Consider the following 226470-nt stretch of genomic DNA (forward strand, 5'->3'; position numbering starts at 1 on the left):
CTGAACCCCGCGCCGTCGGCGTCCGTGGGTACGGGTGACTACGGACCAGGCAGCCACGAAGGAGACACAGCAGGCAGACGGCGACCAGAACAGGTCTAAACCATTTGCCCGTCGACCCTTGTCATCGGCCCCCCGGGTCTGATGAGCTGTGGCCTGGGACACAACGGACAACCCTGAGAAAGGGAGATGTCGTGAGCAACGAATCCTTGGCCAACCTGCTCAAGGAAGAACGCAGGTTCGCACCCCCCGCCGACCTGGCCGCGAACGCCAACGTCACGGCGGAGGCGTACGAACAGGCCAAGGCTGACAGGCTCGGCTTCTGGGCCGAGCAGGCCCGCCGACTGACCTGGGTGAAGGAACCGACCGAGACCCTCGACTGGTCGAACCCGCCGTTCGCCAAGTGGTTCGCGGACGGCACGCTGAACGTCGCCTACAACTGCGTGGACCGCCACGTGGAGGCCGGCAACGGCGACCGCGTCGCCATCCACTTCGAGGGTGAGCCCGGCGACAGCCGCGCCCTCACCTACGCCCAGCTGAAGGACGAGGTCTCCAAGGCCGCCAACGCCCTGCTGGAGCTGGGCGTGCAGAAGGGCGACCGGGTCGCCATCTACATGCCGATGATCCCCGAGACCGCGATCGCGATGCTGGCCTGCGCCCGCATCGGCGCCGCGCACTCGGTGGTCTTCGGCGGCTTCTCCTCGGACGCGCTGGCCACCCGCATCCAGGACGCCGACGCCCGCGTCGTCATCACCTCCGACGGCGGGTACCGGCGCGGCAAGCCCTCCGCGCTCAAGCCGGCCGTCGACGAGGCCGTGGAGCGGGCCGGGATCGTCGAGCACGTGCTCGTCGTCCGCCGCACCGGCCAGGAGGTCGCCTGGGACGACTCCCGCGACAAGTGGTGGCACGAGATCGTCGACGGCCAGTCCGCCGAGCACACGCCCGAGGCGTTCGACGCCGAGCACCCGCTGTTCATCCTGTACACGTCCGGCACGACGGGTAAGCCCAAGGGCATCCTGCACACCTCCGGCGGCTACCTCACGCAGACGGCGTACACGCACTGGGCCGTCTTCGACCTCAAGCCGGAGACCGACGTCTTCTGGTGCACCGCCGACGTCGGCTGGGTCACCGGGCACTCGTACATCGTCTACGGCCCGCTCGCCAACGGCGCCACCCAGGTCATGTACGAGGGCACCCCGGACACCCCGCACCAGGGCCGGTTCTGGGAGATCGTGCAGAAGTACGGCGTGACGATCCTCTACACGGCGCCCACCGCGATCCGGACGTTCATGAAGTGGGGCGACGACATCCCCGCGAAGTTCGACCTGTCGTCCCTGCGCGTCCTCGGCTCGGTCGGCGAGCCGATCAACCCCGAGGCGTGGGTCTGGTACCGCAAGAACATCGGCGCGGACGCGACCCCGGTCGTCGACACCTGGTGGCAGACCGAGACCGGCTCGATGATGATCACCCCGCTGCCGGGCGTCACCCACGCCAAGCCGGGCTCCGCCCAGCGCCCGCTGCCCGGCATCTCGGCCACCGTCGTCGACGACGAGGCCAACGAGGTGCCGAACGGCGGCGGCGGGTACCTGGTCCTCACCGAGCCGTGGCCGTCGATGCTGCGCACCATCTGGGGCGACGACCAGCGGTTCATCGACACCTACTGGTCGCGTTTCGAGGGCAAGTACTTCGCGGGCGACGGCGCCAAGAAGGACGACGACGGGGACATCTGGCTCCTCGGCCGCGTCGACGACGTGATGCTGGTCTCCGGGCACAACATCTCCACCACCGAGGTCGAGTCGGCCCTCGTCTCCCACCCGTCGGTCGCCGAGGCGGCCGTGGTCGGCGCGGCGGACGAGACCACCGGGCAGGCCATCGTCGCCTTCGTGATCCTGCGCGGCGCGGCGGCGGAGAGCGAGGACCTGGTCGCCGAGCTGCGCGACCACGTCGGCGCCACGCTCGGCCCGATCGCCAAGCCCAAGCGGATCCTGCCGGTCGCGGAGCTGCCGAAGACCCGCTCCGGCAAGATCATGCGCCGCCTGCTGCGCGACGTCGCGGAGAACCGGCAGCTCGGGGACGTCACGACCCTGACGGACTCGACGGTCATGGACCTCATCCAGTCCAAGCTCCCGGCGGCGCCCAGCGAGGACTGAACCGAGGGCGGAACCGAGAAGCGAGCCACGCACTCCGAGGGCACCCGGCGTCACGCACGCGCCGGGTGCCCTCGCCCTGTGTGAGGTCCGGGGCCCGGGTAAGCTGGGGAGAACGCAAGAGATTCATCAAGATCCCCTTTTCAAGATCCTCTTCAGGATCCTCATGGTGCGCCGGGAAGTCTGGTCGGCACGTGTTCCGTGCTGCCCACCGACCGGAGGTCCTCCCCCGTGACCGCGCCCCGCACCCCCCGCAAGGCCTTCGGACGGCTGTCCCTTCCGGAGCGCACCTATCTCGCGGACGCGCTGCGCACCGAGACCGTCGGCGGCGTCCTCCTGCTGCTCGCCGCGATCGCCGCCCTGGTGTGGGCGAACATACCGGCGCTGCACGACAGCTACGAGAGCGTCAGCCACTTCCACTTCGGTCCCGGGGCCCTCGGTCTCAACCTGTCGGTGGCGCACTGGGCGGCCGACGGACTTCTCGCGATCTTCTTCTTCGTCGCCGGCATCGAACTCAAACGCGAACTCGTCGCCGGTGACCTCAAGGACCCCAAGGCCGCCGCGCTCCCGGTGGTGGCGGCGCTGTGCGGCATGGCCGTACCGGCGGTCGTCTACACCGTCACCGCCACCGCCGGCGGCGGCTCACTGTCCGGCTGGGCCGTGCCGACCGCCACCGACATCGCCTTCGCGCTCGCCGTGCTCGCGGTCATCGGGACGTCGCTGCCGAGCGCCCTGCGCGCCTTCCTGCTGACGCTCGCCGTCGTGGACGACCTGTTCGCCATCCTGATCATCGCGGTCTTCTTCACCGACACCCTGAACTTCGCCGCGCTGGGCGGCGCGGTCGTCGGCCTCGTCGTGTTCTGGTTCCTGCTGCGCAAGGGCGTACGCGGCTGGTACGTGTACGTCCCGCTCGGCCTGGTGATCTGGGGCCTGATGTACAACAGCGGCATCCACGCCACGATCGCCGGTGTCGCGATGGGCCTGATGCTGCGCTGCCACACGCGCGAGGGCGAGGAGCACTCCCCCGGCGAGCACATCGAGCACCTCGTGCGCCCCCTGTCGGCCGGCCTGGCGGTGCCGCTGTTCGCACTGTTCAGCGCGGGGGTGGCCGTGTCCGGCGGGGCGCTGGCCGACGTGTTCACCAAGCCGGAGACCCTCGGCGTGGTGCTCGGGCTCGTCGTCGGAAAGACGCTGGGCATCTTCGGCGGCACCTGGCTGACCTCGCGCTTCACCAGGGCCTCGCTCAGCGACGACCTGGAATGGGCCGACGTGTTCGCGGTGGCGACCCTGGCCGGCATCGGGTTCACCGTCTCGCTGCTCATCGGCGAGCTGGCCTTCGAGGGCGACGCGGCGATGACCGACGAGGTCAAGGCCGCCGTCCTGTCCGGCTCGCTGATCGCGGCGGCCCTGGCCACGGTGCTGCTGAAGATCCGCAACGCCAAGTACCGGGGGATGGTCGCGGAGGAGGAGCGCGACGACGACCTCAGCGGTGTCCCGGACATCTACGAGGAGGACGACCCGGCGTACCACCTGCGCATGGCCGCCCTCCACGAGAAGAAGGCCGCCGAGCACCGCCGGATCGCCGAGGAGATGGAGGCGGCACGGCTTACCGAAGTGACGGGCGGGGCAGGCGAGGAGGACGACCGTCCGGCATGATCTGACGAGACGGTACAAAAGACGGAACCGTACTCAGAAGAGCCAGCAGAAGAGGGAGACCGCGATGAGCGCACCCGACGGCAGCCCGGTCGGCACCGAACGCAGCATCGGCCAGCTGTTCGCCTCGGCGACCACCGAAATGTCGGCGCTCGTGCACGACGAGATCGCACTGGCGAAGGCGCAGCTGAAGCAGGACGTCAAGCGCGGGGCGACGGCGGGCGGCGCGTTCTCCGCCGCGGGCCTGCTCCTGGTCTTCTCGCTCCCGATGCTGAGCTTCGCGCTGGCCTACGGCATCCGGACCTGGAGCCACTGGAACCTCGCGGTCTGCTTCCTGCTGTCCTTCGCCGCCAACGTCCTGATCGCCGGCCTCCTCGCGCTGATCGGCATCGTCTTCGCGAAGAAGGCCAAGAAGGGCCGCGGCCCGCAGAAGGTCGCCGCCTCGGTGAAGCAGTCGGCGGGCGTGCTCCAGAACGCCAAGCCGCACCCGCGCCCGGAACTGCCCGCGGACCGGTCCCCCGAAGCGATCGAGGCTGTGGCACGCTCGTCCTCATGACGGGCTCCACCACCCCTTCGGGGCAATCCCCCTCGCCTCAGTACGCCAATCCCACCTCGGTCGTACGCCTCGGCATCCCGGGCGGACCCGAGGTGACCCACCGGGACGTCGCCGCCAACGGCGCCCGCTTCCACATCGCCGAGCTGGGCGACGGGCCGCTGGTGCTGCTGCTGCACGGCTTCCCGCAGTTCTGGTGGACCTGGCGGCACCAGTTGGTGGCGCTCGCCGACGCCGGTTTCCGCGCCGTCGCCATGGACCTGCGCGGCGTCGGCGGCAGCGACCGCACCCCGCGCGGCTACGACCCGGCGGGACTCGCCCTCGACGTCACCGGCGTGATCCGCTCCCTCGGCGAGCCGGACGCCGCGCTGGTCGGTCACGACCTCGGCGGCTACCTGGCCTGGACGGCCGCCGCGATGCGCCCCAAGCTCGTACGGCGGCTCGCGGTGTCCTCGATGCCGCACCCCCGGCGCTGGCGCTCGGCCATGCTCGGGGACGTCCGCCAGAGCCGGGCGGGCTCGTACATCTGGGGCTTCCAGCGCCCTTGGGTGCCGGAGCGTCAACTGACCGCGGACGACGGGGCGCTGGTGGGCCGGCTGCTGCACGACTGGTCCGGGCCGCGGCTGCTGGAGGACGAGGCGGTGGCGGCGTACCGGCGCGCCATGTGCATCCCCTCCACGGCGCACTGCTCGGTCGAGCCGTACCGCTGGCTGGTGCGTTCCCTGGCCCGCCCGGACGGCCTCCAGTTCTACCGCCGCATGAAGCGGCCGGTTCGGGTGCCGACCCTGCATCTGCACGGCTCACTCGACCCCGTGATGCGGACGCGGAGCGCCGCCGGGTCGGGGCAGTACGTCGAGGCGCCGTACCGCTGGCGGCTGTTCGACGGGCTCGGGCACTTCCCGCACGAAGAGGATCCGGTCGCGTTCTCCACCGAACTGATCAACTGGCTGAAGGATCCCGAACCCGATCGGTGACCGTTTCATGAGCGATCGGTCACCGAACGGACGCTCCCGGTATCCGAACCGGAACGCTTGTCCTATGAACGGCCACTTGCCCGGCGCATAGGCCAATTGGGGGCCCCGGAAGCGGTTATCGACCTTGGGGCGGGGGCACACGTCCGGGTATGGGCTGGACGCACGACTACAGTGACGTAGCACGCGACGGCCGCTCCACGAGCGGCGTGAGCAGCACCCACCGACGCGGCGGCACCCCGCAACTCGCGGGTGCGGAGCTGCGGGTGGGCATTCCGCGCATCCTGCGCCGCCGGGCCCGCTGGGTATCCGTACGCCTGCGCCACCCACGGACCTGAGGGCCCCGGGACACCGCACCGGCACCCCGGCGCGCCCGGAGTCCCGGAACGCCCAGGTCTAGAGCGCGCAGCTGTCGCTGTCCACCTGCTGACTGGCGGTGCGGCCCTTGCTGATGTCGTCGCGGATCTCGTCCGCGGTGAGCGCGTACCCGGTGTCGGGGTCGTCCAGGGACTTGGCGAAGACCACGCCGTACACCTCGCCCTCCGGGGTCAGCAGCGGGCCGCCCGAGTTGCCCTGACGGACGGTCGCGAACAGCGAGTAGACGTCGCGGCGGACGGTGTCGCGGTGGTAGATGTCCGGGCCGTTGGCCGTGATGCGCCCGCGCACCCGGGCGGCGCGGACGTCGTACGCCCCGTTCTCCGGGAAGCCCGCGACGATCGCGCCGTCGTTGCGTTCGGCGTCCTCGTCCTCATCCGTGAACCGCAGCGCGGGCGCGTCCAGTTCCGGCACGTCCAGTACGGCGATGTCGCGCCGCCAGTCGTAGAGGACGACCGTCGCGTCGTACTTGCGGCCCTCGCCGCCGATCTGCACCGTCGGCTCGTCGACGCCGCCCACGACGTGGGCGTTGGTCATGACGCGGCGGTCGGCGAAGACGAAGCCGGTGCCTTCCAGGACCTTGCCGCAGTCCGGGGCGGTGCCCATGACCTTGACGATGGAGCGCTTGGCGGTGACGGCGACCGGGCTGTTGGCCAGCACCGGGTCCGGGGGCGGCGTGTCGGGGATCGTCTCGTTGGAGAACGGGCTGAAGACCTGCGGGAAGCCGTTCTCGTCGAGGACCGAGGTGAAGTTGTCGAACCAGTTGTCCGCGCCCGCGGGCAGCACCTCCTGTATGCCCGCCAGCACCGTGGACTGCCGCACCTCCTTGCCGACCGTCGGCATCGTGGTCCGCGCGAGGGCGGAGCCGAGCAGCCAGGCGACCAGCAGCATGGCGACGACGTTGACCAGTGCGCCGCCGGTGGCGTCCAGGGCGCGGGCCGGGGACCACGTGATGTAGCGGCGCAGCTTGTTGCCCAGATGGGTCGTCAGGGCCTGGCCGACCGAGGCGCACACGATGACGACGACGATCGCGACGACGGCGGCGGTGGTGCTCACCTCCGCGTCGTCCGTCAACGCGTCCCAGATCACCGGCAGCAGGTAGACGGCGACGAGACCGCCGCCGAGGAAGCCGATCACCGACAGGATGCCGACGACGAAGCCCTGCCGGAAGCCGACGATCGCGAACCAGACGGCGGCCAGCAGCAACAGGATGTCCAGCACGTTCACCGATTCAGGCCTCGTCTTGTCGTCTGCGGTACGCAGGCCACCCTGTCATGCGCGCCAGTCCAGCGGGACCTGCTTCTCTCGGTCCCAGGGCCGCTCCCAGCCCGCGAAGTGCAGCAACCGGTCGATGATGCCGGCGGTGAAGCCCCATACGAGCGCCGATTCGACCAGGAATGCCGGTCCTCGGTGGCCGCTGGGGTGGACGGTGGTCACGCGGTTGGCGGGGTCCGTGAGATCCGCCACGGGGACCTTGAAGACGCGCGCGGTCTCGGCCGGATCGACGACACCGACCGGGCTCGGCTCGCGCCACCAGGCCAGCACCGGCGTGACGACGAAGCCGCTCACCGGGATGTAGAGCTTGGGCAGGACCCCGAAGAGCTGGACGCCGGCCGGGTCCAGCCCGGTCTCCTCCTCGGCCTCGCGCAGGGCGGCCCGCAGCGGCCCGTCACCACGCGGATCCCCGTCCTCGGGGTCGAGGGCGCCGCCCGGGAAGGCGGGCTGGCCCGGGTGGGAGCGCAGCGAGCCGGCCCGCTCCATGAGCAGCAGCTCGGGGCCGCGGCCGGCCTCCTCGCCGTCTTGGCCCTCGGGCGTGCCGTCGCCGAAGAGGATCAGGACGGCGGACTGGCGGCCGGCGCCGTCCGCCGGCGGCAGGAAGCGGCTGAGCTGGGCGGGCCGGACCGTCTCGGCCGCCCGCGCCACCGGGTCCAGCCAGCCGGGCAGGCCCTCCTTGCTGAGCATGGCGCCCCGAGCGCCGAGCATGGCGTCCCGAACGTGGTCCCGCGTCGGCCCCTGCGTGTCGCTCACCCGTGTCATCTCCACCCCCGTCCTGCAGACTCCAACGCCAGACGCCCCCGAGATCGTTCCGTCACCCGGCCCCCAGGGGCGGCGCCGGCTTCCCGCCCGCGTCCAGGTACGCCTGCGGGGGCTTCAGCCGCTGCCCCGGCAAGCCGCCCTTCTCGTACTTGAGCAGCTTCTTCGCCTTCTCCGGGTCCGTCTCGCCCTCGCCGAACGCCGGGCACAGCGGAGCGATGGGGCAGGCGCCGCAGGCGGGCTTGCGGGCGTGGCAGATGCGGCGGCCGTGCCAGATCACGTGGTGGGAGAGGTCGGTCCAGTCACTCTTCGGGAAGAGCGCGCCGACGGCGGCCTCGATCTTGTCCGGGTCGGTCTCCCCGGTCCACCGCCAGCGGCGCACCAGGCGCTGGAAGTGCGTGTCCACGGTGATGCCGGGACGGCCGAACGCGTTGCCGAGCACGACGAAGGCGGTCTTGCGGCCCACACCGGGCAGCTTGACGAGGTCTTCGAGGCGTCCGGGGACCTCGCCGCCGAAGTCCTCCGCCAGGGCCTTGGACAGCCCTATGACCGACTTGGTCTTGGCCCGGAAGAAGCCGGTCGGGCGCAGGATCTCCTCGACCTCCTCGGGGACGGCGGCGGCCAGGTCCTCGGGGGTGGGGTACTTGGCGAAGAGGGCGGGCGTCGTCTGGTTGACCCTGAGGTCGGTGGTCTGGGCGGACAGCACCGTGGCCACGACGAGCTGGAACGGGTTCTCGAAGTCCAGCTCCGGGTGGGCGTACGGGTAGACCTCGGCCAGCTCGCGGTTGATACGGCGGGCGCGGCGGACCAGCGCGGTGCGCGACTCGCCGCGCGGCGGCTTCGCGGCGACGGTCTTCGCCGGGGCGACGCCCTCGACCGCCGCGGCGGCCTTCTTCGGGGCGACGGCGGGCTTCTTCGCGGGCGCCTGCCGCTTCAGGGGCGCGGTCTTCTTCGCGGTGGCCTTCTTGGCGGCGGTCTTCTTGGCGGTGGCCTTCTTGGCGGCGGTCTTCTTGACGGTGGCCTTCTCGGCAGCGGCCTCGGCGGCTGCGGAATCGTCGGCGACGGCCTTCTTGGCGGTGACCTTCTTCGCGGTGGCCTTCTCGGCAGGGGCCCCCTTGGCCGGGACGGTCTTCTTGCTCGCGGAGGACTTCTTCACGGCACCCTTCTCCGCAGTCACCCTCTTGGCAGGCACTGCCTTCTTCGTCGCTTTTGCCGTTTCCCTACCGCCATCGGAGCCCTGTTCGCCCACAGCGGAATCGGGTCGTGCACTCACCCTCGCATCCCCCTGAGCCTGTGCTCTCACCGGCGATTTGGACACCCGGCCAGCCTACGGCCCGGCACCGACATCCGCCCCGGACCTCGAAGATCGGCGCCCAATTGGACCCCTGCCGCGTACCCCGGGACATCGGTGCGGCATCCTTGTGACAGATCACACTGTTTGGACTGTCCGGCAAAATGGGCACCACGGACCCCTGGTACACCGGGGGAACAAGATCCTCTGAGCCGGTCGACAAGGAGAGAACTCGTGGACGACGTTCTGCGGCGCAACCCGCTCTTCGCGGCGCTCGACGACGAGCAATCCGCGGAGCTCCGCGCCTCCATGAGTGAGGTGACCCTCGCCCGCGGCGACACCCTGTTCCACGAGGGGGACCCCGGAGACCGCCTCTACGTGGTCACGGAAGGCAAGGTCAAGCTCCACCGCACGTCCCCCGACGGGCGCGAGAACATGCTGGCCGTGGTCGGTCCCAGCGAGCTGATCGGCGAGCTGTCGCTCTTCGACCCGGGCCCGCGCACGGCGACCGGCACGGCGCTGACCGAGGTCAAGCTGCTCGCCCTCGGCCACGGCGACCTCCAGCCCTGGCTGAACGTCCGCCCCGAGGTCGCCACCGCCCTGCTGCGCGCCGTCGCGCGCCGTCTGCGCAAGACCAACGACGCTATGTCCGACCTGGTCTTCTCGGACGTCCCCGGCCGTGTGGCCCGCGCCCTGCTGGACCTCTCGCGCCGCTTCGGCGTGCAGTCCGAGGAGGGCATCCACGTGGTGCACGACCTGACGCAGGAGGAGCTGGCCCAGCTGGTCGGCGCGTCCCGCGAGACGGTCAACAAGGCGCTGGCGGACTTCGCCCAGCGCGGCTGGCTCCGCCTGGAGGCCCGCGCGGTGATCCTGCTGGACGTGGAGCGACTGGCCAAGCGCTCCCGCTGACCGGTCCTCGGCGAAGGGTCAGTCGGGCCGCCGGATGAGCCCGTGCTCGCCCAGGTACTCCAGCTGCGCCCGCACCGACAGCTCCGCCGCCGGCCACAGCGAGCGGTCGACGTCCGCGTACACGTGGGCGACGACCTCGCCCGGCGTGCGGTGGCCGTCCTCCACCGCCGTCTCGACCTGAGCGAGCCGGTGGGCCCGGTGGGCCAGGTAGTACTCCACGACGCCCTGCGCGTCCTCCAGGACGGGCCCGTGCCCCGGAAGCACCGTGTGCACCCCGTCGTCCGCCGTGAGCGACCTGAGCCTGCGCAGCGAGTCCAGGTAGTCGCCGAGACGGCCGTCGGGATGGGCCACCACCGTCGTACCGCGGCCGAGGATCGTGTCGCCCGTCAGGACGGCCCGGTCGGCCGGGAGATGGAAGCACAGCGAGTCGGCCGTGTGCCCCGGTGTCGGTACGACCCTCAGTTCCAGGCCGCCCACCTCGATCACGTCCCCCGCGGCCAGCCCCTCGTCGCCCAGCCGCAGCGCCGGGTCCAGCGCCCGCACGTGCGTGCGCGTCAACTCGGCGAAACGCGCGGCGCCCTCCGCGTGGTCCGGGTGACCGTGTGTCAGCAGCGTCAGCGCGACCCGCTTGCCGGCCCGCTCGGCCGTGTCCGCGACGCGCCGCAGGTGGGTGTCGTCCAGCGGGCCCGGATCGACGACGACAGCCAGGTCCGAGTCGGGTTCGGCGAGGATCCAGGTGTTGGTGCCGTCCAGGGTCATCGCCGAGGCGTTGGGCGCGAGGACGTTCACCGCGCGCGCGGTGGCCGGTCCCGACAGGACGCCGCCGCGCGGCTGTCCGGGCAGTGCTGCTGCGTCGGTCATGCGGAGGCTCCCCCGGTCGGGTCGGAAGGGGTCGGCGCCGGACCCGTGTTCGTGCTCGGGACGTGCTTGGTGAACTCGTCGTGCCCCGGCCAGGACAGGACGACCTCGTCGCCGGACAGCCGGGCGCGGGCCAGTACCGGCGTCATGTCGCGCCCGGCGGCCGACTCCAGCGCCTCGGCCGCCGTACCGCACGCCGCGAGGCCGCGCAGGGTCGCGACCGTGGGCGGCATCATCAGCAGCTCGCCGCGGTCGTACCCGGCGGTGGCGTCCGCCGGCGTGATCCACACCGCGCGGTCGGCCTCCGTGGAGGCGTTGCGGGTGCGCTGACCCTCGGGGAGCGCGGCCACGAAGAACCAGGTGTCGTAGCGCCGGGACTCGAACTCCGGGGTGATCCAGCGCGCCCAGGCGCCCAGCAGGTCGGAGCGCAGCACGAGGCCCCTGCGGTCCAGGAACTCCGCGAAGGACAGCTCGCGCTCGACGAGGGCGGCCCGGTCGGCCTCCCAGTCGGCGCCGGTCGTGTCGCCGACCACCGAGTCGCCGGTCGGGCCCGCGAGCAGGACGCCGGCCTCCTCGTACGTCTCCCGTACGGCCGCGCAGACGATCGCCTGGGCGCCCGCCTCGTCGACACCGAGCCGGTCCGCCCACCACGCGCGCGTGGGGCCCGCCCAGCCGATGGCACGGTCGTCGTCCCGCGGGTCGACCCCGCCGCCCGGATAGGCGTACGCCCCGCCCGCGAACGCCATGGAGGTACGGCGGCGCAGCATGTGCACGGCGGGACCGGACCCGGACCCGGGGGTGCCGGTGTCCCTGAGGAGCATGACGGTGGCCGCGCGCTTCGGGGTGACCGGGGTGAGCGTGCCGGCCGCCAGCGCGCGGATGCGGTCCGGCCACTCCGGTGGGTACCACTGACCATTCGCCATGGCCGGAGGCTATCCGGTGACGGGCGGATGTTCGAGTGCCCCCCGGGGCCCGACGGGCGTCAGGTGGGCAGGCCGGTCAGCCACTCGGTGAGCAGCCGGTTCGTCTCCTCGGGACGCTCCTGCTGGAGCCAGTGGCCGCAGCCGTCGAGGATGTGGGAGCCGCGCAGGCCGGGCAGGGTGACCGGGTACGCCTCGATCGCCTCGGACAGCCAGGTGGTGGAGGCGTCCAGGCCGCCGCCGAGGAAGAGCGACGGCTGGGTGACCGGGGCACCCTGGTACCCGGCCAGGTCGGCCCAGTCGCGGTCCATGTTGCGGTAGCGGTTGAGGGCGCCGGTCAGGCCGGTGCGCTCGAACTCCCCGGCGTAGACGTCCAGGTCCGCCTCGGACAGCCAGGAGGGCAGCGTCCCGCCGGCCGGGAACCGGTCGCGCATCCTGGCGCCGGGGGCGACGAAGTGCGGGTCGGGTGCCTCCGGGCCGGGCATGGTGCCGGCGGACAGGGCGGCGTAGAGGCCGGCGAGCCAGCCGCGTACGTCGGGCTCGATCTCCGCCTCGGCGCGGCCCGGCTCCTGGAAGTAGGAGACGTAGAACTCCTGCCCGGCGAAGGGCCCGTCCGGGTCGCTCATGCCGGCGAAGACCTCGCTGGGCCTCGGCCCGCCCGGCGGCGTGTACGGCACGCTGAGCAGGCCCACCGCGCGGAACACGTCCGGCCGCAGCAGCGCGGAGTGCGAGGCGATGTTCGCGCCCCAGTCGTGGCCGACGATCACGGCGGAGCTCTCCCCCAGGGCCTCCACGACGGCGACGCTGTCCGCCACCAGGTCGAGCATCCGGTACGCCTCGACGGCGTCGGGCCGCGAGGAGCGCCCGTAGCCGCGCACGTCGACGGCGACGGCGCGGAACCCTGCGGCGGCCAGGGCGGGCAGCTGGTGGCGCCAGGAGTACCAGGACTCCGGGAAGCCGTGCACGAGCAGGACCAGCGGCCCGCTGCCCTGCTCGACCAGATGGATCCGGCCGGCGGGCGAGGGCACCAGCCGGTGCACGGGCCGGCCGGCGGGCGTGCGGACGGCCTCACGGCCGGGTCGGTGGGCGTGCGGGTCGGTCACGGGCGGCTGCGGCACGGATCCTCCTGGCGCTTGCGGTGGGTACGGCCCCGCGGCGGGCCGGGACCACCGGCCGGAGCCGGCTCGCCCGCCGTGCGGGGCACCGGCCACGATCCTGCGGTGCCGCGGCCGCCCGGGGCGAGGTTTCTTGCCGGCCCGGCAATCGCCCCCGGTCTGCTACGGCTGGACGAGCTCCACCTGGATCTCGACCTCCACCGGCGCGTCCAGCGGGAGGACCGCCACGCCGACGGCGCTGCGGGCGTGCACGCCCTTGTCGCCGAGGACCTCGCCCAGGAGTTCGCTGGCGCCGTTGACCACACCGGGCTGGCCGGTGAAGTCCGCCGCCGACGCGACGAAGCCGACGACCTTGACGACACGCGCGACCCGGTCCAGGTCGCCGGCGACGGACTTCACGGCGGCCAGGGCGTTCAGCGCACAGGTGCGGGCCAGCTCCTTGGCCTCCTCGGCGGTGACCTCGCCGCCCACCTTTCCGGTGACCGGAAGCTTGCCCTCCACCATGGGCAGCTGGCCGGAGGTGTAGACGTACGGGCCGGACCGCACGGCCGGCTGGTAGGCGGCCAGCGGCGGGACGACCTCCGGCAGCGTCAGGCCCAGCTCGGCGAGCTTCGCCTCGACGGCGCTCATGCCTGCTTCTCCCGCTTCAGGTAGGCCACGAGCTGCTCGGGGTTGTTCGGCCCGGGCACGACCTGGACGAGCTCCCAGCCGTCCTCGCCCCAGGTGTCCAGAATCTGCTTCGTGGCATGGACGAGCAGCGGCACGGTTGCGTATTCCCACTTGGTCATGCGGCCGACTCTAGCCGTTGGCCGGGGCACCTCCTCGACCGCTGTCCGGGGGCCGCCCGCGGCCCCGGCCCGGGGGTCGTCCGCGGTCTCGGTCCGGGGGTCGTCGGCGGTCTCGGTCCGGGGGTCGTCGGCGGTCTCGGTCCGGGGGTCGTCCGCGGTCTCGGTCCGGGGGTCGTCCGCGGTCTCGGTCCGGGCCCCTCGGCGGGCCGCCGGAGCGACGTTGTCCACAGCCTCCGGCGTACTCCGCGCGCGGACTGGTTACGCTCGAATACGTGAGCAGGCTCCAGGTCGTCAGCGGCAAGGGCGGTACCGGCAAGACCACGGTGGCCGCGGCCCTCGCGCTGGCCCTGGCCACCGAGGGGAAGCGCGCGCTTCTCGTCGAGGTCGAGGGCCGCCAGGGCATCGCGCAGCTCTTCGAAACGGAGGCGCTGCCTTATGAGGAGCGGAAGATCGCCGTCGCTCCCGGGGGCGGGGAGGTGTACGCCCTCGCCATCGACGCCGAACTGGCCCTTCTGGACTACCTCCAGATGTTCTACAAGCTGGGCAGCGCCGGACGGGCCCTGAAGAAGCTCGGCGCCATCGACTTCGCGACGACCATCGCGCCGGGGGTCAGGGACGTGCTGCTGACCGGCAAGGCGTGCGAGGCGGTCCGGCGCAAGGACAAGCGGGGGCGGTTCGTGTACGACTACGTCGTCATGGACGCCCCGCCCACCGGCCGCATCACGCGCTTCCTCAACGTCAACGACGAGGTGGCCGGGCTCGCGAAGGTCGGCCCGATACACAATCAGGCGCAGGCGGTGATGCGGGTGCTGAAGTCGCGGGAGACCGCGGTGCACCTGGTGACGCTGCTGGAGGAGATGCCGGTCCAGGAGACCGTGGACGGCATCGCCGAGCTGCGCACGGCGCGGCTCCCGGTGGGCCGGGTCGTCGTCAACATGGTCCGGCCCCAGGTCCTGGACGCCACCGGTCTGGAGCTCGTACGGGACACCCCGCGCGCGGCGCTGGCCCGGTCGCTGTCCGGGGCCGGGCTCGGCGGGGCGCGGCGGGGCGGGCACGCCGAGCGTCTGGTGGACCCGCTGCTCGCACAGGCCGAGGAGTACGGGGAGCGGTACACGCTGGAGCAGGAGCAGCGGGCGGTCCTCGGCGAGCTGGGCCTGCCGACGCACGAACTGCCACTGCTCGCGGAGGGCATGGACCTGGCGGGCCTGTACGAACTGGCCACCGAGCTGCGGAAGCAGGGGATCGCATGAGTCCCGAGGACCCGGCCCGTCACCGGGAGGGCGCGCGGCCCCTGACGGCCGCGCGCGTGCTCGACGTCGACCACCTGCTGGAGGATCCGCAGACCCGCATCGTCGTGTGCTGCGGTTCGGGCGGGGTGGGCAAGACGACCACGGCGGCCGCCCTGGGGCTGCGCGCCGCCGAGCGCGGCCGCAAGGTGGTCGTGCTCACCATCGACCCGGCCCGGCGGCTCGCCCAGTCCATGGGCATCGACTCGCTCGACAACACCCCGCGCCGGGTGAAGGGCGTCGACGACGCGGCGGGCGGTGAGCTGCACGCCATGATGCTCGACATGAAGCGGACCTTCGACGAGATCGTCGAGTCCCACGCGGACCCCGAGCGGGCCGCGGCGATCCTGGGCAACCCCTTCTACCAGTCGCTCTCGGCGGGCTTCGCGGGCACGCAGGAGTACATGGCGATGGAGAAGCTGGGGCAGCTTCGGGCGAAGGACGAGTGGGACCTCATCGTCGTCGACACGCCGCCGTCCCGCTCGGCGCTGGACTTCCTCGACGCGCCCAAGCGCCTCGGTTCCTTCCTGGACGGCAAGCTGATCCGCGTCCTGCTGGCCCCGGCGAAGGTCGGCGGCCGGGCGGGCATGAAGTTCCTGAACGTCGGCATGTCGATGATGACCGGCGTCCTGGGGAAGGTGCTGGGCGGGCAGTTCCTCAAGGACGTGCAGACCTTCGTGGCCGCGATGGACTCGATGTTCGGGGGGTTCCGTACGCGCGCGGACGCGACGTACAAGCTGCTCCAGGCGCCCGGGACGGCGTTCCTGGTGGTCGCGGCCCCGGAGCGGGACGCGCTGCGCGAGGCCGCGTACTTCGTGCAGCGGCTGGCGGCCGAGGACATGCCGCTGGCCGGTCTGGTGCTCAACCGGGTCCACGGCAGCGGCGCCGACCGGCTGTCGGCCGAGCGGGCAATCGCCGCCGCGGAAAATCTTGAGGATCCCCGCATTGTGGATCAGGACCACGGGAAAGCTGGAGTTCGTACCTCTCCCGGCAACTCTCCCGACCCTGACGGCAGTTCAGGGTCGGCCGACTCAGGACCCGGCACCCCGTCCCCCGACACCACAGGTGATGCACCGGCCGAAGGACCGACCGACGCACCGGAGCGCTCCGTCGACGCTCTCGCCGCCGGTCTGCTGCGGCTGCACGCGGAGCGCATGCACCTGCTCGCCCGAGAGCAGCGCACACGTGACCGCTTCACCGCGCGTCACCCCGAGGTGGCGGTCACCGAGGTGGCCGCACTCCCCGGCGACGTGCACGACCTCGCGGGGCTGCGGGACATCGGGGCACGCCTGGCGACCGGCCGGCCCGAACTGCCCGAGCCGGGCGCCTGATCCGTCCCTGGGAAAGCCCTGGCCGGGCTCAGCCCACGGCCGCGTAGTTCTCGTACACCTCGTCGTCCTCGAGGGGCACGATGCCGGCCCCTCGTTCGTACTCCGTCCGCGCCGTCTCCAGGAGCCGGCGCCAGGAGGTCACGGTGGGCCGCCTGCGCAGCAGCGCGCGGCGTTCCCGCTCCGTCATGCCTCCCCACACGCCGAACTCGACGCGGTTGTCGAGCGCGTCGGCCAGGCACTCGGTCCGCACCGGACATCCGGTGCACACCGCCTTGGCCCTGTTCTGCGCTGCTCCCTGAACGAACAGTTCGTCCGGATCAGTAGTGCGGCAGGCGGCCTGCGCACTCCAGTCGGTTACCCAGCCCATACCGGCGCCGTCCTCTCCCGAATCGAGGCTCCCCCACGGCGGCAGCGGCATATTCACCGCCGCCAGTTGAGGACGTTACGGAAGGTGGGCACAGCGCAACACCCCCTTCGGGCCCAATCTTGAATGGCCCGAACGGACTATGGGTAAGCGGCAGATCACCCGGGGGAGTGAGCTGGCGACATGCGCGACGATCCCGACATACGGGTCATCTCTGTTTCGCCACAACGGACACCGATTGACACACACGGCGGATTCGGACACGCATCCCACACGCCGTGGCACGCGCCGGTACACACCAACGCGCCCCCAGCGGGGGCCCCTCGAAAAACATCGAGCAGATCCGGAACGATTCGGGGTCGCCGGACGTATTGATACGTGGCCTCACTGCTGTGACAGTTGAGTGCAGCTTAGGCCAAGGCCTGTACGCCTGTCCGGCGAATGACAACGCAGACACCTCGCGCTGCCATGCCGTCAGTCGCTCGTCCGCGCGGCCGGGGGCCTTCGAGCAGCTCTGACCGGCTCGGAGAGAATCCCGGCATGGTGATGGCACGGCACTGGTACTCCTCGTCGCCCGTCGTGGACGGGCACCCGCTCCTGGATGAGCGGGGCTTCTGGCCCGCGTACCTGGCGGACCTGGCGGACGGGTTCGCGCCGGAGGCCTTCGGATCGGACGCGGGCGACGCGGACGCCATGCTGGACACGCTCCACGACCGGTCGGCGTGGCCGATGTTCACGGTTCCGCTGGCCGGCGGCTTCGCGATCGTCGTGCACTTCAACAGCGGCGAGGAGTTCACCACGACGGACTACTTCCTCACGCATCCCGACTGGAGCCAGGATCTCGTCCTGGCCAGTGACGATCAGGACCGCATCGGCCCTGGGCTGTGCTGGCCCGAGCTCGCCGCCCTGCTGGAGGCGCCACCGGATGCGGCAGGCGTCACCGACTCCCACGCCCGCCTCCTCCTTCTGCTGCCCGTTCTCGGCGACGCCGCGATTCCGGAGGAGGCCGTGACGGCGGTGGTCGAGGCGCTGGTCGCTCAGGGGGCGCCCGAGGCGAGCGAGGCCTTGGCCAGACGCCTGCTTCGGGGGCACCCCGTGTGGGGCGTTGAGGACTGGTGGTTCGACGAGGACGAGCAGAGCTGGCTCTGCGAGGGCGATCACAGCCCTCGCAAGGTCCCGCTCGGCGACCACCTGCCGCCGCAACAGCGAGCCGCCCTCGAAGCCTGCCTCACTCCCCGCTGACCGTCTCAAGCCGCGGTGACGACGGCCTCGGCGGGAGGAGCGCCGAGACCGCGCACCCGGTCTGAGTAAAGGTCTTGTCGGCCCGGCCGCCTCCGGATGTCACAGTCTGGTACTCGAACGCTCCGAGGAACACCCGCTCCGACGGATCGCTCATAATTACGGATTAGGCTGCCTTCATGCCAAAGAAGCGCTCGGGCGGTGGTCTGTCGCCAACGCAGCAGGCCGCCAAATTCCTCGGTGTCAGTGTGCTCGCGGGAGCAGTGCTGGCCGGCATCGCGTTGCCCGCCGTGGGCGCGCTGGGGCTGGCCGCCAAGGGGTCGGTGGAGAGCTTCGACGCGCTCCCGGCCAACCTGAAGACTCCCCCGCTGAGCCAGCGCACCACCATCCTCGACGCCGAGGGCGGGACCATCGCCACGGTCTACTCCCGCGACCGGACGGTGGTCGACCTCAAGGACATCTCGCCGTACATGCAGAAGGCGATCGTCGCCATCGAGGACTCGCGCTTCTACGAGCACGGCGCCATCGACCTCAAGGGCGTGCTGCGCGCCCTCAACAAGAACGCGCGCAGCGGCGAGGTCTCCGAGGGCGCCTCCACGCTCACCCAGCAGTACGTCAAGAACGTGTTCGTGGAGGAGGCCGGCGACGACCCGACGAAGGTCGCGCAGGCCACCCAGCAGACCATCGGCCGCAAGATCCAGGAGCTGAAGCTCGCGATCCAGGTCGAGGAGGAGCTGGGCAAGAAGAAGATCCTCGAGAACTACCTGAACATCACGTTCTTCGGCCAGCAGGCCTACGGCGTCGAGGCGGCCTCCCAGCGGTACTTCTCCAAGCACGCCAAGGACCTCAACGTCCAGGAGGCCGCCCTCCTGGCCGGCATCGTCCAGTCGCCCAGCCGCTACGACCCGGTCAACGACGAGGCCGAGGCCACCAAGCGGCGCAACGTCGTGCTGAACCGCATGGCCCAGGTCGGCGACATCTCCACGGCCGAGGCCGAGAAGGCGAAGAAGGCACCGCTCGGGCTGAAGGTCAGCAAGCCCAAGAACGGCTGCATCACGGCCGTGAAGAACGCCAGCTTCTTCTGCGACTACGTGCGCGAGGTGTTCCTGAGCGACAAGGTCTTCGGCAAGACCCGCAAGGACCGGGCCAAGGTCTGGAACCAGGGCGGCCTGACCATCCGCACGACGCTCGACCCGCAGGCCCAGGCGTCGGTGCAGCAGTCGCTCAAGGACCACGTGAACCAGTCGGACTCGGTCGCGGCCGCGAGCACGCTGGTCGAGCCCGGCACCGGCAAGGTCCTCGCGATGGGCCAGACGAAGCCGTACGGCTACGGCAAGAACGAGACCGAGATCAACTACTCGGTCGACCACGGCATGGGCGGCTCGAACTACGGCTTCCCGACCGGCTCCACGTTCAAGCCGTTCGTCGCGGCGGCCGCGCTCGAGGAGGGCCGCCCGGCCACGCAGGAGTACTCGTCGCCGTACGAGATGCCCTACCCCGAGCCCGTGCAGACGTGCAGCGGGAAGCCGTGGATGAACACGGCCGGCGAGAAGGTCCCCAACGAGAGCGAGTCGGAGGTCGGCCCGTACCGGCTGAAGGAGGCGATGGCCCTCTCGGTCAACACCTACTTCGTCCAGATGGTGGCGGACATCGGCCTGTGCCCGGTGATGAAGATGACGGACGCCCTGCACGTCGTGCAGGGCAGCGGCGAGAAGCTCCCGGAAGTCCCCGCCGTCTCCCTCGGTTCCAAGGGCGTGGCCCCGCTGACGATGGCGAGCGCGTACGCCGCCTTCGCCTCCCGGGGCATGTACTGCACGCCGATCGTGATCGAGTCGATCACCCAGAAGATCGGCAACAAGCAGAAGTCGCTCGACGTGCCGAAGTCGACGTGCTCGCGCGCGATGAGCGAGAAGACCGCGGACACGGTGAACACCCTGCTGCAGGGCGTGGTCGACTCCGGCACCGGTAAGGAGGCCGGTCTCACCGACCGTGCCAACGCGGGCAAGACGGGTACGACCGACGAGCGCAAGAACGCCTGGTTCGTCGGCTACACGCCGAACCTGTCGGGTGCCGTCTGGGTGGGCAGCGCCTCGCAGCAGGTGCAGATGAAGAACATCACCATCGGCGGGCAGTACCACGAGCTGGTCTTCGGTGGCGCGGTCCCGGGCCCCATCTGGAAGGACGCCATGACCGGCGCTCTGGCGGGCAAGAACTCCCCCTCGTTCAACCTCGTCCACATCCCTGACGAGGACAAGGACAAGGACAAGGGCAAAAACAAGGACAAGGACGAGGACAGCGACAAGGAGAAGCCCGACGACGGGAACAACGGCGACGACGGCTTCATCGGCGGCCTGACCGACGGCGGTACCGGCAACGGCGGACCCGGCGGCTTCCCCGGCGGCAACCTGATCCAGGGCCCGGGCAACGGGCCGGGCGGACGGCGCTGACCCACCCCGGCGGCAGACACACGGCCCGGACGAAACGGTCCTTTCCCCAAATCCGGGGAGGGACCGTTTCCTTTTGTTTTCAAACCCATTCGACGTGATTACGCCAGCCGACGAGAGAGCCATTCCGTTCCCGTGCCGCCGTGACATAGTCGCGTCTGGCCCCGCCACCGGGTGCCTTTATTGCCGACGCCCATGGAGGGGAAATGAAACTCGGCTCACGGATCGGGGCCGTGCTCGGCGCACTGCTCAGCGCGCTCACGCTGGTACTCATGCTCCCGGGCTCGGCGCAGGCGAGAGCCCAGGCGTGCTACGGATTCGGCTGCGACGGCCACGATCCGAACATCCAGACGTGGCAGACGGGACCGGTCAGCCCCTACGGGCCCTACAACCTCGGCAGCTCCTTCCTGTACGAGCTGCGGTGGGGCAAGACCGACGGCGACCAGTACAGCTGGGCCCGGCTGCACTACATCAGCGGCTCCAACGAGCAGGACTGGAGCGTGTACGTCCAGCGCTGCACCAAGGACCAGTCCGAGTGCTACTGGCGGCTCGGGCTGAAGAGGGGCGGCGCCTCGGGCTGGACGGCCAAGATCCCGAGCGGGACGAACTACTACTGGACGCGCACCCCGATGTACTACAACCCCTCGACCCACATGATGCGGGCCTGCGTGGAGGACCCGTCGGGCGACCAGAGCTGCACCCCCTGGTACTGAGCCGGCCCGGGCGCCGCGACGACGGCGGCCCGCCACGGGCGGAATGATGGAATTCCATCGTTCCGCCCTTTTGTCACCCATCTTTCATTTGTTCATCTTCCCCGCGCGGCGGCGTTCATTTAAAATGGATCATGCCCACCAGGCATATAACAGCCGTACATCGCATCGGGGTTCTTTTGACCGCCAGACCGGAGACTTGCGTCGACCTTTCCACCGTCACCGACGACGACCAAAAGATTCTGCACCTCTTGTACGCGGGCTTCAGCGATGCCTCGATCGCCCGGCGGCTCGGCATGGGGCACCGCACGGTACAGCGCAGGATCCAACGGCTCATGGAACGACTGCGGGCCAACGGACGAGTGGCGCTGGGCGCACGGGCACAGGAGCTGGGCCTCCTCCGCACCCCGCGCCCGCCGTACGAACCGGGAGGGCGTCCGCCGTACGAACCGGGAGGGCGTCCGCCGTACGAACCGGGAGGGCGTCCGCTGCGGCGGACACCCTCCCGCAACCCGTGAGGAGCCGGCCGGGACGGCCGGGCGGCCGTGCCCGGACGGCCGGGCTCCTGTTCATTCCCGGCCGTCGGACGTCGGGCGCGCTCAGCCGGCCAGGAGCTTCTTGACCGCCGCGGCGACCCGGCCGCCCTCGGCCTGCCCGGCCACCTTCGGGTTCACGATCTTCATCACGGCACCCATGGCCCGCGGCCCCTCGGCGCCGGCCGCCTTCGCCTCCTCGACGGCCTGCGCGACGATCGCGTTCAGCTCGTCGTCGGAGAGCTGCTTCGGCAGGTAGGCGGCGAGCACCTCGCCCTCCGCCTTCTCCCGCTCGGCCTGCTCGTGGCGGCCGCCCTGGGCGAAGGCCTCGGCGGCCTCACGGCGCTTCTTCGCCTCGCGGGTGATCACCTTCTGCACCTCGTCGTCGGAGAGCTCCCGCTTCTCCTTCCCCGCGACCTCCTCCTTGGTGATCGCGGCGAGCGTCAGCCGGAGCGTCGACGAGCGGAGCTCGTCGCGCTCCTTGATCGCGGAGTTGAGGTCGTCGTGCAGCTTCGACTTGAGCGTGGTCATGGACCTGATTGTCGCAGGTGCGCGCGGAGCGGCGCCCGCCGATTTACGCGCCCCGGTGAACGCGGGCCCCGACGGACCGCCCGCCACCGCTTCCCTCCCGCTTCTGACACGATGGACACATGCGCGCGCGATACGGAGTACCCCTGGGAATCACGGCGGTTGGCGCCGCCGGCCTGATCTACGCGACGGGGATCGAGCCCCGTTCCTTCCGCCTCCGACGGGTGACGGTCCCCGTCCTCCCGTCCGGCATGCGCCCCCTGCGCGTACTCCAGGTCTCCGACATCCACATGGTCGGCGGTCAGCGCAAGAAGCAGCACTGGCTGCGCTCGCTGGCCGGGCTGCGCCCCGACTTCGTGCTCAACACCGGCGACAACCTGTCCGACCCGGAGGGCGTCCCCGAGGTCCTGGACGCCCTGGGCCCCCTGATGGAGTTCCCGGGCGCCTACGTCTTCGGCTCCAACGACTACTACGGCCCCCGGCCCCGCAACCCCGCCCGGTACCTGCTCGAGAAGGTCCAGGGCCGCCACGGCTTGAACGGCAACCCGCCCGTCGTGGGCGCCGTCCACAACCCGTGGGAGGACCTGCGCGACGGTTTCGACGCCGCGGGCTGGCAGAACCTCACGAACACCCGCGGCACGCTCAAGATCGAGGGCGTGTCGGTGGAACTGACGGGACTGGACGACCCGCACATCAAGCGGGACCGGTACACGGAGGTGGCCGGCGGCCCCTCCGACACGGCCGACTTCTCGATGGGCGTCGTCCACGCCCCGTACCTGCGCGTCCTGGACGCCTACGCCGCGGACGGCTACCCCCTGATCGTCGCCGGGCACACCCACGGCGGGCAGCTGTGCATCCCCTTCTACGGCGCCCTGGTCACCAACTGCGACCTGGACACGGACCGCGTGAAGGGCCTGTCCACGCACACGTCCGGCGGCCGCACCTCCTACCTCCACGTCTCGGCCGGCTGCGGCGCGAACCGCTACACCCCGTTCCGCTTCGCCTGCCCACCGGAGGCGACACTGCTGACGCTGGTGGGCCGGGAGGACTGACCGACCCTTCGGGGAGAGCGGGGGAGCCGGGGCCCCGGGGCCTGGGGCCCGCAGCGCGAAGAGCCACACCGCAACGTGCCGGCCGCTGGCCCGGGGTAACCCACACGGCCCACCCGCATAGCCCGCCATGTCCGGTCTGTCTACGTTGAGGCCATGACAGCCCCGATACCCAGGGACATCCCGGACCTCCCCCCGATCCCGGGTCACGTCGTCCTGCCGCCCACCGCCGTGCCGGCCCGCGCCGTACTGATCCCGGCCCGCCGCCGCCTGGTGGCCGCCTACCGCGGCGCCGTCGCCCTGCTGGCCCTGACCGGCGTAACGATCACACTCCTCACCGCCGACGGCCCGCCCACGACGCCCCTGAGCCACTTCACCGTCCAGAGCGGCATCCTGCTGGCCCTGGTCATGCTCGCCTCCGCAAGGTGCGCCTGGTCCGCCCACCACCCCCTGCCGGGCGCCCTCACGGGAGCGGCCCTCTTCTACGTCGTCGCCGCGGGCCTGGTCCACCACCTGCTCCCGGAAGGCGCGTCGCCCCTGTTCACGGCGCCGGACGCGACCGGCCCGGCCTGGCAGGCCGCCGCCACCCACGTCCTCCACACGGCGGTGCCGCTGGCCGCGGCCCTGGACTGGCTCCTCTTCACCGCCCCCGGCCACCTGCACCTGCGCCAGGCCCCCGCATGGCTCCTGTACCCCCTGGCCTACCTGGCCTTCGCCCTGACCCGCGGCGCGCTGCTCCCGTCCGGCTCTCAGGACCGCTACCTCTACCCCTTCCTCGACGTCGACCAGCACGGCTACAAGGGCGTCCTCGGCAACGCCCTCCTCGTGGGCCTCGCGCTGTACGCCCTGGCCGTCCTCCTGGTGGCCCTGGACCACGCCCGCCCGAGCCCGTTCCGCCGCCCCCGGTAAACCGGATTTCGCCTCCGGCCACCGGTGGGCTAAAGTAAACGACGTCGCCGCGACGAGCAGCGACGATCGGGGTGTGGCGCAGCTTGGTAGCGCGCTTCGTTCGGGACGAAGAGGTCGTGGGTTCAAATCCCGCCACCCCGACAGTGAAGTACCAGGTCAGGGGCCTGATCCAGTGAGTGGATCAGGCCCCTGAGTGGTTCCGGGGCCATTCTTGGGAGCCGTTTGGGAGCCGACTTCATATCCCGGCTCCCAAACGACCCCTATCGGTGAGGTCGCTCGATCACTCACCAAGCGCGGCGGCGGGCGGGAAGCTACGCCCTTCCTGCCTCACAACCGTCTGAGCGTGTGCGAGCATCGGCGCGCCGCACCCCGATGCCAGTTGGGCCTGCTAGTCCGATGAACGTTCCTGGCGGGATTTCCCATACCGCTCCCACGCTGCCTGCTTGGAGATACCCAGCGCGTCGCCGATCTGCGACCAGGAATGATCCAGGAAGCTGGCGCGCAGGGCCGCATCGCGGGCCTGGCGGGCGAAGTAGCCGCCCGATAGGCGGATCGCCGCCAGGGCGGCCATCGGTTCGTCCGCCTCGATCAGGGCATCGAGCTGTTCACCAACGGAGCGGATCTGATTGGCGAGGGCCGCTGAGACTACGGCTCCATCGAACTCTGCGATGTGCTCGTCCAACCACTCCTGCTCCGCGGCGCGCTCGGCCTCGCCCTCCTCAGACGTGATCGGGTGGGCGGTGGGGCCGCGATAGCCACCCTTTCCCTCCATACCGGGAGAGACGTCGGACCCGCGCCAGCCGCAACTGCACGAAGCCGCCACGGCCGCGAGCTCGTGGTACTCACCGTCGAACTCGTGCACGGGCGAGGGGGCGAATACATGCCCGTCGAACTGATTGGTCGTCATAACCGTAAGGATTTCATTACGCTCGATCGACCGTCAAGCTGGGTCGTCAGGATTTCATTACGGGCAGCCCCGCAGGCACCGGACAGTCAGGGGCGTCTGCGGCGGCGCTACGCCCTGGGATCACCCGTCCTGCACACTCCAATTCAGCCCACGCCCCTGGCTGCTTCTTACGGCTTGGCCGCGACGGACGGCGTCGCCGCGGACGCCAGACCAGGCCCTTTCAGAGCGCCCGCGCGGACAGACCGACCTCGGCTGGGACATGGCCGGGATGCCCGCAGCGATCTGCGCCACCGGCGTGACCCTCTCCCTGACCAGTCACGAGGCGGCTCGCGGTGCCCCTCATCACTGCCAGCTCCGGGGCCCGGGAGACATCAGCACCCGGAAGTACGTCACGGCAGCGGGTCTCCACTGCCGGACCCATCCGGCCCGGCAGCAGAGGCGACCGCCACCGGGAGGCGGGTGCATCCTGGCCGAGGTAGGGCTAGAAGCTGGGCTTGTGAGTCACCGATCCGGAGCACGGTGTCGCCTTCGGGTATGCGATGAACAACATCGTCGGGGGCATCGACGATGTGCGTGCGTCCTCCCTGGTCGAGACGGTGCGCGAGGCTCTCGCGTAGCCGGTCGGCGTCCCTGGCGGTGAGACCGCGGGAGATTCTTCGGTCATCCGCTTGGCCACCCGGGGCGATGGACGCCAGGCACCGCCCTTCGACCCGACCTGCGTCAGCCGGGCATCGCCGTTGCGCGCCCGTCTGCCGCCGGCGGGACCCTCCGAGATCCTCGGCCCCGGAGCAAGCACACCGCTCTGTCAGTATCCGCCGCTACTGTCGTGATGACGCATAGGGGAGCGAGTCCAGGGAGAGGGCCGGCTGTGGGTGGGAAGCTGCGGGTGGGACAGGTCTACCGTTACGCGAGCGGCAAGGACCCGAAGCCGGAGTCGCTCGACGGCTTCCCGAACTTCCACCACGTGACGCACTCGTCGGGCCACAAACGGGCTCTTCTGGAAGCCGGCATCAACGGGATGGCCAAGGTCTCCACCCCCGACGGCATACGCCGCCCGGCGATCCTCATCCGCTCCAGTCCCTGGAAGGCCGGCACCGAGCAGACGCCTTGGCACGACGTCTTCGACATGGACAACGGCCACGTCCGCTATTTCGGCGATCACAAGGCCGGTTCGAGCGTTCCGCCCGGCACGACCACCGGCAACGCCGCCCTACTCGACGCCTTCACCGACCACCAGGGGCGTACCGCCGATGAACGAGCCGCCGCCACCCCTCTGCTGCTGTTCCGCGCAGTGCCCCGGAACGGCAAGCCAAAGGGCCATGTGGCGTTCTGTGGGCTCGGCGTCATCGAGCGGACCGAACGGTTGGTGCAATGGGGAGGCCGCGAGCACACCCCGTTCGTGAACTACGTCTACGACATCGCCCTCATCGACCTGACCTCCGAGGACGACACGGTCGACTGGGAATGGATCGGGGCCCGCAGGGACAAGGGCGTGTCCCACGCTCAAGCACTCGACCTCGCGCCACGGGCATGGCGGGAGTGGGTCAAGCACGGTTCCTCGGCCCTCCCGGGACTGCGTCGCCGGGTCGCCCGGGCTCAGGTGGCCAAGGTGCGTGATCAGCGCCCGAAGCCAGGCAGTGGTGAAGCGGCGGACCTGGAAACGATCTACAAGTACTTCGACGGCCGCAAGCACGACTTCGAGGCTCTGGCCGCCGCGGTGGCGGCTCGTGTACTGCGTGGGGCGGGTCACGGGTACGTGGAAGGCTGGCTCACACGTCGGTCGGGTGACGGCGGAGCCGATTTCGTCGGACGTCTCGACCTCGGCGGCGGAAGCGGCCTGGCGGGCACGAGCCTCGTCGTGCTCGGGCAGGCGAAGTGCGTCAAACCCGACACACTCATCACGGCGGAGCAGATCGCCCGGGTGGTAGCCCGGCTCCGACGCGGGTGGATCGGGGTCTACGTCACCACCGGCGCCTACTCCGAGTCGGCACAGACCGAGATGGTGGAGGATCAGTATCCGATCCTCCTCCTCAACGGCACGAGCCTGGTCGCGGAACTGCGGAGCATGGCCAGGGACGACCACGGCGGCGACCTGGCGGCGTGCATCGAGCACGTCCTCGCCGGACGGGAGGTCGCGATCACAAACCGACGCCCCGAGGAAATCCTGCTGCAGTAGCCGGCCACCGGCCGTCCTTACGCACGGTGAAACCCGGCAGCTCTTCTTCCAGGGTGAACGCGCCTGACGGCACTCGGGGATTCACCCTCCGGCCACCACGGACAGCGACTCCCGGAACACGCCTTCCAGCTCCTCGTCGAGTACTTCCGCCGGCAGCGAGTCGAAGGAGATGAAGGCGTTGAGCCTGAGCACACGCATGAGGAAATCGCGGAGTACCCGCCTCTCCACGTTGGGCGGAACGTCGAGCGTTTGCCACACCCTGACGATCGCCCGCACCAGATGCGGGCTCCCGCCGATCGAGGTGCGTCGGGCGTAGATCTGGTCGAAGTCCGACTCGTTGAGCACGGACAACGAGGCGTAGAGGTCCTCCCTCCCTCCGTCCTCGTCGTACAGAAGGTGTGCTCGCCACCACAGCCGGCCGAAGACGTGGCGTGTGACGTCGGTCCCCAGCACCCGGTCGCGATGCAGGTCCGCGAATCTCCACGCGGACACGTCCGGCAGGACGACGAGGGAGAGGAAGGCCCAGAGGTCACCCGCGACCGCCTCCGCCGGAACGATGCCCGAGTCTCGATGGAGGACCGTCGCCACGTCGATGTCGAAACCCGCCGCCTGCCTCCTGCCGGGTTTGGCGGGATAGCCGCGTTCGGTGGCGCACGCGAGCACCGCCTCGCGTAGGGAGCCGAGGTTTCGCTCGGGAAGACGGGACCCGCCGGTGGCCGCGTAGAACATGGCCGGGTGGGAGAGAGCCGAACGATCACGCAGATACTCGACGGAACGGTGTAGGCACTCCTCCCGGAGGTTGGCCGCGGCCGCGGGCAGAAGCCGCGGATACAGGTGGACCATCACGTTTCCTTGGAGAAGAGGCCGACGGCGTGCTGGATCTTCGCCGAGAAGAGCGCCGGATCCGTGCGACGTGTCATGCGCAGGGAGGTGAGGGATGTACCGGGGAGGAAGGTACGCAGAAGGCCGAGCAGTGTGTGACCGAGCGTGTCCGGCTCGAACCGGGACGAGTCCGTCAGCTCTTCGTCGGACACGGCCCGCTCGATCATCAGGCGGACGACGTCCTGTCGGACGGCGGACTGGATGAGCCGTTCCGCGTATGACGCCTTCTCCGCGCGGCGAAGCGCGTTGAGCACGACCGGCGTGCCGCTGTTCACGAGCAGCACGACGGCGCCCATCGTCGCCGCCTCCAGGTTCGGACCGACGTCGAGGTACCAGGGAGCGTTCTCCGGGTAGCCGGCACTCTTGAAGTCGACCACGGCCATGGGGAACTGCGACGCGTCGCCCTGCAGCCGCACCCCGGCCCGGTGCTGCCAGAGCACGGACCCCGCGCGTCGGGGGCCGGTCGGATCCGGATTGTCCAGGGCCTTCGCGAGAACCAGTTGGGTGTCGAGGGACAATCGGCCGCCGCTGTCGCGTCCGATCACGGTGAACGAGAGCTGTGCCGATCGGATGCCCCCACCGTGCAGTGTGATTCGGTGGGCCAGTCGCCGGAGGCCGCTGCCGGTGGAACTCCAGATCGCGGAGAGGGCGAGCTCGGCCTCGTATGGGAGTCCGGCCGAAGCCCTGACTGCGTCGAGGTCGACCTCGACCACCGTTTCGAGGGACAGGTCTCTCTGGAAGTCCCAGTCGGGTATGAAGGAGGGCAGCGGAACGGCTTCCCCGTCCTCGGACTTGAGGGACCACTCGGACATCGTCACCGACCCGGCGGCCGCGCTGCGATAGGGGTAGGCGCGACGATTCACCGATCGTCACCCCCTGCCTCGGCCACGACCGTCACCTCGGTCATGGTGTCGGGGGCCGGCCGGACGACCAGCGACCAGACCGTGCCGTCACCGCCGACCGTGTGCAACGAAGACCCGTCAGTCACGGGTCCGCTCCCCGCACGCCATCCCAGCACCGTGGGGATCGACGCTCCGATGGGCGGCTCCGTCTCGACACCGCGTCCGTCGCCCAACGCGACGGCGGGGCGACCGTGGACGACGTAGGAGCCCGCGTCGGGCAGGGTGAATCGCTGGACGATGACGGCTTCACCGTCCACGACATCGTGTTCGGGGGCTCCGTCGTACAGAACGCGCCTGCGACCGGGAGGGACGCCGGATCCTCCTCTGGGGCCGGGGCTCCCGCCGGCTCCGGCCGGCCCTCCGGAGCCCCGTCCGGTGCCCGAGGAACCTCCCGGGGGCGTCGTATCCGCGGCGAATACCGCCTCCGCCCCCTCCCCCGCCGTACCCGCCATGAGTCCAGCCATGAGTCGGCTCATCCCCGCGAGGGAGACACCTTCGCCCGCCTCGTTCGCCACCCGGGCCGGCCCGGAAGCCTCCTTCATCGCGTCGTTGATCTTCCGGAGGGCGTGCTTGGCCAGGCGCTGGTCGTCGCCACTGAGCTTGTCCACCAACCAGGCGTCGTGCGATGCGGGCTCAGCCGCCGCGAAGACCCGGTCCACTGCGGCGTCGGCACGGAAGACCGCGGCGTAACCTCCGCTCTCCTCGAAGAACGGGGGACCTTCGAGGTACTTCACCACCAGGTCGACCGGCCGCATGAGACACGTGTGGTGAAGCCGGTCCCCGATACCCGCCTCCTGCGCCACCCGAGGGGGCCTTCCCTGCGGGGAGATGAACTTCCGCATACCGAGTCGGCCGAGGACGCGCCCCATGGACTTGTGCTCGACGAGACGGGTCATGTCGTCGTAGGCCCAGACGAACGGTCGCAGGTGGGGCACCTCCGACGGCCTGGGAACGGGGACGGCCAGGCCCTCGTGGTGGGCGGAGAAGCGCATGGGGGCGTCTCCTCCCTCCGGGAGCATCTTCGGCCAAAGGTTCCAGACCATCGCGTCGACGATCCACCTCATGGCCTCGGCGTCGTCGCGTTCGCCGAAGACCGGGTCGAGAATCGCGACGGAAGTCCCGGTGTCGCCGTCGGGGAGGGAATTCAGGCCGAGACTTCCGGCGACCTCGTCCGCTTCATCCCCGACCAGCGGCTCGACGTAACCGCGGCGGACCCTTCCCCAGAAGTGGCGGCCGGTGAACGTCTTCGCACCGTCGTCACCTTCCACGGTGTAGCTCTCGTGGACCGCCCACCCGATGAGTCGGGTCTCCAATCGGTCGTCCACCCGACAGCGCGTGTGCACGATCACCGTGTGCGATGCGGAGAGGAGGTGGAAAACCGCCTTCCCGAAACCGTAGGTGCCGCCACGGCCGGTGACCTTGCTGGAGCTGCCGGTCTTGCGGACGAACGACGCGAAGTCCGACTGCCCGGGAACCGCGACGTCGGCGCGGGTGGGTCCGCCCAGCCCCCTCGTCCCCGTGTCGGTCACGGTCAGGATGCGCGGGGCGGGACGTGCCAGCGAGGCCCGGAGCTTGAGGTGTCGAAGCTGAGGCGCGCCCGCGGCCAGGAGTTCGCGCCACACCGGAGCCTCACTGGGCCCGAGGGTGCGCAGTTCCACTCGGTAGTTCACCGGACCATTCCCGGTTCGTGCGTCCCAGCTGTTCTGAGCCGACTCCCTCACCAGAAGTGTCAGCGGGTCGAGCTCGGTGCCGTCGAGGTTCTTCAAGGCACCTTCGGCCGTCCCTCCGCCGCCGGGGGCGTAGGGCTCGGACGACCAACGCGGGGATTCCGCGCTCATGGCGTCCACCCCAGCTCGTCCAGGAAGGCATCCACGGACGCGTCGTCCAGCACCGGCGAGTGGACACCGGCCAGGTCGACGGTGTAGCGAACGTCCAGGAGTGCGTCGGGTACCGGCTCCGTCAGCGAAGCGGCCGTGAGGCGGGGGAAAGCCCCGTCGACCTCGTACCAACGTTCTTCAAGCGGTGACACGCGCAGTGCGCCTTCGTCGTCCGTCTGTCCGTGCCGATAGCCGACACGTGCCAGTCGAAGCCACAGCTCCGACTCGTCGTCGCACATCCGGGCCGCCTCCGCGGCGAGCTCACCGACGGTCCGCCCCCGCGGGCTCTTTTCGAACCGCTGCCAGGCCAGCATCAGACGACCGTCCTGCGGTGCCTCCAGCTGGTCGAGTCCGTGGACGTCGAAAGTCCTACGCTCCGAGGTCGTGTGCGTGCTCTTCGCCTCCACGGCGCGGAGGCCGTCGGAGAAGTCGTGCCGTCCTCCCTCGGGGCCGGTCCACCACCTCACGGCGCCCGGGTCCTTGACGAGCAGGCGGAGGAGGACCGACAACTCGCCGATGAGGCCGATCTCCTGCGTCTCGGTGAGCGTGCGGGGTATGCCGCTGAAGAGCTGACGCCAGCGGTTCACCACCGCCAGCGTAGTGCGGTAGGGCTGCCGCCCGTCCGCCTCCAGTGCCACGAGGACGTCGGCGCACAGCCCCGTGAAGACGTCGTCGAGATCCCTACGGGTGCAGACGATGTCCGCGAAACGTCCGTAGGTCTCGTCGTCCTGCAACGCCCGCTCCATGACGCGGAGTGTTCCGCCGATCCGCCCGGTGGGGACACGTCGACGTCCCCGGAGGGGGATCAGCAAGTGACGCAACGAGTCACCGTCGGTAGCCGCAGCGACCGCCCCGTGCTCGGTGACGACGGGGAGCGGAGAGGTCCTGAGAGCAGCTCCTGGGCCGAGTGGGGCGAGATCCAACTCGGCCCAGTGCCGGTCGAGCACACGCCGCAGATCGGCGCCCCCGCTCAACTGTCGTCCTCCTCGAAGAGCAACGACAGGTCTTCCTCCTCGTCGTCCTGTACGCGGGACAGGTCGGCGCTGTAGTACTCCACCTCACTGTCCTCACCCCGAGGCATCGGAAAGACCAGACCGACGCCGATCACGTGGTCGACGGCATCGAGCGGGGCACGCCTCTCGCGGTTCGTCGGTGACGGCGATAGAGCGTCGATCGGGTACAGGGTCAGCAACGCGGTGTCGGGCGCCTGCTCGCGCCTGGCGTTCTTCAGCGCCGCCTCGTTGATCTCCGTCAGCGCACCGAGGTCGAGATCGACGCCGGCATCGCGACGGCTCATCAGGGTCTTGATGTCGGCGGCGTCGCCTCCGCTTTCGCCGAGCTTCGCTCGGATGACGCGGTCCACGGCGAGCCCGGGACCGAACTCGTACCGCTTTTCCGGATCACCGCTGAGCGGATTGCCGATGATCGCCACGTTCCAGCGCTTCAGCGAACCGCCGCCCCCGGACCGCACCCGACGCTCTACGTAACTGCGCAACAGACCCGCGTCGCACTCCAACGACTTGCCGTGGAAGCGGTATTCGTCGAGGAAGTCCAGGATGATGTCGTAGGGCACACCTCGGAGGATGTGCCTGCCCTGCATTCCGTCGTCCTGGTGTCGGGCTCCCGCCAATCGCAGGGAGCGGTCGACGAGGTCGTGGGCGGCCTGCCGGTTGGCCCGCAACCACTCGGCGTCCCGCGTACGGAAGTAGCGGGTCTGCACACGCTGCCCTCCGTACGCCGCACTCGCCTTCACCGCGTCCCGCATCTTGCCCGCCGCCGTGATACGGAGTGACGGGTGGGTCCGCATGCGGACGGCGAAGGTCCTGGGCGTCTTGTCCTCGACCATGTACACATCGATGTCCCGACGCATCTCCGACTCGACGGTGGCGATGTGCCTGAACCAGTCGCGCATCCCGTCCGTCATCCAGATGCGCGGCAGGTCTGCGTACCCTTCGCGGAAGCCGAACCAGCGGCCCATCTGCAGCAAAGAGTCGTACGTCGTGGCGTTTCGCACGAAGTAACTGACGGCGAGCCCTTCCAGGGTCAAGCCACGCGACAGAGTGTTGCCGCCCACGGCGATGGCGACGACCGGGCCGGCCTCGTAGTCCAATCGCTTCACGCTCTTCGAGTTGTCCAAGACGATGCGACAGTCGTCCACCACACCGGCCAGCAACGGAAGGAGAGCGTCGAAGGGAACGGGCGTCTCCCCGAGGTCCGGCTCGTTACCGGGGACACGGGCTATCTCGGCCTCCCAGAGCCGCCTCAGCTCCTCGATCAGTTCCCCGTCCGCGGCATCGAGCCACCCCGCCGTCCGCTTGCGAAACGCCTCCAAGGGCCCTTCGAAGCTCTCGTGGACGACGGTGCTGACACTCGTGTGGATGAGCATCGTGGAGTGGGGAACCCCCGTACCACGCACCCGTCGGGCGGCCGTGACGAGCCAGAAGTACAGGACTGCCGTCCTCAAGGCACCGCTGATCTCGGGTACGAACCCCTCGATCTCGTCTCGTCCCGGTCGAACGAGGGGCACCTCCTCGTCGGGGACCGTGCGGATCATGTCGTATCCGTCCGGTACCTCCAGGGGGTCCTCGCCGTCCAAAGCGTCCCGGCCGAACAGAACCTCGGTGCCGAAGTGTCCGCGTGGCTTCGGCAGATTGACGACGAAGTCCTCCGGATAGAGGTCCTTGGCGGCGGGGTCGATCAGCAGGTTGGCGAAGGGCGTGGCGGTGTAACCGACGTATCCCCCGCGGGGGAACAGATCGATGATCTCCCGGATCAGCGGATTGGTGCTACGTGACGCGACACTCGCCTGGTCGGCCTCATCGTCGATGATCAGTGTCGGGCAGTTGCGCAGGTAGTCGGGCGCCTTTTCCAACCACGCCTTGAGCTTCCGCAGCCTGGGCACGTTCTTCTTGATCACGCAAAGGACGTGCTGCTGACTCCTGTCGCCGAAGAAGGCCGCCGGGTTGCCTGCGGGAGGCTCGAAGTCCCCGACGCGACCGGTGAGCGGGTGCCACTGGTCTATCACCGGCTCCACGAGCTGCCGCTCGAGTCGGAGCTGGGTCTGCAGTCGCAGCCCGTTGTGGACGCCGGCGAGGACGATGAAGAACTTGTATCCGGCGTCGGCCGCCTTCGCGATGAGCGCGGTGAAGTTGCTGGTCTTACCCGACTGCACGTAGCCGACGACCAGCCCTCTGGTAGAGAAGGCGCTCTCTAGGGGGTGGTCGAGCATAGAAACGACCTTGGTCGAAGCGGAGTCGAGGCCGCGTAGGCTGTCCTCGTCCCACGACTGTTTCGCCAGCAGGTTCCTGAGAGCGGGCCAGCACCTGTCGTCGTCCTGGGGGCCGACGTACCAAGTCTCGCGGTTGTTCCGGACGACGGAACCGGGCTCCCGCTTCTCGCGGACGGCGATGGTCTCCTGCTGATGACGCTCCGCAATGCGCTTGGCGAGCTCGTCGGACATACCGAAGAGCTTGATCGTCGCCAACGCCTGTTCGGGCGTGTGCGTTTTGATCAGGCGCTTGAACGCCTCGTACTGATCCTCGAACTCCTGCAAGCCCCACCCCTCGGATACACGGCGTACCGCGATCGTAGGGGTGGCCTACGGGTCGACCGCCATACGAGCGGCGTCCGACCCGCGCGCCCGTCGGCCGCGGACGTCAGGTCGGCCACGGCCACCACCGCTCACCCTCCCCTAGGTGGACCAACGGCTGAGGCCCCGGCGTCGGTGTCCAATGAAACAACTCTATATCCGCGCGCACCGACAACCGGGCCCGGATGCGGGAAGTTCCCCGTACGGAATTACCGAACGTTCTGCGCAGGACCGATCAGGCAGCCGCCGCCAGCTTTCGTCGCCGCTTGGGCGGACGGGGAGCCTTCACCGTGGTCGTTGCCTGAAGGTCCCGCTGAGCGAGTAGTAGCGGGGCGAGGTGCTCGGCGATGGCCCGTCCCAGCCCGACGGGCACGGCGTTACCGATCTGCCGTGCGATGTCGCTCCTGCTTCCACACCATTGGAAAGACTCCGGGAAGCCCTGCAGTCTGGCCGCTTCCAGGTGTGTGATGGGCCGATGCAGCCAAGGGTGCAAGTAACGGCCCTTCTCCGGTTTGAAGAACTCCGTACGGATGGTGACCGACGGCTTGTCGCGGTGCAGTCGCCCCATGACGTCGGCGGAACCGCTCTTGTGCTTCTTCCAACAAGGCGCAAGCAACTCGAAGGGGATGTCGAACCGGTTTCCCCCCTCGGGAATGGAACGATAGCGCGCCATCGAGATCGGCTTTATGCCGTTTCGGCGCAGATGAAGCTCGTCCATACGGAACGGGCCGGCGATCTTACGCCCGTTAGCGGACACCTCGCGTGTGGGTAGATCGGAGGAGAGCTTGCGCAGCACGAGGTCGGAAATCGTCTGCCATACGGTGCGTTCGGGCCCGGCAGCCGGAGTCGGGATGAGCGCGGCCTGTAGTTCCATGTCCGTCAGGTCATCGATTAGACGAGCCGAGTCCACGGCGGATCGTAGATCCTTTCGGATTCCGACGACAATCGCACGGAAACGTCGTTGCGGCACACCATAATCAGCAGCGTTGAGAAGATCATCGTAGATGAAGTATTCGGAGAGAGCTCCCCCATCCCGAACTTCTCTGCGCAAGAGTTCGAATTCGGGAGAATTCCTGAAGGCGTCGACATTCTCCATAACGAAAGCCATCGGCCGGACGGTTGAAACCACATCCAGATAATGGCGCCAAAGCTGGTTGCGCGAATCGTTCGGATCTTGGTTTCCAAGCCTCGAAAACCCCTGGCAGGGCGGACCGCCCAACACGATGTCGGCTTCCGGGAGTCCTCCGGGCCTGTCGACCCAGTCCGCGATGTCCCCTTGGTGGATATGCGCCCCGAACTTCTCGGTGAAGTTCACCGCGTACGTAGCCGCCGCTGCCCGATCGAGCTCGACGGCTGCGACGGGCCGGTACACCGGACGGCCGCCGCACTTCGCGTCGACGAAGCCCTGCGTCAGCCCACCGCAGCCGGCGAAGAGGTCGATCGTCCTCAGCGGAGGGAGACCGGGCTCCCCCGTCTCCACTTCGGAGGCGTCGACTTCATTGTGTGGTTGGCGCATTGGCGCACTGTAGCCGGCCACCAGGCCGGAAGGCAATCTCCTGACTCTACAGCTCAACAGCGTTTCGCGCCGGCCCCCAATCAGGTCCATTTCGGACTGCTCGATCAGGTCATGCAGCCATTTAAGCTCAAGGAGTGGACCTTGGGCACCCTTCACGCGGATCATCCGACGGCCTCGCGAGCCGACGGCGTACCTCTGCCTACCGCCCGGCCTCCCGCGCTTGGCGCCCCAGGGCCGGCATGACGAGGACTGATCGCAAACGTGAACAGGATCGGGCTGCCGGAGGTCACGCCAAGCGGTTCGTGAGCGACGAGTCCGGCGTCAAAGTACCCGCCACCGTCGTCCTGACCGAGTCTCGAAGGACGGGGCACGTCGTCGCCAGACTCGAATGGGCGGTCGCAGGACGCAGACGCCGATACTCCCTCGGCGCGGTGGACCACCCCACCCGGAGTGCCAACCTTCGTGCCGCTTGGCTCCTGGCCGAAGAAGCCGGGCTCCTGGTGGAGGAGGAGATAGGGAACTCCTGGGCCTCGTCGAGCGGTACCCGGGCGTCGATGCGTTCCAATAGGGCACGCGACACCAAGCCCGAGCTCAGGCTCCGCTCCTCTCTGCACCGGGAAGGGCTGCGCTTCAGGGTGAACGCCAGGCCGGTGGCCACGTTGCGCCGAACCGCGGATGTACTTTTCACCAAGCACAAGGTGGCGGTGTTCGTGGACGGCTGTTACTGGCACGGGTGCTCCACTCACCGGTCGATCCCATCGACGAACAGGGACTTCTGGGTGTCGAAGATCGAAGGCAACAAGAGCCGTGACAGAGAGACGGACCGCCTCCTGGTGGAACACGGCTGGTTCGTGGTCCGAGTCTGGGAGCACACGCCGATCGACGATGCGGCCGCCCTCGTACGACTCGGACTGGAGGAGTCCAAAGAAGAGCGCACCGCCCGTGTGCTCAGAGCGGACGGCCGTTGAGTAGATCGTCCAGGGCGTCCACCTCCCTTCGCAGTACGATCCGCCCGTCTCCGTCGCTGTAGGCGAGGAGCCGGGCGCCGGGGGCCAGGCCGGCCTCGACGAGAATGCCCATGGGAAGTTCTACGGAGCCGTCCTCACGCACCAGGGCCTCAGCCGGTTCTCGGATCATGCCGCCAGGATCGCACACCGCTCCCACCCCCGTTGTTCCTCCTGGAGCGGCAGGCGCAACCAGAGTGACCAGATTCCGTAGTCGCTCTGCACGGGTTCGCAAACCGCAACGAGCCACTACGGCCCGTCCTACGTTGCGCGTCACAGGACGGCCGCCACATCAACTTGGCTGTCGGACCTCCGCCAGAACATCGTCCAAGAGTCCCCTCACATCGCTTCCGCCTAGCACCAGCTGTCGATCAAGCAGCCGGTTTCCGGTTTCGCAGGAGGTCTCGCTCACCAGGGAGCAACCGTGGCAGGCCGAGAGGTTCAGCTGTGAGGCTCCCTGCCGATCGCTCTCGATGCAGACCGGGTCGTTGGAACAGATATCCGCGTCGTCCAGAGCGGCCACCAGGAGCGGGATCAACTTCTCGGGGGCCCCGAGTCTGACGAGGCCGCCGAGGGTCCCCTGAGCGTCCCCCGCCGCGGTGTAGATCAAGATCCCGGCGGTCTTGTCCGTACGGTCGGAGTTAGCGTAGATCCGCTCCTGCAGCGCGGCGGATGCATAACCGCTTGCGAACGCCAGTCGCCGGATAAGCAGGTGCGCCAGCGTGTGCAGGGCGATGTACCTGGGTTCCGGCATGTCGAGGCGGCCGGCCCAGGGAGAGTCGGCCCTGCGCTCCTTGAGGATGCCGGCGCGTGCCTCCACCTCCGGTTGCGCCTCCCACTCGGCGAGCTTCCGCTCGTCGAACCGCAGGAAGATCCCCTCCCCGAACAGCTCGATCGCCGGGTAGGTGGGCCAACGCCGCTGGTCCGCCCCCAGATCAACGCTGATCATTGCCGCTTCTGCGTCATGACGCCGGAATCCTCGTAGAGCACGGACCTCACGGACCCTGCGCACCTGCCCGACGCCGCTGATCTTGCCGAGCAGACTCTGCGGCCCTGTGACGCCTCCGAGGCTTCGTCCGTCGACGACGAAGTCGCTTCCCGAACCGTCACGTCCACCGTCCAGCTTCTTCAGGAACGCCGCCCACTCACCATCCTTGAGATCGAGCAGCATCTCGTCCGGTGCGGTCTCCTCCCCCGCCGCCACGGCGAGGACGGTTTCCGACGTAACTCCGAGATCGTCGGCGATCCACTCCGCCACCTGCTCCGACAGGGGCCCGCCGTTGTCCGTCACCACCTTCTCGAAGAACACGTGCCCGCGGATCTTGTCGGCCGCCTCCGCGGACTGCGGACGTTCCTCGGGTATGTCGAGAGCCGAGATCCTCTCGGCGATGTAATTGCCCGTGGCACCGCGCTGAACGGCGACCAGCTCGTACGGGCAGGGCTTCTTGACGGAGTCCTCCGGCTCCCAGGGTTGCCGCCCCGCGCAACGGATCCCGTCCCGGTGCAGAGCCCCCTTCGTCACGAGTTCCGCGAGCCTGCGCTCGTTTCCGCATCCATAGCACTTCACCACCAACGCCGCGAGACCTTCGCCACGGGTGGCCAGCTTGTGGAACCTGAGCGCCTTGTAATCGCGGCAGAAACGGACCGCTTCGCTCAGGCTCGCCCCGCGCCCACGATGCGCCCACTTGAACCAGTTGACGTCCTGGGCGTGGCTGCCCTTCTCACAGACGGCGATGTAGCGCATCGGTACGAGGGCGCCGCCACACTCACAGGCGTTACTCCACTTACCTTTCTTTTTCCCGGTCAGCATCGAGAGCTTGTCGCAGCGTTCGCAGAACCGCCAAGCGGGAAAGCGCCAGTAGGGCAACGCGGGAGTGTCCTTGCCGGCGCGACCCGCATGTTCCGGCGGTTGCCTGAGGACGCCGGCACCGAGGCGCGCCATCAGTCGCTCACAGCTGATCTCATGGGCGAATCTCTTGTCCCACCAGGACGTGTCCGGCGCCATGAGCGACTCACCCCGGACGTCGACGATCGCTCCCACACCGAACGGCGAGATCGTCTCGGAGAGGCGCAGGTCATGCCTGATCTTCTCCACGGTGCACCTCCTCCTGCGGCTCCTGGACCTCGACCGCCACGTTTGGCTCCACAGACCTCATCGAGTCTCCGACGAGCCACCCTTCTCCGGGCTGACCGAACCTCTTCAACAGAGCTGCTTGATCCTTCTTCGTGCGCTGGTAGTACAGCGGCTCGTCCGCCTCGCGTGCCTGTGCCGCCCGCCGGTCCCAATCCCTCAGAAGGCTGCCCACCGCAGAGCGCGTCTCCTCCGCTTCGAGACCGTCGGCGCGCGTCACGTAACCGAGAAACCCGTCGACGAGTCGGTCGACCGCTTCGCGGATCTTGTCGTCCCCGAGGTCCAGCCGACCCGCGGCGTCGTTCGGGGCGAGCGCGCTGAACGACTGCCTCAACAGCGCCACGAGTGCGCCGGCGAGCGAGCGGTTGCGCGAGGCCAACGACCACGGCGTGACACTCGTGGGCTCTACGCTCCGGTAAAGAGCCTCGTGATAACCGCGGAAGGTCTCGAAGTGCGATCGGTCGCGGGCCCTGCTCGACCGGAACAGCGTGACGACGACGCCTTGCGTGTCTCCACGCCCGACACGGCTGGTGGCCTGGATGTACTCGGCCGTGGTCTTCGGCTGCCCCACCATGAGCATCAGCGCGAGCCTCGGAATGTCGATGCCCACGGAGAGCATGTTCGACGAGAGGACCACGTCCACGGCGTCCGACGACTCGTCGACCCCGATCCGGAGCGCACGGAGGTCGTTCGGCAGCTCCTCCGCTCCGCGGCGACTCGTCAGTTCGAGGACCTTTCCGGCCCTGACGGGACGCAGCGGGAAACCGAGCCTTTCGGCACGAGGCTCCAGACGGCCGTTGACGTCGTCGACGACCAGCGTTCCGGTACGCCCGAGCTCGCGGAGGCTGTTGTGATACATGACCAGTGTCCAGTACGCGTCCCGTGGCGCGGCGGACGGAGCGCGGGCGGCGAGTGCCTCGGGCATCTCCACCATGGGGGTGACGGCGGCGATGACGGCCGACGGCTGCGAGACCGACTGCGGCATCAAACCGACGTAGAGACGCCCTTCTCCGCTCTCAACGGGGCGGGAAAAGAACGTCCGGTCGTCGTCGAGCCCCGACGGCGGGTACAGGGCGACTTTTCGTCCGTAGAGCCCTCCCACCTGTTCCTCGGACGCGCGGATGGTGGCCGTCGAAGCCACGATCTTGGGGCTGACCCCCGACCGGCTCAGCAGGAGCTGGATCACCGCGTCGAAAACGGCGACGGTGGTCCCGAGCGGCCCCGAGAGCAGGTGCAACTCATCCTGAATGATCATGGACGGTTGCTTGAAAATGGTCCCGAGACCGAGCAGCCTCCCGGCTTCCGGCTTGAACTGCAGACGTGCGAACTTGTCGACGGTGGCCAGCAGGATTGTGGGCGGTTCCTCGTACAACACCTCGTCGACGACCGCGAGCGGAAGCCCGTCGGTGAACTCGCACGACTCGTCGACGCAATGGAGTACGACGTCCGGTCCCACCAGACGCATGCCGTAGGCATGCGGCTTGTCGCTCCTGAGCTTCGGCACCATCGGCGTCAAACACCACGGGCAGCTCTCGACCTGGAACTCGTTCGCCTCTTCCGGACGCGCGGCCTTCTGAAGACGCTTGAGCGCGTCACGCGCCTCTCCACGCGTACCGGGGGTGACTTCGTTGCCGACCCACAGACCGATCGAAAAAGGCGCCATCCCCTTCGCCCGGCCGTCCGTGGCCCGCAACCTCTCCATCGCACAGACCAATGCCGCGGCCCGCTGGAATTGCTGAGCGGTCAGGAGCCGCAGGGTATAGCGGGTGATGACGGCGGTTCCCCCACCGGCCGTACCGTGGCCGAGCCGTCGGCGGAAGACCTCGATCGCGGCGAGACCCAGGTATGCCTCGGTCTTACCACCACCGGTCGGAAACCAGATGAGGTCGACGAGTCCCCGGTCCTCGTGCCTCTCGTCAACGGTGGAAGCCAGCGAGACTAGCAGGAAGCCGAGTTGGAACGGCCGCCACTCCGGTTCCCGCACCTGGTCCTCCGGCTCCCCACGGTTGATCGCCCCCTGCCGCATCTGAAGGCGCATGGCGGCCATGCCGAGTGAGAATGCCGTTCGGAGATGTTGCTGTTCGGGTGACCGGAGGAGGTCGACGCCCTTCTTCATCCTGCCGACCGTGTTCTCCGAACGTTCGGCGATACGGACGGCCACGGCTTTGTCGTCGCCGAACGCTTCCGCCCGTTCCATCTGCCGGGAAGCCCAGCCGGCGAACGCCTCGACGAAGGCGTCCAACGATTGCAGTACCGCTCCGGGGTCCTCGTCGATCTGCTGGAGGTGCCTCATCTCCAAGGCCCCGGCTTCGGCCGTCCCCTCGTCGAAACCCGTGGTCTCGACGGCGGGCACCACGAACGCCGGGACGGGTTCGAGGAAGATCCGTGTGCAACGGCCAGCCGTGAACTCCCAGTCCGCGGCCATTCCGTGCCCGACCGCGTAGACCTTTCGGTTGCGGTACCGCAGACGCAGCTCGGCGGCTTCCGGATCGGCGTCGAACGAACGCGTCGTGTCGTACTCCAGGATCTCTGCACCAGCGGACGGAGTGACGGCCAGACGGACCTGGAACAGCATCCCGGGGATGTCGAGACGGTCGTCACCCGTGGACTCGGTCAGAACCCGTACATGGACGGTGACCAACGAGTTTCCCCCGAAGACGCGCCAGCGCGATCCGACCTCGACCGAAACACCCCCCACGGACAGGCGCTCGATCTTCTTCTCCCGCCGGAGCTCGATGACGCCGGCGGAGAACGGAGTACGCCGCCATCCGGGTGGCCCGTCCCCGTCGACGACGGCGTACGTGCCGCACGAGAAGTCGACGTCGACGGAATCGCCGTCGGTGACGAAGGAGATCGCGACGGACGAGGGCCTCCAGTCCTCTGCCAGGGGGATCCCGGCGCCGCTCTCCTCCACCTCGCCGTCCGGGACGTCGGCGGAAACGTCTTCGTCCGTGTCTCCGCCGCCGTGAGTCCCTCGATTCCCGGCCTCGACCGGGAACAGCATGCCGACGGCGTACTGCCGGTGAGGCAGGTTCGTCGTGACCTCGTCATCGCCCGCCTCGGGCCCTACGTAGGACTCTCGAAGGTGTTCCAGGGCCTTCTTCTGAGCCACGGTGAGGTTCACTTGCAGACCTGCTTTCGAAGAAGAGCCTGGAGCCGCTTCTTGTCCTCTTTGGACGCGATCACGTGGAGCGTGACCCGCGCCCTCGTGACTGCCACGTAGAAGGCGGCCAGGCCCCGATCGTCGTACTCACGGGGCAGGCCGCAGACGATGACGTGCTCTGCTTCCAGCCCCTTGGCGAACCGCGGGTTCGTCACGAGGAACCCGGCCTCGCTTCTATAAGGCTCGGCGCCCTCGGAGACGTTGATGATCCAGATGTCTTGACGACGGACGCCGTCCGCGACGAGGTCCCGGGCCACGGATTCCGCCGCGTCGACGTCGGCCGTCCCATCGGACCACCGCCATTCCACTCGGTCACCGTGGACGATGCCCGGGTCTCCGACGTCGGCGCCCAGGTATTCCTGCACGACGTGGACGATCGCCCGGGTGTTGCGGACGTTCCGGTCCAGGTCGTACTGGAGCGCCTCCTGCTGGACCAGCTCACAGACATCAGGGTCGAATTCGCCGTCGACGCGCGCCTGGTTGTTCGGATCCAGGAACATCCTCCACCGACCGCCCTCGCGACCTCCGCGGATCACGGAATCCAGTGCGTCCATACCCTCGGCGTTCATAAGGTCCTGCGCCTCGTCGACGAAGACGACGTCGTACTGCTTGTCACCTGACAAGTCCGCGAACGGAAGAAGATCGATGTCTCTGCCCTCGATCCGCGGACCGAAGAAGTCGACGAGGGCGGGTGAGTGGAAGGTGATGAGAACCGACTTTCCCTCGCCCGCCTCCTGCTTCGCGCCTTCCACCAGCACCAGGGACTTTCCGGTGCCCGCACCGCCGAAGACGAGCATCCTCGGGTTTCGGGAGAGCGCGGCCAGGACCCGTGCCTGCCCCTCGGTCGCCCGGTTCTGCTCCTCCAGGACGGCGCCCCGCTGTGCATCGATCACGGGCATCCGCGTGAACTCGCCGAAAAGGCGCGCCCGCAGGGTCTCGGACCGAGCGATCCTGACTCCGAAGGGTGCCGTCCTAGCCTCACCGGCGACCTTCTCGAAGGATTCCGTCATCGCCGCGATGGTCATCTGGTCCCTGGCCCACCAGTGGCTCCCCTTCCACTCGACCGCGGCCGGAGGCGCGTCGATGTCGGGGGTGAGGGCGACGGCCTCGGTCGCGAACCAACCGACGCCTTCCTCCTGAAGAATGTCGCGCAACGCGTACATCGCCGACTGCGCCTGGTCCATCGGGGACTCGCGCAGCTTCTTCCAGTCACCGTGGCGGTCGATGGAGTACCAGACGCCGTCGTACTTCCTGACGCCCCCGCCCTTGACCTCGACGATGACGACGACACCGTCCCAGAGCACGACGAAGTCGGCTTCCCCCTGCTGCTTGACCGCATGACTCCGCAGCTTCACCGAGTGGAAGGCGACCGCCCCGTGGGGCCCGTCGATCGCCCGCAGCAGTCGCGCCACCCGCCGTTCGGCGTTGCTGGTGGTCGTAGTCTCGACGTCGGCGAGATCCGGTACCAGGATCATGCTCCCTGCTTTCGCCAGAGGTCTTCGTAGGCGCGGTATCCGAGGAAATCGTTGACCGCCCCGAAGTTGTCGGCGACGTCCACGATGAGGCACTCCGGTTTGCCGCCGTTCGCGGGGCCGCGCAGTCCGCGGCCGGCCATCTGGATGTACGCGCTGGGGCTGAACGTCGGCCTCGCGATGTACAGGGCCCGGACACCCGGTGCGTCGAAGCCCTGGATCAACAGATCGCAGTTCGCCAGGACCCGGATCTCCCCCTTCTTGAACTTCTCGATTACGTCACGGCGTGCCTGCCGTCCGGTCTGGCCGCTGACCGCCTCGGCCGCGACCTGCCGGTATCGGAGCGTGGCGGCGAGGACCTGGGCGGACAGGACGTTCGGAGTGAACACGAGGATCGGCCATTCCGGGTCCCGGCGAAGAATGTCCTCCACGAGAATCCGCATGCGGGCCTGGTCCCGCCCGATGCGGTCGAGGACCTTGGGCTCGAGTTTGCGCCACGACTGCACCTGCTCGAGTTCGTCCGGCTTCAGCGCGACGTCCACGCCCTTCAGCACCTCGTGTCGAACCCGCGCGAGGACGCCCCTCCTCGACAGCTCCTCGTAGGCGTTGCCTCCGAAGGCCCTCATGATGTGGTGGCCGAAACGGGCCGCCAGCTCCTCCGTCGGCTTGGTGACGACGTCGCTCTTCCCCTTGAACGGGGTGGCCGAGACGCCCACCAGAGGCCGCTCCCAGCTACGGCCGTCGACTCCGAGCCACCTGAGGATCTTCGTGTACATCTTCGACCCGCCCGCCCGGTGCGCCTCGTCGATGAACACCGCGGACGCGCGACTGAGCCACTCGTACTCGGGGGTGTCGGCAACCCTGTCGAGCTTGGCGTCGGTGGCCACGACTACGCTGAACTCGGTGTCGGGCTCGTGGACCACGTTGGAGTTCCAGAGCCTGCCGATGGTCAACGGACGCTCGTCGCCGAGCCAGCGCCAGACGGTCTCGAACGTCTGCACCGCCTGCTCGCAGAGCTCCTCCGACTGCGCGATCCAGATCACGGTTCCGCTCATGTCGCCGTCAACGAAGAGCCGCAGCACGGTTTCGGTGGCGACGCGAGTTTTTCCGGCTCCCGTCGGAAGTTCCACCATGCCCTTGCGTGCGCGCCCGTCCGCTTCCCGGGACGTCAGAACCTCCTTCAGCTCCCGGCTGATCTCCTTCTGGAAATCGTGCAGAGGGTTGAGCCTCACGGCACCGGGCACGACGAACTCCTCGTCCTGGTGCCGACCGCGCCGTCCGGCATACTGCGTGCCGAATCCCATCTTCCGGAGCCAGGCGACGGTCGACGCTCCCCCCGCCCACGCCGTGGGAACGTCCGTGTACCCCTCGATGCTGAATTGATCTTTGAGGAATCTGATCGAGTCACTGCCGTAGACCGTCAGGAAGAGCTCCGCAACGGACGTGGAGTCGTCCACCAGGCCCTGCCCTTCGAGTGCCTGCCAGAGCCCCTTCGGCAGGCACTCCTTCAGCGTGTCGTCGCCGAAGAAGATCTCCAGGCGCTCCGCATCACCGGTTGCGGCCCGGGCGGCTTGCCGCTGTTCCTCCAAACGTTGGTCTGCACGTGCTCGGAGGATGTCGCTCAGCTCGGCGTTCGACAGACGCAGGTCGAACGCGCCGTTGACGATCTGCAGCACGCGCTCTTCGTCGAGGTCGGCATGGACCACAAGAGTCAGCCCCTCGAGATGCCACTCGAGCGTCTGGTCCTCGACGCCGTCCTCGGTGGTCACGCGCTTTGTGATTTGGACGGCCTTCGCCACGGTCGCGTTCACGACCTTGTCCTCGACGAACGTCGAACGCAGCCCGGCGTACAAGTCGATGACGCGCTCCTCGCCCTGCCGGCCGTCGACCAGCAGCGAGAAGGAGAAGCTGTCCTCGAACCGACGACATCCGACCTCCTCGACGAGCAGCTCCGCTTCGTCGGGGTCCGCCTTGAGGTACGGCTTCTGCCTCATGCTGAGGAACGCGCGTTCTTCTTCGGTCGTCGCCAAGTACACCGCGTCGGGTCGCCTCGCCTCGATGACGCGTCCAACCCTGGCGGGGATGAGACCCGGACGCCCGTCCGGGAATGCGGTCCTGCCGGCAGTGAGGACGAACCCCGTCAGGGCCCCGTTCTTGATCGGCTTGAGGACCTCCGATCGGAGCGCATCGCGCATGACTTCCGCCGGAACCTCGTCCAGCGCCTTCGGCAGTGCCAGGGCGTCTTCGACGTGGCGCGGTCCGCGGAAGAGAGGCAGCAGGGCCTCGTACTCGACGAGCGACGCGGAGACGACGTGACCGGGAGCCCGGTAACCGCGGCTCGACTTCAGCAGGCCAGCCTGGTCCACCGCCCATCGCACGGGGGAAGCGACTCGGTGGGTGAGCCCCGTGTCGACGTCCGTGCAGAGCCAGTAACCCGCCTCGTCGAGCCTGAGCAGCCTCTCCGTCCAGTGTTCGCGGATGCTCTCAGGCGCCTCCGCCTCCTTAAGCATGAGGAGTGCCGAGAACGGACCCGGGCCGTCGCCCTTGTCGAACTCGACCTCTTCGACGTGGCGCTCCCCGGGCCCCAACCTCCGGTTCAGCTCATCCAGGACGTACTGGCAGTAGTCGTCGAAATGGACCTCCTCTTCGACCGAGTACGAAGCCACAGGCTCTGTGATGACGCCTGCTGCATGGGCGATCTGGGGAACGCACTTCGTCCTATCCAACACTCGGTCGGCAATGCCGTCACCGAGGCCGTCGATGTCCAGTACGTACTCGGGCGACGCCCAGCCGCCGTCCCGTGTCGGAACCTTGAGGGCACCTGCCTTGTTGCCCGCCACGACCTTCTGCGCCTGCGCTATGGGCACGTCGACGGCCGCGTCCCAGAATTTCGGAAGCTCGTCGTCCTCCGACTCCGGCGACAGCTTGGCCATCCTGGCCTCGAACTTCGCGAGCGGGTCCAGGTCTCGGAAGCCCCTGTCACCGAGCTTCTTCTCGACGCCGGGAACGGCCAGAAAGTCCGGATCGACGAAGCATGATCCTTCGACCTCGATGCCCTCCACGCGATGGAGGAAGACCTGACCGCGATCCTTGACGGACTTCATGCCGTCAGTCGTGGGTATGACCTTCGCGGAGCCGATGCCGTCGACTCTGGGATTCCGCAGCACGAAGTCGAGCGCTCTCGCGGCAGAGGCCGCGTCGGCCCCTTCCGCCCACTCGCGCAGCCACGACAGGACGCCTCTCTTGGGTACTTTCTCCAGCGCCTTAGCCTCATCCCTCGGCCGCGAGTCGACGAAGGCGGAGGAGACACTGCACACGTAAAGCGTCCGCAGACGCGTCATACGCTGATTGTTGGCGTAGCAACGCCAGTGCGGCACATCGCCACTGGTGTGGGGCGACTTGATCCACTCTTCGTGGTCGCGCTCGGACGCCTCGCTGACGCGGAAGTCGAGAGGACGGAGCTCCGGCGGCGTGCGCAGTACACCTGCAGCATCGGGGATCAGAGCCCTCTCGCATCCGAGCTGCGGGATATGAACGCAGAGGATCTCATCGCCGAACGAGTGGGTCTCGCGACCACGTGCAGGCATGTAGTCCAAGTGCGCTGCAGGATCGTCGAAGGACGAGACCTTCGGCAACATGTCGAGGAACATCCCGGAGAGAGTCACGAGGATCTCCCGGTTGTACGTGTTCGCGAGCAGCGTGGTGCGGTCGTCGTTCACGCTCCAAGGGGCGTTGAAGAGGGCGGATGCCGACGTCCTGTCCTGGAGCGGGAAATACGACCAGAACCCGCCCGTCTTCAGTTGGGCGAACCGTGCCGGCATGGCGACCGTGACCTTCATCCGGTCACGCGACACCGCTTCACCGACCTCGGTCCGAGCCTCGGGGCTGGGTGCGTGCATCCGATTCTCGACGTACCACTCCTCGTGGTCACCGTCGGGACGCTCGATGCGGAACCTACCGTCACCGAGGTCACGCGACACGTGGCTCGTCACGAAGTCGGCGTCGGCGCCGACGACCCGGAGCCGAACCTCGCGCACCGAGTTGACGAAGAGGAGGAACTCGGAGCGGAACTCCTCGATCTCCCTCCGGAGGTTCTCCAACCTCGACGCGCGCGGCAGTCTGACGATCGTCACCGCCCACTCCGCCAGCTCGGCCAGGATCGGGTCCTCGGCGAACTCGACGTCGGCATCGATCCGCGTCAGGGTCCTTAGGACCGGCAGCCTCTTGGATGCGGGGGCGATCGCCGCGAGGGCCGCCTTCGCCTCGGGAGAGTTGAACTCGAAGGCGATCGACCGGCTGAACACCTGCGGAGCGTCGGTGACCGCGAGTACCGACTTGAACCCGAGTCCGAACCGCCCGATTTCATCGCCTCTCTTACCGCTGAGGTGCGCGTGCGCGAGCGTGGTCAGGCCGCTACGCGAAAACGGACGCCCGGCGTTCGCGCAGTACAAGGCCTGGCGATCGAGGTCGAGGACGATCTCGACCCGCCCGGCCCCCTCCTCGTGCTCGGCGGCTCCTGACATCGCGTCGGCCGCGTTCTGCACCAGCTCCAGTAGCGTGCGGTTCGAGTAACCGCCGACTCGGATGGACTCTTCCTGATTGGCGTGCTCCGCGATCAGGTGCGAGTTCGCACGATACGAGTTGGTCGCCCGCTCGAAGAGGTCGTCGACCTCGCGAACCAGACGCTCGTCGGGAATCCAACCGGCTCGATTCGTCGCCACGCCTACACCGCCCCCGCTGCTGACACAGCAACGCACCACTGCCAAAGCCGCACTTGCATGGCTCCTGAAACGTCGATCACCATGTACACCGACGATGTGTCACACACCACACCGCCGACCTGCCACGGACTGTAGACGCATCCACTGACAGACCGACCGGCTATTACCAGATCGGTCGTCGAAGCAGGAGGATAGAAACCTACGCCAAACCTTCACAAGTTGTAAGGCGCAGGTACGTCACGGGTCGGTGTCGACGGGTCACTCAGCGAGAGCCGAGACGACACCGGCTCGGTGGCACAGGAGGATGGGCCAAGTGAACGGGAACGTCACACGATTGCCGGCGTGAAGGTCCTCGCCCGAGCTGGTAGGAAACGCTGTGGGAGCCGTTTGGGAGCCGACCCACTCCGCAAGCCCGTTCCATACGGCGTGAGACCAAGCGAGACCACCCACCTGACCAGGGAAAACAGGATTCATGCTGGCAGGGGTGGCAGCCGAACCTCATTCGGGACGAAGAGGTCGTGGGTTCAAATCCCGCCACCCCGACAGTGAAGTAACAGGTCAAGGGTCTGATCCTCAGCGAGGATCAGACCCTTCCTGCGTCTCCGGTGGTCGCTTGGGAGAAATCTGGGAGAAGATCTTGGTCGGGGTCTCCCAGCACGGCCAGGCCGACGACGCCCGCAGTCCGTCGAGCACCGCCACGTAGAGCCGCGCGCGAAGCCGAGTGCCTCGTGTCACAGGATCTTTGCGGCTCCGGGGAGCCTGCGGATCCCGGCGGCGGCCATGATGGCGGCCATCGCGCCGACCGCAGATGTGATGAGCCAGGCTGCGGTCGCCGTCAGGCCGCGGTCCACGAGGAAGTACTGCACCGTCACCACGATGGGCAGGTGCAGGATGTACACCGCGTAGGAACTGGCGGACAGTTCGCGGGTGAGCCGGTTCGTGCCGGTCAGCGTCTCGCGGAACAGGGTGAGCAGGCCGACGCTGAGCGCCACGCACAGGAAGCTCTCGTACGTCGACCAGAGCGCCGAGGCTCCGTTGAGGCCGCCCGGTCCGAAGGCCGGCGCGTCCGCCCCGACGGCGAACAGCAGGGCGACGCCGAGGAGTCCGGCGGTCAGCCAGAGCCAGCCCGTTCGGGCGTCGAAGCGGTGCAGCCGGCCATGGCGGTGGGCGAGGACGCCGAGCGCGAAGAAGGTGGCGTACTGCGGGAGGCGGGCCGGTTCGACCTGGAGGAAGTCGAGGACCGGGACCCAGGTGTCCAGGGGGTACTTGAGGCGGATCAGGAACGTCGCCGCCGCCAGGGCGACGGTGAGCAGCAACAGGGTGCGGTGGCCGGGGACGTGACGGGTGTGCTCCCGGTCGCCGCGGTGTTTCAGCAGACGGGCCGCCTGACGGCAGATCACGTACAGGACGCTGTAGGCGAGCAGGTTCTGGATGAACCAGAGGTGGCCGAACTGGAGGTCGGGCCAGGACGGGCCGGTCCAGTCGGCGGGTTTGTCGCCGAGGCCGAGGTAGACGTCGGTGAAGTAGCGGCCGTACGAGATGGGGCTGTAGCCGCGGTAGTGGACGTAGTACGCGTACATCAGGCCGGGCACGATCGTCAGCGCGCCGACGAGGAGCGGAACGCCCAGACGCAGAAGGCGGCCGGTGAGAAAGCGGCGGGCACCGCGGCGTTCGTACGAGCCGGGCACGAAGACCGCCGAGACGAAGAAGAACAGGCTCATGAAGAACGCGCCGTCGACCGCGGAGAGCGTGGCCAGGGCGGAGGACCTGGGCTGCTTCTCCACGTACCACCAGTCGGCGGGCCCGTATGCCTGGGCGGCGTGGTGGACGACGACGAGGACGGTCAGGGCGATGCGGAGGTTGTCGAGCCAGGCCAGGCGGCTCGGGCGGGCTGCGCGCTGTGCGGTGGACGGGACGCTGTCCGGTGGGGTTTCGACAGTGCAAGTATGCATACGTACAGGATCGTGAACACGTGTACACCCCACACTGGTGCTAGCCCCCGGCCTCCCCCTCCAGGTGCCCGTAGTAGCCGCGCAGCAGGAGTTTCTGATTGGCGGCGCTGCGGCGGGCCAGGACGGCGGGGGCGAACATCGGCTCGTCGAGCTGGGGCTGCATGACGCGCTCCAGGAGGAGGGGGCCGAGGATCAGGCAGAGCATCTGGAACGCGGCCCACTCCGTGTCCGGTCCCTCCCCCTCGCCCTGGTGGGCGGTCGTGAGGCGGTCGACCTCGGCGCGGGCGCCGGACAGGAGTCTGCCGAAGAGTTCCGCACTGGCCGCACTGTCCTCCATCAGGACGTGGCGCAGGTAGCCGCGCAGGACCGGGTCGGCGCCGAAGAGATGGGCGGAGGCGGACCCGAGGGAGGCCATCAGGTCGGTGGACGGGTCGAGTGCCCGCAGCTGCTCGGTGATGCGGTCCAGGACATACGCGTCGACCGCCGCGCGCAGGCCTTGCTTCGAGCCGAAGTGCCGGGTCACCAGGGCCGGGGAGAGACCTGCTGCCGCCGCGACCGCGCGGGTCGACGTCGCCTCGAAACCGCGCTCGGCGAACAGTTCCAGGGCCGCCTCACGCAGCCGTGCCCGCCCCGTCAGGTCACTCTTCGCCACAGGTCGCATGGGCGCAGCGTACGTAATCGCTCTCGGAGGATCTGAGGAGGCTTACGGTGATCCGGTGAGGCTCGGGGTGCGGGAGCGGTGGGGCGTACAGCCTGTGTGGGTGCGGTGGGCGCTTGGCGTGTACGTGGTCGGGTTCCTGGTCGGCACGCGGGCCCATGTGCTCGACCTGGCCTGTGACGGTGTTCATGCCTATGCGGTCTTCCCTCAGGTGCCGCTGCAGGTGTTCTTCGTCGGCCTGGTGGTGCTCGATCCGCTCGTCGTGGTGCTGGTGGCGTTCGTGCGGCGGGAAGGGGTCCGGCTCGCGGGCGTGGTGATGGTGCTCGACGTCTGCGCGAACGCGTGGGGCAACCGGCACTGGCTGCGCGATGATCCGGCGCAGTTGCTGCGGCTGGCGCCCCTTGTCCTGTTCGGGGTGTTCGTGGTCGCCTCCGCGCTGCCCGTGAGCCGGGCGATCGCCCGCGTACGTCCTCCCACGACTGTCAGCGGCGGCCCTTGAACCGCTGGTCGGCGTCGCGAAGCTACCCGAACTGACGCGCGGCGCGGGCACGTCGGCCCGCCTCCTCGAGGCGGAGGCCAAAGCCCTGCAGGAAGAGGACGGCCCCGCCGCCTCCCCTCAAGTCATTCCGGGCGAGACGGTGACGCCTCCGCCCCCGTCGACGCCGGGGCAGCAGCCGAAGCCACAGTGATCAGTCCGGTCTCGTAGGCGAGGACCACCGCATGGACCCGGTCGCGCAGCTGAAGTTTGGCGAGGACGTGCGAGACGTGGGTTCTGACGCGGTATCGGACAGGTGGAGACGGCAGCCGGTTCGGTGTTGCTCAGGCCCTGGGCGAGCAGGCGCAGAACGTCCAGCTCGCGCGGGGCCGGGGCGGCCAGAGCGGCCAGGCCGGGGTGCGGTCGGATCGGCGCCGGTTCGGGAGCCGCCTGGCGGGCGTGGCGTTCGACGAGGCGGCGGGTAAGTTACCGGCCCGGCTACGGACATGACCGCACACGCCGTGTGGTCCCTGCACAGTACACGCGACGTAGCCTGCCCTCGAGCCGGCGCCGTTGGCCCGCTGCTCCGCGCAACGCGACGAACCCCCGCGGCTCACTGCCCCCCCCAATGGGCGAGCAGCTTCGTGCCGCATTCGGAGGAGAACGATGATTCGCCAGGAAACCGCCTGGGTCCTGTTCGCTGCCGGCCTGATCTTCCTGGCGTCACTGGTCGTCGGGGTGTGGAAATGGCAGCAGTCGATATCGTCCCCGGACGGAACAGCACACCGCTACGTCAACGTCGCCCATAACGCCGGACTGATGTACTCCTTCGCGACCTCGGCCATCGTGGCACCACTCGTCCAGTTCTCCGGCTGGCCCGGCGCAGTGAACATCGCCGCCGCAGCCGCGATCGTCGGCATGTTCGTCGTGACGGTCTCGAACTACATACGGCTCGGCGTCCAGGCCCGGACCGACAACCAGATGCGTGACTCGAGGCCCAGCCTGCGCGGTGTACGCGAGGCCCTGATCATCGGTGAGATCGGCGGCACCGCCGTCCTGCTGGCGGGCTTCGCATCGGCACAGCTGTAGCTGACCGGCTTCGCATCGGCACAGCCGTAGGCGAGCGGAGCGGAGAGCTTCACGTAGCCGCCGCCTCGTCGGCCGCGCGTCAGCGAACTGAAGCGGTGGTGGTCTCCTGTTGCAGGCGGGCCGCGAGGGTGAGGTAGCGGGCGCGCCGGGGCACCGGGACCATGCCCCGGATCCGGATGTGCCACATCTCCGCGAGGCGGCGGGGTTGGCATCCGGCCGGTTCGAGAGTGCCGCCCACGACGCAGGTACCGACGACGGAGGATACGAGGGTGTGGGCGATGGAGTCCACGTCGATGTCCGGGTGCACGTCCGCCTGCTGCACGGCGTTCAGCAGCCGTGCCGTGGCGATGTCCCGCCACTCGGTGAAGGGGTGCGGCAACGGCGGCCGCACCGGCACTCCCGCGGTGGCGAGACGCATTCCGGCGCGCAGCACCGGCCCCTCCTCGTAGACCCGGGCCATGCCGAAGGTGAGGCGCATCAGCGTCTCCAGCGAGGAGTAGCCCCGGCCGTCCAGGTCCTTCGCCAGCCGGCGGAAGGTGCGGGACTGCATCTCCATGATGGCGTGGGCGAGGTCTTCCTTCGCCGCGAAATGGAAGTACAGGGCGCCCTTGGTGACTCCGGCGTGGGCGACGATCTCGCTCAGGCTGGTCGACTCGTAGCCCTGGCGGTCGAACAGGTCGGCCGCCGCACCGACGATCGTCGCGCGGGTCCGCTCGGCGCGTAGCTGCCTCGCCATCGGCTGGACTCTCCCGGGCTGAGACTCAACAGACCGTATGCCTGCTCATACTCCCCGCACACGATAGCTCACGGGTCAACTGCCCGCCGGGGCGGGCCGGGTGCCGGAAGCGGAACGGAAAAGAGCGTGCGCACGGCGGGCCCAGTGCCGAGAGTTGACGCATGGATGCCATCGAGGCCGCGCGCGCCGTCGCGGAGCAGCAGCACCCCGAAGCACGCACCGCGTTCCTGGGCGGCAGCGTCGCGACAGGCCGCCGCACGGCGACGTCGGACCTCGACGTCGTGGTGCTGCTCCACGGCGCCCCGGCTCCGTACCGCGAGAGCCTCCGGTACGCCGAGTGGCCGGTGGAGATGTTCGTGCACACCGAAGCGACGTGGCACGCCTACATCGAACGTGAACTACCGGCGCGACGGTCACCGTTGCTGTGGATGTGTGCCGAAGGACTGCTGCTCTTCGACACCGACGGGCTCGGAGCGCGCCTCGCCGCACACGCCCGGAGACTGATCGCCGCAGGACCACCGCCGGCGCCGGCGGACGAGATCGACGACCGCCGCTACGCGATCACCGACCTCTTGGACGACCTCGCGGGAAGCGCCGACCCGAGCGAGCGTCTGTTCATCGCGACCGAACTGGTCCATCGGACCGGTGAGCTGGCGCTGGCCGTCTCCGGGTCCTGGGCCGGCGGCGGAAAGTGGCTGGCCCGCCGCCTGGAGACAACCGCGCCGGAGCTCAACGCCCGTCTCCACCACGGCCTGAGGGAGGTGCTGGAGGGAAGGGCAGAGCCTCTCGTGACCGTCGTCGACGAGGTGCTCGCGCGGGCCGGCGGCCGGCTGTGGGTCGGCTACAAACGGGCCGGAACCACCTGACCGGTCCGCCTTCGGAGGGAAGCGGGCCCTTACCGGGCCCGGCCCGCGCTTCGCTCGCGCCGGCTCGGTCTCGCCGGCCGGCACCGGGGCGGGTCCGCTCGTGCCCAGGCGCCAGTGATGCGGGTGCCCGTGGCCCGGTGCCGCTGACGTGATCAGGCCGGATTGGGCTGGAAGAACGCCGTCGTGCTGCCGGTGGCCTCCGGCCCGTGCGCGGCGAGGGGGCGGTGCTGAGGCACGGGGGCGGAGGGAGGAACGCGTCGGCAGGGCCTAAGGTGTCCCGGGTTGCCGGAAGGACTGGCCTGATGGGCGGACAGGGAGGCGGCCGTGGGTGCTGCGCGTACGAGCAGGACGCCGTTGCCGGGGATAGGGGTGCGCTACGACCTGGTCACCCGCGAGCGGCGGCGGCTGTCGGTGGTGGCGGAGAAGGACGGGGCACGGACGCTGAGCGCGTACCGCAGGAACGGTACGGAGGACGACCCCGCGCTGTCGCTGCGGCTCGACGCCCAGGAGGCGGCCCTGGTCGTCGACGCGCTCAAGCCCGCGCATCACAGCCCGAGCCTGCTGTCGACGACCGAGCTGGGGCTGGTCGCGGAGCGCGTCGGGCTGTCGCAGTCCTCGCACTGGAACGGGCGCCTGCTGGGCGACACCCGTACCCGTACCGAGACGGGCGTGTCCATCGTCGCGGTGCTGCGGCGGACCGAGGCGCTGCCGTCTCCGGGTCCGGACTTCCGGCTGGCCGGCGGTGACACGCTGATCGTGATCGGTACGCGTGAGGGCGTCGACGCGGCCGCGGAGATCCTCGGGCGGGAGTGAGCCCCGAGGGCCGGGAGCGGGTGCGGGCCGCCCGTCGGCTCACGCGTTGGCGTGCGTCGACTCCGTGGTGGCCTCGGGTGCGGTCGCGGTCTCGACCGCCTTGCCCGGACCGCGGGTGAGGCGGCGGGCGAGGGGCTCGGTGAAGCGGGCCGTGAGCGGGCCGAGTACGACGAGGATGAGCACGTACGCCGTCGCCAGCGGGCCGATGCGCGGCTCGACGCCCACCGCGAGTCCGGCGATGACGATCGAGAACTCGCCCCGCGCGACCAGCGTGCCGCCCGCCCGCCAGCGCCCCGCGCCCCGCAGTCCGGCCCGGTGCGCGGCGTACCAGCCGGTGGCGACCTTGGTGAGGGCGGTGACGACGGCGAGGATCAGGGCGGGGACGAGGACGGGCGGGATGTCGGCCGGGTCGGTGGACAGGCCGAAGAAGACGAAGAAGACGGCGGCGAACAGGTCGCGCAGCGGGGTGAGCAGGCTGCTGGCGCCCTCGGCGACCTCGCCGGACAGGGCGATGCCGACGAGGAACGCGCCGACGGCGGCGGACACCTGCAGCTCCTGGGCGAGGCCCGCCACGACGAGCGTGAGGCCGAGGACCACCAGCAGGAGCGTTTCCGCGCTGTCGGAGGAGACCGCGCGGCTGATCAGCCGCCCGTGGCGCAGCGCGAGGTAGAGGACGGCGCCGACCGTGCCCAGGGAGATCAGCAGTGTGACGGTGCCGCCGGCCAGGCTGACGCCGGCGAGCAGCGCGGTGAGGATCGGCAGGTAGACGGCCATCGCGAGGTCCTCGATGACGAGGACGCCGAGGATGACGGGGGTCTCGCGGTTGCCGAGCCTGCCCAGGTCGCCGAGGACCTTGGCGATCACCCCGGAGGAGGAGATCCAGGTGACCCCCGCGAGCGCGACGGCGGCCACCGGGCTCCAGCCCAGGATCAGTGCCGCCACGGCGCCGGGTACCGCGTTCAGTACGAAGTCGACGGCGCCGGAGGGGTATTGGGTCTTGAGGTTGGTGACCAGTTCCGAGGCGCTGTACTCCAGGCCGAGCAGGAGCAGCAGCAGGATGACGCCGATCTCCGCGCCCGTGGCGGTGAACTCCTCGCTGGCCTGCAGGGGCAGGATGCCGCCGTGGCCGAAGGCGAGCCCGGCCAGCAGGTAGAGCGGGATGGGCGAGAAGCCCACGCGGCCGGCGATGCGGCCGAGGAGTCCGAGAGCGAGGATGATCGCTCCGAGTTCGATGAGCACGGCGGTCGTGTTGTGCACGGGCGTCTGTCCCTCCGGGGTGGGTCGGTGGCGGGGGGCGTGCGGGTTGCCTGCGGCGCGGGTGCGGGGGTGCGGGTGCGTTGAGGGGCGCGGGTGAGTGATCGGTGGCGGGTGCGCTGCCCTGCGGTGCGGGGTGCCTGCCTCCCCCAGTGCCTGAACGGCCCGGGAGGTACGCCCGCCGCCCACTGCCGCCCCAGCGGCACGACTGCCCGCAGCTACGCGGATACGAGGCGGCCTGTCGCAGCAGACGGACGCGTCAGAATTCGGGGACGCTGTCTCGGGCCGTGTTGTCGATGCGGGCGGTGCGGACGGCGCCCAGAGGACCGGCGGGAATGACGGTCGGGGTCGCTCGGCGCAGCTGCTGCATCTGGCGTACCCCCGTCTTCTCGAACTGCCGCACGGTCACGGCTCGGTAAAGAAGTTTACCGCATCACTTATTGCGCATTGTGCTGCTTTCCGGGGTGAACGGGGAGCAACGGATCCGACTCCGGAGTGCCGGACTCGCCCAGCCAGCGGGCCAGTTTGCCGCGGCGGCCGACGGCGCGCAGGCGGCGTTCGGCGGCCTCGCGGACCGGGGGCGTGGTGATGAGCAGCAGTTCGTCACTCGTGCGCAGCACCGTCTCGCGGTCGGGTACGAGTGTGGAGCCGTCGCGGACGACCAGGGACACCACCGTCGGGTGGGGCAGCCGCAACTCGGCGACGGTGACGCCGTGCAGCCGCGAGCCCGGTGGGACGGACACGGTGAGCAGGTCGGCGTCCAGCAGGTCGAGCGGCGCGCTCTCGACCTGGATCTCGCGCAGCGCGTCCGGACGGGTCACCCCCGTCCACCGGGCGACGGCGGGCAGGGTGGGCCCCTGGATCAGGGTGAACAGGACGACGAGCACGAACACGATGTTCAGGGCGTCGCGCGCACCGGTCACCCCGGCCACCACCGGGAAGGTGGTGAGCACGATGGGGACCGCGCCGCGCAGACCGGCCCAGGAGATGAAGACCTGCTCGCGCCAGGGCACGCGGAAGGGCAGCAGACAGAGCAGGACGGACACGGGGCGGGCGATCAGGAGCAGGACCAGGCCGACGACCAGGGCCGGGAGGATCGCCGACGGCAGTTCGCTCGGGTCGACGAGCAGGCCGAGCATGACGAACAGACCGATCTGGGCCAGCCAGCCGACGCCCTCCGAGAAGGAGCGGGTGGCCGCGCGGTGGGGCAGCTTGGCGTTGCCGAGGACGAGGCCGGAGAGGTAGGCGGCGATGATGCCGCTGGCGCCCAGCGCTCCGGCGGCGGCGAAGGCGATGACGCCGAAGCCGACCGTGGCCAGCGGGTACAGGCCGGTCGCGGGCAGGGCGATGTGCCGCAGCGCCGCGACGCCCAGACGGCCGATCACCACGCCCAGGACACCGCCGACCACGAGCTGGAAGAGCAGGTTGCCCACGACGGGCAGCGGCCCCGGCAGGTCGGCGGTGGTGGAGAAGAGCAGCACCAGGATGATGGTCGGCGCGTCGTTGAAGCCGGACTCGGCCTCCACCAGCACGCTCACCTTGCGCGGCAGCGGCAGGGCGCGCAGTACGGAGAAGACGGCGGCGGCGTCGGTGGAGGAGACGATCGCGCCGATCAGCAGGGCGAGGCGCCAGTCGATCCCCAGCAGCCAGTGCGCGCCCGCCGCGGTCACCACGACGGAGATCGCCACGCCCGCCGTGGCCAGTACGCCGGCGGGGGCGAGCAGGCGCCGTACGTCGCTCCACCGCGTGGTCAGGCCGCCCTCGACCAGGATGAGCGCGAGGGCGGCGGCGCCCAGTGCCTGCGCCAGCTGGGCGTCGTCGAACCGCAGGCCGAGGCCGTCCTCGCCGGCGACGAGGCCGACGCACAGGAACAGCAGCAGGCTGGGCAGGCCGATCCGGTGGGCGGCGCGGGCGGCGGCGATGCTGGCCAGCAGCACCGTGCCGCCGATCAGCAGCATCACGTACAGCTCGGAGAGGGTCATCGGGCGGCCTTCGGGCCGTACCCGCACGCGCCCCGGGGCGCCGTCGCTTCCGTCGCCCGGCCCCCGCGGGGGTCAGGACCCGGACGGCGGGCACCGGGTCGGGCGTTCGCGTCGGTGCGGGTCGAAGAGTTCACCGGCGACGCCGGCGAAGACCAGCCCGGCGGCGATGAGGAGCCCGTGGGCCAGAAGCATGCCGGTGGCCAGCGCGCCGAGCGCGACGGCGAGCAGCAGCCAGGCCCGGCGGTACCGGTACTCGCGCGGCCGGCAGGGGCGGCCGTCGGCGAAGGCGCGGGCGAAGCGGGGGTCCTCGCGGTGCAGCCGGGTCTCGATCTCGGTGAGCCTGCGGTCGTCGGGTACGGGCATGAGGTCCTCCTCCCGCCGCGGGACCCCGGGTGGGCGACGCGGTCAGTGGGGCGGGCCATGTGCTCTCCTTGCGGGGCGGGTCGTCCCGAGCACACCGGGACGGAGCCGCGGGGTGGGGCCGGGTAAGGGGAGTGGCCTCCAGAGTCGCCCGTACGGGGCCCTTCGGGCCATCCGGGCCGGCACCCAAATACCGGGGCGTGCGACCTGTAGGGCGCGAGTCACCCCGTCGCCTCGCCCCGTCGGCCCGCCGCGCGGGACGCGAGTGGCCTCCGGGCGCCGTTCGGGCGCAACCTGGGAGAGGATCTGCGTGTCCTGCGCGCTCGCGGGGGGCCGACCGGGAAGGACCCAGCTCGTGATCATTTTCGGCACCAAGGGATACCTCTACCAGCTCGCGATACTGACGCTGGTGTGCGCCCGGTGCGGCAACCCCTCCGCGCACGCACTCCGCAAGCGCGTCACGAAGTTCACGCTGTTCTTCGTGCCGCTGTTCCCCGTCTCCACGAAGTACGCGACGCAGTGCACGTACTGCGGCGCCGAGCAGCAGGTGACCAGGGAGCAGGCGGAGCGGTTCCAGGCGCAGGAGGCCGGGCGAGGCTAGCGGCTTCCCCCTGCCTTCCGCGTTGCCGGTTTCCGGCAGTGTTGACTACCCTCACGTTGCCGGACACCGCGCACGGGGCGTGAACGGCAGGGGAGGCGCGGGGTGAGGGACCTGCAGACGGACCAGCGGGCGGACCAGCGGGCGGGCCGGGAGGAGACGTACCTGACCGGGTACGCCGAGATCCTGGCGGGGGTCGCCGACACGGGGCGCCGGCTGACCCGCGACGAGCTGGAGGAGCGGCGGCTCTTCGGTGAGCGGGCCGCCGAGGCGGGACACAGTCTGCGCAGCCTCGTACGGCTGCATCTGGACGCCACGCGCACGTCCTGGCCCGGCGGCGGTTCGACGGGGGCGGGCTCCGACGCCACCGGCAGCGTGCTCGCCGCCGTCGCACAGGCCGTGGACGCCTTCGCCGAGGGATACGAACGCGCTCAGCGGCTCGCCGTGCGCCAGGAGGAGGCCGCACGACGGGAGTTCATCGACGACCTGCTCTACGGCCGCAGCGATCTGGGCCGCCTCGCCGAACGGGCCGAGCGGTTCGGGCTCGTCCTCTCCCACGCCCACGCCGTCGCGGTGGCCGAGGGCCCCGAGGCGTACGACGACACCGCCCCGGTCACCCGGGTCGTGGAGACCGCGCTCATCTCCCGCTTCGGCGACCGGCGCATCCTGATCACCACCAAGAACGGGCAGTTGATCTGCATCGCCCCCGGCGACCAGGACGACGTCCTGTCCTTCTTCGCCAAGCAGGCCTACGCCGCCACGGACGGCAACCGGGTCGCCATCGGGCGCCCCCGGAGCGGCGCGGGCGGCGTGGTCCACAGTTACGAGGAGGCGCTCAGCACCCTCGAACTCGCCGAGCGGCTGGGGCTGGACGAGCCCGTGGTGCGCGCCGCCGACATGCTGGTCTACCCGGTCCTCGCCCGGGACCGGCAGGCGATGGCCGACCTGGTGCTGAGCGTTCTCGGTCCGCTGCGCGACGCCCGCGGCGGCGCGGAGCCGCTGCTGCGCACCCTGGAGGTGTACTTCGACGCCGGCTGCACCGCGGCCGAGGCCGCCCGGCGGCTCGCGCTCAGCGTGCGGGCGCTCACCTACCGGCTGGACCGCATCAACCAGCTGACCGGGGCGGACGCCTCCGACCCGGTGCACCGCTACACACTGCAGACCGCGGTCATCGGTGCCCGGCTGCTGGGGTGGCCCGCGCAGGAGATCTAGTCCCGCCCCCACGGTCGCGGACGGGCCGGCCCTGCGCCGGACACACCCGCCGGCACTCCGGCGGACACACACCCGCCGGCCGTCCGCCGAAGACCAGCGACAGGGCGGGCGGCACGACCCCCGTGACACTCCCCCGTGTCCCCCGTGGCCCCCCGGCCCGAGAACCGGGCCATGCGTGCCGTCCCCCGTCCCGCCCGTCGCTGAGCTTCGGTGAGACGCATCGTCACACGTGCCGCGACAGCACGTCACTGCCGAATCCCGGCAATCTTCGCGCGTCTTCCATGCCGCCCTCGATCGCCGGCGGCGTCTCCGGAACCGGACCCGGTGCCGGTACTGTCCTTCCTCAAATGGGGACTCATACGGGGAGCGTTCCGAACCAGGTTCCGCAGGGCGACGGGTACGCGCACATGGTGGTGTGCGGCGACGACGGGCTGGCGCACCGGCTGGCCGCCGAACTGCGCGGCGTCTACCGCGAGCAGGTCACACTCGTCGTCCCGCCCTCCGGACGACGGGTGCGTCAGCCGGTGGTCGGGCGGGCCCGCGCGGCCTCGGCGGCGCTGCTCGACATGGTCAACGCGGCCGTCAACCGGACCGGCAACGGCGATGCGGCCGACGCCGACCGCGAACTGGAGGCCACCGAGCCGACCGAGGACGTGCTCGCGGACGCCGGCGTCGAGCGGGCCACCGCGCTGGCCCTCGTGTACGACGACGACGAGACCAACATCCGCGCCGCCCTGACCGCCCGCCGGCTCAACCCGCGACTGCGTCTGGTCCTGCGCCTGTACAACCGGCGGCTGGGGCAGCACATCGAGGAACTCCTCGACCAGAGCGCCGCACTGGCCACCGGCGACGGTCCGGGCTCCGGTTCCGGGTCCACGACCGTGCTGTCCGACGCCGACACCGCCGCGCCCGCACTGGCGGCCACCGCCCTCGTCGGCACCAGCAAGATCGTCGAGACGGACGGCATCCTGTTGCGCGCCGTCGAACGGCAGCCGCCCCGCCCGGGCGAGGTGGCCGACCCGGGACTGTGCACCCTCGCGCTGCTCTCCGCGACGAGCAACGACCCCGCCGGTGCGGACGGTTCGGAGGGAAGCGGCGAGCACGGGCCGCAGCTGCTGCCCGACGCGGCGGCGGTGGAGGCGGCCACCGGACGCGGGACCGTGGCCCTGGAGCAGGTGTCGTACTCCGGGCCGCCGCTGGCGGCCGGGCGCGCCGGCGTGCCCGCCTTCGGCGAGCTGTTCTCGCGTCGGCTGCGGTGGTCCCTGGCCGGTCTGGCGGCGTGCGTGGTGGCCCTCGCCGTGGCCCTGATGGTGGTCACGGGCGACCATCCGGTGCACGCCACGTACGTGACGCTGCTCGACCTGTTCGCCATCAACGAGCCCGCGCACAACGACGACAGGGGGCGCCAGATTCTCCAGCTGCTGTCCGGCTTCGTCGGGCTGCTGCTGCTTCCCGTCCTGCTGGCGGCCGTGCTGGAGGCCCTCGGCACCTTCCGCACCGCGTCCTCCCTGCGCAAGCCCCCGCGCGGTCTCGGCGGGCACGTCGTCCTGCTCGGTCTCGGCAAGATCGGCACGCGCGTCCTGACCCGGCTGCGGGAGATGGACATCCCCGTGGTGTGCGTCGAGGCCGACCCCGAGGCGCGCGGCATGGCGACCGCGCGACGGCTGCGGGTGCCGGTGGTGCTCGGAGACGTCACCCAGGAGGGCGTCCTGGAGGCCGCCAAGATCCACCGGGCGCACTCGCTGCTCGCGCTGACCAGTGTGGACACGACCAACCTGGAGGCGGTGCTGTACGCCCGTTCCGTGCGGTCGCGGCTGCGGGTGGTGCTGCGGCTGTACGACGACGACTTCGCGACCGCCGTGTACCGCACCCTGCGCGCCGCGCACCCCCGCGCGCTCACCCGGAGCCGGAGCGTGACGCATCTGGCGGCGCCGTCCTTCGCCGGGGCGATGATGGGGCGGCAGATCCTGGGGGCGATCCCCGTCGAGCGGCGGGTGCTGCTGTTCGCGGCGGTGCGGGTGGCGGGACATCCGCAGCTGGAGGGGAAGACGGTCGGGGAGGCGTTCCGGCCGGGGGCGTGGCGGGTGCTGGCGCTCGAGGTCTCCGACGGCGTCTTGGACGGTGAGCGGGTGGGCGGTGCCGGCTCGGAGGGGGCGCGGGGGTCTCGGCTGGTGTGGGAGCTGCCCGACACGTATGTCCTGCGGGGCTCGGACCGGGTGGTGCTGGCGGCTACGCGTCGGGGGTTGGCGGAGTTGCTGGGGCGGCGGGTGGTGCGGCGGGGGGCGGACCTGTAGGGGCGCCGCCCCTACGACCCCGCCAGGGGGCTCCGCCCCCTGGACCCCCCGCCTGTGCCCACCCACCACCCGACTCGGTCGGCCAAGAAGCCACCCCGAAGACCGCCTCGGTCGGCCAAGAAGCCACCCCGAAGACCGCCTCGACCGGCCGAGAGGTTCCCGACGAGCGCTTCGGCCGGCCGAGGGGGTTTCACCGCTTCGGCAAGTGCCTTCTCGCGAAGTCCAGTTCCAGGGCTACCTGCTTGATGCGTTCGTCGACGACCAGGGAGCCGTGGCCCGCGTCGTAGCGGTAGACCTCGTGGACTGCGCCCCTGGCCTCCAGGCGCTCGACGTAGTTCTCGACCTGGCGGATCGGGCAGCGCGGGTCGTTGACCCCGGCGGAGATGTACACCGGGGCCTTGACGTCGTCGACGTAGGTCAGCGGGGAGGAGGCCTCGAAGCGCTCGGGGACCTCCTCGGGGGTGCCGCCCAGCAGGGTGCGGTCGAGGGCTTTGAGACCCTCCATCTCGTCGTGGTACGCCGTGACGTAGTCGGCGACCGGCACGGCCGCGATGCCCAGCGCCCACGCCTCGGGCTGGGTGCCGATGCCGAGGAGGGTGAGATAGCCGCCCCAGGAGCCGCCGGTGAGGATCAGGCGCTCGGGGTCCGCGAGGCCCGAGGCGACCGCCCACTCCCGCACCGCCGCGATGTCCTCCAGCTCGATGAGGCCCACCCGGTGCTTGAGGGCGTCGGTCCACGCACGCCCGTACCCGGTGGAGCCCCGGTAGTTGACGCGGACCACCGCGTACCCGTGGTCGACCCAGGCGGCCGGGCCCGCGGCGAAGGAGTCGCTGTCGTGCCAGGTCGGACCGCCGTGGATGTCGAAGACCGTCGGGAGCGGACCGGCCGCCCCGGCAGGCTTCTGGACCAGGGCGTGGATGCGGCCTCCGGGCCCCTCCACCCACACGTCCTCCACCGGGACCGAGCGGGGAGACTTCAGGCCGGGCGGGTCCAGGACGACGCGGCCGGTGGTGGAGCGGACGGCCGACGGCTCGGCGGCCGAGGACCACAGGTACTCCACGCTGCCGTCGGGACGGGCCGTGGCCCCCGAGACGGTGCCGGCGGGGGTGTCGATCTCCGTCAGGCCGCGCTCGGCGAAGTCGTAGCGGAACAGCTCGCTGCGGGCCTCGAAACCGTGCACGATCAGCAGGCCGGAGCCGTCCGGGTACCACTGCGCGCTCACGTCGCCCGGCAGCTCCAGCGCGAGGTCGGTCTGCTCCCCCGTCGCCACGTCCCACACCAGGGGCTCCCAGCGGCCCCGGCGCTGGTGGCCGACGAGCAGCCGGGTGTCGCCGTCGACCGGCGCGAAGCCCAGGACCTCCAGGCCCAGCTCCTTCGCGCCGCCCTCGGTGTCGTCCAGCTCGGCGACCGTGCTGCCGTCGGGGCGCAGGACGCGCAGCGCCGAGTGCATGGCGTCGCCGTGCTCGGTGTGCTCGATCGCGATGAGGGAGCCGTCGTGGGAGAGATCGCCGACGCCCGCGGACTCACGGTGCCGGTAGATCTCCGCCGGGGGCCCGCCCGCGTACGCGAGGTGGATCGTCGTACCGTCCTCGTCCGTCGAGCGGCCGATCACCGCCGTGCGCCCGTCCCGGCCGAGGGCGAGGCCCGCCGGGTAGGAGGGGTCGAGGCCCGGCACGGCGAGTTCGTCCTCGCCGCCCGCGAAGGGCTGGCGGCGCCAGACGCCGAACTCGTCGCCGTCCTTGTCGTCGAACCACCAGATCCACTCGCCGTCGGGCGCGAGCGCCCCGTCCGTCGTGCCGTTGGGCCGGTCGGTGACCTGGCGCTGCTCGCCGCTCGCACGGTCCCAGGCGTACAGCTCGTACGTCCCCGTCGCGTTCGACACGAACAGGGAGCGGTCCGGGGCGTCCTCGGCCCAGTCGGGCAGCGACACCCTCGGTGCCCGGAACCGCTTCTCCCAGTCGGGCACCTGCTCGCCCTGCGCGCGCCGCCCGTCCACGGCCCGCTCGTCCCTGTCCACGTCCACGGCCGCATCCATGTCCGGCGGAACGGACCCGTTGCTCTCAGTCATGGCCCCATACTGCCCCGACCCGGCGACACCGCGCAGAAGAGATCCCCAGCCTGTGGACAACCTCCCCCGGCCCGTTCCCCCTCCACCACTTTTTCCACAGCCCCGCGGCAGAGCTCTCCGGGCGCGCACCGTACCGTGGAAGGCGTGTACCGGTTTCTGCTGACGCCCCGATGGTGGGGGATCAACGTCTTCGTCGTCCTGGCCATCCCCTTCTGCATCTTCATGGGTTCCTGGCAGCTCGGCCGGTTCGAGGACCGGGTGCAGGACCACGAGTCCGCCACCACGCAGCACGAGTCGGCCCGCCGGGAAGCGGCGCGCCCGCTGGCGGAGCTGCTGCCCGTGGACAAGGCGACGGTCGGCAAGCAGACCACCGTCACCGGCCGGTACGACGATCAGCTGCTGGTCCCGGAGCGGAAGCTGGACGACCGGGAGGGCTTTTACGTCCTCACCCTCCTGCGCACCGACGGCGGCCGGGCGCTGCCCGTCGTGCGCGGCTGGCTGCCCGGCGAGCCCGACCCGGCGAAGGCCCCCGCCCCGCCCGCCGGCGAGGTCACCGTCACCGGCGCGCTCCAGGCCGCCGAGTCCCCCGGCAGCAACGGTGTCAGCGGACGTTCCGGGTGGCCCGACGGGCAGACCGGCTCGATCAGCGCGGCGACGCTGCTCAACCTGGTGCCGTACGACGTCTACGACGCGTGGGTCACGCTGAACGAGGGCGACTCCGGGATGCGGGCCGTGCCGGTGAGTACGCCGCAGGGCACGGGGCTCGATCTGAAGGCCTTCCAGAACCTCGGCTACACCGCCGAGTGGTTCGCCTTCGTCGGCTTCGTGATCTTCATGTGGTTCCGGCTGGCGCGCCGCGAGCTCGAACTCGCCCGGGACGCGGAGCTGGGCCTGGTCGCGGAGGACGACGAGGCCGGGAGGCCCGAGAAGGCCGGGGAGGCCGGTAAGTCCGCCGAGCCCGAGGCTGCCGGGGACGGGGCGGGTGAGCCCAAGGCGGGGCTCACCTCCTGACCCTCCGGGGCCTACGCCGCCGGGTCCGCCAGCAGCCCCGTCCAGTACACGGTCCCCACGCACGCGTTGGACACCGTGGCCGTCGCCGAGCCGGAGCCGCCCTCGGGGGTGTACGTCACCGACACGCTTCCCTCGGCCGGGCCGTCCGCGGTGACCAGCTGGGTCGTGGGCCCCGCCTCGCCGCCGCCACCGCCGCCTCCTCCTCCTGCGGAGCTGCCCGCCGACGTGGTCGTGTCCCCGGTGGGCGAGGGATCGGGCGAGGGCCCGCCCGTGCCGCCGCCCGTGGGACCGCCGGTGGTGGGGCAGGTCTCCGAGGGCACCCAGGCGAACTGCACCTCGTACGCGGCGCCCGGCGCCAGGGTCAGCGAGGACGCCTCCAGCGACGGGTCGGGCAGACCGGCCGCGGCGTCCCCGGCGGCGTGCCGTGCGGTGCCGATCCGGTCGGCGTCCGCGGCGCCCTGCGAGGCGGTGACGACGCTGCCGGGACCGGTGACCGTACAGCCGTCCGAGGAGACGTTGGTGACCCGGAAGGAGCCGTAGACCACGCCCGTGGAGTCGGGGGCCGCGCTGCTGGCGACGGCCGGGCCGAGCGAGCCCGGCGCGCAGGCGGGGACGTCGGCGGGGGTGGAGGCGCTGGGGACGTCCGTGGGGGACGTGCCCGCCGCGGCACCGCTCTCCTTGCCGCCCGGCGTCTCCTTGGGGCCGTCCTTGTCCTTGCCCTCGGCGGTGTCCCCGGAACCGGCGATGCCGCTCTGGCCGCCGGCCGGGTCCTTGCCCTGGGAGGCGCCGCCCTGGGCCTGTGAGGCGTTGCCCGCGACGGACGGGTCGGCACCCGCGCCGGCGGAGTTGGAGACGTGCACGAGGGCGGGGACCGCCGTGCCGAGGAAGAGGACGGCGGCGGCCGCGCCGACGAAGGCCTGACGCTTTCGGGCCCGCCGGGCGGGCACGGCGCGCCGCAGGTGCTCCAGGGTGCCGTCGCTCGGCTCGATCTCGCCGACCGCCCGCTGCATCATCGCGCGCAGGGCGGCCTCGTCGACGGCCGGCCCGTCGGCGGCCGGCCCGTCGGGCCCCTCGGCGTCGGGGCCCTGCTCGGCGGGGCCGTGGTTCACAGTTCCGTTCCCAGCGTGCGTGTGCTTGTGCCTGTACTGCTCCCGCCCGTCCGACCCGGCGGGCGCGTCGTGCCCGTCGCGGGCGTCCGGTCGTGCGTCCGGCCCCTCGTCGTCGTCCCGTCGGGCGTCGCTGCCGTCGCTCATGCCGGCGCCTCCATGGCCACCCTGAGCGCCGCGATGCCTCGCGAACCGTACGCCTTGACCGAGCCCAGGGATATGCCGAGCGTCTCGGCGACCTGGGCCTCCGTCATGTCGGCGAAGTACCGCAGGACCAGCACCTCGCGCTGACGGCGCTGCAGTCCCTTCATCGCCTTGATCAGGGAGTCCCGCTCCAGCTGGTCGTAGGCGCCCTCCTCCGCGCTCGCCATGTCCGGCATGGGCTTGGAGAGCAGCTTGAGGCCGAGGATGCGGCGGCGCAGCGCCGAGCGCGAGAGGTTGACGACGGTCTGGCGCAGGTACGCCAGGGTCTTCTCCGGGTCCCGGACGCGTTTGCGCGCCGAGTGGACGCGGATGAAGGCCTCCTGGACCACGTCCTCGCAGGAGGCGGTGTCGTCGAGGAGGAGGGCGGCGAGGCCGAGCAGCGAGCGGTAGTGCGCCCGGTAGGTCTCGGTGAGGTGGTCGACGGTGGTACCCGCCGCCACGTCCTCGGCGCCGTCGCGCTGGTTCGATATGCGGGCCGGCCGCGCTGCGGGCATGGGCGCGATCACCGGCATGCCACCGGCCGGACCGGCCACACGGGGACGGACGGACCGGGCGGGCGGAACGTGCGGGCGCAGCGCCGCGCCCCGTGCCCCTGCGGTGAATTCGAGAACCTCTGCCACGCCAGTTGGACACGTCGACCCCCGCGAGGGTTGTACGTGCCGGGCGTCACGTTCCCGTGTCCGCCGCCGGACCGCCGCCGGGACAGTCCCCCTACCAGCCGCCCGGACCGCCGCCCGGACAGTCCCCCTGCCAGCCGCCCGGGCGGCCGCCCGGGGAGTCTCCCGGGCAGCCGCCCGCCTGACGGTGCGTCATAGGCCGTCATCGTCCGCTCTTCCCCTATGTCCCGTGTGAACGAACGTCCCCACGCCCGTCCTCGGCGTCCCCACGCCGACCCACGCGTCCCCGCGCCCCGAATGGGTGACCGCAAAGACGCTCCCCGCCGCTCGCACGGTTGCGGAGGGCGGGGAGGAAATCCTCTGACGGCACGGGTGCCCGGTACAAGTAGTCCGGACCAACTTCCGGATCACATCTCGTCCACGGATCCTACAAACGAAACCCACGACGGCCAGGGCTTTTCCCCCCACCGATCCAGAGTTGACCGGGAGTCAGGCGAACTCGGCCGCCACCAGCTCCGCGATCTGCGCGGTGTTCAGCGCGGCACCCTTGCGCAGGTTGTCCCCGCAGACGAAGAGTTCGAGCGCGGTCGGGTCGTCCAGGGCCCGGCGCACCCGGCCGACCCAGGTCGGGTCGGTGCCGACCGCGTCGGCGGGTGTGGGGAACTCCCCCGCGGCCGGGTTGTCGAACAGGACGACGCCGGGCGCGGTGGCCAGGATCTCCCGGGCCCCCTCGACGCCGACCTCGCCCTCGAAGCGCGCGTGCACGGTCAGGGAGTGCGTGGTGACGACCGGCACCCGTACGCACGTCACCGCGACCGGGAGGTTCGGCAGCCCGAGGATCTTGCGGGACTCGTCCCGCACCTTCATCTCCTCCGACGACCAGCCGTCCTCCCGCAGCGATCCTGCCCACGGCACGACGTTCAGCGCGACCGGCTCCGGGAACGGCCCGGTGTCGTCGCCGACGGCCCGCCGTACGTCCCCGGGGTGGGTCCCCAGCTCGGTGCCGGCCACCAGCGACAGCTGCCGGCGCAGCGTCTCCACACCGTCCCGCCCGGCCCCGCTGACCGCCTGGTACGACGAGACGACCAGCTCGCGCAGCCCGAACTCGGCGTGCAGCGCGCCCAGCGCCACGATCATGGACAGCGTCGTGCAGTTCGGGTTGGCGACGATCCCGCGCGGCCGCATCCGCACCGCGTGCGGATTGACCTCGGGCACGACGAGCGGCACGTCCGGGTCCATCCGGAACGCGCCCGAGTTGTCGACCACCACCACGCCCTTGGCGGCGGCGACGGGCGCCCACTGCGCGGAGACCTCGTCGGGCACGTCGAACATGGCGACGTCGACCCCGTCGAAGGCCTCCTCGCTCAGCGCGACGACCTCGACCTCCTCCCCGCGCACGGCCAGCTTGCGGCCGGCCGAGCGCGGGGAGGCGATCAGGCGGATGTCGCCCCAGACGTCCGCGTGCTGGGACAGGATCTGGAGCATGACCGAGCCGACGGCACCGGTCGCGCCCACGACGGCGAGCGTGGGCCGGCCCGTGCGGCCGCCGCCCGGGCCGGTGCCTTCCGCGGCGGACATCAGCGCCCGGTGCCCCCGTAGACGACGGCCTCGTCGCGGTCGGAATCGAGCCCGAAGGCGGTGTGCACGGCGCGCACGGCCTCGTTCACGTCGTCCTTGCGGGTGACGACCGAGATACGGATCTCGGAGGTCGAGATGAGCTCGATGTTCACCCCGGCGTCGGAGAGCGCGGTGAAGAAGTCGGCGGTGACGCCCGGGTTGCTCTTCATCCCCGCGCCGACCAGGGAGATCTTGCCGATCTGGTCGTCGTAGCGCAGCGAGTCGAAGCCGATGCCCGGGCGGTTCTTCTCCAGCGCGTCGATGGCCTTGCGGCCCTCGGTCTTGGGTAGCGTGAACGAGATGTCCGTCAGGCCGGTGGAGGCGGCGGACACGTTCTGCACGACCATGTCGATGTTGACCTGGGCGTCGGCGATGGCGCGGAAGATCGCGGCCGCCTCGCCCGGCTTGTCGGGCACGCCGACAACCGTGACCTTGGCCTCGGAGGTGTCGTGCGCGACTCCGGAGATGAGGGCCTGCTCCACGTGCTTTTCCCCTTGCTTGATCGGCTCGCTGCTGACCCACGTGCCCTGCAGTCCGCTGAAGCTGGACCGCACGTGGATCGGGATGTTGTACCGGCGGGCGTACTCCACGCAACGGTGGAGCAGCACCTTGGAGCCGGAGGCAGCGAGCTCCAGCATGTCCTCGAAGGAGATCCAGTCGATCTTCTTCGCCTTCGGCACCACGCGCGGGTCGGCGGTGAACACGCCGTCGACGTCCGTGTAGATCTCGCAGACGTCCGCGTCGAGCGCGGCGGCGAGGGCGACGGCCGTGGTGTCGGAGCCGCCGCGGCCCAGCGTGGTGATGTCCTTGCTGTCCTGGCTGACGCCCTGGAAGCCGGCCACGATGGCGACGTTGCCCTCGTCCACCGAGGTGCGGATGCGCCCCGGCGTGACGTCGATGATCCGGGCCTTGTTGTGGACCGAGTCGGTGATGACTCCGGCCTGGCTGCCGGTGAACGACTGGGCCTCGTGCCCCAGGTTTTTGATCGCCATGGCCAGCAGCGCCATGGAGATACGCTCTCCGGCGGTCAGCAGCATGTCGAGTTCACGTCCGGCAGGAATCGGGGAAACCTGCTCTGCGAGATCGATCAGCTCGTCCGTCGTGTCGCCCATCGCGGAAACGACGGCGACCACCTGGTTGCCGTTCTTCTTCGCTTCCACGATTCGCTTGGCGACGCGCTTGATGCCTTCGGCATCGGCTACGGAGGAGCCTCCGTACTTCTGCACGACAAGGCCCACGTGCGCTCCTCGCTCAATCCGTCTCTTTCCGCACGTACGTATATGTACTGCGGTCGGCTCATTTTACCGAGCGTCCGGATTTCCCCCCTGCGGTATCGCATGGTGAGACCCGGGTACTCGCTCAGGCTGGCTCATGCCCAGGGCGGGGCGGGTCACTCGGGAAAGTGCGGTGTGTCACACGTTCACAAGGCCGTCGGGCCACAACCTCGCCGGTCGGCGGTGAGTCTGATCTTCCGCGGTGCGTGGTGCACCGCGCTCCGGGGAGGATCACCGCCTTGTCACACGCCCGTCCGGTGCGCCGACGGCTCTTCGTCGCCGCCACCGCCGTTCTCGCCGCGACCGTCGGCGTCGTCGGCCTTCCGACCCCGTCGGCCGTGGCCGTCCCGTCGACGGACGGGGTGGTCTCGGCCGACCAGGCCTCGGCCGCCTTCTTCCCGCCGAATCACCAGATCGTGGCGGTCACCGCGTCGGGCTACCTGACCTGGGACCGCACCAAGAACGACCGGGCCTGGGTACGGGCCTCGGACGGCCGGGTGACCGACCTGTCGGAGACCCTGCCCATGCAGGCCACCGGTTACGGCGATCTGGTGGCCGTGCAGCCCCGCCGCGACACCGCGCAGCTGCGTGACCTGGTCACCGGTCGGACGCTCTACGACCTCTTCGTCCAGCCGGCCGCCGGTCTCGAGTACGTGGGTGCCGCCGGCCGGGCGCTCTTCCGCACGGACAGCAGCTCACCCAAGGGCGCCGACCTGTTCCTGCACACCCAGGGCAGCACCCGGACCCCGGTCACCGGCCTCCCCGCCGACGCGACGAACCGCCGGGTCTCGCCCGGCACCTCCACGCACGGCCTGATCACCTACACCAGCGGTGGCAAGAAGTACTGGGGCCTGATCGACCTCGCCACGGCCGCCGTGACGGAGACCGGCCTGCGGGACGAACCGAGCGGCAACGGGGACATCGCCGTTTCCCCCAATTACGTGGCATGGGTCGAGTACCGCCCGGAAGGGCCCCGCATCGCGGTCCGCACCCGCGCCACGGGCGCGGACCAGTACATCGCACTCGTGCCCGGAGCGATCACCCGCGACATCGAGGTGGGCCTCCAGGGCGACCACGTGGTGTACGGCGACCCCGGTGGTCTCACCGACATCTACAAAAGCTCCCTGCACCCGCTGACCGCACGCAACCTGAAGACCGGGGCCACCACCAGGCTGCTGGACCACCTCACGTCCGCCGCGACCTCCCCCGACGGCGTGCTGCACGTGCGCGGCGGCACCGTCGCCGAGGGCGAGGGCGTCTACCGCATCACCACCGACGCCGACGGCACCCCGACCGCGGACCTGATCGCGAGCACCGGCGAACCGACCAAACTCACGCTCGTCGGCCACGACGTCCCCGCCGTGATCCGCCTCGACCGCAACGGCGGCCGGATCAAGCTGCACTGGACGCTGTCGCGGGGCAACGCGGACTTGCAGGTGACACTGCGCCACAAGCGCACCGGGAAGTCCACACAGGCGTTCGTGTACCAGCCGGAGCCGGAGGGCTACACCTTCGAGTGGCTGGGCGATCTCGAATGGTTCTCGACCACGGCGCCCAACGGCGACTACACGTGGGAGATCTCCGCCCTCCCGCGCAACGGCATCGGCCCGACCCTGACCGCGTCCGGCGCCTTCGAGGTCGTCCGCGAGCCCGCGCCGCACGACTACACGGACAACGGCACCCCGGACCTCCTGGCCCGCGACCCGTCGGGCCGCCTGTGGCGCACCGACGCCCACTACAGGACGCTGGACAAGGCACTGACCCGTAGCGGGGACAAGAAACTCGTCGGCGGCGGCTGGAACACCTACGACCGGATCGAGGCGGCCGGCAACCTGGGCGGCGCCGCACACGGCGACCTGGTCGCCCGCGACAAGGCCGGTGTCCTCTGGCTCTACCTGAGCAAGGGCGACGGCACCTTCGCCACCCGCAGCCGCATCGGCGGCGGCTGGGGCGTCTACGACAAGATCACCGCGGGCAGCGACCTCACCGACGACGGCAGGGCCGACCTCCTGGCCACCGACAAGAGTGGCGTCCTGTGGCTCTACAAGGGCACCGGCGACTGGCGCGCCCCCTTCGCCAAGCGCACCCGGGTCGGCGGCGGCTGGGGCGTCTACAACAAGCTGACGGCCACGGGCGACATCGGCGGCGCCGCGACGGGTGACCTCATCGCCCGCGACAAGGCCGGCGTCCTGTGGCTCTACCTCGGCAAGGGCGACGGCACCTTCGCGCCCCGCACCCGGATCGGCGGCGGCTGGAACGCCTACCAGTACATCGTCGGCATCGGCGACGCCGACAACGACGGACACCCCGACCTGTACGCCTACGGCCACGACCAGACGTACTACTACCCCGGCACCGGCAACTGGCGGGCACCCTTCGGCAGCCGGAAGGGCGACACCGTCCTCGACACGTACCCCGATCACACGGCGGTGCTCTGACCGGCAGCGGGCAACCGGCCCGGGGGCGCCATGTCCCGGGTCGGTGTCAGTCCGCCGGCGCCTCCCGCACGCTCACAGCGCGTGTCCCGTCCTCGGCGGAAGGCCGGCCGCCGCGCGCACCTCGGCCGCGCGGCGGGGGACGTCGACAACCTCGTACACCGCGTCGGGGGCGGCCAGGAACGTGTCCGGCACGTACCCGGCGTCCAGCAGACCGGCCTCCTCAGCCGCCACGGCCGCCTCGTACTCGGCGCGGCAGTCGGGGCACATGCCGCCCCTGATCTCCGTCGTCCGCTCGTCCGCGTCGCAGCTCATGCAGGCCATCACGGCGCGGGTCACCCGAGCCCGACGCGGGGCCGCCTTCTGACGGATCTTCGCCTTCTTCGGGGGCATCCTGTTCTCCAGTCGGTTGCGGGCGAGGCCGCCCGGGTTGTTCACGGTCGCGGGAAGGCCGTCGGTCACCGCGCGGGTGATGTCCTGGGGTGTCGCGCCCCGCGTCAGCCATTCCTCGGCCAGGGCGGCGAGGGACCGGCAGTCGGCCTCGGACAGGCGCATGCGGGGTTCCGCTTCGCGGATCGCGGCGAGGGTGAGGTACGGGGCACTCGACTCCGGGTCCGTGCCGGACTCGGGCTGCGGCTCGGGTTCGGGCAGCTCGGGCTCGTCGGTGCGGGCCAGGCCGGGGCGGAGGTCACCGGGCACGATCCGGCCGTTGCGCTGCCGCGCGAACTCCGCCCACCACTCCGCCGACCTGCACGTACGCGACCAGTACGTCCGCGTGACCCACCGCATGGTGTTGTCCTCGACGGTGATGTGTTCCTTGATCCAGCGCAGGTGGCCGGCTTCGGTGATGCGGGTCAGCGACGACCGCGTCGCCTGCTGGCCGTAGCGCGGGTGCTCCGCCGCGAGCACCTTGTGGCCCATCGCGTGGCCGTCGTCGAGGTGGTCGATGAAGACGGCGATCTCGGCATCACGCGGGGACAGATGTGCGAAGTCCGGGTCGGCGTGCGGGTCTTCGTCGCCCGCGAGGCGTTTTCCGTAGCCCGGATTGGCCATCGGGTGGGACGGGGAGGGGAGGGCGGGACTAGGCTTGGTTGAAGCCACCATCGGAGCTGGTTCCTTCGATGCGTCGGTCAGGTCCCGGATTGGTGTTGGCGCACCGCCGGGGCCGACCTTTGTGGTCGTTTGCCGCGAACCTAGGGCGGCTTCACGCACCGGCGCAAGCCGATCACGGAACGTCACCCTATCGAGGTACGACGCATCAACTCGCGTTCAGACTTGGTTGGTTGGGTATTTCAACCAGACCAGAAAACCAAGGGAAGAGCTCGGGTCCCGGGGCTCAAGCTCCGGGCCGAACTGCGGCGATGAACGCCGCCCAGGCAGGGGCCGAGACCTGGAACTCGGGGCCCGTGGGGGCGGACTTGGAGTCTCGGACGTGTATCGCGCCGCAGCGCGCGACCTCGACGCAGTTGCCACCTTCGTTGTCGCTGTAGCTCGACTTGAACCACTTCAACTGGTCGCTCACTGCTGACTCACCATCCGCTCGATGAAACGGGCTGACTCATCGGGATCGAGCGCCCGCGTGCGGATCATGCTTAGCCGCTCGGTCACGCGGCTGACAACACCTGGTTCGGCCGAAAGCTCACTGGCGAACGCGCCCTCCATAAAGGCGAATCGTTCGTGATCCTGCCCCTCCACGAGCACCATGGGACCCATCAGCGCATCGCTGAACGCCTGCCCGAAGGGAAGCACCTGCAACACGACGTTGCGCAGCCGGGACACCTCCAACAGGCGTTGCAGTTGCGCCTCGTCCACCAACGGGCTGCGCAGCACCGCCTCGTAGAGAACGAAGCTCAATCCCACCGGCGGCTTTGGTTCGGTGAGGATCGCCTGTCGCTCCATTCGGGCGGCGACTCGCTCCCCCACCGTCTCCTCGTCCAGAGGTGGGATGCGGTTGTCGATGAGTGCCTGCGCGTAAGTCCGGGTCTGCAACAACCCGGGGACGAGCGCGACTTCGTACGTCCACAGACTCGTCGCCTCGCGCTCCCGCTCGATGAAGTCCACCGCACGCGCCGAGTACCGTTCCCTGCGCACGTACTCCTTCGCCGCGCTCAGCATGCCCTGTGCGCCGCACAGTTCGTCCGCGATGTCCAAGAGCCTTGGGGACGGCATCCGTACGCCGCGTTCCATGGACGAGATGGTCTCGGGGGCGTAGTTGGCGGCGGTGGCCAGGGCCTCGCGGCTGACGTTGGCCAGGGTGCGCCAGCGTTTGATCTGGTTGCCGCTGTAGCACCAGGCCGCAGGTGGCTGGGAGTTGTTGTTCGGGTTCGGCACAGCGCCCACCTCCGACTGCTCGTGGCTACCGAGCGTAGGCGATCGGGGTGGTGTGCGTGACCTACTTCACCGGACGCAGCCCCAGCGGTCCCGCGATCTCCCGGACCATGACGCGCCCGGCCTCCGACTCCAGGGTCTCGTCGCCCAGCTCCTGGTCGGTGTCGAGGCCGTCCAGCTCCTCCAGGGGCTGGTTCAGGCGGACGTGGGCGACGACCGACTGGAGGGCGCGCAGGGTGGCGGAGGCGGTGGAGCCCCAGTTGGAGAAGTAGGAGAACTGCCACCACCACAGGGCCTCCGTGGTGCGGCCGGCCTTGTAGTGGACCATGCCGTGGCGCAGGTCGGTGATGACGTCGGTGAGGTCGTCGGAGATACGGGCCGGGACCGGGGCACGGCGCGGCTCGTAGGGGTCGAAGACCTCGGAGTAGACGTCGATCGGGTCGAGGATGCGGGCCAGGTTCTCGCGGAGCTGGTCCACGTCCTGCTCCGGGCCCGGGTCGGGCTCGTAGCGCTCGTCGGGGACGATGTCCTCGTGGGCGCCCAGGCGGCCCCCGGCCAGCATCAGCTGGGAGACCTCCAGAAGGAGGAAGGGGACGGCGGAGTCCGGCTCGTCGCCCTTCGCCACCTCGGTGACGGCCACCAGGAAGCTCTCGATCTGGTCGGCGATCTGGACCGCGAAGTCGTCCGGGTTCTGGTCGGTCGCGTGCAGCGTGGCGTCAGACATCTAGGAGTCGTCTCCCCTCGAAGGCGCGGCCGAGGGTCACCTCGTCCGCGTACTCCAGGTCGCCACCCACTGGGAGGCCGCTGGCCAGGCGGGTGACCTTGAGGCCCATGGGCTTGATCATGCGGGCGAGGTACGTGGCCGTGGCCTCGCCCTCCAGATTCGGGTCCGTGGCCAGAATCAGCTCCGTGACCGTGCCGTCCGCCAGACGGGCCAGCAGCTCACGGATGCGCAGGTCGTCGGGGCCGACCCCGTCGATCGGGCTGATCGCGCCGCCGAGCACGTGGTAGCGCCCGCGGAACTCGCGGGTGCGCTCGATGGCGACGACGTCCTTCGGCTCCTCCACCACGCAGATGACGGACGGGTCTCGCCGGGTGTCGCGGCAGATGTTGCACTGCTCCTCCTGCGCGACGTTTCCGCAGGTCGCACAGAAGCGGACCTTGGCCTTCACTTCCATGAGGGCCTGGGCGAGCCGCCGTACGTCGGTCGGCTCGGCCTGCAGGACGTGGAAGGCGATCCGCTGCGCGCTCTTGGGACCGACGCCGGGCAGCCGCCCGAGTTCGTCGATGAGGTCCTGGACCACGCCTTCGTACAACGGACTGCCGTCCTTCCTGAGGTTCGTGCACTACGTACGGTAGATGGCTCCGGCCGGTTGGAGAAAGGCGAACCGGAGAGACGGCTCAGAACGGCAGGCCGGGGATGCCGGTGCCGCCACCGCCCAGCCCCTGGGCGAGCGGGCCGAGCTTCTGCTGCTGGAGGTTCTGCGCGTTCTCGTTGGCCGCCTGGACGGCCGCGACGACCAGGTCGGCGAGGGTCTCGGTGTCCTCCGGGTCCACCGCCTTCGGGTCGATCTTCAGGCCGCGCAGCTCGCCGGAGCCGGTGACCGTGGCCTTCACCAGGCCGCCGCCCGCCTGGCCGTCGACCTCGGTCTGCGCCAGTTCCTCCTGGGCCTTCGCCAGGTCCTGCTGCATCTTCTGGGCCTGCTGGAGCAGCTGCTGCATGTTGGGCTGGCCACCACCGGGGATCACGTTCAGCTCCCATCAAGTCCGGTCACGACGGTTTTGCCGTTCGGCACGAGCCTACGTGGTCCGGGCGGCCCTCGCCCCAGCACTCTTTCGAGTGATGCCGTCGTCGCCCTATACCTGATCACCGCCCTCTTCCGGGCGGAAAAGCGGCGGAACCCGGCTCTTCGCCACCCATTGGGCGGTAGGAAGGGTTCCGGCGCGGCGTTCCGGCGCAGGATTCCGGCGCACGAGTCCTCGCGGACGGCAAGCGGTACGGCGAGCAGTGGCGAGCAGTAGGGAGTGCCGGGTGGGTCAGCCGGAGATGCAGCCCGAGGGGCCGCCGCAGTACGGGCGGGACGGCGAGAGGACGGCCGGACCGCTGCCGGGCGACCTGACCGGGCGGGCGTTTCCCCTCGGGGACTGGGCACTGCCCGCCGAGCGGCTGGACGAGCTGTACCGGTGGGTGGAGCAGGGCGCGCTGGACACGGCGGCCTGGTACCTCGCGGACCGGGTGTGGAAGCGGCGCGGCGCCGTGCTGCTGCGGTGCGGGGCCGCGGTGGGTGCGGTCGCCGGGGCGGCCCTGCCGCTGCTCGACCTGTTCGGCGTGGTGGGCGGCGGGGTCGCGGGCTGGGGATACCTGGCGCTGCTGTGGGCGGTGGCGTGCGTGGCGGGCGACCGGTACTTCGGGGTCACGTCCGGGTGGATGCGGGACGTGGCCACGGCACAGGCGGTGCAGCGCCGGCTCCAGGCGCTCCAGTTCGACTGGGCGTCGGAGAGCGTACGGGAGGTACTGGGACCGGCCGAGGGGACGGCGAGCGAGGCCGCGGAGCGGTGCCTGCTGGTGCTGCGGCGGTTCTCGGAGGACGTGACGGAGCTGGTGCGGGCGGAGACGTCGGACTGGATGATGAGCTTCCGTCCGGGTCCGGCGCCCCTGGGACCGCACGCCGCCGCGGTGGCGGACGGGCCGCGTCCGGAGGGCGGGGGCGCGGGGGTCACCGGGCGGTTCGCCGTCCCCCCGCAGAACGGCACCCGTCCGAACATGCCCCGCCAGCGCCCGCCGGAGCCCCGGTGACCGTCGGCGACGGGTGCTGCGGCTTCGCTCACTGGCGGGTGTAGACCAGGGACTCGCCCGTGTCGTCGTTGGTGCGCTGCAGGCTGCCGTCCGGCAGCAGGGTGACCGTGGTGGACCCGCCCGGGGCACAGTTGGTGGCCGGACCGGTCCTGACCTGGGACGGGCCGAGCCGCAGCGGGCCGTCCGCACTCGGTTCGGCGGCGAGGGGCGCGTCGAACACGCAGTGGTAGCTGCCGGTGTCCGTCGGACCGTCCGCCACGAGGGTCATCACCGTGTCGCCGACCTCGCCCTGCGCGATGGTCAGGCTCCGGGGGTGGGTGCCGGAGGCGTTGTCGATGGCGGTCGTCCAGTCGCCCACGTACGCGGTCGGCACCGCGCCCTCGTCGGCGGCCGGAGCGGTCGAGCCCGTCGAGGGCGGCCGGCCCGCCGGGTCGGACGTGCCGGGGTCCTGCGGGGCACCGGTGGACCGGGTGGGCGTCGGATCGCCGCCCGCGGTGCCGTCGCCGTCCCCGCGCATCAGGGCGTAGACCGTGCCGCCCGCGCCCAGCGCGACGACCAGGGCGACGACGACCAGCAGCGCGGTGGAGCGGGCGCTGCGGAGCGGCTCGGGCGGGGCGTTGTACGGAAAGCCGTACGGGAGCGGGGGCCCCTGGGGCGGGGTCGGGCCGAGGCCGCCGCCGTACGGCTGCTGGTGTCCGGGGTGCTGGTACCCGGCCTGCGCCGAGGGCCAGGCCGGGTCCTGGGCATGGCCGTATCCCGGGGCGGACGGATGGGAGTGGGCGTGAGTGGCGGGCGGGGGCGTCGGCGGTCCCTGGCCGGCGACGAGGGTGGGCAGATGGTTCAGCGGGGTGCCACTGCCCGGCTCGCGCGGGGGCGGCGGCCCACCTGGCGAGCCGTCTCCCGGGGCCACGGCGGCGTCACCGGCACCCGTGCCCCCGGCTACGGCAGTACCGGACGCCGGACCGCCGGGTACTCCGGACGCCGGGCCGCCGGGCGCACCGCCGGGCCCCGCACCCCCAGGCGCCGGGCCACCAGCCCCCGCAGCACCGGACGCTCCGCCACCGGCGCTCGCGACGCCCGCATCGCCAGGCGCCGCACCGGCCGATGCCGCACCAGCGACCCCCGCGTGGCCCCGCACCCCGCCGCCGGGGCCCGGTGCGGCGGTCCCGGGCGCGCCCGGGGACCCCGGGACCCCTGGGGACTCGGGGTTCTCCGTGTCCAGAAGGCGTACCGCGTGGCGGCCGAGCTGGGCCACCAGGGCGCTGGGCAGCCACGGGTCGCGGGAGCGGCCGCCGGTGACCGTGTCCTGTGCGCCCGTGCGCTCCAGGACCTCGGCGAGACCGGGCCGCGCGGCGGGGTCCTTCTTCAGGCAGTCGCGTACGAGGTCGGCGATGCCTTCGGGCACGCCCTCCAGGTCGGGCTCCTCCTGCGCGATGCGGAACATCAGCGCGTGCACGCCGCTGTTCGCACTGCCGAAGGGCAGGTTCCCCGTGGCCGCGTAGGCCAGGACGGAGCCGAGACAGAAGACGTCGCACGCGGGCGTGACGCGGTCGCCGCGCACCTGCTCGGGCGCCATGAAGCCGGGCGAGCCGACGAGCGCGCCGGTACGGGTGACGCCGCCGTCGGTCACCGTCTCCAGGGCGCGGGCGATGCCGAAGTCGATGACCCGGGGGCCGTCGATGGTGACCAGGACGTTGGACGGCTTGAGGTCGCGGTGGACGATCCCGGCGGCGTGGATGTCCTGGAGCGCGTGTGCCAGACCGGCGCCCAGCGTGCGCACCGAGCGTTCCGGCAGCGCACCGTGGTCGTGCCCCACGACCTGCTGGAGGCTGGGCCCCGCGACGTACCCGGTGGCGACCCAGGGCACCGCGGCCTCGGTGTCCGCGTCGAGTACGGGCGCCGTCCAGTGCCCGCCGACCCGGCGCGCGGACTCGACCTCCTGCCGGAACCGCTCCCGGAACTCCTCCAGCGCGGCCAGCTCCTCGCGCACCAGCTTCACGGCGACGGTGCGCCCGCGGTCCGAGCGGGCCAGGTAGACGTGCCCCATGCCGCCCGCGCCCAGCCTCCCCAGCAGCCGGTAGGCCCCGATGTGCTGTGGGTCCCCGCCCCCCAGTTTCCGCATGCCGCGCCGCCTTCCCCCCGCACATGAACAACAGGGCGAGGATAGTGCGGAGGCGGTCGCGCGGACCGCGGGCGTTGTCCACGGTTCCGTAACAGGAGCGGCCCCGTCGACAACCTGTCGTGGAAAGCCTCCGACCGCAGACAGGACGCCGATTCCGTTTCCGCATCGCGGACATCTACCCTCGGCCGCATGACCCCTGAGCCCTCCCCCCAGGCCGGCGCCGCCGTGAAGGCCGCGGACCGCGCGCACGTCTTCCACTCCTGGTCAGCGCAAGAGCTGATCGACCCGCTCGCCGTCGCCGGCGCCGAGGGGTCGTACTTCTGGGACTACGAAGGCAAGCGCTACCTCGACTTCTCCAGCGGGCTCGTCTACACCAACATCGGCTACCAGCACCCCAAGGTCGTCGCCGCGATCCAGGAGCAGGCGGCGCGGATGACGACGTTCGCGCCCGCGTTCGCCGTCGAGGCGCGCTCGGAGGCGGCCCGGCTCATCGCCGAGCGCACACCCGGCGACCTGGACAAGATCTTCTTCACCAACGGCGGCGCCGACGCCGTCGAGCACGCCCTGCGCATGGCCCGGCTGCACACGGGCCGCCCCAAGGTGCTCTCCGCCTACCGCTCGTACCACGGCGGCACCCAGCAGGCGGTCAACGTCACCGGTGACCCGCGCCGCTGGGCCTCCGACAGCGGCACGGCCGGGGTCGTGCACTTCTGGGCGCCGTTCCCGTACCGCTCGCGCTTCTACGCCGAGACCGAGGAGCAGGAGTGCGCGCGGGCGCTCGAGCACCTGGAGACGACGATCGCCTTCGAGGGTCCGGGGACGATCGCCGCGATCATCCTGGAGACGATCCCGGGCACCGCGGGGATCATGATGCCGCCGGCCGGCTACCTGGCCGGGGTGCGCGAGATCTGCGACAAGTACGGCATCGTCTTCGTGCTCGACGAGGTCATGGCCGGTTTCGGACGCACCGGCACCTGGTTCGCGGCCGGTCTGTACGACGTCGTGCCCGACCTGATGACCTTCGCCAAGGGCGTGAACTCGGGCTACGTGCCCCTCGGCGGCGTCGCGATCTCCGGCGAGATCGCCGCGACCTTCGCCGAGCGGCCCTACCCGGGCGGACTGACCTACTCCGGACACCCGCTGGCCTGCGCCGCGGCCGTGGCCACGATCAACGTCATGGCGGAGGAGGGCGTCGTCGAGCACGCCGCACGGCTCGGCGCCGAGGTCGTCGAACCGGCGCTGCGGGAGCTGGCCGAGCGCCACCCGAGCGTGGGCGAGGTGCGCGGCACCGGCATGTTCTGGGCGCTGGAGCTGGTGAAGGACCGGGAGACCCGGGAGCCGCTGGTGCCGTACAACGCGACCGGGCAGACGGCCGCGCCCATGTCGGCGTTCGCCGCCTCCGCCAAGGCCCACGGTCTGTGGCCGTTCGTGAACATGAACCGCACCCACGTGGTCCCGCCGTGCAACATCACCGAGGCGGAGCTGAAGGAGGGCCTCGCGGCGCTGGACACGGCACTGTCCGTGGCGGACGAGTACACCCGGTAGGCAGAGCGGGGCGGGAGCCCCGAGCGCGTAGGGTTGCGTGCTCGTACGCGGTACACATGTGCCAAGCGGTAGACACGTGTACGAGCACGCCCCCGGGCGGCGCCCTCCGGCGACGCCCCGAACGCGACGAGGAGACGCCCGATCATGCCCGGCCCCAGCGGTACCGGTGCCGTCACGCGCAGCACCCTGCGGCAGCAGATCGCCGACGCGCTCCGCGACGAGGTGCTGGCCGGCCGGCTCCAGCCGGGGCAGGAGTTCACCGTCAAGGAGATAGCCGAGCAGTACGGGGTGTCCGCGACGCCGGTGCGCGAGGCCCTGGTCGACCTGTCGGCGCAGGGGCTCCTGGACGCCGACCACCACCGAGGCTTCCGGGTCCACGAGTACTCGGTCGACGACTTCCGGGGCATGATCGAGGCCCGCAGTATGGTGACCGACGGGATGTTCCTCGCCCTCGCCGCGGACCTGCCGGAGCCCGGCGACCCGCGCATCGCCGCCGCCCTCGCCGGGGTCCGGCGGCGCGGCGAGGAGGCCCAGCGCGCCGCCGCGGCCGGGGACCTGACCGTCCTGATCGGCTACGACCTGCGCTACTGGCGCGAACTGGCCGCCCTCTTCGGCAACCCCTACCTCTCCGACTTCCTGCACCGGCTGCGCGTGCAGAGCTGGGTGTGCACGGTGCAGCACCTGCGCCGGCTCAGCGACCTGCGCGGCACGCTGTGGTCCGGGCACACCGAACTGGTCGACGCCCTCGCCCGCCGCGACGTTCCGGGCGCCCGCGCGCTCGTCGACGCGTACAACACCCACTCGCTCACCCTCATCGAGCAGCTCACCGGGGACTTCGCCGAAGGCCTCACCGAGGGCCTCGCCGACGGATGACCGACGCCGGACGTGTCGTGGTCCGGCCCCAGATGGGTATGGGACCTGCACGCACCGCGCACCGGCGCACACCCGCGCTCACCGACTACGCTTCCCTGACCACCGTCCTGTGTGAGGAGCCCTCTTTTGGCCTGTGACCTGTGGCTGGTACCGCTCGTCGACGTCTTGTGCCACACGCCGGACAACCCGTTCGCCGAGGAACTCGCGCAATACGACAAGGTGCTGGCCGAGGCCGGGCTGCCGCCGGTGCCGGTGTACCAGTACATGCCGGGCCTGTCCGGCGAGGTCGCGCCGGTGGCCGGCTTCGACTACGACGCGCTGCACTTCCTGCGCCGGGCGTACCTCCTCCAGGTGTGCGGTCTGCCGGTGACCCCGGTGGACGAACTCGGCGGGGACTACGAGCAGTTGCTGGAGATGTTCGAGTCGACGGCGCAGCAGTCCCACCTGGTGTGGCACTACGACCACGCGGGCGCCTACGTCCCGGTCGACTTCCCGCACCCGCTCGCCGACGACGAACTCCTGGCGGGCGGCGGCCCCCTGGGCTCCTCGCACACCCTGCTGCGGGAACTGGAGGCCGTCGCCCCGGCCCTCGGCATCGACCCGGCCAACCCCCCGGCCCCGCCGCAACCGCCGCTCGGCCCGACGGAGCTGGAGGAACCGGCGGTGCCCGCGCCGTACGACGCCAGCCCGTTCGCCCGGGAGCGCCACGTCTGGCTTGGCCTGCACGCGGCGGCGACGCGGAGCCTGGCGCAGGGGTCGATGATCGTCTTCAGCTGACCCGGCGCCGGTCAGCCGAGCTGGGACAGGCCCTTGCGCAGATCGTCCGCGTTCATGATCGGGGAGACCTCGACCTCGGCGTTCAGCTCGGTGAAGAACGGCTCCCCGGTCGGCGGCAGCTCCGAGCTGTCCTGCATGTCGAGGACCAGCAGGGCCGTCCGCCGGCCGCCGAGGGGCCCGAAGTAGGCGGCCTCCGGCTTGAGCTGGTCGAGCGTCCGGCTGATCACCTCGGGCAGCTTCCCGCTGCGGATCGCCTCGTTCGCCTTCTCCGTGTCCAGCGTCGCCTTGAGCAGCACGCGCATCGCACTCACCTTCTTCTGCCGACGCGACGTGTACGCCTTCAGCCTATGCCCGTGATGTCCAGTTCGTTCAGGCGAGCGGGTTCGGCGATCACGTCGATGCCGGTGATGCGGCCGTCGGCGGCGAAGGCGAAGCGGAGGACGACGCGCAGCCTGCCGTGCTCGGACATCGCCAGGCCGACCCGGCCGTCCACGAGGACCGCGCCGGTGAACCGGGCGCGTGCCATCGAGGCCATCGCGCCCCTGGCCACCGGCTCCACGCCGCGGACGGCGAAGGGCTCGGGCGTCGGGACGACCGCCGCGTCGGCGTGCAGCACGACGTCCGGGTGGAGCAGGGCCACCAGCGCGTCGAAGTCCCCGCCGCGGGTGGCCGCCAGGTAGGCGTCGACCGCGCGGCGCCTGCGGGACAGGTCCGCGGCGGGCGCGGGGACGCCCCGGACCCGGCGGCGGGCGCGGCTGGCCAACTGGCGGGTGGCGGCGGGGCTCTTGTCGAGCATGGCGGCGATGTCGTCGAAGGGCACGTCGAACATGTCGTGCAGGACGAACGCGAGCCGCTCGGCGGGCCCGAGGGTGTCCAGCACGATCAGCAGCGCGATCCCGACCTCCTCGGCGAGCTGCGCCTCCTCGGCCGGGTCCGCACCGGTACCGGCCACGCGTGTACGGGCCCCGTCGTCCAGCGGCTCCTCGCGGCGGGTGTCGCGGGTACGCAGCAGGTTGAGGCAGACCCGCGCCACGACCGTGGTGAGCCAGCCCGAGGGGTTGTCCACCCCGGAGGTGTCCGCCCGGTCGGCCCGCAGCCAGGCCTCCTGAAGGGCGTCGTCCGCCTCGCTGAGCGAACCGAGGATCCGGTACGCGACCGCCCGCAGCCGGGGCCGGTCCAGCTCGAACTGCCGGGCCATGTCGTCGGGTCTTCCGGGCACCGTACGGGTTCCTTCCGCGTCCACCGGCCCTCCGGGGGCGGGTCCCCCAGTCAACCACCCGGCGTACGCGCCTGCGCAAGGGCCCGTCACCCCACCAGGATGATCCCCGGCGGCCACAGCACCCCGGCGGCCAGCAGCAGCGCCGGTCCCAGGTGGACGGGGCACACCCGCAGCGGCGCCCGCAGGTGCCGGGCGACCTCGAAGCGGACCGGGTCGCCGCAGTCGTCGATGCCGTTGTCGCCGCCGTACGGGCCCTGGCAGACGGCGGCGCGGTCACGGTCGGTCATGCCCCCGATCCGACACCACCGAGCCCGGCGGCGCCCGGCCAAGGGGGCCGAACGAAGGGCTACAGGGCGGTGGCGGCGTCGTCCAGGCCGATGCACTGGCGTTCCTGCGGGATCCACTTCACGGCGGGATCCAGGGTGGCGAGGATGCCGCCGACCTCCTCGCGGGGACCGGAGTACGTGAACTCCACGGCCGGTGAGCGGCCGTACGTCCGCAGGACGCTCACGCCGTCCCGCTTGAGCCGGGCCTCGTCCAGGACCCAGTCGACGCCGTCGGCGGTGACGCAGAGGTTGACGTTGGGCTGCAGTTCCTCGGCGCCGCAGCGGAACACCGCCTTCTGGCCGCCCCAGGACGCCACCCCGTCCCCGAGGGCCCAGTCGCGCGAGGCACCGGGTATGTCGTCCGGGAGGCGGGAGATCACCTTGTCGCACTTGGGGTCGTCGGCGTGCGGGGCGGCGGAGACGCGGTGGCCGTCGACGTAGAAGGCACCGCCGGTCACGACGACGACCGCCGCGGTCAGCCAGATCCACGTCCGGGTGGTGGGCTTCCGCATGTTCCGCTCGCTCCGTGCTGTCCGTGCCGTTCGTGCCGTTCGTCCGCCGGGAGGGCGGCTCCGGCCAGCGTATCCGCCGTCCCGACGGCGACGGCCGGGGCCCCGGTGCGGGGTCCCGGCCGCCGGTGTGTGCCCGCGGGGCCTAGAGGAACGAGTTGATCTCGATCGTCTCGTCCCGGCCCGGGCCGACGCCGATCGCGGAGATCGGGGCGCCGGACATCTCCTCCAGCGCCTTGACGTACGCCTGGGCGTTCTTCGGCAGGTCGGAGAAGGACTTCGCCTTGGTGATGTCCTCGCTCCAGCCGGGCAGGGTCTCGTAGACCGGCTTCGCGTGGTGGAAGTCGGACTGCGAGTACGGCAGTTCCTCGACGCGCTTGCCGTCGATCTCGTAGGCCACGCAGACCGGGATCTGCTCCCAGCCGGTGAGGACGTCGAGCTTGGTGAGGAAGAAGTCGGTGAGGCCGTTGACGCGGGTGGCGTAGCGGGCGATCACCGCGTCGAACCAGCCGCAGCGCCGGTCGCGGCCGGTGGTGACGCCGCGCTCGCCGCCGATGCGGCGCAGGGCCTCGCCGTCCTCGTCGAACAGCTCGGTCGGGAAGGGACCGGCGCCCACGCGGGTCGTGTACGCCTTGAGGATGCCGATGACCCGGCTGATCTTCGTCGGGCCCACGCCGGCGCCGGTGCAGGCGCCGCCCGCGGTCGGGTTCGACGAGGTGACGAAGGGGTACGTGCCGTGGTCGATGTCCAGGAGCGTGCCCTGGCCGCCCTCGAAGAGGACCACCTTGTCGTCGTCGAGGGCCTGGTTGAGGACCAGGACGGTGTCGGCGACGTACGGGGCGAGCTTGTCGGCGTAGCCCAGCAGCTCCTCGACGACCTGGCCGGTGGCGATGGCGCGGCGGTTGTAGAGCTTGGTGAGCATCTGGTTCTTGACGTCGAGCGCCGCCTCGACCTTCTGGGTGAGGATCGACTCGTCGTAGAGGTCCTGGACCCGGATGCCCACGCGGTTGATCTTGTCGGCGTAGGTCGGGCCGATGCCGCGGCCGGTGGTGCCGATCTTGCGCTTGCCGAGGAAGCGTTCCGTCACCTTGTCGACGGTGACGTTGTACGGCGTGATGATGTGAGCGTTGCCGCTGATCAGGAGCTTGGACGTGTCGACGCCGCGCTCGTTCAGCCCGCTCAGCTCGGAGAACAGGACCGACGGGTCGACGACGACGCCGTTGCCGATGACCGGCGTGCAGCCGGGGGAGAGAATCCCGGAAGGGAGCAGGTGGAGGGCGTACTTCTGGTCGCCCACGACTACCGTGTGGCCGGCGTTGTTGCCGCCCTGGTAGCGCACCACGTAGTCGACGGAACCACCGAGCAGGTCCGTCGCCTTTCCCTTGCCTTCGTCACCCCACTGAGCACCGAGCAGCACAAGTGCGGGCACGCGCGTACACCCCTTCCGGGCGGGGCATGTCCATGGTCGAGGGCGTATGCGACGGGTTTCCGCCACGTACACCGCGACCGTCGTTGGCCGCCAACCGTCGGACCGGGTGCCCCGGAATAGACGAAGCCCCTGGCGCAACAGCGCAAGGGGCTCTTGCACAAAGATGCTACCCGAGGAAGTGAGGCATGGCCGAGGTGGCGACTTCCGCGAGCTCTTCCGCGAACTCTTCCGCGAGGCCCGATCAGCTTCTGGTGGTCGTCGATCCGGCCGCCCGCCGGCTGGACGGGGAATCCGTCCGGATCGCGAAAGACGTGCTCAGCGCGGGTGTTTCGCACACGAAGGTGTGTCTGCCGGACGGCCCGGAGGAGTTCGCGCGGGCGCTCGGGCGGCGTGGCTCGCGGCGCCCGGTGGTGATCGGCGACGACAGCGCCCTGCTGCGGGCCGTGGCCCTGCTGCACCGGCGGCGGGAGCTGGCGGGGTGTGCGCTGTCGGTGGTGCCCGTGGGCCCCGCGCTCGCTCTCGCCCGGTCCCTGGGGCTGCCGACGGGGGCGGTGGCGGCGGCGCGGGCCGTCCTCGACGGGGCGGAACGGCGCCTGGACCTGCTCGTCGACGACAGCGACGGGGTGGTGCTGGGGTCGGTGGGGATTCCTCCGGGCCCGGTCCCCGCCCCGGAGCGGGAGGACGGGGACCCCGGCGCGGGACCGCTCCGCCCGTGGCTGCGGACCTGTCAGTCGCTCGTACGGACGCTGGCGTCCTCGCGTCCGGCCCGCACCGCCGTGGCGCCGGGGATGGCGGGTTCGGCCCGGCTGCGGGTGGAGGTGGACGGGGTGACGCTGGTGGACCTGGACCAGCCGGTGGAGGCGCTGACGGTGATGCCGGGCGGCGGAGGGGTGGCCGTGGTGGAGGCGCGGCCGCTGTCGGTGGGCGCGCAGGCCGCGCCGCTGACGGCGAGCGGACGGACGGTGACCGTGTCGGGGGCGCACTTCCGGTACCGGGCCGACGCGGCGGTGTGCGGACCGGTGGGGACGCGGACGTGGGTGGCGCGGGAGGGGGCGTGGGGGCTGACGCTGCCGGCGGGGTAGGGCGCCGACGGGCGGAAACGGCGTGCGCGGGCCCGGGGCGGACGCCTACGCTCCCCGTCGGACCTGATCAGGGGGGCGCGTGAGCCAGTACTTCGACGTGGGCGACGAGACGCTGTGGAATCCGTCCAACGGGGCGGCGCGGCTGTTCCTGCGACACGTGGCCGTGTACGAGGTCGAGCTGGGCACCCCGTCGGGCGTCAGCGAGATGATCAACGACGAGTGCCAGATCGATACCGGCGCCTACGAGAGGTTCGTGAACGCCCTGGTGGAGTGGCACCACGGCACCCGGCACCGGATCATCCACACCCTCGCCCGCGGCTTCGTCGTCACGGCCCTGGCCCTCGCGAACCGGGCGGGGGCCGAGGTGCGCTTCCCGGACGCCGGCGCGGACGGCGGACTGGAGGGGCGCGCCGACGTGCAGGTGCCGGCACCCGCTCACCGGCACTCGGAGTGGGAGGAACACCTGCGCGAGCAGGCCGCGGCCGTCGAACGCGCCATGCCCCGTTAGGGCCTGTCCGGCGGATCAGGTCGCAGGACAGGCACGGCACCTCGTCGACGCCGGTGAGCGGGGTCTGGTGCGTGCAGCCGCAAGGCGGAGGAGGGCGTCGACGCGGAGCGTCGGCAACCGACGACAACGCCGCGGACGCGCGTGCCATGCCCCGCGTCCGGGGCATGATCCGCCGGACAGGCCCTGAGCCGCCCCGCCGTCAGCCGGCGCCGAAGGTCTTCTCCCGGTGCACCCGCCAGCGTTCCATCATCGCCGCGATCTCCCCGTCCACGAACTCGAAGAAGGCGAGCGTCTCGGCCATGCGCCGGCCCGCCGGGGTGTCGGGGCCGAGGCTGGCGACGCCCTCGCGCAGGGCGCTCTCCCAGCGCTTGAGCACGGCCTCGCGGTTGGTGAGCGCCTCGTACCACTGGTTGCTGTGCACCCGGTAGCGCTCCCGGCGCGAGCCCGGTTCGCGTTCGCGCGCGACCATGTGCTGCTGGGAGAGGTAGCGCACGGCGCCGGAGACGGCGGCCGGGCTGACCCGAAGGCTCTCGCCGAGCTCCGCGGAGGTCAGTGAGCCCGAGTCGGAGGCCAGCAGGGCGGCGAAGACCCGGGCCGGCATGCGCTGCATCCCGGCCTCGACGAGCTGGGCCGCGAAGCCCTCCACGAACTTGGACACCGCCTCGGGGTCGCGCCCCGCCTCCGCTGGTTCCGTCGTCATCCGTCGATCATCCCTCACCCGGCGCGGCCCCTCATCCTGACGGTTTCTTAACTTCACAAGTTTCTGAAAGTAGCGTACGTTCCGAATCATGACGAAGGCAATCAGCGTCTCCGGACTGCACAAGGCGTTCGGACGCACGCACGCGCTGGACGGCCTCGACCTGGAGGTCGGGACCGGCGAGGTCCACGGGTTCCTCGGGCCCAACGGAGCCGGCAAGTCCACCACCATCCGGGTCCTGCTCGGCCTGCTGCGCGCCGACTCGGGCGCCGCCCGGGTGCTCGGCCGCGACCCGTGGGCGGACGCGGTGGAGGTGCACCGGCGGATCGCGTACGTCCCCGGCGACGTGACGCTGTGGCGCAACCTCTCCGGCGGCGAGGTCATCGACCTCTTCGGCCGCCTGCGCGGCGGACTGGACACCCGGCGCCGCGCCGAACTGGTCGAACGCTTCGAACTCGACCCGACCAAGAAGGGCCGCACCTACTCCAAGGGCAACCGCCAGAAGGTGGCCCTGGTGGCCGCCTTCGCCTCCGACGTCGACCTGCTGATCCTCGACGAACCCACCTCCGGGCTCGACCCGCTGATGGAGGAGGTCTTCCGGCGCTGCGTGGAGGAGGAGCGCGAGCGCGGCCGGACGGTGCTGCTCTCCTCCCACATCCTCAGCGAGGTCGAGGAGCTGTGCGACCGGGTCAGCATCATCCGCAAGGGGCGCACCGTCGAGAGCGGGTCGCTCACCGACCTGCGCCACCTGACCCGGACCAGCGTCACCGCCGAACTCGCGGGCGCCCCGAACGGGCTCGCCCGCCTGCCGGGCGTCCACGGCCTCGACGTCCGGGGGCACCGCGTCCGGCTCCAGGTCGACACCGACAAGCTGAACGCCGTCCTGAGGTCGCTGAGCGAGACCGGCGTGCGGTCGCTGACGTCGACGCCGCCGACGCTGGAGGAGCTGTTCCTGCGGCACTACCAGGCCGACGGCACGGAGTCCGGGGCGGAGGCGACGGCACGATGACCGCCACCGCCGACGCCACCGCCCCTGCCTTCGCGGCCCGCACCGGCGGCTCGCGCCGACTGGCCGGCACCGGCACGCTGCTCCGCTTCGCGCTGCGCCGCGACCGCGTACTGATCCCCGTGTGGGTCGGGGTGAACGCGCTCATGGTGCTGTCCATGCCGGGCACCCTTGAGAGCCTGTACGGCACCGCCGCCGAACGCGCCGACCTGATGCGGCAGATGGAGACCAACTCCTCGCTGCGGGCGCTGGTCGGCCCCGTCTTCGACGACAGCCTCGGCGCGCTCACCGCCTGGCGCGTCGGCCTGTACGCCGGTGCGCTCGCCGCCGTGATGAGCCTGCTGATCGTCGTACGGCACACCCGCGACGAGGAGGAGAGCGGACGGCAGGAGGTCGTCGCCTCCGGCATGGTCGGCCGCCGGGCCCCGCTGACGGCGGCACTGCTCGCGGCGGCGGTCGCCAACGCCGCCCTGGCCGTGCTGGTCGCCGCCGGACTGGCCGGGCAGGGGGCGGCCGGCGCGCTCGCCCTCGGCCTCGGGGTCGCGGCCGTCGGGATGCTCTTCGCGACCACGGCGGCGATCGTCGCCCAGCTCACCGAGAGCGCGCGGCTGGCCCGGGGGCTGACGGCGGCGGTACTGGGCGGCGCCTTCGTGCTGCGGGCGGCGGGCGATTCGGGGACGGACGACGGCTCCTCGGTACTGACCCGGGTCTCACCGCTGGGCTGGCTGGAGAACGTGCGGGCCTTCGCGGACGAGCGGTGGTGGGTTCTGCTGCTGCTCGCGGGCGCGGCGGCCGCACAGGGGGCGGTGGCCTACGCCCTGGCCGGACGCCGGGACCTCGGGATGAGCTTCCTGCCGACCCGGCCGGGACCGGCCGTCGGGCGCCTGCGTACGGCCGGTGCGCTGGCCTGGCGCCTGCAGCGGGGCAGCGTCCTCGGCTGGAGCACCGGGTTCCTCCTCGCCGGTGCCGTCTACGGCGGGATGACGGAGGGCGCGGCCGATCTGGTCGGGGACAACGAGCAGGCCCGCGAGATCATCGAGCGGATGGGCGGGCAGGCCGGGCTCACCGACGCGTTCGTGTCGGCGATGGTCGGCATGCTCGGGCTGATCGCCGCGCTGTACGTCGTGGCCTCGGTGCTGCGGCTCGGAGGCGAGGAGACCTCCGGGCGCGCGGAACCGGTGCTCGCGGGCGCGGTGGGCCGGCTGCGGTGGGCCGCGGGGCACCTGGTGATCGCCTTCGGTGGCGCGGCCCTCATCATGCTGCTCGCCGGGCTCGGTTTCGCCGCCGGGTACGGGCGTGACCTCGGACCGGTCCTGGGCGCGTGCCTGGTCCAGTTGCCCGCAGTGTGGGTGATCGGCGGCGCGGCGGTGCTGCTGCACGGTCTGCTGCCCCGGGCGGCGGTGGCCGCGTGGGCCGTCGCGGGCGCCGTACTGCTGCTGGGGTGGGTCGGGCCGGCCCTGGACGTGCCGCAGGCCTTGCTGGACGTGTCGCCGTACGGGCACCTGCCGAAGCTGCCGGGCGGGGAGATGAGCTGGCCGCCGGTGCTGGTGCTGCTCCTGATCGCGGGGGCACTGGTGGCGGCGGGGCTCGCCGGGCTGCGGCGGCGGGACCTGACGTGACGTCCGCGGGGCGGGTCCGGGCCGGGCGGCGGAAACCGGACAGATCCCCGCGACCCCTTGCACGGAGGCGGCAGGGCGGAAATAGTTGAACAATGAACTACAGGCCGACCGGCCGGCGTTCACGGCCGGTCGGCCCTGCCATCGTCCGTGCGTGAAGAAGGGGAGCACCCACATGAGCGTCGCGCTCGTACGCAACCCCGGCCAAGGCACCGACTACCGCTACTACGACAGCGTGCAAGAACAAGTCGTGTCCCACACCGAGACCCGAGGGGTCGTCAGCGTCGTGCGGCTGACCATGCGCCGCTCCGACGCACCGCCCCTGCACGTGCACAGCCGCGAGGACGAGAGCTGGGTGGTGCTGTCCGGCCGCCTCCGCTTCTGGGTCGGCTCGGCCTCGCTCGACGCCTGCGAGGTCCACGACGCCGGCCCCGGTGCCTACGTCTTCGGCCCCCGGTCGGTCCCCCACACCTTCCAGCCGCTCACCGCGACGGCGGAGGTGCTGGTCATCAACAACCCGGGGGCGATCGAGGGCTACTTCCGCTCGGTCGGGCACGCCGACGCACGGCACGACCTGGACCACGTGGACGGACTCGCCCGGTACGGGGTGACCCTCCTGGACGGCCCGCCCCACGCGTAGCACCTCCGTCCGCCTCCCGCGCCACCGCGAGGAAACCGCCGCAGGGGCCGATGACGTCCTCCGCTGCATGAAACGAGACACGGTGACGTACGGCGGATGCCTCATGTCGGTGGCGGGCGCCGCGGGAGCCGTGTGGCTGTGGGGCACCTCGGGCCGCACGCAGCGGCACCTCGGCAACGGGTTCGAGAACAACGGGCAGGACTTCGGCGCCGTCCTCACCGAGCTTCCGTTCGTCTTCCTCGCCGGGGCCGTGGTGCCCGCCGCGGTCTGGGGGCTCGGCGCCTGGCTGCTGGGGCGGCGCCGGCGCCCCCGGACCTCACAGTTCGACGCGTAGCCCCGTCAGGCCGCGCATCACGAAGTTCGGCCTGCGTTCCGGTTCGGCCGCCAGGCGCAGGCCGGGGGCCCGCTCCAGCAGGGACGTCATGGAGGCCGCCAGCTCGATGCGGGCCAACGGGGCGCCGATGCAGTAGTGGATGCCGGCGCTGAAGGAGATGTGGGGGTTGTCCCGGCGGGTGAGGTCGAGGCGTTCCGGGTCGGCGAAGACCGCCGGGTCGTGGTTGGCGGAGCCGAACAGCATCGCCACCTCGGCGCCGCGCGGGAGGGTCGTCCCGTCGATCTCGACCTCGTCCAGGACCCAGCGTTCGAAGAGCTGGAGCGGGGTGTCGTAGCGCATCAGCTCCTCCACGGCCGACGGGACGAGGGAGTGGTCGGCGCGCAGGGCCGCCAACTGGCCGGGGTGGCGGAAGAGGGCCAGCCAGCCGTTGGTGGTCGCGTTCACCGTGGCCTCGTGCCCCGCGTTCAGGAGCAGGACGCAGGTCGAGATCATCTCCTGCTCGGTGAGGCGGTCGTCGTCCTCGTCGTGCGCCGCGATCAGTCCCGAGATCAGGTCGTCGCCGGGGTCCTTGCGACGGGCCGCGATGAGGGTGCGCAGGTAGTCCGAGAAGTCGAGCGACGCCCGGACCGCCTTCGCCGCCGTCTCCTCGGACGGGTTCAGCTCGTACATCCCGCAGATGTCCGCCGACCAGGGGCGCAGCGGGGCCCGGTCGGACTCCGGGATGCCCAGCATCTCCGCGATCACGGCGACCGGCAGCGGCTCGGCCACGTCCGTCAGCAGATCGCCGCCGCCCGCCGCCACCAGCCGGGCCACCAGGTCGTCCGCCAGGCCGTGCACGTACGGCCTCAGCCGCTCCACCGTGCGCGGCGTGAACGCCTTCGACACCAGGCGCCGGATACGGGTGTGGTCCGGCGGCTCCAGGTCGAGCATGCCGTGGTCGTTCAGCGTGTGGAAGGGCTCGTGCTCCGGCGGGGGCGGGGTCCGCCCGAACTCCTCGTGCGTGAAACGGTGCTGGTAGGTCCGCCCGAGGCGGCGGTCGCGCAGCAGCGCCGAGACGTCCGCGTGGTGCGGGACCAGCCACTGGTCGCTCGGCTCGTAGTAGAGCACGCGCCCCCGGGCCCGCAGCTCGGCGAAGGCCGGGTACGGGTCGGCGACGAACGCCGGGTCCCAGGGGTCGAACGCGGGTCCGGACGCGGGGTCGGACGCGGGGTCGGACGCGCGATCGGTTGCGGAGTCGGATGCAGCCGTCATGGACGGACAGTAGGACCTCCACCGCCCCTGTGCCCAGAGTGCCGACCGCCCGTGTGAGGGGTCTTGACCTCGCGCCGCCGGAGCCTTAGCTTCCTTGACCAATATTTCGGAAACCTCTCCGAAACATTCGGAGTACGACGGAATGAGACTCCCCGCATGAGATCCGTTCGTTTCGCCACCGTGGCCCTCGCCACCGCCGCCCTGACGCTGCCGCTCGTCGCGGGAACCGCCACGGCCGACCCGTCTTCCGGCCGGCACCCCGCACCGCACTCCCACGCCAAGTTCGACCGGCTGCGCGAGGCCGCCCCCGACGGCTTCTTCGTGGGCACCGCCGTGGCAGGCGGCGGTCACCACCTGGAGCAGGACTACCCGGACCCGTTCACCTCGGACAAGGAGTACCGGAAGGTCCTTGGGCGCCAGTTCGACTCCGTTTCCCCCGAGAACCAGATGAAGTGGGAGTTCATCCACCCCGAGCGCGACCGGTACAACTTCGCGGCGGCGGACGCCATCGTCGACTTCGCCGAGCGCCACCGCCAGGTCGTGCGCGGCCACACGCTTCTGTGGCACAGCCAGAACCCGCAGTGGCTGGAGCAGGGCGACTTCTCCGACGAGGAACTGCGCGCGATCCTGCGCGAACACATCACCACCGTCGTCGGCCGGTACGCCGGACGGATCCAGCAGTGGGACGTCGCGAACGAAATCTTCGACGACCAGGGCAAGCTGCGTACACAGGACAACATCTGGATCCGCGAGCTCGGCCCGGGCATCGTCGCGGACGCCTTCCGCTGGGTCCACGAGGCCGACCCGAAGGCGAAGCTGTTCTTCAACGACTACGGCGTCGAAAGCGTCAACGCCAAGAGCGACGCCTACTACGCCCTCAGCCGGGACCTGCTCCGGCAGGGCGTGCCGGTACACGGCTTCTCCGTACAGGCACACCTGAGCACGCGGTACGGCTTCCCCGCGGACCTGGAGACGAACCTGAGGCGCTTCGACGCGCTGGGCCTGGAAACCGCCGTCACCGAGCTGGACGTACGGATGGACCTGCCGGCCGACGGTGAACCCACCGCCGCGCAGCAGAAGCAGCAGGCCGACTACTACCGGCGGACGCTGTCGGCGTGCCTGGCCGTCGAGGACTGCAACTCGTTCACGATCTGGGGCTTCACCGACAAGTACTCGTGGGTGCCGGTGTTCTTCGAGGGCGAGGGCTCCGCGACGGTCATGACCGACGCCTTCCACCGCAAGCCCGCCTTCTACGCCCTGCGGGACACCTTGAAGGCGGCGGCACGCAAGCACTGACGCCCGCCGTCCGCCGGGTCCGCCGCGGGGCCGTCGCCCGGCGCCCCGCGGCGGGGTCGGCCCCTCTGCTCACACCCCGGGTCGGGAGCGCCGCTTGACGCCCTCGACGAAGGCGGTGAAGGCGGGCGCGGGGACGGAGAGGGTGGCGCGGGTGGGGGCTTTGGAGTCGCGGATGGCTATGTGGGTGTCCGACTTCGCGATCTCGACGCAGGTGTCACCGTCGCCACCGCCCGAGTAGGTGGACTTACGCCAATGCATGCTCTCGGTCATGTCTCGCATCACAGCTCCTTCGTCAAGCGGTGGATGAAGTCCCGCGACGCGGCGGGGTCCAGCGACGCGCCCCGCATTCTAAGAAAGAGCGTTCGAAGCTGCTTGAGCTGCGCACCCGCATCGATGAAGGCGACTCCGGTGGGAGCATCCCGAAGACCGGTGTCCAATTGAGGCACCGAACCGCTCGCGTACATCATCGAGATCCCGGCGCCACCAAAGCCGTCCTGATCGAACGGGATGACCCTCACCCTGGCGTGCCCTTGTTCGATCTGGTCGAGGATCTGCTGGAGTTGGGCGCGGCAGACACTGCGGTCCGCCACCCGAACACGAAGTGCGCACTCGTGGATCAGCGTCTCGTAGGGGGTCGCGTTGTCACCTGTGACAACAGTGCGTCGCTTCATCCGGTGTTCCACCCGAGGGGTCAGCTCACTCTCGGGCAGGCCGGGATGCACGTACGTATAGAGCGCACGTGCGTAGTCGGCGGTCTGCAACAGCCCTGGAACGTGCGTAATCACGACCTCACGTAGGTACGTCGCGTGGTGTTCGACTTCAGCCGTGTCCTGGAAGACCGGCGGCAGTACTCCCCGGTACTCCTCCCACCAACCGCGAGTGCGGTCTGTCGCCATAGCGACGAGCGCATCGACCAACGCCTCGTCTGTACACGCATAGTGAGCCGCGAGCCGCCGCACTCGTTCTTCGCTGACACCGGCAAAGCCCAGCTCCATCTGACTGATCTGTGCCGAGGTCGAATTCAACAAACCGGCCACCTCGCGCGCCTTCAGCCCAGCCGCCTCACGCAGACGTCGCAGCTCGACCCCCAGGCGCACCTGTCGCCCGGTCGCATGACTTCTCGGCGGCATCCGCTCTCCTCAACAGCCTGCTCGGCGCACCTCATTCGAGTGCCAGCCTACGGGAATCAGTTGCGCAGGCAATAATTGTTGCCATACCGTCAGTGACGCGACGCACACGCTGCGGAACGCCGGGGCACCGGAAGCGCACCGCACCGTCCTGCCATGACGGACGCGGCATGACACCGCCCGGGGGCCGCACCCTCCCTCACCTCCCCTGCATCCGAACGGAGTCGACGCATGCCCGAAGACGAGTCCTGGGAGTACTCCCTGTACGTCCCCAACGACCCCCGCGCCGTCACCATCAGTCGGCGCACCCTGCGCCTGATCCTCACCATGCACGGACTGATCCGCCTCGTCGATGTCGCGGAACTCCTCGCGGCGGAGCTGATCGGCAACGCCGTGCTGCACACGAAGGGCCCCGCCGCACTGCGGGTGCGCTGGTCGCCGCCGGAGACGCTACGGATCGGCGCGTGGGACGCTGATCCCGAACCACCCGGCGCTCCCGCCCGGTTGGCGGACGTGGCCGACGACGAGAGTGGCCGGGGGCTCGCTCTCGTCAGAGCCTGCTCCGACCTGTGGGGCTGGCAGCCGCTCTCCCGGTTCGGCAACCGGGGAAAATACGTGTGGTGCGAGGTCGGTGCCGGTCAGCCCGGCGTCACCAGCCGCGCCTCGTAGGCGAAGACCGCCGCCTGGGTGCGGTCGCGCAGGCCCAGCTTCACCAGGACGCGACTGACGTGGGTCTTGATCGTCGACTCGGCGACGACCAGGCGTTCGGCGATCTCCGCGTTGGACAGGCCCTGTGCGATCAGGACCAGGACCTCCGTCTCACGCTCGGTCAGGTCGCCGTACGCCGCCTGCGCCGAGGGCATCAGGCGCGGGGCGTCGGAGAGCTTGGAGAACTCGGTGATCAGGCGCTTGGTGACCGTGGGCGCGAGGAGAGCTTCGCCGGACGCCACCACCCGGACACCGTCCGCGAGCTGACGGGCCGAGGCGTCCTTGAGGAGGAAGCCGGACGCGCCCGCGCGCAGTGCCTGGTACACGTACTCGTCGAGGTCGAAGGTGGTGAGGACCAGCACCTTGGACGTGGTGTCTGCCGCGACGATCTCCCGGGTCGCCTCGATGCCGTTCAGCTCGGGCATGCGAATGTCCATAAGGACCACGTCCGGAGCGAGCTCGCGGACCTTGGCCACCGCCTCGCGGCCGTTGACCGCCTCGCCGGCGACCTCGATGTCCGGCATCGCGTTCAACAGGACCGAGAAGCCCTCGCGCACCATCATCTGGTCGTCGGCGATCAGTACCCGGATCGTCATGCTTCGTCCTCGGTCTGCACGGTGACCGGCAGGAACACCGCCACCTCGTACCCTCCGTCGTCCGTCGGGCCCGCCGTCATCTCGCCGTTCAGCATCGAGACGCGCTCGCGCATGCCCGTGATGCCGTGTCCGGCGCCTGGTGACGGTTTGACCAGGGTGTTCGGTGGGACGGCAGTGTTGACGACGCGCAGGCCGAGGCCGCCCAGGACGTAGGAGACCTCGACGCGGGCCGTCGCGCCGGGCGCGTGCCGCAGGCTGTTGCTCAGGGCCTCCTGCACGATCCGGTACGCCGACAGCTCCACGCCGGGCGGCAGCTCGCGCACCGCGCCGGTCACCGCCTTGTCGACCGTCAGACCGGCCTCGCGCACGTTGGCGAGCAGGGCGTCCAGGTCGGCGAGGGTCGGCTGCGGGGCGTCCGGGGCCTCGTAGTCCTCGGCGCGGACGACGCCCAGGACGCGGCGCAGCTCGGTGAGGGCCGCCACCGCGTTCTCCCTGATTGTGGCGAAGGCACGCTCCAGCTCCTCGGGCGGATTCTCCACCCGGTAGGGCGCGGCCTCCGCCTGGATGGCGACCACCGACATGTGGTGGGCGACCACGTCGTGCAGCTCGCGGGCGATGGTGGTGCGCTCCTCCAGCAGGGTGCGGCGGGAGCGCTCGTGCGCGGTGACCGTCTGCTGGGCGGTGACCTCCTTGCGGGCGGTCTGCCGTATGTGCCAGAGACAGACCAGGAGCAGGGCGAACGCGGACGTCACCATCATGGGCGCGCTGTTCGTGTAGTAGTACGCCCCGCCGAAGAAGACGTCGGCGAAGAAGGCGTACACGCAGGTCAGAACCCACATCCAGACGGCGGTGCGGGGCCGGGTGCGCAGCGCCACGATGATCAGCACCGCGAGGTGGCAGATGAACGCGCCCGGCATCCAGGGCCAGTCCCACCCGGCGCCGTTGACGAACGCGACCAGCGGCGTGGCGGCGAGGGACATCCAGAACGCACCGATCGGCCGGAGCAGCGTGGCGAGCACCGGGAGGGCGCACAGGATGCCGGACAGCAGGGCCGGTACGTCACCGCCGGGCAGGCTCCCCGACACCGAGCCGACGACCAGGGCGATGAACGCGATCACTCCCACCGCGGCGTGCGGGAGGTACCGCGCGTCCGACCTCAGCCGGCCGGGCAGCCGGCGGACGAGCGGGCCGTCCGTGTGCCGGGGCGGCAGGACGCGGTAGGCGAAGGGGTCGTGGAACAGGTCCTGGCGCAGTCCCCGCAGGGAGGTCCGGACCAGCCGGTACTCCTGGCTGCGGGTCCCGCCGTCGTGCTGCTGGTGAGTCGTCTCGGTCACGCTCAAACGGTAGGCCGACCGGGAGTGCCCGGTCGTCCCCGTGGAGAGGGGTTCTCCGGCATCCGTCTCAAGTACTACGGGGGCCACCGCGCATCGCTCCTCAGTAGCCCGCGGGGCGCACCAGCCCCGACTCGTACGCGAACACCGCCGCCTGGGTGCGGTCCCTGAGGCCCAGCTTCACCAGGATCCTGCCGACATGGGTCTTCACCGTCTGCTCGGCGACCACCAGGCGCTGGGCGATCTCCGCGTTCGACAGGCCCTGCGCGATGAGGGCGAGCACCTCCGTCTCCCGCTCGGTCAGCTCGCCGACGCGGGTCTTCAACGGGGCGCGCGGACGGTCGTCCAGCCGGGAGAACTCCGCGATCAGCCTGCGTGTGATCCCCGGCGCGAGCAGGGCGTCACCGGCGGCCACCACCCGCACCGCCTCGGCCAGCTGGTCGGCGGACGCGTCCTTCAGCAGAAACCCGGAGGCCCCCGCCCGCAGCGCTTCGTACACGTACTCGTCGAGGTCGAAGGTGGTCAGCACCAGCACCCTGACCTCCGGGGTGGCACCGGTGATGCGCCGGGTGGCCTCGATACCGCCCAGCTCCGGCATGCGGATGTCCATCAGGACGACCTCCGGCGCCAGCTCGGCGACCTTGGCCACGGCGTCCAGGCCGTCCACCGCCTGCCCGATCACCTCGATGTCCGGCTGGGTGTTGAGCAGCACGGTGAAACCCTGCCGGACCATCTGCTGGTCGTCCGCGATCAGCACGCGGATCACGCGGCCGTTGCTGCTGGTCGTCATGGAGTGTCGTCCTTGGTGAAAGGGTCGGTGAAGGAGGCGGCGGAAGAGTCGGTGAAGGGGGCGGCGGGCAGGTCGGGGCCGTCGGCCGGCAGGAAGGCCGCCACCTGGTAGCCGCCGCCCGGCAGCGGGTGCGCCGTCAGGGTGCCGTCCAGCATCGCCACCCGCTCCCGCATGCCGAGCAGCCCGTGCCCGGCCCCCTGCGAAGGCGCGGGGGCGCGCTTCGGCCGGGTGTTGGAGACCTCCACACGCAGTCCGATCGGCAGGTGGGTGAGGTGGACGCGGGCGGTCGCGCCCGGTGCGTGCCGCAGCACGTTGCTGAGCGCCTCCTGCACGATCCGGTACGCCGACAGCTCCACGCCGGGCGGCAGCGGTCTGCGCGTCCCGCTGCTGCCCAGGGCGACGGTCAGTCCGGCGGCCCGGATGTTGTCCACCAGCGCGTCGAGCCGGTCCAGGGTGGGCTGCGGGGCGTGCGGGGCGGCGTCGCTCCCCTCGGGTGCCTCCAGCGCGTTCGGGTGCTCGGCGCGCAGCACGCCCAGCACCCGGCGCAGCTCGGTGAGCGCCTCCAGTGCGTTCTGCCGGATGCCGGCGAGGTTCTCCTTCAGCTCGTCCGGCGGGTTCTCGACGAGGAGGGGCGCGACCTGGGCCTGGATGGAGATCACCGACATGTGGTGGGCGACGACGTCGTGCAGCTCGCGCGCGATGCGGCCGCGCTCCTCCAGCAGGGTGCGCCGGGCTCTCTCCTCGGCGGTGAGCGAGGTCTGCTCGGCCAGTTGGGTGCGGGCCTCTCTGCGGCCGCGCAGGGCGATGCCGAGAAGGACGACGACCGCGAAGAGGATGACCGCGAGCTGGCCCGTCGGGAGGTAGTTCGGGGCGCCCACCAGACCTTGCACGACGTAGGTGGGAAAGGCCGTGAGGAGCAACGCTTCCACGGACACCCGGGTCCTGACCCGCAGGGCGAGCAGCAGCATCACGAACAGGTGCCCGATGAGCCCGGCGGCCGTCCAGGGCCAGGTGAACTCATAACCGCCCACCACCATCTGGGCCCGCACCGCGAAGGCCCCCACCAGCATGCCCGCCATCGACAGCCACCACGCCGCGACCGGCCTCCACAGCGCGAGCACCATCGCGCCGGCCTGGGCGACGGCGATGAGGAAGGCGAAGCCCGGCTCGACCCTGCCGTTGTCCCCGAGTTGCGCGGCGTCTCCGAGCAGCACCCCCAGCGCTGCCAGGCACACCACCCCGTGCGGGAACCAGCGCAGCCACACCGACGGCGGCAGCGGGTCGGCCCGCCAGGTCCACAGGTCGTCGTGGAGCACGCGCAGTACGCGCCCGGCCCGGGCGCGTGACCGGGCCCACTGCCGTTTCCCCCATCGCGTCACGGGCTCCACCCTAGACATGACGTGCACCCGCCGTGGTCCCCCGGCGCTGCGGGCTGTGCGCACGGACGACCCGGCTGCCGCGTCGTACCCCGCCGCGCTCGCAGGAGCGGAACGTGGCCCAGCAGCAGGCCAGGACCAGCGCGAACACCGGAAGCCAGGCGAGCCGGGCCGCGACCCAGTCCAGGCCGTCGGGGAGCGTGTGCAGGCCGGGCAGGCGGCCCGCGAGGAGTCCGGTGGCCGTGGTCGCCATCAGCGCCGTCTGGTGCCAGAGGAAGATCGTCATCGCGGAGAGATTGACCAGCGCGACCGCCGCCCAGGCCACGGGGCGCCGCATCGCACGGCGCAGCCGCTCGCGCAGCAGCAGGGCGAGCCCGCACTGGGCCAGGCCGAAGGTGACGGCGGCCAGGGTCGGCGGGTTGAGGTTCGACACCGACGCGCCGGGGACACCCACCATCGACGCCGGGTAGCCCGCCCAGGCCACGAGCGCCGCCGTGGCCGCCGTCCCCCCGGTCAGCAGGAGCCAGCCCGCGCGCCGCCGGTCCAGTTCGCCGCGGGTCCAGGCGGCGCCGAGGGAGTAGGGGACGAGCCAGCCGGCCGCGAGGTTGACCCAGCCGAGCCAGGACGGGGCACCGAGCCCGAAACGGAGCAGGTCCACGTGGAGGACGACGACCAGCGGCCACAGCGGATGCAGCCGGGTCAGCAACGGGGTCGCCGCGGTCAGCGCGGCGAAGACCAGCAGGAACCACATCGGGGACAGCGCCAGCTTCACCAGCGTGTGGACGGTCGGGTGGTCCGCGCCCGTGAACAGAAGCAGCGCGGCCGTCACCGTCCACAGGGTGAGGACGGCCAGGACGGGTCGGAAGAGCCGGGACAGCCGGGCGGTCAGCCAGCGGCCGTAGGTCTCTCCGCGCGCACGGGCCGACGCGTACCCACGCGTCGCGACGTGGCCGCCGACCAGGAAGAACACGGCGAGGGTCTGGAAGGCCCAGGAGACCGGGGACAGCCAGGGCATGTCCTGCAGCGGGCTGGCCGCGTGCAGGCCGGTGCCGTCGGCGACCAGGGCCGTCACCAGCCAGTGCCCGAGCACCACCCCGAGGATGGCGAGGGCCCGCAGGGCGTCCACGGCCCGGTCCCGCTCCTTGGGAGTGGCGGCGTCGATGCGGGCGACGGCGGCGCGCAGGGAGCCGCGCGGGAGCGCCGGGGTCGGGTCAGCCATGGGTCACCTCCGTGGTCTCGCCCAGGGCGATCCGGGCCAGGTTCGTCAGGGAGGGGGAGCCGGGGTCGAAGTAGTCGCTGTGACCGCCGTCGCCGGCGTCGAAGACCCGGGCGCCGAAGCCCGGGGAGACCGGGTCGGTGCCGAAGCCGACGGTGGTGCCGAACAGGCCGGCGCTGACGTGCGGAACGTGCTCCACCCAGTCGTCGGCGCCCCGCCCCGCCCATATCCGGGCGTCGGAACGCAGGTCGTCGGCGGTGTCCGCGCCGGTGCCCGGGCTGCCGACCAGGGCGATGTCGGAGACGGCCAGGCCGTCGGCGGCGCGGGCGCAGACCACCGAGCCGTAGGAGTGGCACACGAGGGTGACGCGGGTGTCCGGGCCCGTGATCCGGCGCAGGTCGTCGACCAGGTCGCGCAGCTCGGGGGCGGCCCGGTCGGCGCGGTCGGTCGTGGCGACGGTGGTACTGACGGTGCCCGGTGTCTCGTAGCCCAGCCAGGCCACGACGGCGGTGCGCGTCCCCGCGGGAGCCTCGGCGGCGAGCTGCCGGTGCAGGGCGAGGGCGGCGGCGCGGAAGCGGCCGTAGGTGTCGATGCCGGTGTCGGAGCCCGGGACCAGCACGGCGACGCGGTCGGCGTGCGCCAGGTCGCCGAGGACTTCGGTGACCAGCCCCGCGCCCCGGCCGTCGAACGCGAGGAGCCGGCGGGACGGGTCGGCCATCGCACGGTCCGCCGCCGCGCGGTGCCGGTCGCCGTGGTCGGCGGCCATCCGGGACGCCTGAGCCGCGTTGGCCCGGTTGGCGGCGTAGGCCCTCTCCAGTGTGGCGGCCGTCGGGGCCGCGAGAGCGGCGGGCGCCGGGGCGGGGATCTCGGGCCGCGCGGCCCCGGACAGGGGGAGGGCCACGGCGCCGGCGATGAGGGCGGCACAGCCGGCGCGGCGCCATCCGCGCACACGCCGCCGCCAACGTACCGTCGTCCCGGGCCCCATGGCCTCTCCCCTCCAGCCCGCCCGCCCATCGGGCGCGTCTGCAGGGAAAGTTATGAATCGGACCGGGTAACCCGCGTCCCGCCCAGGAACTCACCTGGCGGGTAGCTCTCAGGTATTACGGGTACGACGGGCAGGCACGACCGACCGACCGACCGACCGACCGACCGGCCGACCGGCCGGGTGACCGGCCGACCGGGTGACCTACCACCGACCGACCTACCAGGCCAGCTGCGCGATCTCCTCCGCCACCACCGCGCAGGCGTCCGCCGCCGGATCGATCAGCGGGTAGTGCCCGACGTCCTCCAGCAGCGTCACCCCCACCACCTCCCCGGCCTTGGCCGCCGCGTCCGCGTACGCCTCGGCGACGCTCTGCGGGACGTCGACGTCGGCGCGGCCCTGCACGAGGGTCGTCGCGATACCGGTGGGCAGCAGCAGGGCGGGGTCGGCGTAGGGCCGTCGCTCGGCGAACAGTTCGCCGCCGCCGAGCAGTTGCCGCGCCGCACCACCGCACACCCCGAGCTTGTCGGCGACCTCGAAGTCGGCGATCGGCGCGAGGGCGACCACGCCGCGCAGGGGCGCCGGGCGCTCGGTCCGCCACGGGGCGTCGGCGGGCAGCAGGTGCCGCGCGGCCGCCCAGAGGGCCAGGTGGCCGCCGGCGGAGTGGCCGGTGAGCACCGTACGGCGGGCGTCGGCCCGCGGCAGGTGCTGCCGGACCAGTTCGGGCAGCGCGTCCAGCGCGGCGGCCACGTCGTCGAACGTGTCGGGCCAGCGCCCCGCGACGGGCTCCCCGGAACCGTCGATGCCGGTCCCCTCCGCCCCGCGCCGGTACTCCACGCTGGCCACGGCGAAGCCCCGCGCGGCCAGGAAGGCCGCGAACGGGCTGATGTGCCGCCGGTCGTACGGGGCGCGCCACGAGCCGCCGTGCAGCACCACCACGACGGGAGCGGCCTCGCCCGGGCCCGCGACGCCGCGCGGCGCGTAGAAGTCGATCACCTGGTCGGGGTGGTCGCCGTAACCGGCGGTGGAGTCGGGCTCGACCGCCGGGTGGGAGAAGGCCGATTTCTCCTCCGCCGCGTTCCTCGCGGCAGCGGTGCCCGGTTCTGCGGCGGCGTCCGGCATGCTCAACCTCTCAGCGACGAAACGGTGTTGGCGGACCGGGGGAATGAAATCGGCCGTCGGCGGGACGTTATCAGGCCGGTGACGTGCGCGGACATGGGGATGTGACGCTGGGTGAGGGCCGGAACGACGCGTCCCGGCCCCGCACCACGAACCGAACCGTCTCGCGACCGACCGCGCGGCTCAGCCCGCCAGCGTCCGCGCCAGCACCCGCGCCGCCCGCTCCACGTCCGCGAAGCCGACGTACAGCGGGGTGAAGCCGAAGCGCAGCACGTCGGGGGCGCGGTAGTCGCCGACCACCCCGCGCTCGATCAGCCGCTTCATCACCTCGCCCGCGTCGTCACAGCGCAGCGCGACCTGGCTGCCGCGCTCGGCGTGTGCCGCCGGGGTCACGGACTCCACGCGGCCGTCAGGGACGTACGCCCCGACGCAGCGCAGGAAGAAGTCCGTCAGCGCCAGCGACTTGGCCCGCACCGCCGCCACGGAGACACCGTCCTCGTCCCACACGTCCAGCGCCGCCTCCAGGGCGAGCAGGGAGAGGATGTCCGGCGTCCCGACCCGCCCGCGCACCGCGCCGGAGGCCGGGGCGTAGCCGGACCGCATGCCGAACGGCTCGGCGTGCGAGTTCCAGCCCGGCAGCGGGGAGTCGAAACGGGGCTGGAGGTCGCGGCGCACGTACAGGTAGGCGGGCGAGCCGGGGCCGCCGTTGAGGTACTTGTACGTACAGCCGACCGCCAGGTCGACGCCGTGCTCGTCCAGCCCGACCGGCAGCGCGCCGGCGCTGTGGCACAGGTCCCACACCGCGTACGCCCCCGCCGCGTGCACCGCTGCCGTGAGCGCGGGCAGGTCGTGCAGCCGGCCCGTGCGGTAGTCGACGTGGTTGAGGAGCACGGCCGCCGTACGGTCCCCCAGCGCCGACGGCACCTCGGCCGGGGCGACCGGACGCAGGGCGCACCCCGTCATCCGGGCCGCCGACTCGGCGATGTACCCGTCCGTGGGGAACGTGGTGGCGTCCACGAGGATCTCGTCCCGCCCGGGCCGGTCCTCCTGCGCCATGCGCACCGCGGCGACGAGCGCCTTGAAGACGTTGACGCTGGTCGAGTCCCCGACGACGACCTGCCCGGCGGCCGCGCCGACCAGCGGGGCGATCCGGTCGCCGATCCGCTCGGGCGCGGTCCACCAGCCGCTCTCCTCCCAGGACCGGATGCGCAACTCGCCCCACTGACGCCGTACGACGTCCTCCACGCGCGCGGGGACGTGCACGGGGAGGGCGCCCAGCGAGTTGCCGTCGAGGTAGGTCACGTCGTCGAGGACGAAACGCTCGCGCACCGCCGCCAGCCCGTCGGCGGCGTCCAGTTGCTCCGCCTCGCCCGCGAGGCTCTTCGGCTCAGACATACGACCGCGCCGTCCACAGCTCGGGGAACACGTTGTTGCCGGCCCGCTTCTCCAGCCAGGCCACCCCGGCGGAGCCGCCCGTGCCGGTCTTGGAGCCCATCGCGCGCCGGGTGGCGACCAGGTGGTCGTTGCGCCAGCGCCACACCAGCTCGGCGACGTCGGTGAGGGCCTCGCCGAGGCGGGCCAGCTCGCCGTTCTGGTCGCCGGAGTAGACGGCCGTCCAGGCGGCCTCCACCTCCGGCGACGCCTCGTACTTCTGGGTGACGTCGCGCTGGAGCACGGCGTCCGGGATGTCGTACCCGCGCCGGGCGAGCAGCCGGACCACCTCGTCGTACAGGCTCGGCTCGTGCAGCGCCTTCTCCAGTTCCGCGTGGACGCGCGGGGCGCCGCGGTGCGGGACGAGCATGGACGCGGACTTGTCGCCGAGCAGGAACTCCAGGCGGCGGTACATCGCCGACTGGAAGCCGGAGCCCTCGCCGAGGGCGGACCGGTAGGAGTTGAACTGGGCCGGGGTGAGCTGCCCCAGCGGGGTCCAGGAGGCGTTGAGCGCCTCCAGCTCGCGCACCGAACGCTTGAGCGCGTCGGTGGCCACCGGGATCCGGTCCTCGCGCAGAGCGCGGGCGGCGGTCTCCCATTCGTGGACGATGACGGTGAACCACAGCTCCATGACCTGGGTCGTGACCAGGAAGACCATCTCTCCGGGATCGTCGGAGAGGGTGTGCTGGAGGTGGGTGAGCACGTCCGCCTTGACGTAGTCCTCGTACGGCGTGCTGCCCTCGAAGTCGAGATTCGGGGCGTCGTGGGACATCGCTGTCTCCTGATGGCACTACGGGTAGCGGTCCGCCCTGCCGTTACCGGCACGGGGCCCCGGTCCCCAACGGCATCCTCCGCAATCGTCGCAGGAAACCGCAAGGCCCGCCCGCGCAGGGCGGACGGGCCAGGGCACGTGCCCGGGTCAGCCCAGCACCTCGGCCGCGCTCGGCGAGGAGTCCTTCAGGAACTCGCTGCAGCGCTCGTACTCCTCCTTCTCGCCGATCGCCTGGGCGGCGCGGGCGAGGGCGTGCAGGGCGCGCAGGAAGCCGCGGTTCGGCTCGTGCTCCCAGGGCACCGGGCCGTGCCCCTTCCAGCCGCTGCGGCGCAGGGCGTCGAGGCCGCGGTGGTAGCCCGTACGGGCGTACGCGTACGACTCCACGACGCTGCCCCGCTCGAACGCCTCGTCGGCCAGGCGGGCCCAGGCCAGCGAGGACGTCGGGTACTTCGCGGCGACGTCGGCGGGGGTGGTGCCGCCCGCCAGCAGCTCGCGCGGGCCGGGGTCGTCGGGGAGGTGGGTCGGGGGCGGTCCCCCGAGGAGGTTCTCGTGAATGGCCATGGGACAAGTCTGCGGCATTGCCTGCGGCGGCTGGGCGGGGTGGGGTGGGGTGGGGTGCGTTGTCGAGTGCGGGTGCGCTGTGGTTGAGCGCGCGGTTCCCCGCGCCCCTTGAGGGCGTCACCCGGGCGTCGGCCAGGGCGGCGCCCCGCATTCCCTGCCGTGCGCGGTTCCCCGCGCCCCTTGAAGGCATGACCCGGGGGTCGCTCCGGGGTGGTGCCCCGCGTCACCTCTCGTGCGCGGTTCCCCGCGCCCCTTGAAGGCATGACCCGGGGGTCGCTCCGGGGTGGCACCCTGCGTCACCTCTCGTGCGCGGTTCCCCGCGCCCCTTGAAGGCATGACCCGGGGGTCGCTCCGGGGTGGTGCCCCGCGTCACCTCTCGTGCGCGGTTCCCCGCGCCCCTTGCTCCAGCGGCGGTGTCAGGACCGAGCCGTGGGTGCGGCACTCGGGGTGGGGGCAGTCCGGGGACGGGCGGCGCACCGTCGTGAGGGCGATCACGGAGCCCACGACCAGGACGCCGGCGCAGATCAGCATCGCCGGTCCGAACGCGTCGTCGAAGGCCCCGGGCGACCGGTACGCCTCCTCGCCCATGCCGGTGAGCAGCGGCAGCGCGGCGACCGCGACGAGCCCCGCCGCACGGGCCGCCGCGTTGTTGATGCCGCTGGCCAGACCCGCGCGCGAGGTGTCCACGGCGGCCAGCACGCTCGCCGTCAGCGGGGCGACCAGGGTGACCATGCCGAGGCCGAGGACCAGCAGGGCGGGCAGTACGTCGGCGAGGTAGGAGGCGCCGGGGCCGACGCGCAGCATCAGCACCATCCCGGCGGCGCAGAGCAGGGGGCCGGCGGTGAGCTGGAGACGCGGGCCGAGGCGCTCGGCGAGTTCGCCCGACCGGGCGGAGAGCAGCAGCATCAGGACGGTGGTCGGCAGCAGGGCCGTACCGGCGGCCAGCGCGGACCAGCCGACGACGACCTGGAGCTGGAGCGCGGCGAGGAAGAAGAAGCCGCCGAAGGCCGCGTACACGCACAGGGTGACCAGGTTGACCGCCGTGAACTGGCGGGAGGAGAAGACGTCCAGCGGCATCATCGGGTCCCTGCCGCGCCGCTCGACGAGGACGAAGGCCACCGCGGCCACCGCCCCGGCCACCGCGCTGAGCGCCACCGCCCAGGACGCCGTACGGGCCTCGATCAGCGCGTACGTGAGCAGGGCCAGGGCCGCCGCGCACAGGGCCGCGCCGAGCACGTCGAAGCGCGTGTGGGCACGCTCGTCCGAGGACTCGGGGACGTGCCGCAGTGCGATCGGGACGCACAGCAGGGCCAGCGGGACGTTGAGCAGGAACACCCAGCGCCAGCCCGCGCCGTCCACCAGCCAGCCCCCGAGGAACGGCCCCACCGCGGCGCCGACGCCCCCGAAGCCGGACCACAGGCCCACCGCCCTCCCCCGGTCGTCGGCGTGGAAGGACGCCTGGATCAGGGCGAGCGAACCCGGCGTGAGCAGCGCACCGCCGACGCCCTGGAGGGCGCGGGCGGCGATCAGCACCCCGGCGTTCGGGGCGAGGCCGCACAGCAGGGACGCGGCGGCGAACCACAGCACGCCCAGGACGAAGACCCGGCGGCGGCCGAACCGGTCGCCGAGGGCGCCGCCCAGGAGGATCAGGCCGGCCAGCGTGACCATGTAGGCGTTGACGGTCCACTGCAGGGCGGCGAGGTCGGCGCCGAGGTCACGGCCGATGTGGGGCAGGGCGACGTTGACGACGGTCGAGTCCAGCAGGGCCATGCTGGAGCCGAGGACGGTGGTGAGCAGGATCCACTTGCCTTGCGGTGAGGCCAGCCGGACGTCGGGCATGGACCCAGGTATACAGCGAGCCCGGCGCGAAGGGCGCCGGGCTCGTGCCTGCGGTCGTGTCGACCGGGTGTTACTTGATCTTCTGGCCCGCCGAACGCAGGTGGCCGCAGGCCTCGACGACGCGCGCGGCCATGCCGGCCTCGGCCAGCTTGCCCCAGGTACGCGGGTCGTAGGTCTTCTTGTTGCCGACCTCGCCGTCGACCTTCAGGACGCCGTCGTAGTTGCGGAACATGTGGTCGGCGACCGGACGCGTGAAGGCGTACTGGGTGTCCGTGTCGATGTTCATCTTGACCACGCCGTTCTCCAGCGCGGTCGCGATCTCCTCGGCGGTGGAGCCGGAGCCGCCGTGGAAGACGAAGTTGAACGGCTTGCTGCCGGCCGGCTGACCGTACTTCGACGCGATGCCCTCGTTCAGCTCCTTGAGCAGCTCGGGGCGGAGCACGACGTTGCCCGGCTTGTACACGCCGTGCACGTTGCCGAAGGACGCGGCGAGCAGGTAGCGGCCCTTCTCGCCCAGGCCCAGGGCCTCGACGGTGCGGACCGCGTCGTCGACCGTGGTGTAGAGGGAGTCGTTGATCTCGTGGGAGACGCCGTCCTCCTCGCCGCCGGTCGGGGTGATCTCGACCTCGAGGATGATCTTGGCGGCGCGGGCGCGCTCCAGGAGCTCCTGGGCGATGGCGAGGTTGTCGGACAGGGTCTCGGCGGAGCCGTCCCACATGTGCGACTGGAAGAGCGGGTTGCGGCCGGCCTTCACGCGCTCCTCGGAGACCGCGAGCAGCGGGCGGACGTACCCGTCGAGCTTGTCCTTGGGGCAGTGGTCCGTGTGCAGGGCGACGGTGACGTCGTACTTCTCGGCGACGATGTGCGCGAACTCGGCGAGGGCGACGGCGCCCGTCACCATGTCCTTGTTGTGCTGGCCGCCCAGGAACTCGGCGCCGCCGGTGGACATCTGGATGATGCCGTCGCTCTCCGCCTCCGCGAAACCGCGCAGGGCCGCGTGCAGCGTCTGGGAAGAGGTCACGTTGATGGCCGGGTAGGCGAACTTTCCTGCCTTCGCCCGGTCCAGCATCTCGTTGTAGACCTCGGGAGTTGCGATGGGCATCTGTCCGCTCCTTGTATGTGCGGGTGGGCGTGTTGGTGCTTATGGCCCTGACCTAGGACTGGGGGGCGACGTCATCGTCGGCCCCATCCTTCCAGACGAAAGGGGAATCCCCGAGTGGACCCCGGTCCCGTCTCGGCCCCTGGTACCCCTGGCGTCAGTCCAGGTCCAGCTCGTCCTTGTCGTACGCGTACAGGTACGGCACCCCCGCGCCGTCCTGGATCTTCTCGGCGGCGCCGGTCGCCCGGTCGACGATCGTCGCGACGGCGACCACCTCGGCACCGGCCTCGCGCACGGCCTCGACGGCGGTGAGCGGGGAGCCGCCGGTGGTGGAGGTGTCCTCGACGACCAGGACGCGGCGGCCCTTGATCTCCGGGCCCTCGACGCGGCGCTGCAGCCCGTGCGCCTTGGCCGCCTTGCGGACGACGAACGCGTCCAGCTTCCGGCCGCGGGCGGCGGCGGCGTGCAGCATGCTCGCGGCGACCGGGTCGGCGCCCATGGTCAGCCCGCCCACCGCGTCGAACTCCAGGTCGGCGGTCAGGTCGAGCAGCACCTGCCCGACCAGCGGCGCGGCCTCGCCGTCCAGGGTGATGCGGCGCAGGTCGACGTAGTAGTCGGCCTCCAGACCCGAGGAGAGGGTCACCTTGCCGTGCACCACGGCCTTGTCCTTGATCTGCTGCAGCAGCTCGCCGCGTACGTCCGTCATGTACGCCAGCTTAAAGGCGGCGCCAGGCCCAGGTGGCCGTGGCCTCCAGCGGCTCCAGGGGCGTGACCAGCCGGGGAAGGGTGTTCAGGCCGTTGGGCGGTCCGGTCTGCGGCTCCACACAGACGGCGGCCTCCTGCTCGTCGTACACCACGACCCACTGCTCCGGGCTGGTCACCTTCAGCTCCAGCCGTCCCGGCCAGGTCAGCGTGACGTCGACGCCGTCGGGCATGCCGAAGCAGTCGTCCCAGGGGCCCGGTTTCGGCGCGACCCGGTTGCCGGTGGGGAGGTGGTCGTCGCCGCGCTCCTCCTGCCAGGACGGGTCGAAGGCGATCTCCACGCCGGTGCCGTCGAGGATCCGGTTGAACCAGGGGTGCCAGCCGATCTGCGCCGGGAAGGACGACTCGTACGTCTCCACGGACATCGTCAGCGTCAGCGCGTCCTCGGCGAGCGCGATCACCTGGGTGACGCGGCCGGTGTAGGGCCAGGGGTCGGTGAGGTCGTACGTGAGGACGGCCTCGTCCGCGGTGGCGCGGGCGGTGCGCCAGGCGGCGTCGCGGGCGGTGCCGTGGATGGCGTGCGGCGGGGAGTTGAGGGGCATCTGGTGGACCACGGCGCCGTCGCTGAAGCGGCCGTCGCGGATGCGGCCGCACCAGGGGACCATCGGGAAGCAGCCGTAGCGCTCGCCCTGGCGCAGCAGCTCCGTGCCGCCGACGCGGAGCCCGCCGATCCGTCCGCCGTTGCCCGGCAGCACGGTCGCCTCCGCGTCACCCGCGGTCAGCGTGATGGGTTCGTTACTCACGCCACGACCCTACTGGGGCGATCAACGGCGCCCCACTCGGCCGGCGGCCCGGTGGCCCGGTGGTCCGGTTGGGTCCGGTTGGGTCCGATGGTGGGCTCGTGCGGTGGTCAGCGGCGTTTGCGCAGGGCGCGGCCCACCACGATCGCCGACGCCACGACCAGTGCGGCCGCCGGAGCGGCCCAGCGCAGCGGAGCGCCGACCGCGCTCGGCTGGGGCGCGGGCACGGGGGCGTACCGGCCGCGCGGCGGGGCGTGGTCCACCTCCTCGGCGCTGCGGCCGATCATCGTGCGGCGCGCGTGCGCGGCCTCGGCGGGGGGCTGGACGACCGGCTCGTCCACGACGTGCGCGTCCTCGTCGTCCTCGTCGTCCTCGTCGTCTTCGTCGTCCTCGTCCGTGTCCATGAGGGAGGACGGGGGGATCTCGGTGTCGAAGACGGAGGTGTGCCGCGGTTCGGGGTGCCCCTCCGGCTCCGGCTCGGACTCGGTCTCCGGCTCCGGCTCCGGCTCCGGCTGCTGGAGGGTCCGCGCCGCCGTGGCCAGGTTCTCCGCGAACCGGGTCAGCAACCGGTTCGCGGCCGACGTGACCGACTCCCCCGGCAGTTCCGACACGCGACCGTCCGCGGTGGCCGTCCCGGTGAAGGTGAGGGTGGCGCCGCCCTCGGCGTCGTCCGCTCGCAGTGTCAGCGCGAGCGTGACCGTGCCGGTGCCGCGCGACTCGGTGGCGTCACCCTCGACGGCGTACGTGCCGTCCTCGCGCGCGGACAGGCGCAGTGATCCGCGGTAGGTGATGGAGTGACTGCCGACACGCACCTTCAGCCGGCCCGCGACGGGCTCGGCACCGGCGTCCTGCTGGAGCCCGGGAACCGCCCGGGCGACCCGGACGGGGTCGGCCAGCACGTCCCTGAGCCGCTCGGCCGGAACCGGAACGAACACCTCATGCTCCATGTCACGGCACCCTACCCAGCGGGCGCCCGGCGCACCCCCCGTCGGCACAAAGTCACCCGCCGCCCGCGGCCCCCGGCGTCACCAGTCCCGTCTCGTACGCCACGACCACCGCCTGGGCCCTGCTGGTCAGGCCCAGCTTGGTCATCGTGCGGTTGAGGTGGGTCTTCACGGTGGCCTCGCTGATGAACAGGCGGTCGGCGGCCTCGGCGTTGCTCAGCCCCCGGGCCACCAGCCGCAGGACCTCCGCCTCACGGCCGGTCAGCGCGGTCAGCTCGGACGGCGGACCGGCGTCCGGTGGGGCGGCGGGCCTCGTGTCCGTCATCCGCGTGAACGCCTCCACCAGACGCCGGGTGACCGCGGGGGCGAAGAGGGCGTCGCCGCCGTGCACCGCGGTGATCGCGGCCAGCAGCCGTTCCGGTCCGGCGTCCTTGAGCAGGAAGCCGGACGCACCGGCCCGCAGGGCGCCGTACACGTACTCGTCGAGGTCGAAGGTGGTCAGGACCAGGACGCGGGGCGCGGGGTCCTCCGCCTCGGCGATGATCCGCTCGGTGGCCTGGATGCCGGTGAGGCCGGGCATGCGGATGTCCATCAGGACGACGTCCGGCCGGGTCCGGGCGGCCAGCGCCACCGCCTCCGCCCCGTCGGACGCCTCGCCGACGACCTCCATGCCGGGTGCGGCGCGCAGCAGCGTGGCGAGGCCGCTGCGGACGAGGAACTGGTCGTCGACGACGAGCAGGCGTATCGGCCCGGCGGTGTCGTGGTGCGGCCCGTCCGTCGGGCGGTCTGCGTCGGTCATTCCCTGACGGCGTCTCCCCGGCGTGCGGCTTGTACCGGCGTCGGCAGGGTCAGGCGCACGCCGAATCCACCCTCGCTGCGCGGGCCGACGACGATCGTCCCGCCGTAGAGCTTGGCCCTCTCCCGCATCCCGATCAAGCCGTGTCCGCCCCGCTCGGCAGGTGTGACCGGATCCAGCCCCTCCACCGGCCCGTCGTCGGTCACCGACACCGTTACCTCGCCCGCGCGGTAGGCGAGTTCCACGGCGGCCTCCGTGCCGGGTGCGTGCTTGAGCACGTTGGTGAGCGCCTCCTGCACGACCCGGTACACGCAGAGCTGGACGCCGGGCGGCAGGGGGCGCGGGGTGCCCGTGACGCGCAGCTCGACGCCGACGCCGCCGGTGCGCACCCGGGTCACCATCTCGTCGAGCTGGTCGAGGCCGGGGGCGGGGGCGCCGTCGGCGCCCTGCACGCCGTCGGCCCGCAGCAGGCCGAGCATGCGGCGCAGTTCGGCCAGGGCCTCGCCGCTGGCGCCCTCGATGGTGTCCAGGGCGCCGCGCGCGGTACGGGCGTCGGTGCGGAAGACGAAGCGGGCCAGGCCGGCCTGGACGTTGATGACGGCGATGTGGTGGGCGACCACGTCGTGCAGCTCGCGGGCGATCCGCACGCGTTCCTCGGCGACCTCGCGCCGGGCCCGGTCGGCCTGTTCGGCCCGCAGCCGCAGCGTCAGCTCACCGGTCCGGCGGGCCACGTACCCGAACCGCCACAGCACCAGCGGGAAGCCCACGGCTTGCCCCGCCACCGAGGCCATCGACCCCGTGTCGCTGCGCAGCCCGGCGTAGATCCAGACGCCGGCGAGCAGGGCGGCGCAGGCGGCGGCGGTGCGGGTGGGGCGCAGGGAGGCGACGGTGTAGACGGCGAGCATGGGGCCGAAGGAGCCGACGACGGGCCAGTAGTCGAGGGTGACGTAGACCGCCCAGCAGGCGTGGACGGCGAGGCAGACGGTCACGGGGGCGCGGGTGCGCAGGACGAGGGGGAGGGTCAGCAGGGCGACGAGCGTCCAGGCGGGCGGGTCGAGCGCGGGCCACCCCTGGGCGACGGCCTCGGTGCCGAGCAGGACGGCCACGGTCGTCAGCGCCGCGGCGATCAGGCCGTCGGCCGCCAGGGGGTGCAGGCGCATTCCCGCAGCGTAGGTCCGCCCGCCCGGGTCGGCGTCATCCTTCTGCCGTACCGCGGAAGTTGCAGGAACCGGCCGGATACCGCGCCGGGTTGGGTCCGGTCTCCACCCACCGCCGGATTCCGGGACGCGCGGGGCGGCCGTAGGTTCTCGGTGCGAGCGATCCGCAGGGGGGTGTGGCGGTCCGTCCCGTACCTGGGGGAGGGTCGGGCCGCCGCACGGGGACGTGGCCGCTCGCGGTCGCGGCGCCCGCGCGCCGGCTCAGTACCGCGGATGCACCAGCGTGGAAGGCGGCAGCCCGGGGATCCGGGTGCGGGCCGCGTCGCGGGCGTCCCGGGCCAGGGAATCCGGCGTGAGGGTGCGCGCACGGGGCGCCGCCGGGTCGAGACGCAGGGCGGGGGCGGTGCGCGCGGCCAGGAGGAAGCCCCAGGCGCGGGGAGCGCGAAGGGCAGCGGTGGTGCGGTCGGGCGCGGAACCGGGGCCGGGACCGGAGGCCGAGCCGTCATCGGAGGCAGCCGCGCCGGGATCGTCGGCGGCGACGCGGTAGGCGACGGTCCGCAGGCCGGCCGCCCGGAGGGTGGCGTCCACCGTCCAGAAGGCCCGGGGGGCGGCAAAGACCGGGCCCGCGTGGACCACCAGCCGCCCGTCGGGCGCGAGCACCCGCCGCAGCAGGCCGTAGAACTCCTGCGAGTACAGCTTCGTACTGGCCGTGACGGACGGGTCGGGCAGGTCCGAGATCACCACGTCGTACGCCGCGGAAGGCGTCGAGCGCAGCCGGTGGAAGGCGTCTCCCGGGGCGACGTGGACGCGCGCGTCGCCGTAGGCGTGCTCGTTGAGGGCGGACAGGCCGGGGTCCTGCCGGGCCAGCCGGGCCAGCCGGGGATCGAGTTCGACGACGTCGACGCGGCGTACGCCGGGGTGGCGCAGGACCTCCCGGACGGCGAGGCCGTCGCCGCCGCCGAGGACGAGGACGCGCGCGTGGGGGCCGTTCATGGCGGGGTGCACCAGCGCCTCGTGGTAGCGCCGCTCGTCGCTGCCGCGCACCCGCAGCCGCCCGTCCAGGAACAGGTCGAGGGGCCGGCCGTCGGTGTCGCCGGTGAGGACGACCTCCTGCACGTCCGTCCGCACGGCCACGCGGACGTCCTGGCCGTACACGGCCTGCCGGGCGGCGCGTTCGAAGTCGTCGGCGAGGACGGTCGCCGTGGCGAGGAGCGCGAGGACGACCGCGTTGGCGGTCAGCAGCAGCCAGCGCGCCCGGCGGGTCAGGTCGCGCCGGAACAGGCCGAGGACCAGGGCGGCGCCGACGACCGCGTTGACGGTGCCGGTGAGCAGCGCGCCGGTGAGCTGGCCGAGGAAGGGCAGCAGGACGAAGGGGAAGGCGAGGCCGCCGACGAGCGCGCCGACGTAGTCCGCGGCGAACAGGTCGGCGACGGCACCGCCCGGGTCCTGTCTGCGCACCCGCTGGATCAGCTCCATCAGCAACGGCACCTCGGCGCCGATCAGCACGCCGATGGCCAGGGAGAAGGCGACCAGCAGGACGCGCGGGCCGTCGGCCCACAGGCCGCCCCAGCCGCCGGTCCAGGCGAAGACGGCGTACAGCACCATCGCGCTGGAGCCGCCGACGAGGGCGAGGACGGCCTCGAGCGCGCCGAAGCCGGCCGCGGCGAGGCCGCGCAGCCGCTTGGCGGCGAGCGAGCCGATGCCCATGGCGAAGACCATGACGGACAGGACGACGGACGCCTGGGTGACCGAGTCACCGATCAGGTACGAGGCGAGCGCGACGAGTTCGAGTTCGTACACGAGCCCGCAGGCCGCGCACACGAACACGCCCGCCAGCACCAGGAACCGCCCGACGGCCGGCCGGACGGGCAGCCGCGCGGGCGCCTCGGGGCCACCGGAACCACCACCGGTACCACCGGAACCGCAGGAGCCGCCCCAGGAAGGCGGAGAGCCGGGCGGGGCGGGCACGTGCGGTTCGATCACGCAGTGACGTTACGTCACTCCCCCACTGCGCATCGTCACCCACACGTGTGAAACTCAGGTCCTCTCGGGCACCACAGGTTTATCCGGCCCCCACCTGCGCACCTGACCGGCAGTCCCCAGACACGCCGGCCCGCGCCCCTCCGCTCACACCGCGGACCGGCTGAGCTGCGACGCCGGCACCCGCACGCCCACCCGGGTCCGCGTCGCCACCAACTGGCCGTCCTGCGGATAGGCGTGCCAGGTCCGCCAGTGCACCTGCCCCTCGTGCCGCTGGGCCAGCAGCGCGGTGAACGCGTGCGGACTGCCCGGGAAGACCCCGGCCAGGCCGTGCGGGTGGTCGGAGACCAGCGCGATCAACTCCTGGGCACGACCGGCGAAGGAACCCGGCGTCAGCACCTCCACGCGGGCGGCGAACTCGTACTCCCAGTCGCCCACCCGCTTGGCGACGCCCAGCGGAAGGGGGGTACTGCTTCCGGGAATGCACGCCACCGTCTCCGAGCAGCTGCCCCGCTCCTCCTCGAGCAGGACTTGATGAGAGGCCCCCAGAAGTCTCAACTGCAGTTTGGCGTCCTTCAGTTCGACGTCGAGACAGGCGAGCGCGGGCAGCGGCTCGCGCCCCAGGGCCCAGGCCAGGTCGGCGGCGCGGGTGTCGGTGTAGGCGGTTGTCAGGGTCGTGAGCATGGATCGGCTCCGCAAGCACACAAGGAGAGGAAGGTGTGGGGCCTGCGCATCCGGGGCACTGCCGGGGATGCGGCCCGCTCAGCCCAGTCGGCCGGTCAGGAGGGGGGTCAACAGGTCGTCCGAGGAGCTGCGTTGATGAACAAGAGCGAATCATGAACGGTGGCGCCGCCACAGCGTTTTTACCCAACTTCGTGGCGTTTCCATCCCTCAGGGGGCTCAACAGCTCAACTGTTCAACCATGGCGCACACCCCGTCCGTACGGCGTGCGCCGGTGCGTGGAAGCGCCCACCGGGCGGGCGGCCCGGCGGGCGCTCTGTGTGGGGGGCTCGGGGCCCGGTCCCAGGAACGGGCCCCGCGGAGCCGGATGCGGTTCCCCCTGCAGGAGCTCAGCTGCCCCGTGTCAGCTGCCTCCACCGCATCCGCCGCCCCCTCCTCCCCCGCAGGACGACCCGCCTCCGCAGGACGAGCCGCCACCGCAGGAGTGGTCCGAGTGGTGGCCGCCCGAGGACGAGCCGCCCCCGTCGCCGGCCCACCAGCTGTTGGTGCCGCCCCCGCTGTCGCCGCCCCCGCCCGTGCCGGGCCGGCGCGACCCCCTGCCGCTCCTCGTCCGCACCGGGCGGGACGTGCGCCGGCCCACCACGAACACCCTGACCAGCAGGGCTGCGAGCACGAACAGGATGATGCCTGTGACCACGGCTCCACCCTCCTTCCCTTCCGGGCCGCGCCCGGAAGTCCCCCGAAGCAATCCCCCGTCGGACGCCTCGCTGTGTGTCGATTGCCTGTGCTTCCCGCCGTGAAGCCCGCGGCGTGCACGGGAGATGCCCCTCGCCGCCACGCCCCAAAGCAGAGTTGAGGAAGTCCAGAGCTTCGGCGCAGGATGGCCGCCATGACCTCGATGAGCTCAAGCGCCCGCCCCCTCCTGAACCGCCGGCTCGCCGAGTTCGGGACGACGATCTTCGCCGAGATGTCCGCCCTGGCGGTGAGGACCGGGGCGATCAACCTCGGTCAGGGCTTCCCCGACACCGACGGCCCCGAGGAGATCCGCGAGGCCGCCGTCCGGGCACTGCGCGACGGACGCGGCAACCAGTACCCGCCGGGCCCGGGCGTCCCCGAGCTGCGCACCGCCGTCGCCGACCACCAGCGGCGCCGCTACGGCCTGTCCTACGACCCCGACACCGAGGTCCTGGTCACCGCGGGCGCCACCGAGGCCATCGCCGCCGCCCTGCTGGCCCTCGTCGAGCCCGGCGACGAGGTCGTCGCGCTGGAGCCGTACTACGACTCGTACGCGGCGTGCATCGCGATGGCGGGCGGCACGCGCGTGCCCGTCACCCTGCGCCCGCACGAGGGCGCGTTCCGCCTGGACCTGGACGAGCTGCGCGACGCCGTCACCGACCGCACCCGCCTCCTGCTGCTGAACACCCCGCACAACCCGACGGGCACGGTCCTGACCCGCGCCGAGCTGGCGGCGATCGCCGAGCTGGCCGTGGAGCGGGACCTGCTGGTGGTGACCGACGAGGTCTACGAGCACCTGGTCTTCGACGGCGCCGAGCACATCCCCCTGGCGACCTTCCCGGGGATGCGGGAGCGCACGGTGAGCATCGGGTCGGCCGGCAAGACGTTCTCCTTCACCGGCTGGAAGGTCGGCTGGGTCACCGCCGCGCCGGCCCTGCTCACGGCGGTCCGCTCGGCCAAGCAGTACCTGACGTACGTCAGCGCGGGCCCCTTCCAGTACGCGGTCGCCGAGGCGCTCGCGCTGCCGGACTCGTACTTCGCCGCCTACCGGGAGGACATGGAGGCCAAGCGGAACCTGCTGGCCGCGGGGCTGGCCGAGGCGGGCCTCGGCGTCCACCGGCCCGCCGGGACCTACTTCGTCACCACGGACATCCGCCCGCTCGGCGAGAGCGACGGCATCGCCTTCTGCCGCTCCCTGCCGGAGCGTGCGGGCGTCGTCGCCGTCCCCAACGCGGTCTTCTACGACCACCGGGAGGCGGGCGCGCCGTTCGTGCGGTTCGCGTTCTGCAAGCGGATTCCGGTGCTTCAGGAGGCGGTACAGCGCCTGAAGACCCTGGCGGGGTAGCCCGTCCGCACCGGTACGACGAGAGCCCGGGCCCCGGTGGTGCCGGGGTCCGGGCTCTCGTCGACTCAGCCGCGGGGAGGGACTACTCGCCGTCCTCGTCGGCCGGCTTCTCCGACTCGTTGACGTCCTGCTCCAGTCCGAGCTGCTCCACGAGCCACCGGTCGAACTCGATGGCGGCCCGCACCCAGCTGACCGTGGAGGAGACGAAGTGCTCCAGGCTGACGCCCATGCCGATCAGCATCTGGGCCTCGCCGATCAGACGGACCGTGCCGTCGTCGTGGGTGTGGGAGTACACCTTGGGCCACAGGGTGCGCCGGTTCCAGTCGTCGACCGACTCGAGGAGCTGGGGCTTCTCGTCGATCTGGTGGGGCCGGTCGTAGAACGTCCGCACCGAGAAGACCTGCTGGTCGCCCTCGCCGCGGAACATGAAGTACGTGCGGAACTGCTCCCACGGCGCCGCGAGGTCGCCCTCGTCGTCGACGACGTACTTCAGCTCCATCTGCTCGAGGAGCTGCTTCACAAGATCCTGATCCGGGACGACGGGGCCCGCCGGTCCTTGGGGCTGCGGCTCGGGCTGCTTGCCCCCGAAGTTCGGAATCGAGGACGGGTCGATGCTCACCGTGAATTTCCCTTCGTACGGATCAGGCCATCCTCCACCATGCGGGGAGGGGCGTGGCAAGCCCGCCGTGAGCCTGTCAGCCCTGGGCTGACTCGATCCGGCCGGTCGGGTACCCCTGCGGGGCCCCGGCAACCCGAGGGACGGGCCGCCGGGGCGGGCGTGGCGTGACGGCTACAGCGTCTTGCCGCTCGCGGGGCCCACGATCAGGTCGTCGCCGAAGCGGTCCACGCGGACCGTGTCGCCGTCCTTGATCTCGCCGGCGAGGATCTCGCGGGCGAGCCGGTCGCCGATCGCGGTCTGGACGAGGCGGCGCAGCGGGCGGGCGCCGTAGGCCGGGTCGTTGCCCTCCTCCGCCAGCCAGGCGAGGGCCTCGTCGGTGACCTCCAGGGTGAGGCGGCGTTCGGCGAGGCGCCGGGCCAGGCCGTTGATCTGCAGCCGTGCGATGCGGCTCAGCTCTTCCTTGCTGAGCGCCGAGAAGACCACCAGGTCGTCGAGCCGGTTGAGGAACTCCGGCTTGAAGGAGGCCCGCACCACCTCCAGGACCTGCTCCTTCTTCTCCGCCTCGCCGGTGGTCGGGTCGACCAGGTACTGGCTGCCCAGGTTGGAGGTGAGCACCAGGATGGTGTTGCGGAAGTCGACGGTGCGGCCCTGGCCGTCGGTGAGGCGGCCGTCGTCGAGCACCTGGAGCAGGATGTCGAAGACCTCGGGGTGCGCCTTCTCCACCTCGTCGAGCAGCACGACGGTGTAGGGCCGCCGCCGCACCGCCTCGGTGAGCTGGCCGCCCTCCTCGTACCCGACGTATCCGGGCGGGGCGCCGACCAGCCGGGCCACGCTGTGCTTCTCGCTGTACTCGCTCATGTCGATGCGGACCATGGCCCGCTCGTCGTCGAAGAGGAAGTCGGCGAGCGCCTTGGCCAGCTCGGTCTTGCCGACACCGGTGGGGCCGAGGAAGAGGAACGAACCGGTCGGGCGGTCCGGGTCGGCGATCCCGGCCCGGGAGCGCCGTACGGCGTCGGAGACGGCCCGTACGGCCTCGGTCTGCCCGATGAGCCGCTTGCCCAGCTCGTCCTCCATGCGCAGCAGCTTCTGCGTCTCGCCCTCCATGAGGCGCCCTGCGGGGATGCCGGTCCAGGAGGCGACGACGTCGGCGATGTCGTCGGCGCCGACCTCCTCCTTGACCATGGTGTCCCGGGCGACTTCTTCCTCCGCCTCGGAGGCGGCCTCCAGGTCCCGCTCCAGCGTCGGGATCTCGCCGTAGAGCAGCTTGCTGGCGGTGTCGAAGTCGCCGTCGCGCTGGGCGCGCTCGGCCTGCCCGCGCAGTTCGTCGAGCTTCTCCTTCAGCTCGCCGACCCGGTTGAGGGACTGCTTCTCCTTCTCCCAGCGGGCGTTGAGGCCGCGCAGCTCCTCCTCCTTGTCGGCGAGGTCGCGGCGCAGCCGCTCCAGGCGTTCGAGGGAGGCGGCGTCGGTCTCCTTGCCGATCGCCAGCTCCTCCATCTTCAGCCGGTCGACGGCGCGCTGGAGTTCGTCGATCTCGACGGGCGAGGAGTCGATCTCCATGCGCAGCCGGGAGGCGGCCTCGTCGACGAGGTCGATGGCCTTGTCGGGCAGGAAACGGGAGGTGATGTAGCGGTCGGAGAGGCTCGCGGCGGCCACCAGCGCGCTGTCCGCGATCTGCACCTTGTGGTGCGCCTCGTACCGCCCCTTGAGTCCGCGCAGGATCGCGATGGAGTCCTCGACGGTCGGCTCGGCGACCAGCACCTGCTGGAAGCGGCGCTCCAGGGCGGGGTCCTTCTCGATCCGCTCCCGGTACTCGTCGAGCGTCGTGGCACCCACCATGCGCAGCTCGCCGCGGGCCAGCATGGGCTTGAGCATGTTCCCGGCGTCCATGGCGGAGTCCCCGCCGGCGCCGGCGCCGACGACGGTGTGCAGCTCGTCGATGAAGGTGACGACCTGCCCGTCGGAGTCCTTGATCTCGGCGAGGACGGTCTTGAGCCGCTCCTCGAACTCGCCCCGGTACTTGGCCCCGGCGACCATGGCCCCGAGGTCCAGCGCCACCAGCCGCTTGTCCTTCAGCGACTCGGGCACGTCCCCCTTGACGATCCGCTGGGCGAGCCCTTCGACGACGGCCGTCTTGCCGACGCCGGGTTCGCCGATGAGCACGGGGTTGTTCTTGGTCCGCCGGCTCAGCACCTGCACGACGCGGCGGATCTCCTGGTCGCGGCCGATGACGGGGTCGAGCTTGCCGTCCCGGGCGGCGGCGGTGAGGTCGGTGCCGAACTTCTCCAGGGCCTTGTACTGGCCCTCGGGGTCGGGAGTGGTCACGCGGCGCCCTCCCCTCGCCTTGCGGAAGGCCTCCTGCAGCTTCTTGGCACTCGCTCCCTGCCCCTCCAGTACCTCACTGGCCGCGCCGCCCTTCGCGGCGATGCCGAGGAGCAGGTGCTCGGTGGAGAGGTACTCGTCCCCGAGTTCCTTGGCGCGGGCCTGGGCGTCGGCGACCACGGCGAGCATCTCACGGTTGGGCTGCGGGGGTGCGACGGTGGACCCGGTCACGCTGGGCAGCCCGCCGACGATGCGCTCGGCGCCGGAGCGTACGGCGGCGAGGTCGGCCTCGACGGCGGCGAGCAGGTCGGTGATGTTCTCGTTGTCCTGCCCCTGGAGCAGCGCAAGGAGCAGGTGGGCGGGGGTGAGGTCGGCGTTTCCCTCGGTCACGGCCCGGTTGCTGGCCGCGTTGATCGCGTCCCGGCTCCGGTTGGTCAGCTCGGCGTCCACGTTCTGGCTCTCCTCCTCGCGTAGTGCTGACTCATCCAGCGTACACAAAGTTGAGCCTGCTCCACTCAAGGCGGACATCGCACGTCCCCGTCGGCGGACCTCGAGGTGGTCGGGAAGGGATCGGCAAGGACTCCGGACGCGCCACACGGTGCCTTTTCGGCCAGCCGCGGAACCGGCCGGTATCGCGAGATGTCCGCACATGCGACAGCGGCGTCACCGTGTTCAGGTCACGGTGACGCCGCTGCCGGGGGGAAGCACCTGAGCGATCTGTTACGACGGGGGAATCGCGTCAGGCACTGCGGGGGGTGGCCGAGATGGTCCTCACTTCGGGGACGTCCGGCTGCTCGAGCCGGTGGTCCCGCTGGTCCAGGTTCACAAAGATCATTCCGTACCGGACGGCACACCGCACGGGCTGCGGCGCCCCCCGAGGCCGCCGCAGACACCGGTACGCCCGCACGTCGCCGTCCTCGTCCAGCGTGACGACGACCGGCTCGCCGAAGACGGTCACCATCAGGGAGTCACCGGCGTGCGGGATCGCGGTGACCAGGTCGATGAAGTGCCAGCCGGAGCGGTAGGCGGTGGCCATTTCTCGCCGGAAGGAGCGGTCGTCAGGTGGCGTCGTCATGTCACGACCACACCGTGTCGTCCGTGACGGCAGCTGTGTCTGCACCGACGGACACCGCCACTGACTCGACACCACTCGCACGCTCGTCACCCTGCACACCAGCGAGGCCATTCAGTGCTCCGAAGGCCACGACGGCGGAGAAGGCGGCGACAAGCACCGAGCGAAGCATTCTCTTAGACATAGTCGGCTTCGTCCTCACTTGAAGGTCCCCTCTTCCCCCGTCGGATAAGACGATGGCTCATATAGGCACGTCATGGCCACACAATCGGTGCATCATGTTCCTGCATGTTCAGGACCCTGGGGGGTGGAGATTTAGTAATGAATCGGACTAATGAGGCACATGCCCATGGGATTACTGAACTGTGCGAGGAGGGGGGACGTCTCTACGCGAACGCGCTGCGCACCGGACGTATCGCTCGCGCGGAGGCGAGCCTGGCCCCTTGCCTCATCGAGCTGGCCCTGCTGCACCCCGACCCCGATGACGCCGACTGGCTGCGCCCCGTCCCCCCGTCCATCGCCCTGTCACAGCGTCTCAATCCGATCGAGCGGGAGATCGCCAACCACCGGCGGACGTCGATCAGGCTGACGGAAGCCTTCGAGCCGTTCATGACCCTGAGCGCACAGGGGACCGCGCCGATCCACTCGATCACGGTGCTGGAAGGGCTCGACCGCATCAACTCGGCTCTCGACCTGGCCACGACACAGTGCAAGAACGAGGTACTGACCGTTCAGCCGAGCGCACGCCACCCGGAGCGCCGGCTCATCGAGGGCATGGAACGGGACAAAACGCTGACCGGGCGCGGCGTGCGCATACGGACGCTCTACCAGCACACCGCCCGGTACAGCGCGGAACGACTGGCCTACGTGGACCGGTTCTCCAACGGCAAGGCGGAGTACCGGACCATCGACGAACTGGTCGAACGCCTCATCATCTGCGATGACACGGTCGCGTTCATCCCGGTCCGCGACGATCGTCAGGTGGCGCTGGAGATCCGTCATCCGGGCCTCGTCGGATACCTGATCAAGGTCTTCGAGTTCATGTGGGGCCGCGCCGTCCCGCTCAGCGCCGGCGCCCCCTACGAAACGGCCCCCGACGGCATCACCGACATCCAGCACTCCATCGCGAAACTTCTGGTGGAAGGTCACGTCGACGAGGCCATCGCCCGCCGCCTGGGGATGAATGTGCGGACCTGCCGGGCGCACATAGCCAAACTGGCCACCGCCCTGGGCAGCGGGAGCCGCGCCCAGCTCGGGTACCTCATAGCTCAGTCCGGAATCCTCGAACAAGGGAACCCGGACGGGGGAGAGGAAGCCCACTCATGACGCACGGGACGCACGGGCACCACGGCGACGAATTGTGTGAGACAGGACTCGCTCTTTACTCCCGTGCTCTGCGTGACGGTCATGTGAGCAATGGCGAGGTGTCGACCGCGCCGTGCCTCGTCCACCTCGGGTACCTGCACCCCGCCATCGACGACTTGGACCGGCTCGAGCCGGTCGCACCGGCAGTGATGTTGCAGAGGCTGCTGCGCTCCTCGGAGGACCGCATCGCCGAGGAGCGGCGCCGCGGACAACGCATGGCGGACCTCTTCGAACCGCTCATGCGCCCGGGCGCACACCATGCCGTCACCGAGGACACTCCGGCGCTCAGAATTCTCAGCGGCAAGGAGCGGACGGGTCAGGCCATCGAGGAAGCCATGGCCGAGGGCAGAGAAGAGCTCCTCGCGATCCAGCCGCACGACGCGCACGTGTCCAAGCGCCCCGACATTCTCGAAGGGGCCATGAAGCGGGACCAGGACTTCCTCGACCGCGGTGCCCGGATAAAGGCGTTGTACCAGCACACGATCCGCCACGCCCCCTACACGCGCGCCCGCTACGAGCGCCTGACCGGCGACGTGGAGGCCCGCACCCTCGACGAGGTCACCGAACGCCTCATCGTCATCGACCGCACCGTCGCCTTCATCCCCGCCAGCGCCGACCGCTCACTCGCCCTCGAAGTCCGCCACCCCGCCCTCATCGCCTACTTCGTCAACGTCTTCGACCGCCTCTGGCACCTCGCCACCCCCATGCACCCCCAAGCCGTCCAGCAACCCACCCTCAACGGCATCACCCCCCGCCAACGCGCCATAGCCGCCCTCCTCGTCGAAGGCCACACCGACTCCGCCATCGCCGACCGCCTCGGCATGAACGTCCGCACCGCCCGCGTCCACATCGCCAAACTCGCCGCCACCCTCGGCAGCGAAAGCCGGGCACAACTCGGATATCTCATCGGGCAGTCGGGAGTGCTCCAGTTCGACAACGCCGACCAATGACCACGTCCCATCCGGACCACGGGCCCGACGAGCTCTGCGTCGCAGGACAGCGGATGTATCAACGTGCTCTCCATGAGGGCCAGGTGGCTCTACGGGACGTCGACGCGGCGCCGTGTCTCATCGGCATGGGCCTCTTGGCCCCGGCCGCCGGCGACCCGGACCGCATGGAGCCGGTCGCCCCTTTCATCGCCCTGCGGCGACTGCTCTGGGCATCCGAGGATCGCATCGCCGACGAGCGGCGACGTGGGCAGCGCATAGCCGATGCCTTGGAGCCCCTCATGCGTGCCGGAGTGCGCGCGGCAGGCACCAGCACTCCCATGCTCAGGATCCTCAGCAGCAAGGAGCAGACGAGCCGGGCCATCACCGACGCACTGGCCGAAGCGAGGGCGGAAACACTCACCATCCAGCCGTACCGCCCCCACCTCACCAGGCAGCCCGAGGTCCACGCAGCCGCCTTGGCACGAGACCAGGCCTTTCTCGACCGCGGTGCCCGCATCCGCGCTCTGTACCAACACACCGTCCGGCACATCGGCTACACGCGAGACCGCTACGAGCACCTGACCGGCGACGTGGAGGCCCGCACCCTCGACGAGGTCACCGAACGCCTCATCGTCATCGACCGCACCGTCGCCTTCATCCCCGCCAGCGCCGACCGCTCACTCGCCCTCGAAGTCCGCCACCCCGCCCTCATCGCCTACTTCGTCAACGTCTTCGACCGCCGCTGGCACCTCGCCACCCCCATGCACCCCCAAGCCGTCCAGCAACCCACCCTCAACGGCATCACCCCCCGCCAACGCGCCATAGCCGCCCTCCTCGTCGAAGGCCACACCGACTCCGCCATCGCCGACCGCCTCGGCATGAACGTCCGCACCGCCCGCGTCCACATCGCCAAACTCGCCGCCACCCTCGGCAGCGAAAGCCGGGCTCAGCTCGGGTTTCTCATCGGGCAGTCGGGGATTCTCGACCGGGAAGGATGACGGGGGCGGGAGACGTCCGCGGGGAGCCGTCCAGGCCGGCCTGGGCTATGCGGACGCCCAACTGCGTGCGGCTGGCCGCGCCCAGGGTTTCCGAGAGGCGGGCGATGTGCGCGCGGGCCGTACGGACGCTGATGCCGAGGCGTTCCGCGATCACCGCGTCCTGGTGGCCCTCCGCGAGGAGCGCCGCGATGGACTGCTCGCGGTGGGAGATGCCCTCGATGCCGGTGTCGGGGAGGGGAGCCGTCAGGGGGATCGCGAGGCGCCACAGGCGTTCGAAGACCGTGATCAGGTAGGCGATCAGGGCCGGGTGGCGCAGCTCCAGGGCCATCGTGCGGTCGGTGTTGGCGGGGATGAAGGCCACGGTGCGGTCGAAGAGGATGAGGCGGTCGATGACCTCGTCCAGGGTGCGGGCCTCCACCGCGTCACCCATGAGTTCGAGGTAGTTGAGCAGCCCTTGCCCGTGCCGGGCCACGTGCGTGTACAGGTCCCGCATCCGCACCCCGCGCCCGCGCAGCGCCAGCGCCCGGTGCAGCCCCTCCGACAGTTCGTGCTCGCGCCGGATGCCGCCGGGCTGGACGGTGAGCACCTCCGTCGTGCAGGCGGCCGTCGCCTCGTCCATCGCGGCCTGGATGCGGGACAGGCCGTCGAGGACGCGGATCGCGGTCGACTCGGGGGCGGCCGGGGGCTGGAGCAGGCGGCCCAGCCCGGCGTACCACTCGAAGGCCTCCACCGCCGAGCCCATCCGCCGCTGACTCGCGCTGACCTCCTCCTGGACGCCGCGCAGCAGCCGTGTCATGACCTCCTGCGGGGAGGTCGGCACCAGCCAGTCCATGTCGTCGGGGTCGGGGTGCAGCAGGGCCAGTTCGAGCAGGCACGGGACCGGCTCGGCGTCACGGCGCGGCACCCTCCCGCGCCGTACGGCCCGGGAGTACACGCGGTCCCCGGCCGCGCAGAGCCGGTCGGCCCCGTGCGGGTGCTCCTGAGCCCCGTGCCCGGTCATCGCCCATTCCACCCCCGGTTCCGGCCCTTCCGCAGCGCAACTATGCGCGGCCGGGACCGGCTCCGCAACACGGCTCCGCACGGAGCGGGGGTCGGTACGCCCCTGTTTCCGCCGCAATGCCCGAGCCGCGGGCGCGGGAGGGAACGCGGCCTACTTCAGCCCCGCCTCCGCGCACGCGTCCTCGTACTTGGCGGTGCAGATGTCGGAGACCTTGTAGAAGCCGTCCGCGATGACCGTGTCCTCGATGTTGTCCTCGGTGAGGGCGACGACGGGGACGAGCTGGGCGGGGATGCCCTTGTGGGTGGGGCTGTCGACCTTGTCGCGGGCGAGCGCCTCGAACTGGATGTCGCGGCCCTGGACCCGGGCCACGGCCATCTCCGCGGCGTTCTCCGCCTCCTGCGGGTAGGACTTGTACACGCTCATGTACTGCTCGCCGGTGACGATCCGCTGCACCGCCGAGAGTTCCGCGTCCTGGCCGGTGATCGGGGGCAGGTCCGTGACGCCCGCGTCCTCGAGGGCCTTGATGATGCCGCCGGCCATGCCGTCGTTGGCCGAGTAGACACCCGCGATGTTCTTCTTGCCGATCTTCTCGATCGCCTCGGTCATGTTGGCCTCGGCGTTCTCCGGCTTCCAGTCCTTGGTGTCGAAGGACTGGGCGATCGTCACCTTGCCGTTCAGCTCGGCCAGCGCGCCCGCCTTGAACTGCTTGGCGTTCGGGTCGGTGGGCGAGCCGTTCATCATGACGATCTTGTCGGAGCCGGACGGGTCGCCGCCCAGCGCCTCGATCAGCGAACGGCCCTGGACCTCGCCGACCAGTTCGTTGTCGAAGGAGATGTACGCGTCGATCGGGCCCTCGGCCAGCCGGTCGTAGGCGATCACGGGGATGCCGGCGTCCTTGGCCTTCTGCACGCTGTCGGCGATGGCGTGGGCGTCGACCGCGTCCAGCACGATCACGTCGACCTTGTCGTTGATCATCTGCTGCATCTGGTCGGCCTGCTTGGTGGCGCTGGCCTCGGCGTTGGCGTACTTGACGTTGCCCTCGTCGCGCGTGAGGTCGCCGACCTTCGCCTTGAAGAAGGGGTAGTCGAACTGCTCGTAGCGCGTGTTCTCCTTCTCCGGCAGCAGCAGGCCGACGGTGATGTCGTTGCCCCTGGTCGGGCTCGCGTCGTCACTGCTCTCCGAAGCGCCCAGCACACCGCAGGAGGCCAGCGAGAGGGTCATCAGGGACGCGGCCACGGATATGGCGATACGACGGGGACGGCTACTCACTGCGCTTTGCCTTCCGACACACGGGTGTGGTGGACGCACCGGATGGGCCCGGGCGGACCGGGTGGACCGAGTGGACCGAGTGACTCCGGTGCCCACTGGGGGCTCGGCGACCCCGGTGAGGGAAGCCAACGCTGTCTTCACCAAATCGTCAAGAAGTACTAGACCAATGAGACAGCACCGTTGTGAACCAGCCCCGGAGGACGGGTCGGTCCTCCGGGGCTGTCGATGCCGTATTCCCTTGTGCCGCCTGTGCGGTCCGGTCAGTCCGAGGACTGGCCGTGGCGCTTGGGGCGCCAGACCACCAACGCGCTGGTCTGCTGTACCTCTTGGTAGGGGACCAGGTCACGGCGGTACGACGCGTGCACCGCGGCCTCGCGCTGGCGCATCGCCGTGGCCGCGCCGTCGAGCGCGGCGGCCAGCTCGGCCGCCCTCGCCTGGAGGGCGGCGACCTGGTTCTCCAGCTCGATGATGCGCTTGATTCCGGCCAGGTTGATGCCCTCGTCCTGTGACAACTGCTGCACCTGTCGGAGCAGTTCGATGTCGCGGGCCGAGTACCGCCGGCCGCGGCCGGCGGTGCGGTCCGGGGAGACCAGGCCGAGGCGGTCGTACTGCCGCAGCGTCTGCGGGTGCAGTCCGGAGAGCTGGGCCGCCACCGAGATGACGTAGACCGGGGTGTCCTCGGTCAGTTCGTACGGGTTGCGTCGACGACCGTCCATTCCGTCAAGCTCCCTTCGCGGCCTGGAACAACTCCGCCCGCGGATCCTCGTCCGCGGTCGCCTCGCGATACGCCTCCAGCGCCTCACGAGCCTTCCCCGTCAGGTCCTTCGGAACACTCACCTCCACGGTGACCAGAAGGTCGCCGCGCGTGCCGTCCTTGCGGACCGCGCCCTTGCCCCGGGCCCGCATCGTACGGCCGCCCGGTGTGCCCGCCGGCAGCTTCAGCGTGACGGGCGGACCGCCCAGGGTCGGCACCCTGACCTCGCCGCCGAGGGCCGCCTCGGCGTAGGTGACCGGGACGGTGACGGTGAGGTTGTCGCCCCGGCGGCCGAAGACGGGGTGTTCCTTGACGTGCACGACCACGTAGAGGTCGCCCGCCGGACCGCCCCGCTCGCCCGGCGTGCCCTTGCCGCGCAGCCGGATGCGCTGCCCGTCCGACACCCCGGCGGGGATGCGGACCTGCATCGTCCGCGAGGACTTGGCGCGTCCGGAGCCCTTGCAGACGTCGCAGGGGTCCTCGGCGATCAGGCCGCGGCCCTTGCAGTCGGGGCACGGGTCGGTGAGCGAGAAGCCGCCGCCCGAACCCCGGGCGACCTGGCCGGTGCCGACGCAGGTCGGGCACACGCGGGGCGTGCCGTTCTTGTCGCCGGTGCCCGAACAGGCCTTGCAGGGAGCCTGCGAGGACATCCTGAGCGGCACGGTGGCGCCCTCGATGGCCTCGGTGAAGCTGAGGGTGACCTCGGACTCGATGTCCTGGCCGCGCCGCGGCTGGGTGCGCGTGCCGGCGCCCGGTGAGCCGCCGGTGCGGTTGAACAGGCCGCCGAAGACGTCCCCGAGGCCGCCGCCGAAGCCGCCGGCGCCCTGGCCTCCGCCCTGGGCGCCGCCTCCGAAGAGGTCGCCCAGGTCGAAGTTGAAGGTGCCGCCGCCCGCGCCCGGCCCCGGCCTGAAGCCGCCGTTGCCGAAGAGGCTGCGGGCCTCGTCGTACTCCTTGCGCTTCTTGGGGTCACCGAGGACGTCGTTGGCTTCGGAGATCTCCTTGAAGCGCTCCTCCGCCTTGACGTTCCCCTTGTTGGCGTCCGGGTGGTTCTCGCGGGCGAGCTTCCGGTACGCCTTCTTGATCTCGGCCTCGGTGGCGTCCTTGGGGACGCCGAGAACCTTGTAGTAGTCCTTCTCGATGAAGTCCTTCGTGCTCATCCCCGACGTCCCTCCTCTCGCGCCCTACGTGTCACTCCGGACTCAGCCCTCGTCCGGGCCACCGCTCTCCTTGGTTCCGCCGTCGCCCTTCGCCTCGGCGTCCTGCGCGTCGGCGGCGTCCTCGGCCGGCTTGACCGTCTGGGCGCCCGGCTGCGGCTCGGCGACCGCCACCCGCGCGGGGCGGATGGTGCGATCGCCGATCCGGTACCCGGGCTGCAGGATCGCCACGCAGGTCGTCTCGGTGACGTCCGGTGCGTAGGAGTGCATCAGGGCCTCGTGGATCGTCGGGTCGAAGGGCTCGCCCTCCTTGCCGAACTGCTGGAGGCCCATCTTGGCGATGACGGTCTCCAGCGAATCCGCGACAGACTTGAAGCCGCCGACCAGTTCGCCGTGCTCCTGGGCGCGGCCGATGTCGTCGAGTACGGGAAGCAGCTCGGACAGGAGGTTCGCTACGGCGATCTCCTTGACCGCGACGCGGTCCCGTTCGACCCGGCGACGGTAGTTCTGGTACTCGGCCTGGAGCCGCTGGAGGTCCGCCGTGCGCTCGCCCAGCGCACTGCGCACCTGGTCCAGCTGGGCCACCAGGCCCGCGTTCTCGCTCGCGTCCCCGGCCGGGGCCGCCCCCTCTTCGGAGGCGGCCTGCGGCTCGGCGTCGTCAGGGGTGGCGCCGGAGGGGACGTCGGGCTTCTCCTCGAAACCCGGGGTCTCCTCCGTCACGCGGCACCGTCCTTGCGCTCGTCGTCCACGATCTCGGCGTCGACGACGTCGTCGTCGGCCTTGTCACCGGCCTGGGCACCCGCGCCGGGGGCCTCGCCGCCGGCGGCCTGCGCGGCCTGGGCGTCGGCGTACATGGCCTGGCCCAGCTTCTGCGAGACGGCGGCGACCTTCTCGGTGGCGGTGCGGATCTCGGCGGTGTCCTCGCCCTTGAGCTTCTCCTTCAGCTCGGCGACGGCACCCTCGACCTCGGTCTTCACCTCGCCGGGGACCTTGTCCTCGTTGTCCTTGAGGAACTTCTCCGTCTGGTAGACGAGCTGCTCGCCCTGGTTGCGGGACTCGGCGGCCTCGCGGCGGGCGTGGTCCTCCTCCGCGTACTTCTCGGCCTCCTGGCGCATCCGGTCGACCTCGTCCTTCGGCAGCGAGGAGCCGCCGGTGACGGTCATCTTCTGCTCCTTGCCCGTGCCCAGGTCCTTCGCGGTCACGTGCATGATGCCGTTGGCGTCGATGTCGAAGGCGACCTCGATCTGCGGGACGCCGCGGGGCGCCGGCGGCAGACCGGTCAGCTCGAACATCCCGAGCTTCTTGTTGTACGCCGCGATCTCGCGCTCGCCCTGGTAGACCTGGATCTGCACGGAGGGCTGGTTGTCCTCGGCGGTGGTGAAGATCTCCGAGCGCTTGGTCGGGATCGTCGTGTTCCGCTCGATCAGCTTGGTCATGATGCCGCCCTTGGTCTCGATGCCGAGGGACAGCGGGGTGACGTCGAGCAGCAGGACGTCCTTGACCTCGCCCTTGAGGACACCGGCCTGCAGGGCGGCGCCGATGGCGACGACCTCGTCCGGGTTGACGCCCTTGTTGGCGTCCTTGCCGCCGGTCAGCTCCTTGACGAGCTCGGCGACGGCGGGCATACGGGTGGAACCGCCGACGAGGACGACGTGGTCGATCTCGGACAGCTGGATGCCGGCGTCCTTGATGACGTTGTGGAACGGCGTCTTGCAGCGCTCCAGCAGGTCGGAGGTCAGCTGCTGGAACTGGGCGCGGGTGAGCTTCTCGTCCAGGTGCAGCGGGCCCTCGGCGGACGCCGTGATGTAGGGGAGGTTGATCGTGGTCTCGGTGGACGAGGACAGCTCGATCTTCGCCTTCTCGGCGGCCTCGCGCAGGCGCTGCAGCGCCATCTTGTCCTTGGCCAGGTCCACGCCGTGGCCGGACTGGAACTGCTTGACCAGGTAGTCGACGACGCGCTGGTCCCAGTCGTCACCACCGAGGTTGTTGTCACCGTTGGTGGCCTTCACCTCGACGACGCCGTCGCCGATCTCCAGCAGCGAGACGTCGAACGTGCCGCCACCGAGGTCGAAGACCAGGATGACCTGCTCGTCCTTGTCCAGGCCGTACGCCAGGGCGGCGGCGGTCGGCTCGTTGACGATGCGCAGGACGTTGAGGCCCGCGATCTCGCCGGCCTCCTTGGTGGCCTGGCGCTCGGCGTCGTTGAAGTACGCCGGGACGGTGATGACCGCGTCGGTCACCTTCTCGCCCAGGTAGGACTCGGCGTCCCGCTTCAGCTTCTGCAGCACGAAGGCGCTGATCTGCTGCGGGTTGAAGTCCTTGCCGTCCAGGTTGACCTTCCAGTCGGTGCCCATGTGGCGCTTGACCGAGCGGATGGTCCTGTCGACGTTCGTGACCGCCTGGCGCTTGGCCACCTCGCCGACCAGCACCTCACCGTTCTTGGCGAAGGCGACGACGGACGGCGTGGTCCTGGCGCCCTCGGCGTTGGTGATGACGGTGGGCTCGCCGCCCTCCAGAACGCTGACGACGGAGTTAGTCGTGCCCAGGTCGATGCCGACCGCACGTGCCATGGTGAATAACCTCCAGCTGACTTGAGTGGAACAGGCTCAAGTGTGCATGACGCCCGGCACCGGGTCAACAGAGGTGAGCCGGGCAGACTCAACTCTTATCCGTTCCTTACGCGCAACGGCGCGCTGACCTGCACTTTCTCGGCAGCCGAGGTACGACGAACCGGAAAAATCGTCACCCGGAGGGACGCGCCGACCGGCACCCCGGTTGCCCCACCGGACACCCGGGGCACACCGGGGTCAGGGTCGCCTCAGCGACGCAGATCACCGCACGTCCGACTACAGTGCGGCAGAGGATGGGGGTAGTCTCGAACGGACTGAATAAGTTACCGCTTAGTAATACCGAGTCATCCGAGCACCACCGAGTAAACACCGCCCCCCTCGTACACCTCGCAGGCCCGAGGAGCCCCCAAATGCAACTCGCCGCGATCATCGTGTCGCTGGTCCTGATCGTGGTCGGCGTCGCACTGTTCGGCCGCGCCGTCCTGCAGATCGTCAACTACATGCGGCTGGGCCAGCCGGTGCCGGCCGGAACACGGACCAACGACCCCGTGGACCGCACCGTCACCGTGGTCAGGGAGTTCCTCGGCCACACCCGGATGAACCGCTGGGGCATCGTCGGTGTGGCGCACTGGTTCGTCGCGGTGGGCTTCTTCTCCCTGCTGCTGACGATCGTCAACGCCGTCGGCCAGCTCTTCCAGGCCGACTGGATCCTGCCGGTCATCGGCGACTGGGCCCCGTACAACGTCTTCGTCGAGTTCATCGGCACCATGACGGTGATCGGCATCCTGGTCCTGATCGTGATCCGGCAGCTCAGCCACCCGCGCAAGCCGGGCCGCAAGTCCCGCTTCGGGGGCTCCAACTTCGGCCAGGCCTACTTCGTCGAGGCCGTCATCCTCATCGTCGGCGTCTGCATCTTCATGCTGCACGCGCTCGAGGGCGCCCTCCACCACGTCGACGGCTACGAGGCGTCGTTCTTCATCTCGTACCCGGTCGTCTCCGCGCTCCAGGACGTGGACCTCGGCACGCTCCAGAACCTCGTCTACTTCTTCGCCGGCCTGAAGATCGCGACCTCCTTCATCTGGATGATCACGGTCGCCCTGAAGACCGACATGGGCGTCGCCTGGCACCGCTTCCTGGCCTTCCCGAACATCTGGTTCAAGCGCGACGCGAAGGGCGGCACCGCCCTGGGCGCGCTGCTCCCGATGACCTCGGGCGGCAAGCCGATCGACTTCACCGACCCCGGCGACGACGACGTCTTCGGCGTCTCCCAGGTCGAGCAGTTCTCCTGGAAGGGCCTGCTGGACTTCTCCACCTGCACCGAGTGCGGCCGCTGCCAGTCGCAGTGCCCCGCCTGGAACACCGGCAAGCCGCTCTCCCCCAAGCTCCTGATCATGTCCCTGCGCGACCACGCGCACGCCAAGGCCCCCTACCTGCTGGCCGGCGGCGGCAAGACGATGGAGGGCGAGGAGAAGGCGTCCGAGGAGCAGCTCAAGGACGTCCCCGCGGCCGCGCTCGCGGAGGCCGAGCGCCCGCTGATCGGCACCCTCGAGGAGCAGGGCGTCATCGACCCGGACGTCCTGTGGTCCTGCACCACCTGCGGCGCCTGCGTCGAGCAGTGCCCCGTCGACATCGAGCACGTCGACCACATCGTCGACATGCGCCGCTACCAGGTCATGATCGAGTCCGCGTTCCCGTCCGAGGCGGGCACGATGCTCAAGAACCTGGAGAAGAAGGGCAACCCCTGGGGCCTGGCCAAGAAGCAGCGCCTGGAGTGGCTCAAGGAGCTGGACTTCGAGGTCCCGGTCGTCGGCAAGGACATCGAGGACCTCACCGAGGTCGAGTACCTCTACTGGGTCGGCTGCGCCGGCGCCCTGGAGGACCGCGCCAAGAAGACCACCAAGGCCTTCGCCGAGCTGCTCCACATCGCGGGCGTCAAGTTCGCGATCATGGGCGGCGACGAGAAGTGCACGGGTGACTCCGCCCGCCGCCTGGGCAACGAGCCCCTGTTCCAGGAGCTCGGCATGGAGAACGTCATGACCCTCAACGCCGCGTTCGGCGAGGAGATGGACGACGACGGCAAGGTCACCGAGGAGTCCCGCAAGCCGAAGTCGGCGAAGAAGATCGTCGCCACCTGCCCGCACTGCCTCAACACCCTGGGCAACGAGTACCCGCAGCTCGGCGGCGACTACGAGGTCATCCACCACACCCAGTTGCTCCAGCACCTGGTCGACGAGGGCAAGCTGCTCCCGGTCACCCCGGTCGAGGGCATCATCACCTACCACGACCCCTGCTACCTGGGCCGCCACAACAAGATTTACACGCCGCCGCGCGAGATCATCGCCGCCGTCCCCGGCGTCCGCAACGAGGAGATGCACCGCCACAAGGAGCGCGGCTTCTGCTGCGGCGCCGGCGGCGCGCGGATGTGGATGGAGGAGCGGATCGGCAAGCGCATCAACAACGAGCGCGTCGACGAGGCCCTGTCCGTCAACCCGGACATCGTCTCCACGGCCTGCCCGTTCTGCCTGGTGATGCTCACCGACTCGGTCAACGGCAAGAAGAACGACGGCAAGGCCAAGGAGTCCATCCAGGTCGTCGACGTCGCCCAGCTCCTGCTGGACTCCGTCAAGACCCCGGCCGACCCGACCGGCGAGCCGGAGCCGGAGAGCGAGCCGACGCCGGAGCCGGTGAAGTAACCGCCGCCCCCGCTCGACGACACCCCCGCGTCCCTTCCGGACCCGGGGGTGTCGCCGTATCTCGAACACGTGCATCATTACCCGGTCGTTGTCGGTAATGGCGGTACGGATCGATACGGACGAGGTGAACGGTGCGGCGCCTGCGAAGAAACACCCTGACCGGCACGGCCGCCGTCGGCTGCCTGCTGCTGCTCGCCGCCTGCGGCCGCGGCCCGGCACCCGCGGCCGAGGACACCGCCGCACCCACCCCGGTACGCGCCGCCGACGCACCCGCCCTGCTCCCCGTCCCGCGCGGCGAGGGCAGCGAGGTCCCCGACGACTTCAACGGCGACGGCCACCGCGACCTGGTCCTCGACGACCTGGTCACGGCGGAGAGCCACGCCGACGACGCGGGCATCGGCATCGTCTACGGCTCGCCCCGCGGACTGGTACCGGGAGCCCGGCAGTTGCTCGGCCCCGAGAAGTACGCGGCACGCGTGGACGGCCAGTTGCCGGCCGTCTTCGAGGCCGAGGCGAGCTGCGACCTCGACGGCGACGGCTTCACCGACCTGGTCGTCACCACCGACCCGCCCTACGACGGCCAGGGCCGCCCCCCGGTCCCCCTCCAGCTCCTCTTCGGCTCCCCGTCGGGACCGGCGGACCGCGCGGTCCCGCTGACCGTCCCCGACCAGGCCCGGTACGGCAACGACTGGCCCGAGCGCCCGGTGTGCGGCGACTTCGACGGCGACGGCGCCGAGGACCTCGTCGTCCACGCCTCGGCCGGCCGCCTCAGCTATCTGCGCGGCCCCTTCACCCGCAAGGGCGCTCCGCGGAAGGCCGGCGCGCCCATCCCCTCCCCCGGCGAGGCACCGGCCGGCCCCGCCGCCGACGTGAACCGCGACGGGTACGACGACCTGGTCGTCCGCACCTCCGCGGGCCCCGGCGAGGCGGCCGTCGTCCTCGGCGGTCCCGACGGCCCGACCCGCACCGGGGTCACCCTGCCCACGGGCGTCGACGTCGCCCTCGGCGCCTTCGGCAAGGGCAAGGCGCTGGACGCGGCCGTGGGCACCCCGGACACCACGGCGCTGCGCTACGACCTCCCCGCCGCCGCGCGCGGCGGTGTGGACACCCCCGGCTCCCTGCTCGACGCCGCCGACTTCGACGGCGACGGCCTGAGCGAACTGGTCTCCAGCGGCTCCGCGGTACGTGTGTACCCCGGGCGCGCGACGGGCCCCACGACGCGGGGCGCGGTCACGGTGCGGCCCGCGTCGGCGGGCACGACACGGGTGCTGACGGCCGGGGACTTCGACGGCGACGGCCTGGCGGACCTGGTCCTGCGGACCTACCGGGGCGACACCGAGGACACCGTCGAGGTGCACCGGGGCACGGCGGAGGACGTGGTGACGGCACGGGCCGCGGTGACGTTCTCGACGTCCCAGTTCCTCACCCGGTAGGGGCCGGCCGCCGTACGGCCGGCCCTTAGGGGACGCCCCGGTCGACCCCCGTAAGGGATGTCACAGCTCGGCAGCAAAGGACCCCCGAACGGCCGGGCCCCGCACGTCACTCTCCGGGACCAGGTACGTTCGAAGGCGTGGCTGGATTCAGGATCGGACGCGGCCGGGACAACGGCGCTCCACACGCGCGACCGCAACGCCCCCCGTACGGACAGCAGGCGCCCCAGGGACCGTCGTACGGCGGCCCGGCGACGCCTCGGCAGCCGTACCCGCAGCCGCCGTACGGAGGTGGCGCCCCCGGCCCGGCCCCCGGCGGATCCCCGTGGCCCCAGGCACCCGGCGGCGCTCCCGCCGGCGGCCACGGCGAGCCGGAGTACTTCGGCGACGGCGGCTACGGGCCCGGCGGACACCCCCCGCAGGCCCCGTACGACCCGTACGCGGCCAACAACCCGGGCCACACCCAGGCGTTCACGGTCGACGACCCCTACAACCAGGGCGACACCTACCGCGCCGGTTCCGCTCCCGCCCCCGGCCCGGTCGGCCCCCGCCTGCACTGGAAGGACCTCCTGAAGGGCGTGATCCTCGCGCCCAACCAGACCTTCCTCCAGATGCGGGACTACGCGATGTGGGTCCCGGCGCTCATCGTGACGTTCCTCTACGGCCTGCTGGCGGTCTTCGGCTTCGACGACGCCCGCGCCGAGGCGATCAACGCCACCCTCTCCAACGCCGTCCCGATCGTCCTGACCACGGCCGTGGCACTGGTGCTCAGCGCCTTCGTCCTCGGCGTGGTCACCCACACCCTGGCCCGCCAGCTCGGCGGCGACGGAGCCTGGCAGCCCACGGTCGGCCTCTCCATGCTGATCATGTCCCTCACCGACGCCCCGCGCCTGGTCGTCGCCATGTTCGCGGGCGGCGACGCCCCCTTCGTGCAGATCCTCGGCTGGGCCACCTGGGTCGCGGCCGGCGCCCTGCTCACCCTGATGGTCAGCCGCTCCCACGACCTGCCCTGGCCCAAGGCGCTCGGCGCGTCCGCGATCCAGCTGATCGCCCTGCTGTCGATCGTGAAGCTGGGCACGTTCTAGCCGGACACACGCGCTGCGCACGAAAGGGCCCCGGTGTGACGCACACCGGGGCCCTTCCCCTGCCGCACCGCGCTCACCTCCTGCTACTGTCGGCCTGCTCACGCGGGACGAGCGGCGAACACGTGAAACGCCCCCCTGCGTGACCGCCCTGGGGAGGGACTCCTTTCGTGATACGTCCGCTGAACAAGCGGGCCGTGCGCCGTCGGCGTGCGCTCGGCCGCATCGCTCTCACCGTCACGCTCGCCGTGACCGCCGGAATCGGCACCGCCGCGGCGACGGCCGCCGCCGACGCCCCCGCCGCGTCCGCCGACCCCGTCGTCGTCAGCCCGGGCGCGCGCTTCGTGCCCCGCGCCACGATCGTCCTCAACGCCGGCGAGACCGGCTTCCTCACCGCGCAGGAGGGCGACGACCGGCTCCGGTGGATCGACTACGCCACCGGCGCGACGACCGTCCTCGACCACAGGCTGCCCGAGCCGCTCACCTACGACGTCGACGACCTCCGCTTCGACCGGTACCCGGCGGACTTCGGCCACGGCTCCGACACCGTCGCCCTCTACACGGCGTCCCCGTCCCCGCACGTGACGCTCCAGCAGCGGGCGGGCGGCACCGGCCCGACGGTCACCGTCCCGATTCCCGCGGACCAGACGTACGTCGCGACCTACGGCGACACCGTCATCACCCGCACCGGCCCCCAGACCGCCGCGACCGGCCTGCACCTGCTGCGCATGGAGAACGGCGAGCTGCGGGACCGGAAGCTGGAGGGCCTGCCGGAAGGGTGGAACCTCACCATCAGCGCGGGCGACAGCCGCTCCGTGGCCGTACGCGCCATCAAGTGGGAGGACACCACGATGTCCCAGGGGTGGTGGGTCGTCGACCTCGCCACCGGTTCCCTGAAGACCCTCTCCACCCACGGCGAGCGCGTCTGGTTCGACCGGGACACCGTCTTCCACCTCGACGCACCGGAACCCTACGCCGCCCAGGTGTACCGCCGGGACGACCTGGACGCCGAGCCGACCACCGTGGACCTGCGCGAGGTGTACGCGTACGACGACACCGTCGTGCCCTTCGCCGGCGCCTTCGCCACCGTCTCCGCGCCCAACCCCGGCAACAACGAGTACCGCGGCAACACGCTCTCCCTGAGAGACACCGAGGGCAACTGGAAGTCCCTGCTGACCGTCGCCTCACCCTCGGTGCACCGCACGCCCGACGGCTCGCTGCTGGTGGCCGGCGCCGAGAAGGACACCGACTACGGCCCACTCGACTGGGGGTACTACCTCCTCACGCCCGCCGCCGACGGCACCGTCACCCGCAAGCGCGTCGCGGACATCGAGGACCGGGAGGCCGAGCCGTACGGCATCTCGCTGGGCAGCGGCATCCTCACCACGGCCGACGACTCGAAGCTCTACATGCCGGGCACCTACGTCGGCGCCTACCGCAGCACCTGGCTGAGGACCTCCGGCCGCCCGGAGGAGCTCAAGTCGAGCGTCGACGGTCTCGTGAGCGGCCGCGACAACGACTGCGGCGACTCCGAGAACGGCCCCTGCGTGACCATGTTCGCGAGCGGCGACGGCCACCACGGCCGCGAGGCCGGCACCGAGCAGGACGTCACCATGCTCTACCGCAACGGCGACGCGTCCTGGGGACCGCGGATCACCTCCGGTCTCCAGTCCCCGGAACTCATCGACCTCTCCGGCCGCTACGGCGTCGTGAACAACGGATCGGGCGGCACCCAGGCCGTCCTCCACTTCAAGGACGGCGACACCGGAAGCGTCCTGCAGAAGCGGCAGGTGGTCGCGGCCTCCGTGTGGGGCAACACCCTGTGGAGCGCCACCGGCAGCTGGGACGACCCGGGCCTGGACCTGCCGACCACGGTCACGGCGAAGAACCTGTCGACCAACGCCGCCGGCGAGACCTTCGACGCGGGGTGCGTGCCCCGTGAACTCCAGGCCGTCGGCCGCTGGGTGTACTGGCAGTGCGACGACTCCTGGCCCAACTACCGGGGCGGCGGCGTCTACGACCGCCAGACCGAGCGCACCCTGAAACTCGGCACCGACAAGACGCTCCTCGGCGACGGCTACCTGGTCCGCCAGTCGGACACGACCGGCCTGACCCTCGTCGACCTGCACGACGGCCTGCCGGCCGGCGGCACCGAGGCGGACCTGCCCCGGCGCGTCATCGCCACGGCCGCCGAGCTGGGCGACCGCACCGTGCCCCGGGCCGGGTGGACCGTCGACCGCTTCGGCGGCCACGTCGCCTACACGGGCGCGGACCGCCGGGTGCGGATCGTCCCCTCGGGCGTCCCGGCCTCCCGGATCGCCGTGATCGACGCGCAGACGACGCCCGCCCTGGACCTCAGGGCCGGCGGAGCCACGTGGGCCTCGCGCTGGTGGCTGTCGAAGCCGGCCGCCTCCTGGACGCTGACGCTGAGGAACAAGGCGAGCGGCAAGACCGTGCGCACGCTCTCCGGCGGCGAGGCCCGCGGCGCGCTCTCGGCCTCCTGGGACGGCAGGGACACGGCCGGGGCGTACGTCCCCAACGGCGCCTACACCTGGACCCTGACCGCGAAGCCGGCCGACGGCGTCGGGGCCGACCTCTCCGTGTCCGGAACCGTGCCGGTCACCGGCGGCGCCGCCGTCTGGCGGGACCTGGCGGGCGACGACGGCTTCGGCGACCTGCTGGCCGTGGACGGCACCGGTGCCGTGTCGATGTACCGGGGCAACGGAACCGGCGGGGTCTCCTCCCGCATCGCCGGGTCCGACGGCGCCTTCCCCGCCGGCTCGGTGCTCGTGCCGGCCGGCGACGTGGACGGGGACCGGTGCGCGGACGTACTGGTACGGGTCGGTGACCAGCTGCGGGCCTACCGCCCCGGCTGCGGCGAGGTCGTCGGCGCCTCGTCGCCGTACACGCTGATCGGCAACGGCTGGGGGCAGTACGACCAGCTGACGTCCCCCGGCGACATGAACGGGGACGGCTTCGTCGACCTGATCGCCCGCCAGAGGACGACCGGCGACATCTACTTCTACGCGGGCACCGCCGACCACCACCTGAAGACCCGGGTGCGGATCCAGGCGAACTGGAAGCTGTACAAGTGGATCACCGGCGCCGGTGACCTGAACGGCGACGGGCGCGGCGACCTGCTCGGGCAGGACTCCGCCGGTGTCCTGTGGCGGTACTACGGCACCGCGGCCGGCAGCGTGACCAAGCGGGAGCGGGTCGGCGGCGGCTGGAACGTCTACTCCGCCCTCGCCGGCACCGGCGACCTGTCCGGCGACGGCCGCGCCGACCTGCTGGCCCGGGACACCACCGGGAAGCTGTGGCGGTACGCGTCCGCGGGAGACGGTACGTACGGCGGCCGGGTGCTCGTGGGCACGGGCGGCTGGAACACGTTCAAGGGCCTGTACTGACCCGAGCGCGGAGAGAGGGGCCCCCGGCGTGACCGCATCACGCCGGGGGCCCCTCTCCCGTCTCCGGCCGTCAGGCGTCGAGCACCTGCCCGTCCCGCCGCACGACGGGCGGCAGGACGCTCCACGGGAAGTTGATCCACTCATCGGTGCGCTTCCACACGTACTCGCACTGGACGAGGGAGTGCGACTTCTCGTAGATCACCGCGCTGCGGACCTCGGCGACCGTGTCGAGGCAGAAGTCCCGCACCAGCTTGAGCGTCTTGCCGGTGTCGGCGACGTCGTCGGTGATCAGGACCTTCTTGTCGGAGAAGTCGATGACGTTCGGGACCGGCGCGAGCATGACGGGCATGTCGAGGGTGGTCCCGACCCCGGTGTAGAACTCGACGTTCACCAGGTGGATGTTCTTGCAGTCGAGTGCGTACGCCAGCCCGCCGGCGACGAAGACGCCACCGCGCGCGATGGAGAGCACTATGTCCGGCTCGTACCCGTCGTCGGCGACGGCCTGGGCCAGCTCGCGCACGGCGACGCCGAACTGCTCGTAGGTCAGATTCTCCCGAACATCACTCATGCGCGCGTCCCGCCTGCGTTCTTGCTGCTCATACCCTGGTCGCTCACACCTGGGTCCGATGGAAATTGAGGAAGGACCGGGAGGCCGTCGGCCCCCGCTGCCCCTGGTAACGGGACCCGTAGCGCTCGCTGCCGTAGGGGTGCTCGGCCGGCGAGGTGAGCCGGAACATGCACAGCTGCCCGATCTTCATCCCCGGCCACAGCTTGATGGGCAGGGTCGCGAGATTGCTCAGCTCCAGCGTCACGTGCCCGGAGAAGCCCGGGTCGATGAACCCGGCGGTGGAGTGCGTGACGAGCCCGAGCCGCCCGAGCGAACTCTTCCCCTCGAGCCGGGAGGCGAGATCGTCCGGCAGCGTGATGACCTCGTACGTACTGGCCAGCACGAACTCGCCGGGATGCAGGATGAACGGCTCGTCGCCCTCCGGCTCCACGAGCCGGGTCAGATCCACCTGCTCGACGGAGGGGTCGATGTGCGGGTACCGGTGATTCTCGAACACCCGGAAGTAGCGGTCGAGGCGCACGTCGATGCTCGACGGCTGCACCATGGAGTCGTCGAACGGATCGATCCGCACCCGACCGGAGTCGATCTCGGCCCGGATGTCCTTGTCTGAGAGAAGCACGCACCGAGGATACGCAAGGCGCGCGGAGCAACGACAACCGCCGCCGCGCCGCGCGCCCGAACCGCTCTGCGTCTGAGCTGCCGCGTCTGTCCGCTACCTCTTCTGAGCACCCACGGGCACGGCACTCCGCAGCCGCGCACACCGCGGACATCGGACGAGCCGACCGGGGCCGAGTCGCTCGGCCTGCTGCATCGGGAACGAGGTGGCGGTGAACACGTGCCCATCGGCACAGCGGACGACGGTGCGCTCCATCAAGTCCTTCAAGTCCCTTCCCCAAGAGCCGCGTCTGGCTTACTACCCTGACGACAAAAGCCACAGTACGGGATGAAAGAGACGACTCTCCAGGCGGCGCTCCGCCCTCACGCACACCCTCTCCGAAGCCCCCACGGTACGCCCCAACCCCGGCTCCCCGCAGCCGCATCCGCACCCCGCAACGACCACCGGCCCCACGGTGCGAACACCGGGGGCCGGGCATGGGGTAGAGTGAGCGAGCGTCCAGACACCGGCCGTGGTCGGCGTCTTACGCGGGTGTAGTTTAATGGTAGAACATCAGCTTCCCAAGCTGAGAGCGCGAGTTCGATTCTCGTCACCCGCTCCATGCGAAACCCTCAGGTCATTGGCCTGGGGGTTGTTTGTTGTCTAGTCCAATTCGGGAGTTCCGTGCCCTCCGCGTGCCCTAACCCGCCATAGCGGGTTCATCCAGGCGACCCGGAGCTCCACTTCGAAGGCAGCAGCGCCGTAGCTTCTCAAATAGCGAGACGCATTCTATGTGGCCCGCATCACTCAGCGAGTGGGTGGGCGCGAAGTCGCTATCGCAATCGGGGAGTTTGCAGCGGGCCAGAGATGCCGCGTCCACGTTGCCTTCCACGACCGCGGCGAGGCGGGCAGTGGTGGATAGCCAGGCGCATTTACGCAGGGTCGGCGACGTGACTATCGCGGCCAGTAACGAGGCGGCTGCTTGGCAGGGTCGACCCGATCGAACCGCTGCTTACTGCCGGGGTTCAAGCCTTTGATGTGCACGAGCTGCTGGCCGTGCGCCGTATCGAGCTCACGGACGATCAGAGGCATCGCGGCGATCACAGCGCCCATGGCCAGCCCCAGACCGGCCATGCCCTTGTGACCGTGGCTGAACCGGATGTGGTGCATGCCGGACTTCTTGATCGCGGACGTCTCCGACGGATCCTCCAGCTGACGCCCATCCTTGGTGAGAAAGACTTCGAAGCCTCTCTTCGCAGCATCGGGGAGGAGCGCGAGATCCTTCTTCCCCGCCCACTTGATCTCACTGACGTGGCGCACGTCGTGCCCGGGCAGCAGCCGCCGGAGCATCTCCAGCATCTGTACCGGGACGTTCTCGTCGATGAGGATTCGCATCAGGCAGCGCGCGGTCCCGGGCTGTAGCTGTCCACATACAGTGCGAAGGACACCGCATCGCGGGCGGCCTCCACTGTCACGCCGGGGTAATACGCGGCGATCTCGTCGAGCGGGACGCCGTCCTCCACCAGCTCCGCGACGGCGTCGAACGGGACGCGAGTGCCGGTGATGACCGGCTGTCCCCCTTGCGTGTCCGGGTCCACACTGACGTGTTGCTTGGGCCGCAGAAGGTGTGGGACGACAACGCCGGCGCGGGGCGCGAACTCCTGGAGAATATCGTCCATGGTCGCGATGACCCGCTGCCCAGGATGCTTGACGAGATCAGTTGCGTGATCGTCCTTGCTATCGCCCACAAGGACGATGGAGTCGCCCTCGGCAACCAGGGAGTAGCTGGACAGGTGCTCGAACTCACCGAACCGCTTCAGTGTGGCCAGAGCCTTGCGGATCTTCTGCAGCGACACGTCCTGCCGAAGGATGGCGAACGCGCGTAGCGCCAGGACATCCCGGAAGGAGTACAGAGCAGGCTTGGCCGCCAGCTCAGGGCAGAGAATCGGCCCATTGCCTCGGTCCTGCCGCCACGAGCGTAGTTGTCCAGTGGTGGCTCCGGAGAGAGCCGCAGCCATGCGAGTCGAGTACGCCATGGTCCGCTCCCTCCAGTCGTCGCAAAATCCTCTGTCCCCAGCATCCCAGCTGCGCGCCTCAGGACGCTACAGGAAGTACGGACCGGCAGGGCCGAAAGCGGCACAAAACCCCGTAACATGCTGATGGTCGTTGCCCAGGTCGAAAGCGCGGGCAGACGCGAAGGGGCGGATCGCCTGCCCTCCTCGGCCGGGGTCCGTCTGAAAGCCGGTCCCGGGGCGGGGAGGGCAGACGACAATCATGCCTCGCGAGCACTTCTCCGTACGCCTGGCGGTGCTTCGCCGAGCCTCTCCCTCACCTCAGCATCGATACCTCGGGCCAGCCTCCGCTGATGCTTGGCCGTCGAGTGCTGGTAGATGAGCTGGGCCCGTTCCGAGGACTGGCCGGCGCGCACCATGAGGTCCTTCAGCTTGGCGCCGGTGTCGGCGGCGAGGGTGTTACCGGTGTGCCGGAGGTCGTAGAAGCGGAAGTTGTCCGGCAGCCCCACCTTCGTCCTGGCCTTGCGCCACTTCCGTCCGAACGTCGAGCGGCGGAACGGGGCCCCCTTCTCCCCGACGAAGAGGAGCCCGTCCGGCTCCTTCTCGGCGAACCACTGCACGTGGCGACGTAGCTCGGGCAGGAGGAAGTCGGGCAGGTACACGGTGCGCTTGCCCGCTCGGGACTTGGGATCGCCGGTGACTCTCCTGCCGTTGGTCAGCTCCGGTGACGCATGCGTGATCCGCAGGGAGCATTCGTCGAGATCGACACTGCGGCGGCGCAGTTCGGCCAGCTCCTCGGGGCGGAGCGAGGCGAAAGCGCCGAGCAGGACCATCAGGCGCCAGCGCGGACCCATGGCGTCGGCGAGGTCGAATACCTGCTCCACGGTGGCGGTCGGCCGCTCGTCGGCTTCCTCCCTACCGGCGCCCTTGATGCGGCACGGGTTGGTCCGCAGGAGGTCGTCGTCGACCGCGGTCTGCAGGATGGCCTTCAGCAGCCGGTACGACTTAGCGACCGTCGTGGCACCCGTTGCCTTGAGCCGCTCGGCTCGCCAGGTGCGGACGGAGGGCGGTGTGATCTCGTCCAGGTCCTTGCTGCCGAAGACCGGCAGGAGGTGCAGGCGTAGCAGGCCGTCGTAGCGGTCGACCGTGGTCGGGGCCAGAACGCGCTCCTCCATCCAGCGGAGGGCGTACTTCTCGAAGTTGATCGCGCCGGCGTCCGGGTCACGCCAGTGGTCACGCTCGATGTCGGCGCGGACCAGGTTCAGCCAGTCCTGCGCGTCGGTCTTCGTGTCGAAGGTCTCGGGGGCCTTGTGGCGCTGCCCGTCCGGGCCCAGGTAGCGGGCCTGCCATCGACCAGACGGGAGCTTGCGTACGGTGCCGAACTCCCGACGACGCGGGGGCTTGCGTGTCGGCATCAGGCAGCCCTCCCGTACCGAGTGCGGGTGCGCCGGGTCGGCTCGACCGTGCGCGCCTCGACGTACTCGGTGACGGCACTCTCGGGGACGCGCACGGGACGTCCGAGCTTGACGTAGCGAATGCGGCGCTCGGCGATCAGACGGCGAACGAAGCGTTCGCCGGTACCGAGCTGTTCGGCGGCTTCGGCCACCGTCAGGAGGCGGTCAGTCATGGGCGACCGCCCCCTTTCGGCTGTGCTGCTGAGTGCAACGGGCCGGGGCTATTGCGAGTCGGTGCAACGGTGAGACTTCCTTACCGAGGTCGAAACTGGAGCGAGCACGGCGGACCGGTGGTGGCTTCAACAGGTCGCGGAGTCCTGGAGCAGGGCGCGGGCCGGGACGCGAAGTGCCTGCGTGAGGGTGAGCAGGTCGTCGACGTCGCAGCGGCGCTGAGCGCGTTCGATGCGGGACAGCATCGTGTTGGACATTGGCCGGCCAAGGGCGGTGACGCGAGCGGCCAGCTCTCGCTGGGAGAGGCCGCGCTCGGTGCGGAGAATTTCGATCGTGCGGGCGGCCCTTATCCCGGCTGCGCCGATTTCCAGTGAACGTGCTGCCATGACTCCAATTCTCGGCTGTGTTCGCCGGTTTGGTTAACCGGCGATCGTCGGCTATGTTGCGCCGCCGTGCGTTTGGCAGGCGGGTGGCCATTTCGTCGATGGGTTCCCCGTGACGGCGGCCCGAGCAGTGCTCGACAGCGTCTCTGACGTGGGGTGTTGTGTTGTAGCTCCGCCACTCACCGGACGTCAACGCCTTGCCGGTGTGATCCTTCTGGCTTGACGCCCGGAACAACTATTTGGTCAACCGCCGATCGTGACCTACCGTTTTCACGCCGCCCTCGCCGCCCCGATTCCCGACGGCCTTTCTGCCGACAGAGATTCGACAGGTCAGGGCTGGACTTGTGCCGCCCGGGTGTGGCTATGTTGACGACACCCCCGGAAAGCGCGACCGGCTCTCAGCCAGCCTCGCGTCAACGGCCGGCCAACTCCCCCGCCTTTGCCGTCACGACCGACGGTGAGCCATGGGTGCCCGCCCATCGGCCACCGAGTAAGGAACACTCCGCTCTTGGCACGGATCCGCACCATCAAGCCCGAAGCCTTCGCCTCCGAATCCCTCGCCGTCGTCACCCTGACCGCCGAGCGCACCTTCTTCGGCCTGCTCACTCAGGCCGACGACCAAGGCCGCTATCGCGACCACGCGGCGATCATCGCCGGTCAGCTGTGGGTTCTGCGTCCGGAGCACACTCCCGCCGAGGTCGAGAAGGATCTCGCCCAGCTGGCCGACGCCGGCCTGGTCTGCCGGTACAAGGGCCCGGACGACAAGCGCTACCTGCACATCGTCACGTGGCACAAGCACCAGAAGATCAACCGGGCCAGCAAGAGCCGCATCCCGGCCTGCCCTCGCCACAACGATCCGAACGGTGCCCCGGGCGGCACCGAGGCTGTCGAGGCCGTGGCACCCGCGCCGTCCGTAACGCACGGAGCCGTCGCGGACCATGCGCCGAACCCTCGCGGAGGTGGCAGTGAAGGGGCACGGAACCCGCACGATCCCTCGAACCAAACGGAAACCACCAGCAAAACCGCAGGTCAGGAGGCATTCAGTGAGCCCTCACCTGAACCTCACGGACTCGTGCTTGAGGCCGCGGTGACACCTCACGGTCCGGATCTAGGACCTAGGATCATGGATCTAGGATCTACCCCTTCGGGGGGCGCAAGCGCCCCCGCGGCCAGCACCGTCTCGGCCAAGCAGCTCATCGCCGAATACAGCGCGGCATGCGCCCACCGCCCGCCCCAGGACGTCCTGGGCCATCTCGGCCGAGAGGTGCGCAAGCTGCTCGCCGAAGGCATCGGTCCCGACCACGTCAGGGCAGGGCTCGTCCTCCACAGGACCAAGGGCAAGCACCCCAGCATCCTGCCGAGCCTGGTGCACGAGGCCATGAACGCCGCCCTCGCCCAGCCCGTCATCCACAGGGCGTGGACAAACCCCGCCGACGTCGAAGCCGCCTACGGAGAACAGCTCTGACCTCCACCCTCACCCGCGAACCCCAGCACGTTGGCCCGCTCGCCGACCGTCTGAACGGCATACTGGCGGGCCGCGGCATCGACCCCGGCGCCGTAGCCACGGAGCCGTCCGCCGAACCCGTCACCGCCTTGGAGCTGGCCGACGCCCGCATCCCGGCCCGGTACCGCCGTGCCCTCGCCGACCACCCTCAGATCATCGCCTGGGCCGACCACATCGCCCATGCCGGACGCCCCGGCCCGAGTGGGCCCGGCATCGCCGAGGGTCCCTCCCTGCTGATCGCCGGCCCCACCGGCACGGGCAAGACGCATCAGGCGTACGGCGCCGTCCGGGCGCTCCTCACCCGCGGGGTCCGCCTGCGCTGGGAAGCCGTCACCACCGCCGACCTGTACGCCCGCCTACGTCCCCGTGCCGGCCACGACGCAGAGCGCGACCTGCGGACCCTGGCCCGCAGCCCACTGCTGCTTCTGGACGACCTCGGAGCGGCCAAGACCAGCGAGTGGACCGAGGAGCTGACCTACCGGCTCATCAACCACCGGTACGAGCACCTGCTCCCCACTCTCATCACCACCAACCTCCCCACCGCCGAGCTGCGCACCACCCTCGGTGACCGCGTCGCCTCCCGCCTCGCGGAGATGACCGACCGCGTCATCCTCAAGGGCCCTGACAGACGACGTCACCGCTCCCCCTGACGATGGAGGAAGACCGGATGACGGAAGGGCAGTCCGCGAGCGCGCGTCCTTTTACCAGGAGGACCGGCCGCGTGCCGCGTCGAGGACCGAGCGAGGGTGTCGGGGACCGGTCCTCAATGGCCGGGGACCGGACGGCACATGCGAGGACCGAGCATCCCGGTCCCGGGACCGTGGCCGCCCGAGGTGGGGACCGGTCCTCACCAGACATCGGGGACCGTTCCCGTACGTCTCGGGGACCGGTCCCCGACGGTCCCGTCGGACACGAGAACGGTCTCCTGGCAAAGCAGCAGGTCACAGCCCCCAGGTGGGCGGAAACAACGGTCCTGCACCGCGCATGACAGTCAATCGTGAGGGAGGACCGAGCCCTGCCGGGTCCCGGTCCTGCCGAGGACCGAAGACCCGCACAACGCGGTCCGCGGTCCCCGAGCGTGATGCACAGAGGAAGAGAGAGGACCGGTCCTCGCGGACCGCTCCAACCTGGAGCCCACCCCACACGGTCCCGTAACGAGCCCGCCCGGTGCCAGCCGCGCACGGCCGCCGCTACGGGTTCTCATCGTGGAACACCCACCCAGAGAAGCGACCCATGCACCAACCACATCAGCACACTCCTGACGACGTGCGTCAGGGGGCCACCATCTCAGCCTCCGACGGAGCAAGTTGGTGCAAGAGCATTGCTCCCGACGGGAGCAATGCTCTTGCGTCTCCCGCCCCGAGAGCGGCGGGCCCGGAAGCGACCGAGGACGGATCGCAAACCGGCGGGGAAGAGCTACACGCGAACCACAGCATCGACTGCGCGCGCACCTCTCCGTCACAGCCCCGCATACAGCAGCGCGAACGCCTGCGCGACGAGAACAAGCGCCTGCACCAGCCCAGCTGCCGCATGAACGACGCCGAGTACCAACTGCTCGCCCGAGCAGCCGCCACGTGCCACATGAGCATCGCCGGCTTCCTCGCCCGCGCCGCTCTCAACGCCGCCCACGACCTCGGCCGCACCGCCGAGGACATCGCGGGCGAGCGAGAGATGCTGCACGAGCTGTTCGCGCTGCGGCGCCACCTCGGGCAACTCGGCAACAACCTCAACCAGGTCGCCAAGGCGCTGAACTCCGGCGCCGACGCACCGCAGGCAGAGGCGGTCCTCGCCGCCGTCCAGCGCGCCGCCAAGCGCGTCGACGCCTTCACCCAGCACCACTTGGACAATAGGAGGGCCAGGTGATCCCCCGCATCCACGCAAGAGGCACGCGCACCATCGGCCTGCTCCACTACTTGTACGGGCCCGGCACGCACGAAGAACACACAGACCCGCACCTGGTGGGCGCCTGGGACAGCCTCGCCCCTGATCCCGGGCGCGACCTCGACGCCACGTACGGAGATCTCCAGCGGCTGCTCGACCAGCCGGTCAACGCCCTGCCGAAGAACCGACGGCCCGCCGAGCACGTGTGGCATCTGTCGCTACGCGCCGCTCCTGAGGACCCGGTCCTGTCGGACGAGCAGTGGGCCGAGATTGCGCGCCGAATGGTCGCCGCCACCGGCATCGCTCCCGACGGTGACGACGCCGCCTGCCGCTGGGCAGCGATTCGGCACGCCGACGACCACATTCACATCATCGCCACCGTCGTACGAGAGGACGGCCGGCAAGCCCGCATTCGCCGGGACGGCAAGCGTTCCCAAGCGGAAGCCCGCGTGATCGAGATCGACTACGGGTTGCGCCGCCTCGCCACCGGCGATGGCACCGCAGCCCGTCGTCCGACCAGCGCAGAACGGCACAAGGCCCAGCGGGAAGGCCGGGAGCGCACGGCGCGGGAGGAACTTCGTGAGTCCGTGCGCCGGGCAGTGGCCGGTGCTGCCTCGACGGACGAGTTCTTCGACCGCCTGGCCGCCGCCGGTCTGCTGATCCGCAAGCGTCTCGCGCCTTCCGGCGACCTCCTCGGGTACAAGGTCGCCCTCCCTGATGACCGGAACAAGGACGGCGAGCCGGTCTTCTACTCAGGCTCCAAGCTGGCGCCCGACCTGTCCCTGCCCCGTGTCCGCGAACGCTGGAGCCGGCCCTCGGAGACGCCCACCGCCATCGACGGTTCGTGGCCGGATCAGCCTGCACTGCCGCCCGTGACAGGCCCCGCGTTCGCGCGGCGGCGGGCCGCGGCTGCCACGTGGCAGGCCCTGCTGGTGATCGACCACGGCGACGACGGCACCGCAGCAGCCCAGATCGCCGCGACCGGAGAGGTCCTGGACGCGCTGGCCAAGACCTCCGCCGCCCACACCCGGGCTGAACTGCGCGAGGCAGCCTCCGCGTTCGAGCGCGCGAGCCGCTCCCACGTGAAGGCGGTACGCGGGCACGACCGGGGCCTGCGACAAGCCGCCCGTGATCTCGTCCACAGCGGGCCGGTCCTGGGCCGGGGCGAAGACGGCGCCTGCACGGCCATGCTCATCGACATGGCCTTCTTCGTCGTGACCGCCGCGGCAAAGTGGCACGCCAGGAAGCATCACACCCAGCAGGCCACAGCAGCCCAGCAAGCCGCCGAGCACCTCCGCGCCGCCTACCAGGCCGCCTCAGTCCAGCCCATGACCGCACTGAGCCAGCGAGGCCGGCGGCTGACTCAACGTGTTCGGCAACAGCAGGCGAACCTGCTCCACCAAGTGCTGCCGGAGCTGGCCGACCAGATCGAGGCTGAGGCCGGTTGGCCCGCCTTGGCCGCCACACTGGACGATGCCCGGAGGGCCGGCCATGACCCGGCCGCCCTGCTGACCGAAGCCACGGCACGGCGCGAACTACGCTCCGCCGGATCCATGAGCGATGTCCTCGTCTGGCGCCTGCGCCGCAGCGCTCACCTGCCCGCACTACCCGACGACCGAAACGCCACGGCCCTCCGAGCCAACCGGCACACCTCGCACTCGGCGCCCACCACGCAGTCGGCGCCCGGCCCGACAGGGAACGATCCCCGCCGTGGCCGCTGACGACCGTGTCCTGATCATCTGTACCGGGCCGCGGTGTACGCGGTAGGCCCGTGCAAGGTGCCTGCTCCGATCTCGTCGCTGATCTGGAGGACGTCGAAGCCGGCGAGCGTCGCGTACAGCTCCAGCTCACGCGGCCCGAGAACACGCCGACGGATCACGTCCCGTGTTTCTTCACCTGAGTTGAACACCCAGTGCCGGCGCATGGTGTTCATCTGGGTCCGCAGGTCCCACTCGTAGGTGATGGTCACGTGGGCTGTGTCCGATCCGGTCTCGACCTCTGCTTCCTGCGGCTCATCACGCTCGATCGGGGCTACGGAACTGCAGAGTACAAGGAGCGTCCCGGGACGGGCGTGCGCTGCGAAGGTCCGGAAGACCGCCTGGATGTCCTGGTTGTCGTGCACGTAGGAGAGGGAGTTTCCCAGGCAGGTCAGCACGTCAGCGGTGTGGTCGAGTCGGATGGTGCGCATGTCGCCGAGGCGGATGTCGAGGCCGGGCCGTGTGCGGCGGGCGTAGTCGACCAGGCCGGGCTGGAACTCGACACCGATGCAGTCGAAGTGGCGGGCCAGCAGCTCCAGGTCTCTCCCGGTTCCGCAGCCCAGATCCAGCAGAGTGCGGGCGTCCGGGCGGTGCCGATGGACGAGCGCCCGACAGCTGCTCGCGCTGGTGCTGTCGGACTGCACTCTGTCGTACAGGGCGGGGTCTCGGTAGAAGAGGTTGGAGGCTGCCAGGTGTCTGGGTTCGGCGATGTCCAGGCCGCTCATGCGAGGCTCCGCAGTCCGACTTCCAGGGCGAGTGTGTCGCACAGCAGGTCGGGCACCGCGGGAGTCCGCTCGGCGTGGTCGCGGGCCCGGCTGAGGGCGTCGGCATCAACGTAGCCGAGATCGATCAGCAGGGAATCGGTCAGCATCTCGTCCAGGAGAGGGAGCCCGTAAGTGCGCAGTCCCGACTCCATGACCGCGAGGAAGTTCTCCGGCTCGGTCGGAGCCGCAACGGACTCGGGCAGACCCGTCCGCCGAAGTCGGTCGCGGAACATCTTCTTGTCGCGTTTGTACTCGTACGGCAGTTGCTCCATGAAGCGGATCATCCGGGGGTGGACGAGCGGGGCCACCGGCCAGATACCGAGTCTCACGTACGCCGGGTTGTGCAGGCCGAATGCCATGAGCGTCGGCACAGGCATGACCGGGATGGGAGCGAGGTTCTCGTTCACCTGGGCCAGCGCCGCGGTGGCCTTGTCGCCGAGCCATGGCACCGGCTCCATCGGCGGGAGTCCGGCTTCCGTACGCGAGTGGTGGGCGTTGACCTCGTCCCCGCCGCCACCTGTGAAGATCAGCTCGCAGCCGTGTGCGGCCACGTGCCCGCGCATGATGTCGAACGCTTCCTGGTAGAAGGCGCCTGCCGGATCGTGCGGCCGTCTGCGTTCCCTCACGCCTCCAGGCACGAAGGGCGGGTGCTGCATCGCCGGCACGGCGGTGTCGCGCAATCCCAGGTGGTCCACCAGGGAGCGGCGTCGGTCTCGCTGGAGCTGGCCGATCCGGCCGCCCATGAGTAGCCCGAAGGTGTGCACGGAGCCGAATCCGGCCGCTACGGCGGACAGTGCCACGTTGGCCGAGTCCGCTCCGCCTGACACCTCGACGCCGACGCGGCCGGCCGTCGATCGCCACTCGGCCACGGCCTCGGTGAGCAGTGCGTCGAACGCGGTCACGGGGTCCACTCCGCTACGGAGGCTGCGGGGTTCCAGGACGTGCTGGGCGGGCTCGGGGTAGAGGATGGAGAGCCCTGCCGGCGTGAAGACCGCGGTAGCGCGTTCGGTGAGTCGGTACACGCCGTCGAAGAGGGTGTCGGTGCTGTAGCGGTGTTGGCGGCTCAAGGTGCGGGCGACCGCTCGTGGATTGAGCTGGTCAGGTCGCAGGTGCGGCCGGAGGTCGACGATGTCCCACGCCCCGAAGATCTCGTCGCCGACAGCTGTGAGGTACAGCGGGACGGTACCCAGCATTCCCGCCGAGACCTGGATCTCGTCGGGCCGGACGAGCAGCGACGTGTAGTCGGCTTCACCGTCTCTGTCTTCTCGCACCAGCACACAGACGCTCGATCCGTCGCCTGGTATGAGGTCCGCGACCAGGACGGTTGCGTGAGCGGGCCGGATCCAGCTCTCCCCCTTGACCCAGCGGTCTGTGTCCCATCGCCAGCCGGCGTCCCGGGTGTCTGCCAGTCGCACACGAAACGAGAGCACTCCGCTCCCCTCCTCTACGGAGCGGCGGAGCAGGACGCCAGGCCCTGCTCCGCCGCGTTCACCGGCCGGTCAGCTGCAGTGGTCGCCGTTGTTGTCGCCACCACCGGGCATCTTGTCGAGCAGCGCCGCGTCCATGCTGGGGACGCCGGTGACCAGGTCTCCCGTGAAGAGCTCGTCGATGATCATGACTGTTCCTTCCTCCTGCGGAGTGGGTGGACGGGCACCGCGAGCTGCGGAACCCGGACCCGTCCCTGCCGCCGGCGTTCACGGCGAACTGGACGGGAGCTCGTTGGGTGGGGGCCCGCTCTGGCCGAAGGGAGAGAGCGGCTGAGCCCTTCCCCGGTGGGGACCGGGTCTTCCCGAGGGCTCGCTCGGCCAGAGCGGGAGTCGGTAGGTCCGGAGCGGACCGGTGGTCTCTCTCAGTCGGGGGCGAGGTGCCACAGAGCCCAGGCGACCGGGGCAGTGGAGACGATGATCAGGGCCGACAGCAGCCACTGCCGCCAGCCATAGGGGCGACCTCGCCTGTTGCGCCGCCGGCTCACCATCCCAGGGACACCGCCACCACGATCGATCCCCCGAGCACCATGACGCACGCGATGTACATGACCTGAGCCGTGACCTGGCCTTTCACTGCGCGCCCTGGTCCTTGCCACGCTGTTGCCCCACGGTCGGCGCGAGGCCAGGTCGGCCGACGAAGACGCGTCGTGCTCGTTCCTGGTCGGGCAGGGTGGCGCCGATCCGGCACACCGGCGGCTCGGCCGGGGTTTGGTCAGCCATCGTTCTGGTCCTTCCTCCGGGTCGCGCGGTAGACGTCGGCGAAGCGTCTGGTCAGTGAGCCGAGATCCCGCATGTACTGGTAGGCATGGAAGTGAGGGGACTGCTCCGTCGGCCGGCGCGTCAGGTCGAGGACCCGGTAGCCCTCCCGGAACAGCGCCTGGACGGCCGGGTTCTCGTCGAAGCCGAGCTCCTCGGCCATCAGCACTCTCAGGTGGCTGACCAGGTCTCGGGTCGTGGCGTCGATCACCGGGCGTTCGGGCATCATCAGGCGAATGGCCAGCGCGGTTTCCACGGTCTCGTCGACCGCCTCCAGGACGATCGACACTCCAGCCACCTCGAACGACGTGACGCTTCCTGCTGCCATTGCCCGCACCCCTTCTCCGGTCTCCACCGTTGTCGTGCCTGACAACGTCCAGAAAAGCGGCTCGTGTTGGCGCAGACCACGGCATCCGCGGGGCAGTCCTGAGACACTTCTGGGACAGCCCGGTGCCGTCGGGTTAGACGCGGGTTGGTGCGTGGAAAGGGGGCGGCATGGGGCTTGCTGAGCGGCGCAGGGCGCTGGGCTACAGTCAGGAAGAGCTCGCGCACGCCCTCGGCGTGGACCGACGGACCGTCGGCCGCTGGGAAGGCCGCTCCACCACGCCGCAGCCGCCGCTGAGACCACGGCTGGCCGAGCTGCTCCACCTCGACCTTGACGAACTCGACGCCTTGGTGGGACAGCCACGAGCAGCCCACCCGGAGTCGGCAGGGCCGCCGCCTCGCGACCACCACGGCTCAGGGGACCTCGACGACATGATCCGACGCCAGTTCCTGCGCGCCATCACCGTCACCAGTGCCCTGGTGGCCCTGCCCCCCGACGAGGGCGCAGCCCTCGCGGAGGGCGCGCTGCGCGGGATGTCCGACGACTTCCTGCGCATGAACGGACACCTGTGGCAGGTCTACCAACTCGCCCGCGCCAAGCGTTCCGTCTACCCGGTCGTCCGCGACCAGCTCACCGCCCTGAACGAGACCCTCGACGGACGGCCCGAGGTCGAAGCACAGGCCCTGTGCGGCGCGGCCGGCGACCTCTTCCAGCTCGCAGGAGAACTGGCCTTCGACGGCAACCGCTACACCGACGCCGCCGCCTCCTACACGCTCGCCGCCTCTGCCAGCCAGGAGGCGAAGTCCTACGACCTGTGGGCGTGTGCCCTCGTCCGCCACGCCTACGTCGATCTGTACGAACGCCGGTACGCCGACGCGGTCGGCACGCTGTCGGCCGCCGAGAAGGTGGCAAGGCGCGGGGACGGTTCCCTGTCCACCCGCTACTGGGTCGCTGCCGTCCAAGCCGAGGCGTACGCCGGCCTCGGCGACCTCTCCGCCTGCGAACGCGCCTTGGACGAGGCGGAGAAGGTGACCGGCCTGAGCGGGGCGGCCCACAACGGTGGCTGGCTGCGTTTCGACGGCTCCCGCCTCGCAGAAGAGCGTGGCGCGCGCTACCTCCAGCTTGGACGCCTCGACCTCGCTGAGAAGGCACTCAGCAGCGCGCTCAGCCAGGACATCCTCGCTTCCGGCCAGTCCTTGCGCCGACGCGGTGCGGTACTGACCGACCTCGCGGCCATCGGCGCCCGGCGCCAGGACCCCGACCAAGTACTCGCCTACGGCGGGGAGGCGCTGCGACTCGCCCACACGACCTCCTCGGGTTACGTCGCCCATAAACTTCAGGGGCTACGAACCGACCTCGGCCCGCTCTCCCGCGACGCTCGTGTGGCGGAGCTGGGAGCCGAGATCGACGCACTGTGCACGACGTGACGAGAGGGGAAGGCATGTCGCAGTCCGAGGGCGCCCGACTGTTCCGCGAGGCTTGGATCACCGGGGTGCGCAAGCACTTCCCTGGCGAGCCCAAGCCCGGCTACGTCACCCCCTGGGAAGAGACTCCCGAGTGGGAGCGCCAGGCCGCCGGTGCCGTCCACGACCAGGTGCGCCAGTTCCTCGACCTCAGCGACCGCCACGCCTCCCGCCTCACCCGCGAGCAGAAGAGCCGCTTTGTCGCCACCTGCTGGACCGCGCAGATGTACAAGCACTTCGAGAACCCGAAGCCGGGCTATGTCGCCGACTGGGCTGCCCTGCCCGACTGGCAGAAAGAGACCGACGCGGACATCTTCGAGGCGATCGAGGACGCTCTGAAGTAGTCGCACGGGGCTGCCATTCAAGTCGGCCTGCGCAACCGCCGGGCTTCCTACGGCGTCGATCGGCCCTCCCTTCGCGGCTCGTTTCCGACCGCCGCGTCACGGTTCAGCTCCTGTGCGACCGGCGCGGCGAGGGGGCCGGACAGCGGGCGGATCCTGTTGAGCATGCGCGCGGCTCCGAACTGTTCTGCGGGGTTTCTGGTTGTCCCTTTTCGGGACGGGCGTCATGTCCCGACTCGGGACAAACCTCTTGTCCCGACTCGGGACGGGCTTCCTCCCCCACGACCGCCGAGGCTTTGACTGTCACCATCGCGGCCGGCCCCAAAGCCGCCGCAACACCGTCGTAGCCGTAAACAGTGTGCTCGCCGTCCTGACGGTCGGCGACGACGCCTTCATCGAGCAGCATCCCGGAGATCCCGTCACCTGCTGGCCTCGCCGTCCTCGTCACGGTCCTGGCCGCGTCCGTGCTCCTGATCATCCGACGCCCGTGCCCGGGCGGAGCTGCGCTCCTCGCGGACCGGGGCGAGGACGGCGCTGAGTACGGCTCGCCGGAGACGAGCCGACCAACCGCCCGGGAGACACTGCGTCTGGACAGACAGCGGGATGACGACTGCCCCTGGTCCGGACATACCTGGCTGGCCCGTGGGCCGTGCCCGCGCGGTGTGCGCCGACTGCCCCGGTGCCGTGCGAGCAGGGCCGCGTCGGAGCACCATCGACGGGAAGGCAGCCTCTGGAGGGTCCGTGCGCGGTGCGGTGGGTGATGACGTGGGGGCATGGCCGGTGGGCGAGCCGGGTTTCTGGCGGCGGGCCGTCGAGCGGCTGGGCACGGCGGTGCTGGTGCTGGACACGGCCGGACGGGTGATCGCCGCGAACCCGGCTGCCGAGCGGCTTCTGGATCGCACGACCGCGGCGATGCGGGGCGCCGACGCGCACGATCTGCTGCACCGGGACGCGGACGGCAACGAGGTGCCGCGGGACCGGTGCCCCCTGCTCCACGCGCTGGCCGAGGGGAAGGGGGCTCAAGGGGAGGGCGGCACATACCTGCGCGGTGACGGTCGTCTGCTGGCTGTCACCTGGTCCGCGTCCCCCTTGACGGAGGACGGCTCCGTGCAGGGCATGGCGCTGCTGTTCACGGACGCCACGGGGGACCGCCGCGTCCACCAGGAGCGAACGGCGCGCACGCGCGCCCTGGAGGACCTCAACGAGCGGCTGTCCCTGGTCGCGGAGATCACGGACGTCCTGGGGCAGACCCTGGAGACCGACGAGGCGCTGGCCCGCCTGGTGCGGCTGCTCGTGCCCCGTCTGGCCGACTGGGCCGCGGTGGACCTGCGGACCGGTTCCGGCGAGGTCCACCGGGTGGCGGTGACCGGTCCGGAGGGACGGGACGCCGGATTCCAGGGCCGGAGCGTACCCGGCGCGGAGGGGGCCGGTGAGGGGGAGGACTCGCCGCTGGGCCGTGCGCTGACCGGGGGCGAATCCGTGCTCCAGGAGCGGATGGCTGCTCCCACCCCGGCCGCCGGACACCCTCCTCTGGCCGCTCTCCACCATGGCTTTCTGACGGCGGTGGGCGCCAGCTCCGCCGTTACGGTGCCCCTCGGCGCCCGGGACCGGATCACCGGGGCGCTGACGGTGGTGCGCACCGACCCGGCGCATCCCTTAGACGAGGACGACCTGGCGGCAGTGGGCGACGTCGGCCGCCGGGTCGGCGTGCTCATCGACAACACCCGCCGCTACGGCCGTCAGCGTGCCGTCGCCGAGGCCATGCAGCGCAACCTGCTCGCCCCGCTGCCCCGGCCGGGCCACCTCCGGCTGGCCGCCCGCTACCAGCCCGCACCCGCGGGCTCCCAGGTCGGCGGGGACTGGTACGACGCCTTCATCCTGAAGGACGGCGCGCTCGCCCTGGTCATCGGTGACGTCGTGGGCCACGACCTGACCGCGGCGGCCGGTATGGCCCAACTGCACGGCATTCTGCGTTCGCTGGCCTGGGACCACACGGGACCGCCCGGCGCCGTCGTCGACCGCCTCGACGCCGCCATGCCGGTCATCACCACCGTCCCGCTGGCCACCCTGATCCTCGCCCGCGTCGAGGGCGACCCGGACACGGGACCGTGGGCGCTCCGCTGGACCAGCGCGGGGCACCCGCCTCCGCTGCTCCTCTCCCCGGACGGCACCGCGTGCTACCTGGAAGCCGGCCAGGGACTGCTCCTTGGCACCGGACCCGTCGGCGGCGCGGGCCGACCGGACGCCACGCATCCACTGGAGCCCGGCTCCACCCTGCTGCTGTACACGGACGGGCTCGTCGAGACACCGGGCAGCGACCTCGACACGGGCCTGGACCGGCTGCGCCGGCACGCCCTCACTCTCGTCCACGAACCGCTGGACAGGCTGTGCGGAAAGGTGCTCGCCCACCTGCCGCCCGGCAGCACCGACGACGTGGCCCTGCTCGCCCTGCGCGTACCGCCGCCATGAGCGTGGTGGCCGTCGGACCGGGCCGGTGCCGCGGAGGCGCCCACCATCTCCCACGCCACTGATGACCTGCTGTCACGCCGCCTTTACTCGCCGAGGAGTAGTCTGAGGAGACCGAGGGCATCAGGCACGCCGGTGGCGGACCGGCTCCACCCCGGTATCCACCGGCGTTCGTCACGCGGAAGGGTCTCCCCCCCCTTCACCCCGCATACGCCCGCCGACTCCCTTCTCGCGAACTCGCGGCGGTCGTCGGCGCTTTCCTCCGGCAAGAGCGGCCAGGCACGACCTCCAGCACCCGGATCCACCGGCCACGTCCGCCGCTGCCCGACAGCCCGCGGACCGTCGGCCGCCGTGCCCTGCCGAACCGGCCGGCAACCACCTCGTCAGAAAGAACCCACGTGCTCACCACAGTCCCCACCGCACCGTCCACCCCGCCTCCGCCCCCGCCCCTGCCCCTCGTCCGCCTGCGTCTCGCGCCACACGGCGCGCTGCCGCGCCGGATCGACGGGGTGTGGTGGCCGTACTCCCGCGATCTTCTGACACAGCTCCCGAAGATGCTCGCCGCGCTGCCGAGAGCGTGGGGCGACATCACCGGCGTCACCGTGGACGCCGCGGCCTGGTCGGCGGCACCGGGGCGCATGTTCGTCGCCAACCAGGTCGTCCGCCTGCACAAGGCCCCCGCCTCTCCGCACGCCCCGGACCGGGTCGTCCTGCTCTCCCCAGGGCTCGGCCGTTGGGATCTGCAGGTGATCCCGCCGGACGCGACGGAGGAAGCAGCCGCTCTTCTTACGGCGGCCGCCTTGGACGACCGGCGGCCCGGCGCCGAGGGAGAAGCCCGGCCCCCGGCCCCGACGGCGGCGGCAGGTCCGCGCGGCCGTGTGGGACCCACCGGGCGGGGAACCCGGGCACCTCGGTGGTAGGAGCCGCCGCGGGCACGTCCATGTACGCACCTGCTCCCCACGCCCTACTCGCCCTGGGGCCGCCCCGAGTCATCCGCCCGCTTCTGAGAGAGACGTCCTCATGACCATGGCCACCACCACCGCCACGCGCCCCGACACTCCCGGCAGCGACTTCGCCCGGTTGTCGAAGAAGATCGCGGACGCCGGACTGCTGGGGCATCGCCCCGGCTACTACACGTTACGCATCACCGCCGTGACCGGGCTCTACGCCGCCGGATGGGCCGCGTTCGTCCTCGTCGGCGCCTCCTGGTGGACACTGGCGATCGCCGCGTTCCTGGCCGTGATGTACGGGCAAGTCGCCCTGGTCGCCCATGACATGGCCCACCGGCAGGTGTTCCGCCGCCGCCGGGCCAGCGAGTTGTCCGGACGGATCGCCGGCGCGTCGATCGGCATGAGCTACGGCTGGTGGCAGGACAAGCACACCCGTCACCACGCCAACCCCAACACCGAGAACCTCGACCCCGACATCGGACCCGACCTGCTCGTCTGGTCCCCGGACCAGGCCCGCGCCGCCACCGGACTGCCCCGCCTGCTCGGCCGCTGGCAGGCGTTCCTCTTCTTTCCCCTGCTCACGCTGGAGGGCTTCAACCTGCACGTGGCGAGCGGCAGGGCCATGGCCAACCGCCGGCTCAAACGCCGGGCGGTCGACGGCGCTCTGCTCCTGGGGCACTGCGCCGTCTACCTGGCCGCCCTGTTCTGGGTCCTGCCGCCCGGGATGGCGATCGCCTTCCTCGCCGTCCACCAGTGCCTGTTTGGCGTCTACCTCGGTTCGGCCTTCGCACCCAACCACAAGGGGATGCCGATCCTGACGGCCGACGACCGCCCCGACTTCCTCCGCCGCCAGGTGCTGACCTCACGCAACGTCAACGGCGGCCGGTTCACCGACCTGGCGCTCGGCGGCCTGAACCACCAGATCGAGCACCACCTGTTCCCGAGCATGCCCAGCCCCAACCTGCGCAAGGCCCGCGCCATCGTCCGGCGGTACTGCCGGGACCTGGGCGTCGACTACGCGGAAACGGGCCTGGTCGCCTCCTACCGGTTGGCACTCACCAGCCTCCACGACGCCGGTGCCCCGCTCCGACGGACCCGCGTCCCCACTTAGCGGGGCGAGACGCCGCCGTGGGTACGGCGGCGTCCAGGACGCAGCCGTCCGCGTCCGCCGTACCGGGAGCCCCGGCGCTCGCCGGCGTCGTTCGCGACCGGGGACTGTCGGCGTACCGCCGGCCCTTCGTCGGTCTTCCGGTCTGGTGCGACGACACCGCTGCGGCCGTAGTGGAAGGCGGCACTTCTGCCCCCGTGCTGAGAGTTCAGGCGGTGGATGAGGAACGCGCCTGCCGCGATCACCGCCAGCAGCACGAACACCGTCACGAGGACGTCCATGGCCCTCACACCCTTTCCGGCCGGTCCCTCGCGGTGGCGACGGCGACTCGAAGCCATGGAGAAGTGACGGAAGCACCGGCTCCATCTCCTCCTTCGGACTCCCACATCGCTTCCCTGGTGCGGTCGGCCTCGGCGGTCACCGTCAGACGCGCGGCATCCGCCAGCAGGCTGCTCGCGGTCGCTGTCCGGCGCGGGTCGCTCGCGGCGGCCATCAGCCAGGCGGCCGCGGCCGGAGGCGTCTGCGGGGGAACGACCAGCAGGTTCCAGCGGCCCACGTGGTAGGAGAGCAGCAGCAACTCGTGCTCGTCCTGCTCGAAGCGGAACCAGCCCACCTTCACCACGTGCCCGGCGACAGGCACCTTGCGCGGGACGACCGGCCACTGGGCGGGGTTCACCGTGATCCGGGTGATCCGCCCCCACAGCGGATCCAGAACGGACGCCAGGGCCGGCAGTTCGGCGGTGAGATCACGCGAACGCGGCCACCAGGCGCCGTCCAGCAGGAGCGGTGCCGAACCGGCGGGGACGAGCGAGAGACGTACGGGAGACGTGGGACGCCGGTCTTCGGACGTCGTCGGAGGGGAGACGGTCGCAGTCATGACGCGAACCCTGCCCCGGGCGGGCCTGAGCCGACCCGGCGTATTCGATCACCGAAAACGGCACAGACGCGAAATGCCCGTGCGCGGAGTGTCCCCGGTTCCTCCAGCCTACTCTTCGCGGCGCCCGACCAGGCCGTACACCGGGAGCAGTCCACCCGATGAGGCCGAAGCCTCTTGTCGGGGCTCGTCGAGGAGTAGCCTGAGGACTTCGAGGGCTTTCGTGTACCGGCGCCGCCGGTCCCGTCCTCGCTCACCCACCACCGGGCGCTCCGTCAGTCGGCGCAGGCCCGCAGTCAGGCTTCTTCCTCATGATCATGAACACCACTCAGCTCCGTCCGCACGCGGCACCGTTCCGACCACGTGCCGCACGCCTCGTCCTAGGATCCGCCAGCCGCTTCGGCCGTCCGGACGGCGCCTGGTGGCCCCGGACCCGCGACCTGGCACGAGAACTCGGCGAACTGGCCGACGTGATCGATCCGCTGTGGGGACGGCTCACCCACGTGGCCGTCAATCCCCGCCACTGGCAGCCTCTCCCGCACGGCGTGGTCGTCGTCAACGGCTACGAGGTGGCGGTCGACCGATTCACCGAGGTGCTCAACCCGCACAGGATCCTGCTGCAGTCCTACACTGCGGGCCGTTGGGATCTCCTCGTGGTGCCGCCCCCGACGAGCGCGTCGTCAGCGGCCCGGCTCATGGCGGCCGTGGCGTAGCGCAGCAGTGGGTGCATGCCTCGGGCCCACACGCTCCGTGCCGGTGTCGATGAGGATCTGTTCCGCCGGCGTCTGACTGCCTGCGCGCACGGCTGCGGCCATGGCCGCGCGGGCCGCGTCGGCCGCGGTGTGGGGCGGAACCACCAGCAGCGAAAAGAGATCATTGCTGCCCCGGGTGATGAGAACGGTGTCGTCTCCGACCGGGAAGGAGTCGATGCGGACGACACGACCGTCGATCGTCAGCCGCGTCGGCAGCTCGTCCCAGGCGTCGGTGTCCAGACCGACACGTGTGATCGGCCCGAGGTACTCGGACAGCGCGGAGACGAGGCCGGGCAGTTCACCGGCGATGTCGCGGGAGCGGGGCCACCACGCCCCGTCGAGCGCACCCTTCCGGTCATGGGTCGTCTCGAGCCGCACCACGGCGGTTCCAGGTCGCGAAACCGCCTGATGCACAGCGTCGGGCAGGAGCCTGGTCACCCGCGGGGGGTCGGGGTCGGACATCGCACTCGCCTGCCTACCGGGGACGGCAAACCGAAAGCCTCCTGGTTTCACGGTACTCCTCGGCCGACGACGGCCGGGATTCCACGATCACCGGGCTACTCACCGTCATCGCCGCACGCGATGAAGAACAAGGTCGAGGTGTGCTTCCCCCGACCTGCGCTTCTGGGCGGCACCAAGGCCCGTCACCCCGACGTACTCGCCGCCAACGCAAGGAACGCGCCAGCGCCCGCGGTGTCGGTCTGTCAGCAGCCGCCGGAGGCGGCCGGTGCGCCGATGCCGATCTGCAGCGTGGCAGGGGCCGCGCAGCAACCTCCGCCTTCGCCGCTCCGCGCGGCGTCGGGCTCGTCGAACAGACCCGCGCCGCCACACACACCGGTCTCCGGCAGGGTCAGCTCGACGCGTTCGGCCGCCTCGTGGTCACCGGCGAGTGCGGCCGTGATGGAGCGGACCTGCTCGTAGCCGGTCATGGCGAGGAAGGTGGGGGCGCGGCCGTAGGACTTCATGCCGGCCAGGTAGACGCCCTGCTCCGGGTGGGACAGCTCCTTCACGCCGTGCGGGTAGACCGTGCCGCAGGAGTGGACGTTCGGGTCGATCAGCGGAGCCAGCGCGGTCGGGGCCTGGAGGCGTTCGTCGAGGCCGAGGCGGAGCTCGGAGAGGAAGCTGAGGTCGGGGCGGAAGCCGGTCAGGACGACGACCTCGTCGACCGCGTGCAGGCGGCGGCCGTCCTCGGCGACCAGGACCAGCCGGTCGCCGTCACGCTCGACCGCTTCCGTACGGAACCCGGTGACGGCGCTCGCGTGCCCCTGCTCCACCGCCGCCTTGGCACGCAGGCCGAGGGCGCCGCGGGCCGGGAGCTGGTCGGCCTCGCCGCCGCCGTACGTGGCGTCGCCGATGCCTCGGCGCAGGATCCAGACCGCGTGTGTGTCCGCCTCTTCCCCGGCCAGGTCGGCGAGCAGGGCGAGAGCGGTGAAGGCGGAGGCGCCGGAACCGACGACCGCCGTGCGCTTGCCGGCGTAGCGGGCTCGGACAGCCGGGTCCTTCAGGTCGGGGACGCGGTAGGTGATGCGGTCGGAAGCGGACTTCTCACCGAGGGCGGGGATGCCGTTCGCACCCATCGGGCCGGGCACGGACCAGGTGCCGGAGGCGTCGATGACGGCGCGGGCGGTGATCCGCTCCTCGCCGCCGTCCGCTGTCTCGATGTGCACGGTGAAGGGCTGCTCCTCGCGGCCGGAGTCGACGATCCGGTCCCGGCCGGCGCGGGCCACGCCGGTGACCGTCACTCCGTAGCGGACCTGGTCGCCGAGGACGTCCGCGAGCGGCTGGAGGTACCGCTCGACCCAGTCGCCGCCGGTCGGGTACGTCGTCCCGTCGGGGCGGACCCAGCCGGTTGAAGCGAGCAGCTTCTCGGCGGCCGGGTCGGTGACCTCGGCCCAGGGCGAGAACAGGCGGACGTGGGCCCACTCGCGCACCGCAGTGGCAGCGGACTGGCCGGCCTCCAGCACCAGGGGCTCCGCGCCGCGCTCGACGAGGTGTGCGGCTGCGGCCAGGCCGACGGGGCCGGCGCCGATGACCACAACGGGCTGCTGGTGGTCGGTGGTGGACACGCTGGTGTTGGACACGGCGACGACACTCCCTTTTGCTTCGACATCTGTCGATCCCTTGCGAGACCAGGATGGCACCTGCTTCGATGAGCGTCAACATAGACACTTATCGAAGCCGTGGTACTTGAGCGATCCGAGGGAGCGGGCATGGAACACGTCGACGTGGCGGTCATCGGTGGTGGCCAGTCCGGACTGGCTACCGCACACGCCCTGCGCAAGCAGGGTCTGGCACCGGTGATCCTGGAAGCGTCCGGGCAGCCGGCGGGGTCGTGGCCCCGCTACTACGACAGCCTCACCCTCTTCTCCCCCGCGGCCCGCAGCTCCCTTCCGGGCCTGCCGTTCGGCGGCGATCCGGACCGCTACCCGCACCGGGACGAGGTCGTCTCCTACCTGCTGCGTTACGCCGAGCGCCTGGACGCCGACGTCCGCACCGGTATGCGTGTGCAGGAGGTGCGTATGAGCGACGGAGCCTTCGTCCTCACCCTGGAAACGGGAGAACGCATGACGGCCCGGGGCATCGTGGCAGCCTCTGGAACCTTCGGCCGGCCTCACCGGCCCGCCCTCCCAGGGTTGGACGACTTCACGGGCACCGTGCTGCACGCGGCCGAGTACCGGGGGCCGGAACCACTCGCCGGGCTGGGGGGCTCCCCGGCCGGAGGCTGGGGGAGGGTGGTGGTCGTCGGGGCCGGCAACTCGGCGGTGCAGATCGCCGCCGAGCTGGCCACGCATACCCAGGTGACGCTCGCGGCGCGGCATCCGGTGCGGTTCGCCCGGCAGCGCCCGCTGGGCCGGGACCTGCACTGGTGGCTACAGCGGACAGGGCTCGACACCTTGCCGGTGGGCAGGTTCCTGCGCACGCCGCCGACACAGTTGGTGATCGACGACGGCCGCTACCGCGCCGCGGTTGCAGCCGGCGCCCCTGACTTGCGCCCGGTGTTCAGCGCGATCGACGGCACGAAGGCGACATGGACCGACGGCGCCATCGAGGAGATCGACACGATCGTCCTGGCCACCGGCTACCGACCCGACCTCGGCTATCTGCGCCCGCTCGGCGCCCTCGACTGCGACGGCCAACCGCGCCACCGGGAGGGCCTGTCGACCACCCATCCCGGACTGGCGTACGTCGGCCTGGAATGGCAGCGCAGCCTCTCCTCGAACTCCCTGCGCGGGGTCGGCAGGGACGCCGCCCGCGTCGTACGGCGCCTTGTCGCCCATCTCGACGCCCGCTGACTCTGGCCAGCCTAGTTCGACATGTGTCAACATAGACGTATGTCGAATGCCAAGGCACTGTCGCTGCTGGAACGATCCGAGGCCCCCGTCGCCGCGGTGCCGTGCTGCCCGCCGTTGAGCGAGCGTCCCTTCACCGCCGAGGAGGCCGAGCGCACCGCCCGTATGTTCAAGGCGCTCGGCGACCCCGTGCGGCTGCGGCTGTTCTCGGCCGTCGCCTCGCACCAGGGCGGCGAGGCGTGCGTGTGCGACATCTCCGACGTCGGTGTCTCGCAGCCGACCGTCTCCCACCACCTCAAGAAACTCAAGGAGGCCGGCCTGCTCACGTCCGAGCGGCGCGGCACCTGGGTCTACTACCGGGTCGAGCCGTCGGTACTGGCGGCGATGGGACAACTGCTGGCCGTTCGGTAGCGCACGCGGATCACCTTGCACCTTCGAGAAGCCCGGCGATCTCCCGCGCTGCGTCGCGGGCCGGCCGTCCGACGCCGATGAGCGTGGCGGAGGCGGGGCCCGTCCAGTCTCCGTATCCGAGGAGGTGCAGCCGGGGGTCCGCCACTGCACGCGTGCCCTGGGTGGGGATGTGGCCGCGCGGGCCGCGCGGGCCCAGGGGTGACAGGTGGGAGAGGGCAGGCCGGAAGCCGGTGCACCAGATCACCACGTCGGCGGGCGCTCGCGTGCCGTCGACCCAGGCGACGCCGTCGCGGTCGAGGCGGGCGAACATGGGTGACGCTTTGAGCCGCCCGGCGTCCCGGGCCTCGCGCACGGGCGGTACGGCGACGATGTCCCCCAGCGAGGCGACGCCTCCGGTGTCGGTGCGGCCCTCGTCGAGGGCGCGACGTCGGGCGGTGGCCGCGTCGAACAGGGCGCGGCCGTCGATGTCGTCGGCGAGGTACCGGGGCGGACGCCGGGTCACCCAGGTCAGTTCGGTGTCGTGGGCGAGGTCGGCGGCGATCTGCGCGCCGGAGTTGCCGCCCCCGACGACGATCACGCGTTGGCCCGCGAATTCCCGCGGTCCGCGGTACGAGACGGTGTGCAGTTGCCTGCCCTGGAAGTCGCCGCGGCCGGGGACGGCGGGGAGGAAGGGACGCCACCAAGTGCCGGTCGCGCTGATCACCGCGCGTGTGTACCACGGGCCGGAGTCGGTCTCCACTCGCAGCAGCCGGCTGTCGGCGTGCACGCCGATCACCCGGACGGGTCGCTGCACCGGGAGGTCGTATCGCTTCTCGTAGTCGCTCAGGTAGGCGACCAGGTGCCCGGCGTCCGGGTACTCCTGGCCCGACTGCGGCGGCATGAGGCGGCCGGGGAGCGAGGAGAAGGCTGCCGGGGAGAACAGATGGAGCGAGTCCCAGGTGTGCTGCCAGGCCCCGCCCGGGGTGGCCTGGGCGTCGAGGACAACGAAGTCGAGGCCCAGGCGGCGCAGGTGGTAGCCGGCGGCGAGCCCTGCCTGACCGCCGCCGATCACCACCACGTCGGAGTGCTGTGTCATGCCGCCTGCGCCGCCGCGCACGTGATGGACCGGACGGTGCGGGCCGTGAGGCAATGCATCAGTAGCCTCTGCCCTCGGTGGTCGGAGCGGACGGGGTGAACTTCTTGCGCCAGGCCAGCGAAACATAGACGAGGCCGATCAGGACGGGTACCTCGATGAGCGGACCCACCACGCCGGACAGGGCCTGGCCGGAGGTGACACCGAAAGTGGCGATGGCGACGGCGATGGCCAGCTCGAAGTTGTTGCCGGCGGCGGTGAAGGCGAGGGTGGCCGTCCGGTCGTAGGCGAGGCCGATCGCCTTGCCCAGCAGGAAGGTGCCGAAGAACATGACCGCGAAGTACACCAGCAGCGGCAGCGCGATGCGGACCACGTCCAGCGGCTGCGAGGTGATGGTCCTGCCCTGCAGGGCGAACAGGATGACGATCGTGAACAGCAGGCCGTAGAGCGCCCACGGACCGATCCTCGGCAGGAAGCGGGACTCGTACTTCTCGCGGCCGAGCCTCTTCTCGCCGATGCGGCGGGTGAGGAAGCCCGCGAGCAGTGGAACACCGAGGAAGATGACGACGTTCAGGGCGATCTTCCACATGGAGATGTCCAGGCGTTCGCCGTCGCCCAGACCCAGCCAGCCGGGCAGCAGGTCGAGGTAGAACCAGCCGAGCAGACCGAACGCCAGGACCTGGAAAACGGAGTTGAGGGCGACGAGTACGGCGGCGGCCTCGCGGTCGCCGCAGGCGAGGTCGTTCCAGATGATGACCATGGCGATGCAGCGGGCCAGGCCGACGATGATCAGGCCGGTGCGGTACTCGGGCAGGTCCGGCAGGAAGATCCAGGCGAGCGCGAACATCACCGCCGGGCCGACGATCCAGTTGATCACCAACGACGAGGCCATGAGCCTGCGATCGCCGGTAACGGCGTCGAGCCTGTCGTAGCGGACCTTGGCCAGGACCGGATACATCATGACCAGCAGGCCGACGGCGATCGGCAAGGAGATGCCGCCGATCTCGACCCTGGCAAGGGCGTCGTCCAGACCCGAGATGGCTCGGCCCAGGCCGAGGCCGATGGCCATGGCGATGAGGATCCAGACGGCGAGGAAGCGGTCGAGCGTCGACAACTTCGCGACGACGGAGGGCTCCTCGGTGGTCGTCGCGGGGGCTTCGGTGCGGGTCACGGACAGGCCCTCTTGTTCTCGACGGCGTTGCGTGCGGAGTCGGCCAGGTCGGCGAACTGGCCGGCGAGCGAGGCGATGACGTCCGGGCGGAGCCTGTAGTACGTGTAGCGGCCGCACGGCTCGGTTTCGACGACGCCGGCCTCGCGCAGCACTCTCAGGTGGTTGGAGAGGTTGGTCTGCCGGGCACCGGTCTCCTCCACGAGGTGGGTGGTGCACAGCGTCTCTTTGGCGAGCAGGGTCACGATCCGCAGCCTGAGCGGGTCCGCCAGGACCCGGATCAGGTCAGTGTCGACTGACGTCATCATGCACTGATACTCTCACATCAGTGGTGACTGACACCATCGGGCGCTGATGCCATGCGCGCCTGATGCCGTCTCAAGACAAGAGAGACCTCCTGATGCCCGACAAGCCTTCCGTGCTGTTCGTCTGCGTCCACAACGCCGGCCGCTCGCAGATGGCAGCCGCGTGGCTGACCCACCTGGCCGGGGATCGCGTCGAGGTCCGTTCCGCCGGATCCAACCCGGGCGAGAACGTCAACCCGGCCGCCGTCGAGGCGATGCGCGAGGTCGGTGTCGACATCTCCGCCGAGGTGCCAAAGATGCTGACCGTGGACGCGGTCAAGGAGTCCGACGTCTGCATCACCATGGGCTGTGGCGACACGTGCCCGGTCTTCCCGGGCAAGCGCTACTTGGACTGGCAGTTGGAGGACCCGGCCGGCCAGGGCGTCGAAGCCGTCCGCCCGATCCGCGACGAGATCAAGGTGCTGGTCGAGGGCCTGATCAAGGAGATCGCGCCAGAGCCGCAGTCATGAGCAACGCCCGCAGCCCGCGCTCGGACCGACCACGGCCTCACGACAGATCGCCTACTTGAGCCGGCGTACACACCTCGGAGCATCCACGGCCCCGGGGCACCGATAGCGCGCAGCGCAGCAACCAACCCGTCGGCCTTCCCCACCACCGATACTCGACAAAACCTCGGTCCAGGCTCGCATCACGTCGCCGAAGTCCAGCAACAGCCCCCGGACCTGCCGGAGCAGAACGCGCAGGACCACAACACCCGCGACGCCTCCGAGCCCCATCCCGATCCACCACATCGGCCGCCTCCTCGCCCAGAACCCCAGGCTGCCTGCGGCGAAGATCGAAGTCTGTGCCCAAAGAGACGCTTTTTGTGATCTTGGCATCCTCGGTTAGGGGTGTGCACACGCAAGTCACCGTGGCAGCGGTGCTCCCCCGCCAGGCATTCCTCATCACCAAGTGCCCAGCGGCCCTCCGCGAAGCAGCGCCGACCAGCCTCGTGCCCACAGCGTGCCCATACGACCGGACAACAACGGTAAACAGCGGCGCGGAACAGGTAGCCGAAAACGCGCTCCAGAATACGTAGCCGCAGGTGAGAGGTGATCTCACCCGTGAAGCGCCGTCGCTTCCCAAGCTGAGAGCGCGAGTTCGATTCTCGTCACCCGCTCCATAGAGAAGGCCCAGGTCGATGACCTGGGCCTCGGTCGTTTCCGGACCGCGCCATGCCAGGCCGCTCAGCAGGCGCTCCACGACCTCCGGTTCCGGCCCCGGTGTCATAGGTATGGGGCAGGCTGGTCCGGGCAGACGCCGGCCCCTCATCCACAGGGGCCGGCGAGGAACCTTCTGGAGGGGGCGCCGGCATGCCGAAGGTCTCGAAGGGGCGGCGCGTGGGGCAGGCTGCCGTGAACGCGTTGCGCACCCTGCTTGAAGACCACGACCACATCGTTCAAGAGATATCCGGGCAGAACGACTTCGGAGAGGATTTCTACGTCACCTTCACCGACGGCGGACATCTCACGAGCGACACGATCAAGGTCCAGGTCAAGGGCGGGAGTAGCTGGCGCCGAGGCAACGGCTACGCGGTGCCTGTCGACCAGCACGGTGACACCTGGGCGGACGGGAACATTCCTGTTTACTGCGTGGTGTACGACCCGGACACCACGCAACTGCACTGGGCGAACGCCACCCAACAGCTCCGCCGGTCCGGTCCGCTGAGCCCCCCGCTTTTCATCGGCGTCAGCCCCAACGCTGTGCTGAACGACAACACTGTGCCCTTCTTCGTCGCCCAGGCCCGCCGCTACGTCGGACGCTTTCGGGGCCGTCAGGCGGTCCTGACCCACCTGAGCGAGATGTCCGGAGTGGAGTTCGATCCGACGGACCACGTCCTGCACTTCGTCAACGGCGTCGATGAAGACCTCATCTTCTGGAAGCGCCCGGGGGACGCGCTGGCGACACTGCTGATGAGCGCGCACGGCTGGGAACCGCACCTCGTCAGTCTTGAGTCCCTGCTGCGCTCCGAGGTGACGCCGCCGGAGGGTGGAGACGGAGAGGGCAGTGATCCCGGTAGTCGGTGGGGCGACCCCGACCTGTCGACCGCCGGGGAACTGGGCCTGAACCGTGCCGAGATCATGTGGGCGGTCTCGTGCTTCGCCTCCACTCAGGAGGCGGACGAACCCACCGAGTGCGAGGGGTGCCCGAGTTGCACGGGCGAAGAACCGGTGGAGCACGGCAACATCGAGGCGGATGTGCTCCATGACTACGTCATCGCCCGAATCGTCGACCGGGTCGAATCCGAGCCCGACCTGCTGAGACGGTCGATCCAAGCCATGCGCGAGGAAGCCGAACTCGATCCGGAGATCCTCAGCGAGCTCGGTCCACTCGAAGCCGATGCAAGCGTCGTGCGCCAAGTGAACAAGCTGAGCCGGGCCAGGGTGACGAAGTCGACCGACATCGAACCGGAGGCATTTCGACTGGCCGTTCTTTACTTCATCCACTGCATCTACATCGGTGGCCCCTCGCTCCCTCTCGACGAGCAAGTCCGCATCGTCTGGCGCGTGCCGGAGCCCGAGTCCATGCCCTTCCAGAGGGTTCGGAACGGTGAGGGTGCCGCTGCCCGGGCGTGACACGCCCCTGCCCGATGCCGACCACGCGGTCGTTCAGCCTGATCCGAGCACGTCGAGAGGGTGTCCCCCAGCCGGCCTGCTGCCGGGGGGAACACCGCTGAACCAGGGCCGAGTCCGCACGGCGAGCATCGCCCGCACAAGGCGTCGCGGCTCAGACCTTCTCCGCGCACAGGCGCGGATGCTCAGCAGTGAGCAGCCCGATGTCTTCCACGTCCGACGTCAGAATCGTCACCCGGCCGGGATGCTGCAAGGCGGTCGCGCACAGCATGGCGTCGATGGCGTACTTGTGGCCGTGCAGCCCCGCTGCCCGCAGCAAGGCGGCGGCGGATTGCGCGACGGCTTGGGTCACCGGCTCGACGCTCAGGCGAGACAGGGTCCACTTCAGTGCGGCGTCGTTGATCTTCGGATGGATCACCTCGACCAACACTGCCGCCGAGGTGATCACGCGCAGGTCCGCGTCGCGAGCCGCCGTCACCCACTCATGGAGTTCCCGATCACGCTGTACGGCCCTTGCCAGGCCCTCGCTGTCCAGAACCAGGACACCGCTCACGCGGCCGCCCCGGCGTTCGTGGCGCCTGCGGTCAGCCGGGCACGCTTGACCGCCACGGCCTCGGGATCGGCCGGACCGTGCACCTTGTCGAAGTCCGCGATCAGCTCGTCCAGATTGTCGCGCTCGATCTGCCGCTGGGCGGCCTTCTCCAGGTAAGCCGAGACACCTCGCTTGCCGACCCGCTCACGGATGGCCTGCAGGGTTCCGGCGGTCAAGGTGACGGAGATACCGCTGGTGGGACCGTCACCGGGCGGGAAGTCAACGTCGTCGTCAGTCATACTCCGAGTATGCCATTCGAAATGACATAACGGGCGACGAGTTGCACCGCGCGGCGTTGATCGAATAACGGAGGACCCAGCACCAGGCGCTCGTGGACGCAGTGCGGCCGTCTCCTCGGTGGCGCCGGCCTAGCGCGCCCGGATCACGGTGCCCCGGGACGCGGTGGCCGACGTCGAAGGCAGACGCCTGAGGTCGCGGCACTGGTGTTGGAACACGAGCACGAGGCGGCTGTCCGGGCCCGCCTCAGGTTGTCGGGTCCCAGAGCCCGCCGGCTTCGCCGCGCGCGAGGTGCTCGGCGTAGACGCCGACCTTCCAAGTGATGACGGATCGGCACTCCTCCAGTGCCTGGATCTGCGCATCGACGCGCTGCCGGTGGGCGTCGAGCAGGCGCAGGCGTTCTGCCTCGTTGCCCGGCCCGTGACGTACCAGCTCGGCGAAGTGCTTGAGGTCGGCGAGCGGCATGCCCGATTCGCGGAGCTTGACGCAGATCAGCAGCCAGTCGACGTCGAAAGAGGTGTAGCGCCGTCTGCCGCCCGACGTGCGCTGGACAGGCCCGACGAGCAGACCCTCACGCTCGTAGAAGCGCAGAGCGTGCACGCTCAGTCCCGTCCGCTCGGCCACCTCACCGATGCCAAGCGGCTGCTCGGCGGCTTCGGTGGTTGTCATGTCGCTCGCTCCTGGACTTGATCTAGACCTCGCTCTAGATCGTAGCGTCCGAGGCATGCCACTTACTGATCAGCAGCCGCTCGGCTCGCCCTTCTCCGCTGCCGCCACCGCCGAGGACATCGTGGCCGGCCATGACCTTTCCGGCACGACCGCTGTCGTGACCGGGGGCTACTCCGGGCTCGGCCTGGAGACCACCCGGGCGCTGGCAACCGCCGGGGCCCGGGTCATCGTTCCCGCCCGCCGCCCCCACGTCGCCCGTGCCGCTCTCCAGGAGGTGAAGGGCAGCGAGGTCATCCCCATGGACCTGACCGACCTCGACAGCGTCCACTCGGCCGCCGCGCACATCAGCAACGGTATCGACCGGCTCGACCTCCTGATGGCCGTGGCCGGCGTCATGGCCACCCCGGAACGGCGCGTCGGGCCCGGCTGGGAAGGTCAGCTCACCGCCAACCACTTCGGACACTTCACCCTCGTCTGCGAGCTCTACCCCCTCCTGGCCGCCGCAGGCGGCGCGCGCGTCGTGGTGAACAGCTCCGCCGGACACACCTTGACCGGCATCCGCTGGCACGATCCGCACTTCCGCACCGGCTACGACCAGTGGCTGGCCTACGGCCAGGCCAAGACCGCCAACGCCCTGTTCGCCGTGCACCTCGATGCCCTCGGGCAAGGCGACGACGTCCGGGCGTTCAGCCTTCACCCCGGCAAGATCATCACCGGACTCCAGCGGGAGATGACGCTTCAGGAGCAGATCGACCGCGGGTGGGTGGACGAGCACGGCAACGTGATCGGCGCAGACTTCAAGACCCCCTCGCAGGGGGCAGCCACCGGCCTGTGGGCCGCCACGTCCCCGCTCCTCGACGGCCGCGGCGGGCTCTACCTGGAGGACTGCGACATCGCCCGCGTTTCAGCCCCCGGCACCGCCATGGATGACGGCGGCGTGCGCGCGTACGCCATCGACTCGGAGGAGGCCGCCCGGCTCTGGGACCTGTCTGTCGCCGTGACCGGCGCCAAGCCGATCATCCGATGAACTCACGCTCCGCAGACGCCGCGCTGCCCGCCGCAGTGGGAGGGGCAGGGCGGTACGGGCCCGTCTTGGGCTCGTGGCGGCTGCACCTGTTCTGGGCGGAGATGCACGAGGTACTCACCAAGCCCGGCCGACCGTTCGTCATCAACTGCTCCGAGACCGAGATGATGCTCGGCGTGAGTGCCCACCCCGGTGGACTACGTGCGGGTGTACACCACTTGGGGAGCCACCCGGGTGAGCTCGGGGATCGAACTGCTCGAGCCTCGTGATGTCGTTGTGGCGCCTTCGAGGCAGGCGTCACAGCACATCAGGTGCACTCTCCTCGGCGGGGTTCCTGGATGCCGGACCGCGAAGCTCGGTCCGTCCGTCGTCCTCGGCCCAGCGGACCAATGCCGTGTGCATGGCAGCCAGACAGGCGCCGGCCGCCGCTCGGGCACGGAACGCCTCGTCGGGTTCGGTGACGTCGTCCCGGTGGGGCGGCGACGGCCGACGAGATCGAGCGTGCCGGTGGAACCGCGCTCACCGTCCGGGCGGAACTGGGCGTGGAGGACGACGTCGACACGCTCTTCGCCGGAGTCGATGCCGCATTGGCCGGGCGGCCGCTCGACGTTCTCGTCAACAACGCGGCAGCCGCGCCCGCCGGACCGATCGGGGCCACGACGCGCGAGGAGTTCGACCACCTCTTCGCCGTCAACGTGCGAGCGCCGTACTTCATCATCCAGCGCGCGCTGAACTTGCTCCGCGACGGCGGCCGCGTCATCACGATCTCCTCCGTGGCGACCCGGATGGCCAACCCCTCCCAGACCTCCTTCGCCATGACGAAGGGAGCGGTCGAGACGATGAGTATGACGTTGGCCAACGAACTGGGCGTACGGGGAATCACGGTGAACGCGGTCGCCCCAGGCGCCACCCGGACCGCGACCAACGGGGCGGCCTTCGAAGCACCGGGCCTGGCGGAACTCATCGCCGGCACGACGGCGCTCGACCGGCTGGGCGAGCCCGACGACGTCGCCGACGTGGTGGCGTTCCTCGCCTCCGACGCGGCACGCTGGATCACCGGGCAGGTCATCGACGCGAGCGGTGGCCTGTTCCTCGGACCGCGCGTCTGACTGCACCGAGCCGGTGACGGCCGGCAGTTACCCGGAAGCGGCGGCTTGCCACAGGAGGCCACGCCGTGGCGCACCAGCAGGGCTCGGCGTATCCGACCGGACGGCGTGCCCATGGCGTTCCCGTGAGACGGTGCCTGGGGCCACCACGGGCGACAGCGGTGCGATCTCGCACCTCCAAGCACCACGCCGGAGCAGGCCGGCGCAGGCCAGCGCAGGTCGGAAGCTGCCAGCGCACGCAGGCGCCGTCGCTTCCCAAGCTGAGGACGCGCGTTCGATTCTTGTCAGCCGCTCTACACGAAACCCCAGGTCAGTGACCTGGGGTTTGTGTTTCTATCGCTGGCCCTTCGCCTGGCCTCCGCACATCACGCGCTCGAAAACGGGGCCCGCGGAGAGTACGGATACTCGGCTGGGACCACCCGGCCACCAACCCTCAGGCCGGTGCCGTGTGCGGCGCTTGCCGGCTCAGCCGAAGTTCACGTCGCTGCACCACATGTAGGCCTGGTCGAGGTGCGAGGCCTGCCAGATCACGAACAGGATGTGGTGTCCGGTGTAGCCGGAAGTCTGGACGGGGAACGTGATGTCCTGCGCCGGGGCGAAGCGGCCGGTCTGCGTGATGAAGTCGAGGTTGCCCCAGCCCAGTGTCTGGGTCTTGGGGTCGAAGCCCTGCTTGCTCACGTAGACCTTGAAGTAGTCGGCACCGTGGGACGCCTGGTCGTGCAGGTGGACCGAGAAGTTGTTGCCGACGGTGGTGGTCTTCCACGGCCCGGGCTTGTCCAGGCTGGCGTTCCTCGAGAGGTTGTTGCTGCAGAGCGTCCCGTCGGGGGTCCGCGCCTGGAACTGGCCACCGAGGCCGTCGCGGAGCGCGCTCATCCAGTTCCACATGGTGTCGGGGTTGGCCTGGAAGGCCTGCCAACACATGGGATCTTCCGTCTGCATGGCCGGGTTCGTGTGGTTGCTGCCCCACGTCTTCCAGCACTGGTACGCCCGGGAGGCGGGGTCGACGATGGTGCCGTGAGCCTGGGCGGGGGCCGACCAGGTCAGTGCGCCGACAACCACGGCGAACAGCATGACGAGCGCTTGGAGAGGGCGGCGGAGGAACGACCGCGAACGCCCGGTTAACGGACTCTGTGTGCGCATGTGGGGGGAACTCCTTCCAGTTGCAAGGCTGCTATGGGAGCGCTCCCAACGGTAGGCCTCCGGGATGAAATGTCAACGAAACACACAAAGTTGATCACAGCGGTGGGCAACGAGCGGGGAATCTGCCGTGAGCCGGACGCGCTGCAACTCACCCGGGGGCGCCTCCGCGGTCCCGGGACGGGACGGCGTTCCCGTCCGGACGTTTCGGCCGGGCCCGGCTCGACACTGTGCCCGTCCGGGCAGGCACGCCCTGCTCACCGGGCGCGGCCCGCACGACTACCAGAGCGCACCGCACTGCGCACGTCATGGCCGTACAGCACGCTCAAGCGGCGGCTGCCTCCCGCTGCCGGGGCATACAAGGAGCGCACCACCGTGGAGCGGTGCGTCAACCGCCTCGAGCAGTGGCGCGGCTTTGCCAACGGCTGCGGGAGGACCGGCAATCTCCCCGTGCCGGACTCCACTTCGCCTGCGCCTTCCCCCGGCCAGCCCGGTGATCCCCGGGAATCGATCAGCCCCAGGTGAGCGGATCGAGATGGAGGTAGAAGCGCAGGCGGTCGTGGTCGAGGGCGATGCCGTACCTCTCGGCGAAGGCCATGTCCGCAGCCCGGGCCTGCTCCTCGTCCGTCCATGTCTCCCGCGCGTTGGCGAGCAGCAGTGCCAGGTCGGCGTGGCGGTCGGCCAGTCCGAGGCGGCCCAAGTCGATGAAGCCCGACACGTCCAGAGTCTGCGGATCGAGGATGATGTTGGGCAGGCACAGGTCCCCGTGGCAGACGACCGTGTCGGCGGCCTCCTGCTCCCGTCGGCTCGGGACCTGCCGGGTGAGGCGGTCCAGCAGCTCCGCGGTGGGCGTCTGCTGCTGCTCGACGGGGAGGAACTCGGGGTTGACGGCGTCACGGGTAACGACATCGCGGGCAAGGGCGACCATGGCGTCCAGATCCCGGCGGAAAGGGCACCGAACCACGGGCGCCTCGTGCAGCCGGCGCACTGCGTCAGCGATGCGTTCCCAGGCGACCCGCAGTTCCTCGGCGGGCACTTGATCAGCGGGTGTGCCGGAGACAGCGCTGGTCACCAGACAGGCGCCGGCGTCACCGGACTGCCAGTCGAGCACTCGGGGACCGGGTACGCCCTGCCCGCTCAGCCATGCGGTCCGGTCGCATTCCGCTTTCAGGTCGGCTGCGTTCGCGGCGGGCACGCACTTGGCGTATCGAGTGGCGTCCGCGCTGCGAAAGACGGCCGCTCCCGACTCGCCTGCGGTGACGGGCACCCAGTCACCATCGTCCAGGCCGGGCAACACCGGCGACATGGCCTGAGTTCCGCGGCGATCGCTCACGACGACCACTCTAGCCAGCCCGGCCTACGGGGGATCAGGTCCGGAGGGCCTCTGCCTGCGGCAGCCGGGCCGATTCGTGAACGACGGCGGTGACGGAGCGGCCGGCCACCGGAGTTCATCAGTCACCGGACGCTGCGGCAGATCGGTACCGGCGGCCCGCATCATGCCGTGCGGACATCAGGTGGTGCGGGACGGCCTCATGTGCCCGTGGCCGATCTGGCGGCCTGCTCGATCTTCGCGCAGCAGGCCCTGCGGGCGTCCTCGTCGATCCGTGTCTCGTGTTCGGGGCGCATTCCGGTCCGGCCGTCGACGCCTTCGCGCAAGATGTCTGCGTGCCCGGCGTGCCGGTTGGTCCCGCCGAGGACGTGGACCAGGACGGCAAACAGGTTCGTGTCGGCATGGGGCTCCGGCCACCACGGCACGTGGCCCGGGGCATCGGGGGTCAAGCTCGTCGATCGTCGCGTCCGAGTGTTCCCACGTGCGCCGGTGGAAAGCGATGATCTGCTCGCATGTCTCGTCCTCGGCCGCCCACAGATCGCTGGCGTCGTGGTCCCGCCACCCGGGCGGGGTGGCGGCAGGTCCGCCCCCAGGCGGCTCGGCCGGCCTCGCGGTAGCTGGTAGGCGGCCGGCTACCCGCCCGGAAAGAAGGCGTTCAGGAGGATCTCGGCGACGGCCAGGCCGACGCCGGCGACTCCGCCGGCTGTCGCGCTTCGGTAGAGCATCGCCACGACGACCACCGATGCGGCGATCGCCGCCGGCTCGGGAACGCCGTGCCGCGCGGAGACGATGGCGATCACGGCGACGAGAACCGCCGCGATGGACAGCCGCAACGCGTCACTCATGCGGCGAGGCGGCTCGAGGTCGCCTTCGTCCAGGAGCGCCCCGAGCCGCCCCAGGGCGTACCGCTCGCTGATCGTCAACGCCAGACGCCCCAGGTCGCGCGCCGCCTTGTCGGGATCCCTGTCCAGTCCGGCGTGCGCACCACGCAGCGCCTCGACCACCTGAGCCGCGTGCGCTCTCAGGAGTCGGTTGCGCCGCGAGAAGGCCGGAACGGTTCCCCGTGCGATGCGCGCCCCTCGCACGCGCATGACCGGAAGACGCAGGGAGACCGAGCTGAGGCGGTGATCGCGGCTTCCGGAGGAGCGCACGACGTCCGCACACTGTCCAATGAGGTCGGACCAGACGCTGACGCGCTCGAACGTGAAGCCCCCCGCGCCACACACCCGAGCGGCGGAAGCCACGACGAATCGCAGCGGGTACGCCGCAAGCAGCAACGCCACCCCACCCGCGCCTATGTCGCCGAGGGCCCACTCGACCAGGACCTTGGAGTCGCTGTAGTAGGGCACGCGCTCGGCGAGTTCGTCCGCTCTTCTCAGATCGCCCGCGAACGCGCCGGCGATCCCCCGCAGGCAGACGTAGGCAAAAACGGCCCACAGCACCCACGTTCGTACTCGCCTCTGGTGGTACCGCCGCAAGGCCACTCGAACCGGCCCCGGTACAGGACCGATACGGAGCGCCTCGGCGTCCTCGCGCAGTTTCCGTATCGCCTCGTCGGCCTGCCGTCGGTGACGCGCGGCAAGGCGAGCCCCAATCCAGCCCATCACCGGCCGATCATCGCACCGATCGCGGCCCGGTCGTCGTCGGATTCCGCCGATGTCACCGTCACCGGGGGGAAGCCGACCGAGAGGCAGGAGGCGGCACGCTTACGTACGTCGTGCAGCGCTCCCTCTCCGCAGGCTGTCGGACCGCTCGCCGGATGCCGCTCCTCCGGGCCCCGAACTGCACGTCACGCGTCCGCGGCCGACAAGGACGGTCGGGAGTCCACCAGCCGCTTCCTCACGCCACGCGAGCGGGCCCGCGGACTCGGGGCGGGCTCTAGTGGTGGAACGTGGTGGTCGCCGCCAAGCACGCCCGGTCGGTCGCGACCCGGTTCACCGGGGCGTCCTCGTCGGCGTAGCCGAAGGAAACCCCGACGAGCAGTTTGCCTTCCTCCACGCCGAGTTCGTCGCGGACCGTGTCCGCGTAGAAGCTGAGCAGGCCCTGCGGGCAACTGGCCACACCGTACGCCGTCATGGCCAGCAGCAGCGTCTGCAGGTAGGCGCCGGCGTCGGCGGCCAGCCGCGGCCCGCCGTCACCGGTGACGAACAGGAACGCGGCGTGGGGCGCTCCGTAGAAGTCCATGCTCTTCGCGTCGTAGGCGGCGCGGGCCCGGTGGTCGTCGGGGCCGATGCCCAGCACTCCGTAGAGAGCGGCGCCGAAGGCGGCCCGGCGTTCCCGGTGGACGGGGGCGTACATGTCCTCGGAGTACGGGAAGTCGGCCGTGACGCGTCGTTCACGGTGGGCCGTCCGCAGGGCGTCGGCCAGGCGGTCTCGCCGTGCGCCGCCGACGACCTCGACGCGCCACGGCTGGGCGTTGGAGTTGGACGGCGCGGCGCCGGCGAGGGAGAACACGGCGCGCAGAACGTCCTCGGGCACCGGGTCGGGCCGGAACGCGCGGGTCGCGTGGCGCCCGCGGATCAGCTGCTCGGCGTACTCCCACGGGGGCGTCCCGCCCGACGGCATCGCGTCGGCGGGCGTCTCGCCCGTGCGTGTCCGAGTGACGACCGGTCCGCTCATGGGAATCTCCTCAGGATCACTTAAGTAGACGGTGGCGTTTACTTGGAGCACTATAGCCAGCGACACCGCCTGAAGTAAACGAGGCCGTATACTTAAGTCATGACTACGGCGACGACGCCTCCCCGGCGGCAGGGGCGCGGAGGGCGGGAGCGCATCCTGGCCGCAGCGGCCGACCTGTTCGCGGCCCAGGGGATCAATGCGACCGGCATGGAGCAGATCGCGGAGCGGGCGCCGGTGTCCAAGCGCACCCTCTACGCGCACTTCCGGACCAAGGACGACCTCGTCCTCGCCCACCTCGAGGACCTCGCCTCGTCGGGGCGCACCCTGGAGGGCGTGCTGGCGCGCGGGGACGTGCCCGCCAGGGAGCGGATCCTCGCTTTGTTCGATCCGCTCCCGGCGGGCTCGGATCCGGTGCGCGGATGTCCGTTCATCGACGCTGCCGTGGAGTTCCCCGATCCGCGGAACGCGGTCCACTCCTACGCCCGCGAGCGCAAACTGCTGATGGTGCGGCTGGTGACCGAGCTGGTCGCGGAACTCGGCTGCCGCCGGCCCGCCGACCTCGCCGAACAGCTCGTGACCCTCGCGGACGGCGCCGCCAGCCGCGCCATGGTGCTGGGCGAGGCGGACTACGGCCGCCACGCGCGCAAGGCGGCGGAGGTCCTCCTGGACGACGCGCTGCCGGCCACGGACTGAGCGGCCCCGCCGGATTGCCGGCGCCCCCGCTCCCGTCGTTGACTCCCTGCCCCGGGAGGCATGAGGAGGTGCCGGTGTCTGAAGTGGGCGCTGTCCGACCGCGCCCGGGGCCGACCGCCCGCGCTAAGGTCCCGTGCGGTGAGCATGGATGAACCCGGACTGACCAAGGCCGTTGCCGACGCGCTGGGCGCGCAGCGCACCGCCGCCCTCACGGAACTCACCGAGCGGGTCACCGCACTGCGCCGCATGAGCGAGGAGGCGGCGACCACCGAGGTGCTGCTGGCCCCCCTGACGGGCCGCGCCGCGGAGAAGTGGGAGCGGCTCGCCCTGCGGGAAGCCGAGGACTGGGTCTACGTCCGTTCCGACGACGACGCGACCGTCCTCGCGGTGGACCAGGCGTCCGAAGCCGGAGTCCGCGACCCGGCGGCAGCCGTTGTCTACCCCGAACTGCACACCCGACTGGTCAGCTGGTGGCTCGTCCACGCCTGGCGCAGCGCCGACCTGCTCGCCGACACCCTGGACAGCGTGACCCGGTGGCGCATCACCTCCGGCGCGGTCACGGCGCGGGCCCTCATCGAGGAGGCAGGGGCACTGGCCGACGAGCAGAAGGCCGTCGCCGAGGCGTGGCGGACCGGCAAGGCCGCCGCCGAGGACCCCTTGAGGCGTCCCGCCCTGGTCCGCGAGACGCTCGCTCCCGTCCTCCTGAAGGCCGGGTTCGGCTCGAGGATGAACGGCAGCAACGAGAAGCTGCGGGCCACCAACGTCCTGACGCTCGTGAAGAAGGTGACCAGGGCGACGGGTGACGACAGATTCCCGAAGTGGTACGACCTGCTCTCCGACGCCGCGCACCCCGCCTTCGGAGCCAGGATCGCCCTCGCCACCCCGCCCCTCGTACACGCCTCGAACGCGGTCACGGTGCGCAGTTACTCCCGCTCCCCCATGTCGCTGGCCGAGGGCGCCTCGGTCCGGACCCTGGAACCGACCGTCGCCTTCGCGGTCGCCGACTCCCTGATCGCCGTAGGCTCGTTCATGCTCGACCTCCTCGACGAGGGCCTGGCCGTCGTGGACGACTTCGGCCTGACCACATCGGCGGCAACGCTCACCCGCCGTACGTACTGGCGTGCCTTCCACCCCGTGCGCGGCAGCCGCGCGTGCCCCTGCGGTCGCGGGAAGTGGTCCGCCTGCGGTCACCACTGGGGGAGCGGGGTTCCCACGTCCGGCGGCCGTCCGACACCCGCGACGTGACCCGCTCTGCCACCGCCGTCCCCGGGCCCCCCCCCGCGTCGGCGGTGACGGGGAACCTGCCCCTCGCGCCCGTTCCCGCGCAGGGGGGCGCGGCCGGCGCTCTGTGGAAGGGGCGCCGGCCGCGTCGCGCGGGTCGGTCAGGACTCGGTGGCCGTCCTGCGGCGGCGGGCGACGAGCACCGCGCCCGCGCCGAGGACGAGCGCCGCGCCGCCTGCCAGGCCGACCTTCGGCAGGACGTCGCTCGAACCCGTGTGGGCCAGCGAGCCGCCGCCACTGCCGCTGCCACCCGACGTGTTCACCGGGGTGGTGGACGCGCCGCCCTGTCCCGTGTGGCCGGGGCCGTCCTTGGTGCCGTCGTCCTTGCCCGGGGTGTCACCGCCGTCGTCGGACGTGGCCAGGATCTGGAACTCGTGGTGGTCGAGGTCCGGGTAACCGCCGCAGGTGCCGTCCTCGTTGACGTAGTCGGCGGTGACGAACGCGGCGCCCTGGCCCGCCGGGACGTCCGGGTCGACCTTCAGCCGCAGCTTGACGTCGACGGACGCCTTCGGCTTGAGGGAGCCCAGCGAGGTCGCGTCGATCAGGTCGGCGTCGCGCCAGGTCGGGTTCGCGGCGGTGGACCACTCCAGGTCCAGGTAGGAGTCGAGCTCCTTGAGGCCCTTGACGTCGAAGGCGTGGACGCCCACGTACGGGTACACCGCGTCCATCGTCTCGCCGGTGCCGTTGGTGACGCGGAGGGAGAAGGTCTCCGTGGTGCCGCCGACGACCTCGTCCGGCAGGCCGGTGACGACGGCGGTGAGCCCGGGCTCGGGGACACAGTCGGCAGCCGGGTCCTCCCCGTCTTCCCCGTCCTGCCCGTCCTGCCCGGTGTCCTCTCCTTCCTCGACGGCGGCCTTGGCGTCCGCGAGCGCCTGCTCGGCGTCGGCCAGCTTCGCCTTGGCCTCCTTCTCCGCCTTCTGGAGCAGGCCGATCTTCCGCGCCTGGGCCACACGGGCGTCGTCGTGGGCGGTGCGCGCCTCGGTGGCCTCGGCGTCGGCGGCGGTCTTGGCGTCCGCGGCCTCCTCGGCGGCCTTCTCGGCCTCGTCCAGTGCCGTCTGCGCGGCGGCCTTGTCCTCGTCGGTGGCGGCGGCGTCCAGCTTGGCCCGGGCGTCGGCGACGGCCTGGTCGGCCTCGGTCTTGGCCTGGGCTGCGGCCGCGGCGGCCTTCTCGGTCTCGATGACCGCGGCCTTGGTCGGGTAGGTGTCCGCCTCCATGTCCTCCCTGAGGAACTTGACGGCGTCGTTCACCGCGACGACGGCGGCGTCGTACTCCTTCTGCGCGCGTTCGACGGCCCGCTCGAGCTCTTCGACCGTCGGCTTCGCCTTCTGCGTCTGCTGCGTGGCGGGCTTCTCGTCGGCGAAGGCCGGGGCGGCGGACAGGAGGGCGACCGGGGAGATCACGGCGGCGGCGACGGCGGTGGCGAGAACACGGCGAATCTTCACATGGACCCCTGATCGGGTGGCGAAAGGTGTGACGGGCGCCGTGCCTGCGGAGTGCTCACGCGGGACGGCACCCCCGCGATCGTATGACCTGCCCGATCACCGCCACAGGCGACTTTTCACGGCCGTACGGGAAAAGGGGCGGCGGCACGCGGACAAGTCGCGCACAGGGGCACAGTTGCCCGCGTAGGCCGCACTTTTTGTGTGATGCATGTCATCAACCGCAGGCCCGGGCCGCCGTTCAACGGCCCGCTCACACTCCGCTTCGCCACTGGCCCCGGCAGCCTCGCGGGCCGGAAGACTGCCGGGTGCCGTACAGGCGGCCGCGGTGCGGGCGGTGGCACGCTGCGCACATGACCGACGGCGAGGAAGTGCTCTGCCACCCCCTGCGCACGCAGGCCCTGTGGGTCTTCGTCGGGCTGGGCGCGGCCGGGGCCGTGGTGGCCGCGGGGCGCCTGGCCCACGCGGGCGTGTGGGTGGACTGGTGGGTGGGCGGCGGGCTGTCGGCCGTTGTGGTGGGGGTCGCGTCCCTCCACGGGGCCACCCTCCGGGTGAGCGCCGACGCGTACGGCGTGCACTGTGGCTCGCGGTTGCGCCGCCGCCGGAGCGTGCCGTGGCACGACATCGCCGATCTGCGCGTCCACATCCAGTACGGGCGGTACGGGGAGGAGTACGTCCGCGTCGGCATGCTGTTGCGCGACGGCCGGACGCGGCGGCTGCCCCTGCCGGTGTCCGGGTCCGGGGCGGACCGGCCGGACTTCGACGCGACGCTGGACGCGCTGCGGGCGCTGCACCGCCGTCACGGGGAACCGGAATCGGACCACCTCGCCGTCATCTCGAGGCACACCGCCGGGCGCGGGGTCGCCGTGCCGCTGGTCCTGTGCGTGCTGCTGCTCGCGGGCGCGGGGCTGGCCGCCTGGCTGGTGCCGGTCGTCGGGGCGACGAAGGAGGCGTGGACGTCGGCCGTCCCGTGTGCCGCCGGGACACCGTCCGCCGAGCGCGGCGAGTGCCTGACGACCCTGGACGCCGTGATCGAACGGACGGAGGCGGGAAGGGGGAAGCAGGCCGGTGGGCTGTACTTCGCCGGTGACCGGCCCCTGGACCGGCTCACGGTCTCGCAGGAGGGGGCGAAGGGGTTCCGGGCCGGCGACCGCGTCGAACTCACCTTGTGGCGGGGCCAGGTGAGGGTGGTCGCCGGAGAACACCACGTCTGGCGGGAGCACTTCACCAGCGCCGATTCGGTGGCCGTCGTCGCGGCCCTGCTCGCCCTGGCCGCCGGCTGGCCGGGCGCCCGACTGCTGGTGCACCGGCGCGGGCGTCGGCTCGCCGACGACGAGGTGCTGCCGTCCGTGCTGCCGTTCCTGGGTGTCCTGGTCGCCACGGCCCTGTGGCTGGTGCCGCTCTGCTACCTCCACCCGACGGGGCTGCCCGCTTCCGCCGGGCCCCTCGCATGGGCGGCCGCGGGGACGGCCGGCACCTCGGGCCTTCTCGTCCTGGCCTGGCGTGCGACCCGCGTCCGGACGCCGGGCCAGGACGCGTCGGGCGGGGCGGAGCCCCAGGAATCCGCGGGCGAGGACGTGTTCCTCGCCGCGCGCTTCCTGGAGAGCACCGACTACAACCCGAACCGGTTCGGCACCCACATCGTGCTCGGCGACGGCCCGCCCGCGATCGTCCCCCACCCCGGCCCGGGGCGGTTCGCGGCCCGGCCGGTCCCGGTCCGGCGGCTCACCGTCGAGCGCGTACGGCGCCCGCGCGGCGGCGACGGCGACACCGTCCCCCGCGGCTGGCACGTCGCCGAACTCGACGACGCGGGCGTCCCGGTCCGCCTCGCGGCAGCCCCGGGCGACCTGCGCCGCGTCCTGCACGCACTGGACGCCGCGCGGGCGTCCGCGCCGGCCACGCGTCCTGTCGACCGGGAACTCCCCCGGAATTGTCCGTGATCGGTAACAGACGGATCCCGCGACCGTTTTCTCCCGTCCTGTCATGTGGTCCCCGTCGCGATCGGGGACCGGCGGCGAGGAACTACGCGAAGGCGGGGCGGCGGACATGGCGCGGCACAGTGGTGGACGGGGCTGGTACGGCAAGGTGGTCGGGGCGGCGCTCGGGGTGACGGTGCTCGCCGTCGGCGCCTCGGTGTGGACCGCGCAGGCCCAGTCCGTCGGCGCCGGTGCGACGCCGAAGGCGGCCGCGCCGGCCGCACCGGGCCAGGAAGCCGGGCCGGTCGACGTCGGCATCGCGCACGCCTCGGACGCGGGGCCGCGCGGCGTCAACATCACCGTCGACGACGGCCCCGACCCCACGTGGACGCCGCACGTACTGGACCTGCTCGACCAGTACGGGGTGAAGGCCACCTTCTGCATGACGGGTCTTCAGGCCCAGGCCCATCCGGACCTCGTGAAGGACGTCGTCGCGGCCGGGCACCGGCTCTGCGACCACTCGGTGTCGCACGACACCACCATGGACAAGAAGTCCGAGGCCTACCAGGCCAAGGAGATCCTCGACGCCGAGCGCATGATCACGCAGGCGTCCGGCGGCGTCCGGCCGATGTACTACCGGGCGCCCGGCGGCGCCTTCACCCCCTACAGCCGCAAACTCGCCGCGTCCCGCGGCATGCGTCCGCTGGGCTGGAACGTGGACACCAAGGACTTCGAGCGGCCGGGCACGGACGCCATCGTCGCCACCGTCCAGCGGGAGTTGCCGAACGGGCCGACGATCCTCTTCCACGACGCCGGAGGCGACCGCACCCAGACCGTCGAAGCGCTGCGGCGCGTCCTGCCCCGGCTCCGGGAGCAGGGGTACGACTTCGGGTTCCCGGTGCGCTGAGCGCGGCCGCCGCTCAGACCGCCGGGGCCGAGGCCGGCTCCGGGGTCGCGGGTACGACCGGACGGCGGCGGGCCGGGACGCCGAGGGTCGGGTTGGCCACGCCCCACGCCGCCGACTTGCACACGAGTTCCTTGTAGAGGGCGGCGAGCCGCCCGGTCAGGGCCGCGCGCACGGCACGGTCGTCGGCGGTGACGTACTGGATCAGGCCCTGCCTGCGGCCCAGGGAGACGCACTGGTTGAAGTAGCGCGGGGTCGTCTGCGGGAGCTTCCGGCCGGTCAGGCGGGCCGCGACGGCGTCGGCGGCCTGCCAGGCGCTGGGGACGCCCGAGGCGCACGACATCCGCAGGGGCTTGCCGCCGGGGCCCGCCGCCAGGGCCGCGTCGCCGACGGCGTACACGTCCGGGTGGGACACCGAGCGCATGGTCCCGTCGACCACGATCCGGCCCGTGTCGGTGACCTCCAGCGTGGTGGCCCGCGCCAGGGGGTGGACGGCGAAGCCGGTGGTCCACACCGTGACGTCGGCCGGGACGCGCGTCCCGTCGGCGGTGACGACGTGGTCCGCGGCGACCTCGGTGACCTTGGCGTTCTCGTGCACCGTGACGCCCAGGGCACCGAAGACCTTGCGCAGGTGACGGCGGCCCCTCGGGGAAAGCCAGTCGCCGAGCCCGGCACCGGCGGTGAGCGCGACGTCGAGGTCCGGGCGGGCCTCGGCGATCTCGGACGCCGCCTCCAGGCCGGTGAGCCCGCCGCCGACCACCACCACGGGCCGGCCGGCCTCCAGCCCGGCCAGGCGGGCACGCAGCCGGAGCGCTCCGGGCCGGCCGGCGATCTCGTGCGCGTGCTCCGCGGCACCCGGCACGTCCTGGTGGTTCCAGGTACTGCCGAGGGCGTAGACGAGGGTGTCGTAGGCCAGTTCCCCGGGGCCGTCGGGGCCGCTGACCGCGACGGTCCTGCGGTCGACGTCGACACCGGTGACCGTCGCGACGCGCAGGTCGACGCCGGTGCCCGCGAACATCTCGTCCAGCGGCCGGGGCGCGAGGTCCTGGCCGACCGCGAGCTGGTGCATCCGGACGCGTTCGACGAAGTGGGGCTCGGCGTTGACGAGGGTGATGGCCGCGTCCTCGCGGCGCAGTCGCCGGGCGAGCCGCCCGGCGGCGACGGCTCCGGCGTATCCGGCGCCCAGGACGACGATGCGGTGTCGCGTGGCGTGCTGCATGACGTGCTCCCTTGTCTCCGGCCGCTGCGGCTCTCCAGCGGGACTCGCCCCTTGAACCGGGCAGCCCGCCGATTCCTGACAGGAGCGGGGAGTGACGTACGTCACCTGCCGAACCGGACGGCGTCCGCGAGCCGACGGCAGGAGACGTCGGCAGGTGTCAGAAGGCCGTGAACAGGGGTTCTCCGTGGTCGGTAGCCGCCCACCGCCGCGTGGCGCGGTCGAGCTTGTCGGGGTTGACCTGGTTGCGGAAGGCCGCGATCCCCTCCGGCGTGACCTCCAGGCACATGATCCCGACGACCCGGCCGCGTACGACGGCCACCACGGCGGGGTCGCCGTTGGCGACCGCCGGGTAGATCTCCGCGCTGCCGCCGACCAGGTCGCGCTTGGCCTTGCCGGGCTTGAACAGACCCCGCATGAACGTCGCCACGGCTCGGGCGCCCTCGAAGGCCTTGGCGCGGGCCGGGACCTTCCCGCCTCCGTCACCGATCGCCACGGCGTCCTGGGTGAGGAGACGGACCAGCGGTTCGGTCCGGCCGCTGGTGGCCGCAGCGAGGAACTCGTCGACGATCCGCCGGGCCGCGGCCTCGTCGATCTCCGTGCGGGCCCTGCCCTGCGCGACGTGCTTCCGGGCGCGGTGCAGGGTCTGCTGGCTGGCGTCCTCGGTGACGTCGAGGATCTCCGCGATCTCCCGGTGCGTGTACTGGAACGCCTCGCGCAGGACGTACACCGCCCGCTCGCCCGGTGAGAGCCGCTCCAGCAGCGCGAGGACCGCGAAGGAGACCGACTCGCGCTGTTCGGCCGTCTCCGCCGGGCCGAGCATCGGGTCGCCGGCGAACAGCGGTTCGGGCAGCCACTGGCCCACGTAGGTCTCACGCCGTGCGCGGGCCGAGGTGAGCTGGTTGAGGCAGAGGTTGGTGAGGACCTTCGTCAGCCAGGCCTCGGGGACCTCGACGCGTTCGACGTCGGCCGCCTGCCAGCGCAGGAAGGTCTCCTGCACGGCGTCCTCGGCCTCGCTCGCGGAGCCGAGGAGGCGGTAGGCGATGGCCTCCAGACGGTGCCTGGAGGCCTCGAACCGCTCGACGTCGCTCACGGTCAGGGGCATGGCCCGGATTGTAGTCGCGCGCGGCCCGCGTCCCGGGGCACGGCGGCTCCGGGACGGCGCCTCAGTGAGCGGCCGTCCCTCCCTTCAAGTCCTCGAGCGCGATGTTCAGTTCGAGCACGTTGACCCGGGGTTCGCCGATGAAGCCGAGGGTGCGGGGGATGGTGTGCGTGTCGACGAGCCGCTGGACGCGTGCGACGGGCAGGCCGTTGCGCTCGGCCACCCGGCGCACCTGGAGGTCCGCGTACTCGGGGGAGATGTGCGGGTCCAGGCCGGAGCCGGAGGAGGTGACGGCGTCCGCGGGCACGTCCTCGGGCCGCACGGGGTGGCCGGGCACGGAGTTGTCCTTCACCACGGCGGCCTTGGCGTCCTTCACCCACTGGAGGAGTTCCGGGTTGTCGGCGGCGCGGTTGGTGGCTCCGGAAAGGATGAGGTCGTACCGGGTGTTGACGGTGTTGGTGCCGAGGCCGTTCTGAGGACGCCCCTGGAACCACCTCAGGTCCGGCTCCGGCGTCTCCTGTCCGTCCTTGAGCGGCAGGTCGTACGCCTGGCCGATGAGCGACGAGCCGACGACCCTGCCGTCGCCCGCCGTGACCTCCGATCCGTTCGCCTTGCCGGGGAACAGCCCCTGCGCGACCCCCGTGACGACGAGCGGGTAGACGATGCCGGTGACCACGGTCAGGACGAGCAGCGCGCGCAGGCCTGCCCCGAACAGCCGGGCGGCGTTGGTGAGGGAAGTGTTCATGTCGGTCAGCCGATCCCGGGGACGAGCGAGACGATCAGGTCGATGAGCTTGATGCCGAGGAACGGGGCGATCAGACCGCCCAGTCCGTAGACGGCGAGGTTGCGGCGCAGCAGCCGGTCGGCGCTCATGGGCCGGTACCGCACGCCCCTGAGCGCGAGTGGGACCAGCACGACGATGATGAGCGCGTTGAAGATCACCGCGGACAGGATCGCCGAGGACGGGGAGGACAGCCCCATGATGTTGAGCCTGTCCAGGCCGGGATGGACGGCCGCGAAGAGCGCCGGGATGATCGCGAAGTACTTGGCGACGTCGTTGGCGATGGAGAACGTCGTGAGCGCCCCGCGGGTGATCAGCAGCTGCTTGCCGATCTCGACGATCTCGATGAGCTTGGTCGGGTCGGAGTCGAGGTCGACCATGTTGCCGGCCTCCTTGGCGGCCGACGTGCCGGTGTTCATCGCCACGCCGACGTCCGCCTGGGCCAGCGCCGGGGCGTCGTTGGTGCCGTCGCCGGTCATCGCGACCAGCTTGCCGCCGGCCTGCTCCCGTTTGATGAGCGCCATCTTGTCCTCGGGTGTGGCCTCCGCGAGGAAGTCGTCGACGCCCGCCTCGTCGGCGATGGCCTTGGCCGTCAGCGGGTTGTCGCCCGTGATCATGACGGTCCTGATGCCCATCCGCCGCAACTGCGCGAACCGCTCCCGCATGCCGTGCTTGACGACGTCCTTGAGATGGACCACGCCGAGGATCCGGGCACCGCGCCCGTCCTCCACCGCGACCAGCAGCGGCGTGCCGCCGGCCTCGGAGATGCCCCGTACGGCCGCTTCCGCGTCCCCGGCGACCTTGCCGCCCCGCTCCTCGACCCAGGCGACGACGGAACCGGCCGCGCCCTTGCGGACCTTGCGGCCGCCGACGTCCACGCCGGACATGCGGGTCTGCGCGGTGAACGCGACCCACTCGGCGCCGACGAGTTCGCCCTGGTGCCGTACGCGCAGGCCGTACTTCTCCTTGGCGAGGACGACGATCGAGCGGCCCTCGGGTGTCTCGTCGGCGAGTGAGGAGAGCTGGGCGGCGTCGGCGACCTCGGCCTCGGTGGTGCCGCGCACCGGCACGAACGCGGCCGCCTGCCGGTTGCCCAGCGTGATCGTGCCGGTCTTGTCGAGGAGCAGCGTGGAGACGTCGCCGGCGGCCTCGACGGCGCGGCCCGACTTGGCCAGTACGTTGCGCTGCACCAGGCGGTCCATGCCGGCGATGCCGATCGCGGAGAGCAGGGCGCCGATCGTGGTCGGGATGAGGCAGACCAGGAGGGCCACCAGCACGACCATGCTCAGGCGGACGCCGGCGTAGTCGGCGAACGGCGGGAGGGTGGCGCAGGCCAGCAGGAAGGCGACGGTCAGCGAGGCCAGCAGGATGTTCAGCGCGATCTCGTTCGGCGTCTTCTGCCGTGCCGCCCCCTCGACCAGGCCGATCATCCGGTCGATGAAGGTCTCGCCCGGCCTGGTGGTGATCCGTACGACGATGCGGTCGGAGAGCACCCTGGTCCCGCCGGTGACGGCGCTGCGGTCGCCGCCGGACTCGCGGATGACGGGCGCCGACTCCCCGGTGATCGCCGACTCGTCGACCGAGGCGACGCCCTCGACGACGTCGCCGTCGCCGGGGATGACGTCCCCGGCCTCGCAGACGACCAGGTCGCCGACGGCGAGTTCGGTGCCGGGGACGGTGGTGCCGTCGACGCGGCGGGCGACCGTGTCGGTCCTGGCCCGGCGCAGGGTGTCGGCCTGGGCCTTGCCCCGGCCCTCGGCGACCGCCTCCGCCAGGTTGGCGAAGAGCACGGTCAGCCACAGCCAGACGCTGATCGTCCAGCCGAACCCGTCACCCGGGTCGGTCAGGGAGAAGGCCGTGGTCAGGACGGAGCCGACGAGGACGACGAACAGGACGGGCGACTTCACCATCACCCGCGGGTCGAGCTTGCGCAGCGCGTCGGGCAGCGACGCGATGAGCTGCTTCGGGTCGAAGAGGGTGTTCCGTGTCTCGGTGCTCATGCCAGCCCCTCGGCGAGCGGGCCCAGGGCGAGGGCCGGGAAGTAGGTCAGGCCGGTGATGATCAGGACGGCCCCCACCAGCAGGCCGCTGAACAGCGGCTTCTCGGTGCGCAGGGTGCCCGCGGTGGCCGGTACCGGCTGCTGCCCGGCGAGCGAGCCCGCGAGGGCCAGGACGAACACCATCGGCAGGAACCGGCCGAGCAGCATGGCGAGGCCGAGGGTGGTGTTGAACCACTGGGTGTCGGCGTTCAGGCCCGCGAAGGCCGAGCCGTTGTTGTTCGCGGCGGAGGTGTAGGCGTAAAGGATCTCGGAGAAGCCGTGCGCCCCGGTGTTGGTCATCGAGTCGCCCGGGGTGGGCAGGGCCATCGCCGCGGCGGTGAGGACCAGCACCAGGGCCGGGGTGATCAGGATGTAGCAGGCGGCGTACTTGATCTCGCGGGTGCCGATCTTCCGGCCCAGGTACTCGGGCGTACGGCCGACCATCAGTCCGGCGACGAAGACGGCGACGACCGCCATGACCAGCATGCCGTAGAGGCCGGACCCGACCCCGCCGGGCGCGATCTCGCCCAGCATCATGCCGAGCAGGGTGATGCCGCCGCCGAGTCCGGTGTAGGAGGAGTGGAAGGAGTCCACGGCACCGGTGGAGGTCAGGGTGGTCGACACCGCGAAGAGCGACGAGCCGCCGATGCCGAAGCGGAGCTCCTTGCCCTCCGTCGCGCCCCCGGCCGCCTGCAGCGCCGGGCCGTGGTGGGCGAACTCGGTCCACATCATCAGGGCGACGAAGGAGACCCAGATGGCGGCCATCGCGCCGAGGATCGCGTAGCCCTGGCGCGGCGAGCCGGTCATGACGCCGAAGGTCCGGGTCAGGGAGACCGGGATGAGGAGGATCAGGAAGATCTCGAACAGGTTGGTGAACGGCGTCGGGTTCTCGAAGGGGTGGGCGGAGTTGGCGTTGAAGTAACCGCCGCCGTTGGTGCCCAGCTCCTTGATGACCTCCTGCGAGGCGACCGCTCCCCCGTTCCACTGCTGCGGACCGCCCAGGAACTGACCCACCTCGTGGATGCCGGAGAAGTTCTGGACGACCCCGCAGGCCACCAGGATCACCGCGCCGACCACGGCGACGGGCACCAGGACGCGGACGACACCGCGGACCAGGTCGGCCCAGAAGTTGCCGAGTTCACCGGTGCGGGACCGTGCGAAGCCTCGTACGAGGGCGACGGCCACGGCGATGCCGACGGCCGCCGAGACGAAGTTCTGCACGGCCAGACCGGCGGTCTGCACGACGTGGCCCATGGCCTGCTCGCCGTAGTACGACTGCCAGTTGGTGTTGGACACGAAGGACGCGGCGGTGTTGAACGCCTGGTCCGGGTCGATGGAGGCGAAGCCGAGCGAGCCGGGCAGGACGCCCTGGAGCCGCTGGAGCAGGTAGAGGAAGAGGACACCGGCGAGGGAGAAGGCGAGCACGCCGCGCAGGTAGGCGGGCCAGCGCATCCCCGTGTCCGGGTCGGCACCGATGCCCTTGTAGATCCACTTCTCGATCCGCAGGTGCCGGGGCGAGGAGTAGACCCCGGCCAGGTAGGTGCCGAGGGGTATGTGGGCGAGGGCCAGCGCGGCGACGAGCGCGAGCAGCTGGAGCACGCCGGAGAGTACGGGGCTCATGCGGCGCTCAGAACCTCTCCGGGTGGATCAGGGCGAGGACGAGGTAGCCGAGCAGGGCGACGGCCACGATCAGGCCGACGATGTTCTCGGCGGTCACAGCTTCGTCACCCCCTTGGCGACGAGGGCCACGAGCGCGAACACCGCGAGCGTGGTGACGACGAAGGCCACGTCGGCCATCGCGAGCTCCTAGTGAGGTGCGGAAGAGAAGCTGACAGGGAGATGAGAGCCCCCTTCCGACCGTTTTCCGCCGCCGTTGATGGCTTCCATACGGCGGCGCGCTCGCCCTTGACACCTCTCTGACGACGCACGGCGCCACCCGACGGGGTGTCGGGCGGCGCCGCTCACAGGGGTGGTGCTGCGGCCCGCGCTGCTTCGCGCCGCGGGTGAAGGCGCTACGGGAGTGCCGGTCGGCTACTCCGGGAGCCCGTGGGCCGCCACGCGATTCACCGTTCCCCCGGCCAGGCGGTAGGACAGGCCGACGACCGCGCACCGGCCGGCGGCCACCTCGTCCGCCAGCAGGGCCGAGCGTCCCACCAGGCCGTCCACGCTGCGGCGGATGTGCTCGTCCACGAACCGGTCGATCCCGTCGTCGCCCTGGGCGCGTGCCGCGAGCACGCTGGGGATCACCCGTTCCACGACGTCCCCGATGTAGCCGGCCGGCGCCGTACCGCCGAGCACGGCCTCGGCGGCCGCGGTGACCGCGCCGCAGGAGTCGTGCCCGAGCACCACCACGAGCGGCGCGCCCAGCACCTTGACGCCGTACTCGACGCTGCCCAGCGCCTCCGCGCCCGCCACGTGGCCGGCCGTCCGTACCACGAACAGGTCGCCGAGACCCCGGTCGAAGATGATCTCGGCCGCCAGCCGCGAGTCCGAGCACCCGAAGAGCACCGCGAACGGATGCTGACGCGGGGCCAGCTCCGACCGGCGGTCGGCGTCCTGGTTGGGGTGGAGACGGTCACCGCTCACGAAACGGGCGTTGCCCTGCAACAGGGCCGCGTAGGCCTCGGCGGGGGAGGAAGGGCTCAGATCAGGCATGGGAGCAAGGTACTGGCCCGCCCCCGGAAGGGTGTGCAGGCGGGTACAGTGGAAAGACATGCAGAGTTCTGCAATTCATCAATTGCCTGGATTCCTACTTCCCCCACGAGCGGACGAGAGGTGATCGGGATGCCGGTTCCGCCGTCGGGCGGCGGGGCACGCGACGACCGCGGCACCTCCGAGCGCCGGTTCGAGCGCGGTGTCGCCCTGCGGGCGGGCTTCTACGTCTTCGGCACGCATCTCCTCGCCGGCTTCATCTGGCTGCTCTTCTACGTGGGGGAGCACGCCCACAAGTGACCGGGCGCCGCGCCGCTACGCCGGTGGCGGTTCCGGCTCGGGCTGTCCGGCCCGGAGGTCCGCGAGCAGTTCGGCCTGCCCGGCGAGCACACCGGAGAGGATGCCGCGCGCGACCCTGAGCAACTCGGCGATCTGGGGGCTGGTCAGGGAGTAGTAGACGTTCGATCCCTCTTTGCGGGACACCACGAGGTTCGCCCGGCGCAACACCGCGAGCTGCTGGGAGAGGTGGGCCGGCTCGATCCCCACCTCGGGCAGCATCTCCGCCACCGCGTGCTCCCGCTCGCTCAGCAGCTCCAGGACGCGGATGCGCGCCGGGTGGCCGAGCGTCTTGAAGAACTCGGCCTTCAACTGGTACAGCGGCGTGCTCATCGTGCCCTCAGCTTTCTCGCACCGCGGCGGCCCGCCCCGGCCGCCCCGCCCTGGGCGCGTGGCGCCCGTCCCGTCCTCATCAGCATGCCGCCCATCCTCGCCCGAGCCACCCGTCAGGCCGAATCCGCCGGGACGAACTCCGTCCCGCCCGGCCGGTGCCGCGTTACTCCGACCGGCTGCGGACGGACGGCGACCGCCCGCCCGCCGGGACACAGTGGGTGCAAGGCGATCCGCACGGCGGGAAACGAGGCACGCGCGATGGCGGAGGAACGGCAGCGCTCACCGGACGGGGCGACCTCGGCCGACGAGAGCTCCGCGGCCGGCTCGGACGAACCGTACGCCTCACTCCTCGACCTGCCGCTCAGCTCCGACCTGAACCGGATCGGCGAGCAGCTGCACGCCCTGGCCCGCGCCCAGGGGACCCTGCAGGGGCTGCTCCAGGCCGTGGTGAACATCACCAGCGAGCTGGAGCTGCCCGCGGTGCTGCGCCGCATCGTGCGCACGGCCATGGACCTGGTCGGCGCCCGCTACGGGGCCATGGGCGTCCTCGACCAGGACGGCAGGCTCCTGGAGGAGTTCATCCCCCTGGGGCTCAGCGCCAAGGAGCTGGCCGACCTGGAGGGCGTGGAGCTGCCGAGGGGCCGGGGACTGCTCGGGCACCTGATCCACCACCCCGAGCCGCTGCGGGTCAAGGACATCTCGCGCCACCCGGAGTCGGCGGGTTTCCCGCCCGGACATCCACCGATGCGCAGCCTGCTCGGGGTGGCGATCAGCGTGCGCGGCCGGATCTACGGCAACCTCTACCTCTCCGAACGCAAGGACGGCCAGCCCTTCGACCGGCACGACGAGGGCGTGATCCGCGCGCTGGCCGGAACGGCGGGCGTCGCGATCGAGAACGCCCGCCTCTACCAGCAGGTCCAGCACAGCAGCGAGCAGTTCCAGCGACTGCTGCTGCCCCGCCTGCCCGACCTGCGGCCCTTCACCGCGGGCGCGGCCTACCGCCCGGCGAGCCCGCCGGCGGCCGTGGGCGGCGACTGGTACGACGCCATGCTGCTGCCCGACGGAGCCTGCGCGGCGGTGATCGGCGACGTGGTGGGACACGACCTGCGGGCCGCGGCCGACATGTCGCAGATCCGCAACATGCTGCGCGCTCTGTACTACGACCCGAGCGCCGCGCCCAGCACCTCCCTCGCCCGGCTCGACCGGATCATGAACGCCGCCCTGGACGAGGCCCCCGTCGCGACGGCGCTGCTCGCGCGGCTGGAGCCCGCCGACGGCGCGTGGCAGCTGCGGTGGTCCAGCGCGGGGCACCCGCCGCCGCTCGTGCTGCTGCCCGACGGGCGGGTGCACTACCTGGACGTGGAGCCCGGGCTCCCCCTCGGGGTGGCGCCCGAGCTGCCGCGGCCCGACCACTGCCGGCCGCTGCCCGTGGACAGCACCGTCGTCCTGTTCACCGACGGCCTCGTGGAGGTCCCCGGCCAGCCGCTGGACCGGGGCCTGGACGCCCTGGCCGTGACCGCCTCCCGGCTGGTGGGACTCGCGCCCGACGAGCTGTGCCGTGCCCTGGTCACCCACCGGCCCGGCGACGGACACGACGACAAGGCCGTCCTCGCCCTGCGCACTCCGCCCCTGACGAGCTACGGCTCCTCCTGAATGCGGCCGGTGCCTACGTCACAGGGGGAGGGTGACCCAGATGCTCTTGCCCCGGCCGTCGTCGTCGCCCCGGACCACCGCGGTGCCGCCCAGCTCGCCGGTGAGCTCCATGACGGTCGCCAGGCCCCCTCGCCGGCGGCCACCCGTTCCCGCGCCGTTCAGCCGGGGCCGGTGGGGGTGGCGGTCGTGCACGGCGAAGGCCAGGCAGTCGTCGCCGACCGCGTACGTGACGGTCACCTGCTCGCTGAGCGGCGACGCGTGGCGGACGCTGTTGGTGACCAGCTCGCTGAGGATCAGCAGGGCGGGTGCCACGGCGGGGTGCCCGGGGTTCACGCCCCACTCGGCGAGCGCCTGCTCGGCGGTTTCCCGGGCCACCCGGACCGCCGGGGGCGTCGCCGGCAGGGTGAGCACGTGCCGGTGGGGCAGGTGGCGGAGCAGGGGGCTCATCGCGTCTCCACATGAGAAACCGGGTCCGCGGCTACCTGCGGACCCGGACTCCCAGCATCCAACGACTTGCCAACTTTCGCAATTCAGCAGACCTGCGGCACTCGGGCCGTCTCAGGCAGTCCGAGACCGCCTCGGGCCGTCTCAGGCCGCCTCGAGCCGCGGTTCCGGTCGCGTCGGCGCCGCCGCGGCCGCCGGTTCCCACTCCTTCGCGGTCCGTACGTAGCCGTGGACCACCGAGGCCATCGACAGCAGCAGGAGCGGCCCGAAGACCCACGGGTGCCGGGCCATCTCCAGCGGTATGAAGCGCGTGGCCGTCAGGATCGCGGCGAACACCAGCACCCCGTGGGCGACCAGCACGGTCCCCGACCGGTCCCAGCCGCGGTCCAGGGCGCGCAGCCCCGCCTCCACGGTGACCGCGAACACCACACCGGCGACGAGGTCGATGGCGTAGTGGTAACCGAATCCCAGCGTGGCGGTGAGCGTGGCGACCAGCCAGAAAGCCCCCGCCCAGCGCAGGACGCGCGGCCCCTTCCGGGAGTGGATGAAGATCACGACGGCCCACGCCGTGTGCAGGCTGGGCATGCAGTTGCGGGGGGTGACCCCGTCGTACGTGAACGGGTGCGGCGCGCCGATCGGCGGCAGCGTGTGCGGCCACAGGTTGGCGATCGCCCACTCCTCGCCGCCGGTGCCGAAGGCGCCGGTGCCGTAGGCGAAGACCGGGCCGACCACCGGGAAGATCATGTAGATGCCGGGTCCGAGCAGGCCTACCAGCAGGAAGGTGCGGACCAGGTGGTGGCGCGGGAAGCGGCGCTCGGCGCGCACCTTGCGCAGCTGGTACAGGGCGACGACGGCCGCGGCCACCGCGAGTTGGGCGTAGACCCAGTCCAGCAGGTGCTCACCGACCGGGCCGGTGGCCTCGACGGCCCGGCCCATCAGCCAGGACGGGTTGCCCAGCGCGTGGTCGGCGGTCGCCACATAGGGGTCGAGGACGTCCGGGCGGGTCTTGGAGGTGATCAGCAGCCAGGCGTCGCCGGTCTTGCGGCCGGCCACCAGCAGGAGGCCGAGCCCGACGCCCTTCAGCAGGAGGATCCGTTCCGGGCCGGTGCGCCGCGTCACGGCGACGACCCCGCAGCCCAGGACCGCCCACAGCGCGCCGTTGCCGAAGGTGTGGGTGCCGGACGCGGGGGCGTCCGCCGCCCACCGCACCAGCGCGACGACGAGATCGATGCCGACCGCGGCGGCCGCCGCGACGAACCGTTCCCGCCAGGTCAGGACCACCATCGTGAGCGCCAGACCGGCGTAGAGCAGGGGCCCCGACGCGGGGGCGAACACCAACTCCCTGGCCTGGTTGGTCATCGGCCCCGGCAGGCCGTAGCGGCGCGCGGCGATCTCCAGGGCGATGAGGAACGCGAGGGTCGCCGCACCCGCCACGGCCCAGAGTCTCGCCCGCGTCCCGCCCCTGGGTATTCGCGGAGTTTCCCGTGATGACATGCACAGGAAACTAGCCCATCAGTGGCTGGGCTCCGGCTGCCAGGCGAAGCCGTCCGGGTCGGCGAACGGACGGCTGCCGCCGGAGACGACGAGACGGTGGGAGCCGGTTCCCTCGGCGGCCACGCCCGCCACCTTGGCGAGCGCACGGCGCTTGTAGAGGGAGAGCTTGACGGTGCCCGGGCCGGCGGCGAACTCGACGTACTTCCCGCCGAAGCTCTTGCCCACGGTCAGGCCCTGCTCGACGTAGAACCGCTTGGTGGCCTTGACGTCCTCGACGCCCAGGAGGAGCACGATCTCGTCCACGTCGCGGGTGACCGGGGCGGTGTCCTTCTTCGCCGAGGTCGCGATCTGCCAGACCGTGCCGTCCGGCGCCTGCACGACGCCGCCGTAGCCCCACAGCGACTTCGCGGCGGGCTTGAGGACGGTGGCGCCGGCGTCCACCGCGGCGGTGAAGAGCGCGTCGACGTTGCCGGGCTGGGCCACCACCAGGGACAGCGTGAAACCGCGGAAGCCGGTCGTCGGGCTGTCGGAGGCGCTCAGGCGCACCCGCGACTCGTCGAGTCCGAACGCGTCGGAGTAGAAGCGGGCGGCGGCCTCGGGGTCGGCCACTTCGAGGGTGATGGCGTCGATGGAGTTCATGTCCTCGAAGGTAGGTGCGGCCGCTCCCGCGGTGCTTCTCGAAAACTGACGGACCGCCCCGCCGAAACCCCCTCCCGCGGGGCGGACCCGGGCCGGCGGCGGGGCCCCGCGGGACACCGCCGCCCCCGGCGTCAGGCGAAGAGGTTGTAGTCCCGGCGCTCCGTGAAGAACCAGGAGACCTCGGCACGGCCCGCGAACGGCGTCCGCCAGGCGCCCGTGCTCTTGTACAGGTAGGGGTCCTGGTCGTTCGGCCGTACGTCGGTGGCGTACAGGTCGGCCCGGCCGTCGCGGTCGGCGTCGCCGATGCCCACCAGGTGCTCGTAGGTGTTCCAGCCGCCGCCGATCCGGGTCCGGGGTGCGAAGCGGCCGTCGCCGTAGCCGAGGTAGAGCCACAGCACTCCGGAGCGGTCGCGGGCGACGAGGTCACCGGCCGGGGCCCCGGCGATGTCTCCGGTCGCCGTGATCTGGTCGTACGCGCCCCAGCCGCCGGTGCCGATCTTCACGCGCTCGGCGAAGGGGGACCGCCAGTTCCCGGTGCCCTTGTACAGCCACAGGGCGCCCGAGGTGTCGGTGGCGACCAGGTCCGCCCGGCCGTCGCCGTTCAGGTCGCTGCCGCCGGTGATCTGCCGGTAGACGTTCCAGCCCCCGCCGATCCGGCTGCGGGAGGTGAACGGGGAGTCGGCGTCCCCCTTGCCGAGGTACAGCCAGAGCACGCCCGAGCGGTCCCGGGCCACCAGGTCGCTCACCGGGGCGCCGCCGAGGTCGCCGGCGCCCTCGATCCGGTCGTAGACGTTCCAGCCGCCGCCGACGAGCTGCTCCGGGTTCTGGACGTAGGCGTACTGCTCGCGGGAGTCGAAGGTGTCGTTCAGCAACAGCCGGCCGCCGGTGTCCCGCGCGAGGACGTCGGGGGCGCCGTCCCCGTCGTAGTCGTGCAGGCCGGGGTCGCGGGCGACCGTGAAGGTGCCCGAGGAGACCAGTTCCGGGCCGATGCCGTTGAGCGGCCTGGCCTCGATGCGCCAGGTGTACGGGCCGGCGCCGGCGGCGGAGTACATGCCGCGGGTACCGTTCCACTCCACGTCGCCGTCCCAGTCGAAGCGGACGCGGTGCGGGTCGCCGTATCCGGACGACAGGGGGTACACGTCGGCCCGCTTCACCTCCCCTGTGCGGGTGTTGCGCAGCGTGATGTCCATCGCCACGTTGACCCGGGACAGGCGCCACTCCAGGCGGAACCGGCCCTTGTTCCGGTCGAGGTCGACCACGTCGGGAATGTCGTCCCCGAGCAGCGTCACCCTCGTCGGCTCGCCGCTGCTCGCCACCCGGGTGGCGACCGGCGCCCCGTCCGCGCCGGGGGCGACCCGGTACAGACCCTCGCCGTTGGCCACCGTGCCGCCGCTGACGTAGAGGGTGCCGTCGGGTGCCGTGGCCGTCTGCCGCGTGTGGTCGAGGACCTCGCGGGTGGCGCTCGAGGTGAGGTGACGGGCCGTCAGGGCGTACAGCGGGTCCGGGTCCTGGGCCGTCAGCTCGCTGCTCACGCCGTACGTCACCCAGTCGCCCACGAGGCCGACCCGCACGTCGCCGGACACCCGCCCGATCGCGTAGCGCCGGTCGAACCCGGTGCCGCGCGGGGTGACGACCACGTGGCTCTCGCCCTGGGCGTCCGTCTCGGCCCAGGCCACGTGCGTCTCGGAGAGGGTGACCGAGGCGGGATCGGAGGCCGCGTTGTGACGCCGCAGGACGGCGCCGTCGGCCAGGTCGACCAGCGCCCACTGCCAGGTGTCCGCCGTCTGGTAGGTCAGTACGGCGCGGTCGGGGGTGCCCGCGACGAGGTGCGGGTTGACCGCGTCCCGCGGCAGACCGGTCACCGGGCGCCCGGCCGGTGCGCCGTCCACCACGTCGACGAGGTGGACGTCCTGGCCTCCGGCGTCGTTCGCGGTGCCGACGACGAGGGTGGTGCCGACCGCGCCGAGGGACTGGCCCGAGCGCCCGAAGTCGTCCGGGTCCACGACCATCACGGCCTGCTTCGTCCGCATGTCGCGCAGCTCGACGCGGCCGTCGGACAGGAGGAGCACCACCGCGTCCGACGCCTGGGCGCCCAGGGCGACCCAGGCGGACCGGCCCTCCATCGGGTCGGTGGTCGAACCGTCGGCGAAGCTGGTCCACAGAACGTCTCCGGCACCGCCCTCGCCCCAGGTCAGGAACCCGGTCGAGCCGACGCCCGCCAACTGGCTCCGGCCGGCCGGATACGGCACCGCCGCCTGCTGGGTGCCGTCGGACCCCGTCGCGGCGAGGCTCGTCGAGGCGGACGCGGACAAGGGCGCGGAGGCCGGCGCGGAGGCGCGTGCGGACGCCGGGGCGGCCACGGCCTGGCCGCCGGCCGACACGGTGGCCAGCACGGCGGCGATCGCCACGGTCAGGCGCAGCCGGGAAACACGAGAACGGTGCAACGTACGGTCCCTCCCCAGTGGATGACCGCGGCGGAGGACGGACGCACACGGCCGGATGCACGCGGGCGACCGGATGGGACCCCCCTCAACCGGTACGTCGCCTCACGCGAAGATCCGCTGGAGGATAGCAGCGCGCTTTCCGGAGGTCACCGGTGTTCCCGCCCGGCGTCCGGCGCCCGCTCCCCGCCGGCGCCGGTCCACGCGTCCGGTCGCGGGGCGAGTACGGCGCGGACCACCTCGGCGGACGAGGCCATGACGTCGGCCGCGAAACGGCGCCGCCCGACACCGAGCCGGCGCAGCCCCGCGCCGTGGTCCACGGCGACGACCACGGTGGCGGCGAGCAGGAGCAGTTGCCACAGGGCCAGCACGGGGCGGCGCGTCACGGCGGGGAGCCCGGCCAGCGAGTCGTGCAGCCGCTCGCAGTGGAAGGGGACGTGGCGCCGCTCGTCGGCCAGGATGCGGCCCGCCACCTCCGCGGTCAGCGCGTCGTCGGTGCCGTCCCTGAGGGCCCGGTAGTACCGCAGCGCCACGACCTCGGCGATCATCAGCACCAGCAGTTCGGTGCGCAGGCCCAGCAGCCGCCGCAGCCGTACGAAGACGGTGTCGCTCCAGTGGCCGCGCAGCGTCGGCCTGCCGCCCGCGGCCAGCAGCCGGGCGAGGAGCCGGGCGTGGTTCTGCTCCTCGGCGACGAAGAGCCGCACCGCCCGTGCGTAGTCGGCGTCGCCCGCCTCCTCGGCCTTGGCGACGAGGTTCGCGCCGTCCCCGTCCTCGCCGACCTGGAAGCGCTGGATGCCCGCCCACACCGCCCGGTGCAGCACGGCGCCCCGCGCCCAGTCCGGGTCGCCCTGCGCCCGTCTGCGCTCGCGCTCGTCCTCGAAGTGCCGTGTCCACTCGGCGAACCCGTCCGTACCCACTCCCCGCCCCCACTCCGGGACACGGCCGCCGTGCCCCGGAAGGGGACGACGCGCTGGGACGCCGGACCGTTCCCCCCGGCCACCCGGCCGCTCGGCCACCGGGGCGATGGGGCGCCGGGGCCGCCACCCGCCCGCAGCGACGTGTCTTTTGTCTCGGTACGCGGGCTTCCGCGCCCCGTACCGCCGATATCCGCCCGGCCGACGGCGGAAATCTGCCGTCGTCCGGGGAATATTCCCGCAACGGCCGTCCGGGCCGGGATTTTCGCCGGCACCCGGTCGATCACGGCGTGCTACTGTCGAGGGAAGTTGCAGTTGTGGTTGCCTGAAGGTTTTTTCCGACGGGGTGATCATCACGGCGACCGGAGTGCACACAGGGTGAACTCCGAGCACCGTCCCGAAGGAGAAAAACATGGCTTCCGGCACCGTGAAGTGGTTCAACGCCGAAAAGGGCTTCGGCTTCATCGAGCAGGACGGCGGCGGCCCCGACGTCTTCGCCCACTACTCGAACATCAACGCCCAGGGCTTCCGCGAGCTGCTCGAGGGTCAGAAGGTGACCTTCGACATCGCGCAGGGCCAGAAGGGCCCGACGGCCGAGAACATCACCCCGGCCTGACGCTCTCGCACACTCCGCAGCTGGGGCCCGCACCTTGGGGTGCGGGCCCCAGCTCGCCGCGTTTCCGGGCGTACGACGCCCCGCGGGGAGCACGGATTCCGCCCCGCGCATTCGTTTTCATCGCGATCACCGTATTCACCAATTCTCCCGGTCCCCCCGGCCTGCCGCGCCGAAATCGACCGGGCCGGCTCGTTCTTGCGATTCCCTGCGCCGCTCGTCCGCTGCGGGTCTCCCTTGATACGTGCCGTATCGAGGAAGGTTCCCCATGAACCGCGCACGCACCAACGACCGCCGACGCTCCGGCGACGGCCCCCGGCGCTCCCGTTCCGCGGGCCGCCCGCAGAACTCCGGCCGCCGCCCCGCCGCCGCGCCCCAGGGCGGCGAGTTCGCCCTGCCCAAGACGATCACCCCGGCACTGCCCGCCGTCGAGACGTTCGCCGAACTCGACCTGCCGGCCCGCATGCTGTCCGCGCTCGGCGACCAGGGCGTCACCGTGCCGTTCCCGATCCAGGCGGCGACCCTGCCGAACTCCCTGGCCGGACGGGACGTGCTCGGCCGCGGCCGTACCGGCTCGGGCAAGACGCTCGCCTTCGGTCTGGCCCTGCTGGCCCGCACGGCCGGCAAGCGCGCCGAGCCGCGGCGCCCGCTCGCCCTGGTCCTCGTCCCCACCCGTGAGCTGGCCCAGCAGGTCACCGACGCGCTCACGCCGTACGCCCGCGCCGTGGGCCTGCGGTCGGCCACCGTGGTCGGCGGCATGTCGATCGGCCGGCAGGCCGGGGCGCTGCGCTCCGGCGCGGAGGTCGTCGTCGCGACGCCCGGACGGCTCAAGGACCTCATCGACCGCGGCGACTGCGCCCTCGGGGACGTCACGATCACGGTCCTCGACGAGGCCGACCAGATGACCGACATGGGCTTCATGCCGCAGGTCACCGCGCTGCTCGACCAGGTCGCGCCGGACGGGCAGCGGATGCTGTTCTCGGCCACCCTGGACCGCAACGTCGACAAGCTGGTCCGCCGCTACCTGACCGACCCCGTGGTGCACTCCGTCGACCCGTCGGCCGGTGCCGTCACCACGATGGAGCACCACGTGCTGCACGTGCAGGACGAGGACAAGCAGCGCACCACCGTCGAGATCGCGGCGCGCGACGGCCGGGTCATCATGTTCCTCGACACCAAGCACCGGGTGGACCGGCTGGTGAAGCAGCTGCTGAAGAGCGGCGTGCGCGCCGCCGGGCTGCACGGCGGCAAGTCCCAGCCGCAGCGCACCCGGACCCTCGCCCAGTTCAAGGACGGGCAGGTGACGGCGCTGGTGGCGACCAACGTCGCGGCCCGCGGCATCCACGTGGACAACCTCGACCTGGTCGTCAACGTGGACCCGCCCGGCGACCACAAGGACTACCTGCACCGGGGCGGCCGTACGGCCCGGGCCGGCGAGTCCGGCAGCGTCGTCACGCTGGTGACGCCGGACCAGCGGCGCGAGATGACCCGCCTGATGTCCCTGGCCGGCATCACGCCCCAGGTCACCCCGGTCCGCGCGGGCGAGGCGGAGCTGGCACGCATCACCGGTGCGCAGGCCCCCTCCGGAGTCCCCGTCGTCATCGCCGCGCCGGTGGTGGAGCGCCCCCGCCGCACCGCCTCCGGCTCCTCGTCCCGCGGCCGCCGCGGCCGCTCCTCGGGGCGCGGCGGCGGGCAGGGTGCAGGCGCTTCCGGCACGTCGAACCGCACGGGCGCCGCCCAGTCCCGCACCGGCCAGGGCCGGCCCGCCGGCGACACCCCGCGCCGCAGGCCCCGCCGCCAGTCCGCGGGCGGTGCGACGGGGTCGGCCGGTACGGCGGCCTAGGACCACCCCCGGCACATCCCCGGGGACGGACCGCGTCCGTCCCCTCCCCTTGTGGAGGCAATATGCGCTGTGTCATCGCCCGGTACCCGTTCGACCTCACCAAGGGCGGGGTGGTGGACTCGATGAAGGGCGTCACGCCCGAGCCCGTCACCGGTGAGTCCGTGACGATCGGCCGCCGCCGCTACCCCGTCAAGCAGGTGGGCGAGGTCGTCACCCGGCAGGACCGCCGCGACTTCTCCGGCGGCGAGGTGATCCGGGCGATGACCCGCCTCGGCTTCACCTGCCATCCCGCTCCGGGCGCCGAGCCCGCGCCGCCGGCGCCCGCCGCCACAGCGGTCGAGACGGCGTCCGCGCTGCTCGGCGGCACCACCGCGACGCCTCGGGAACTCTGAGCTCAGGCCAGCCCGGTGGCCCGGCCCCCGTCGTCCCAGCGGACCTCCAGCACGCGCCGGACGGCCGCACGGTCGACGGGGCCGAACACGTGCGGGAAGAGCGTGCCCTCGGCGACACCGGGCGGCGGCACCGGGTCGGCCGCCTCCCACACGCACCGCGCGGTGAGCCGGTCCTCGTCCAGGAGCAGCGCCACCAGCGGCCGGGGCGCGTCGCGGTAGTACGCGTTGACGACGGCGAGGGTGGTCTCCTCGTCGGGCGAGCAGTGGACGAAGCCGTCGTCCGTCAGGGATGCGGGCGCGTACGGGCGGCCGGGGTCGGCGTTCCAGTCGGCGAGCGGTGCCACGTGGTAGATCATCGCCCCGTTGTAGCAGCCCTCTCCGTCGCGGCGGCGGTGCCGTCGCGCTCCCCGGAGCCGGGGGCCGAGGGTGTGGGCCTCACGTCGCCGGGTGCCCTCGACGGCAGCTGCCGGACGGGCCGGTCGCTCGGTTCGGCCGACGGCGCGGAGGCGGGAGGCGCGGAGGGCGACGGCGTGGCGGCGGTCGTTCGGGGCGCCTCGGTCGGCAGCGCGGGGCCCGGGCCGGGCGTGCGGGTGGCGTCGCGGGTCGGGGCCGGGCTCGGTGAGGCCTCCGGCGCGGGACCCGCCGGGGCCGGGGCCAGCGGTGGCGCCGGGCTCGCGGGCGGGGCGGGGGACGTCCACTGCAGCGGCAGCGCGATCAGGGCGGCGGCGGCAGCGGTCGCCGCGGCACCGGCCGCGGCACGCAGCAGGCGCCGGCGGGACGCCGTCCGGCGGATCGCCTCGTAGCGGCCCGGGGGCGGGCCCAGGAAGTCGGCGCCCGGACGCAGCAGCACCAGCAGCGGATCGTCGCCGTCCGGTCCGAACCCCGGCTCGTCCCGGTCGTCCGGCCCGTCCGGTCCGTCCTCAAGGCGTGTGGTCAAGGCTTCTCCTCAGGTGGACGCGGAGCAGTTCGCGGGCCGCGTGCAGATCGGCCTTGACGGTTCCCTCCTTGCGCCCGGTCGCCGCGGACACCTCCCGGATCGGCATGTCGGCGTAGTAGTGGAGCAGGATCGGCACGCGCAACCGCTCCGGCAGGGACTGTACGAGCAGCCGCACCGAGGGGTCGGCCTGTTCCGGGTGCGGGCGCACCGCGACCTCCGCGGTGACCCGGCGCACCGCCCGGCGCTCGCGCTCCAGTTTGCGCCAGTGGTCCCTCACGAGGTTGGCGGCGGTGACGTAGAGGAAGCCGCGGGGCTCCTCCACGGACGTCCAGCGGGCCCAGAGCCGGGTGAACGCCTCCGAGGCGATCTCGTGGGCCGTCTCGTCGTCGTCGACGAGACGGCGGCACCAGCCGGCGAGGCGCGGATACAGGGCGGCGAACAGCTCGGACGCCGCCCTGTCACGGGACCGTTTCAACGTTCTCCATGGTCGTGAGGGTAGTGCGGTGCGCGCCCGCGGGCGCTACGCGCCTTTGGTGGCGCTCAGTTCGGCGAAGACGATGACGTTGTCCCGGTACTCCTCGCCGTCGCGCGGGCCGCCGCAGGTGATGAGCCGCAACTCGGGCCCCGCCACGTCCCCGTAGACGTCCTCGGTCGGGAAGTCGGCCTTCGCCACCGTCCGTACGGCCGTGACCGCGAACTGGGCGGCGGTGCCGTTGCGCAGGCGGGCCTCGATCCGGTCGCCGCGGTGCAGCCGCGCGAGGTGCCGGAAGACCCCGTCGCCGTACCGGCCGACCGTGACGTGACCGAGGATGACCGACGGCCCCACCTGGCCCGGGGTCGGCGAGTGCCGGTACCAGCCGGCGCGGTCGTCGTCCGTGACGGGCGGGACCTCCACCGTGCCGTCCGACGCCAGCCCCAGGTCCATCACCGGGGTGTCGAGCCCGAGGGCGGGGATGCGCAGCCCCACCGGGACCGAACGCGCCAGGGGACGCACCGACTTGGCCGGTGCCTGCGCGTGCGGCGCGGTGTTCGCCGCGGTCGCCGAGGGAGCGGCGTCGCCGCCCCCCTGACCCCCGCCGCAGCCGGCGAGCAGCGCGGCCAGGGCGGCGGTCGCGAGGGCGCGGCCGGGGCGCCGGATCATGCGCCGGCCGCCGCCGCCCGTCGACGGCGTACGACGAACAGGACCGCGCCGCCCGCGAGGAGCACCCCGCCGGCACCGGCACCGACGAGCCCCTGGTCGGTGCCCGTCGTGTCCGCGGGCCCCGCCACCCCGGTGTCGGCCGCGCCCTCGGGCACGACGGAGACCTGGCCGTCGGCGGGCGCCCGGGTCGGCGCCTCGGCGGGGACGCTGACGGAGGGCACGGGGGCCGCCTCGGTCGGTGCGGCGGTGGAGCTCGGGGCGCGCTCGGCGGGAACGGAGGGGACCGGGCTGGGGTCGTCGGCGAACGCGGGGGCGGTGCCCGCCAGTACGGCGGTGCAGGCCAGGGCCACGGCACTGAGGATGGTTCGGCGCATCGGGTCGCTCTCTCTCGTCGTCGGCGCGTCGGCGCACCGCGTGGCGGTGCGGGACGGATCGGACGGAGAGACGAGGCGGGGGCCGGACGGGTTGTAAAGGAATGGCAAAGCCGCCTCGCCCGGGCGGGCCCGGCCACCGCCGCCCTTACGAACCCGTGACGTGCCGGCCGGGGCGCCCGGTCGCGCGGTCCCGCGGGCCTAGCGTGGGGCGCATGCGCGTACTGGTCACCGGCAGTGCCGGTTTCATCGGGTCCCACGTCGTCCAGGCCCTGCGGGAGCACGGGCACGAGCCCGTCGGCTACGACGTGCGCGAGGACCCCGGCGCCGACGTGCGCGACCCGGCGGCCCTCGCGCGGGCGCTGGACGGCGTGGACGCCGTGTGCCACCAGGCGGCGATGGTCGGTCTCGGCAACGGCTTCGCCGACGCGGCCGAGTACGTCTCCCGCAACGACCTCGGCACCGCCGTGCTGCTCGCCGCGATGGCCGGGGCGGGCGTCCGGCGGCTGGTGCTCGCCGGGTCGATGGTCGTGTACGGGGAGGGGCGCTACGCGTGCCCCCGGCACGGCGTGGTGCGGCCGGGGCCGCGCTCCGTCACCGACCTGGACGCGGGCCGGTTCGAGCCCGCGTGCCCCGAGTGCGGCGCGGACCTGGCACCCGGGCTGGTCGGCGAGGACGCCCCGGCCGACCCGCGCAACGTGTACGCCACGACCAAGCTGGCCCAGGAGCACCTGGCCGCCGCCTGGGCCCGGACGACCGGCGCGAGAGCGGTGTCGCTGCGCTACCACAACGTGTACGGCCCCCTGATGCCCCGCGACACCCCGTACGCCGGAGTCGCCTCCTTCTTCCGTTCCGCGCTGGCCCGCGGCGAGGCCCCGCGCGTCTTCGAGGACGGCCGCCAGCGCCGGGACTTCGTGCACGTGCGGGACGTGGCCGCCGCGAACGTCGCCGCGCTGGAGGCCGCCCGGCCGCCGCAGGGCGCGCTCAGCGCCTACAACACCGGCAGCGGTGAGCCGCACACGGTGGGCGAGATGGCCACCGCCCTGGCCGCCGCCCACGGCGGCCCCGAGCCCGTCGTCACCGGCGAGTACCGCCTCGGCGACGTCCGCCACATCACGGCCGACTCCACCCGCCTGCGGACCGAACTGGGCTGGCGCCCCCGGGTGGGATTCTCGGAGGGCATGCGGGAGTTCGCGCGGGCGGGCCTGCGGGGGGAGTGACCCAACGCGGGGCCGCGCCTTCGGGACCGCACCGTGCCCGGCACCGCGCGCGCCCGTGCGCGTGCCCGTGGGACTGGCGAGCCACGCCGCCGGGATCACGCGGCGCCCGGGTCAGCGGCTCCCCCGGGTCCCGTGCCGGGTCAGGCCTCCGCCAGCGGCAGGGTCACCTCGAAGCGGCAGCCGCCGGGGATGTTGCGGACCGTGGCGCGGCCGCGGTGGGCCTCGACGATGCCGCGGACGATGGCGAGGCCGAGGCCCGCCCCGGCCGGGGGCGTACGGGCGTCGGTGCCGCGCCAGCCGGTGTCGAAGACCCGCGGCAGGTCCTCCTCGGGGATGCCGCCGCAGCCGTCGGTCACGGAGACGACCACACCGTCGGCGGACCGCTCGGCGGCGACCGCGACCGTGCCGTCGGCGGGGGTGCGGCGGATCGCGTTGACCAGCAGATTGCCCAGGACCCGGCTCATCTCCCTGCCGTCCACCTCGACCGGCACGGCCGCCACGGCGTCGCCGACCAGCCGTACGCCCTGCTCGCGCGCGAGCGGGTCCGCGCCCGCGAGGGCGTCGCCGACCAGGTCGTAGAGGGAGATCCGGGCCGGGGTGAGGGCGAGCGTGCCGGCGTGGATGCGGGAGAGTTCGAAGAGGTCGCCGACCATGTCGTTGAGGCGTTCCACCTCGGCGCGGATCTGCCGCAGGTAGCGGTCGGGGTCGGCGGCGACACCGTCCTCCAGTGCCTCGGACATGGCGCGCAGACCGGCCAGCGGGGTACGCAGGTCGTGCGAGATCCAGGCGACCAGTTCGCGCCGGGAGGTCTCCAGGGCCCGCTCCCGCTGCCGGGACTCGGCGAGCCGGGCGCTGGTGGCGGCCAGTTCGCGGCTGAGCGCGTCCAGTTCGGCGGTCGCGGGGGTGGTGGGGGCCGCGTAGCCGCCGTCGTCGCCGAACGACCGCGCCGCGGCGGCCAGTTCGCGGCTGCGGGCGACCACCCAGCGGCCCAGCAGCAGCGCGGTGGCCAGGGAGACGACGGCCGCCATCGCCACGACGGTGGTGACGACGGACAGGTCGTGCGGGGACAGGAACATCGCCCACGCGACGGCCAGCGTGCCCGCGAGCATCGCGAGGACGGCGACCGCCGCCACCACGGCCAGCGACGCCGTCAGCGAGCGCCGCCGGATCAGCCGCAGCACGGCCGCGCCCACCAGGCCGGTGGCGGCGGCGCCGGCGAAGGCGTAGAGGGCGATGAGGAGAGTGGCGTGCACGGTCAGTCCGCCTCCCGGTCCGCGGGGTCGAAGCGGTAGCCCACGCCCCAGACCGTCTGGATCAGCCGGGGCCGGGCCGGGTCGTCCTCGACCTTGCCGCGCAGCCGCCGGACGTGGACGGTCACCGTGGACAGGTCGCCGAAGTCCCAGCCCCACACCTCGCGCATCAGCTCCTCCCGGGAGAACGCCCGACCCGGATGCCGCAGGAAGAAGGCGAGGAGGTCGAACTCGCGCAGGGTCAGCGCCAGTTCGGTGCCGTGCTTGGTGGCCCTGCGGGAGGCCGGGTCGGCGGTGATACCGGCGGCGGACGGCGGGCGCGGCTCCGGGGCCGGCCGGGTGCGGCGCAGCACGGACTCCACCCGCAGCACGAGCTCCCGCGGGCTGAACGGCTTGGTCACGTAGTCGTCCGCGCCGATCTCCAGGCCGAGGATGCGGTCGTCCTCGTCGCCCCGGGCGGTCAGCATGACGACCGGCACGGGCCCCTGGCCACGCAGCCGCCGGCACACCTCCAGGCCGTCCATGCCGGGCAGCATGAGGTCGAGCACCACCAGATCGGGCCGGCGCGCGGCGGCCCGGGCGAGCGCGTCCGCACCGTCCCCGGCCCGCTCGACGCGGAAGCCGGCCCGGTCGAGATACCCGGCGACGACCTCCGCGACGGTGGGATCGTCGTCCACGACGAGAATCCGCGCGGGGGCGGCCGGGGGTGTGGCCGTTCGGGTGGGTCCGGGGGGCTGCTGGTGCATGCTCCCAGCCTCGCACCGCCCTTCCGCCGGCGTCCCCGCCGAGCGGGTCCGGGACCCGGACGTCCGTGTTTCGTAAGGAGTGGAAGCCCGATTCGTCCGATTCCGCTTCGTAGGGTGAACGCCGTGACCACCTCGCCCGCTCCGGACGTCGATGTCGTGCTCCCCTGTCTGAACGAGGCCGCGGCCCTCCCCTGGGTCCTGGCCCGCGTCCCGGCCGGCTGGCGTGCGCTCGTCGTCGACAACGGCTCCACCGACGGCTCCGCGGACCTCGCCCGCTCGCTCGGCGCCACGGTCGTGACCGAGCCGCGCCGCGGTTTCGGCGCCGCCTGCCACGCCGGTCTGACCGCCGCCACCGCCGACGTCGTCTGCTTCTGCGACTGCGACGCCTCCCTCGATCCGGGCCTGCTGGCGCCGTTCGTACGGGAGATCCGCGCCGGCGCCTACGACCTGGTGCTCGGCCGCCGCCGACCGCAGGCCAGGGGCGCGTGGCCGGTGCACGCCCGCGCCGGCAACCTCGCCCTCGCCCGGATGCTGCGCCGCCGCACCGGCCTGCGCCTGCACGACCTGGGGCCGCTGCGCGCCGCCCGCCGCGAGCCGCTGCTGGCCCTCGGCCTCACCGACCGGCGCAGCGGCTACCCGCTGCAGATGGTGGTGCGGGCCGCCGACGCGGGCTGGCGGGTCGCCGAGCACGACGTCCCGTACCTGCCCCGCACCGGCGCTTCGAAGGTGACCGGGACCTGGCGCGGCACCTGGCACGCGGTGCGGGACATGCGCCGCGTCCTGGCCGAGCCCCCGGCCGTCCGCCCGGGCGCCGGCGAGGGGGGTGGCGTCCGGTGACCGCCGGCACGACGCTTCTCGTCATCGCCAAGGAGCCGCGTCCCGGCCGGGTCAAGACCCGGCTCACCCCGCCCTTCACCCCCGTCGAGGCGGCCGCGCTGGCCGAGGCGGCCCTCGCCGACACCCTGGCCGCCGTGGCCGCGACGCCCGCCCGGCGCCGGGTCCTGGTCCTCGACGGTGCCCCCGGGCCGTGGCTGCCGCCCGGCTTCGACGTCGTACCGCAGTGCCCCGGCGGCCTCGACGAGCGGCTCGCGGACGCGTTCGCCGGGTGCGCGGGTCCGGCCCTGCTCATCGGCATGGACACCCCGCAGGTGACGCCGGACCTGCTCGACGTGGACCTTGACGACCACGACGCCTGCTTCGGCCCGGCCGAGGACGGCGGCTTCTGGGCCCTGGGCCTGGCCCGGCCCGAGCCAGCCCTCCTGCGGGGCGTTCCCATGTCGACTCCGGTGACCGGGGCCGTGCAGCGTGGGCGGCTCCTGGCGGCGGGGCTGCGGGTACGGGACCTGCCGCGCCTGCGGGACGTCGACACCGCCGCCGACGCCCGCGCCGTGGCCGCCCTGGCCCCGCACGGCCGGTTCGCCGCCCGGCTCGCGGCCTGCACCCCGGCCGCGGCCCGGCGGGCGGTCCGGTGACCGGGGCCGCGCGGCTCGCCCCCGGCCGGCCGCCCGCCCGCGCCTGGGAGGCCTCCGACCCCTACGCCGCCGCCCTGCGCTCGGGACGCGGTCCGCTGTTCCTGCGCCGCACCGACGGCTGGCTGCTGCCGCTGGACGTGGAGCGCTGGTGCGCGCGGGCCGACGCGGTCGACCGGGAGGTGCTCGACCGGTGCGAGGGCGCCGTGCTCGACGTGGGCTGCGGGCCGGGGCGGCTGGTGGCGGAACTCGCCGCCCGGGGCCGGACCGTCCTCGGCATCGACGTCAGCGAGGCCGCCGTCGACCGCACCGTACGGATCGGGGGCCACTCGCTGCGGCGCTCCGTCTTCGAGCCGCTGCCGGGCGAGGGGCGCTGGGACACCGTCCTGCTCATGGACGGCAACGTCGGCATCGGCGGCGACCCACGCGCCCTGCTCGCCCGCGTCGCCGCCCTGCTCGCACCCGGCGGCCTGCTGATCGCCGAGACGGCCCCGGTCGAGGTCGACGAACGCTCCCACGTGCAGGTCGTCGACGTCACCGACGGCCACGCGCCGTCCGGTACCCCCTTCCCGTGGGCCCGGATCGGCACCCGCGCCCTGCTGCGCCGCGCGGGCGCCGCCGGCTGGCTCGGCGCCGGTCAGTGGACGTCGGGGGAGCGCCGTTTCGTCGCGTTGCGCAGCAGCGGCCGCCCGGCGAGCAGCAGCGCCGAGCCGCCGAACAGCACGGCCGTGATCAGCAGCCAGCGGGCGAGGAAGCCGTCCGCCGACAACGCGGCCACGGACCGGTAACGCGCGTCCACCCGCCCGCCGATCAACGGGAACCACACCAGCAGGAGCAGCCCGGAGAAGAACGCCGGGACCCGGACGTACGGCACCCACGCGCGGTGGCGCACCGCCCCGAGCCCGCGCAGGACGGCCCGGTCGGCCGCCGCGTACAGCGGCAGCAGCACCAGGTCGTGCAGGAGCGCCGCGCCCACGAACCACAGCGCCACGCCGAACCGGTCACCGGCGAACAGCCGCACCCCCGCGTACCCCGCCAGTGCGAACGAGCAGCACAGCAGCAGGATCTGGAGGGGACTGCCGATCGAGGGCCGGCGCGACGGCGGCCACACCCTGCGCACGAGGCTCATCCCAGCCCTCCGAACGTCATCCGGGCCACCCACTTGGTGTTCAGCACGCCGGGCGCGGCGGGCACGATGATCCGCGCCGGGTAGCCGTGGTCCGGGCTCAGCGTCTCGCCGTTGACGTACAGGGCGAGCAGGGAGCGCGGGTCGGCCACCTGGTTGGCGCGCAGGGCGCCGCGGCGGAAGGCACCGCGCCGCTGGAGGGACTCGACGAGCACGTCGGGCGGATCGCCGTCGAAGCCGACGAGCGCGGCGAGGTCCCGCAGCCGCACCCCGCGCCACCGCTGGTCGGAGGTCGACCAGCCCTCGACGCAGGCGATGGGCAACGCGGCGCCGTGCAGCGGCAGCCGGAGCAGGTCGGCGCGGGAGAGGCGGACCGTGCCGGTCCGGCCCACGACCACGAGCCGCCAGGCGTCCTCGCGGGTCTCCGCCGCGTGGACGCCGGCGTAGGCGGCGGTCTTGTTGACCTGGAAGCCGTTCGGGCCGCTGCCCGGTTCGGCCCCGCCGTGCGGTGCGAGCAGGGCGGTGGCCCGCGCCGCCCCGTCGAAGGACCGCCCGGCGCTGGTGGCGAACAGCAGCAGCGAGGCCCCGCCGACCGTCCACAGCGCCCCGCGCCTCGACACCGTCGGCGCGTCGGGCCGCGGCGACCGCAGGCCGTCGTCCGGCTCCCGGACGTCCCCCGCGCGCATGCGCCGCACGTTGCGCAGCGCGGCCGGCGCCTTCAGCACGGCATGCGCGACGAACGCGGCGAAGAAGACCCAGGCACCGTAGAAGTGCAGCGGATAGAAGGAGCCGGGGAAGACGTAGTCCAGCTGGATGTTGAGCACCCCGGTCACGAACTCGAACAGCGCGCCCCCGACCAGCAGCAGCAGCGAGATCCGCTCCAGCGCGTGGGCGAGCGAGCGGGCCGGCGGCAGCGTGAACAGCCTGGGCACCACCGACCACAGCTTGGCCAGCAGCACCGGGATCAGCACCAGCCCGAGGGTGACGTGGACGCCCTGCGTGAGCCGGTACAGCCAGGGCGGGCCGGTCGGCCACGCGAAGAGGTAGAAGCCGAGGACCCCCTTGTCCGGGGTCTTGTCGTTGACCGGCGACAGATCCGGGTTGTAGGCGGCGTACGACAGCAGCCCGGTCACGAACAGCACGGTGATGCCGACGAGCAGGACGAGGCCGAGCACCGACGTGAACCAGGGCCCGCGCAGCGGGCTGCGCCAGAAACCCGGGGAGGAGGGAAGCCGTGGGGCGAGGTCGCGCATGTCCCCGACCGTAGGCCGCGCGACGCCCCCCGGACGGTCCGCGACCCATGACGAAACCCTGACGTCCGCCGTGCGCACCGCCCTCCGCGTGATCCCCCGGCCTACCGTGCCGGGGTGACCCTCCTCCCCTCCGCCCGCCGCGGCTCCGTCCGCCGCGACCTGTGCGCCGCCACGGCCGCCGCGCTGCTCGTGACGGCCGCCGTGCTGGTCGGCCGGTACGTGTACACGTACGACGACCTGATCGTCGGCTGGCCGCCCCTGCTGGGCCGCTGGGGCCCGCACCTGGGCCCCGGCACCCCGGCGGCGGTCCTGTTGGCGGTCGCGGCCGTGGCGCACGGCCCCACCGTCGCCGCCCGTCTGCCGTGGCGCGCGCTGCTGTCCGCGGCGTGGGGCGCTTCGATGGCCTGGATCTGGTCGCTGGCCCTGATCGACGGCTGGCGGACGGGCGTCGCCGGCCGGCTCACCACCCGCCACGAGTACCTCACCGTCATCGACCGATGGCACGACGTCCCGGCGACCCTGCGGGACTTCACCGGGCACATCCTGCTCCACTCCCCCGACAACTGGCCCGCCCACGTCGCCGGTCACCCCCCGGCGGCCACGCTCACCTTCGTGCTGCTCGACCGGATCGGGCTGGGCGGCGGAGGCTGGGCCGGGGTCTGGTGCGTCACGGTGGGCGCGTCGGGGTGCGTGGCCGTGCTGATGACGGTGCGTGCCCTGGCCGGGGAGCGGCTCGCCCGGCGGGCGGCGCCCTTCCTGGTACTGGCCCCGGCGGCGGTGTGGCTGGGCACGTCCGCCGACGCGTACTTCGCCGCGGTCGCCGCGTGGGCGGTGGCGCTGCTGGCCCTCGCGGTCACCGGACGCTCGCCGTGGTGGGCGGCGGGCTCGGGACTGCTGTTCGGGCTGACCTGCTATCTCTCGTACGGTCTCACGCTGTTCGCGGTGGTCGCGGCGGCGGTGCTGCTGCTCGGGCGGCGCGGGGTGCGGGAGCGGCCGGTGCTGTTCGTGCCGCTGCTGGCGGGGGCGGCGGTGGTGCCGGTGGCGTTCACGGCGGTGGGCTTCGACTGGTGGGAGGCGTACCGCCTCCTGGTCACCCGCTACTACGAGGGCGCGGCCGGTGTCCGCCCGTACGGCTACTGGGTGTGGGCCAACCTCGCCTGCACGGTGCTCATCACCGGCCCGGCGACGGCGGCGGGCCTGCGGCGGGCCGGGGCGGTGCTGGTCCGGCGCGGGAGCCCGGGCGCGCAGGAGCTCCGCCTGGCGTTCCTGGTGGCCGCCGGACTGCTCGCCCTGCTGGTCGCCGACCTGTCCGGCATGAGCAAGGCGGAGACCGAGCGCATCTGGCTGCCCTTCGCGCTGTGGCTCCTCCCCTCCTGCGCCTTCCTCTCCCACCCCCGCGCCTGGCTGACGGCACAGGCCGTACTCGCCCTCCTCCTCAACCACCTGCTGGCGACGGGCTGGTGAGGGGTCAGCCGCCGCAGGGCAGATCCACCTCCAGCACCGTCGGGCCGCCGGGCGGGCTGGTCAGACGGAGGGTGCCGTCCAGGGCCGCCACCCGGCGGCGGATGCCGGTCAGGCCCGAGCCGCCGTCCTCGTCGGCGCCGCCCCGCCCGTCGTCCTCGACCCGCAGCCGCAGCCTGCCGCCCCTGGCACGGGCCGTGACCGAGGCCCGGCCGGCGCCGCTGTGCTTGGCGACGTTGGTGAGCGCCTCGGCGACGACGAAGTACGCCGTCGCCTCGACCGCGGCCGCACACCGCTCCGGCACGTCCGCCTCGACGCGGCAGGGCACCCCGCAGTCCGCCGCGAGGCCCGACAGCGCGCCCGCCAGCCCGCGGTCGGCCAGGACCGGCGGCAGGATGCCCCGCGCCACCGACCGCAGTTCCGCCAGCGCCTGCTCCGCCGCCGACTGGGCCCGCTCCAGCAGTTCGTCGGCGCCGGCGGGGTCCCGCGCCGCCATCCGCCGCGCGGCGCCCAGCAGCACCGTGACCGACACGAGCCGGTTCTGCGCGCCGTCGTGCAGGGACCGTTCGATCCGGCGCAGTTCGGTGGCGTGCGCGTCCAGCGCGGCCGCCCGGGTCGCGGTCAGTTCCGCCACCCGCAGCGACAGGTCCGTGTCCGGGCCCGCCGCGAGCAGCCGCCGGGCCGGGGCGGCCTGCAGCCGGGCCATGCCGGGGCCCAGGCCCAGGAGGATCGCGGTCCAGCCCACGCCCAGCAGCAGCGCCGCGACCGCGTCCAGCCAGGTGTGCGCGGTGCCGACGCCGATGGAGGTGGTCGTCGCGTCCTCGGGCACCAGGCGCCACCACAGGGGGAACGTGCCGTCCCGGACGGCGCACAGCGGCAGCAGGAGACCGAGCAGGCCGAGCAGGAGCCCCAGGGTGCCGTGCCGCACCAGCCAGCCCAGCTCCCGCCGGGTGGTGGGGTCGGCCAGCGCGGACCGCAGCCGGACGGGCGGCGGATCGGGCGGGACGATGTCGACGCCCCGGCGGGCGAGGCGTTCGCGTTCCCGGCGGGCCAGCGCGTGCAGGGCGCGCAGCACGAGCGGCGCGAGCAGCAGCCCCACCCCGGCCGGAGCGGTCACGGCGGCCACGGCCGACAGCAGCAGCACGCCCAGCGCCTGGAACGCCGTACCGAGCCCGCCGACGAGCTGCCCCGTCGCCGCGCGGGCGGCGCGCAGCGTCCGTACGGCGGTCTCCCGCACGGACACGCCCTCGACGACCGTCATCCGCCTGCCTCCCTCCGGCCCCGTGGCCAACGCCGACGTGCCCGACCCTAAGGCGCGGGACGGTGAGACGGCGGGTGCGGAGCCGGAAGGTACAGCCTGCTGTACCTCGAACCGGGCGGCTCACGGGATCGGCGGGCGGGGGTCCTGCTCCATAGCGTCGGAGACGACCGCGAGCGACGCCGACGGAGGCCGCAGCCATGACGTACCAGGACCACCGCAAGCAGCAGGAGCACCAGGAGTACCGGGGCGACGAGGACCCCTACCGCCTGGGCACCCACCAGGCCGCCCCCGCACCCGGTGACGGCCCGGGCGCCGTCTCCCGCGGGGACGTCCTGCGCACGCTGCTGTGGGCCGTCGTGGTGCTCAGCGCCGTCGCCAACATGGCGCTCTCCTTCGCCGGTGCCGCCACCCCGCTCCACCTGGCCACCGGCGTGGTCACCGTGCTCGCCGCCGGCACCCTCGTCGTACGCGCCCTGCGGGGTCGGCGATGAGTACCGCCGCCCTCGCCACCGCCACCGCGCGCAGGGCGCCCGCCATCGCGCTGGACCGCGTCGCCCGCACCTACCCGGGCGGTGTCCGGGCCCTCGACGACGTGTCGCTGACCGTGGAGCACGGCACGTTCCTCGCGGTGATGGGGCCCTCGGGCTCCGGCAAGAGCACCCTGATGCACTGCGCCGCCGGGCTGGACTCCCCCACGTCGGGCAGTGTCCGCATCGACGGGCAGGAGATCTCCGGCCTGAACGAGACCCGCCGCACCGAACTGCGCCGCGAACGCGTCGGGTTCGTGTTCCAGGCGTACAACCTGATCCCCTCGCTCAGCGTCGAGGACAACATCACGCTGCCGCTGCGCCTGGCCGGCCGGCGCCCGGACCGGGACTGGCTGCGCACACTGACCGAACGGGTCGGGCTGGCCGACCGGCTGTCGCACCGGCCCGCCGAGCTCTCCGGCGGCCAGCAGCAACGCGCCGCCGTCGTACGGGCGCTGGCGGCCAAGCCCGCCGTCGTCTTCGCGGACGAGCCGACCGGCGCGCTGGACCTGCGCAGCGCCCACCAGGTGCTCGGCCTGCTGCGGGCGCTCGTCGACGACCTCGGTCAGACGGTGGTCATGGTCACCCACGATCCGGCCGCCGCGGCACGCGCCCACCGCGCGCTGGTGATGGCCGACGGACGGGTGGTCGAGGCCCTGGAGCGGCCCACCGCGCCGCGACTGGCCGACCGTCTCGTGGCGCTGGGGGAGCGGTAGCCGTGCTGCACCTCGCGCTGCGGATGGCCGCGCACCGGATCACCGCACTGCTCGCCGTGGCCTGCGCCGTCCTGGGCGGCGCGGCGCTGATCACCGCCACCGGCGTACTCGCCGAGTCCGGGCTGCGCTCGCAACTGCCGCCCGGGCGGCTCGGCGGGGCGGACGTCGTGGTCGCCGCCGACCAGGAGTTCCACCCCCGCGGGGACCTGCCCCTCGCGCTGCCGGAGCGGGCGACGGTCCCGGCCCGGCTCGTCGGCCGGCTGGCCGCCCTGCCCGGCGTCACGGCGGCCGTCGGCGACATCGGCTTCCCGGCGGCGCTGGTCGACGGTGGTGGACGGATCACGCCGGTCGACGACGACCCGCAGACGGCGGGCCACGGCTGGTCCTCGACCCGGCTGCTGGCGGACGCCCGGGTAAAGGGCCGGGCGCCGTCCGGAGCGGACGAGGTCGCGGTGGACGCCGGTACGGGCCTGACGGTCGGACAGCGGGTCGACGTCGTGGCGAACGGGCGCCCCTCCGCGTCCTACCGGGTCTCCGCGCTGGTCGACGCCCCGGGCGCCGGCGTCTGGTTCGCGGACGGCACGGCCGCCCGGCTGGCCGCACGCGACGCGGGGAGCGAGGGCCCGCGCGCCGGGACCGTGGACCTGATCGGGCTGCGGACCGACGACGGTGCCGGGGAGCGGGTGGCCGCCGCGGTGCGCGAGGCGGTGGCGGGCACGGGCCTGGAGGTGACCACGGGTGCGGACCGGGGCGAGGCGGTGGCGCCCGGCGTGGGTTCGGCACGCTCGCTGCTGATCCTGCTCGCCGGTTCGCTCGGCGGGATCGTGCTGCTGATCACCGGGTTCGTCGTCGCGGGCGCGCTGGGCGTGACCATCGCCGGGCAGCGCCGCGACCTGGCGCTGATGCGGGCCGTGGGCGCGACGCCGAGGCAGATCCGCCGCCTGGCCGCCGCGCAGTCGACGGTCGTCGCGGTGATCGCCCTGGTGCCGGGGGTGGCGGCCGGCTACCTGCTGGCGGGCCGGTTCCGCGAGCAGCTGGCCGGCCGGGGCGTCCTCCCGCCCGAACTCCCCCTCACCGTCAGCCCCCTGCCCGCGCTCGCCACGCTGCTCCTGGTGGTGACGGCCGTACGGCTCTGCGCCCGGTGCGCGGCCTGGCGCACCTCGCGGATGCCGGCCACCGAGGCGGTCGCCGAGTCCCGCAGCGAGCCGCGCACACCGTCGCGGGGGCGGACCCCGGCCGGGCTGCTGCTGATCCTCGGCGCGTGCGCGCTGTCGGTGGTGCCGCTGCTGTCCCGGACGGTCCTCGGGGCCGCGGTCACCTCCATGGCGGGCATCATCGCGGCGATCGGCCTGGCACTGTCCGGCCCGGCACTGGTGCGGAGCGCGGGCGAGGCCGCCGTACGGCGGCTGCGGCCCGGGGTGGCGGCGCCGACGTGGCTGGCGCTGTCCAACGTACGGGCGTACGCGCTGCGTCTGTCGGGGGTGGTCAGCCCGCTGGCGATGGGCGTCGTCTTCGTCCTGACGTACACCCTCACCCAGACCACGGTGCTGGCCGCCACCTCCGAGGACACCCGCACCGGCACGCTCGCCCAGTACGAGCTGACGGCACCGGCGCTGGGCGGGCTGCCCGACGGCACCCTGTCCGCCGTACGGGACGTGCCCGGCGTACGCGCCGCGGCGCCGGCCGGGACGACCACGGTGGTGTGGGAGTACGAGGAGCTGGGCGACCCCGCGGCCGAGTCGGCCCCGGCGCCGGTCCTCGGGCCGGACGCCCGGGACGTCCTCGACCTCGGCGTGACGGACGGCGGCCTGGACCATCTGACCGGTGCCACGGTCGCCGTCAGCGGCGAGGCCGCCCGCACCCGGGACGCCGGGGTAGGCAAGCGGGTGCGCCTGGTGCTCGGTGACGGGGCGCGCGTCGAGGCCCGGGTCGTCGCCGTCTACGACCGGGGGCTGGGCTTCGGCCCGGTCGTCCTCTCCCGCGAACTGGCCGCCGGGCACACCACGACCGGCCTCGACCAGCGAATCCTGGTCCGCACCGACGGCACGGCGGAGGCGGGGCGGGGGCTCGCCGCGCTGGCCGCCGACCGTCCCGGGCTCACCCTCGCGAACACCGCCCCGGACTCCGAGGGTGCGGACGCGCCGCCCGAGGTGTGGATCAACCTGGCGGTGGTCGTGGTGCTCCTCGGCTACCTGCTGCTGAGCATCGCCAACAAGCTGGTCGCCGCCACCGCCCAGCGCCGCACCGAGATCGCCGCGCTGCGCCTGGTCGGTACGACCCCGCGGCAGATCCGCGCGATGATGCGCCGCGAGGCCGCGGTCGTCGCCGCCGCGGCCCTGGCCTGTGGTCTCCTGCTGTCCGCCGTCCCGCTGGCCCTGCTCGGCCAGGGCTTCCTCGGCCACCCGTGGCCGGCGGGCCCGGCCTGGCTCCTGCCGGCGGTGGCGGCGACGGTGACGGCGACGGCGTACCTCACGATCGAAGTCCCCACCCGCCACGCCCTGCGCACGCCTCCGGCGGAGGGCCTGCGCACGGGGTGATCCCGGCCCGCCGAGCGGACCGGGATCGCCTGCCGGGGGCCGGCCACGGGCAGATTTCCGCGCGACCCGTCACCCGGCCGGCCTCAGGCCCCCCGTTCACGCAGTGCCGCCCGCGCCGGGAGGATCGCTGCGGTGAGGGCGAGGGCTCCCGCCGTCGCGGCGAACGCGGCGTACAGCAGCGGGGGGACGTGCGGGAGCTCGCCGGTCAGACCTCGCATCATCGGGGTCAGTGTGATCATGGCGATGGCGGTGCCCAGGGCCACGCCCGCCGCCGACACCAGCAGGCTCTCCCAGCCCAGCATGCGCAGCACCTGGCGCCGGGTGGAGCCGACGAGGCGCAGCGTGCGCAGTTCGCGGCGGCGGTCCAGGACGGTCATCACCAGGGTGTTGACCGCCGCGACGGCGGCGAAGCCGCCCAGGACGGCGGCCATCATGTAGTTGGCCCAGGCGCCGAACTCGCGGTCCACGTTCTGCGCGAGCGCGTAGCCCGAGGCGTCGGTGACCTCGCCGAGCGCGCCGAGCGGCTCGGCGTCTCCGCCACTGACCAGCAGCGTGTCGGCGAAGGCGGAGGTGACGTGGCCGTCCAGCAACGCGCGGTCCATGGTCACCGCGGGCAGGCCCAGGCCGCGGCCGTAGACCGCGACGACCTCCGGGGCGGCCCTCGTGCCGTCGGGGAGGTGGAGCGGCAGCTTGTCGCCGAGTCCGACGTGCGTGGCGGTGGCGAGGGTCTTGTCGATGGCGATACGGTCCTCCCCCACCCGGTCCAGGCTGCCCTCGCGCACGTCCAGGTCCTGCACCCGCGCGAACCGGGCGCCGGCGTCCGACACTCCCTGCGTCGCCGTCCCCTGCAGCGAGGTCTCGCCGCCGCCCCGGACGGGCACCAGCACCTGCGTGTTCAGCACGCTCACCGCCGCGTCCACGCCGGGCGCGCGGGCGGCACGTGCGGCGGCGTCGGCGGGCAGGCCCGCCGGGGCGGTCACGACGTGGTCGGCCGTGAGGCCGTCGCGGAGCTGCTGGGAGGCGACGTGGCTCTCGCTGGTGTGCATGAACACGAGCGTCGAGGCGAAGGCCATGGCGAGCACGATCGGGGTGATCGCGGAGGCCAGCCGGCGGGAGTTGGTACGGGAGTTGGCGGCGGCCAGCGACGCCGAGGCGCCCCCGCCGCGCAGCAGCAGGCCGAAGAGCGCCGCGCACAGCCGGGCCAGGATCGGCCCGAGCAGCGCGACGGCCAGCATGAAGAGCATGACGACGCCGAGGGAGGCGTTGGCCGCGTCCGAACCGGCGGCGGAGGCGGCCACACCGGCGAGCGCCGACCCGCCGCCGACCGCGGCGAGACCGAGGACGGTACGGACGACACCCGGCCGCAGCCGCTCCACCGACGCCTCGGCGAGCGCCTGGCCCGGCTTGATCCGCGCGGGCCTGCGCCCGGCCGCCCACCCGGCGCCCAGTGCCGTGAGCAGCCCGAGACCGACGGCGGCGAGCAGCGGGAACCCGGAGACGTGCACGTCGACCGCCTCCGGGACGGCCCCGCGGTCCTGCATCTGCCCGAACCACCAGTGCGCGAGCCCGATGCCCGGCAGGCAGCCCAGCAGCCCGGCGAGCGGGGCGACGAGCAGCGCCTCGGCGGCGACCGCCCGGCGGATCTGGCGCGGGGTGGCGCCGACGGCGCGCAGCAGCGCGAACTCGCGGGTGCGCTGACCGACCGAGAGGGCGACCGTGCCGGCCGCGGTGAACACCGCGACCAGGGTGGCGATCCCGCCGAACGAGCCGCCGACCGCGAAGAGGGTCTCCTTGGCGTACGCCAGCCCGTGGTCCTCGACCTCGCCGCGGTCGTCACCGGTCAGCGTCTGGGCGCCGGAGCCGGTGAGGGCCTTCTCCACGGCGGCGGCGAGGGCCTGCGTGCCGACGCCGTCCTCGGCCATGACGGCGATGGCGTCGGCCTTGCCGGGGTGACCGGCCAGCACGGACGCCTCCGCGTCGGCGAACCAGGCCGTGGCCGCGCCGCCGTCCCCTTCCCGCGCGGTGTCGCCGGCACCGGCCTCGGCCAGCCCGGACACCCGGAAGCCGGCCCGCCCGTCGGCCGTCTCCAGCACGACGGTGTCGCCGACGCCGGCCCGGGCGGCACGGGCGGCGTCGGCGCCGAGGACGACCTCACCGGTGCGCGGTGCGGCGCCCTGGGAGAGCGCGGTGCCGGTGAAGACGTGCGAGCCCCAGCCGTGGCCGGTGAGCGCGCCCGGCGGGCCGTCGCCGCCGTCCGCCGGGAGGCCGTGCACCGGGAAGGTGAAGTCCGGTACGGCGGCGGCCGCGCCCGGCGCCGCGGCGGCCTTGGCCGCGAGGCCCGCGTCCACGCGGGCGGTGTCGGGCAGCGGGAACTCGGTCACCTCGGTGCCGTCGACGGTGTCGGCGACGACCCGTGCGGACTGGTCGGCCGCCGCGACGACCGGCGCGTTCGCGTACCGCTCCGCCGGCACGGAGGCACGGATGCCCGTCTCCAGCAGTACGCCGCAGGCCGCGACGACCAGCGCCGACATCATCAGCGCGACGAACGTGCCCACGAAGGAGGCGGGCTTGAAGCGCACGGCGGCGCGAGCGAGGCCGTTGGGCTTGAGACTCATGCCGCCGCCCCCGCCCCGACCCCGGCTGCCGCTCGACCACGACCGGTGAGTGCCGTCATGCGCGCCGCGATCCGTTCCGCCGACCCCCGTTCGAGGTGGTCGGCGAAGGCACCGTCGGCGAGGAACAGCACGCGGTCGGCCCAGGCCGCCGCCGCCGGGTCGTGGGTGACCATGACGACGGTGGCGCCGAGGACGTCCACCGCGTGCCGGAGCAGCCCGAGGACCTCGGCGGCGGTGCCGGTGTCGAGGGCGCCGGTCGGCTCGTCCGCGAAGATCACGTCGGGGGACGTGACGAGGGCGCGGGCGACGGCCACCCGTTGCTGCTGGCCGCCGGACAGCTCACCGGGCCGGCGCCGCGCCTTGTCGGCGAGCCCGACCTGCGCGAGCACCTCGGCCGCGCGGCGGTGGTCCTGGCGCTGCCCGGCGAGGCGCATGGGCAGCAGGACGTTCTGCTCCACGGTCAGCGAGGGCAGCAGGTTGAACGCCTGGAAGACGAAACCGAGGCGGCTGCGGCGCAGCTCGGTGAGCTCGTTCTCGCTCATGCCGGTGATCTCCGTGCCGCCGAGCCGCACCGACCCCGCCGACGGCCGGTCGAGCCCGGCGGCGCACTGCAGGAAGGTGGACTTGCCCGACCCGGACGGTCCCATGACGGCGGTGAAGGTGCCGCGCGGGAGGGCGAGGTCGATGCCCGCGAGCGCGTGCACGGCACCGGCGCCACGGCCGTACTGCCGCCGCACACCGCGCAGTTCGACGGCGAGCCCGGGCGTGGCGGCCGGGGCGCCGGGAAGGCCGTCCGCCCCCGGCAGGTCGCCGGCCTTCTGCCGCTTGCCCTTGCGTAGCCTCATGGTCCCGTCTCCTCATCCGTACGTCTTGCCGGTGTGACGGGGTGAAGAGTGCGGGGCCGGCTGCCGGCCGGGCGTCATACCCGGGAGCCAATGTGCGGGTGATACCCGGGTAGGGGGAGGCCGGCCTACTGCTCTCCCGGGGCCACCAGGCCCGACTCGTACGCGAAGACGACCGCCTGGGCGCGGTCGCGCAGGTCGAGCTTGGTCAGGACGCGGCTGACGTGGGTCTTCACCGTCTGCTCGGCCAGCACCAGCGTCCGCGCGATCTCCGAGTTGGACTGCCCGCGGGCCACGAGGGTGAGGACCTCGGTCTCGCGTTCCGTCAGGCCCTTGAGCCGCAGGGCCGGCTTGCCCCGGGCCGCGGGGCGCTGCTTGGCGAAGTCCGCGATGAGGCGGCGCGTCACGGAGGGGGCGAGCAGCGCGTCGCCCGCGGCCACGACCCGTACGGCGGCGATGAGGTCGGCGGGCGGCGCGTCCTTCAGCAGGAAGCCGCTCGCGCCCGCCCGCAGCGCCTCGTAGACGTAGTCGTCGACGTCGAACGTGGTGAGCATGAGCACCCGCGGCCGGTGGGTCACGCCCGGCGGCGGCGCGAGCAGCCTGCGCGCGGCCTCCAGGCCGTC

Annotated in this window: 207 protein-coding genes, 2 tRNA genes and 2 pseudogenes (1 of these 211 running past the window's edge); 81 read left to right on the plus strand and 130 right to left on the minus strand. The window is 71.6% G+C overall.

Annotation, left to right across the window (positions count from 1 at the left end; translation table 11 throughout):
• The first annotated feature begins 191 nt into the window (after window positions 1–191).
• From acs to NI25_RS37660, 5 genes are all read left to right on the plus strand, one after another.
• Window positions 192–2147, plus strand: a complete 1956-nt coding sequence (gene acs / locus NI25_RS17520; protein WP_061443346.1) for an acetate--CoA ligase — start codon at window positions 192–194, stop codon at window positions 2145–2147.
• 228 nt (window positions 2148–2375) lie between these two features.
• The gene (gene nhaA / locus NI25_RS17525) at window positions 2376–3800 is read left to right on the plus strand and encodes a Na+/H+ antiporter NhaA (protein ID WP_061443347.1); all 1425 of its coding nucleotides are present in this window, start codon (window positions 2376–2378) and stop codon (window positions 3798–3800) included.
• 64 nt (window positions 3801–3864) lie between these two features.
• Window positions 3865–4353, plus strand: coding sequence for a phage holin family protein (locus NI25_RS17530; protein ID WP_061443348.1), 489 nt, complete (start codon window positions 3865–3867; stop codon window positions 4351–4353).
• A complete protein-coding gene (locus NI25_RS17535; RefSeq protein ID WP_061443349.1) occupies window positions 4350–5324 on the plus strand; it encodes an alpha/beta fold hydrolase in 975 nt (324 codons plus the stop codon). Before NI25_RS17530 ends, NI25_RS17535 begins: the two co-directional genes overlap by 4 nt.
• A gap of 149 nt (window positions 5325–5473) precedes the next feature.
• Window positions 5474–5659 carry a hypothetical protein gene (locus NI25_RS37660; protein WP_078884646.1) on the plus strand — a complete coding sequence of 62 codons (186 nt, stop codon included), beginning with the start codon at window positions 5474–5476 and terminating at the stop codon, window positions 5657–5659.
• A 58-nt stretch (window positions 5660–5717) separates the two neighbouring features.
• Here the strand turns inward: NI25_RS37660 and NI25_RS17540 are convergent, their stop codons facing one another.
• Genes NI25_RS17540 through nth form a run of 3 tightly spaced genes read right to left on the minus strand, consistent with a single transcriptional unit; the run spans window position 5718 to window position 8886 of the window.
• Window positions 5718–6923, minus strand: a complete 1206-nt coding sequence (locus NI25_RS17540; protein WP_061443350.1) for a MarP family serine protease — start codon at window positions 6921–6923, stop codon at window positions 5718–5720.
• Between the two features lie 45 nt (window positions 6924–6968).
• A complete protein-coding gene (locus NI25_RS17545; RefSeq protein ID WP_061446962.1) occupies window positions 6969–7733 on the minus strand; it encodes an NUDIX hydrolase in 765 nt (254 codons plus the stop codon).
• 52 nt (window positions 7734–7785) lie between these two features.
• On the minus strand, window positions 7786–8886 hold the full coding sequence (gene nth, locus NI25_RS17550) for an endonuclease III (RefSeq protein ID WP_061443351.1): 1101 nt from the start codon (window positions 8884–8886) through the stop codon (window positions 7786–7788).
• Between the two features lie 369 nt (window positions 8887–9255).
• Here nth and NI25_RS17555 point away from each other — a divergent pair, with 369 nt between their 5' ends.
• A complete protein-coding gene (locus NI25_RS17555) occupies window positions 9256–9930 on the plus strand; it encodes a Crp/Fnr family transcriptional regulator (protein WP_003975365.1) in 675 nt (224 codons plus the stop codon).
• 18 nt (window positions 9931–9948) lie between these two features.
• Here NI25_RS17555 and NI25_RS17560 read toward each other — a convergent pair whose 3' ends face one another.
• The 5 genes from NI25_RS17560 to NI25_RS38595 all read right to left on the minus strand — a co-directional run bounded on the left by NI25_RS17560 (window position 9949) and on the right by NI25_RS38595 (window position 13611).
• A complete protein-coding gene (locus NI25_RS17560; RefSeq protein WP_061443352.1) occupies window positions 9949–10791 on the minus strand; it encodes an MBL fold metallo-hydrolase in 843 nt (280 codons plus the stop codon).
• Window positions 10788–11711 carry an NUDIX hydrolase gene (locus NI25_RS17565; RefSeq protein ID WP_061443353.1) on the minus strand — a complete coding sequence of 308 codons (924 nt, stop codon included), beginning with the start codon at window positions 11709–11711 and terminating at the stop codon, window positions 10788–10790. Before NI25_RS17565 ends, NI25_RS17560 begins: the two co-directional genes overlap by 4 nt.
• A 59-nt stretch (window positions 11712–11770) precedes the next feature.
• Window positions 11771–12826, minus strand: coding sequence for an alpha/beta fold hydrolase (locus tag NI25_RS17570; protein WP_061443354.1), 1056 nt, complete (start codon window positions 12824–12826; stop codon window positions 11771–11773).
• 159 nt (window positions 12827–12985) lie between these two features.
• Window positions 12986–13453 (minus strand): RidA family protein, encoded by a 468-nt coding sequence (locus NI25_RS17575; protein WP_061443355.1) that lies wholly within the window; start codon window positions 13451–13453, stop codon window positions 12986–12988.
• A complete protein-coding gene (locus NI25_RS38595) occupies window positions 13450–13611 on the minus strand; it encodes a DUF4177 domain-containing protein (RefSeq protein WP_003975360.1) in 162 nt (53 codons plus the stop codon). The genes NI25_RS17575 and NI25_RS38595 overlap by 4 nt, the downstream gene beginning before the upstream one ends.
• 272 nt (window positions 13612–13883) lie before the next feature.
• On the opposite strand from NI25_RS38595, the gene NI25_RS17585 reads away from it, so the two are divergent.
• Together NI25_RS17585 and NI25_RS17590 are read left to right on the plus strand one after the other, a co-directional pair.
• On the plus strand, window positions 13884–14861 hold the full coding sequence (locus NI25_RS17585; RefSeq protein WP_061443356.1) for an ArsA-related P-loop ATPase: 978 nt from the start codon (window positions 13884–13886) through the stop codon (window positions 14859–14861).
• Window positions 14858–16228: an ArsA family ATPase gene (locus NI25_RS17590; protein WP_061443357.1), complete on the plus strand. Its 1371-nt coding sequence runs from the start codon at window positions 14858–14860 to the stop codon at window positions 16226–16228. Before NI25_RS17585 ends, NI25_RS17590 begins: the two co-directional genes overlap by 4 nt.
• A 28-nt stretch (window positions 16229–16256) precedes the next feature.
• Here NI25_RS17590 and wblA read toward each other — a convergent pair whose 3' ends face one another.
• Window positions 16257–16595: a transcriptional regulator WblA gene (gene wblA / locus NI25_RS17595; RefSeq protein WP_176154443.1), complete on the minus strand. Its 339-nt coding sequence runs from the start codon at window positions 16593–16595 to the stop codon at window positions 16257–16259.
• Between the two features lie 537 nt (window positions 16596–17132).
• Between wblA and NI25_RS17600 the strand changes: the two genes are divergently transcribed.
• The 4 genes from NI25_RS17600 (at window position 17133) to NI25_RS37675 (ending at window position 21503) form a co-directional block, all read left to right on the plus strand.
• Window positions 17133–17834 (plus strand): hypothetical protein, encoded by a 702-nt coding sequence (locus NI25_RS17600; RefSeq protein ID WP_061443359.1) that lies wholly within the window; start codon window positions 17133–17135, stop codon window positions 17832–17834.
• Between the two features lie 176 nt (window positions 17835–18010).
• Window positions 18011–20278, plus strand: coding sequence for a transglycosylase domain-containing protein (locus NI25_RS17605; RefSeq protein ID WP_061443360.1), 2268 nt, complete (start codon window positions 18011–18013; stop codon window positions 20276–20278).
• Between the two features lie 203 nt (window positions 20279–20481).
• A complete protein-coding gene (locus NI25_RS17610) occupies window positions 20482–20988 on the plus strand; it encodes a hypothetical protein (RefSeq protein WP_061443361.1) in 507 nt (168 codons plus the stop codon).
• Between the two features lie 131 nt (window positions 20989–21119).
• Complete coding sequence (locus NI25_RS37675) at window positions 21120–21503, plus strand: response regulator transcription factor (protein WP_078884648.1); 384 nt, start codon at window positions 21120–21122, stop codon at window positions 21501–21503.
• A gap of 81 nt (window positions 21504–21584) precedes the next feature.
• Here NI25_RS37675 and NI25_RS17615 read toward each other — a convergent pair whose 3' ends face one another.
• Window positions 21585–22049, minus strand: a complete 465-nt coding sequence (locus NI25_RS17615; protein ID WP_061443362.1) for a GatB/YqeY domain-containing protein — start codon at window positions 22047–22049, stop codon at window positions 21585–21587.
• A gap of 119 nt (window positions 22050–22168) precedes the next feature.
• On the opposite strand from NI25_RS17615, the gene NI25_RS17620 reads away from it, so the two are divergent.
• From NI25_RS17620 to NI25_RS17630, 3 genes are all read left to right on the plus strand, one after another.
• On the plus strand, window positions 22169–23098 hold the full coding sequence (locus tag NI25_RS17620; protein WP_061443363.1) for a metallophosphoesterase: 930 nt from the start codon (window positions 22169–22171) through the stop codon (window positions 23096–23098).
• A 153-nt stretch (window positions 23099–23251) separates the two neighbouring features.
• Window positions 23252–24004: a Pr6Pr family membrane protein gene (locus tag NI25_RS17625; RefSeq protein ID WP_061443364.1), complete on the plus strand. Its 753-nt coding sequence runs from the start codon at window positions 23252–23254 to the stop codon at window positions 24002–24004.
• Window positions 24005–24071: 67 nt separating this feature from the next.
• Window positions 24072–24145: transfer RNA gene (locus NI25_RS17630), tRNA-Pro, on the plus strand.
• A gap of 247 nt (window positions 24146–24392) precedes the next feature.
• Here the strand turns inward: NI25_RS17630 and NI25_RS17635 are convergent.
• Window positions 24393–24911, minus strand: a complete 519-nt coding sequence (locus NI25_RS17635; protein ID WP_061443365.1) for a hypothetical protein — start codon at window positions 24909–24911, stop codon at window positions 24393–24395.
• Between the two features lie 1018 nt (window positions 24912–25929).
• On the opposite strand from NI25_RS17635, the gene NI25_RS17640 reads away from it, so the two are divergent.
• Window positions 25930–27087, plus strand: coding sequence for a restriction endonuclease (locus tag NI25_RS17640; RefSeq protein WP_199560942.1), 1158 nt, complete (start codon window positions 25930–25932; stop codon window positions 27085–27087).
• Window positions 27088–27168: 81 nt separating this feature from the next.
• On the opposite strand, the gene NI25_RS17645 is transcribed toward NI25_RS17640, so the two are convergent.
• From NI25_RS17645 to NI25_RS17670, 6 genes are all read right to left on the minus strand, one after another.
• Window positions 27169–27930, minus strand: a complete 762-nt coding sequence (locus NI25_RS17645) for a DUF6339 family protein (protein WP_061443367.1) — start codon at window positions 27928–27930, stop codon at window positions 27169–27171.
• Complete coding sequence (locus NI25_RS17650) at window positions 27930–28832, minus strand: hypothetical protein (RefSeq protein WP_148315132.1); 903 nt, start codon at window positions 28830–28832, stop codon at window positions 27930–27932. Before NI25_RS17650 ends, NI25_RS17645 begins: the two co-directional genes overlap by 1 nt.
• On the minus strand, window positions 28829–30220 hold the full coding sequence (locus tag NI25_RS17655; RefSeq protein WP_148315133.1) for a hypothetical protein: 1392 nt from the start codon (window positions 30218–30220) through the stop codon (window positions 28829–28831). Before NI25_RS17655 ends, NI25_RS17650 begins: the two co-directional genes overlap by 4 nt.
• Before the next feature lie 485 nt (window positions 30221–30705).
• Window positions 30706–31695, minus strand: coding sequence for a PD-(D/E)XK motif protein (locus tag NI25_RS17660; protein ID WP_233520850.1), 990 nt, complete (start codon window positions 31693–31695; stop codon window positions 30706–30708).
• Between the two features lie 23 nt (window positions 31696–31718).
• Window positions 31719–34301 carry a Z1 domain-containing protein gene (locus NI25_RS17665; protein WP_061443371.1) on the minus strand — a complete coding sequence of 861 codons (2583 nt, stop codon included), beginning with the start codon at window positions 34299–34301 and terminating at the stop codon, window positions 31719–31721.
• A gap of 271 nt (window positions 34302–34572) precedes the next feature.
• Window positions 34573–36018, minus strand: coding sequence for a DNA cytosine methyltransferase (locus tag NI25_RS17670; protein WP_233520740.1), 1446 nt, complete (start codon window positions 36016–36018; stop codon window positions 34573–34575).
• A 137-nt stretch (window positions 36019–36155) separates the two neighbouring features.
• Here NI25_RS17670 and NI25_RS17675 point away from each other — a divergent pair, with 137 nt between their 5' ends.
• Window positions 36156–36821, plus strand: a complete 666-nt coding sequence (locus NI25_RS17675; protein ID WP_233520741.1) for a very short patch repair endonuclease — start codon at window positions 36156–36158, stop codon at window positions 36819–36821.
• Here NI25_RS17675 and NI25_RS17680 read toward each other — a convergent pair.
• From NI25_RS17680 to NI25_RS17710, 7 genes are all read right to left on the minus strand, one after another.
• Window positions 36802–36990 carry a hypothetical protein gene (locus NI25_RS17680; protein ID WP_032767136.1) on the minus strand — a complete coding sequence of 63 codons (189 nt, stop codon included), beginning with the start codon at window positions 36988–36990 and terminating at the stop codon, window positions 36802–36804. The two genes, NI25_RS17675 and NI25_RS17680, sit on opposite strands and share 20 nt — an antisense overlap.
• A 159-nt stretch (window positions 36991–37149) precedes the next feature.
• Window positions 37150–38952, minus strand: coding sequence for a DUF1998 domain-containing protein (gene drmB, locus NI25_RS17685; RefSeq protein ID WP_061443372.1), 1803 nt, complete (start codon window positions 38950–38952; stop codon window positions 37150–37152).
• Window positions 38933–42112, minus strand: a complete 3180-nt coding sequence (locus tag NI25_RS17690; protein WP_061443373.1) for a helicase-related protein — start codon at window positions 42110–42112, stop codon at window positions 38933–38935. The genes drmB and NI25_RS17690 overlap by 20 nt, the downstream gene beginning before the upstream one ends.
• Entirely contained in the window at window positions 42109–43626 is a 1518-nt protein-coding gene (locus NI25_RS17695; RefSeq protein ID WP_061443374.1) for a nuclease-related domain-containing DEAD/DEAH box helicase, read from the minus strand. Before NI25_RS17695 ends, NI25_RS17690 begins: the two co-directional genes overlap by 4 nt.
• Window positions 43623–48344 carry a DEAD/DEAH box helicase gene (locus NI25_RS17700; protein ID WP_061443375.1) on the minus strand — a complete coding sequence of 1574 codons (4722 nt, stop codon included), beginning with the start codon at window positions 48342–48344 and terminating at the stop codon, window positions 43623–43625. Before NI25_RS17700 ends, NI25_RS17695 begins: the two co-directional genes overlap by 4 nt.
• Window positions 48345–49075: 731 nt before the next feature.
• Window positions 49076–50296, minus strand: a complete 1221-nt coding sequence (locus NI25_RS17705; RefSeq protein WP_078884650.1) for an acyltransferase family protein — start codon at window positions 50294–50296, stop codon at window positions 49076–49078.
• A 40-nt stretch (window positions 50297–50336) separates the two neighbouring features.
• Window positions 50337–50957, minus strand: a complete 621-nt coding sequence (locus NI25_RS17710; RefSeq protein WP_061443376.1) for a TetR/AcrR family transcriptional regulator — start codon at window positions 50955–50957, stop codon at window positions 50337–50339.
• Between the two features lie 55 nt (window positions 50958–51012).
• On the opposite strand from NI25_RS17710, the gene NI25_RS17715 reads away from it, so the two are divergent.
• Both NI25_RS17715 and NI25_RS17725 read left to right on the plus strand, forming a co-directional pair.
• Window positions 51013–51453 (plus strand): hypothetical protein, encoded by a 441-nt coding sequence (locus NI25_RS17715; protein WP_061443377.1) that lies wholly within the window; start codon window positions 51013–51015, stop codon window positions 51451–51453.
• Between the two features lie 642 nt (window positions 51454–52095).
• Window positions 52096–52518: a hypothetical protein gene (locus NI25_RS17725; protein WP_061443379.1), complete on the plus strand. Its 423-nt coding sequence runs from the start codon at window positions 52096–52098 to the stop codon at window positions 52516–52518.
• A gap of 79 nt (window positions 52519–52597) precedes the next feature.
• Here the strand turns inward: NI25_RS17725 and NI25_RS17730 are convergent, their stop codons facing one another.
• Entirely contained in the window at window positions 52598–53254 is a 657-nt protein-coding gene (locus tag NI25_RS17730; RefSeq protein WP_061443380.1) for a ScbR family autoregulator-binding transcription factor, read from the minus strand.
• Window positions 53255–53415: 161 nt separating this feature from the next.
• On the opposite strand from NI25_RS17730, the gene NI25_RS17735 reads away from it, so the two are divergent.
• Both NI25_RS17735 and NI25_RS17740 read left to right on the plus strand, forming a co-directional pair.
• Window positions 53416–54120: a nucleotidyltransferase domain-containing protein gene (locus NI25_RS17735; protein WP_061443381.1), complete on the plus strand. Its 705-nt coding sequence runs from the start codon at window positions 53416–53418 to the stop codon at window positions 54118–54120.
• A 324-nt stretch (window positions 54121–54444) separates the two neighbouring features.
• Window positions 54445–54933, plus strand: coding sequence for a cation:proton antiporter regulatory subunit (locus NI25_RS17740; RefSeq protein ID WP_061443382.1), 489 nt, complete (start codon window positions 54445–54447; stop codon window positions 54931–54933).
• A 39-nt stretch (window positions 54934–54972) separates the two neighbouring features.
• Here NI25_RS17740 and NI25_RS17745 read toward each other — a convergent pair whose 3' ends face one another.
• The 4 genes from NI25_RS17745 to NI25_RS17755 form a co-directional block, all read right to left on the minus strand.
• Window positions 54973–56190: a cation:proton antiporter gene (locus NI25_RS17745; RefSeq protein ID WP_061443383.1), complete on the minus strand. Its 1218-nt coding sequence runs from the start codon at window positions 56188–56190 to the stop codon at window positions 54973–54975.
• A gap of 256 nt (window positions 56191–56446) precedes the next feature.
• Window positions 56447–56596 carry a hypothetical protein gene (locus NI25_RS39400; protein WP_158508447.1) on the minus strand — a complete coding sequence of 50 codons (150 nt, stop codon included), beginning with the start codon at window positions 56594–56596 and terminating at the stop codon, window positions 56447–56449.
• Window positions 56597–56624: 28 nt separating this feature from the next.
• Entirely contained in the window at window positions 56625–58169 is a 1545-nt protein-coding gene (locus NI25_RS17750) for a potassium/proton antiporter (RefSeq protein WP_061443384.1), read from the minus strand.
• A gap of 72 nt (window positions 58170–58241) precedes the next feature.
• Window positions 58242–58532: a DUF3040 domain-containing protein gene (locus NI25_RS17755; protein WP_061443385.1), complete on the minus strand. Its 291-nt coding sequence runs from the start codon at window positions 58530–58532 to the stop codon at window positions 58242–58244.
• Between the two features lie 352 nt (window positions 58533–58884).
• Between NI25_RS17755 and NI25_RS17760 the strand changes: the two genes are divergently transcribed.
• The 3 genes from NI25_RS17760 to NI25_RS17770 all read left to right on the plus strand — a co-directional run bounded on the left by NI25_RS17760 (window position 58885) and on the right by NI25_RS17770 (window position 62633).
• Window positions 58885–59130 carry a zinc-ribbon domain-containing protein gene (locus tag NI25_RS17760; protein WP_061443386.1) on the plus strand — a complete coding sequence of 82 codons (246 nt, stop codon included), beginning with the start codon at window positions 58885–58887 and terminating at the stop codon, window positions 59128–59130.
• A 102-nt stretch (window positions 59131–59232) separates the two neighbouring features.
• Complete coding sequence (locus tag NI25_RS17765; RefSeq protein WP_061443387.1) at window positions 59233–60339, plus strand: PucR family transcriptional regulator; 1107 nt, start codon at window positions 59233–59235, stop codon at window positions 60337–60339.
• 407 nt (window positions 60340–60746) lie between these two features.
• Window positions 60747–62633, plus strand: a complete 1887-nt coding sequence (locus tag NI25_RS17770) for an NAD-binding protein (RefSeq protein WP_061443388.1) — start codon at window positions 60747–60749, stop codon at window positions 62631–62633.
• A gap of 190 nt (window positions 62634–62823) precedes the next feature.
• Here the strand turns inward: NI25_RS17770 and NI25_RS17775 are convergent, their stop codons facing one another.
• Entirely contained in the window at window positions 62824–64701 is a 1878-nt protein-coding gene (locus NI25_RS17775; protein ID WP_061443389.1) for a prolyl oligopeptidase family serine peptidase, read from the minus strand.
• Between the two features lie 144 nt (window positions 64702–64845).
• Between NI25_RS17775 and NI25_RS17780 the strand changes: the two genes are divergently transcribed.
• Window positions 64846–65712: an SURF1 family protein gene (locus tag NI25_RS17780; protein WP_199560944.1), complete on the plus strand. Its 867-nt coding sequence runs from the start codon at window positions 64846–64848 to the stop codon at window positions 65710–65712.
• Window positions 65713–65723: 11 nt separating this feature from the next.
• Here NI25_RS17780 and NI25_RS17785 read toward each other — a convergent pair whose 3' ends face one another.
• The 4 genes from NI25_RS17785 to NI25_RS17800 all read right to left on the minus strand — a co-directional run bounded on the left by NI25_RS17785 (window position 65724) and on the right by NI25_RS17800 (window position 70494).
• Window positions 65724–66965, minus strand: coding sequence for a hypothetical protein (locus NI25_RS17785; RefSeq protein WP_233520742.1), 1242 nt, complete (start codon window positions 66963–66965; stop codon window positions 65724–65726).
• On the minus strand, window positions 66962–67534 hold the full coding sequence (locus tag NI25_RS17790) for a SigE family RNA polymerase sigma factor (protein WP_030183825.1): 573 nt from the start codon (window positions 67532–67534) through the stop codon (window positions 66962–66964). Before NI25_RS17790 ends, NI25_RS17785 begins: the two co-directional genes overlap by 4 nt.
• A 594-nt stretch (window positions 67535–68128) precedes the next feature.
• Window positions 68129–69217: an aspartate-semialdehyde dehydrogenase gene (locus NI25_RS17795; RefSeq protein ID WP_061443391.1), complete on the minus strand. Its 1089-nt coding sequence runs from the start codon at window positions 69215–69217 to the stop codon at window positions 68129–68131.
• On the minus strand, window positions 69217–70494 hold the full coding sequence (locus NI25_RS17800; protein WP_061443392.1) for an aspartate kinase: 1278 nt from the start codon (window positions 70492–70494) through the stop codon (window positions 69217–69219). Before NI25_RS17800 ends, NI25_RS17795 begins: the two co-directional genes overlap by 1 nt.
• A 275-nt stretch (window positions 70495–70769) precedes the next feature.
• On the opposite strand from NI25_RS17800, the gene NI25_RS17805 reads away from it, so the two are divergent.
• Window positions 70770–72968 (plus strand): VCBS repeat-containing protein, encoded by a 2199-nt coding sequence (locus NI25_RS17805; RefSeq protein WP_148315134.1) that lies wholly within the window; start codon window positions 70770–70772, stop codon window positions 72966–72968.
• Between the two features lie 72 nt (window positions 72969–73040).
• On the opposite strand, the gene NI25_RS17810 is transcribed toward NI25_RS17805, so the two are convergent.
• From NI25_RS17810 to NI25_RS17835, 6 genes are all read right to left on the minus strand, one after another.
• Entirely contained in the window at window positions 73041–74018 is a 978-nt protein-coding gene (locus NI25_RS17810; protein ID WP_061443394.1) for a hypothetical protein, read from the minus strand.
• Between the two features lie 283 nt (window positions 74019–74301).
• A complete protein-coding gene (locus NI25_RS17815) occupies window positions 74302–74487 on the minus strand; it encodes a DUF397 domain-containing protein (protein ID WP_061443395.1) in 186 nt (61 codons plus the stop codon).
• Window positions 74484–75296: a helix-turn-helix domain-containing protein gene (locus tag NI25_RS17820; protein WP_061446965.1), complete on the minus strand. Its 813-nt coding sequence runs from the start codon at window positions 75294–75296 to the stop codon at window positions 74484–74486. Before NI25_RS17820 ends, NI25_RS17815 begins: the two co-directional genes overlap by 4 nt.
• Before the next feature lie 61 nt (window positions 75297–75357).
• Window positions 75358–76017, minus strand: coding sequence for a DUF5063 domain-containing protein (locus tag NI25_RS17825; protein WP_061443396.1), 660 nt, complete (start codon window positions 76015–76017; stop codon window positions 75358–75360).
• Window positions 76010–76609: a recombination mediator RecR gene (gene recR, locus NI25_RS17830; protein ID WP_031042987.1), complete on the minus strand. Its 600-nt coding sequence runs from the start codon at window positions 76607–76609 to the stop codon at window positions 76010–76012. Before recR ends, NI25_RS17825 begins: the two co-directional genes overlap by 8 nt.
• An 85-nt stretch (window positions 76610–76694) precedes the next feature.
• Window positions 76695–77042, minus strand: a complete 348-nt coding sequence (locus NI25_RS17835; protein WP_061443397.1) for a YbaB/EbfC family nucleoid-associated protein — start codon at window positions 77040–77042, stop codon at window positions 76695–76697.
• A 283-nt stretch (window positions 77043–77325) separates the two neighbouring features.
• Here NI25_RS17835 and NI25_RS17840 point away from each other — a divergent pair, with 283 nt between their 5' ends.
• Complete coding sequence (locus tag NI25_RS17840) at window positions 77326–78090, plus strand: SLATT domain-containing protein (protein ID WP_061443398.1); 765 nt, start codon at window positions 77326–77328, stop codon at window positions 78088–78090.
• A gap of 28 nt (window positions 78091–78118) precedes the next feature.
• On the opposite strand, the gene NI25_RS17845 is transcribed toward NI25_RS17840, so the two are convergent.
• Window positions 78119–80212, minus strand: a complete 2094-nt coding sequence (locus NI25_RS17845; RefSeq protein ID WP_061443399.1) for a serine/threonine-protein kinase — start codon at window positions 80210–80212, stop codon at window positions 78119–78121.
• A 189-nt stretch (window positions 80213–80401) separates the two neighbouring features.
• Here NI25_RS17845 and NI25_RS17850 point away from each other — a divergent pair, with 189 nt between their 5' ends.
• From NI25_RS17850 to NI25_RS17860, 3 genes are all read left to right on the plus strand, one after another.
• Complete coding sequence (locus tag NI25_RS17850; RefSeq protein ID WP_061443400.1) at window positions 80402–81757, plus strand: aspartate aminotransferase family protein; 1356 nt, start codon at window positions 80402–80404, stop codon at window positions 81755–81757.
• Between the two features lie 144 nt (window positions 81758–81901).
• Window positions 81902–82630 carry a GntR family transcriptional regulator gene (locus tag NI25_RS17855; RefSeq protein ID WP_061443401.1) on the plus strand — a complete coding sequence of 243 codons (729 nt, stop codon included), beginning with the start codon at window positions 81902–81904 and terminating at the stop codon, window positions 82628–82630.
• Window positions 82631–82756: 126 nt separating this feature from the next.
• Entirely contained in the window at window positions 82757–83407 is a 651-nt protein-coding gene (locus tag NI25_RS17860; RefSeq protein ID WP_061443402.1) for a hypothetical protein, read from the plus strand.
• A gap of 11 nt (window positions 83408–83418) precedes the next feature.
• Here the strand turns inward: NI25_RS17860 and NI25_RS17865 are convergent, their stop codons facing one another.
• From NI25_RS17865 to NI25_RS17885, 5 genes are all read right to left on the minus strand, one after another.
• Window positions 83419–83709, minus strand: a complete 291-nt coding sequence (locus NI25_RS17865; RefSeq protein WP_061443403.1) for a hypothetical protein — start codon at window positions 83707–83709, stop codon at window positions 83419–83421.
• A gap of 38 nt (window positions 83710–83747) precedes the next feature.
• Window positions 83748–84605 (minus strand): sigma-70 family RNA polymerase sigma factor, encoded by an 858-nt coding sequence (locus tag NI25_RS17870; protein ID WP_199561109.1) that lies wholly within the window; start codon window positions 84603–84605, stop codon window positions 83748–83750.
• A gap of 107 nt (window positions 84606–84712) precedes the next feature.
• Complete coding sequence (locus NI25_RS17875; RefSeq protein WP_061443405.1) at window positions 84713–84913, minus strand: hypothetical protein; 201 nt, start codon at window positions 84911–84913, stop codon at window positions 84713–84715.
• Window positions 84914–84972: 59 nt separating this feature from the next.
• Window positions 84973–85464, minus strand: coding sequence for a DUF3515 family protein (locus NI25_RS17880; protein WP_061443406.1), 492 nt, complete (start codon window positions 85462–85464; stop codon window positions 84973–84975).
• 142 nt (window positions 85465–85606) lie between these two features.
• A complete protein-coding gene (locus NI25_RS17885; RefSeq protein WP_003975310.1) occupies window positions 85607–86890 on the minus strand; it encodes an adenylosuccinate synthase in 1284 nt (427 codons plus the stop codon).
• Between the two features lie 185 nt (window positions 86891–87075).
• On the opposite strand from NI25_RS17885, the gene NI25_RS17890 reads away from it, so the two are divergent.
• Both NI25_RS17890 and NI25_RS17895 read left to right on the plus strand, forming a co-directional pair.
• Window positions 87076–87972, plus strand: coding sequence for a diacylglycerol kinase family protein (locus NI25_RS17890; RefSeq protein WP_061443407.1), 897 nt, complete (start codon window positions 87076–87078; stop codon window positions 87970–87972).
• Window positions 87973–88051: 79 nt separating this feature from the next.
• Window positions 88052–88480: a DUF6086 family protein gene (locus NI25_RS17895; RefSeq protein ID WP_061443408.1), complete on the plus strand. Its 429-nt coding sequence runs from the start codon at window positions 88052–88054 to the stop codon at window positions 88478–88480.
• Between the two features lie 199 nt (window positions 88481–88679).
• Here NI25_RS17895 and NI25_RS17900 read toward each other — a convergent pair whose 3' ends face one another.
• Window positions 88680–89180, minus strand: coding sequence for a GbsR/MarR family transcriptional regulator (locus NI25_RS17900; RefSeq protein ID WP_199560947.1), 501 nt, complete (start codon window positions 89178–89180; stop codon window positions 88680–88682).
• A gap of 88 nt (window positions 89181–89268) precedes the next feature.
• Here NI25_RS17900 and NI25_RS17905 point away from each other — a divergent pair, with 88 nt between their 5' ends.
• The 4 genes from NI25_RS17905 (at window position 89269) to NI25_RS17920 (ending at window position 92773) form a co-directional block, all read left to right on the plus strand.
• Entirely contained in the window at window positions 89269–90186 is a 918-nt protein-coding gene (locus NI25_RS17905) for an ABC transporter ATP-binding protein (protein WP_061443409.1), read from the plus strand.
• Entirely contained in the window at window positions 90183–91802 is a 1620-nt protein-coding gene (locus NI25_RS17910) for an ABC transporter permease (protein ID WP_061443410.1), read from the plus strand. Before NI25_RS17905 ends, NI25_RS17910 begins: the two co-directional genes overlap by 4 nt.
• 172 nt (window positions 91803–91974) lie before the next feature.
• Complete coding sequence (locus NI25_RS17915) at window positions 91975–92439, plus strand: cupin domain-containing protein (protein ID WP_061443411.1); 465 nt, start codon at window positions 91975–91977, stop codon at window positions 92437–92439.
• Between the two features lie 67 nt (window positions 92440–92506).
• Window positions 92507–92773, plus strand: a complete 267-nt coding sequence (locus NI25_RS17920) for a hypothetical protein (protein ID WP_061443412.1) — start codon at window positions 92507–92509, stop codon at window positions 92771–92773.
• Here NI25_RS17920 and NI25_RS17925 read toward each other — a convergent pair.
• The gene (locus NI25_RS17925; RefSeq protein ID WP_061443413.1) at window positions 92756–94024 is read right to left on the minus strand and encodes a cytochrome P450; all 1269 of its coding nucleotides are present in this window, start codon (window positions 94022–94024) and stop codon (window positions 92756–92758) included. The genes NI25_RS17920 and NI25_RS17925 overlap by 18 nt on opposite strands.
• Window positions 94025–94180: 156 nt before the next feature.
• On the opposite strand from NI25_RS17925, the gene NI25_RS17930 reads away from it, so the two are divergent.
• Window positions 94181–95320 carry an endo-1,4-beta-xylanase gene (locus NI25_RS17930; protein WP_061443414.1) on the plus strand — a complete coding sequence of 380 codons (1140 nt, stop codon included), beginning with the start codon at window positions 94181–94183 and terminating at the stop codon, window positions 95318–95320.
• A 69-nt stretch (window positions 95321–95389) separates the two neighbouring features.
• Here the strand turns inward: NI25_RS17930 and NI25_RS17935 are convergent, their stop codons facing one another.
• Together NI25_RS17935 and NI25_RS17940 are read right to left on the minus strand one after the other, a co-directional pair.
• Entirely contained in the window at window positions 95390–95590 is a 201-nt protein-coding gene (locus NI25_RS17935) for a DUF397 domain-containing protein (RefSeq protein ID WP_233520743.1), read from the minus strand.
• 8 nt (window positions 95591–95598) lie between these two features.
• On the minus strand, window positions 95599–96450 hold the full coding sequence (locus NI25_RS17940; protein ID WP_061443415.1) for a helix-turn-helix domain-containing protein: 852 nt from the start codon (window positions 96448–96450) through the stop codon (window positions 95599–95601).
• Window positions 96451–96678: 228 nt separating this feature from the next.
• Here NI25_RS17940 and NI25_RS17945 point away from each other — a divergent pair, with 228 nt between their 5' ends.
• Window positions 96679–97116: an ATP-binding protein gene (locus NI25_RS17945; protein ID WP_061443416.1), complete on the plus strand. Its 438-nt coding sequence runs from the start codon at window positions 96679–96681 to the stop codon at window positions 97114–97116.
• Here the strand turns inward: NI25_RS17945 and NI25_RS17950 are convergent.
• From NI25_RS17950 to NI25_RS39715, 20 genes are all read right to left on the minus strand, one after another.
• Entirely contained in the window at window positions 97086–97751 is a 666-nt protein-coding gene (locus tag NI25_RS17950) for a response regulator (RefSeq protein ID WP_061443417.1), read from the minus strand. The two genes, NI25_RS17945 and NI25_RS17950, sit on opposite strands and share 31 nt — an antisense overlap.
• Window positions 97748–99172: a sensor histidine kinase gene (locus tag NI25_RS17955; RefSeq protein ID WP_061443418.1), complete on the minus strand. Its 1425-nt coding sequence runs from the start codon at window positions 99170–99172 to the stop codon at window positions 97748–97750. Before NI25_RS17955 ends, NI25_RS17950 begins: the two co-directional genes overlap by 4 nt.
• Window positions 99173–99185: 13 nt before the next feature.
• Window positions 99186–99872: a response regulator gene (locus tag NI25_RS17960; protein WP_061443419.1), complete on the minus strand. Its 687-nt coding sequence runs from the start codon at window positions 99870–99872 to the stop codon at window positions 99186–99188.
• Complete coding sequence (locus tag NI25_RS17965) at window positions 99869–101269, minus strand: sensor histidine kinase (RefSeq protein WP_061446968.1); 1401 nt, start codon at window positions 101267–101269, stop codon at window positions 99869–99871. Before NI25_RS17965 ends, NI25_RS17960 begins: the two co-directional genes overlap by 4 nt.
• On the minus strand, window positions 101262–102467 hold the full coding sequence (locus NI25_RS17970; protein WP_061443420.1) for an acyltransferase family protein: 1206 nt from the start codon (window positions 102465–102467) through the stop codon (window positions 101262–101264). The genes NI25_RS17965 and NI25_RS17970 overlap by 8 nt, the downstream gene beginning before the upstream one ends.
• A complete protein-coding gene (locus tag NI25_RS17975; RefSeq protein WP_061443421.1) occupies window positions 102460–103449 on the minus strand; it encodes an alpha/beta hydrolase in 990 nt (329 codons plus the stop codon). The genes NI25_RS17970 and NI25_RS17975 overlap by 8 nt, the downstream gene beginning before the upstream one ends.
• Window positions 103450–103665: 216 nt before the next feature.
• Complete coding sequence (locus tag NI25_RS17980) at window positions 103666–104568, minus strand: alpha/beta hydrolase (RefSeq protein ID WP_061443422.1); 903 nt, start codon at window positions 104566–104568, stop codon at window positions 103666–103668.
• Window positions 104569–104748: 180 nt separating this feature from the next.
• Window positions 104749–105960 carry a kynureninase gene (gene kynU / locus NI25_RS17985; RefSeq protein ID WP_061443423.1) on the minus strand — a complete coding sequence of 404 codons (1212 nt, stop codon included), beginning with the start codon at window positions 105958–105960 and terminating at the stop codon, window positions 104749–104751.
• On the minus strand, window positions 105953–106768 hold the full coding sequence (locus NI25_RS17990; protein ID WP_061443424.1) for a tryptophan 2,3-dioxygenase: 816 nt from the start codon (window positions 106766–106768) through the stop codon (window positions 105953–105955). The genes kynU and NI25_RS17990 overlap by 8 nt, the downstream gene beginning before the upstream one ends.
• 147 nt (window positions 106769–106915) lie before the next feature.
• Entirely contained in the window at window positions 106916–107329 is a 414-nt protein-coding gene (locus tag NI25_RS17995; RefSeq protein ID WP_061443425.1) for a DUF3151 domain-containing protein, read from the minus strand.
• Window positions 107330–107698: 369 nt separating this feature from the next.
• Window positions 107699–109168, minus strand: a complete 1470-nt coding sequence (locus NI25_RS18000) for an MFS transporter (protein WP_061443426.1) — start codon at window positions 109166–109168, stop codon at window positions 107699–107701.
• Between the two features lie 70 nt (window positions 109169–109238).
• On the minus strand, window positions 109239–110270 hold the full coding sequence (fbaA, locus tag NI25_RS18005) for a class II fructose-bisphosphate aldolase (RefSeq protein ID WP_061443427.1): 1032 nt from the start codon (window positions 110268–110270) through the stop codon (window positions 109239–109241).
• A 154-nt stretch (window positions 110271–110424) separates the two neighbouring features.
• A complete protein-coding gene (gene pyrE / locus NI25_RS18010) occupies window positions 110425–110973 on the minus strand; it encodes an orotate phosphoribosyltransferase (RefSeq protein ID WP_061443428.1) in 549 nt (182 codons plus the stop codon).
• A gap of 10 nt (window positions 110974–110983) precedes the next feature.
• Window positions 110984–111772, minus strand: coding sequence for an aldose epimerase (locus tag NI25_RS18015; protein ID WP_061443429.1), 789 nt, complete (start codon window positions 111770–111772; stop codon window positions 110984–110986).
• Between the two features lie 107 nt (window positions 111773–111879).
• On the minus strand, window positions 111880–112716 hold the full coding sequence (locus NI25_RS18020) for an SRPBCC domain-containing protein (RefSeq protein WP_061443430.1): 837 nt from the start codon (window positions 112714–112716) through the stop codon (window positions 111880–111882).
• Between the two features lie 52 nt (window positions 112717–112768).
• Entirely contained in the window at window positions 112769–113512 is a 744-nt protein-coding gene (locus NI25_RS18025) for a response regulator transcription factor (protein ID WP_078884654.1), read from the minus strand.
• The gene (locus NI25_RS18030) at window positions 113509–114669 is read right to left on the minus strand and encodes a sensor histidine kinase (RefSeq protein ID WP_061443431.1); all 1161 of its coding nucleotides are present in this window, start codon (window positions 114667–114669) and stop codon (window positions 113509–113511) included. Before NI25_RS18030 ends, NI25_RS18025 begins: the two co-directional genes overlap by 4 nt.
• A 258-nt stretch (window positions 114670–114927) precedes the next feature.
• A complete protein-coding gene (locus NI25_RS18035) occupies window positions 114928–116649 on the minus strand; it encodes a polyamine aminopropyltransferase (protein ID WP_061443432.1) in 1722 nt (573 codons plus the stop codon).
• A gap of 144 nt (window positions 116650–116793) precedes the next feature.
• The gene (locus tag NI25_RS18040) at window positions 116794–117330 is read right to left on the minus strand and encodes a DUF2617 family protein (protein ID WP_061443433.1); all 537 of its coding nucleotides are present in this window, start codon (window positions 117328–117330) and stop codon (window positions 116794–116796) included.
• 400 nt (window positions 117331–117730) lie between these two features.
• Window positions 117731–118024, minus strand: coding sequence for a hypothetical protein (locus NI25_RS39715; RefSeq protein ID WP_267886335.1), 294 nt, complete (start codon window positions 118022–118024; stop codon window positions 117731–117733).
• A 192-nt stretch (window positions 118025–118216) separates the two neighbouring features.
• Here NI25_RS39715 and NI25_RS18050 point away from each other — a divergent pair, with 192 nt between their 5' ends.
• Window positions 118217–119407 (plus strand): pyridoxal phosphate-dependent aminotransferase, encoded by a 1191-nt coding sequence (locus NI25_RS18050; RefSeq protein WP_061446970.1) that lies wholly within the window; start codon window positions 118217–118219, stop codon window positions 119405–119407.
• An 82-nt stretch (window positions 119408–119489) separates the two neighbouring features.
• On the opposite strand, the gene NI25_RS18055 is transcribed toward NI25_RS18050, so the two are convergent.
• The 3 genes from NI25_RS18055 to NI25_RS18065 all read right to left on the minus strand — a co-directional run bounded on the left by NI25_RS18055 (window position 119490) and on the right by NI25_RS18065 (window position 123420).
• On the minus strand, window positions 119490–120026 hold the full coding sequence (locus NI25_RS18055; protein WP_061443434.1) for a YbjN domain-containing protein: 537 nt from the start codon (window positions 120024–120026) through the stop codon (window positions 119490–119492).
• A gap of 171 nt (window positions 120027–120197) precedes the next feature.
• Window positions 120198–122795: an ATP-dependent chaperone ClpB gene (clpB, locus tag NI25_RS18060; RefSeq protein ID WP_061443435.1), complete on the minus strand. Its 2598-nt coding sequence runs from the start codon at window positions 122793–122795 to the stop codon at window positions 120198–120200.
• Window positions 122796–123084: 289 nt separating this feature from the next.
• Entirely contained in the window at window positions 123085–123420 is a 336-nt protein-coding gene (locus NI25_RS18065; RefSeq protein ID WP_061443436.1) for a hypothetical protein, read from the minus strand.
• A gap of 285 nt (window positions 123421–123705) precedes the next feature.
• On the opposite strand from NI25_RS18065, the gene NI25_RS18075 reads away from it, so the two are divergent.
• The 3 genes from NI25_RS18075 to NI25_RS18085 are packed head-to-tail and all read left to right on the plus strand — an operon-like array spanning window position 123706 to window position 126709.
• Window positions 123706–124743, plus strand: coding sequence for a helix-turn-helix transcriptional regulator (locus tag NI25_RS18075; protein WP_107071764.1), 1038 nt, complete (start codon window positions 123706–123708; stop codon window positions 124741–124743).
• Window positions 124740–125732, plus strand: coding sequence for a helix-turn-helix transcriptional regulator (locus NI25_RS18080; RefSeq protein WP_061443438.1), 993 nt, complete (start codon window positions 124740–124742; stop codon window positions 125730–125732). The genes NI25_RS18075 and NI25_RS18080 overlap by 4 nt, the downstream gene beginning before the upstream one ends.
• Window positions 125729–126709: a helix-turn-helix transcriptional regulator gene (locus NI25_RS18085; RefSeq protein ID WP_061443439.1), complete on the plus strand. Its 981-nt coding sequence runs from the start codon at window positions 125729–125731 to the stop codon at window positions 126707–126709. The genes NI25_RS18080 and NI25_RS18085 overlap by 4 nt, the downstream gene beginning before the upstream one ends.
• Here NI25_RS18085 and NI25_RS18090 read toward each other — a convergent pair.
• The 6 genes from NI25_RS18090 to dnaK form a co-directional block, all read right to left on the minus strand.
• Window positions 126672–127709, minus strand: coding sequence for a helix-turn-helix transcriptional regulator (locus tag NI25_RS18090; RefSeq protein ID WP_061443440.1), 1038 nt, complete (start codon window positions 127707–127709; stop codon window positions 126672–126674). The two genes, NI25_RS18085 and NI25_RS18090, sit on opposite strands and share 38 nt — an antisense overlap.
• A 150-nt stretch (window positions 127710–127859) precedes the next feature.
• Window positions 127860–128978 (minus strand): sugar ABC transporter substrate-binding protein, encoded by a 1119-nt coding sequence (locus NI25_RS18095; RefSeq protein ID WP_061443441.1) that lies wholly within the window; start codon window positions 128976–128978, stop codon window positions 127860–127862.
• Between the two features lie 260 nt (window positions 128979–129238).
• The gene (locus tag NI25_RS18100) at window positions 129239–129694 is read right to left on the minus strand and encodes a heat shock protein transcriptional repressor HspR (RefSeq protein ID WP_061443442.1); all 456 of its coding nucleotides are present in this window, start codon (window positions 129692–129694) and stop codon (window positions 129239–129241) included.
• Window positions 129695–129698: 4 nt separating this feature from the next.
• On the minus strand, window positions 129699–130889 hold the full coding sequence (dnaJ, locus tag NI25_RS18105; RefSeq protein WP_061443443.1) for a molecular chaperone DnaJ: 1191 nt from the start codon (window positions 130887–130889) through the stop codon (window positions 129699–129701).
• A gap of 42 nt (window positions 130890–130931) precedes the next feature.
• Window positions 130932–131606 (minus strand): nucleotide exchange factor GrpE, encoded by a 675-nt coding sequence (gene grpE / locus NI25_RS18110; RefSeq protein ID WP_061443444.1) that lies wholly within the window; start codon window positions 131604–131606, stop codon window positions 130932–130934.
• A complete protein-coding gene (gene dnaK, locus NI25_RS18115) occupies window positions 131603–133456 on the minus strand; it encodes a molecular chaperone DnaK (RefSeq protein ID WP_061443445.1) in 1854 nt (617 codons plus the stop codon). The genes grpE and dnaK overlap by 4 nt, the downstream gene beginning before the upstream one ends.
• Before the next feature lie 410 nt (window positions 133457–133866).
• Here dnaK and NI25_RS18120 point away from each other — a divergent pair, with 410 nt between their 5' ends.
• From NI25_RS18120 to NI25_RS18135, 4 genes are all read left to right on the plus strand, one after another.
• Window positions 133867–136149 carry a (Fe-S)-binding protein gene (locus tag NI25_RS18120; RefSeq protein WP_061443446.1) on the plus strand — a complete coding sequence of 761 codons (2283 nt, stop codon included), beginning with the start codon at window positions 133867–133869 and terminating at the stop codon, window positions 136147–136149.
• 131 nt (window positions 136150–136280) lie between these two features.
• Window positions 136281–137582 carry an FG-GAP repeat domain-containing protein gene (locus NI25_RS18125; protein ID WP_061443447.1) on the plus strand — a complete coding sequence of 434 codons (1302 nt, stop codon included), beginning with the start codon at window positions 136281–136283 and terminating at the stop codon, window positions 137580–137582.
• A gap of 137 nt (window positions 137583–137719) precedes the next feature.
• Window positions 137720–138664 (plus strand): Yip1 family protein, encoded by a 945-nt coding sequence (locus NI25_RS18130; RefSeq protein WP_061443448.1) that lies wholly within the window; start codon window positions 137720–137722, stop codon window positions 138662–138664.
• 167 nt (window positions 138665–138831) lie between these two features.
• Window positions 138832–142068, plus strand: coding sequence for an FG-GAP-like repeat-containing protein (locus tag NI25_RS18135; protein ID WP_078884656.1), 3237 nt, complete (start codon window positions 138832–138834; stop codon window positions 142066–142068).
• Window positions 142069–142138: 70 nt separating this feature from the next.
• On the opposite strand, the gene NI25_RS18140 is transcribed toward NI25_RS18135, so the two are convergent.
• Window positions 142139–142636 carry a phosphoribosyltransferase gene (locus NI25_RS18140; protein WP_031043129.1) on the minus strand — a complete coding sequence of 166 codons (498 nt, stop codon included), beginning with the start codon at window positions 142634–142636 and terminating at the stop codon, window positions 142139–142141.
• 43 nt (window positions 142637–142679) lie between these two features.
• Window positions 142680–143255: a dCTP deaminase gene (dcd, locus tag NI25_RS18145; RefSeq protein ID WP_061443449.1), complete on the minus strand. Its 576-nt coding sequence runs from the start codon at window positions 143253–143255 to the stop codon at window positions 142680–142682.
• Window positions 143256–143779: 524 nt separating this feature from the next.
• Between dcd and NI25_RS18150 the strand changes: the two genes are divergently transcribed.
• Window positions 143780–143853, plus strand: a tRNA-Gly gene (locus tag NI25_RS18150).
• Between the two features lie 332 nt (window positions 143854–144185).
• Here NI25_RS18150 and NI25_RS18155 read toward each other — a convergent pair.
• From NI25_RS18155 to NI25_RS18175, 5 genes are all read right to left on the minus strand, one after another.
• Entirely contained in the window at window positions 144186–144626 is a 441-nt protein-coding gene (locus NI25_RS18155) for a DUF5615 family PIN-like protein (RefSeq protein WP_055467907.1), read from the minus strand.
• Window positions 144626–145267, minus strand: a complete 642-nt coding sequence (locus NI25_RS18160) for a DUF433 domain-containing protein (protein WP_051713654.1) — start codon at window positions 145265–145267, stop codon at window positions 144626–144628. Before NI25_RS18160 ends, NI25_RS18155 begins: the two co-directional genes overlap by 1 nt.
• 236 nt (window positions 145268–145503) lie before the next feature.
• Entirely contained in the window at window positions 145504–146658 is a 1155-nt protein-coding gene (locus tag NI25_RS18165) for a tyrosine-type recombinase/integrase (protein WP_061443450.1), read from the minus strand.
• Window positions 146658–146870 carry an excisionase family DNA-binding protein gene (locus tag NI25_RS18170; protein ID WP_055467910.1) on the minus strand — a complete coding sequence of 71 codons (213 nt, stop codon included), beginning with the start codon at window positions 146868–146870 and terminating at the stop codon, window positions 146658–146660. The genes NI25_RS18165 and NI25_RS18170 overlap by 1 nt, the downstream gene beginning before the upstream one ends.
• Window positions 146871–146996: 126 nt before the next feature.
• On the minus strand, window positions 146997–147254 hold the full coding sequence (locus NI25_RS18175) for a helix-turn-helix domain-containing protein (protein WP_055467911.1): 258 nt from the start codon (window positions 147252–147254) through the stop codon (window positions 146997–146999).
• Window positions 147255–147759: 505 nt separating this feature from the next.
• Here NI25_RS18175 and NI25_RS18180 point away from each other — a divergent pair.
• The 4 genes from NI25_RS18180 (at window position 147760) to NI25_RS18195 (ending at window position 152357) form a co-directional block, all read left to right on the plus strand.
• Window positions 147760–148716 carry a hypothetical protein gene (locus NI25_RS18180; protein WP_061443451.1) on the plus strand — a complete coding sequence of 319 codons (957 nt, stop codon included), beginning with the start codon at window positions 147760–147762 and terminating at the stop codon, window positions 148714–148716.
• A complete protein-coding gene (locus tag NI25_RS18185; RefSeq protein ID WP_061446973.1) occupies window positions 148713–149405 on the plus strand; it encodes an ATP-binding protein in 693 nt (230 codons plus the stop codon). Before NI25_RS18180 ends, NI25_RS18185 begins: the two co-directional genes overlap by 4 nt.
• Before the next feature lie 880 nt (window positions 149406–150285).
• Window positions 150286–150618, plus strand: coding sequence for a plasmid mobilization protein (locus tag NI25_RS40770; protein ID WP_055467913.1), 333 nt, complete (start codon window positions 150286–150288; stop codon window positions 150616–150618).
• The gene (locus NI25_RS18195; RefSeq protein WP_061443452.1) at window positions 150615–152357 is read left to right on the plus strand and encodes a relaxase/mobilization nuclease domain-containing protein; all 1743 of its coding nucleotides are present in this window, start codon (window positions 150615–150617) and stop codon (window positions 152355–152357) included. The genes NI25_RS40770 and NI25_RS18195 overlap by 4 nt, the downstream gene beginning before the upstream one ends.
• A 14-nt stretch (window positions 152358–152371) precedes the next feature.
• Here NI25_RS18195 and NI25_RS18200 read toward each other — a convergent pair whose 3' ends face one another.
• The 4 genes from NI25_RS18200 to NI25_RS18210 all read right to left on the minus strand — a co-directional run bounded on the left by NI25_RS18200 (window position 152372) and on the right by NI25_RS18210 (window position 155728).
• A complete protein-coding gene (locus NI25_RS18200; RefSeq protein WP_061443453.1) occupies window positions 152372–153118 on the minus strand; it encodes a class I SAM-dependent methyltransferase in 747 nt (248 codons plus the stop codon).
• A complete protein-coding gene (locus tag NI25_RS18205) occupies window positions 153115–154428 on the minus strand; it encodes an asparagine synthase-related protein (protein WP_233520744.1) in 1314 nt (437 codons plus the stop codon). Before NI25_RS18205 ends, NI25_RS18200 begins: the two co-directional genes overlap by 4 nt.
• Window positions 154429–155214: 786 nt before the next feature.
• Window positions 155215–155364, minus strand: a complete 150-nt coding sequence (locus tag NI25_RS39410) for a hypothetical protein (RefSeq protein WP_157852335.1) — start codon at window positions 155362–155364, stop codon at window positions 155215–155217.
• On the minus strand, window positions 155357–155728 hold the full coding sequence (locus NI25_RS18210; protein WP_148315135.1) for a hypothetical protein: 372 nt from the start codon (window positions 155726–155728) through the stop codon (window positions 155357–155359). The genes NI25_RS39410 and NI25_RS18210 overlap by 8 nt, the downstream gene beginning before the upstream one ends.
• Window positions 155729–155895: 167 nt before the next feature.
• On the opposite strand from NI25_RS18210, the gene NI25_RS18215 reads away from it, so the two are divergent.
• From NI25_RS18215 to NI25_RS18235, 5 genes are all read left to right on the plus strand, one after another.
• Window positions 155896–157152, plus strand: coding sequence for a helix-turn-helix transcriptional regulator (locus NI25_RS18215; protein ID WP_061443455.1), 1257 nt, complete (start codon window positions 155896–155898; stop codon window positions 157150–157152).
• 14 nt (window positions 157153–157166) lie between these two features.
• Window positions 157167–157532 (plus strand): hypothetical protein, encoded by a 366-nt coding sequence (locus NI25_RS18220; RefSeq protein ID WP_007453337.1) that lies wholly within the window; start codon window positions 157167–157169, stop codon window positions 157530–157532.
• A gap of 762 nt (window positions 157533–158294) precedes the next feature.
• Window positions 158295–159998: a SpoIIE family protein phosphatase gene (locus tag NI25_RS18225; RefSeq protein ID WP_233520745.1), complete on the plus strand. Its 1704-nt coding sequence runs from the start codon at window positions 158295–158297 to the stop codon at window positions 159996–159998.
• 395 nt (window positions 159999–160393) lie between these two features.
• Complete coding sequence (locus NI25_RS18230) at window positions 160394–160915, plus strand: DUF5994 family protein (protein WP_061443457.1); 522 nt, start codon at window positions 160394–160396, stop codon at window positions 160913–160915.
• A 100-nt stretch (window positions 160916–161015) separates the two neighbouring features.
• Window positions 161016–162056, plus strand: coding sequence for a fatty acid desaturase family protein (locus NI25_RS18235; RefSeq protein ID WP_061443458.1), 1041 nt, complete (start codon window positions 161016–161018; stop codon window positions 162054–162056).
• Here NI25_RS18235 and NI25_RS18240 read toward each other — a convergent pair.
• Both NI25_RS18240 and NI25_RS18245 read right to left on the minus strand, forming a co-directional pair.
• The gene (locus NI25_RS18240) at window positions 162053–162334 is read right to left on the minus strand and encodes a hypothetical protein (RefSeq protein ID WP_061443459.1); all 282 of its coding nucleotides are present in this window, start codon (window positions 162332–162334) and stop codon (window positions 162053–162055) included. The two genes, NI25_RS18235 and NI25_RS18240, sit on opposite strands and share 4 nt — an antisense overlap.
• A gap of 5 nt (window positions 162335–162339) precedes the next feature.
• Complete coding sequence (locus NI25_RS18245; protein WP_061443460.1) at window positions 162340–162930, minus strand: DUF5994 family protein; 591 nt, start codon at window positions 162928–162930, stop codon at window positions 162340–162342.
• 314 nt (window positions 162931–163244) lie between these two features.
• Here NI25_RS18245 and NI25_RS18250 point away from each other — a divergent pair, with 314 nt between their 5' ends.
• A complete protein-coding gene (locus tag NI25_RS18250; RefSeq protein ID WP_233520746.1) occupies window positions 163245–163640 on the plus strand; it encodes a DUF5994 family protein in 396 nt (131 codons plus the stop codon).
• Here NI25_RS18250 and NI25_RS18255 read toward each other — a convergent pair.
• Both NI25_RS18255 and NI25_RS18260 read right to left on the minus strand, forming a co-directional pair.
• Window positions 163608–164141, minus strand: a complete 534-nt coding sequence (locus NI25_RS18255) for a DUF5994 family protein (protein WP_031043872.1) — start codon at window positions 164139–164141, stop codon at window positions 163608–163610. The two genes, NI25_RS18250 and NI25_RS18255, sit on opposite strands and share 33 nt — an antisense overlap.
• 242 nt (window positions 164142–164383) lie before the next feature.
• The gene (locus tag NI25_RS18260) at window positions 164384–165760 is read right to left on the minus strand and encodes an NAD(P)-binding domain-containing protein (RefSeq protein ID WP_199560949.1); all 1377 of its coding nucleotides are present in this window, start codon (window positions 165758–165760) and stop codon (window positions 164384–164386) included.
• A gap of 129 nt (window positions 165761–165889) precedes the next feature.
• Here NI25_RS18260 and NI25_RS18265 point away from each other — a divergent pair, with 129 nt between their 5' ends.
• The gene (locus tag NI25_RS18265; protein ID WP_055467923.1) at window positions 165890–166972 is read left to right on the plus strand and encodes a flavin-containing monooxygenase; all 1083 of its coding nucleotides are present in this window, start codon (window positions 165890–165892) and stop codon (window positions 166970–166972) included.
• Window positions 166973–167011: 39 nt separating this feature from the next.
• Window positions 167012–167380, plus strand: a complete 369-nt coding sequence (locus NI25_RS18270; RefSeq protein ID WP_061443462.1) for an ArsR/SmtB family transcription factor — start codon at window positions 167012–167014, stop codon at window positions 167378–167380.
• A gap of 10 nt (window positions 167381–167390) precedes the next feature.
• Here the strand turns inward: NI25_RS18270 and NI25_RS18275 are convergent, their stop codons facing one another.
• From NI25_RS18275 to NI25_RS18285, 3 genes are read right to left on the minus strand one after another with little or no spacing between them, the layout of a single operon-like run.
• Window positions 167391–168455 carry an ArsO family NAD(P)H-dependent flavin-containing monooxygenase gene (locus NI25_RS18275; protein ID WP_061443463.1) on the minus strand — a complete coding sequence of 355 codons (1065 nt, stop codon included), beginning with the start codon at window positions 168453–168455 and terminating at the stop codon, window positions 167391–167393.
• Window positions 168456–168513: 58 nt separating this feature from the next.
• A complete protein-coding gene (gene arsB / locus NI25_RS18280; RefSeq protein WP_061443464.1) occupies window positions 168514–169623 on the minus strand; it encodes an ACR3 family arsenite efflux transporter in 1110 nt (369 codons plus the stop codon).
• On the minus strand, window positions 169620–169928 hold the full coding sequence (locus NI25_RS18285; protein ID WP_019324863.1) for an ArsR/SmtB family transcription factor: 309 nt from the start codon (window positions 169926–169928) through the stop codon (window positions 169620–169622). Before NI25_RS18285 ends, arsB begins: the two co-directional genes overlap by 4 nt.
• Before the next feature lie 92 nt (window positions 169929–170020).
• On the opposite strand from NI25_RS18285, the gene NI25_RS18290 reads away from it, so the two are divergent.
• Together NI25_RS18290 and NI25_RS18295 are read left to right on the plus strand one after the other, a co-directional pair.
• Window positions 170021–170434: an arsenate reductase ArsC gene (locus tag NI25_RS18290; RefSeq protein ID WP_031046009.1), complete on the plus strand. Its 414-nt coding sequence runs from the start codon at window positions 170021–170023 to the stop codon at window positions 170432–170434.
• Window positions 170435–171277: 843 nt separating this feature from the next.
• The gene (locus NI25_RS18295) at window positions 171278–172540 is read left to right on the plus strand and encodes a DUF4365 domain-containing protein (protein ID WP_061443465.1); all 1263 of its coding nucleotides are present in this window, start codon (window positions 171278–171280) and stop codon (window positions 172538–172540) included.
• A gap of 151 nt (window positions 172541–172691) precedes the next feature.
• Here NI25_RS18295 and NI25_RS18300 read toward each other — a convergent pair whose 3' ends face one another.
• From NI25_RS18300 to NI25_RS18310, 3 genes are all read right to left on the minus strand, one after another.
• A complete protein-coding gene (locus NI25_RS18300) occupies window positions 172692–173090 on the minus strand; it encodes a PIN domain-containing protein (protein WP_061443466.1) in 399 nt (132 codons plus the stop codon).
• Window positions 173087–173368, minus strand: coding sequence for a hypothetical protein (locus NI25_RS18305; RefSeq protein WP_061443467.1), 282 nt, complete (start codon window positions 173366–173368; stop codon window positions 173087–173089). The genes NI25_RS18300 and NI25_RS18305 overlap by 4 nt, the downstream gene beginning before the upstream one ends.
• Before the next feature lie 244 nt (window positions 173369–173612).
• Window positions 173613–174035: a MerR family transcriptional regulator gene (locus NI25_RS18310; protein ID WP_061443468.1), complete on the minus strand. Its 423-nt coding sequence runs from the start codon at window positions 174033–174035 to the stop codon at window positions 173613–173615.
• A gap of 55 nt (window positions 174036–174090) precedes the next feature.
• On the opposite strand from NI25_RS18310, the gene NI25_RS18315 reads away from it, so the two are divergent.
• Together NI25_RS18315 and NI25_RS18320 are read left to right on the plus strand one after the other, a co-directional pair.
• The gene (locus tag NI25_RS18315) at window positions 174091–175062 is read left to right on the plus strand and encodes an SDR family NAD(P)-dependent oxidoreductase (RefSeq protein WP_061443469.1); all 972 of its coding nucleotides are present in this window, start codon (window positions 174091–174093) and stop codon (window positions 175060–175062) included.
• 482 nt (window positions 175063–175544) lie between these two features.
• Window positions 175545–176168 (plus strand): annotated as a pseudogene (locus NI25_RS18320) (SDR family oxidoreductase); the annotation flags it as partial.
• 462 nt (window positions 176169–176630) lie between these two features.
• Here NI25_RS18320 and NI25_RS18325 read toward each other — a convergent pair.
• The 5 genes and pseudogenes from NI25_RS18325 to NI25_RS18345 form a co-directional block, all read right to left on the minus strand.
• A complete protein-coding gene (locus NI25_RS18325) occupies window positions 176631–177236 on the minus strand; it encodes a lytic polysaccharide monooxygenase auxiliary activity family 9 protein (RefSeq protein ID WP_061443471.1) in 606 nt (201 codons plus the stop codon).
• Between the two features lie 577 nt (window positions 177237–177813).
• Window positions 177814–178608 carry an APH(3'') family aminoglycoside O-phosphotransferase gene (locus NI25_RS18330; protein ID WP_404963916.1) on the minus strand — a complete coding sequence of 265 codons (795 nt, stop codon included), beginning with the start codon at window positions 178606–178608 and terminating at the stop codon, window positions 177814–177816.
• A gap of 224 nt (window positions 178609–178832) precedes the next feature.
• A pseudogene (locus NI25_RS38635) lies at window positions 178833–179196 on the minus strand (DUF664 domain-containing protein); the annotation flags it as partial.
• Between the two features lie 68 nt (window positions 179197–179264).
• Complete coding sequence (locus tag NI25_RS18340; protein ID WP_061443472.1) at window positions 179265–180074, minus strand: hypothetical protein; 810 nt, start codon at window positions 180072–180074, stop codon at window positions 179265–179267.
• 436 nt (window positions 180075–180510) lie between these two features.
• Window positions 180511–181197: a nitroreductase gene (locus tag NI25_RS18345; protein WP_061446976.1), complete on the minus strand. Its 687-nt coding sequence runs from the start codon at window positions 181195–181197 to the stop codon at window positions 180511–180513.
• A 153-nt stretch (window positions 181198–181350) separates the two neighbouring features.
• Between NI25_RS18345 and NI25_RS18350 the strand changes: the two genes are divergently transcribed.
• Both NI25_RS18350 and NI25_RS18355 read left to right on the plus strand, forming a co-directional pair.
• Complete coding sequence (locus tag NI25_RS18350) at window positions 181351–181944, plus strand: TetR/AcrR family transcriptional regulator (protein ID WP_061443473.1); 594 nt, start codon at window positions 181351–181353, stop codon at window positions 181942–181944.
• A gap of 144 nt (window positions 181945–182088) precedes the next feature.
• Window positions 182089–183189 carry a hypothetical protein gene (locus NI25_RS18355; RefSeq protein WP_061446977.1) on the plus strand — a complete coding sequence of 367 codons (1101 nt, stop codon included), beginning with the start codon at window positions 182089–182091 and terminating at the stop codon, window positions 183187–183189.
• A 137-nt stretch (window positions 183190–183326) separates the two neighbouring features.
• Here the strand turns inward: NI25_RS18355 and NI25_RS18360 are convergent, their stop codons facing one another.
• Entirely contained in the window at window positions 183327–184667 is a 1341-nt protein-coding gene (locus NI25_RS18360) for a hypothetical protein (protein WP_061443474.1), read from the minus strand.
• A gap of 350 nt (window positions 184668–185017) precedes the next feature.
• Here NI25_RS18360 and NI25_RS18365 point away from each other — a divergent pair, with 350 nt between their 5' ends.
• A complete protein-coding gene (locus NI25_RS18365) occupies window positions 185018–186604 on the plus strand; it encodes a hypothetical protein (RefSeq protein ID WP_061443475.1) in 1587 nt (528 codons plus the stop codon).
• A 106-nt stretch (window positions 186605–186710) separates the two neighbouring features.
• Window positions 186711–187487 carry a polysaccharide deacetylase family protein gene (locus NI25_RS18370; RefSeq protein ID WP_061443476.1) on the plus strand — a complete coding sequence of 259 codons (777 nt, stop codon included), beginning with the start codon at window positions 186711–186713 and terminating at the stop codon, window positions 187485–187487.
• Between the two features lie 13 nt (window positions 187488–187500).
• Here the strand turns inward: NI25_RS18370 and NI25_RS18375 are convergent, their stop codons facing one another.
• From NI25_RS18375 to NI25_RS18405, 7 genes are all read right to left on the minus strand, one after another.
• Window positions 187501–188703, minus strand: coding sequence for an NAD(P)/FAD-dependent oxidoreductase (locus tag NI25_RS18375; protein ID WP_061443477.1), 1203 nt, complete (start codon window positions 188701–188703; stop codon window positions 187501–187503).
• 157 nt (window positions 188704–188860) lie between these two features.
• Window positions 188861–189805, minus strand: coding sequence for an RNA polymerase sigma factor SigJ (sigJ, locus tag NI25_RS18380; protein ID WP_061443478.1), 945 nt, complete (start codon window positions 189803–189805; stop codon window positions 188861–188863).
• 61 nt (window positions 189806–189866) lie between these two features.
• Window positions 189867–190547 carry a potassium-transporting ATPase subunit C gene (locus tag NI25_RS18385; protein ID WP_061443479.1) on the minus strand — a complete coding sequence of 227 codons (681 nt, stop codon included), beginning with the start codon at window positions 190545–190547 and terminating at the stop codon, window positions 189867–189869.
• Window positions 190548–190552: 5 nt separating this feature from the next.
• Complete coding sequence (gene kdpB, locus NI25_RS18390) at window positions 190553–192583, minus strand: potassium-transporting ATPase subunit KdpB (protein WP_061443480.1); 2031 nt, start codon at window positions 192581–192583, stop codon at window positions 190553–190555.
• Entirely contained in the window at window positions 192580–194241 is a 1662-nt protein-coding gene (gene kdpA, locus NI25_RS18395) for a potassium-transporting ATPase subunit KdpA (RefSeq protein ID WP_061443481.1), read from the minus strand. Before kdpA ends, kdpB begins: the two co-directional genes overlap by 4 nt.
• A 7-nt stretch (window positions 194242–194248) precedes the next feature.
• The gene (gene kdpF / locus NI25_RS18400) at window positions 194249–194338 is read right to left on the minus strand and encodes a K(+)-transporting ATPase subunit F (protein WP_037922167.1); all 90 of its coding nucleotides are present in this window, start codon (window positions 194336–194338) and stop codon (window positions 194249–194251) included.
• Window positions 194339–194652: 314 nt separating this feature from the next.
• Complete coding sequence (locus NI25_RS18405; protein WP_061443482.1) at window positions 194653–195276, minus strand: carbonic anhydrase; 624 nt, start codon at window positions 195274–195276, stop codon at window positions 194653–194655.
• A 129-nt stretch (window positions 195277–195405) separates the two neighbouring features.
• Here NI25_RS18405 and NI25_RS39720 point away from each other — a divergent pair, with 129 nt between their 5' ends.
• Window positions 195406–195573, plus strand: a complete 168-nt coding sequence (locus NI25_RS39720) for a DUF6126 family protein (RefSeq protein ID WP_199560951.1) — start codon at window positions 195406–195408, stop codon at window positions 195571–195573.
• A gap of 15 nt (window positions 195574–195588) precedes the next feature.
• Here the strand turns inward: NI25_RS39720 and NI25_RS18410 are convergent, their stop codons facing one another.
• Window positions 195589–195942: an ArsR/SmtB family transcription factor gene (locus NI25_RS18410; RefSeq protein ID WP_061443483.1), complete on the minus strand. Its 354-nt coding sequence runs from the start codon at window positions 195940–195942 to the stop codon at window positions 195589–195591.
• Window positions 195943–196200: 258 nt separating this feature from the next.
• On the opposite strand from NI25_RS18410, the gene NI25_RS18415 reads away from it, so the two are divergent.
• On the plus strand, window positions 196201–197595 hold the full coding sequence (locus tag NI25_RS18415; RefSeq protein WP_199560959.1) for a GAF domain-containing SpoIIE family protein phosphatase: 1395 nt from the start codon (window positions 196201–196203) through the stop codon (window positions 197593–197595).
• 18 nt (window positions 197596–197613) lie between these two features.
• Here the strand turns inward: NI25_RS18415 and NI25_RS18420 are convergent, their stop codons facing one another.
• From NI25_RS18420 to NI25_RS18440, 5 genes are all read right to left on the minus strand, one after another.
• Window positions 197614–198042 (minus strand): ATP-binding protein, encoded by a 429-nt coding sequence (locus tag NI25_RS18420; protein ID WP_061443484.1) that lies wholly within the window; start codon window positions 198040–198042, stop codon window positions 197614–197616.
• A 141-nt stretch (window positions 198043–198183) separates the two neighbouring features.
• On the minus strand, window positions 198184–199473 hold the full coding sequence (locus NI25_RS18425) for a phosphatase PAP2 family protein (RefSeq protein ID WP_061443485.1): 1290 nt from the start codon (window positions 199471–199473) through the stop codon (window positions 198184–198186).
• Window positions 199474–199551: 78 nt separating this feature from the next.
• Entirely contained in the window at window positions 199552–200172 is a 621-nt protein-coding gene (locus NI25_RS18430) for a VOC family protein (protein WP_061443486.1), read from the minus strand.
• A 131-nt stretch (window positions 200173–200303) separates the two neighbouring features.
• Window positions 200304–202616 (minus strand): FG-GAP-like repeat-containing protein, encoded by a 2313-nt coding sequence (locus NI25_RS18435; protein ID WP_148315136.1) that lies wholly within the window; start codon window positions 202614–202616, stop codon window positions 200304–200306.
• Between the two features lie 146 nt (window positions 202617–202762).
• Window positions 202763–203530, minus strand: coding sequence for a hypothetical protein (locus NI25_RS18440; RefSeq protein ID WP_061443488.1), 768 nt, complete (start codon window positions 203528–203530; stop codon window positions 202763–202765).
• Window positions 203531–203939: 409 nt separating this feature from the next.
• On the opposite strand from NI25_RS18440, the gene NI25_RS18445 reads away from it, so the two are divergent.
• The 3 genes from NI25_RS18445 to NI25_RS18455 all read left to right on the plus strand — a co-directional run bounded on the left by NI25_RS18445 (window position 203940) and on the right by NI25_RS18455 (window position 206375).
• Window positions 203940–204143, plus strand: a complete 204-nt coding sequence (locus tag NI25_RS18445) for a cold-shock protein (protein WP_003975209.1) — start codon at window positions 203940–203942, stop codon at window positions 204141–204143.
• Between the two features lie 265 nt (window positions 204144–204408).
• Window positions 204409–205983 carry a DEAD/DEAH box helicase gene (locus NI25_RS18450; protein WP_061443489.1) on the plus strand — a complete coding sequence of 525 codons (1575 nt, stop codon included), beginning with the start codon at window positions 204409–204411 and terminating at the stop codon, window positions 205981–205983.
• 62 nt (window positions 205984–206045) lie between these two features.
• The gene (locus NI25_RS18455) at window positions 206046–206375 is read left to right on the plus strand and encodes an SCO5918 family protein (RefSeq protein ID WP_061443490.1); all 330 of its coding nucleotides are present in this window, start codon (window positions 206046–206048) and stop codon (window positions 206373–206375) included.
• Window positions 206376–206377: 2 nt separating this feature from the next.
• On the opposite strand, the gene NI25_RS18460 is transcribed toward NI25_RS18455, so the two are convergent.
• A complete protein-coding gene (locus NI25_RS18460) occupies window positions 206378–206731 on the minus strand; it encodes a DUF952 domain-containing protein (protein WP_061443491.1) in 354 nt (117 codons plus the stop codon).
• A gap of 72 nt (window positions 206732–206803) precedes the next feature.
• Between NI25_RS18460 and NI25_RS40775 the strand changes: the two genes are divergently transcribed.
• Window positions 206804–207178 (plus strand): hypothetical protein, encoded by a 375-nt coding sequence (locus NI25_RS40775; protein WP_158508449.1) that lies wholly within the window; start codon window positions 206804–206806, stop codon window positions 207176–207178.
• Between the two features lie 117 nt (window positions 207179–207295).
• On the opposite strand, the gene NI25_RS18470 is transcribed toward NI25_RS40775, so the two are convergent.
• Genes NI25_RS18470 through NI25_RS18480 form a run of 3 tightly spaced genes read right to left on the minus strand, consistent with a single transcriptional unit; the run spans window position 207296 to window position 208827 of the window.
• Window positions 207296–207787: an RNA polymerase sigma factor gene (locus tag NI25_RS18470; RefSeq protein ID WP_061443493.1), complete on the minus strand. Its 492-nt coding sequence runs from the start codon at window positions 207785–207787 to the stop codon at window positions 207296–207298.
• Window positions 207788–207832: 45 nt separating this feature from the next.
• Window positions 207833–208453, minus strand: coding sequence for a class F sortase (locus tag NI25_RS18475; RefSeq protein ID WP_061443494.1), 621 nt, complete (start codon window positions 208451–208453; stop codon window positions 207833–207835).
• On the minus strand, window positions 208450–208827 hold the full coding sequence (locus tag NI25_RS18480; protein WP_061443495.1) for an LPXTG cell wall anchor domain-containing protein: 378 nt from the start codon (window positions 208825–208827) through the stop codon (window positions 208450–208452). Before NI25_RS18480 ends, NI25_RS18475 begins: the two co-directional genes overlap by 4 nt.
• A gap of 212 nt (window positions 208828–209039) precedes the next feature.
• Between NI25_RS18480 and NI25_RS18485 the strand changes: the two genes are divergently transcribed.
• Entirely contained in the window at window positions 209040–210044 is a 1005-nt protein-coding gene (locus tag NI25_RS18485) for an NAD-dependent epimerase/dehydratase family protein (protein ID WP_061443496.1), read from the plus strand.
• 140 nt (window positions 210045–210184) lie between these two features.
• On the opposite strand, the gene NI25_RS18490 is transcribed toward NI25_RS18485, so the two are convergent.
• Entirely contained in the window at window positions 210185–211297 is a 1113-nt protein-coding gene (locus NI25_RS18490; protein WP_061443497.1) for a sensor histidine kinase, read from the minus strand.
• 2 nt (window positions 211298–211299) lie between these two features.
• On the minus strand, window positions 211300–212040 hold the full coding sequence (locus NI25_RS18495; protein ID WP_061443498.1) for a response regulator transcription factor: 741 nt from the start codon (window positions 212038–212040) through the stop codon (window positions 211300–211302).
• A 114-nt stretch (window positions 212041–212154) separates the two neighbouring features.
• Here NI25_RS18495 and NI25_RS18500 point away from each other — a divergent pair, with 114 nt between their 5' ends.
• The 3 genes from NI25_RS18500 to NI25_RS18510 are packed head-to-tail and all read left to right on the plus strand — an operon-like array spanning window position 212155 to window position 214297.
• Window positions 212155–212877 carry a glycosyltransferase family 2 protein gene (locus NI25_RS18500; protein WP_061443499.1) on the plus strand — a complete coding sequence of 241 codons (723 nt, stop codon included), beginning with the start codon at window positions 212155–212157 and terminating at the stop codon, window positions 212875–212877.
• Entirely contained in the window at window positions 212874–213512 is a 639-nt protein-coding gene (locus tag NI25_RS18505; protein ID WP_061443500.1) for a TIGR04282 family arsenosugar biosynthesis glycosyltransferase, read from the plus strand. Before NI25_RS18500 ends, NI25_RS18505 begins: the two co-directional genes overlap by 4 nt.
• Window positions 213509–214297 (plus strand): class I SAM-dependent methyltransferase, encoded by a 789-nt coding sequence (locus tag NI25_RS18510; protein WP_061443501.1) that lies wholly within the window; start codon window positions 213509–213511, stop codon window positions 214295–214297. The genes NI25_RS18505 and NI25_RS18510 overlap by 4 nt, the downstream gene beginning before the upstream one ends.
• Before the next feature lie 337 nt (window positions 214298–214634).
• Here the strand turns inward: NI25_RS18510 and NI25_RS18515 are convergent, their stop codons facing one another.
• Window positions 214635–215888, minus strand: a complete 1254-nt coding sequence (locus tag NI25_RS18515; RefSeq protein ID WP_061443502.1) for a molybdopterin-dependent oxidoreductase — start codon at window positions 215886–215888, stop codon at window positions 214635–214637.
• A 114-nt stretch (window positions 215889–216002) separates the two neighbouring features.
• Here NI25_RS18515 and NI25_RS18520 point away from each other — a divergent pair, with 114 nt between their 5' ends.
• On the plus strand, window positions 216003–217352 hold the full coding sequence (locus NI25_RS18520; RefSeq protein WP_061443503.1) for a hypothetical protein: 1350 nt from the start codon (window positions 216003–216005) through the stop codon (window positions 217350–217352).
• A 4-nt stretch (window positions 217353–217356) separates the two neighbouring features.
• Here the strand turns inward: NI25_RS18520 and NI25_RS18525 are convergent, their stop codons facing one another.
• Window positions 217357–218610: a sensor histidine kinase gene (locus NI25_RS18525; RefSeq protein ID WP_061443504.1), complete on the minus strand. Its 1254-nt coding sequence runs from the start codon at window positions 218608–218610 to the stop codon at window positions 217357–217359.
• A 197-nt stretch (window positions 218611–218807) separates the two neighbouring features.
• Between NI25_RS18525 and NI25_RS18530 the strand changes: the two genes are divergently transcribed.
• The 3 genes from NI25_RS18530 to NI25_RS18540 are packed head-to-tail and all read left to right on the plus strand — an operon-like array spanning window position 218808 to window position 222390.
• Window positions 218808–219101 carry a hypothetical protein gene (locus tag NI25_RS18530; protein WP_061443505.1) on the plus strand — a complete coding sequence of 98 codons (294 nt, stop codon included), beginning with the start codon at window positions 218808–218810 and terminating at the stop codon, window positions 219099–219101.
• Window positions 219098–219853, plus strand: coding sequence for an ABC transporter ATP-binding protein (locus NI25_RS18535; RefSeq protein WP_061443506.1), 756 nt, complete (start codon window positions 219098–219100; stop codon window positions 219851–219853). Before NI25_RS18530 ends, NI25_RS18535 begins: the two co-directional genes overlap by 4 nt.
• Window positions 219854–219855: 2 nt before the next feature.
• On the plus strand, window positions 219856–222390 hold the full coding sequence (locus tag NI25_RS18540; RefSeq protein ID WP_061443507.1) for an ABC transporter permease: 2535 nt from the start codon (window positions 219856–219858) through the stop codon (window positions 222388–222390).
• 83 nt (window positions 222391–222473) lie between these two features.
• Here NI25_RS18540 and NI25_RS18545 read toward each other — a convergent pair whose 3' ends face one another.
• The 3 genes from NI25_RS18545 to NI25_RS18555 all read right to left on the minus strand — a co-directional run.
• Window positions 222474–225005 carry an ABC transporter permease gene (locus NI25_RS18545; RefSeq protein ID WP_061443508.1) on the minus strand — a complete coding sequence of 844 codons (2532 nt, stop codon included), beginning with the start codon at window positions 225003–225005 and terminating at the stop codon, window positions 222474–222476.
• Entirely contained in the window at window positions 225002–225850 is an 849-nt protein-coding gene (locus tag NI25_RS18550; protein ID WP_061443509.1) for an ABC transporter ATP-binding protein, read from the minus strand. Before NI25_RS18550 ends, NI25_RS18545 begins: the two co-directional genes overlap by 4 nt.
• 125 nt (window positions 225851–225975) lie before the next feature.
• Window positions 225976–226470 carry the 3' portion of a response regulator gene (locus NI25_RS18555; RefSeq protein ID WP_061443510.1) on the minus strand. It continues 183 nt past the right edge of the window, so 495 of the gene's 678 nt are visible here — the last part of the coding sequence; its start codon lies beyond the right edge, outside the window; it ends in the stop codon at window positions 225976–225978.

The sequence above is a fragment of the Streptomyces sp. CCM_MD2014 genome (assembly GCF_000772045.1).
GTDB classification, from domain to species: Bacteria; Actinomycetota; Actinomycetes; order Streptomycetales; family Streptomycetaceae; genus Streptomyces; species Streptomyces salinarius.

Excerpts from the sequence above, each read along its gene's own strand:
- NI25_RS17530 (WP_061443348.1), top strand. The coding sequence starts at position 3,865 with ATGAGCGCACCCGACGGCAGCCCGGTCGGCACCGAACGCAGCATCGGC.
- NI25_RS17535 (WP_061443349.1), top strand. The coding sequence starts at position 4,350 with ATGACGGGCTCCACCACCCCTTCGGGGCAATCCCCCTCGCCTCAGTAC.
- NI25_RS37660 (WP_078884646.1), top strand. The coding sequence starts at position 5,474 with ATGGGCTGGACGCACGACTACAGTGACGTAGCACGCGACGGCCGCTCC.
- NI25_RS17545 (WP_061446962.1), bottom strand. The coding sequence starts at position 7,733 with ATGACACGGGTGAGCGACACGCAGGGGCCGACGCGGGACCACGTTCGG.
- NI25_RS17560 (WP_061443352.1), bottom strand. The coding sequence starts at position 10,791 with ATGACCGACGCAGCAGCACTGCCCGGACAGCCGCGCGGCGGCGTCCTG.
- NI25_RS17565 (WP_061443353.1), bottom strand. The coding sequence starts at position 11,711 with ATGGCGAATGGTCAGTGGTACCCACCGGAGTGGCCGGACCGCATCCGC.
- NI25_RS17575 (WP_061443355.1), bottom strand. The coding sequence starts at position 13,453 with ATGAGCGCCGTCGAGGCGAAGCTCGCCGAGCTGGGCCTGACGCTGCCG.
- NI25_RS38595 (WP_003975360.1), bottom strand. The coding sequence starts at position 13,611 with ATGACCAAGTGGGAATACGCAACCGTGCCGCTGCTCGTCCATGCCACG.
- NI25_RS17590 (WP_061443357.1), top strand. The coding sequence starts at position 14,858 with ATGAGTCCCGAGGACCCGGCCCGTCACCGGGAGGGCGCGCGGCCCCTG.
- wblA (WP_176154443.1), bottom strand. The coding sequence starts at position 16,595 with ATGGGCTGGGTAACCGACTGGAGTGCGCAGGCCGCCTGCCGCACTACT.
- NI25_RS17600 (WP_061443359.1), top strand. The coding sequence starts at position 17,133 with ATGGTGATGGCACGGCACTGGTACTCCTCGTCGCCCGTCGTGGACGGG.
- NI25_RS17605 (WP_061443360.1), top strand. The coding sequence starts at position 18,011 with ATGCCAAAGAAGCGCTCGGGCGGTGGTCTGTCGCCAACGCAGCAGGCC.
- NI25_RS17610 (WP_061443361.1), top strand. The coding sequence starts at position 20,482 with ATGAAACTCGGCTCACGGATCGGGGCCGTGCTCGGCGCACTGCTCAGC.
- NI25_RS37675 (WP_078884648.1), top strand. The coding sequence starts at position 21,120 with ATGCCCACCAGGCATATAACAGCCGTACATCGCATCGGGGTTCTTTTG.
- NI25_RS17615 (WP_061443362.1), bottom strand. The coding sequence starts at position 22,049 with ATGACCACGCTCAAGTCGAAGCTGCACGACGACCTCAACTCCGCGATC.
- NI25_RS17620 (WP_061443363.1), top strand. The coding sequence starts at position 22,169 with ATGCGCGCGCGATACGGAGTACCCCTGGGAATCACGGCGGTTGGCGCC.
- NI25_RS17625 (WP_061443364.1), top strand. The coding sequence starts at position 23,252 with ATGACAGCCCCGATACCCAGGGACATCCCGGACCTCCCCCCGATCCCG.
- NI25_RS17635 (WP_061443365.1), bottom strand. The coding sequence starts at position 24,911 with ATGACGACCAATCAGTTCGACGGGCATGTATTCGCCCCCTCGCCCGTG.
- NI25_RS17640 (WP_199560942.1), top strand. The coding sequence starts at position 25,930 with ATGGCCAAGGTCTCCACCCCCGACGGCATACGCCGCCCGGCGATCCTC.
- NI25_RS17645 (WP_061443367.1), bottom strand. The coding sequence starts at position 27,930 with ATGGTCCACCTGTATCCGCGGCTTCTGCCCGCGGCCGCGGCCAACCTC.
- NI25_RS17670 (WP_233520740.1), bottom strand. The coding sequence starts at position 36,018 with ATGATCCGCGTGAAGGGTGCCCAAGGTCCACTCCTTGAGCTTAAATGG.
- NI25_RS17680 (WP_032767136.1), bottom strand. The coding sequence starts at position 36,990 with ATGATCCGAGAACCGGCTGAGGCCCTGGTGCGTGAGGACGGCTCCGTA.
- NI25_RS17695 (WP_061443374.1), bottom strand. The coding sequence starts at position 43,626 with ATGATCCTGGTACCGGATCTCGCCGACGTCGAGACTACGACCACCAGC.
- NI25_RS17705 (WP_078884650.1), bottom strand. The coding sequence starts at position 50,296 with ATGCATACTTGCACTGTCGAAACCCCACCGGACAGCGTCCCGTCCACC.
- NI25_RS17710 (WP_061443376.1), bottom strand. The coding sequence starts at position 50,957 with ATGCGACCTGTGGCGAAGAGTGACCTGACGGGGCGGGCACGGCTGCGT.
- NI25_RS17725 (WP_061443379.1), top strand. The coding sequence starts at position 52,096 with ATGATTCGCCAGGAAACCGCCTGGGTCCTGTTCGCTGCCGGCCTGATC.
- NI25_RS17730 (WP_061443380.1), bottom strand. The coding sequence starts at position 53,254 with ATGGCGAGGCAGCTACGCGCCGAGCGGACCCGCGCGACGATCGTCGGT.
- NI25_RS17735 (WP_061443381.1), top strand. The coding sequence starts at position 53,416 with ATGGATGCCATCGAGGCCGCGCGCGCCGTCGCGGAGCAGCAGCACCCC.
- NI25_RS17750 (WP_061443384.1), bottom strand. The coding sequence starts at position 58,169 with ATGACCCTCTCCGAGCTGTACGTGATGCTGCTGATCGGCGGCACGGTG.
- NI25_RS17755 (WP_061443385.1), bottom strand. The coding sequence starts at position 58,532 with ATGCCCGTACCCGACGACCGCAGGCTCACCGAGATCGAGACCCGGCTG.
- NI25_RS17770 (WP_061443388.1), top strand. The coding sequence starts at position 60,747 with ATGGTGGTGTGCGGCGACGACGGGCTGGCGCACCGGCTGGCCGCCGAA.
- NI25_RS17775 (WP_061443389.1), bottom strand. The coding sequence starts at position 64,701 with ATGACTGAGAGCAACGGGTCCGTTCCGCCGGACATGGATGCGGCCGTG.
- NI25_RS17785 (WP_233520742.1), bottom strand. The coding sequence starts at position 66,965 with ATGAGCGACGGCAGCGACGCCCGACGGGACGACGACGAGGGGCCGGAC.
- NI25_RS17790 (WP_030183825.1), bottom strand. The coding sequence starts at position 67,534 with ATGCCGGTGATCGCGCCCATGCCCGCAGCGCGGCCGGCCCGCATATCG.
- NI25_RS17795 (WP_061443391.1), bottom strand. The coding sequence starts at position 69,217 with ATGTCCGCCGCGGAAGGCACCGGCCCGGGCGGCGGCCGCACGGGCCGG.
- NI25_RS17810 (WP_061443394.1), bottom strand. The coding sequence starts at position 74,018 with ATGGCCAATCCGGGCTACGGAAAACGCCTCGCGGGCGACGAAGACCCG.
- NI25_RS17825 (WP_061443396.1), bottom strand. The coding sequence starts at position 76,017 with ATGTCTGACGCCACGCTGCACGCGACCGACCAGAACCCGGACGACTTC.
- NI25_RS17845 (WP_061443399.1), bottom strand. The coding sequence starts at position 80,212 with ATGCGGAAACTGGGGGGCGGGGACCCACAGCACATCGGGGCCTACCGG.
- NI25_RS17850 (WP_061443400.1), top strand. The coding sequence starts at position 80,402 with ATGACCCCTGAGCCCTCCCCCCAGGCCGGCGCCGCCGTGAAGGCCGCG.
- NI25_RS17855 (WP_061443401.1), top strand. The coding sequence starts at position 81,902 with ATGCCCGGCCCCAGCGGTACCGGTGCCGTCACGCGCAGCACCCTGCGG.
- NI25_RS17865 (WP_061443403.1), bottom strand. The coding sequence starts at position 83,709 with ATGCGCGTGCTGCTCAAGGCGACGCTGGACACGGAGAAGGCGAACGAG.
- NI25_RS17870 (WP_199561109.1), bottom strand. The coding sequence starts at position 84,605 with ATGGCCCGGCAGTTCGAGCTGGACCGGCCCCGGCTGCGGGCGGTCGCG.
- NI25_RS17875 (WP_061443405.1), bottom strand. The coding sequence starts at position 84,913 with ATGACCGACCGTGACCGCGCCGCCGTCTGCCAGGGCCCGTACGGCGGC.
- NI25_RS17880 (WP_061443406.1), bottom strand. The coding sequence starts at position 85,464 with ATGCGGAAGCCCACCACCCGGACGTGGATCTGGCTGACCGCGGCGGTC.
- NI25_RS17890 (WP_061443407.1), top strand. The coding sequence starts at position 87,076 with ATGGCCGAGGTGGCGACTTCCGCGAGCTCTTCCGCGAACTCTTCCGCG.
- NI25_RS17900 (WP_199560947.1), bottom strand. The coding sequence starts at position 89,180 with ATGACGACGGAACCAGCGGAGGCGGGGCGCGACCCCGAGGCGGTGTCC.
- NI25_RS17905 (WP_061443409.1), top strand. The coding sequence starts at position 89,269 with ATGACGAAGGCAATCAGCGTCTCCGGACTGCACAAGGCGTTCGGACGC.
- NI25_RS17910 (WP_061443410.1), top strand. The coding sequence starts at position 90,183 with ATGACCGCCACCGCCGACGCCACCGCCCCTGCCTTCGCGGCCCGCACC.
- NI25_RS17915 (WP_061443411.1), top strand. The coding sequence starts at position 91,975 with ATGAGCGTCGCGCTCGTACGCAACCCCGGCCAAGGCACCGACTACCGC.
- NI25_RS17920 (WP_061443412.1), top strand. The coding sequence starts at position 92,507 with ATGAAACGAGACACGGTGACGTACGGCGGATGCCTCATGTCGGTGGCG.
- NI25_RS17925 (WP_061443413.1), bottom strand. The coding sequence starts at position 94,024 with ATGACGGCTGCATCCGACTCCGCAACCGATCGCGCGTCCGACCCCGCG.
- NI25_RS17930 (WP_061443414.1), top strand. The coding sequence starts at position 94,181 with ATGAGATCCGTTCGTTTCGCCACCGTGGCCCTCGCCACCGCCGCCCTG.
- NI25_RS17935 (WP_233520743.1), bottom strand. The coding sequence starts at position 95,590 with ATGACCGAGAGCATGCATTGGCGTAAGTCCACCTACTCGGGCGGTGGC.
- NI25_RS17940 (WP_061443415.1), bottom strand. The coding sequence starts at position 96,450 with ATGCCGCCGAGAAGTCATGCGACCGGGCGACAGGTGCGCCTGGGGGTC.
- NI25_RS17945 (WP_061443416.1), top strand. The coding sequence starts at position 96,679 with ATGCCCGAAGACGAGTCCTGGGAGTACTCCCTGTACGTCCCCAACGAC.
- NI25_RS17950 (WP_061443417.1), bottom strand. The coding sequence starts at position 97,751 with ATGACGATCCGGGTACTGATCGCCGACGACCAGATGATGGTGCGCGAG.
- NI25_RS17960 (WP_061443419.1), bottom strand. The coding sequence starts at position 99,872 with ATGACGACCAGCAGCAACGGCCGCGTGATCCGCGTGCTGATCGCGGAC.
- NI25_RS17965 (WP_061446968.1), bottom strand. The coding sequence starts at position 101,269 with ATGTCTAGGGTGGAGCCCGTGACGCGATGGGGGAAACGGCAGTGGGCC.
- NI25_RS17970 (WP_061443420.1), bottom strand. The coding sequence starts at position 102,467 with ATGGCTGACCCGACCCCGGCGCTCCCGCGCGGCTCCCTGCGCGCCGCC.
- NI25_RS17975 (WP_061443421.1), bottom strand. The coding sequence starts at position 103,449 with ATGGGGCCCGGGACGACGGTACGTTGGCGGCGGCGTGTGCGCGGATGG.
- NI25_RS17980 (WP_061443422.1), bottom strand. The coding sequence starts at position 104,568 with ATGCCGGACGCCGCCGCAGAACCGGGCACCGCTGCCGCGAGGAACGCG.
- kynU (WP_061443423.1), bottom strand. The coding sequence starts at position 105,960 with ATGTCTGAGCCGAAGAGCCTCGCGGGCGAGGCGGAGCAACTGGACGCC.
- NI25_RS17990 (WP_061443424.1), bottom strand. The coding sequence starts at position 106,768 with ATGTCCCACGACGCCCCGAATCTCGACTTCGAGGGCAGCACGCCGTAC.
- NI25_RS17995 (WP_061443425.1), bottom strand. The coding sequence starts at position 107,329 with ATGGCCATTCACGAGAACCTCCTCGGGGGACCGCCCCCGACCCACCTC.
- NI25_RS18000 (WP_061443426.1), bottom strand. The coding sequence starts at position 109,168 with ATGCCCGACGTCCGGCTGGCCTCACCGCAAGGCAAGTGGATCCTGCTC.
- fbaA (WP_061443427.1), bottom strand. The coding sequence starts at position 110,270 with ATGCCCATCGCAACTCCCGAGGTCTACAACGAGATGCTGGACCGGGCG.
- pyrE (WP_061443428.1), bottom strand. The coding sequence starts at position 110,973 with ATGACGGACGTACGCGGCGAGCTGCTGCAGCAGATCAAGGACAAGGCC.
- NI25_RS18020 (WP_061443430.1), bottom strand. The coding sequence starts at position 112,716 with ATGGAGCATGAGGTGTTCGTTCCGGTTCCGGCCGAGCGGCTCAGGGAC.
- NI25_RS18025 (WP_078884654.1), bottom strand. The coding sequence starts at position 113,512 with ATGACCGACGCAGACCGCCCGACGGACGGGCCGCACCACGACACCGCC.
- NI25_RS18030 (WP_061443431.1), bottom strand. The coding sequence starts at position 114,669 with ATGCGCCTGCACCCCCTGGCGGCCGACGGCCTGATCGCCGCGGCGCTG.
- NI25_RS18040 (WP_061443433.1), bottom strand. The coding sequence starts at position 117,330 with ATGCTCACGACCCTGACAACCGCCTACACCGACACCCGCGCCGCCGAC.
- NI25_RS18050 (WP_061446970.1), top strand. The coding sequence starts at position 118,217 with ATGACCTCGATGAGCTCAAGCGCCCGCCCCCTCCTGAACCGCCGGCTC.
- NI25_RS18065 (WP_061443436.1), bottom strand. The coding sequence starts at position 123,420 with ATGACGACGCCACCTGACGACCGCTCCTTCCGGCGAGAAATGGCCACC.
- NI25_RS18075 (WP_107071764.1), top strand. The coding sequence starts at position 123,706 with ATGTTCAGGACCCTGGGGGGTGGAGATTTAGTAATGAATCGGACTAAT.
- NI25_RS18080 (WP_061443438.1), top strand. The coding sequence starts at position 124,740 with ATGACGCACGGGACGCACGGGCACCACGGCGACGAATTGTGTGAGACA.
- NI25_RS18085 (WP_061443439.1), top strand. The coding sequence starts at position 125,729 with ATGACCACGTCCCATCCGGACCACGGGCCCGACGAGCTCTGCGTCGCA.
- NI25_RS18090 (WP_061443440.1), bottom strand. The coding sequence starts at position 127,709 with ATGACCGGGCACGGGGCTCAGGAGCACCCGCACGGGGCCGACCGGCTC.
- NI25_RS18100 (WP_061443442.1), bottom strand. The coding sequence starts at position 129,694 with ATGGACGGTCGTCGACGCAACCCGTACGAACTGACCGAGGACACCCCG.
- dnaJ (WP_061443443.1), bottom strand. The coding sequence starts at position 130,889 with ATGAGCACGAAGGACTTCATCGAGAAGGACTACTACAAGGTTCTCGGC.
- dnaK (WP_061443445.1), bottom strand. The coding sequence starts at position 133,456 with ATGGCACGTGCGGTCGGCATCGACCTGGGCACGACTAACTCCGTCGTC.
- NI25_RS18120 (WP_061443446.1), top strand. The coding sequence starts at position 133,867 with ATGCAACTCGCCGCGATCATCGTGTCGCTGGTCCTGATCGTGGTCGGC.
- NI25_RS18140 (WP_031043129.1), bottom strand. The coding sequence starts at position 142,636 with ATGAGTGATGTTCGGGAGAATCTGACCTACGAGCAGTTCGGCGTCGCC.
- NI25_RS18155 (WP_055467907.1), bottom strand. The coding sequence starts at position 144,626 with ATGCGAATCCTCATCGACGAGAACGTCCCGGTACAGATGCTGGAGATG.
- NI25_RS18160 (WP_051713654.1), bottom strand. The coding sequence starts at position 145,267 with ATGGCGTACTCGACTCGCATGGCTGCGGCTCTCTCCGGAGCCACCACT.
- NI25_RS18165 (WP_061443450.1), bottom strand. The coding sequence starts at position 146,658 with ATGCCGACACGCAAGCCCCCGCGTCGTCGGGAGTTCGGCACCGTACGC.
- NI25_RS18170 (WP_055467910.1), bottom strand. The coding sequence starts at position 146,870 with ATGACTGACCGCCTCCTGACGGTGGCCGAAGCCGCCGAACAGCTCGGT.
- NI25_RS18175 (WP_055467911.1), bottom strand. The coding sequence starts at position 147,254 with ATGGCAGCACGTTCACTGGAAATCGGCGCAGCCGGGATAAGGGCCGCC.
- NI25_RS40770 (WP_055467913.1), top strand. The coding sequence starts at position 150,286 with ATGAACGACGCCGAGTACCAACTGCTCGCCCGAGCAGCCGCCACGTGC.
- NI25_RS18200 (WP_061443453.1), bottom strand. The coding sequence starts at position 153,118 with ATGAGCGGCCTGGACATCGCCGAACCCAGACACCTGGCAGCCTCCAAC.
- NI25_RS39410 (WP_157852335.1), bottom strand. The coding sequence starts at position 155,364 with ATGGCTGACCAAACCCCGGCCGAGCCGCCGGTGTGCCGGATCGGCGCC.
- NI25_RS18210 (WP_148315135.1), bottom strand. The coding sequence starts at position 155,728 with ATGGCAGCAGGAAGCGTCACGTCGTTCGAGGTGGCTGGAGTGTCGATC.
- NI25_RS18215 (WP_061443455.1), top strand. The coding sequence starts at position 155,896 with ATGGGGCTTGCTGAGCGGCGCAGGGCGCTGGGCTACAGTCAGGAAGAG.
- NI25_RS18220 (WP_007453337.1), top strand. The coding sequence starts at position 157,167 with ATGTCGCAGTCCGAGGGCGCCCGACTGTTCCGCGAGGCTTGGATCACC.
- NI25_RS18235 (WP_061443458.1), top strand. The coding sequence starts at position 161,016 with ATGACCATGGCCACCACCACCGCCACGCGCCCCGACACTCCCGGCAGC.
- NI25_RS18240 (WP_061443459.1), bottom strand. The coding sequence starts at position 162,334 with ATGGACGTCCTCGTGACGGTGTTCGTGCTGCTGGCGGTGATCGCGGCA.
- NI25_RS18245 (WP_061443460.1), bottom strand. The coding sequence starts at position 162,930 with ATGACTGCGACCGTCTCCCCTCCGACGACGTCCGAAGACCGGCGTCCC.
- NI25_RS18250 (WP_233520746.1), top strand. The coding sequence starts at position 163,245 with ATGAACACCACTCAGCTCCGTCCGCACGCGGCACCGTTCCGACCACGT.
- NI25_RS18255 (WP_031043872.1), bottom strand. The coding sequence starts at position 164,141 with ATGTCCGACCCCGACCCCCCGCGGGTGACCAGGCTCCTGCCCGACGCT.
- NI25_RS18265 (WP_055467923.1), top strand. The coding sequence starts at position 165,890 with ATGGAACACGTCGACGTGGCGGTCATCGGTGGTGGCCAGTCCGGACTG.
- NI25_RS18270 (WP_061443462.1), top strand. The coding sequence starts at position 167,012 with ATGTCGAATGCCAAGGCACTGTCGCTGCTGGAACGATCCGAGGCCCCC.
- NI25_RS18275 (WP_061443463.1), bottom strand. The coding sequence starts at position 168,455 with ATGACACAGCACTCCGACGTGGTGGTGATCGGCGGCGGTCAGGCAGGG.
- NI25_RS18285 (WP_019324863.1), bottom strand. The coding sequence starts at position 169,928 with ATGATGACGTCAGTCGACACTGACCTGATCCGGGTCCTGGCGGACCCG.
- NI25_RS18290 (WP_031046009.1), top strand. The coding sequence starts at position 170,021 with ATGCCCGACAAGCCTTCCGTGCTGTTCGTCTGCGTCCACAACGCCGGC.
- NI25_RS18295 (WP_061443465.1), top strand. The coding sequence starts at position 171,278 with ATGCCGAAGGTCTCGAAGGGGCGGCGCGTGGGGCAGGCTGCCGTGAAC.
- NI25_RS18305 (WP_061443467.1), bottom strand. The coding sequence starts at position 173,368 with ATGACTGACGACGACGTTGACTTCCCGCCCGGTGACGGTCCCACCAGC.
- NI25_RS18310 (WP_061443468.1), bottom strand. The coding sequence starts at position 174,035 with ATGACAACCACCGAAGCCGCCGAGCAGCCGCTTGGCATCGGTGAGGTG.
- NI25_RS18315 (WP_061443469.1), top strand. The coding sequence starts at position 174,091 with ATGCCACTTACTGATCAGCAGCCGCTCGGCTCGCCCTTCTCCGCTGCC.
- NI25_RS18325 (WP_061443471.1), bottom strand. The coding sequence starts at position 177,236 with ATGCTGTTCGCCGTGGTTGTCGGCGCACTGACCTGGTCGGCCCCCGCC.
- NI25_RS18330 (WP_404963916.1), bottom strand. The coding sequence starts at position 178,608 with ATGTCGCCGGTGTTGCCCGGCCTGGACGATGGTGACTGGGTGCCCGTC.
- NI25_RS18345 (WP_061446976.1), bottom strand. The coding sequence starts at position 181,197 with ATGCCGTCGGGCGGGACGCCCCCGTGGGAGTACGCCGAGCAGCTGATC.
- NI25_RS18350 (WP_061443473.1), top strand. The coding sequence starts at position 181,351 with ATGACTACGGCGACGACGCCTCCCCGGCGGCAGGGGCGCGGAGGGCGG.
- NI25_RS18355 (WP_061446977.1), top strand. The coding sequence starts at position 182,089 with ATGGATGAACCCGGACTGACCAAGGCCGTTGCCGACGCGCTGGGCGCG.
- NI25_RS18365 (WP_061443475.1), top strand. The coding sequence starts at position 185,018 with ATGACCGACGGCGAGGAAGTGCTCTGCCACCCCCTGCGCACGCAGGCC.
- NI25_RS18370 (WP_061443476.1), top strand. The coding sequence starts at position 186,711 with ATGGCGCGGCACAGTGGTGGACGGGGCTGGTACGGCAAGGTGGTCGGG.
- NI25_RS18375 (WP_061443477.1), bottom strand. The coding sequence starts at position 188,703 with ATGCAGCACGCCACGCGACACCGCATCGTCGTCCTGGGCGCCGGATAC.
- sigJ (WP_061443478.1), bottom strand. The coding sequence starts at position 189,805 with ATGCCCCTGACCGTGAGCGACGTCGAGCGGTTCGAGGCCTCCAGGCAC.
- NI25_RS18385 (WP_061443479.1), bottom strand. The coding sequence starts at position 190,547 with ATGAACACTTCCCTCACCAACGCCGCCCGGCTGTTCGGGGCAGGCCTG.
- kdpB (WP_061443480.1), bottom strand. The coding sequence starts at position 192,583 with ATGAGCACCGAGACACGGAACACCCTCTTCGACCCGAAGCAGCTCATC.
- kdpA (WP_061443481.1), bottom strand. The coding sequence starts at position 194,241 with ATGAGCCCCGTACTCTCCGGCGTGCTCCAGCTGCTCGCGCTCGTCGCC.
- NI25_RS18405 (WP_061443482.1), bottom strand. The coding sequence starts at position 195,276 with ATGCCTGATCTGAGCCCTTCCTCCCCCGCCGAGGCCTACGCGGCCCTG.
- NI25_RS39720 (WP_199560951.1), top strand. The coding sequence starts at position 195,406 with ATGCCGGTTCCGCCGTCGGGCGGCGGGGCACGCGACGACCGCGGCACC.
- NI25_RS18410 (WP_061443483.1), bottom strand. The coding sequence starts at position 195,942 with ATGAGCACGCCGCTGTACCAGTTGAAGGCCGAGTTCTTCAAGACGCTC.
- NI25_RS18415 (WP_199560959.1), top strand. The coding sequence starts at position 196,201 with ATGGCGGAGGAACGGCAGCGCTCACCGGACGGGGCGACCTCGGCCGAC.
- NI25_RS18420 (WP_061443484.1), bottom strand. The coding sequence starts at position 198,042 with ATGAGCCCCCTGCTCCGCCACCTGCCCCACCGGCACGTGCTCACCCTG.
- NI25_RS18430 (WP_061443486.1), bottom strand. The coding sequence starts at position 200,172 with ATGAACTCCATCGACGCCATCACCCTCGAAGTGGCCGACCCCGAGGCC.
- NI25_RS18445 (WP_003975209.1), top strand. The coding sequence starts at position 203,940 with ATGGCTTCCGGCACCGTGAAGTGGTTCAACGCCGAAAAGGGCTTCGGC.
- NI25_RS18450 (WP_061443489.1), top strand. The coding sequence starts at position 204,409 with ATGAACCGCGCACGCACCAACGACCGCCGACGCTCCGGCGACGGCCCC.
- NI25_RS18455 (WP_061443490.1), top strand. The coding sequence starts at position 206,046 with ATGCGCTGTGTCATCGCCCGGTACCCGTTCGACCTCACCAAGGGCGGG.
- NI25_RS18460 (WP_061443491.1), bottom strand. The coding sequence starts at position 206,731 with ATGATCTACCACGTGGCACCGCTCGCCGACTGGAACGCCGACCCCGGC.
- NI25_RS18475 (WP_061443494.1), bottom strand. The coding sequence starts at position 208,453 with ATGATCCGGCGCCCCGGCCGCGCCCTCGCGACCGCCGCCCTGGCCGCG.
- NI25_RS18480 (WP_061443495.1), bottom strand. The coding sequence starts at position 208,827 with ATGCGCCGAACCATCCTCAGTGCCGTGGCCCTGGCCTGCACCGCCGTA.
- NI25_RS18485 (WP_061443496.1), top strand. The coding sequence starts at position 209,040 with ATGCGCGTACTGGTCACCGGCAGTGCCGGTTTCATCGGGTCCCACGTC.
- NI25_RS18495 (WP_061443498.1), bottom strand. The coding sequence starts at position 212,040 with ATGCACCAGCAGCCCCCCGGACCCACCCGAACGGCCACACCCCCGGCC.
- NI25_RS18515 (WP_061443502.1), bottom strand. The coding sequence starts at position 215,888 with ATGCGCGACCTCGCCCCACGGCTTCCCTCCTCCCCGGGTTTCTGGCGC.
- NI25_RS18525 (WP_061443504.1), bottom strand. The coding sequence starts at position 218,610 with ATGACGGTCGTCGAGGGCGTGTCCGTGCGGGAGACCGCCGTACGGACG.
- NI25_RS18530 (WP_061443505.1), top strand. The coding sequence starts at position 218,808 with ATGACGTACCAGGACCACCGCAAGCAGCAGGAGCACCAGGAGTACCGG.
- NI25_RS18535 (WP_061443506.1), top strand. The coding sequence starts at position 219,098 with ATGAGTACCGCCGCCCTCGCCACCGCCACCGCGCGCAGGGCGCCCGCC.
- NI25_RS18545 (WP_061443508.1), bottom strand. The coding sequence starts at position 225,005 with ATGAGTCTCAAGCCCAACGGCCTCGCTCGCGCCGCCGTGCGCTTCAAG.
- NI25_RS18550 (WP_061443509.1), bottom strand. The coding sequence starts at position 225,850 with ATGAGGCTACGCAAGGGCAAGCGGCAGAAGGCCGGCGACCTGCCGGGG.